The sequence below is a fragment of the Burkholderia glumae LMG 2196 = ATCC 33617 genome, assembly GCF_000960995.1.
GTDB lineage: Bacteria > Pseudomonadota > Gammaproteobacteria > Burkholderiales > Burkholderiaceae > Burkholderia > Burkholderia glumae.
This window is the reverse complement of record NZ_CP009435.1, coordinates 2,096,010-2,326,695: the sequence shown is the minus strand read 5'-3', so window position 1 is coordinate 2,326,695 and position 230,686 is coordinate 2,096,010. Positions and strand designations below refer to the sequence as shown.

Sequence of the window (230,686 nt, the reverse complement as noted above, 5' to 3'; positions counted from 1 at the left end):
GTGGTAGATGAGGCTAGCCACATCATAGCTACTTAGCGCGAAGTCCCGATCGGAGTCACGGATCAGACATTTGAGCATGCGGATCGCTCGCTTCGCGCCGCCCCCGCTCTCCGTGTCTCGATGATTGACAAGCAGCATATGCATGAACGGACGGTTGCTCTGCCGCGCGAATTCATCCTTGTTAAAAATGAAGACGTCGCGGTACGCCTCAAGTCCTGTGGACTGGTAGTCACCCGTGTCATGCCAATGCGCAGGGACAACGTCCACTTTGCGCGCCAGAGATCCGCCTTCCAAGGCGATCGATTTTGCCCCGCCAATGTTCACCGTCGCGGCCGGATATGCTGCCGTCAGAATCGTCTCGCATTGCTGGCGCAACGCGAACAGTTCTCCGATCGTGGTTTTGCCCGAAAGCGCGGTGTACGACTTCGAAGGCGCCGCCGGGCTGTCATGGGTCAAGAACCACTCAGCCAAAACCAGAATATCTACGTCTGACGACGCACGAATATGAATGTCGAGCGCCAGCGATCCCTGCAACCTCGTCGTCACGGGCATATCGATGGGAAGCTTGTCCTTGATCTGCTTGGCCACACGGTCACCCTCTCCAAGCGAAACCGATGTGTACTTGGCGTCGACTGCTTCCATAGCGCCGAGCGCATATCGAGTGGCGTCGCCATTACCCTTGCTTTCATACGCCTCTTTAACATCGGCCGAATCCATGGCAAAGGCCGAATCCGCTCTCGCTTCATACTTTCCGGCAAAGGTTCCGGTTGATGCAGATGGCCGTCGTCTTTGTCGCATCTTCGCAAGACGATCCTGATAACTCGTACCCATAGCGCTGCCCTACGTCCTTTTTGTGATCGTTAAAGAGCCGTGAGTAAAGCGGCCCATATTATTGAAGTAGAACCCCTCGCCTTGGGTGCTCCCCGGTGCGATTCTTATTTCGCAATATCCGCGATGGGCATTCAGGCCATCCTGCACGTGCGCCCTTGCATTTGGGTCGTTCCCATAGCAATACATCAGCACAATCTCATCGCCTTGCTGTTGAATTGCGGCAGCCCTACTGAACGAACCGGAACGCTCGGTACGCAACGTGACGCAAATCTTCGTCCATTGCTGTCGGATCGACAGAGTGCCGGTCCAATTGCGGAAGTTTCCGTTATCCAAAGCTTCCGCCGGGCCGAGCGTTTGACCCGTGACATCCCATTCACCAGACAGGTTCGGGAAAGAAAAAATTCGGCTGATCGGCCAAAAGCGCCAAAGCCATTTGTTGAAAACGAAATAGATCACGGAGAAGGCCGCGCCAGTGTCGACTGCCTTCGGCACGAACGACCATACGTCGGGCCAAACTGCTGCCACAAGCTTTCCAAGCCAGCCAATGGCGGCGCTGTAGATGGCAGCGAGTACAACAATGACTGTTCCGATGAGCTGGAAGATTTTTCCGCGATCTTGGTCGAGTAGGGTGTATTCGTGGTCCATTCGTCTGGTTAATTGTTCAATGCCGCTAGGGAAATAGTTCCACTCAGGCGAGCGATGAGCAAATAATACCTGCAGGACTCGTAAAAAAACACCAGGGGATATCTGCGACTGCGAGTACGTCGCGCCACCGGGTTGCGTCGAACTGGCCGTTCCCGCCTATAGCGTTGCAGCCGCTGCGGCCTTCATTAAGCTTGGCTTCGAACAGGACCACCGTCATCAGCGTCAGCATATATACTCTGCCTCCTACCACCGTAGAAATCCGTCTGTCCGAGCCATTCGCAACGCGACTCGCTACGGATTCGCGCCGCCAGAACCGCTTGCTATGGGCGGCAACAACAAGCGCAGTCTACCCGTGAGATTCCGAACCGCCTGAAAGTCGAAATTTGAATAGACGTTCGGAGGACCACTGCCGCCTGTTGCTAACTGGCGCGGCATCATTTCGGAATGATTTTTCGGGGTGGAATACCGCCCGGCCCAGAGGAGAAATGTTTCCAGTCGCTCGCACAATCCTGCCTCTGGTCCGGTGAGTTGAACACCGGCCAGTTGCGCGATATCGCGAAGGTTATGGCTCATGAGTCGCTTTGTCACGGCGCGATCCTTCGCTTTGATCGACGCCGCCACGGTTTGGTTGGTCAGGGCGATACCTTTGAGCAAGACTTCGACCGCGAGCGCACCGAGCATCAGTGCGTTATGGCCGATCCCAGGAACATAGGTAACAGCCGGCGATGGGTTCGCTGTCATTCCACATACCTTGTCGGCAAGATCGTTTTCTGCGACCTGCGCAACGATGTCGAACGAGCGCATCAAGGAATCCGCGTCGAGAGCCCAAGCCACAGGCTCTGCTCGCAAAAATTCAAACTGCTGCTCCCAGTACTTTTCTGTCGAGTTTGGCACTTACTCCTCCGCGGCCTCAGATTCCGATTCGTCGGTTGCTACCAGTCCCGCCGCCTGCATCATCGCCGTGGTGGCCGTCTCCATCGAATTGCGAACCGGCTCCATCCAAAGCCGCGCATAGATTGCCGTCGTCTGCGTCGACTTGTGATTCAGCGACCGGCCGATCACCGACAGGTTCGCGCCGGTCCCGGCCTGCCACGACCCCATAGTGCGGCGAAGATCGTGCAGCCGAAGATCGGCAATGCCAGCCTTGTCGAGAATAATCTTCCATGCTTTCTTCGGTGAAACTAAATGTCCTGCCTCGCCAGAACCTGGGAATACGAACGGAGAATCGTTGCGCTCCTTATCCCGCGCTCGCAGAATAGTCACCACATCCGGAACTAGTGGAACACTTTGCGGCGTTCCATTTTTCGTGTCCGGGATACGCCACTCCGCTCGGTCGAGATTCACCTGATCCCAACGCATCGCAAGAACATTCCCTCTGCGCGCGCCAGTCAGCAGGCTGACCAAGATGTAGTCCCTCACTGTGGCATTCGGATATGCCAAGACCTGCTCGAAAAACTTCGGCAGCTCGTCCGGCTGCAGGAAGCGATCCCGGCTGACTTCGCTATGTTTACGGATACCGTGGCATGGATTGATCTGGTTCCAGATTCCCCATTCGATCGCCTTGCCAAAGACACTGCTGACAAGCGCAAGCACCCGGTTCGCCATCACCTTGTGATCTTTGCTGATCTTGGTGAACAGTTGAGCAACCGTCGCCTTCGTGATATCCGATAGCTGCCGCGATGCGAGGTTGATACCGTCCCCATTACTGGAAAGGTATTTCTCGAATTTCTGCTTGTCTTCCGCTGCCGTCTTTTTGTGCGGGACGCTGTGATTCTCGTAGTACTGGCCAAACAACTCGCCAAAAGTCATCTCCGCGCGGCGGGCACGCTTCAGCTCGGCTGGATTCATCCCACCGGCGATGTCCGCGATCAGGGTCAGAGCTTGCGTCCTCGCCTTATCGACCGTCAGATCGGGATAGCGCCCAATCTTGATCCGCTCTGGCTTACGATTTACTTTCCGATAGAGAACAAACGTCTTGACGCCGCTCGGGCCGATGCCGATCGCAAGACCGCTCACCTTCGTGTCGTAGTAATACTTCCAACCCTTCTCTGGCATCGGCAACGCTTCGATCGCCGCTTTCGTAAAATTCACGGCGTCCTTGCCCGCCCGCTGCTTTTTCTCGCTATCGCTCATCGTTGCTACCATTTTGCTACTATGTGTAGCGTTGTGGGTCGGAACAGAAAATTGCAATGAGATTAAATTTTACATCAAATCAATGGCTTATAATTTTCATCTACCGCCAACGACGTTGAAAATAGCGGGGGCACCCGATTTGGGATCAGAGGGTCGTAGGTTCGAATCCTATCGCTCCGACCAAAGAAATCAAGGGGTTACATGCCGAAAGCGTGTAACCCTTTTTCTTTACCCGGCTCATATAACTACCATCGATCCGGCCGGGTTTCGATCTAATGCCGGGGTTTATCGGGCCGGCTACCCTAGCGCCTAGCGGGGCGCGTTCCGGGGCCTTTGACGTCACAGGCGGCTGACCGCGCGTGCGCGCCATTCATCGGAAAACGAGATTTTCAGAGGAACGTTACCCCTTGCCGAGGTAGCACGAGCGACATATGTGCCCGCAATTGCCTCGTCCGAGCCTCAATATTAGAATCGTTCACAAAAATGCCGAGGGCGACACATGCCAAATATGCCGCCGAGATCGGTAAGCCAACTGCGCCCATGTGCGCACGCAGCACCGTTTCCCTTCGCTTCGATGGTCGACGCCTCACCATGGTCGGCAATCCCACCCGCGTCTACTCGGCTGTTTCAGGCAGGCCGGACGACAGCGGCAAGTTTGACTATTCCGAGGCACGCGAGGAAGTCCGCCGCGAAGGTCCGATTCCCCCGGAACATACTGGATTCGACCGTCCCAGATGTGGACGAATCACTGGTACGACATCGCGCCACGAGCTGCCTGGGGCGATCATCGCATCACGATCCACGTCATGCCTGGCACGGCCACGTTCGACGGTGGTGGTTTCTTCATCCACGGCGGCACGCATGCCGGCAGCGCGGGCTGCATCAACCTGCACGCTGGCATGGAGCAATTCGTGAAAGACCTACAGGCCGCCACCGGCGGCTCTGACTGCTACATTCCGTTGACGGTGCAATACTGATGGCGCGCCGGCCCCTCAAATTCACCATAGGCGTACTGCTGCTGATCATCGCCGTGGGTGCGATCGCATTTACCGTGCTAAGAGTCGCTAACACAAGTCATCCACGAATCTGGAGCAGATGACGGCGGCAGCCAGGACAAGCAGAGCGGTATGAATATCGAGGCGTCGTTCGAAGCGAATTCGAAGCTTGCCGAATCCGGCGAACCAGGCATGCGTACGCTCGACGACCCAACGATGCCTGCCCAGCCGTTCGCTGCTTTCGATACCGCGGCGTGCAATACGAGCCTTGATGCCGCGCTGTCTCAGATAACGTCGACAACGCCCGAAGTCATACCCTTTGTCAGCGTGCAGTTTGCTCGGGCGCTTGCGTGGCGGACCGTTCAGCCCGGGTACCGCAGGAATGGCATCGAGCGTGGACTCGAATGCCATCGAATCGTGGCGGTTGGCTCCCGTGATCGTGACGGCCAGAGGAATGCCGCGTGCATCTACGACGATGTGTCGCTTCGATCCGAGCTTGCCGCGGTCGGTCGGGTTGGGGCCGGTTTCCTGGCCCCCCGGGGGCTGGAGACGCTGGCTCCATCGAGGCTGGCGCGTTCCCAATCGATCTGGTCGTGCTCACGCAGCCGACGCAGCATCGCCAGATGCAGCCGGCGCCATACACCGGCCGCTTGCCAGTCTCGCAGACGTCGCCAACACGTCATGCCACTGCCGAAGCCCAGTTCTTGCGGGAGGTCTTCCCACGGGATACCGGTTTGCAGCACATATAGGATGCCGTTGAGCGCAGCTCGGTCATCGACCGTGCGCCGCCGTCCGCCCTTGGGCGATGGGGTGAATTCCGGAATCAGCGGTTCCAGCTCCACCCACAACTCGTTGCTGATTTTGCGTCTTGCCATATCGCAGACGATACGACTTCTGCTACGTCATGTCTAGGTTATGTTAGCGGCTCTAAACCTGCGGGACGCCTACGGCAACGGCCCCCCTTACTATGGCCGCACCACGAACATGGACAATTGGGAAAACCCGTTGCCGGTGCTCGTGCCGGTCGATGTGGGCGTGATCGTGCTGATCGGGATCTACGCCGTTTGGCTGCGCCGCACACGATGACCGTGAGCGTCGAACTGGAAAACACCAGCCAAGCCGGCACCAAGGATCGAAGAGCGGCGGTGAGAACTGGCTCTACCACAACAGCAATGCCGCACCGAAGCGCACGAGTCGGTCGGCCATGCCCGGCGTCCCATCGGCAACTACATTGAGCTGTATAACCGGAAACGGCCCCATTCGAGTCTGGCGGATCAGACGCCGGATGAGGCATGCTTCGCGATGCTGCCTGCGATCCAATCGGCAGCATGATTGCCGCGGTCGTTCCACTTGAAAATCTCAGAGAACTGTCCGAACGAGTGAGGCCACCTCTAGTGGCTACTGGCTTCTCGCAATTTTCCGCTACGAAACTTGTCGAGTCTACTGACACCGGCATGACTGGTTAGTATCGCCCCACTTCGACGTCGCCACGGCGATCACAGCCGCTCGGCTTATCCCCTGCTTCGCAGCACGTTCGTCTACATACGCCAGCAGCGCCGGATCAACGCCTAGGCTGATTGTTACCTACTTCGGCCGCACGGCCAATGCTGGCCGATCGCGGCCGGCCGCCGCCCTGCAACGCGCGACCGGCGTAGATCGACCCACAACGGTCCCTCACAGCATCTTGGGACGGACGGCGGCTCTCGAGCGTAGAGCGGCCATCCGCCTGATCCTGGCCAGCACGCGCCTCGTTACCACCGCATTGTCAAGGGGCAACCGGCGCGTCAATGATCTTGCCACCAGATCAGTCAGTCCTCGCATTAAAGCCGGTGAGTCATCAACTCCCGTTCGCGAGCGTCCGAACAGTCCTATCTCCGGAACGGACGGTCTCCAAGACCAAGCGGCTCATCGCCGCTACCCTTGACTTCTATCGCGTCGCTTTGATGGGCCTGGGGATGGCTTTATGCGTTTTCTCTGAGGGCACAGTGAAGTTGGTACGAAAAAAATCTCTAACCTGTTTTTCCGCAAATTGAAAAGACGCAAGTTGACGCAGCACACTCGGATCGAGAATCTCCGCCACGCGATGCCGTGCGGCCTCCGGACTGAACCTTCGCCGGTGCCTTCCTGTCACCTCGGCTGCCGCCGTTAGTGACTCGAACAGTTTGCTCTTGGGGTCTGCGAGCCCTTCAATGGCAGCGGCTTTGGGGAGCTTGAGTGGGGTACGTCCATCAGGATTGCCAGCGGCTGAACGGATCGCCGGTTCGTCCAGCAGCAGCCAGCTTTCGGTCATCCGCACAGGTACAAGGCAAATATGCGGAAGGTGCTGGGGTGCAGACTCCGCCAGCGCCGTCTGGATTTCTTGCACGCGGGTTTCAAGAGGCTCGCGCTCCGCATCTCGATGAATAAAAAGCAAATCGCACGGAAAAAGCTCGATTACCCGAGGAAGCCTAGCGTTGAGCGCACCTGAATGAAGTCCGTCGGCGAACAGCGTTCGATGGGGAAACGGGCTCCACTCGTCCAAGAGAAACTGGACAATAGGCAGCAGAGTCCGATCCGATGTGCCATCAGTAAGTAGCGTTACTGTCAGAGTTTTCATATATAGGCCACGCGATTAGGCACTTCGAAAAAGATCCAGTGTCTCAATCGGCGGCAAATGGTCCACAACGTGTTTAGGACCATTGCTCCTTGACCTCGCTCTCATGCCAGAGAGATAGGCATGCAACTCACCTCGTGTGATAAATCCTGAATCGGACGCGTTTGGCGCTCGCGCGCGCCAAGTCCCGCCAATAGGCTTAAAGTTTGCAAACGAGGCACCACGCAGGCGCAAAGATTCAGCAAAGAGCAATTCGTCGTCTAAAAGCTCAGCTACGACCAGCGGCGAATGTGTATTTATGATGACCTGTCGCAACGAATGCTGAACGGCAAGCTCCTCTCCCGACAAGTCGGCATCGGAAAGTTCCCTGACCAAGCGAAGCATCTCAGGAATTCGCAAAGGATGGATGCCGTTCTCAGGTTCTTCCAAGCACACCAGTCCTTTGGCATCTGGATCGCTAGCCAGCACCGCAAGTACGAGGAACCGGAGCGTGCCATCCGACAATGAACTCGCGGGATACGAACGACCATCGCTCATCTTCACCAATAGTGTGCGCTGCTGCCTCGTCTCATCGGTATCTACATCCAAGGCAGTCACTCCGGGGATCAAATCAGCCAATCGATTCGCAATATCGCTGTATCTACCCAAACGGAACAAAGTATTGGGCATATGCTTCCCCGTGGGAGAAAGCGAGGCGTCGTCAAACACATCGTCCGGCGCGCGCAATGCCGAAGGCTCCAATTGCAACATACGCCACGATTGCATTTCTCTGCGGGCAGCCAAGGCCGTCGGGTGCGATGACAGATTAACGCCGGAAAGAATAGTTTGCGGACTCTTGCGGGCAGATATCTTCTGAGGCTGCCCGCCGCTACGGTCGCTGCGCAGCAAGATTGTGATGTCCAAATCCTTGCTATCGGTTTCGATGAATGGAGATGTACGTGGCCCAGGTCCAAAGATCAGCTTTTTATTTTTAGCGAGATCAGCACCGACGCTGAACGAAAGGAATTTCTGCGCTTCACTGGACGGCTTCGCACGTAATTCTTCGCGTTCGATGTGGATCGGATCTTTTGAAGAGCCAAGTGTCGCTTCAGTATTAAGACGAAGCACCAAGGAATATTCAAGCAAGGTCGCCGTAGGCTTGACATTGCGGTCGAAATCATCGACAACGTCATTTGGGACAATCATCTCCGCAAGAAATTCCATTCGGAGTTCCTTCTCCCCCTTTTCATGGAAAAACAGTGACTCGAATTCTGACGCCCGGCCATGTGTACCGCGCACATTGCTGCATGCCTTGAGAATCGGCATGGATGCCAAATCGCACAAGAAAGTGATTGCATCGAACAGATTCGATTTCCCCACACCATTGGCACCGGCAATGCAAGTGAACAGACCGAACTGAATGTCGATCTTCCGAAGATTCTTGAACCCGACAACTTTCAAACGAGTCAGCATGATGTTCCTTGGCCGATTTGCAGGGCGATGAGCTGACGTGACCACCGAAGTAGTCCGTGACAGCTTCTAACAAAATTCCACCGGTAGGCAGCCCTAGTGAAAAACAGGAAGATTACTATCATTGCGAAAATTTTACATCCTGTGGACTTGTCCTTTCATAACGGGACAAACGGTATGCCTCATGCCGCCCCGAAAAGCCTGTGAACAAATCGCCGCGTCGTGACGAACGTGCGCTTACGGATTGCCAACGACGTTTGGCTGTCCGCGCGATGTTGTGGGCAAATGCCCCATACTGGCCGGTCTGCGAAGATCACGCGTCGCGGGGCAGCCGCCGGGCGCATCCCATCCAACTCGGCCCGTTGCGCCACCTCGACGGCGCTCCGTCGATCAGAACACCATTTTGTACACCGGACACGGCCCATTCGCGTCTGTCCGATCAGACGCCGGATAAGGCGTACCGCCCCGACGCTGCTGAAATCAAATCGGCAGCATGGCCGCCCCGGCCTTCCCAGTTGGAAATTCCAAGCTACGGTTCGAACGCGCGCGGCCACCTCCTTACTCGAAGTCCACCACCATCCTGCGCCCGGAGAAGTACGCCTCGATCGCCTCGATGATCTGCTGGCGGTCCGTCTCGCTCAATGATTCCTTCTTCCCTGCCGACGCAAGCTCGTTCAGGGTGTTCAGATAGACCACGAACGCGGGATCCCCGGGCTTGGAGACCAGCAGCCCCTCGCCCTGCACGCGGGCCTTGCGCGAACCTTCGCACAACTGGATATCACTGCGGGAAACACCGGTCACAACAAAGCCCATGACTTACCTCTGAAAAATGATGGTGATTTCCCTGGTGCTCGGGTCAATGGCCTGGATCATCTCGACGTTCGAGCTGGTCATCAAGTTGCCCTTCCCATACCCGTCCCACAACGTGTTGCCGAAGCGCAGTTCCTTGCCGACCGGGCCGCGCACTAGGCCGCAAGCGCCCTGATCATACGCCCTCGACACCTGCTCTCATTCGTTGATCGCGGTCGGGTTGTCGGCATCCCGAGCCAGCCTCTTCGCCGTTGGCTGCTCGAGCAGCAGTTTCCGTCTAGTGCCGCCATTCGCCTTGGCAATGCCCAAGGCGTGGGTCCATGCGCCCAACGCCACGGCGCCGCGCGGGCCCACCACGCCCGCCTCGCATGCCGCCAAATCTGTCCGTCGCGCACCGCATCAGCTAGCGCGCGCCGAGCCTGCCGCAGTAGTATGTGAGCCCACCCGGCGCCAGGGGGCTCCCGGTCATGCGGCGACGCCGTCGCCGTGCAGAAAATACCGCCCGGGATTCGAGGCACGCTACAAAACGGAAAAAATGACCGCCACCGCTGCAGTCGATCAGACCGCATTCCAACGCATCATCCAGCGCAACATCGCCCTGCCGCTGGGCATGGGCATCGTGACGGCGGGCGTGTTCATCGCGCTCGTGCTCTATCTGGTATCGGTCATGAGCTGGGTGGAGCACTCCGAACGCGTGATCGGCGACGCCAATGAAATGCTGCGGCTCGCGGCCGAGCGCGAATCATCGCTGCGCGGCTATCTGCTGACCGGCAACGAAACCCTGCTCTCGCCTTACGAGCAGGACGACGCGCGCCTGCAGGCGGAGATCGAGTCGCTGATGAAGCTGGTGGCGGACAACCCGTCACAGGTCGATACGCTGCGCCAGATCCAGGCGTTCCAGGACACCTGGAACCGCTATTCGAGCGAACTGATCGACCTGCGGCGCCGCAATCTCGACTATCGCGGCGCCTTGCAGGCCGATCAGGGCCGCCGTGCGTTCGATGCCACGCGCCGCGAGTTCGGCGCCTTCCTCGACGTGGAGTTGGCGCTGCGCCAGCAGCGCAGCGCCTCGGCCAGGAGCCTGACCTGGACGCTGGTGGGCATCTTCCTGCTGTTCAGCGTGCTGGCAAGCGCCCTGCTCGCCTGGCGCGGCCGCCGTGAGCTGCTCGACCTCTCGCGCACCTACGACGGCGCGCTACGCCGGCAGGCCGAACAGACCGAGGTCTTGCAGCAGCAGGTGTGGCTGCGCTCGGGACAGCGCCTGCTGGCCGAGAAGGTGGTGGGCCAGGGCAGCACGGCGCTCGTCGGCCTCGCGATACTCGACTTCCTCGCGCAGTATCTCGACGTGATGGTGTCGGCCGTCTACGTGCGCGAGCCCGCCACCGGCGAGTTGTGCCGCGTGGCCACACACGGCTTCAGCCACGCGCATCAGAGCGCGGGCCGCAGCTTCCGCGAGCCCGAAAGCCTGGTCGGCCAGGCGGCCGCCTCGCGCCGCACGATCGTGCTGCACGACGTGCCCGACACCTATCTGACGGTCGGCTCCGGGCTCGGCGCGAGCCGGCCGCGCGGCATCGTGGTGCTGCCGACCCTCAACGACAACGCCGTCAACGGCGTGGTCGAGCTCGCCTTCATGCGCGAGATCGAGGCACGCGATCTCGAACTGCTGCAACTGGTTGCCACCAGCATGGGCGACTTCCTCGCGGCGGCGCAGTATCGCGAACGCCTGCAGGAGACGCTTGCCGAAACGCAGCAGCTCAACGAGGAGCTGCAGGTTCAGCAGGAGGAACTGCGCGTTTCGAACGAAGGGCTCGAGGAGCGCGGCCGCGCGCTGGCCGACTCGCAGGCGCGGCTCAAGGAACAGCAGGCCGAGCTCGAACAGACCAACGTGCAGCTCGAGCAATACGCGCAGCGGCTCGAACGGCAGAAGGACGAACTCGTCACGGCGCAGGAGGCGCTATCGGCCAACGCCGCGCGCCTCGAACAGTCGAGCCGCTACAAGTCCGAATTCCTCGCCAACATGTCCCACGAGCTGCGCACGCCGCTCAACAGCTCGCTGATCCTCGCGCGGCTGCTGCAGGAGAATCGCACCGGCAACCTGACCGACGAGCAGGTGCGCTACGCGGAAACGATCCACGCCTCGAACAGCGACTTGCTGGTGCTGATCAACGACATCCTCGACCTCTCGAAGGTCGAGGCCGGCCAGATCACGATCGAGCCCGAGACGGTCTCGCTGGACGCGCTGCTGCAGTCGCTGCGCGAGACCTTCGAGCCGATGGCCGCCGCCAAGGGGCTCGCGCTCGCGCTCGAACGCACGCCGGGCACGCCCGCCACGCTCGTCAGCGACGGCCAGCGCGTGACGCAGATCCTGCGCAATCTGCTGTCGAACGCGCTGAAATTCACCGAACACGGCGCAGTGACGCTGACCATCTCGGCCGAGGGCCAGCGCATGGTGCGCCTAGACGTGCGCGACTCGGGCATCGGCATCGCGGCCGACAAGCTGGAGCTGATCTTCGAGGCGTTCCAGCAGGCCGATGGCTCGACCAGCCGGCAATACGGCGGCAGCGGCCTTGGCCTGTCGATCTCGCGCGAGTTCGCGCGGCTGCTCGGCGGACGCATCGGCGTGGCCAGCGAGCCGGGCAAGGGCAGCGTGTTCACGCTGTGGCTGCCGCTCGATCCGGCGTTCGCGCAGGCACCGGGCCAGAGCGCGGTCGCGCCGGCCGATCTGGCCGCTTCGTCCGTGCCCGTGCTCGTGCCCGCGGCCGGCGCCGCACTGCCGCCGCCCTTCGCCACGCCCGCGCTGCATGCCCCCCAGCCTCACGCGCCGGCGGCACCCGAGCAAGCCGCAAGCGACGCCGAGCGCCGCGGCGCCGCGCCGATCGCCGACGACCGCGACGCACGCCGGCGCCCGCACCGCCTGATCCTCGCGATCGAGGACGACCCGGTGTTCGCCGCGATCCTGCGCGATCTGGTGCACGAGCTCGATTTCGACTTCGTGCATGCGAGCGACGGCAGCTCGGGCATCGCACTGGTGCGCGACATGCAGCCGACCGCCGTGCTGCTCGACATCGACCTGCCCGACCGCTCGGGGCTGACCGTGCTCGAATGGCTCAAGAACGACACGCTCACGCGCCACATCCCGATCCATATCGTGGCAGCCACCGACCATACCGAGAAGGCGCTGCACCTGGGCGCGGTCGGCTACACGCTCAAGCCCACCGCGCGCTCGACGCTGGAAGCGGCGATCCGGCGCCTCGAAGGGCGCCTGCAGCAGCAGGTCAAGCGCGTGCTCGTGATCGAGGATGACAGCGCGATGCGCGAGAGCATCCGCGTGCTGCTGGAAGGCGAGACCACCGAGATCGTCGCGGTGGCCACGCTCGCGAGCGCGCTCGACGCGCTCGCGCAGGGCGGCTTCGACTGCGTGGTGACCGACCTCGCACTGCCCGACGGCACCGGCTACGACCTGCTCGAACGGCTCGCCGCCGACACCGCACGCGCGCGGCTGCCGGTGATCGTCTACACCGGGCGCGTGCTGTCGGCCGACGAAGAGCACCGGCTGCGCCGCTACTCGAAGTCGATCATCATCAAGGGCGCGAAATCGCCCGAGCGGCTGCTCGACGAAGTCACGCTGTTCCTGCACAGCGTCGAAGCCTCGCTCGCGCCCGAACAGCAGCGCATGCTGCGCACGGTGCGCCAGCGCGACAACGCGTTCGAGGGCCGCGCGATCCTGCTGGCCGAGGACGACGCGCGCAACATCTTCGCGCTCTCGCACGTGATCGAGCCGCTCGGCGCGAAGCTGCTGATCGCGCGCAACGGCCGCGAGGCGCTCGACGTGCTCGAGCGCGGCGAGGCAGTCGATCTGGTGCTGATGGACGTGATGATGCCGGAGATGGACGGCCTGACCGCCACCGCCGAGATCCGCCGCGACCCGCGCTTCGCGCACCTGCCGATCATCGCGCTGACCGCCAAGGCGATGGCGCACGACCGCGTGCGCTGCCTGCAAGCCGGCGCGGACGACTACATCTCGAAGCCGATCGACGTCGACCGGCTGCTGTCGCTGTGCCGCGTCTGGTTCCGGCAGCGCTGACGCAAAGGGCAACCCATGCAACCCCACCCGCCCGTTCCGCCGCCGCGGCACACGGCCGATTTCGATATCGAGCTGAAGCTGCTGCTCGAGGCGATCTACCAGAAGTACCAGCACGATTTCCGCCACTATGCGCTGTCCTCGCTGCGCCGCCGTCTGAGCCAGGCGCTGACCGAATTCGGCCTGCCCACCCTCTCGCAGCTGCAGGACAGAATCCTGCGCAGCGAGGCCGACTTCACGCGCCTGTTCCAGTACCTGACGGTGCAGGTCAGCGACATGTTCCGCGATCCGCCCTACTTCCTCGCGCTGCGCGAGCACGTGCTGCCGCTCCTGCAGACCTATCCGTCGATCAAGGTCTGGGTGGCCGGCTGCTGCACCGGCGAGGAGCTGTGGTCGCTGAAGATCCTGTTCGACGAGGAAGGGCTGACCGAGCGAACGCTGTTCTATGCCACCGACATCAATCCCGACGCGCTCGCGCGCGCCGAGGCGGGCATCTACACGCTCGACCGGATCGCGGGATTCTCGCGCAACTATCTGGCCGCGGGCGGCACGCGCTCGCTGTCCGATTACTATCACGCGGCCTACGGCGGCGCGCGCTTCTCCGCCTCGCTGCGCGAGCGCGTGGTGTTCGCCGACCACAGCCTCTCGACCGACGAGGTCTTCCTCGAAGCTCATCTGGTGTCGTGCCGCAACGTGCTGATCTACTTCGACCGTGCGCTGCAGGACCGTGCGCTGGCGCTGTTCGAGCGCAGCCTCGTGCGGCGCGGCTTCCTCGGGCTCGGCAGCAAGGAAAGCCTGCGCTTCTCCGCCCGTCCCGAGGCGTTCGGCGAGTTCCGCGAGCGCGAACGCATCTACCAGAAACGCTAGCGCCCATGGCCCCGTTCCCCCTGCCTCGCGTGCCCTCGGGCACCGCCCGGAGCCGCGCGTGAGCCGCCCGCCGCCCCTCTCCCCGCAGCGCCGGCGCGGGCCGCCCGGCACGCACGCGTTCGAGGCGGTGGTGCTGGGCGCCTCCGCGGGCGGCATCGAGGTGCTGAACCGGCTGCTGCCCGCGCTGCCGGCCGGCTTCGGCGCGGCCGTATTGATCGTCACGCACCTGCCGGCCGATTCGCCGAGCCATCTGGCGCAGACCTTCGCCCGCCGCTGCGTGCTGCCCGTCATCGAGCCCGACGCCGGCGAGCCGCTGCGGCCGGCCCGCGTCTACGTCGCGCCGCCGGCCTATCACATGCTGGTGGACGACGATCGCAGCGTGGCGCTGTCGGTCGACGCACGGGTGCGTTTCTCGCGGCCGTCGATCAACGTGCTGTTCGAATCGGCGGCCCACGTCTACCGCGAGCGGCTGCTCGGCATCCTGCTGTCCGGCGCCAACGACGACGGCACCGCCGGCCTCGAGGCCGTGCGCGCGCATGGCGGCACGGCCTGGGTGCAGGCGCCGGATTCGGCGGCCTCGCCGGTCATGCCGCGCACGGCGATCGAACATCACGCCGCCGACCACGTGCTCTCTCCCGCCGAGATGGCCCGCCGGCTCGCGGCCTTGCCGGTTTTTTCCTGATTCATGCCATGCCCCCAGTCAACATCCTGATCGTCGACGACATCGTCCACAACATCACCGCATTGCAGGCGCTGCTGGCGCGCCAAGACGTCGAGCTGCTGGTGGCCAATTCGGGGACCGCCGCGCTCGACCTGCTGCTCAAGCACGAGGTGGCGCTCGCGATCCTCGACGTCAACATGCCGGTGATGAACGGCTTCGAACTCGCCTCGCTGATGCGCGGCAGCCCGCGCACCTCGCACGTGCCGATCATCTTCCTCACCGCCAGCGCCGAGGATGCCTCGCGCACCTTTCGCGGCTACGAGGCGGGCGCGGTGGACTTCCTCTACAAGCCCGTCGATCCGCTGATCCTGCGCTCGAAGGTGGACGTGTTCGTTCAGCTCGAACAGCACAAGCGCCTCGTCGCCGAGCAGTTGCAGACCACCCGGCAGCTGCTCGAAGCCAACGAGATGCTGATGGCGGTGCTCGGCCACGATCTGCGCACGCCGCTCGGCGCGGTGCTGGCCTCGGCCGAGTACCTGATGCGCGATCCGTCCGGCACGCAGACCGCGGCGGTGGCCGCGCGCATCAAGAGCAGCTCGCTGCGCATGGCGCGGATGGTGCATCAGCTGCTCAATCTCGCGCGGCTGCAGGGCGGCCGGCTGCGGCTTCAGACCCGGCAGCTGGAGCTGGCCACGCTGTGCCGCGCGGTGGTCGACGAATTCAGCGGCACCGCCGGCAGCGAGCGCATCGCCGTGGCCGCGCGCGGCGACACCCACGGCGAGTGGGATGCGGACCTGCTCTGGCAGGCGGTGTCGAACCTCGTCAGCAACGCCCTGCATCACGGCGAGCCGAACGGCACCATCGTCGTCGAGATCGACGGCGAGGCGGCCCACCGGGTGTGCCTCAAGGTCAGCAACCACGGCGCGATCCCGCCGGCCGTGCTGCCCCACCTGTTCGAGGCCTTCGTGCCGGACGCGGCCACCACGCGGCCGCGCGGCGGCCTCGGGCTCGGCCTGCACATCGTGCAGAAGGTGGTCCAGATGCATCGCGGCTCGGTGCGCGCGCTGCCCGACAACGCCGAGCAGACCGTGTTCGCGGTGGAGCTGCCGCGCGTGGTGAAGAACGCCGCCTGAGCGCGCCCGGCTTCAGCGCGGGCCGCTCGCTCGGGCCCCGCGCGAGCCGGTGCCGCGCCGCTCCCGGCCGTGCAGGCGCTGCCATGAAAAAACCCTCGCGCCGGGCGAGGGTCGGGGGTGACGGGCAGGACCGCGCGATCCGCGCGGCGGCCGTGCCGGAGGCCGGATGGACCTTAGCGCCGGACCACCCCGAGCAGCAGCGTGACGAGGAAGATCACCACGAAGATGAAGAACAGGATCTTCGCGATCTCGGCCGCGCCCGCGGCGATGCCGCCGAATCCGAACACCGCCGCGATGATGGCGATGATGAAAAAGATGACCGCGTATCGAAGCATGTCTACCTCCAGTTTGGAATTGTGAAACCGTCGCCGCACGGCGGCACGGCCGCCGCGCGCCTCACACCGGCACGCGCCGGCGCAACTCGGCCGGCAGGATCTTCATGGCCTGCCGGTACTTGGTGACGGTGCGCCGCGCCAGCACCACGCCGCGGCCGGCCAGGCGCTGCGCCAGCGCCACGTCGGAAAGCGGTTCGCCGCCGGGCTCGGCCGCGATCATCTCGCGGATCAGCACCTTGGCCGCCGCCGCCGAGCAGGCGCCGCGCCCCGCCGCCTCGAGCTTGCGCGGGAAGAAGTGCTTGAACTCGAAGGTGCCGTGCGGCGTGGCCATGTACTTGTTGCCGGTGGCGCGCGAGATGGTCGATTCGTGCAGATCCAGCTCCTCGGCGATGTCGCGCAGCACCAGCGGCTTCAGCGCGATCGCACCGTAACGGAAGAAGTCGCGCTGCCGCGCGACGATGCATTCGCCCACGCGCTGGATCGTGTCGAAGCGCTTCTGCGCATTGCGGATCAGCCAGCGTGCCTCCTGCAGCTGCTGGCCGAGCGGCGACTGGGCCGATTCGCTCGACTTCGCGAACAGCTCGGCATAGAGCTTGTGGATGCGCGCGCGCGGCATCACCGCCGGGTTGATCGTCACCACCCAGCGCCCGCTCACCTGCCGCACGATCACGTCGGGCACCACGTAGTCGCCGCTCGCGCCGCCGAAATGGTTGCCCGGGCGCGGATCGAGCTTGCGCACCAGCGCGCAGGCCGCGCGGAGCGTGCGCGTATCGCAGCCGATGCGGCGCTGGATCTCGGCCGTCTCGCGGCGCGCGAGCCGTTCGAGATGATGCTCGGCGATCACCTTCGCGCACTCCACGTCGTCGCGCCCGCCCGGCATCGCGTTCAACTGCAGCATCAGGCACTCGGACAGCGAGCGCGCCGCGAGCCCCGGCTTGTCGAGCGACTGCACGAGCCGCAGCGCTACCGCGAGTTCCTGTTCGCTGAAGCAGGCGTCCGAATCGGCGATCGTGGCGGCCAGCTCGGCCAGCGACTGGCGCAGGTAGCCGTCGTCGTCGAGCGCGTCGATGATGGTGCGCGCGGCGGCGCGGTCACGCGTGTTGAGCGGATAGAGGCAGAGCGCCTCGTGCAGGTGTTCGTGCAGGGACGGTTCGAGCACGAGGCGGTCCGACGGCTCGACGTCGAAGCTCTCGTTGGAGCGGCGCAGCGAGCCGCGCATCGACGGTTCGGCCGTATAGGAAAGCTCGCCGTCGCGCGGGCCCGGTTCGGCGGTGACGAGGCTCGCGGGCTCCGACGTCTCGGCCGATTCGGCCGCGGCGGTCGCTTCGTCGAACGGCGTGCGCGTGTCGTCGTCGCCTGAAATCTGCACGTCCTCGAGAAACGGGTTGGTGTCGAGCGCCTGACGCAGTTCCTGCTGGAATTCGAGCGACGACAACTGCAGCAATCGCAGCGACTGTTGCAGCCGAGGCGTCAGCGTCAGGTGTTGCCGCATCTGTAGCGCGAGCGTAGCGGGCATCCGGATGCTCCTGTCGGTTAAGTGGTCCTGCCTCTCCTTTTGCAACATCCATACCAGCCTGCCCTCGGCCCGCCCGCGCCCGGCCCGACAGGGCTGCGCCGCCGTCGCCGCAGCGGCATTCGTTGCACACGCCGCCTGCGTGACGCCTTTTTTACAAGCACTTCGCAAGATTTGGGCCGCCGGGCGCGCTCATCGCACTCGCGGCCACGCTGCGCCCCCTGATGCGTGCCGCACGCGCGGCCAGCCAGGCGGAGGCGAGCCGGCGCGGCGCCCCTGCGCGGGCCGGCCCCGCGCCCGATTCAGGCGCCTCGCGGCGCGCTTCGTTTCCGCTCGCGCCGCGCGCCCGGCGGCCTCGGGCACGTGCCGTGCTCACCAGCAGGACCCGCCCACGATGGCGCGGGACCGGCGCAGCGGGTACCGAAGGGGGGTCGCGTCGCCGGGCAGTCAACATCATTGGTCGCGAGACACCGGCGCCGCGAGGCGCGCGGATTGAGCAACATCATATGAACGAGAGTTCAGAGAGGAAAAACATGAAAACGATTCGTACCCTGGCGGTGATGGTTTCGGCCGTGGCAGTGCTCGCCGCTTGCGGCGGCGACGGCAACGACATCGGCACCATTATTGGCGTGTCGAAGCCGCAGGCGCGCTTCATCCACGCCGTGCCGCTCGGCCCGAACGTCGATTACTACGTGAACGGGCAGCTCAACACGGCCAACATCGCCTACAAGGGCGTGACGCGCTACGGCGACGTGAGCAGCGGCGCCACCACCACGTCCTACAACGCCACCGGCACCAACTCGGCGGTCGGTTCCCAGTCGTTCACCACCGCCAACGGCCACCACTACACCACCATCGCGCTGCCGAGCAGCTCGTCGCCGATCGCGGTGATCGACGATCCGTATGCCAAGGGCCTGCTGTCGAACCAGGCGCGCCTGCGCAGCTTCAACGCCTCGCCGAACGCGCAGAACCTGGACATCTACGTGGTCACGGCCGGCAACACCAACATCTCGGCGGCCAACCCGACGCTGTCGAACGTGACCTACAAGAACGCGGTGCCGGCCACCACGCAGGATTCGATCTATCTGAACGGCGGCAACTACCAGATCATCGTCACGACCACCGGCTCGAAGACCCCGGTGCTGACGACGGCGCCGTTCAACCTGGCGAACAACGCCGACTGGCTGGTGGTGACGATCCCGGCGGGCGGCATTGCCGACGTGATGCCGAACGACATCCACGTCCTGGTCGCGCAGGGCAACGAGGCCGATTCGTCGGCGCAGGAGCTCGGCCCGCAATAACCGGCAACCGCGACCGCCAAGCGCGGCCCACGATGAGGGCCGTCGCGGCGGCCGACGATGCACGACACCCCCGTGCGAGGCGGGGGTGTCGGTATGGCAGGCAAGGGAAATGGCCGCCCGCGCGCAGATGCCGGCCGGCAGGCATGGCCGCCGGCGTGCGGGGCGTGCGGGGCGTGCAGGGCGCGCGGGCGCTGCCGCGGCTGCCGGGGCGGCGAGCGCAGGCGGCTCGCCGGGCCGGCATCAGGAAGCGATCAGGATGACGAAGGTTCGAGCCGGATCACGCGCACCGTGCGCGCGCCGTTCGTGCGGCCCGCATCGACGATGCCGGTCTGGCTGACCTGCCAGCCGAAGCGCGTCGCCACGGCCGGCTGCAGCCCGCCGCGGCGGCATGCGAAGCCGGCCAGGCCGTCGTCGGGCGTCACCACGCTGTCGTCGAGCGAGGCATTGGAGTGGATCTCGTTGTCGTGCCAGTGCGAGGCGTCGCGGTGCGCATCGAAGCTCTTGCCGTCCACGTCGACGCTGTTGCCCGAGGCGCCCATCGCCGCGTTGTCGAGCGTCGCGATCCGGCTCGCGGCACGGCGCACCGGATCGCCGTGCTCGAGCGTGTAGCGCGCGCGGTCGATGGCCGGCAGGCCGGTGGGCATCTTCGCGGCGATCCGCTCAGGGGTCAAGTGGCGGCCGGCGCCGCGTTCGGCCGCGGCCGTCGAGGGCGTCGGGTTCAATCCGGGGGCCGGCGTCTTCACCGGGTTTTGATTCCGTGCCTGCTCCATCGTCTCCTCCTGTACGGGGTGCCTCTCTCGCCGCACGGCCGGGCCGTGCGGCGGGCATGGATGCCAGAACTAGAACTGGTAATTGATCGACAGATCGAACGTGGCGTTCGCCGAACTCTGCGTGATCGGGCTGTGACGCGCGCTGCCCACCAGCTGCTGGATCGCGCCGTCGGCCGTGAGGAACCAGTGCTTGCGGAAGAACCACACCATGGTGATGCCGCCGCCATAGGATCTCAGGCCCGCCTTCGCAGAATACGCCGGAATTCCCGAGCGCGCCGATTCCCCCTGGTTTACCCCGAACCAGCTGTTCATGTAGCGCGAGTCGGCGAACGTGACGTTCGGGCCGGCGAACCAGAAAAAGCGCTCCGAGCTGCCCGGCAGCGGCATGTAGGCGGCGAAGTCGGCCACCCAGCCGTTCGCGCCGCCGATGTAGCGCTGCACGTCGCCGCGCAGCACCAGCGGAAAGCGCTTGGACAGCACGTAGTCCGCCGACAGCTTGATCTTCGGTGCCGGATTGATGTTGTCGAGGCCGTTCAGGTGGCCGAGATCGTCGGCCGAACGGCGCCCGAGATCGTAGCCGACCGACAGCGTCGCGCGCCAGTTCCGGCCGCGCAGGAAATTCACGCCCAGCCCCTCGCCGGTCGAGAGGAACAGCAGGTCGCGATAGCGCACGTCGATGCTCGGGCCGGCCATCGCGCGGTACTGGTCGGAGCCGTCGTACCGCGGCCGGAACGTGGAGGCCACGCCCACCCGCACGTCCCACTTGTCGGGCGGGTGCGGATTGAACAGGCTCTCGAGCGGCACGCCGGCCGAGTACTGCCACTCGCTGAGCGGGCCCGGCGTCTGCGCGCGGGCCGTCACGGCGGCCGCGCAGCACACCGTCAGGACGGTCAGCCGCGACGGAACGACCGCGCGGCGCATCAGGCCCAGGCGGCGCGGGGAAACGGGAACGGCACGGCATCGAATCATCAGCTTGTCCTCTTCGTGTTGTACGTTCTGCTGAGAGCGTCCCCAACCGCGCCCGCGAGCCCTGCGCCAGCCATGTGCCGGGCGCCGGCCGGCGCGCGTGTGCCGGTCCTCGTCCCGCTGTCGCGCGGGCGGCCGTCAGTCATGTTACCCGTGCCGCGCACGGCGTGGATGCACGACGTGCGCCGGCGCGCCCGGCTCGGAAGCGAAGCGCGCCCGGCCCTGCCGGCGCGAGGCCAGCGCGAGCCGCTCGGGCGGCTGCCGCGACGGCGGATCGCCCTCCGGCGCCTGCGGCGGCACCGGCGGATCGGGCGGCCCGTCGCCGCCGGGCTGCCGCTCGGGATCGATCTCGGGCACGGGCGGCGGCTCGGGGCGATGCATCCCCAGGCCGGCGAGCCGCTGTGCCCGCGGCACGGTCAACGCGGATGGCGAAGCAGACATGAGCGCCACGGTCGGTCCTCCCATTACAGAATCAGGGGACATATTTGCAAGTCCCATGCCAACGCGCCGGCGAGCCACGCGGGCATGCCCCGCATCGCGGCGGGCCAAGCCGGTCGCGGCGAAATGCGTCAGTTCCGTGAAATCGTTACACCGTCGCTGCAAATTTTGCAGCTGAACGCGCGGCGCCCGCCGCCGCCGGGCCGGGGCGCGCGCCGCGTTCGCCCGGCACGCCGCTTGCTGGATTCAGACGACTCCCTCAACACCCGGAGGACACCCGATGCGAATTGCTTCCCAGCCCATCCCTCAGGTCGATGCCGCAGCCCGACCGGCGCTCGAGCGCGACTTGCCGCTGCAGACCTCGGAACGCGAGCGCGCCCCCGCGCGCCCCGAAAAACGCATCGACGACACGCTCAAGGACACCTTCCCGGCCAGTGATCCACCCGCCACGGGCGGCGTGACGCGGATCGATCCGGAGCCGGAGCCGCCTGCCCGGCGCTCGCCCGAGCCAGACGAGCCGGGCACTGACTGACGGGGCCGGCCGCTGCCGAGTCATCGCCGGCCGCCGTGCGCTGGCCCGGGCCACGCCCGGCCGAGCCCGCCGTCGTGCAAGCCAGCGGCCGGGAGCTGAACGGCCCCGGCCGCTTCGAGGCGGATACCGGCACCGATGCGCCGCCGCACGGCGCGTCATCGAGCTTGTCGGGAAAGGAACCGCGCGGCGGTCGCCAGCGAGCCGCACCGCGCTGTGCAGGGATGGCCGTCAGGCCGACCTGTTTTCAGGAGCGTCCTTCAGGGGCGCTCTCTTTTTGTCCGGCAGCGGCCGAGCCGCCGCAAACGGCGGCGGCTGCGCGGCTCGCCGACGCAGTCGCCACCGCCGCGCGCGCCGTTCAGTGCGTCAGCCCGCCCCGTTCGCCGAGTTCGCCGCGCACCGGCCCCGGCACCACCTCCTCGGGCGGCGGCAGCACGGCGGCCAGCCCGAGCGCGTCGAGCCACAGTTCGCGCGACCAGCCGCGCGCATGCAGCGCGCGCGGCTCGCCGTCGGCCTCGATGGCCTCCACCAGGTCCTTCAGCACCTGCGCCACCGGCCCGGTGATGCGCTCGGCCGCGATCCCGAGCAGCGTGCGGTTCAACTGGTCCTTGGTCTCGATCAGCAGCACGCACTCGGCCGCCACGCGCAGGGCCGCGGCGCGGTCGTCGCCCTGCGCCGCATAGGCGATCACCTCGAGCAGCGACTTGCCGAGCGCGGCGGCGGCCGTGCGGCCGTGCGAGGTGGCGTCCGCGTCGAGCCCGAGCGCGTCGAACGCCGTGCCGAACACCTGCGCCCGGCGCCGCGCCGCGTCGCGGTGCGCGCGCCACTCGTCGGCAAGCTCGTCGCGCGCGGCGCAGGCCAGCGCCGCCTCGTAGACGGCCGCCGCGCGCAAGCTGGTTTCGCGCGCCTGGTACAGCAGCTGATGCAGCCCTTCACGATCGAACCGGGTCGTCATCGTGCACCCTCCCTCCTGTTCGGCATTGGCATGCCGGCGTTCCCGCCGGCCTGAAACGGGCGGCGGCGCGGCCACGCGCCAAGCCCGCGCCTCAGTTGCCCACCTGCTGCGCGAGCTTCTGGGCGGCGGCCAGATGCTTGCGCAACATCGGCAGGCCCTGCTGCGCGAACGCGCGCAGCTCGCTCGAATGGCCGCCGCGCGCCTGCGCCTCGAACAGCCGGATCGCCTGCCGGTGCGCGGCCGGCCCCGCCACCGCCAGATAGGCGACGTCGAAATCGTGGCCCTGCTTGCCGCGCAGCGCCTCCACGTCGGGATCGACGATCTTCGCCGCCTGCGCCGGCACGCCCTGCTTGGCGGCAATCATGCGCAACTGCTCGTTGGCGCGGCCATGGTCGTCGAGCATCATCTTCGCGAACTCGCGCACCGCCGGCGACGCCGAACGCTCGATCGCGAGCTGGCTCGCCTGCACCTCGCGCTTGCCGGCCAGCGAGGCCTTGTCGACGAACTCGGGATCGATGCCCTGCGGACGCTTCGCGATATCGGTGTCGCCCACCGGCGAGGCCGGCTTGACGATCTCCGCGCCGACCCGCGGGTCGGCCGCGGGCGGGGCGTGCGGCGTCGGGTTCGGGTTGGTCTGGGCGGATGCCGCGAAGGGAATGCCGAGCGCGACGGCAATCGCCGCCGCGCGCCATGCTCTGCTGGATCGTTTCATCATCGCTCTCCTGGTCGCATTGCGGATCGGGCCGGCGCGCGGGCAGCGGCGCGATCACGGAATCTCGGAGGCCGTCACCGGCGAATCACGTGCGAACCCGCCGGCGGCGGCGTGCCGAGCGGTGCCTAGCGCGCGTGGATGGTCAGTTGGTCCTGCACCGCGCGCACGCCGTCCACGCGCTTCACGGCGGCGATCGCGAGCGGGCGCTGCGATTCGTCGGGCACGCTGCCCGTGAGCGTCACGTTGCCGTCCTTGACGCTGACGTGCACGTCGCCCGAGTCGAGGCCGCTGGCCTGCACCAGTGCCGCCTTCGCCTCGGTGATGAGGGTCATGTCGTGCAGCTTCGCGCCGGCGGCGTGCGACGCCGAGGCAAGCGTGTCGCCGGCCGCGTTCGCATCGAACGCGGCGACCGCGCAGAACGCGGTGGCCGCCGTCAGCGCCGCCGCCAGAAGGCGGCGGCCCGGATGCCGCCGGCGCGGCGTCGACGGGAACGGGCGTGCGATGCGAGGCTTCATCGGGGTCTCCCTGGATGGGCCGGCCGGACGCCGGCGGTCTCTGCCGGAGCGCAACCGCCGTTCCCGGCCGTAGGCCCGCGCCGCGCGCGGCGCCGCGGCTTGACGCGTGCTTTTCGTCAAGCCGATTGCAAGTTTTACGAAGCACGCGGCAGACGCGACGAGGCGGCGCGCACGGGGCGCAACGGCATCAGCGCGAGGCACGGGCAGCGGCCCGAAGCGGGAACGGAACGCGCTGGCGAGGCCGCGCTCGGCATGCGCAAGCCGGGGGACGAGGCGCCCGCCCCGGATCGGGCGGGCGAGCCGGCGGCTCAGTCGGGCAGCCGCGAGTCGAGCGCCTGCGGCGGCGGCAACGCGTGCGTCGGCACCTCGCCGCGCGCCTGCGTAGTGCGCAGGATCTCGCGTGCGAGCAGCTGGATGTCGACCGGCTTGCACAGATAAGCGTCGAAGCCGGCGGCCAGCACGCGCCGCTCGTCGGCCTGCCCGGCGTGGGCAGTCACGGCCAGCACCGGCGCGGTCGTGTAGTTGCCGCCATGCAGCGCGTCGAGCAGCCAGAACCCGTCGCCGTCCGGCATCGCGAGATCGGACAGCACGACGGTAGGCCGCGCGGCCTCGATCCTGGCGAGCGCGTCGCGCCCCGACTCGGCCACCACGATCTCGGCGCCGAGCGTGGCGAGCGCGGTGGCGAGGCTGGTGCGCGAGGTGGCGTCGTCGTCGACCAGCAGGATGCGCTGCCCGCCGAGGTGCAGCCGCTCGCGCGTGGCCGGCGCGCTCGTCGTCTGGGCGGCCCAGGTCAGCGTGCCGGCCGGCTGCCAGCCGGCCGGCAGCGCGACCTCGAAGGTGGTGCCGTGGCCGGTGCCGTCGCTCGTCACGCGCGCGCTGCCGCCGTGCAGCTCGGCGATGTGGCGCACGATCGACAGGCCCAGCCCGAGGCCGCGGCGCGGTGAGGCGGGCGAGCCCTCGGCGCGCCGGAACGCCTCGAATACGTGCGGCAGGAATTCGGGCGCCACGCCCTGCCCCGTGTCGGTCACGCTCAGCAGCGCGCGGGCGTTCTCGCGGCTGAGCGCCACCGTCACGCGGCCGCCGCGCGGCGTGAACTTGAAGGCGTTCGACAGCAGGTTCGAGAGCATCTGCCTGAGCCGCTCGGCGTCGCCCGACACGATGCAGGTGTCGAGCTCGCAGTGCGTCTCGAGCGTGATGCCCTCGTTGGCGGCCGTGGTGCCGAGCGCGCCCGTGACGTCGGCCACCACCCGCACCAGATCGACCGGCATCGGGTCGAGCCGCAGCTTGCCGGTGGCGAGCGACGAGGCGTCGAGCAGGTCGGCCACCATCCGCGACAGCGAACGGGCGCTGCGGTCGATCGCGTCGATTGCCTGACGCTGCAGCGCCTCGGCCACCGGGTTGCGCATCACCTCCACCCAGCCGTAGATCACGTTGAGCGGCGTGCGCAGCTCGTGCGAGACGATCGCGAGCAGCTCGTCCTTCAGGCGGTTCGAGGTGTCGGCCTGGCGCCGCGCGTCGCGCGCGCCGCGCAGCCGATGATGATTGTCGCGCTCGCGGCGGCGCTGCAGGCGCGCGTCGCGCAGCGTCAGCGACAGCGCCACGCAGACCTGCTCGTCGTCGAACACCGGCGAGGCGGCCAGCGTCGCGCGGAACCGCTCGCCGTTCTCGCGCACGCAGAGCAGGTCCACGCCGCTCACGGCGTCATGCACGTCGCGCACCGCCGCGGCAAGCGGATGGCGGCGCTGCCAGCGCGGCGCGACCAGCATGCCGGCGTCGCGGCCGAGCGCCTGCGCCTCGGCATAGCCGAACATGCGCTGCGCGGCCGGGTTCCAGCTCGTGATCAGGCGATCGGCGCCCACCCCGATGATGGCGTCGGGCGAAGCGTCGACGAGCCGCCGCAGCATCTGGTTCGCGGTGGCGCGCTCGTGATCGGCGCTGACGTCGCGCAGCACCAGCACCGCGCCGCTGCGCACGCCGTCCGGGTCGCACAGCGGCGAGGCGACGGCGGCCACCGGAATGCGCGCGCCCTGCCCGGCGGGCCGCAGCCACAGCAGGTCGGAGGCGCCGGGCTCACCGCGAAGCACGCGTTCGAGCACGGTGGTCGAGCGCGTGCCGGCGCCGTGGCCGTCGTTGCCGTGCAGCGCGTCGGTCAGCGCGCGGCCGTGCGCGACGCGGGCGTCGAGATCGGCGAGCGCGGCCGCGGCCGGGTTCAGGTAGGTGATGCGGCCGGCCGAATCGGTAACGATCACGCCCTGCGTCAGCGATGCGAGCACCGACTCGTATTGCTGGCGCGCGGCGGCCTCGCGGCGGCGCAGCGCGTCGTTGGTCAGCCGCGAATGGTGAAACGCGGCCACCACGGCGCAGACCACGCCCGACACCAGCAGGAACAGGCCGATCTGCATGGCCTGCATCGCGGGCACCAGCGGATAGGCGCGCGGGTCGCTGACGAACAGCAGCCAGATCAGCAGCGCGCTCACGAGCGAGGCGACGAGGCCGGCGCCGAACGAGATCGTCCACGCCACGCCCGCGATGAAGGGGTAGTAGAGCAGCAGCGGCATGTTCGGGCCGCCGTAGTGGACCAGCAGCGACTGCAGCACCGTCGCCATCGCGACCAGCGCGGCACCCGTCATGCCATTTCGAATCCAGCCTGATTGCATTTGGGTCATCCGTTCGATTCCCGTCCGCGCCGCCATGCCGGCCGCACGCCCGCGCCGGCCGCCGCGGCGGCCCACCTTGCCCGGCATGCCGGGACGTCACGCGCCGGCGCCATCGCCGCCGTGGCGCTCACGACGCGGTCTTGTCCCCGCCTTCGAGCTGCGCGAGGCGGTTGTAGATCGTCTTCAGGCTGATGTCGAGCACCTCGGCGGCATGCGTCTTCACCCCGCCGCACTGCGCCAGCGTGCCGAGGATCACGCGCCGGTCGACTTCCTCGAGCGTGGTGCCGAACGGCACCGACACCGTGTCGTCAGCGCCCACCGCGTCGCCCGACACCTCGGCCATGATCGGCGGCGGCAGCGTGTCGATCACCTCGCCGTCGTTGAAGATGCTCGCGCGCTGCACGAAGTTGCGCAGCTCGCGCACGTTGCCCGGCCATTCGTAGCCGGCCAGCGCCGCCAGCGCGGCGGGCGCGAAGCGCATCTTGCGGCCGCTCTCCTCGTTGAGCCGATTGAGGAACGCCACCGCCAGCATCGGAATGTCGTCGCCGCGCTCGCGCAGCGACGGCAGCGTGATCGGGAACACGTTGATGCGGTGATAGAGGTCGGGACGCAGCCTGCCCTCGGCCATCGCGGCCTCGGGATCGCGGTTGGTGGCCGCCACGATCCGCACGTCCACGTCCAGCTCGCGCGCCGAGCCGAGGCGCGTGAGGCGTCCCGTCTCGAGCACGCGCAGCAGCTTGACCTGCGACTCCATCGGCATCTCGGTGATTTCGTCGAGGAACAGCGTGCCGCCGTCGGCGCGCTCGAAAAAGCCCTTGTGCTGGCGGTCCGCGCCCGTGAAGCTGCCGCAGTCGTGGCCGAACATCTCGCTTTCGACCAGGTTCGCCGCGATCGCCCCGCAGTTGATCGCGAGGAACGGCCCCTTGCGGCGCAGGCTCAGGTCGTGGATGGTCTGCGCCGCCAGCTCCTTGCCGGTGCCCGACTCGCCCTTGAGCAGCACCGACGCCTCGGTGCTCGCGACCCGGCTGATGGCGTCGTACATCGCCTGCATCGGCGGCGAGTTGCCGAGCATGCGGCCGAAGCGGCCCAGCTGCTTGAGCTCGCTGCGCAGCAAGGCGATCTCCTCGTGCAGCACGCTGGTGCGCGGCACGCGCGCGAAGATCGCGTTCAGGCGCTGCATGTTGAGCGGCTTGACGAGATAGTCGGTCGCGCCGCGCCGCAAGGCGTCGATCGCCGTCTCCAGGCTCGCGTGGCCGGTGGTCAGCACCATTTCGCAATGGACGCCCTTGGGCAGCTCGTCGAACAGATCCATGCCGCTGCCGTCGGGCAGCACCAGGTCGCACAGCACCAGATCCGGCGTGTGCTGCGCGATCAGCTCGCGCGCCTGCGCCAGCGTCGCCGCGGTATCGCAGGTCAGTTGCTGCGTCTGCGCGAGCGCGGAAAGCATGTCACGGGTGTCGGCGTCGTCTTCGACGACCAGAATGTAGGGCATTGACGCTCCATCGCGGAGCACGCGCCGGCCGGCCGCCAAGGCCGGCCTGTCGGCGACGTGCTGTATCGGGTAAGGGTCGAATAGCGGGTCGGGCTGCAGTCGAATCGAGATCGGAAACAACGACCGGTGGCGCGCGCGAAGTCGGTAACGATGACAGATCGTGGCGGCCGTGCCAGCAGCTCATGACCTGTTGAATGGACCTTTGATGAGTATAGGGGACAACGCATCGACGCTGCTCGTTATCGGTTTTTTCTATCCGTCATGGCGTGACACATTGGAAATTTCAATTCATTAAGTTCGTCAGGATTCGATACGCTTGCGGTTATAAAAATTACACGCTACGCGGCGAGCGCCCATCCAGGCGCCTCCTTTCTACCATGAGAACCATCCATGTCGAGACTCACTAGCGAAGGCCGGCGTCTTGCCGGCTCCTCGCCGCGCATCCAGGCGCTGCTGTCGAAGCTCGAGAAGATTGCCGCGACCCGCGCGAGCGTGCTGATCGTCGGCGAGAGCGGCGCGGGCAAGGACATCGCCGCGCGCCTCGTCCACGATTCGAGCCCGCGCGCGAACGGCCCGTTCGTCGCCGTGAATTGCGGCGCGATCCCGGCCGATATCGCCGAATCGCAGCTGTTCGGCCACGAGAAGGGCAGCTTCACCGGCGCGAGCGCGCAGCATATCGGCTTCTTCGAGGCCGCGCGCGGCGGCACGATCTTCCTCGACGAAATCGCCGAGATGCCGCGCGACCTGCAGGTCAAGCTGCTGCGCGCGCTCGAATCGAACACCATCATGCGCGTGGGCGGCACCGAGACGATCGCGCTCGACGTGCGGGTGGTGGCCGCCACGCATCACAATCCGGCCGATGCGATCCGCGACGGCCGCCTGCGCGAGGACCTGTTCTACCGGCTCGCGGCGATGGCGCTGCACGTGCCGGCGCTGCGCCATCGCGACGGCGACGTCGAGGAGATCGCGCGCGCGCTGATCGACACGCTCAACACGCACCACGGCACCCACAAGGCGCTCTCGGCGCAGGCGCTCAAGCTGCTGCGCAGCTACCCGTGGCCCGGCAACGTGCGCGAGCTGCGCAACACCATCGAGCGCGCGTTCATCCTGGCCGACGACACCATCGAACTCGATCTGCCGCGCCAGCTGCCGCCGCGCGCCGACGTGCGCGACAACGTGATGTCGCTGCCGCTCGGCGCGACGCTCGCCAATGCGCAGCAGCGCTTCATCATGGCCTCGCTGCGCCACTTCGACGGCGACAAGCCGCGCACGGCAAAGGCGCTCGGCATCAGCCTGAAAACGCTCTACAACCGGCTCGCGCTGATGCGCGAGCACGGCATGCAGCCCGAGCTCGACGAGGGCGCGCGCCGCTAGGCACGCGCCGCCCGTCGTCAGCGCCGCGGCGGGTCCGCTGCGGGGCCGGCCGGCCCCGCCGGCGGCTCGGCCTCGCCCGGTCCGAGCGCGCCGCACGGATGGGCGGCTGCCGACGACGGCAACGGGGGCGGCAGCGTCGGCTGCGCTTCGGCGCGCGGCACCGGATAGGGCGCGTCGCCGGACGCGGCACGTGCCACCCGCACGCGATTGTCGACGTCGCGCACCCACACGCAGCTGTCGGCCAGATCCTCGATCTCGTGCTTCATCCAACGCTCCGGCACGGTGCCCTCGAGTTGCACGCAGGCGTCCTTCACCGTCACGCTGACCTCGCTGACGTCGATGTCGATCGCATAGGCGAGCCGCTCGCAGACGTCCTCGCGAATCCGCTCGTCCGAGCGCGTATAGCCCTTCGGCCCGCGCAGCCGCGGCGCGGTGCGCGCGGTGCGGGCGGCCTCACGCGCCGGATGCCCGGGCGGGTCGTAGCGTGTCCGGGACGGCGCGCCGTGGCCGCCTTGGCTGCGCTGGTGCGGATAATACGGTTCGCTGCGGCGCCGCGCGCCGCCCGCGTCGTAGGGCTCGCTGCCGTGCGCCCATCTCGGCGCGGCATGGCCGGGAGCATGGCCGGGAGCATGGCCGGGAGCCGCGCCGTAGGCACGTGCCCCGCCGCCGGCCGGTGGCTCGTCGCGCCACCGGCGCTCGTCGATGCGCTCGGCGGCGCGCGGTTCGCGCGCGTCGTGCGGATCGGTCTCGCGTTCGTCGTCGGGCAGCAGCATGTCGTCGTAATGCGGCAGGTCGTTCTCGTCGCTGCCCCAGTATGCGCGTTCGTTGCGCTCCTGCCAGTCGGCCGGCCCGCGCATCTCACGCGAGCGATTCGGATGGCGTCGTTGCATCGCATGCCTCCTCGATCGGTTCGTGGGAGGGCGGCCCGACGCCGTATGCGGCCCCGGGCCGGCCACGCTCCCGGTTCACTTGCCTTGTTGTCCTCAAAACTTCAAAGCGATTGAAAGAATTCCCGGCTCAGCGCTGCCGGTCGCGCACGGTATCGGCTCGCGCCTGCGCCTCGGCGTCCTCGAGCGCGTCGGCCTCGTCGGCAAGCGACTCGGTGCGATCGGGCTCGATGTCCGCGCTGTCGGTCAGCGTCGAATCGCCGTCGGCCGAGGCGCGCTCGCCGGTGCCGGCGCGATCGGTGCCGGCCGCGCCGGCCGCCTCGCCGCGCTCGAGCGCATGCGCGTCGAGTTCATCGTCGATATCGAATGGGCGGCGCTTCGCGCCGCGCGTGTCACTGCCGCTGTCGGACGAATCGCTCGGCCCGAGCGCATCGCCGTCGGAGGAACTGCCGACGCCGGATTCGAGCGGCGTGTTGTCGGGATTCAGGGTGCTGCTCATACGGCCTCCGTCAGGTGGCGCCGGACGCGCACCGCGCCGGCGAACAAATCAACGCATCGGTGATCGCTTGCGCTCGCCTCAGCCGCCCGATGCGGGAGCGGCACTCGAGGCGGCGGACGCGGCGGACGCGTCCGGCGAGGCCGCCGGCGGCGCCATCGGCGCCGGCGCTACGCCGCTTGCCGCATCCGCCTGCGATGCCTGGCTCGACGCGGCGCCCGGGGTGCCGGCCGCGCCCGTGTCCTCGCTCTGCTTCGAGCAGCCGGCGGCGGCCAGCAGCCCCGCGCACAGCGCGCTGATCGCCATGGTGCGCCGTAGCGCTCGTGTCGGATCGAATTGCATGAGACCTCCGGTGGGGAATGGAAACCCTGGATCAGCAAGCGTCATGCCGCGCCCGCCCGCCGCCGGGCACGGCCGTTGCTGCTGCGGGAAACCGGGCCGCGCCGGTGCCGGCCGCTTTCCGCATGGAGGTATCGCCGTGACACAAGTCGACCTGCTTCGTTACCTGGTGACGGGTCAGTTGGTGGCGCGCATCCAGAACGGACGCTGGATGCCGCCCGAACGCGTCGTCGCCACCACCCATAGCTGGCTGGCCGGCCATCGCGTCGAGTGCGACTGGCTCGACCGCATCCGGATCGCGATGGCCGCGCGCGGTCTCGCCTGCGAGATCTACGACGTCGCGACCTCGGGCGGCGGCGCGAGCCTGGCCGACGGGCTGCTCGCCGGCGAAGGTTCGCCGCAGATGGAAGCGCTGCGGGCGCGCTGCGAACACTATCTGCAACGGCTGCAGCGCAGCCACTGACGGCCCGCGGGCACTGGCGCAGCGCCGTGCATCATGCGGCGCGCCAGGCGCTCGGCGATAGCGGCTCCACCTGCCGCCATGCCGCGCGAAACGCCTGCACGCTCGCGAAGCCGCAAGCCTCGGCGATCCGCTCGATGCTGGCATCGCCCTCGCGCAGCAACTGCCGCGCGCGGGCGATGCGCAACTGCTGGTGGTAGGCCTTCAGCGTGATCCCGCAGGCGTCGCGAAAGCGCCGCGCGAGATGCCGGTAGCTGAGCGCGAAGCGTGCGGCCAGCTGCGGATACGGCAGCGCGCAGCCGGGCTCGGCCACGAGGAAGTCCTGCACCGCGTGAATCACGTCCTGGTCGTGATCGCGGTAGCGCAACTGTGCGTCGAGCGCCGGATCGCCGCTCATCCGGCGAAACGGCACCACGTTCTCGCGCGCCACGGCGATCGCCGCGGCCGCGCCGAAGTGTCTCGCGATCAGATGCAGGGCGAGATCGACGCCGGCCAATACGCCGGCCGAGGTGACGAGCATGCCTTCGTCGACCAGCAGCCGGTTGGCCAGCACGCGCGCTGCGGGATGGCGCCGCTGCAGACGCGCCAGATGACTGTGATGAGTGGTGCAGTCGCGGCCGTCGAGCAGCCCCGCCGCGCCGAGCAGATACGCGCCGGTGCAGACGCTGGCGATCACGATCCGCTCGCGCAGCGGCGCCGCCACGCGGGCGAGCCAGGCCGCGATGGCCTCGTGCTCGGCCGACAGCGGCACGCGGAAGTCGTAGCGCGAACCGATCACCATCACCCAGTCGCCCGCCGTCACGCGCGCCGGCAACGGTGCGAGGCCCGCCATCGCCACGCCCTGGAAGCTCGTCAGCGTCTCCGAGGCGGCCACGCAGCAGGCCGCCACGCGGGCGATGCCGAGCGGCGCGAGCGAGGCAATCAGCTGCAGCGGGCCGCCCAGATCGAGCATGTGCACGCGCGGCGGCAGCACCAGCCAGACGCGTTTGGGCGGCCGCGCGGTGGGCCTGGACGGGGAGGACAGAGGCGGCATGCGGGCTCCTGGCGATGGCTTGCGGTGTTGGCAGGAATTTTTCCATTCCTGTCCGGAATCGGCATTGTCGCCGATCACATCGCAAACTACGATGGCATGAAATCACCAGTGCGGTGAGCGCACTGCCCCTGGGAGCCACCCATGCTGGAACTACGCCCGATCTGCGAACACTGCGCGACACCGCTGCCGCCCGAGGCGCCGCAGGCGCGCATCTGCAGCTACGAATGCACGTTCTGCGCCGCCTGCGTCGAGCAGGTGCTGTACCACGTCTGCCCCAACTGCGGCGGCGGCTTCGCGCCGCGGCCGATTCGCCCCGCGCAGCGCCTGGGCCGCCATCCGCCCGCGACGCAGGCGATCCATCGTCCGGTGGACCCGATCGCGCACGCGGCGTTCGCGGCCCGCTGCGCGGCTGGCGCCGACGAGCGCCGTGCCGAATGAGCCGCTGAGCCGCCCCGCCCGCCCCCACCGCGAAGGCACCCGCCCCCGCCATCACCCCGAGCCCCGTCATGCCCTGTCGAATCGCACTCCTGATGTTTCCCGGCGTCCAGGCCCTCGACCTCGTCGGCCCGCACGACGTATTCGCGGCACTGCCCGACACCACGCTCCACCGCGTCGCGAAAAGCACCGCGCCGCTCGCCGCCGCCCACGGCCTGGTGATGACGCCCGACACCGATTTCGACGCCTGCCCCGACGTCGACGTGCTGTGCGTGCCAGGCGGCTCCGGCGTCGACGAACTGCTGCTCGACGACGCGACGCTCGCGTTCGTGCGGCGAGCGGCCGCCTCGGCGCGCTACCTCGGTTCGGTCTGCACCGGCGCGCTGGTACTCGGCGCCGCAGGCCTGCTGCGTGGCCGCCGCGCGACCACCCATTGGGCCTCGCTGCCGCTGCTCGCGGCGTTCGGCGCCATGCCGGTGCAGGAGCGCGTGGTGCGCGACGGACGGCTCGTCACGGGCGGCGGGGTCACGGCCGGCATCGACTTCGCGCTGACCATCGCCCGCGAGCTGCACGGCGAGGCCGTCGCGCAGGCCGCGCAGCTGGCGATCGAATACGCGCCCGCGCCACCGTTCGGTGCGGGCTGCCCCGCGACGGCGCCGTGCGCAGTGGTCGATGCCGAGCGGGCCCGCTACGCGCCGATCATCGCGGCACGCGAGGCACGGGTCGCGCAGGCGGCCGCGCGGCTCGCGGCCGACCATCCGGCGCGCTGAGGGGCGGCAGCCGCCATTCCCGCTTGGCCACCGTTGCGCGGCACGCGCGGATTATCCGGAAATCGGCAATGGGGCGGCTAAAGCAATCGATCAGGCCAACTAAGCGGTGGCCGGCCGGCGGCCGGCATTCACCAATCGACAATCAATGATTTAATCGGGCAGCGCCGCGGCGCCGGCGCCCGTCACGACCTTCGATCCGCACGGCAAGGCCGCCCGGCCAGCCCTGCCGCGCCGCAGCACGGCCGCCTGGCCAGCCTCCACTCGATTTTTTTAATTTCCGATTGACGGCGGCGTTTTTCATTCTTACGCTGCTTTGCGGCCCACGCGAGTCGTTTCGATAAGCAATTCAATAAATAAATGAGAGCAATCTGGATTCACCGCGCCGGATTGCATTGCCGTTCTGATTGATTTAAATAAATCGAAAGGAAAAGGAATACCAATGAAAGCAAAAACACCGGGTCTGGGTTTCGGATCGCGCCGCGCGATCCGGCAAATCGGAGGGGTCGTGCTGTCGTTGTCGGCGCTGACATTGAGCGCCTGCGGCGGAGACGGATCGGATACCAACACGGTATCGCTCGCTTCGCTGTCCAACCGTCCGCTCACCGACACGACCGCCTACTCCACGAGCGCCGGCGCGAGCCTGACAGCCTCGCAGGCCACCGAATCGGCGGCCGTCATGCACCGTCAGTGGAAAAGCGGCAGCACCACCGTCAACTACACCTCCACCACCGGCCACCTGATCGCGACCGATCCGAACGGCACGCCGGAGGCGACCATGTCCTACGTCGCCTACACCGCGCCGAGCCAGGATGGCACGCCGCGCCCCGTCACCTTCTTCTACAACGGCGGGCCCGGCTCGTCGTCGGTCTGGCTGCGGCTCGGCTCGTTCGCGCCGACGCGCGTGGCCACGCCCGACCCGCTGCTGACGAACTGGCCGAACTTCCCGCTCGTGAGCAACGACGAGAGCCTGATCGGCTCCACCGACATGGTGTTCATCGATCCGCCCGGCACCGGCTTCTCCGAGGCGATCGCGCCGAACACCAACAAGACGTTCTGGGGCGCCGATTCCGACGTGCGCGTGATGCGCGACTTCATCCGCCGCTACGTGACGGTGAACGGCCGCTCGAACTCGCCGCTCTACCTCTACGGCGAATCGTATGGCACGCCGCGCACCAACATGCTCGCGCTGTCGCTCGAATCGGCGGGCGTGAACCTGACCGGGATCGTGCTGCAGTCGTCGATCCTCAACTACTTCGCGGACCCCGGCGAGACCTATGCGATCACCAACGGCGACTCGAGCAGCAACGCGCTCGAGCTGAAATACGCGACCGACGGCATGATCGGCTACTTCCTCGGTTACGCGCAGGTGGCCGCCTACTTCAACCAGGTGTCGCCCGCTCCGACCAACCTCGGCACCTTCGCGCTGCAGATCCAGAACTTCGTGACCGCGCAGTACTCGCAGCTGGCGCAGTACGCACCGACCTTCTTCTTCGCCGGCTCGCCGCTGGTGCCTAACCCGACGTTCCCGGACAACACGACGATCTCGAACTGGTCGACCCAGACCAACATGTCGATGGCCTCGCTGAGCGCCTACTTCGGCAACGACTACTACGGCACCTCGCTCGTGCCCGGCTCGACCATCGGCCGCTATGACGGGCGCGTGATCCTGCCGAACAGCGATCCGCGACTCGCCCAGGATTCCGATCCGTCGGACATCCTGATCACGCAGCCGTTCACCAACACGCTGGCCACCCAGCTGCCCAACGAGCTCGGCTACTCGGCGCCGAACGCGACCTACGCCACGCTCAACGACAGCATCATCAGCGCGTGGGACTTCAGCCACGCGGGGCAGGTGGTGCCGGACACGATTCCGGATCTGCTCGCCGCGCTGCGCCTGAACCCGAAGCTGAAGGTGCTGTCGGCGAACGGCTATCACGATCTCGCCACGCCGTTCTTCCTGACCGAGAACCAGCTCGCGCGGCTGCAGACGGTGCCGGGCCTGCAGGTGAACCTGCAGATGACGTTCTACCAGGGCGGCCACATGATCTATCTGGACGACGTCGCGCGCCCGCAGCTGCGCTCGGATCTGGTCTCGTTCTTCAAGAACCAGTCGATCCCCAACGCGCTGTCGCTCGCGCAGCTGCCGGCGCCTTGGTCTGACGAGAGCCCGGCCGGTACGCCGACGCTGAAGGCCGCGGCAATCGCCGCCCGTTGACCCCCTGGAACGCGCGGCGCCGCCTGCGGGCGGCCCGCGTTCGCGAACCCAACACGAGTCAAGCCATGATCCAATCGCCATCATCGACCTCGCGCCTCGCCGCGCTCCTCCTGTCGCTCGCGCTGCCCCTGCTGCCGGCCGCGCCGGCCTTCGCGGCCGCGCCGCAGGCCGTCTCCACGCCGGTGCCGCTCAAGGGCGGCGTGGACGGGCCGTTCTTCCCGCGTCAGCCGCTCGCCGCGCCCGCCGCGGCCACCACCGGCAGCGACCTCTCGCAGCAGGCGCAGTCGCGGCTCGCCTCGAGCCTCGCCACCAACAGCGCGCTCGCCGGAAACCAGTCGATCACGAAGGCCCAGGCACAGGCCAACGGGCTGCCGTTCATCGCGCAGCACTTCGACCAGATCGATACCGCGCACAGCGGCCGCGTGACGATGCAGGAGGTCCGGCAGTACCTGCAGCGGCAGCAGTGAGGGAGCGCGGCGGCGGACGCTGCAGCGCCGCCGCGTTTTCGTTATGATCGGTGGAAAGGCCGAGCCGGCCACAGGTTGCGGCACCCGGGCCGCGAGAGGCGAGCCCGGGCGTTGCCCGCGCGGCACGACGCCTCCCGGAACCCATGACATTCACCGATCATCGCCGCATGAAAGCCTATCTTCGCACCGCGGCCGGGTTGGCCTGCGCCTTACTGACCGCCCTGCCGGCCGCCTCCGCCTTCGCCGTCGAGCCCAAGCCGCTCGACGCCGCGCTCGATTGCTCGTCGAACGGCCATGACTTCGTCGCGCCGCTTGCCGAGGCGGGCGACCTGCAGCCGAAACCGATGCGCGTCGAATCGAATTCGATGAACGCGTTCCGCACCGCGCATCCGCTCAGTGCCTACGGCTTCCCGGTGTTCGTGGTGGTCGGCTACCAGGAGAACGATCCGCTGTTCCAGCACGGCGACGGCAAACCCATCGGCAAGTGGGGCTATGGCGTGGTGGTGCGCGGCAGCAAGCGCTCGGTGGAGGAAAAGGTGCGCGCGACGGGCAGCAACGCGACGGTCCGGGAAGCGTTTCCGTTCCTCACGGCGATCGTCTGCACCCCGTGATGCCGCCGCGGCCCGGGCCCGCGGCCGCCCCCGGCGCGTGCGAGCGAACCGGCAGGCGCGCGCGGCGGCTCAGGCCTCGGTATAGATGACGCGATACGGAATCCCGACCTTCTCCCACTCGGCCGCCTCCTGGCTCAGGCTGTAGTCGGTCAGCGGGTTCTGCTCGACCCAGCTGCTCGGCAGCCGGACTTCGTAGCCGCCCTTCTTCACGTGCGACACCGTGAGTTCCGGCAGCCCGGCATCGGTGCGCCGGCGGCACAGCAGCGCCGCGAGCCGCAGGCAGAACAGCAGCGGCCATTCCACGTCGCGCGATTGCGAGAGCTTGCCGAGCTTGCCCGCGTGGCCGAGCACCAGCGCGGCGAGCCGCGCCTGGTCGGTGCGCGAGAAGCCGGGCATGTCGGCGTTGCTGGTGATGTAGGCCGAATGCTTGTGATAGGCGCTGTGCGAGATCGACAGGCCGATCTCGTGCAGCGCGGCGGCCCAGCCCACGAAGGTCCGATCCTCGTCGCGGTGCGCCTCGTCGGTGAATTCGAGCTGGTCGTAGAAGCGGGTGGCGAGCGAGGCGATCCGGTCGGCCTGCGGGCGGTCCACGCCGTAGCGGCGCATGAAGCCCTCCACCGTCACGGCGCGCATGTCCTCGTGCTGGGCGCGGCCGAGCAGGTCGTACAGCACGCCCAGGCGCAGCGCGCCGTCGGTGGTGTCGACATAGTCGACGCCGAGCTCCTCGAACACGGCCAGCATGATCGACAGGCCGCCCGCCAGCACCGGAATGCGGTCCGGCTTCAGCGCCACGAGCTTGAGACGATTCACGTTCTCGGCCTTGATCAGCGCGCGCTTCAGGCGCTCCAGGCCGCCGCGCGAGATGCCGTGCGTGATGCCGGCGTCGTTGAAGCCGTTGCCCTCGACCAGTTCGGCCAGCGCCCGCGCCGTGCCCGACGAGCCGATCGCCTGGTCCCAGCCCGCTTTCTTGTACTCGCCGGAAATGATCTGGATCTCGCGCTTGGCCGCGAGTTCGGCCTGGCGCATCGTGTATTCGTCGACGTTGCCGGCCGGGAAGAACTGGCGGCTGTGGCTCACGCAGCCGATGTAGAGGCTTTCCATTACGATCGGCGTGTAGTGCTGGCCGATGATGAACTCGGTCGAACCGCCGCCGATGTCGACCACGAGCCGCTTGCCGGCACTGGCCGGCACCGAGTGCGCCGCGCCCGCGTAGATCAGCCGGGCTTCCTCGCGGCCGGCGATCACCTCGATCGGAAAGCCGAGCGCGGCCTGCGCCTCGACCAGGAATTCGCCGGCGTTCTTGGCCACGCGCAGCGTGTTGGTGGCGACCGCGCGCACGTGGTCGGGATGGAAGTCGCGCAGGCGCTCGCCGAAGCGCTTGAGCGCCTCCCAGCCGCGCTCCTGCGACGCGCGATCGAGCATCTTGTCTCGCGACAGGCCCGCCGCGAGGCGCACCGGCTCGCGCAATGCATCGACCGGGTAGATCTGGCTGCCCGCGGGAGTTTCCTCGACGCGTCCGACGATCAGCCTGAAGCTGTTCGAGCCGAGATCGACGGCGGCGAATAGTTGCGGGGAAGTAACCATATCGGGTAAGGGCTCCGTGTCTCTTCGAGCCGGCGAGCCGCCGCTGTGCCGACCCATCTCATTCAAACGCAACATTTTAAGCGCTGTCGCCGCCGCGGTGTCGGGTCGTCGCGCCAATACGGCCAGACCGATTGGCAATCGTGCAAAAAGCCAGGGTGATTCGGGCGGGGCCGACGTATTATTTGTAGACGAATCCTGACTGTCATCAAGAAGTCATCAAATCATGGAATGCCAAGTCGTATCATTCAGGAAGAAGTACAAATTCGTCATCAAGATGTCATCGAACCGTGAGAATTTCCGAACTTCCGTTCCTCCCCGCTCCACCCGACTTCGAACCGCCATCCCCGCTGCCGATGTCCACTCGCTATCCGCTGCTCAACCGTGAACTTGGCATTCTCGGCTTCAACGAGCGCGTCCTCGCGCAGGCGGCCGACCCGCACGTGCCGCTGCTTGAACGACTGCGCTTCATCTGCATCACCAGCAGCAATCTCGACGAGTTCTTCGAGGTCCGCATGGCCGGCCTCCAGGAGCAGATGCGCGACAACCCCGGAGCGCTGTCGCCGGACGGCATGTCGCTGCAGCACGTCTACGACCTCGTGGTGGAGCGCGCGCAGCGGCTCGTCCACAAGCAGTACACGATGCTGCACGAAACCATCCTGCCCGCGCTCGAGACCGAGGGCATCTATTTCCACGGCACCGACACCTGGAGCGAGGCGCAGCTCGAATGGGCGCGCAACTATTTCCTCGACGAACTGCTGCCGGTGCTCACGCCGATCGGGCTCGATCCCGCGCATCCGTTCCCGCGCGTGCTGAACAAGAGCCTGAACTTCGTGGTGGAGCTGGAGGGCCGCGACGCGTTCGGCCGCCAGGCGCTGCTCGGCATCGTGCAGGCGCCGCGCGCGCTGCCGCGTCTGGTGCGCATGCCGCAGGCGCTGTCGGGCTTCCGCCACGGCTTCGTGCTGCTCAGCTCGCTGATGCAGCGCTTCGTCGGCGAACTGTTCCCGAAGCTGGTGGTGAAGAGCTGCAACCAGTTCCGCATCACGCGCAACAGCGAGCTGTTCGTCGACGAGGACGAGATCACCAACCTGCGCGTGGCGCTGCAGGGCGAGCTGCCGGCGCGCCATCTCGGCAACGCGGTGCGCCTCGAAGTGTCGGCCGACACGCCCGCCCACATCGTGCGGCGCCTGCTCGACGAGAGCAGCCTCAACGACAAGGACTGCTACCGGGTCCACGGCGCCGTGAACCTGGTGCGCCTGATGCAGCTGCCCGACCTCGTGGACCTGCCCGAGCTGAAGTTCGTGCCGCACACGCCCTCCACGCCGGCCGCGGTCGCCAACACCACCTCGATGTTCACCGCGATCGATCGCGGCGACATCCTGCTGCATCACCCCTACGAGAGCTTCCAGCCCGTGCTGGAGCTACTGCGCGAGGCCGCCAAGGACCCGCAGGTGGTGGCCATCAAGCAGACCATCTATCGCACCGGCAACGATTCGCCGCTGATGGACGCGCTGATGGAAGCCGCGCGCAACGGCAAGGAAGTGACGGTGGTGGTCGAGCTGCTGGCGCGCTTCGACGAGGAAACCAACATCAACTGGGCCTCGCGGCTCGAGGCGGTGGGCGCGCATGTGGTGTACGGCGTGGTCGGCCACAAGTGCCATGCCAAGATGATGCTGATCGTGCGCCGCGAGAAGCGCGGCGGCAAGACCGTGCTGCGCCGCTACACGCACCTCGGCACCGGCAACTACCATCCGCGCACCGCACGCCTCTATACCGACTTCGGCTTGATGACGGCCGACCAGAAGATTTGCGAGGACGTCCATCATGTGTTCCAGCAGCTCACCGGCATCGGCGGCGAGCTGAAGCTCCATGAGCTCTGGCAGTCGCCGTTCACGCTGCACCCGCTGTTGATCGACGGCATCCGCAACGAAGTCGCGAACGCGCGGGCCGGTAAGCGCGCGCGCATCGTCGCGAAGATGAACGCGCTGCTGGAGCCGTCGGTGATCGCCGAGCTCTACGAGGCCTCGCAGGCGGGCGTCAAGGTCGACCTGATCGTGCGCGGCGTGTGCGCGCTGCAGCCGGGCGTGCCGGGGCTGTCGGAGAACATCACCGTGCGCTCGGTGATCGGCCGCTTCCTCGAGCACCACCGGATCTTCTACTTCCACGCGAGCGGCGCCGAGCGCGTCTACCTGTCGAGTGCCGACTGGATGGACCGCAACCTGTTCCGCCGCGTCGAGGTCGCGTTCCCGATCCACGACCGCAAGCTCAAGCGCCGCGTGATCGCCGAGGGCCTCTCGGTGTTCCTCGGCGACAACCAGTCGGCCTGGCTGATGCAGAGCGACGGCCACTACAAGCGCCGCCGCGCCGGCAAGACGCCGCGCAGCGCGCAGCTCGGGCTGCTGGAAAAATTCGGCGGCTGACGGCGGCCGCCGATGCCGTGCCGGGCGCCGCCGCGGCCGCGTCGAAGCAAAGGCCGCCCGGGGGTGAACCGGGCGGCCTTGTTCGTCTGGCCGGCCTCACGCGGCCGGTCTCACGCGCCTCATCTCACGCCGCATGCTGCCGGCGGATCGTGCGCTGCGCCGGAAAGCGCGCCGTGAACGTGCTGCCGCGCCCTTCCTCGCTCTGGATCAGCAGCTGCCCGTCGTGGCGCTGCAGCACGTGCTTGACGATCGCCAGGCCAAGGCCGGTGCCGCCGGTGTCGCGCGAACGGCTGCGATCGACGCGGTAGAAGCGTTCGGTGAGCCGCGGCAGGTCCTCGGCCGGAATCCCGAAGCCGCTGTCCTTGACCGAGAACACGGCCTGCGCGCCGTCGCGGCGCCAGCTCACGCGGATCTTGCCGCCCTCGGGCGTGTAGCGCACCGCATTCGTCACGAGGTTGCCGAGCGCGCTGAAGATCTCGGTCTCGGCACCCGTCACGGTCAGCGTCTCGTCGATCTCGAAGCTGATCTCGTGGTGGCCGGCCGACAGCGTCTGCGCGACGTCCTCGAGGTGGCCGAGCACGTCGTCCATGTCGACCGGCTTGTCGGTGGGCGGCTTGCCCTCGCCTTCGAGCTTGGCGAGCACCAGCAGGTCGGTGACGATCTTGCGCATGCGCGAGGCCTGCTGCTCCATCATGTCGAGGTAGCGCGCGCGCTCGTCGTCGGACAGCGGCAGCTCGCGCAGCGTCTCGAGGAAGCCGGAGAGCACCGTGAGCGGCGTCTTCAGCTCGTGCGAGACGTTGGCCACGAAGTCGCGCCGCATCGCGTCGGTGCGCTCGACCTCGGTGATGTCCTGCGTGAGCAGCAGCTTGCGGTTGTCGCCGTAGGGGAACACCTGCACCGCGATCACGTGCTGGCGCCCCTCGCCCATGCCGCGCATCACCACCATCTCGTCGTAGTGCTGCGAGTTCAGGTAGCGCACGAAGTCGGGATGCCGGACCAGATGCGTGATGTGCTGGCGCAGGTCGCGCTTCGCGTCGAGCCCGAAATGCAGCTCGGCGATCGCATTGCACCATTCGATCTGGTCATGGTCGTCGAGCATCGCCACGCCGTTCGGCGAGGCCTGGATCGCCTGGATGAAGCGTGAATGCTGCTGCTCGACCTGGCGCACCTGCGCGTGCCACTGCTTGGCGAGCTTGTGCAGCCGGTAGTAGATCTCGCCCCAGATGCCCGGCGCGCTCGGCACCTCGCCGTAGACGGGCGCGTCGAGCAGCCGCCAGAGGCGCTGCGTGTGAAACGTGGTGAAGAACGCCTGGGCGACCAGCAGCACGACGCCGACGGTGAGGCCCGCGCGCAGGCCGATTGTCACGCCGGCCAGTATCGCGGCCAGCGCGAGCAGCACGAGCGACACCAGGAAGCGCACCCAGATGATGTTCATGGCTGGCGCGAGAAAGAAGACGGGAGAACGGTGAGAGACGGCGCGCGGCACGCGCGCCGTGCCAGGTCAGGCATGCTTGGCGAGGCGGTAGCCGCTGCCGCGCACGGTTTCGATCATAGCATCGCAGCCGGCGGGCTTCAGTGCCGCGCGCAGGCGCTTGATGTGGACATCTACGGTACGCTCCTCGACGAACACGTGGTCGCCCCACACCTGGTCGAGCAGCTGCGTGCGGCTGTGGACGCGCTCCGGATGCGTCATGAAGAAGTGCAGCAGGCGGAACTCGGTCGGGCCGAGATCGAGCTTGATCTCGCTGCCTTCGGCGCTGGCCGCCACGCGATGCGTGGCCGGGTCCAGCCGCAGGCCGTTGATCGACACCACGTCCTCGGTCAGTTGCGGCGCGCGGCGGCGCAGCACCGCCTTGATGCGCGCCATCAGCTCCTTCGGCGAGAAGGGCTTGGTCACGTAATCGTCCGCGCCGATCTCGAGGCCCAGCACCTTGTCCTGCTCGTCGCCGCGCGCCGTCAGCATGATGATGGGGATGTGCTTGGTGCGCTCGTTGTTGCGCAGTTCGCGCGCGAACGCGATCCCCGACTTGCCCGGCAGCATCCAGTCGAGCAGGACGAGATCAGGTAGCACGTCGCTGATCAGGTTCTGGGCCTGCTCCGCGTTGTACGCGCGAATCGCACAATGTCCCGCATGCTGAAGGTTGACCGAAATCAGTTCGGAAATCGCGGGCTCATCTTCGATGACGAGAATGTTGCTGGGCATCGGCACCTCTGTCCGTCCTTGTTCTGACGTGGGTTAGCTATTGGCTTCGCGATCGAGCAGGTCGCGCGGCTGGTGCCGCACGTCGGTGCCCTTCACGATGTAGATGATGAATTCCGCGATGTTCTTCGCGTGATCACCGATCCGCTCGATGGCCTTCGCGATGAACAGGAAGTCGAGGCCGACCGAGATCGTGCGCGGATCTTCCTGCATGTACGACACGAGCTTGCGCACGAACGCACGGAATTCCTGGTCGATTTCCTTGTCGTCCTTGACGATCTGCGCGGCGGCCACCGTGTCCAGACGCGCGAAGGCGTCGAGCGCGCGGCGCAGGATCGTCACGGCCATGTCGCCCGACACCTTGATCTCGGCGATGTTCACGCCGCGGGCGAGCGGCTCGTCGGCCAGACGGCGCACGCGCTTGGCGATCTTCTCGGCCTCGTCGCCGGCGCGCTCGAGGTTGGTGATCGTCTTCGAGATCGACATCAGCAGGCGCAGGTCGCGCGCGGCCGGCTGGCGGCGCGCGATGATGTTGCCGCATTCCTCGTCGATCTCGACTTCCATGTGGTTGAGCCGGTCCTCGTTGCTGATCACGCGCTCGGCCGCCTGGCGGTCGAACTCGTTGAGCGCGAACATCGCCTCGGTGATCTGCGCCTCGACGAGGCCGCCCATTTCGAGAACCTTCGACGACACCGCGTTCAGATCGGCGTCGAACTGGCTCGACAGATGCTTGTCAGTCATAGTATGTACTCCGCCGTCAACCGAAACGGCCGGTGATGTAGTCTTCCGTTTCCTTGCGGGCCGGCTTGATGAAGATCTTCTCGGTATCGCCGAATTCGATCAGCTCGCCCAGGTACATGTAGGCCGTGTAGTCCGAGCAGCGTGCCGCCTGCTGCATGTTGTGCGTGACGATCACGACCGTGTAGTCGCTCTTCAGCTCCGCGATCAATTCCTCGATGCGCCCCGTGGAGATCGGATCGAGCGCCGAGCACGGCTCGTCGAGCAGCAGCACCTCGGGGCGGATCGCGATGCCGCGCGCGATGCACAGACGCTGTTGCTGGCCGCCCGACAGACCGTAGCCGCTCTGGTTCAGCTTGTCCTTCACCTCGTTCCAGAGCGCGGCCTTGGTCAGCGCCCACTCGACGCGGTCGTCCATTTCCGAACGCGTGAGCTTCTCGAACATCTTCACACCGAACGCAATATTGTCGTAGATCGACATCGGGAACGGAGTCGGCTTCTGGAACACCATGCCGATGCGCGCGCGCAGCAGCGAGATGTCCTGCTTCGATTCGAGCAGGTTCTCGCCGTCCATCACGATCGCGCCCTCGGCGCGCTGCTCGGGATAGAGCGCGTACATCTTGTTGAAGGTGCGCAGCAGCGTCGACTTTCCGCAGCCCGACGGCCCGATGAATGCCGTCACCTTGCCTGCGGGAATGCGCAGGTTGATGTTCTTCAGCGCATGGAACTTGTTGTAGAAGAAGTTCAGGTTGTTGACCTCGATCTTCGCTTCGGCGGGTGCGAGCGGGCGCTGCCCCGACGCGCCGCTGCCGCCAGCCGGCGCGATACCGTTTTCGATCGGATTCAGGTGGCTTTCTGCCATGTTCATCGGATTGCTCCGCCGTTACTTTTTCGAGAAGATCGAGCGCGCGAGGATGTTCAGTCCCAGCACCCCGAGCGTGATCAGGAAGACGCCTGCCCAGGCGAGCGACTGCCACTGCGCGAACGGGCTCATTGCAAACTTGTAGATCGTGACCGGCAGGTTCGCGATCGGCTTGCCCATGTCGGTCGAGAAGAACTGGTTCGACAGCGCCGTGAACAGCAGCGGCGCCGTCTCGCCGGCGATCCGCGCCACCGCCAGCAGCACGCCGGTGGTGATGCCGCCGACCGAGGCGCGCAGCGTGATCTTCAGGATCATGCGCCATTTCGGCGTGCCCAGCGCGAATGCGGCCTCACGCAGCGCGTTCGGCACCAGGTTCAGCATGTTCTCGGTGGTGCGGATCACGATCGGGATCTGCAGCAGTGCGAGCGAGACCACGCCGGCCCAGCCCGAGAAGCGGCCCGAGGGCGCCACCACCACCGCGTAGACGAACAGGCCGATCACGATCGACGGGGCCGACAGCAGGATGTCGTTGATGAAGCGCATCACGCTCGCGAGCCAGTTGCGCTGGCCGTATTCGGCCAGGTAGACGCCCGCCAGCACGCCCACCGGCGTGCCGACACAGGTGCCCAGGCCCACCAGCAGCAGGCTGCCGACGATCGCGTTGGCAAGACCGCCGCCGTCGGTGTCCGGTGCCGGTGTCGACGCGGTGAACAGCTGCAGCGACAGGCCGCCGATGCCGAGATGCAGCGTCGTGTAGAGGATCCAGACCAGCCAGACCAGGCCGAACAGCATCGCGGCGAGCGAGAGCGTCAGCGCGACGGCATTGGTGGCCTTGCGGCGGCGCTGCAGGCGCGCACGCATCGCTTCGAGCGCGGCGCCGGACTGGCCGCCCGGCATGTTCAGAACGCGTTCGCTCATTTCTTCCCTTCTGCCTTCTGGAGGCGCAACAACATCAGTTTCGAGATCGCGAGCACGATGAACGTGATCACGAACAGGATCAGGCCCAGTTCCATCAGGGCCGACGTATGCAGCCCCGGTGAGGCTTCCGCGAATTCGTTCGCGAGCGCCGAGGTGATGCTGTTGCCGGGCGAGAACAGCGAGACGTTGTCCAGCAGATTGGTGTTGCCGATCACGAACGTGACCGCCATCGTTTCGCCGAGCGCGCGGCCCAGGCCGAGCATCACGCCGCCGATCACCCCGCTCTTGGTGAAGGGCAGCACGATCTTCCACATCACTTCCCAGGTCGTGCAGCCGATGCCGTAGGCCGATTCCTTCAGCAGCACCGGGGTGACCTCGAACACGTCACGCATCACCGAGGCGATGTAAGGGATGATCATGATCGCGAGGATCACGCCCGCGCAGAGCAGGCCGATGCCGATCGGCGGGCCCTGGAACAGCGCGCCGATCAGCGGGATCGGGCCGAGCACCTGGCCGAGCGGCTTCTGGAAGTAGCCGGCGAAGATCGGGGCGAACACCAGCAGGCCCCACATCCCGTAGACGATCGACGGAATCGCGGCGAGCAGCTCGATGGCGATGCCCAGCGGGCGCCGCAGCCAGACGGGCGACAGCTCGGTGAGGAACAGTGCAATGCCGAAGCTCACCGGCACCGCGATCACGAGCGCGATGATCGAGGTCGCGATCGTGCCGTAAATCGGCACGAGGGCGCCGTAGACATCGGCGTTGGGGTCCCATTCGGACCGCCAGAGAAAACTGAGACCAAATTTTTGGATGGTCGGCAGCGACGCGATGATCAGCGACACGATGATGCCGCCCAGGACCAGCAGGGTCACGATTGCCGCGAGGCGCGTGAGACCGCCGAAAATGACGTCGCCGAGCCGGCTGGGCGCACGCATCTGGCTTTCGGGGCGCGACGTGATAGGAAGATCGGACATGGAGGCCTGATTGTTCAGTGGCGGAGCGACATCGACCGCCCCGCGTCATACCGCACGCGCCGCCCGGCATGCTTGCCGGGCGGCGCGACCACGACTTGCTGCGATGAAGCGCTTACTGGAAGACCGGCTTGCCCGCCGCGTCCGTCACCTTCGTCTTCCACTGCTTGCGGATCTCGGCCGTGACCGAAGCCGGCAGCGAGATGTAGTCCAGCTCCGTGGCCGCCTTGCCGCCGTTCTTGAACGCCCAGTCGAAGAACTTCAGCGTCTCGGCGCCCTGCTCCGGCTTGTCCTGCTTGGCGTGCAGCAGCACGAACGTCGCGCCGACGATCGGCCAGGCGTCCTTGCCCTGTTCGTTCGTCAGGATCTGATAGAACGACTGCGACCAGTTCGCGCCGGCAGCGGCTGCCGCGAACGTTTCGGCCTTCGGCGCCACCACCGCGCCCGAGGCGTTCTTCAGGTCCGTGTAGATCATCGCGTTCTTTTTCGCGTAGGCCGATTCGACGTAGCCGATCGCGCCCGGCAGGCGCTGCACGAACGCGGCGACGCCGTCGTTGCCCTTGCCGCCCGTGCCCGTCGGCCAGTTGACCGTGGTGCCTTCACCGACCTTCGTCTTCCACTCGGCGTTGGTCTTCGACAGGTAGTTCGTCCAGATGAACGAGGTGCCCGAGCCGTCGGCGCGGCGCACCACGGCGATGTCCAGGTCCGGCAGCTTGACCTTCGGGTTCAGCGCCGCGATCGCCGGATCGTTCCACTTCTTGATCTTGCCGAGATAGATGTCGCCGAGCACTTCGCCCGACAGCGTGATTTCACCAGCCTTGATGCCCGGAATATTGACCACCGGAACGATGCCGCCGACCACCGTCGGGAACTGGAACAGGCCGTCCTTCGCCAGTTCGTCGTCCTTCAGCGGAGCGTCCGAGCCGGCGAAATCGACCGTCTTCGCGATGATCTGCTTCAGGCCGCCGGACGAGCCGATGCCCTGATAGTTGACCTTCGCACCGCCGGCTTGCTGGTATTCGGCTGCCCATTTCGTGTAGATCGGCATAGCGAACGTGCTGCCCGCGCCCGTGATGTCGGCTGCGTGAGCGGCGACAGCGAAAAGCGCGCCGGCCAGGCCAGCAAACGCGGTTTGCATCAATTTCATGAGACCTCCAGTGTGTGAGCGGATGACTACGGCACCGCGAAGATTAGGGGGTCTTCATGACAGTCATGTGACAATTAATGAACGTCATATGACAAAGACATGACGATTCGAAAGCTTTCGCACCCCCTGCCGCCGCCCCGCCGAATCGCCTCTTTCGCCAAGCAGGACAAGGCTTTGCGGCCGGCTCGCGAACATGCCCGAGGCGCGGGCGGCGCCGGGGCCCGCAACAGCGGCGCCGACAAAATCGACACGCCGAAGCGGATTGTTCACAGCCGCCCGCCGCGGGCGCCGACGCCCAATCAGATTAGGAGAAATGTCACAAAATGGCAGGTTTTCTAGCGCGCAAACGATTTCGCGGGCACCGGTCACGCCTGTCGATACTTGAGCGCTTCGGTGGGAAAAGCGCGCACGGCGCGCCGCACGGCGAGGAAGGCGACGCCATCGCGCCGCTCGCGCAGGCCTCGGCGCGAACGCCATGTGACAACATGGCGCGCCGAACCGGCGTGGAAATGACCGCTTCCGCACCGCCCCGGCAGGGGCGGAGCGGCCGCGAGTGAATCGAAGGCGCCCCGCGATCAGGGCGAATGGCTGCTGCTGCAGCTCCGGCGGCCAGCCTTTCGACGCGGGCCGGCCGGGAGCCGGCCCGCGTCGGGCGAGCACCGGTTCTCCCGGCGCCCGCCCAGCTGTCCTACCTGGGCTGCCGCGCCACCGCTCAGGCCGTGGCGAGCCGCACCGCGCCGGCGATCGCCTCGGCATGGCGCTGCGCGTCGGCCGCCTCACGCGCCTCCACCATCACGCGCAGCACCGGCTCGGTGCCCGAGGCGCGGATCAGCACGCGCCCGCTCTCGCCGAGCTCGTGCTGGGCCGCGCCGATCGCGGCCTGGATCGAGGCGTCGCCCTTCCAGTTCGCACCGGCCTTCATCCGCACGTTGATCAGCGTCTGCGGGAACAGCGCCACGCCCTCGAGCATCTGCGCGAGCGTCTTGCCGCTGCGCTTCATCGCCGCGAGCACGAGCAGCGCCGAGACGATGCCGTCGCCGGTCGAATGCCGGTCGAGCGAGAGGATGTGGCCCGAGCCTTCCGCGCCGAGCTGCCAGCCGCGCTCGCGCAGCTGTTCCAGCACGTAGCGGTCGCCGACCGCCGCGCGCACGAACGGCACGCCGAGCTTCTGCAGCGCCACCTCGACCGCGAGGTTCGTCATCAGCGTGCCGACCGCGCCTTGAACCTTGCCGCTGGTTTCGAGGCGATCCCTCACCAGCACGTAGAGCAGTTCGTCGCCGTTGTAGAGGCGCCCGTCGCCGTCGACCACGAGCAGCCGGTCCGCGTCGCCGTCGAGCGCGATGCCGAGATCGCCGCCATGTTCCTTCACCGCCGCGATCAGCGCCTCGGGCGCCGTCGCCCCGACCTTGTCGTTGATGTTGAAGCCGTTCGGCTTCACGCCGATCGGCACGACGTCGGCCCCGAGTTCATGGAACACGTGCGGCGCGATCTGATAGGCCGCGCCGTTCGCGCAGTCGATCACGAGCTTGAGCCCGCGCAGGTCGAACGCGGCCGGAAACGTGCTCTTGCAAAATTCGATGTAGCGGCCGTTCGCGTCGTCGAGCCGGCGCGCCTTGCCGAGACCGTCGGACGCCTCGCAGGCGAGCGGCCTGTCGAGCCACGCCTCGATCTCCTCCTCGGTCTCGTCGGGCAGCTTGTTGCCGTCGGCCGAGAAGAACTTGATGCCGTTGTCGTGATACGGGTTGTGCGACGCGCTGATCACCACGCCGGCCGCGAGCCGCAGCGCCCGCGTCAGATAGGCCACGCCCGGCGTCGGCATCGGGCCGGCCAGCATCACGTCGACGCCGGCCGCCGAGAAGCCGGCCTCGAGCGCGGCCTCGAGCATGTAGCCCGATACGCGCGTGTCCTTGCCGATCAGCACCGTCGGGCGTCCCGAAATGCCGCGCCCCTTCGCGTGCGCGAGCACCTTGCCGGCCGCGTAGCCGAGCCGCAACACGAAATCGGGGCTGATCGGCGCCACGCCGACCTCGCCGCGAATCCCGTCCGTACCGAAATAACGACGTCCCATGGAACGATTCCTCCTTGTCTGTCCGTCCGTTGCTATGCGTCTTGCGCCGCGGCCCGCACGGCGCCCCAGATCTTCAATGCGTCGACCGTCGGCGCGACGTCGTGCACGCGAATGATGGCCGCGCCGCGTTCGGCCGCGCAGACCGCCGCCGCCACGCTCGCGGCGACGCGCTCGGCCGCCGGCCGGCCGATCAGCACACCGAGCATCGACTTGCGCGACATGCCGGCGAGAATCGGATAGCGCGCGCCGTCCGGGCGCGCCGGCGCGGTGTCGGCCAGCTTCGCCAGCAGCGCGTAGTTGTGTTCGACCGTGGCCTTGCCGAAGCCGAAGCCGGGATCGACGCTGATTCGCTGCGGCGCGATGCCGGCCGAAACGAGCGCGGCCGCGCGATCGGCGAGAAAGCCGCGCACCTCGGCCACCACGTCGAGGTAATCGGGTTCGCCGAGTTGCATCGTCCTCGGTTCGCCGAGCATGTGCATCGCGCAGAGCCCGCAATTCGAGCCGCTCACCGCCTCGAGGGCGCCGGGCTGGCGAAAGCCCCAGATGTCATTGATCAGATCGGCACCGGCCGCGAGCGCGGCGCGCATCACCGCAGGCTTGTAGGTGTCGATCGACAGCGGCACGCGCATCGCCTGCAAGGCCTCGACGACGGGGAGCACGCGTGACAGTTCCTCGTCGAGCGGCACGGGCGGCGCGCCGGGCCGCGTCGACTCGCCACCGATGTCGATCAGGTCGGCGCCGTCGGCAAGCATGCGTTCGGCCTGGCGCAGCGCGGCGTCACGGGCCACGTAGCGACCGCCGTCGGAAAACGAGTCGGGGGTGACGTTGAGGATGCCCATCACGAGCGGGCGCTCGAACGTCAGCGTGAAGCGGCCGCATTGCAGCGGCGCGGGCATGAAATGATCGATGAAGGTCGGCACGTCAACGAAAATCTGGGGCAAGCCGGAAACAAAACGGGCCGGTGTGATTCACACCAGCCCGTCAACTCGATCGCGCTACGAGACTACATCAAGCCGGCGCCGTCGCGTTGCCCGGCTTGACCTCGGCCCCGGCGCCGCCCGACGGATCGCTCGCCGGCGGGACGTTGCCGCTGCTCTTCGGTGAGCGCGGCGGCCGGCCGGCCATGATGTCGTTGATCTGATCGGCATCGATCGTCTCCCACTCCATCAGCGCGGCGGTCATCGCCTCGACCTTGTCGCGGTTCTCCTCAAGCAGGCGGCGAGCAAGGCCATATTGCTCGTCGATCACGCGGCGGATTTCCGCGTCGACCTTCTGCTGCGTCGCTTCCGAGATCGCGCGCGTGAAGCCCTTGCCGAACGGACCGCCCTCGTTCTCGTCGTCGGCGTAGACCATCGGCCCAAGCGCGTCGGTCATGCCGAAGCGCGTGACCATCGCTCGCGCCGTCTGGGTCGCCTTGTTGAAGTCGTCCGACGCGCCGGTGCTCACGAGGTTCATGAACAGTTCCTCGGCGACGCGACCACCGAACAGGATCGCCAGGCGATCGAGCAGGTAGTCCTTCGAGTACGTCTCGTTGTCGTGCTCCGGCAACTGCCAGGTCACGCCGAGCGCGCGGCCGCGCGGGATGATCGTCACCTTGTGGACCGGATCGGCCTTCGGCAGCAGCTTGGCGATCACGGCGTGGCCGGCTTCATGATAGGCCGTGGCACGCTTGGCCTCTTCGCGAATCACGGCCGACTTGCGCTCCGGCCCCATGAAGATCTTGTCCTTGGCGTCCTCGAAATCCTGCATCTCGACGATGCGCTTGCCGCGGCGAGCCGCGAACAGCGCGGCCTCGTTGACGAGGTTCGCGAGATCGGCGCCCGAGAAACCCGGCGTGCCGCGTGCGAGCACCGCCGCGTCGACGTCGTTCGAGATCGGCACCTTGCGCAGGTGCACGCGCATGATCTGCTCGCGGCCGCGGATATCGGGCAGGCCGACATAGACCTGACGGTCGAAACGGCCCGGGCGCAGCAACGCCTTGTCGAGCACGTCGGAGCGGTTCGTCGCGGCGATCACGATCACGCCCGAGTTGGCCTCGAAGCCGTCCATCTCGACCAGCATCTGGTTGAGCGTCTGCTCGCGCTCGTCGTTGCCGCCGCCCATGCCGGCGCCGCGATGGCGGCCCACCGCGTCGATTTCATCGATGAACACGATGCAAGGCGCGTGCTTCTTGGCCTGTTCGAACATGTCGCGCACACGGGCCGCGCCCACGCCGACGAACATTTCGACGAAATCCGAACCGGAGATGCTGAAGAAAGGCACCTTCGCCTCGCCGGCGATCGCGCGGGCGAGCAGCGTCTTGCCGGTCCCGGGCGGGCCGACCAGCAGCACGCCGCGCGGGATGCGCCCGCCAAGCTTCTGGAATTTCTGGGGATCGCGCAGGAAATCGACGAGTTCGGACACTTCCTCCTTCGCTTCGTCGCAGCCGGCGACGTCGGCGAAGTTCACCGCGTTGTTGTTCTCGTCGATCAGGCGCGCACGCGATTTCCCGAACGAGAACGCACCGCCTTTGCCGCCGCCCTGCATCTGTCTCATCATGTAGAACCAGAACACGATGATGAGCAGCGTCGGCCCGAGATAGTACAGCGCGGAGACGAGCGCGTTCGGTTCGTCATCGGCCTTGCCGCTCACCTGGACGCCGTACTTCATCAGGTCGCCGACCATCCAGATGTCGCCCGGCGACACGATCTGGTATTTCTGGCCTTCGGCGGGAGTGACGGTGAGGTTACGCCCCTGCACGATGACGTTCTTGATCTTGCCGTTCTTCGCGTCGTCCATGAACTGCGAATACGACACACCTTCCTGGACGCGGGGCTTGTCGAACTGCTTGAACACCGTAAACAGCACCAGTGCGATCACGAGCCACACTGCCGCTTTCGAGAACATATTGTTGTTCAAAGCACCACTCCTTCACTCATTGACGAGCGCCTACATTTTACTTGCGGCGCTCCTGAGGCATTCTAATCCAGTCCGAAGCCCGTCGCCATAAGGTTCACCAAACGCCACGATAGTCAAACCCTACGGCCGGCAAGGCTGCGGCCGGCCTGCGGTGGCCCGTGCATCCGCTTCAGCGCGGATGTTTCAGATGCCGACCCAAAATAAACGTCTCCGACGACTTGTCTCGCGACGCCTTCGGCTTGCGCGGCGCGACCGTGCGGAACTGATGCTTGAACTTTTCGACAATCTGGCTGTAGCCGCTGCCGTGAAAGCATTTCACTAAAAGGGCACCATCCGGCTTCAGATGGTTCTGCGAGAATTCGAGCGCCAGGTCGCACACATGCTCGATCCGTGCCGCATCCGCCGACGCCACGCCAGACAGGTTGGGTGCCATGTCGGAAATTACAAGGTCGACCACGCGGCCGTCGAGCAGCGCCTCCAGCTGGTGCAGCACCGCGTCCTCGCGGAAGTCGCCCTGGATGAAGTGGACGTCGGCCACCGGCTCCATCGGCAGCATGTCGAGCGCGACGATCATGCCGTCGATGCCGCCCTCGCGCTGCGCGTCGCGGTTTTTGCCGAGCGCGAGCTTGTTGCGCGCGTACTGGCTCCAGCTGCCGGGCGCGGCGCCGAGATCGACGATCACCTGGCCGGGCCGGATCAGCTTGTCCTGTTCGTCGATTTCTTTCAGCTTGTATGCCGCGCGTGCGCGATAGCCTTCCCGCTGCGCCATTTTGACGTAGGGGTCGTTGATGTGGTCGTGCAGCCACGACTGATTGAAACGATTCTTTGCCATGCAGAGGAAAAAATTCAGCCAAAAGGCCACAAACCAGGCCGCGAAAACGGGCGATTGCCGCGCCGATCGCGCAATGGTTTCGTCAGCCCGGGCTTTTGGCGGATAATACGCGTCTTATTCGCGCGGCGGACGCCTCGACAGCGTGCCAGCCGCGATTTTACGTGGTTTTCGCGCGCGCCCGTCCGGCGCGCCGTCCTAGAGATTCCAGAGTTCCGATGCCTGCCCTTTCGCTTTCCCCCGCCGAGCGCTCCGCGCTGCGTTCGCAAGCCCATGCGCTCAAGCCCGTCGTGCTGATCGGCGCCGAAGGCCTGACCGACGCCGTGCTGGCCGAGATCAAGGTCCACCTGGCCGCCCACCAGTTGATCAAGATCCGCGTGTTCGGCGACGATCGCGACGCCCGCATCGCGATCTACGAGGACATCTGCGAGCGCCTCGGCGCCGCGCCGATCCAGCACATCGGCAAGCTGCTCGTGATCTGGCGCCCCGAGCAGGTCGAACCGGCCCCGAAGCGCGGCGCGCGCGGCGTGCCGAGCGCGCGCGAGGCGGCCCGGCGCCTGCCCGCCGGCGAGCCGGAAACCAAGGGCCGCGCGCCGCGCGTGGTCAAGGTGGTCAAGCATTCGCCGGACGCGAGCCCGGTGCGCAAGCCGCGCGCCACCAAGGTGGTCGTGCGCGGCAACGAGCGCGTGACGGCGGGCGGCACCGTGAAGCGCGCGAAAAAGCGCCAGCAAAGCGCGAAGCGCCCGTTCCAGAACGACAAATAAGGAAACCCGGCCCGGCACCGGCGCCTCGCGGGCACGCGCCGGCCGCACTCAGCTGCGCGTGGCGCGCACCTCGTCCGCCCCGGGCAGGATCCACACGAGCCAGAGGCCGCACAGGCTTTCGATCAGATAGAACAGGCTCGACACGCCGTGCAGCATGCCGAAGCGGGCGGCGTAGGCGGAATGGCCGACATCGGTGCCCGCCTCCTGCGCGGCCAGGCGCAGCGCGCTCATGAACGGCTCGATCGCGAAATACCCCACGATCATGCAAGCCAGCATCAGGGCCACGATCAAGCGAGGGCGGCGATATGCTGCATCGCCGCCGCGCACGCGCGCATTCGCCGTCACCAGCATCAACACGCCGCACACCACCGCGATCCAGCCCTCGATCCGGAACAGCCGCGCGGCCACCTCACCCGCGGCAACCCGATCGAGCACCGCGAACAGCACCGGCGCGACCGCGTAGCCGATCGTCAGCAGGCTGCCGACCCAGACGGTCGCGAGCAAACGGAACAACCGGGGGGCACGGCGCATCGGCATCGCTCCGGGCTTCAGATATAGCTGACCGAGATGATCTCGTACTCGCGCACGCCGCTCGGCGCCTGGACGGCCGCGACGTCGCCCTCCGACTTGCCGATCAGCGCACGCGCGATCGGCGAGCTGACGGAAATCAGGCCGTGGTCGATGTCGGCCTCGTCGTCACCGACGATCTGGTACTTCACGGTGTCGCCCGACTCGAGATCCTCGAGCTCGACGGTGGCCGCGAACACGACGCGGCCCTCGGCGTCGAGCACGGACGGATCGATGATCTGGGCCGCCGACAGCTTCGATTCGAGTTCGGCGATCCGCCCCTCGATAAAGCCCTGCTTTTCCTTGGCGGCGTCATACTCGGCGTTTTCGGAAAGATCGCCCTGCGCACGCGCCTCGGCGATCGCGTTGATCACGGCCGGACGCTCGATCGACTTCAGGCGCTGCAATTCTTCGCGCAGCTGTTCGGCGCCGCGCTTGGTCAATGGAATGGTGCTCATAAACGGCTCAATAACAAAAATGCGGCATAAAAAAAATCACCGCGATTAAGCGCATTTCCGGCGAACCGGAAACGCCGCTTAATCGCGGCCTGTGTTGCCCGGGATGAAACCCGACGGCTTAGTTTAGGCGACCATGAAGACCTTGTAAATCATAGACTTCGAGGTCCTTCAGATAGCGCAAGCCTTCGACCGCCGCGCGCGCCCCCGACATGGTCGTGTAGTACGTGACCTTCTGCGCCTGCGCGCTCATGCGGATCGAGCGCGAGTCGGCGATCGCCGTGCGCGTCTCGTCGACCGTCGTAAACACCAACGCGATCTCGCCGTTCTTGATCATGTCGACGATGTGCGGGCGGCCGTCCTTGACCTTGTTGACGACCTTCACGGGCACGCCGGCCGCCTCGATCGCGGCAGCCGTGCCGCGGGTGGCGACGATCGGGTAGCCGAGCTCGTGCAGCATGCGCGCGACCTCGACCGCCTTCGGCTTGTCGGCGTCCATCACCGTCAGCAGCACCGTGCCGGACTCCGGCAGGCGCGAGCCGGCCGCGAGCTGCGACTTGAACAGCGCCTCGCCGAAGGTGCGGCCCACGCCCATCACCTCGCCCGTCGAACGCATTTCGGGCCCGAGCACCGGGTCCACGGTCGGGAACTTCACGAACGGGAAGACCGCTTCCTTGACGCTGTAGTAAGGCGGGTCGATTTCCTTCGTCACGCCCTGCGCGGCCAGCTTCTGGCCGACCATGGCGCGCGCGGCGATCTTCGCCAGCGGCAGGCTGGTGGCCTTCGACACGTAGGGCACCGTGCGCGAGGCGCGCGGGTTCACCTCGAGCACGTAGATCACGTCCTGCTTCGAGCCGTCGGCCTGCGGCACCTGCTGGATCGCGAACTGCACGTTCATCAGCCCGACCACGTTCAGCGCGCGCGCCATCGCGCCGGTCTGGCGCTTGAGCTCGGCCACGGTCTGCGCCGACAGCGAGTATGGCGGCAGCGAACAGGCCGAATCGCCCGAGTGGACGCCCGCCTGCTCGATGTGCTCCATCACGCCGCCGATGAACACGGCCTCGCCGTCGCAGATGCAGTCGACGTCGCATTCGATCGCGTCGTTGAGGAAGCGGTCGAGCAGCACCGGCGAGTCGTTCGAGACCTTCACGGCCTCGCGCATGTAGCGTTCGAGGTCGCGCGGCTCGTGGACGATTTCCATCGCGCGGCCGCCCAGCACATACGACGGGCGCACCACCAGCGGATAGCCGATCTCGTCGGCCAGCGCCAGCGCCTCGCTCTCGGCGCGCGCGGTGCGGTTCGGCGGCTGGCGCAGGCCCAGGTCCTGCAGCAGTTTCTGGAAGCGCTCGCGGTCCTCGGCGGCGTCGATCATGTCGGGCGAGGTGCCGACGATCGGCACGCCGGCGGCCTCCAGGTCGAGCGCGAGCTTCAGCGGCGTCTGCCCGCCGTACTGCACGATCACGCCGACCGGCTTTTCCTTGTCGACCACTTCGAGCACGTCCTCGAGCGTGAGCGGCTCGAAGTAGAGCCGATCGGACGTGTCGTAGTCGGTCGAGACCGTTTCCGGGTTGCAGTTGACCATGATGGTTTCATAGCCGTCCTCGCGCATCGCGAGCGCGGCATGCACGCAGCAGTAGTCGAACTCGATGCCCTGGCCGATCCGGTTCGGGCCGCCGCCCAGCACCATGATCTTCTTGTTGTCGGTCGGCTGCGCCTCGCACTCTTCCTCGTAGGTCGAGTACATGTAGGCGGTCTTGGTGGCGAACTCGGCCGCGCAGGTATCCACGCGCTTGTAGACCGGGCGCACGTTCAGCGCCAGCCGGCGCTCACGCACCTCGGCCGCGCTCGCGCCGAGGAGCTTCGCCAGGCGCCGGTCCGAGAAGCCGCTCTGCTTCAGGAAGTAGAGCTCGTCCTTCGACAGGCTCGCCAGCGTGCGGCCGGCAAGTGCCTGCTCCTTCAGGATGATCTGCTCGATCTGCGCCAGGAACCACGGGTCGATCGCGGTCTCCTCGAAGATCTGCGCGGCGCTCAGGCCGACGCGGAACGCGTCGCCCACGTACCAGATCCGGTCCGGGCCCGGCTCGCCGATCTCGCGGACGATCTCGTCGCGGTCGGTGGTTTTCTCGTCGAGGCCGTCCACGCCGACTTCGAGGCCGCGCAGCGCCTTCTGGAACGACTCCTGGAACGTGCGTCCGATCGCCATCACCTCGCCGACCGACTTCATCTGGGTGGTCAGGCGCGAATCGGCCTCGCGGAATTTCTCGAACGCGAAGCGCGGGATCTTCGTGACGACGTAGTCGATGGTCGGCTCGAACGAGGCCGGCGTCTGGCCGCCCGTGATCTCGTTCTTCAGCTCGTCGAGCGTGTAGCCGACGGCCAGCTTGGCCGCCACCTTCGCGATCGGGAAGCCGGTGGCCTTCGAGGCCAGCGCCGAGGAGCGCGACACGCGCGGGTTCATCTCGATCACGACCATCCTGCCGTCCTTCGGGTTGATCGAGAACTGCACGTTCGAGCCGCCGGTATCGACGCCGATCTCGCGCAGCACCGCGAGCGACGCGTTGCGCAGGATCTGGTATTCCTTGTCGGTCAGCGTCTGGGCCGGCGCGACCGTGATCGAGTCGCCGGTGTGCACGCCCATCGGGTCGAGGTTCTCGATCGAGCAGACGATGATGCAGTTGTCCGCGCGGTCGCGAACCACTTCCATCTCGTACTCCTTCCAGCCGAGCAGCGATTCCTCGATCAGCAGCTCACGCGTGGGCGAAAGATCGAGCCCCCGCTTGCAGATCTCCTCGAACTCCTCGCGGTTGTAGGCGATGCCGCCGCCCGAGCCGCCCAGCGTGAAGGACGGGCGAATCACCGTCGGGTAGCCGCTGCCGCCCGTGGCCGCGGCGATCTCGGCCTGCACCTTGAGCGCTTCTTCCATCGAATGCGCGATGCCGGACTTGGCCGAGCCGAGGCCGATCTTGGTCATCGCTTCCTTGAACTTCTGGCGATCCTCGGCCTTGTCGATCGCCTCGGGCGACGCGCCGATCAGTTCGACGTCGTACTTCTCCAGCACGCCGTGGTGGTGCAGGTCGAGCGCGCAATTCAGCGCGGTCTGGCCGCCCATGGTCGGCAGGATCGCATCCGGACGCTCCTTGGCGATGATGCGCTCGACGACTTCCCAGGTGATCGGCTCGATATAGGTGACGTCGGCCGTGTTCGGATCGGTCATGATCGTCGCCGGATTGCTGTTGACGAGGATGACCTTGTAACCCTCCTCACGCAGCGCCTTGCATGCCTGCGCGCCCGAGTAGTCGAACTCGCACGCCTGACCGATGATGATCGGGCCGGCGCCGATGATGAGGATGCTGTTGATGTCTGTGCGTTTTGGCATGGCTCGAGTATTCAAAAAGTAATCGTTAATGCGCGGCGGCGGCGCAGCCGGTCATCGGATCGTCGCGAACGCGAGCTTGAGGCCGAAGCCGATGAACAGGCCGCCCACGCCGCCCGCCGCGCCCGCCGCGAGCTTGCGGCGGCGGCGAAACTGTTCGGCAAGACGCGCGCCCGCGAAGATCAGCGTGCTCAGGTACAGGAAGCTCGTGAACTGCGATATCGCGCCCAGCACGAGGAACGACACGGCCGGATAGCGGTAGGTCGGATCGACGAACTGGATGAAGAACGAAATGAAGAACAGGATCGCCTTCGGGTTCAACAGGCTCACGAGCAGCGCCTTGCGAAACGGCCGCTCGCCGTCCACCGCGCGCGGCGCCGCGGCCCGCGCCGGCGCGGCGCGCAGCTCGCGCGAGCCGCTCCTCAGCATCGCGAACCCGATCGCGAACAGGTAGGCAGCCCCGCCGTATTTCACGACCGAGAACAGCAGCGGGTTCGCCTTCAGCAGCGAGGCGACGCCGGCCGCCGACAGCAGCATCAGCACCGCGTCGCCCAAGAACACGCCGCAGGCCGCGCGATATCCGGCCTTGACGCCGCGCTGCGCAGCGAGCGACAGCACATACATCGAGTTCGGACCGGGCAGCAGGACGATGAACACCGCACCGACGACGTAGGTCCAGAAGTCGGTGATTCCGAGTGCGTGGCCGAACATGATGTGCCGTCTCCCGTGAGCCTCAGGCGCGCGCCTTGGCCGTGTCCATCAGCGCGGTGAAGCGGTCGAACAGGTAGCCGATGTCGTGCGGACCGGGCGAGGCTTCCGGGTGGCCCTGGAAGCAGAACGCCGGCTTGTCGGTCAGCGCGAAGCCCTGCAGCGTGCCGTCGAACAGCGAGACGTGGGTCGCGCGCGCGTTGGCCGGCAGCGACGCGGCGTCGACCGCGAAGCCGTGGTTCTGCGAGGTGATCACGACGCGGCCGTCGGCCAGGTCCTTCACCGGGTGGTTCGCGCCGTGGTGGCCGGTCTTCATCTTCAGCGTCTTCGCGCCGACCGCGAGCCCCATGATCTGATGGCCGAGGCAGATGCCGAAGGTCGGCACGCCGCGCGCGATGAATTCGCGCGTCGCCGCGATCGCGTAGTCGCACGGCTCCGGGTCGCCGGGGCCGTTCGACAGGAAGATGCCATCCGGATTCAGCGCCAGCGCGTCGGCCGCGCTCGTCTGCGCGGGCAGCACGGTAACGTCGCAGCCGCGCTCGGCCAGCATGCGCAGGATGTTGTACTTGACGCCGAAATCGTAGGCCACGACCTTGTAGCGCGGCGCGGTCTGCTCGCCGTAGCCGCCTTCGAGGCGCCATTCGGTCTGCTTCCAGGCGAACGGCTTGTCGGTCGAGACGACCTTCGCGAGATCCATGCCGGCCAGGCCCGGGAACGAGCGCGCGAGTTCGATCGCCTTCGCCTCGTCGTCGGCACCGGTCAGGATGCAGCCGTTCTGGGCGCCCTTGTCGCGCAGCACGCGGGTCAGCTTGCGGGTGTCGATGCCGGCGATCGCGACCACGCCTTCGTCGCGCAGGTAGGCGTCGAGCGTGCGATCCATGCGGAAGTTCGAGGCCAGCACCGGCAGGTCGCGGATGATGAGGCCGGCCGCATGGACCTTGGTCGCCTCGACGTCTTCGCGGTTCACGCCGACGTTACCGATGTGCGGATACGTGAGCGTCACGATCTGGCGCGCGTAGCTCGGGTCGGTGAGGATTTCCTGATAGCCGGTGATCGCGGTATTGAACACGACTTCGCCGATCGTATGGCCGGTCGCACCGATCGAATAACCGCGAAAGACCGTGCCGTCGGCAAGTGCGAGCAAGGCGGGAGAAAAAGACGGCAACACGGGGGGCTCCTTGGGGGACACCCTTGCTGCCGACCTGTCGACCTGTCGCGGCCGGTTCGCCCCATCGAGGGGCGTTCGCCGGCGTTCGCCCGGCCGGCCCGGAGGAGGCGCTCGATACGCGCGCGAGCTGGCCGCGGGCTGCATTCGACGCGTCACGTGCCGGGAGGCAGGCGGCGGAAGACGGGGAATTGGAGGTAGGCGCTAGGGTGCGGGGTTGAATTGCGCAAACTTTCAGATTATAGCGCGAAACCAGACCTATCTCAAAGCCTGCCGTGCCATCGCCGCATGACAGCTACCGGTTCGGAAACGGTCGCGAGATCGGCGACGCCGGCCGGTACGACCGCGGCACCGAGAGCCAGGAGCAAATCCCACCGCCCCACCGCCCCACCGCCCTCGCGCCGGCGGGCTCGGCGGCCCGCGCCGCGCGGCGCGTCAGCCCGGACGGCGTTCGGCGCCGATCGCCGCGCGCCCCGGCAGCACGTACCAGATCGCGCCCGCGATCTGCAGCGCGACCAGCACCGCCCAGGCGCTCAGGTGCGCGGCGCGCGGATAATGGCCGCCCTGGGTCGGCCATTGCGACAGCACCGCGCCGACGCCGACCTGAAAGCCGAAGATCAGCACGAAGATCACCAGCGTGATGGTGGTGTTGGCGCGGCCGATCAGATGCGCGGGAAAATGCTCGGCGAGGATCGCGTAGCTGAGGATGCCGATCCCGCCGAACGCGCCGTAGCCGGCCCACAGCACCTCGGCCGGCAGCGGCGCGCCCAGCATGATGGCCAGCTGGGTGGCGACGAAGCAGCCCATGCCGATTCCGCAGAACGCGTAGACCGACAGGCCGCGCCGCTCCAGCAGCCGCGCCAGCGCGCCGGTGGCGAAGCTGCCCGCCATCATCGCCAGCCCGATCACCGAGACGAGCGCGGCCGCCCGATGCGGCGCGAAGCCCATCACGTCGCGCATGTAGGGGCCGACCCAGAGCGACTGCATCGCGAAGAACACGCCCTGCGTGACCACCGAGAACGAGGCGATCTTCCAGAACGCGGCGCTCTGCAGGATGTGCCAGGTGCCCTTGAACTGGCTGATCAGGCTGGCCTGGCGGTGGCTGCGCGCCGCGTCGGGCGCGCCGCTCCAGAGCAGCGCGGCCACCACCACGGTGAACCCGCAGAGCCCGGCGCAGACCATTCGCCAGCTGACCATGCCGAGCGTCCAGGCGAGCGGCGAGCCGACCGCGACACCGCCGAAGCCGCCGACCGCCATCACGCAGCCGTTGACGAGCGGCAGCCGCGCGACCGGAAAGAACTCCGCGATCGCCTTGAAGGCGGCGCCGAGACACACCGATACGCCGATCCCGATCAGCAGGCGGCCGACCATCATCGCGCCGATGCCGTGCGCGAGCCCGAACACGGCGATGCCGGCCGCCGCGAACAGCAGCATGGCGGCCGTCACGCGCCGCGGGCCGTAGTGATCGAGCAGCACGCCGGCCGGGATCTGGGCACCGGCGAAGCCCAGGAAGTAGAGGCTCGTCAGCAGCCCCAGGTCCGCCGCGGACAGCCCGAGGTCGTGCGTGATCAGCGGCGCGAAGCCCAGATTGACGCCGCGGAACACGTACGACACGAAATAGCCCATCGAAAACAGCACGAACACGCGCCACTGCACGGCAGACATGCGTCCCCTCCGAATCCGCCGCCAGCGCCGCGGGCGGCCTTGCCTGAAACGAAAACGCCGTCACCTCGGTGACGGCGTGCGCGCGAATCACGAGCCAGGCGCGGCGCATCGGGCACGACGCCCCACGCCGCCGGCGGCCGAATCGCGTTATTTCTTCTTCGCCTTATGCGCCGCGGGCTTGACGGCCGGCTTCGCGCTCTTCGCGGCGGCCGTCGACCTGGCGGTCGACTTCGCGGTCGATCGGGCCGCCGCCTTCGCCGGGGCCGCGTGCCGCCCGCGCGCGGCGGCCGTACCGCCCGTGTGCAGGCTCGCGCGTTCGATGCGTGCGCCGCCCACCGACGTGGCGATCCGCTCGGGGCCGGGTTCGGCCGGCACGGCACGGCCCGCCGGCACGTGCAGGACGATGGTCTGGCCCGGCATCACCAGGTCGCGGCGGGTGCGGTTCCAACCCTTCAGTTGGCCGACCGACACGCCGTAGCGGCTCGCCAGCGCGGCCATCGACTGCTTGCGGCGCACGCGGATCAGCATCTTGCGCGTGTCGGGCACGTCGGGCTCCATCGCGAGCACGGCGTTCTCGGCCACGTCGGCGCTGATGTCCTCGTCGTCGTCGTCGCTGCGCGGCACGACGATGGTCGAGCCCGGCTTCAGCCGCATTCCGGCCGGAATCTTGTTCACCTGCATCAGCGTGTCGGCGTCGACCCCGATCTTCTCGGCGATCGCCGCCGGCCGCGCACGCTCGGTGACCGTATAGGTGGTCCAGCTGGAGAGCTGGCCGTTATACGACTTCAGGCCCTTCTCGAACTGCGAGGCATTGTCGAACGGCAGCAGGATCTGCGGCTGGGTCGCGCCGAGTATCACCGGCTTCGAGAAAGACGGGTTGAGCGCCTTGAACTCCTCGAGCGAGAGGCCGGCCAGTTGCGCCGCCATCTTCACGTCGATGTCGTGCGAGGTCGTGACCGTCACGAAATACGGATGGTTCGGAATGTCGGGCAGCGTCAGGCCGTACTGTTGCGGATGGGCGATGATGTTCTTCACCGCCTGCAGCTTCGGCACGTAGTTGCGCGTCTCGTTCGGCATGCGCAGGCTCTGGTAGTCGGTCGGCAGGCCGGCCGCCTGGTTGCGCGCGATCGCGCGCTGCACGTTGCCCTCGCCCCAGTTGTAGGCGGCCAGCGCCAGATACCAGTCGCCGAACATGTCATGCAGGCGCGACAGGTAGTCGAGCGCGGCGCTGGTCGAGGCCAGCACGTCGCGGCGCTCGTCCTGCCACATGTTCTGCTTCAGGTTGTAGGTGCGGCCGGTGCCGGGAATGAACTGCCACATGCCGGCGGCCTTCGCGACCGACAGCGCCTGCGGGTTGTAGGCCGATTCGATGAACGGCAGCAGCGCGAGCTCGGTCGGCATGTTGCGCGCCTCGAGCTCCTCGACGATATGGTAGAGATACTTTTGCGAGCGCTCCGTCATGCGCTGCACGTAGTCGGGACGCTCGGTATACCAGGTGGTCTGCATGTCGACCAGGTCGCTCTGCAGATCGGGGATCTGAAAGCCGCGGCGGATGCGCGCCCAGAGATCGGAATCCTTGGTGGTCAGATCGCCGACCGACTGCTTGTCGACGTCGACGGTGTCTTTGGCGGTCGAGGTCTTGCGAATGAAGTCGGCAGCGGCCTGCGGGTCGGAAGCGGCGGATGGGGCGGTCGGTCCGGGGCTCGCGCAAGCGGCGAGCAGCAAAACCAATAGCGCACTGATCAGGAATCGCATGTAAATCTCGGCTTCCAACGGCTGGAAATTGCAGGCGATAGTAAGGGAGGCGCCGGCATCGCGTCAATAAAAAGCCGAAAAATGCCGATAAATCCGGTATTTGGGGCCGTTTCTCCAGATTCCGCATGAGCATCGGACCACTCTGGATAGGGGCTTTCCCGCGACTCGGGAAAGCCCCCGCGCCACCTCGTCGCGCCGCCGCCGGCTGCCGGCGCGATCAGCGGCACGATCAGCGGCGAAGCGCGACGGGGGCGGCCATGCGGGCGGTTCAGCGGAAGCGGTTCTTCCACTCGCGCAGCAGCGTGAACGCGGCGAGCCGGCTCGCCGGCGCCTCGTGCAGTTCGGCCTCGAGCGTCGCGGCGATCGCGGCGCTGTCGGCGCGCAGGAACGGGTTGACCGCGCGCTCGTGCGCGATGGTGGTGGGCAGGGTCGGCTCGCCGCGCGCCCGACACGCCTCGGCGCGGTCGCGCCACGCGGCCAATGCCGCGTTGTCGGGCTCGCAGGCGAGCGCGAAGCGGATGTTCGAGAGCGTGTATTCGTGGGCGCAATGCACCTGCGTGTCGCCGGGCAGCGCAGCCAGCGCGTCGAGCGAGTTCAGCATCTGCTCGGGCGTGCCTTCGAACAGGCGCCCGCAGCCGCACGAGAACAGCGTGTCGCCGCAGAACAGATGCGGCGCCGGGTGGCCGGCGCCGGCCGCCTGGAAATAAGCGATGTGGCCGCGCGTGTGCCCCGGCACGTCCAGCACCTCGAACTCGAGTGCCGGCTTGCCGATGCGCACGCGCGCGCCGCCCGCGAGCGGCTGCGTGACCTGGGCGATCGCCTCGCCGGCCGGGCCGTAAACCGGCACGGGCATGATCTGCTCGCGCTCGCCGACGAGCGCCGAGACGCCGCCGACATGGTCGGCGTGATGGTGCGTGAGTAGAATAGCGGCTAGCCGCCAGCCTCGCGCGTCGAGATATCGGCGCACCGGGGCGGCGTCGCCCGGATCGACGGCGACCGCGTCGCTGCCATCCGACACGAGCCAGATATAGTTGTCCTCAAACGCCGGCACCGGCACGTATTCCAGCTCGTTCATGGGCGCGCACTCATCGATATGTCAGACCGTCCGATTATAGACTGGCCCGCCTGGAGCGCCTCGCCGCCCGGCCGTTACGTGCTCGAGTGGGAACAGGCCCAGCTCGACCACGTCGTGTCCGACGTGTTCGGCTTTCACGCCCTGCAGCTCGGCCTGCCCCAGCTCGATTCGCTGCGCGAAAACCGCATGCCGGGCCGCGGCCTCGTGCTCGATCCCGCCAGCGGTGCGAGCGAGCCGTTCCGCTACCCGTGGCCGGGCGATCCGCCCGGCCCGCACCATGCCCCGGCCGGGCGCAGCACCGTCTGGTGCGACCTGCTCGACCTGCCGTTCGAATCGCAAAGCGTGGACCTGATCGTGATGCCGCACACGCTCGAGTTCACCGCCGATCCGCACCGCCTGCTGCGCGAGGCCGAACGCGTGCTGATGCCGGAAGGCCGGCTCGTCATCACCGGCTTCAACTCGTTGAGCCTGTGGGGCGCGCGCCAGTCGGTCGGGCGCATAGCGAACCGGCCGTTCGTGCCGGCCGCGCGCGACCCGATCGCGTTCATCCGGCTCAAGGACTGGATGAAGCTGCTCGGCTTCGACATCGAGCGCGGCCGCTTCGGCTGCTATCGGCCGCCGCTCGCCAGCGACAAGTGGATGGCGCGCTACGCCTTCATGGAGGCGGCCGGCGACCGCTGGTGGCCGATCTTCGGCGCGGTCTACATGGTGACCGCCGTCAAGCGCGTGCGCGAGATGCGGCTCGTCGGCCCGATCCGGGTCAGGAAACCCGTTCGCGCACCGGGCCTCGCGCCCGCCGCGACCCCTACCACTCATCAAGAACACTCATGACGTTGCAACTGATCGACATCTACACCGACGGCGCCTGCAAGGGCAATCCCGGCCCCGGCGGCTGGGGCGCGCTGCTGCGCTTCGGCGACCAGGAAAAGGAACTGTTCGGCGGCGAGGCCGGCACCACCAACAACCGGATGGAACTGCTCGCCGTGATCAGGGCGCTGGAAGCGCTCAAGCGCCCGTGCCGCGTGATCGTCCATACCGATTCGCAGTACGTGCAGAAAGGCATCAGCGAATGGATCCACGGCTGGAAGAAAAAGGGCTGGGTGACGGCCGCGAAGACGCCGGTGAAGAACGCCGATCTCTGGAAACAGCTCGACGCGCTGGTCGGCCAGCACGAAATCGAGTGGCGCTGGGTCAAGGGCCACGCCGGGCACGCCGAGAACGAGCGCGCCGATGCGCTCGCCAACCGCGGCGTCGAATCGCTGTCGCAGCGGGCATGAGCAGCCATCCCGCCGCCGGCCGCGCCGCGAGCCCGCATTCCGCCGCGCCGGGGCCGCTGCCCGGCGCCGCCCTGTCCGGCCCGCGCGCCGGCACCTTTTGAAGAACCGCAATGCGTCAGATCATCCTCGATACCGAAACCACCGGCCTCAACGCCCGCGCGGGCGACCGCATCATCGAAATCGGCTGCGTCGAAATGCTGAACCGCCGGCTGACCGGCAACAATCTGCACTTCTACGTGAACCCGGAGCGCGACAGCGATCCGGGCGCACTCGCCGTGCACGGGCTCACCACCGAATTCCTCAGCGACAAGCCGAAGTTCGCCGAGATCGCCCAGGCGCTGTGCGATTTCGTGCGCGGCGGCGAACTGATCATCCACAACGCCCCGTTCGACATCGGCTTCATCGACGCCGAACTGGAGCGGCTCGGCATGCCGCCGCTGCTCGAGCACTGCAACGGCGTGATCGATACGCTGGTGCAGGCCAAGTCGATGTTCCCCGGCAAGCGCAATTCGCTCGACGCGCTGTGCGACCGGTTCGGCATCAGCAACGCGCACCGCACGCTGCACGGCGCGCTGCTCGATTCCGAACTGCTCGCCGAGGTCTATCTGGCCATGACGCGCGGCCAGGAGAGCCTCGTGATCGACATGCTCGGCGACACCGGCGACCGCGGCGGCGAGACGGGCGGCTCGCGCGTGTCGTTCGCCTCGCTCGATCTACCGGTGATCGCGGCGAGCGAGCAGGAGCTCGCCGCGCATCAGGCGCAGCTCGACGATCTCGACAAGTCGGTCAAGGGCGCCTGCGTCTGGCGCCAGGAGGCGGCGCCGCCCGCCTGAGCGGGCGGCATCCTCGCCGGCGCGGCCCGCCCCGCGGCCGCGCCGGCTCCTGGTTCGCTGCCCCGCGCTCAGCCGCGCGGCTGCAGCGCGATCACGGCCATCCCGGCCAGCGCCAGCGCCGCGCCGGCCCAATCCCAGCGCGACAGCGCGATCCCGTCCACCACGCGCAGCCAGACCAGCGCCACCGCGATATAGACGCCGCCGTAGGCCGCATAGGTGCGGCCGGCCGCGCTCGGCTGCAGCGTCAGCAGCCACGCGAACAGCGCGAGCGAGACGGCGGCCGGCACCAGCAGCCAGGCGCCGCGCCCACCCTTGAGCACCAGCCAGGGCAGATAGCAGCCGACGATTTCGGCCAGGGCGGTCAGCACGAACAATCCGGCGATCTTGATCAGTTGGGGCATGGGGGGCGCAATGCGGCAATCGTGAATTCGGGCCGGGCGCCATCGCGGCGGCCGGCGAATGGGAGCCGGGCGCCGGGCCGGCGCCGCCCCCGGGCAGGAATAGCGTCTGCGCAACGCGCCGCCGGCCGGCCCCGGGGCAGCCCCGCCGGACGAGGCCCGGCGGGCGATTTGCAGGATCGTCTGTCATCGTGCTATCATAGCCGCTCTTTCATTATCTATTTCGTTCATTTAGTTTGTCGCTACGAGCGTCCGCGGTATCCGCCCTCGCTTCGTCGCACGAAATATCGATCACAGGCAGGGCGTTCCGTGTTGGCGCGTCCGCTTCGTTTCAGTGCCCTTCACAGGGTTTCGTCACCGGTCCCGCAGGCGCCACGCCACGCACCGGTGGCCGCCGGCCCCTATCGAGGTCAGCCCGGCGGCAATTTCATGAGCGCATCGACGCGGCGGCCAATGGCGCGCCGCACGCGGCCCCCTTTCCGACCGGCGTCACCGTGCGCCGACGTTCCGTGCCGCCACGCCGCTGCGCTCCCGGCAAACCGTGGCGAAACGCGTGCCGCCAGGCGCATGCTTCGTCCGCTGTCAAAGGAGCCCAAATCTTGACTGCCTCACACGTCAGCCCCTCCGCTGCTTGCGCGTCGGCCACCGACGCCCCCGTCACCGTCAGCGACATCACCGTGGTCGACCAGAGCCTGCTCAAGCGCGCGGTGCGCGCGATGGCCATCGGCAACGCCATGGAATGGTTCGACTTCGGCGTGTACAGCTACATCGCCGTCACGCTCGGCCAGGTGTTCTTCCCCTCCAGCAACCCGTCCGCGCAGCTGCTCGCCACGTTCGGCACGTTCGCGGCCGCGTTCCTGGTGCGCCCGCTCGGCGGCATGGTGTTCGGCCCGCTCGGCGACCGCATCGGCCGTCAGCGCGTGCTGGCCATGACGATGATCATGATGGCGCTCGGCACGTTCTCGATCGGCCTGATTCCGAGCTACCAATCGATCGGCATCCTCGCACCGGTGCTGCTGCTGGTCGCGCGCCTCGTGCAGGGCTTCTCGACGGGCGGCGAGTACGGCGGGGCCGCCACCTTCATCGCCGAATTCTCCACCGACAAGCGCCGCGGCTTCATGGGCAGCTTTCTCGAATTCGGCACGCTGATCGGCTACGTGCTCGGCGCGGGCACGGTCGCGGCGCTGGCGGCGCTGCTGCCGCATGACGCCCTGCTGTCGTGGGGCTGGCGCGTGCCGTTCCTGGTGGCCGGCCCGCTCGGCCTGATCGGGCTCTACATCCGCATGAAGCTCGAGGAGACGCCGGCCTTCAAGCGCCAGGCCGAACTGCGCGAGGCGCAGGACAAGTCGATGCCGAAGCTCAAGTTCACCGAGACCCTCGGCCGCCACTGGCGCGCGATGCTGCTCTGCGTGGGCCTCGTGCTGATCTTCAACGTGACCGACTACATGGCGCTGTCGTACCTGCCGAGCTATCTGTCGTCGACGCTGCACTTCAACGAGACGCACGGCCTGCTGCTGGTGCTGCTCGTGATGGTGCTGATGATGCCGATGACGCTCGCCGCCGGCCGCCTGTCCGACACGGTCGGCCGCAAGCCGGTGATGCTGGCCGGCTGTCTCGGCCTGATCGCGCTGTCGATCCCGGCGCTGATGCTGATCCGCACGGGCGAAATGCTGCCGGTGTTCGGCGGGCTGATGATCCTCGGCGTGCTGCTCTCGTGCTTCTGCGGCGTGATGCCGTCGGCGCTGCCGGCGCTGTTCCCGACCGAGATCCGCTACGGCGCGCTCGCGATCGGCTTCAACATCTCGGTGTCGCTGTTCGGCGGCACGACGCCGCTCGTCACGGCGTGGCTGGTCGATCGCACCGGCAACCTGATGATGCCCGCCTACTACCTGATGGGGGCCGCCGTGATCGGCGCGGTGTCGGTGCTCACGCTGCGCGAGACGGCACGCCAGCCGCTGGAAGGCTCGCCGCCCGCCGTCGCCTCGCGCCGCGAAGCGCATGCGCTGGTGCGCGAACTGCGCGAGCAGGCAACCAACGACGACAGCCCCAGCTACCCGGGCGTGTCGGCCGCGCGGGCATAAGCCCGGCGGCTAGCCGCCGCCCGCCCCGCTCCACGACGCCGCGCCGACCGCTCCCGGTCGGCGCGGCGTTTTTTATCGGCGGGCCGCGCTGCCGCCGGCCCGTCCGCCATGCCGATCCCGCCCAAAAACAAACACCCCCGCGTCCGCGGGGGTGTCGTGTCGATCGGTGCGGGGCGCGCGGCACTCAGTGCACGGCGCACCCGCGGCAGGCGAGGTAGCCGGCCAGCGAGCGCGAGCGCTCGACCACCTTACGCACCCCGCGCCCCGCCACCACGAAACCGACCTGCCCGAGATTGAAATCGAGCGTCACCATCAATTGCATCAGCGCGACCATCGGCAGCACGACGGACGGGTGATACAGGCGATTTTCGATCAGGGATCTCATGGCAGGCTCCGGCGGACAGGCAAGGATTCGACCTGGTGGATTCTACGAATTGCCTTGTCACCGATAAATGCGCGGATCCCGAAGTCACTTGTTGGCGCGCCTGAACAATCGCTGCGCGGCGCCTGCCCGCCCCGGCCAAGCGCCATGCAGGCACCGGCCTGGGCGCGTCAGCCGAGCGGCGTCTCGGCGAACGCCGGCAGCGCCTCGGCGCGCTCGGACAGGGCCGCGATGGTCGGATAGCGCGCCGCATCGACGCCGCCCAGGATCGGATGATCGCCGCGCACGTACTGCGTGAAGCGCCAGGCCACGGCCGTCGTGACGTCGGCCTGGGTGATTCGCTCGCCGAGCAGCCAGCCGGTGGTGCCGACGATGCGCGCCTCGAGCGCGCCATAGGCGCCGTCGAGCTGCCCGAGAACCCGGTCGAGCCAGGGCTGGTGCTGCTTGTCGTCGGGGCGCAGGCCGTATTCATAGACGATCTGCACCGTCTTCTCGATCGCCGCCAGCGCGAGTCCGATCAGTTCGAGCGAGCGCAGCCGGCCCGCCGCATCGACCGGCAGCAGGCGCCGCTCCGGCTCGACCAGATGATCGAGGTAGTCGACGATCAGCGACGAGTCGAGCACCATGGTGCCGTCGTCGGTCAGCAGCGTCGGCGCCTTCACGACCGGATTCACCGCCTTGAACGCGTCGAAGTGGCGAAACACCGACAGCGGCTCGTGCTCGAACGAGAATCCGAGCAGCTTGGCCGACACCGCGGCACGGCGAACGTAGGCGGAATCCAGCATTCCGATCAGCTTCATCTGAGTTTCACTCCGGTGGACGGGGAGCGCTCAATGTAACAGCATTGCGCGGGCATGGGAGGCCAGCGCCGGGCGCCGCTCAGGCCGAAGCGAGCCAGGCGAGGGCCGACGGCCAGAGCGCGCGGTTGTCGTCGCGGAAGTAGCCGTCGCGGCCGATCGGCTGCTGGCCCGCGTGCGGGGCGATCTCACGCAATTCGACACGCGCGCCGGTGAAGCGGCGATGCAGCGCCGCGACGGCCGTGCGCGGCGAGAACGGATCGTCATCGATCGCGTAGGCGAGCAGCGGGCCGCGATAGGCCGCGAAGCCGGCGCGCCCTGCCGCAGCGATACCGGCCGCCGCGTCCCGGCAGCCGCGCGCCCAGTCGAGCGCGATGCTGGCCGGCACCTCGGCGCCGTCGGCGCCGACCAGGCGCCACGGCACGCGCGCCACCACCCGGCCCGCGAGCGGCAGCACGCCGTGGGCAAGCAGCGCGAGCACGAGGCGCGCCGCGCCGCGCGCATCGGCCCAGTGGCCGGTGCCGGCGGCGATCGTGACGATGCCCTCGAGCCGCGCCAGGTTCGGCGCCCCGCCGAGTAGCCGGCCGCCCTCGCCGTGGCCGACGGCGAAGTAGCGCGCGCCGGGCGTGCGGGACACGAGACAGTCGAGCGCGGCCGGCAGGTCGGCCTCGCCCCAGTGCCGCAGCGTCGCGCGCTCGGGCCTGCCGCCCGGTGCGCGCGAGCCGCCGGTGCCGCGGTAGTCGAAGCACAGGACCGTGAAGCCGGCTTCGGCGAGGAACCGCGCGTAGCCGTCGTAGCGCGCGCGCGGCATGCCGAGCGCGCCGCTCAGCAGCACCGCGCGTCCGTTCGATCTGACGGGAATGTAGAGCGAGCCCATCAACGGTCTTCCGTCGCGAGCCGCGAACTGGAGAGTCTCGACCGTGGTCGCCATCGTCTGCCTCGTCGTGGGAGCGGCTATTGTGCAAGCGAATCACGCGCTCCGCCACCTGCACCGCGCACGCCGGGCCGTCGCCGGCACGCTGCCGGCCCGGCCGCGAGGGTGCGACCGGCACGGCAGGCCCGCCAGATACCGCCCCGGAGCGGCATGAGGGCCGGCTGACGACGGCACCGCGGCCGGCAGGCACCGCGCGGCCGGAAGCGCCGCCGGCCCGTTCGCCCGAGCCGCGGCGGCACGGCTCGATGGCGCGTCAGACGGCGCCTTCGGCGCCGCGGTAGCCGCTCAACGGCCCCCGGCCAAACGATAGACGCGCCAGAACGCATGAGTGTAGGTCTGCGCCAGCTGCGGCACGCCGTGAAATACGCTCACCGCACCGCCCGCCCCGGCCAGCTCGGCCGGTGCCCCGACCGCAACCGCGTCGTCGGCGATCACGAACGGCTGGCGCAGCAGCCCCGGCCGGCGCGTGGAGGCAAGACCGATGCCCGCCTGCGCCAGGAACGCCGCGCCGCTGTAGCGCCCGTGGCGAGCCGAGCGGTCGAGCACGACACGCACCGCGACGCCGCGCCGGCAGGCGTCGCGCAACGCCGCCGCCAGCGCCGGCGGCACCGCACCATAGCCGGCCACCAGCACGCGCCGGCGCGCGCCGCGCACGAGTTCGACGGCGGGATCGACGGGCGCGTCGTCGGCCGAGAAATAGGCGCTAGCGGCGTTGCGCGCGTCCGCGCCGAGGAACGGCTTCGGCAACGCGAAAACATCGGGGCCGGCGAGCAGGAGAATCGCGCCGACGAGCGAGACGAGGCAGGCATGCGGTTTCATCGGGCGCGTATTGTAGTCACGCCAGATCGGGCCGCAAGCGGTTTGCGCCGAGCGTGGCGCCGCGACGACGCCCGCGCGTGCGCCGCTCGACAAGCGGGCGGCGACGCGTGGCGCCGCCCGCTCGCGGCGCGCCCGATCAGCCGCCGGCCACTCGCGCCAGCCAGGCCCGCACGCCGTCCCACGAACGGAAATCGGCGAGGCTGCGCGCCGGAATCGCCGGATAGGTGCCGGCCGCCATCTCGGCCAGCGCGCGCCCCGGCCCGAGCTCGACGAAGGCGCTCGCGCCGGCCTCCACGCAGGCGGTGAGGCAGGCTGCCCACTCGACGGGCTCGGCGATCTGCCGCGCGAGCTTGTCGAGGCCGCTGCCGTGATCGATCACGACGGCGCCGTCGATGCCGCTGACGAGCCGCGTGCCCGCCGCGCCGCGGCCGAGCCTCACGGCGCCGAGCGCGGCGCGGAACACCGGCACCGCCGAGGCCAGCCGGCGCGTATGCGAGGCGATCCGCACCGGCACCGGCACGACGCGGGCGGCGCCCTGCGCGCGGGCCGCGTCGGCCAGTGCGGCCAGCGCGTCGGCCGCGCCGGCCAGGACCCAGGCATCACCGGGATTGACGATCGCGATCGCGGCATCGCAACCGGCGCAAAGCGCCTCGACGGCGGCGCGTCGCAGCCCGCGCACGAACAGCATGCCCTCGTCGCCGGTGCTGGCCGCGTCCATCGCGTCGGCACGCGCGCCGATCAGGTCGAGCGTGTCGCTTGCGCCGATCCGCCCGGCCACATGCCAAGCGGCGATCTCCCCGACGCTGTAGCCGGCCACGCAGCGCCGCCCGGGCAGCAGCGGCGCGAGCCGCGCATGGGCCGCCAGCGCGTGCAGCGTGCAAAGCCGCTGCGCCGCGCCGTTGCCGCGCAACGCATCGTCGCCCGCCGTGCGTACCCAGTCGCGCGGATCGGCGCCGAACCAGCCTGCCGCCTGCGCGAACAGCGGCTCGAGCGAGGCCGGCATGCCGCCCTCGCCGATCAGGTCGAACATGTCGGGCCCTTGCTGTCCTTGCCCGGAGCACAGCAGCGCGATCGTCATGGCGCCTCGCTGGCGGCCGCGAACAGGCTCATCGCGAGCAGGTCGGCCGCGCCGCCCGGGCTCAGCCGGCGCGCGACGAACGCCCGGTGGACGGCCTCGGCACGCGCGAGCCAGTCCGGCGCGCCGATGCCGCCACGCGCGAGGAAATCGCGCGCGCGGCGCTGCGCGAACGCGAGGCCGCCGGCGCCGCCGCGATGCAGCAGGTTGGTGTCGCCGACGGCCGCGATCAGCGCAAAGCAGGCCTGCACGCGCGCGGCGGACGCATCGCCGGGACGCAGCGCCTGCGCCTCGCGCAGGGCCGGCACTCCGATCCGGTAGACGCTCGGGAAGCCACTCGCGGCCTCCTGACGCGCGCCACCGACGCCGTGGCGGCGCCCCGCGATCTCGCCGTGGCTATCCGAGGCGCGCGGCCCGACGAGGATGTCGGCCCCCCACTGTCGCGCGACGATCTCGCCGAGGGTCGCGGCCGCGCCGGGTGCGGATGCGCTCGCAGCGGACCTGCCCCGAGCCAAGCCCTCCGCAACCGACGAGCAGACGGCCGACACGCCCGAAACCGGCGCCTTCGAGGCCGGCCCGCTCACGGCCGGCCTCCCCGAGGCGAATCGGTCCGCCCCCATCGCGGCGCGCAGGCCGGCTGCCGCGCACAGCAGGCCGAGCCCGAAGATCGCGCCGCGATGCGTATTCACGCCGCCCGTCGCCGCGAGCATCGCGTGCTCGGCGCGCAGGCCGATGCGCCGCAGCACGGCCATCTGCGCGCGCGCGGCGCCGGCCGCCGCGAGTTCGGCCAGATACGGCCGGATCGCGGCCGCGCTGCGTGCGAAGGTGCCGGCATCCATGTCGTCGTGACTGCCGCTGTCCACCTCGCTGACCAGCCCCGGCTTCGGCCAGGTTTCGACCTCGAGGCGCAGGCAGGCCGCGCCAAGCTCGGCGATCGCTTCGGGCGAGGCCGGCGCCGCGGCCCGCGGCCATGCCGCCCGCAGCCCCGGCGTCATACGGCGCCCTCCAGGAACGCGCGCGGCGTCATCAGCGCCACCCCGGCCGCCGTCTTCACGACGATCTCGTCATGCGCGCCGCGCGCGGCATGCCATTCGCGCCAGTTCGCGCCGGCGCCGTCGGCGCGAATCAGCTCGCCGTCGATGCGCATCGGCGCGGCCCTGTCGCTGGCGGCGATCGCGTCGAGCAAGGCGGCCAGCGCGTCGCCCCCGCCGGCCGAACCGGACAATCCGGCCGGCAGCTCGAACAGCAGATCGAGATCGGAACCCGAGGACAGATAAGGCAGCCCCGTCAGCGCCTGCCAGGCGAGGCTGCCGAACGCGCGGCAACCGATGCGATGGCGGCGCGCCAGCGCATCGAGCGCATCGAGCGTCGCGCGCCACGCCTCGGGCGCGGCATCGCGCAGCGCGGCCAGCGCGGGCGGCGCCTCGCTCGATGCGATCGCCTCGCTGGGCGCCATCAGCGCGATGCGCCGCTTGCCCATCGACGGCGGCAGCGGCAGACCCAGCGGCACGCCCGGCGCGCCTGCCTCGCACGGTCCGGCGCGCCGCACCATCAGCGGCCGGCCGCATGCGGCCCATGCGCGGATCACGGCCGCGTCGGCGGCCGGCAATGCCAGCCGCTCGACGAGTGGCTCGGCGAGTGCCGCCCACGCGGCGGGCGCGAGGCGCACGACGCGGTGGCGAACCAGCGCGGCCTCAGCCGGCCGCGCGGGCGAGCGCATGAACCCGTTGCGCGATGCGCGCCGCCGCCGGGCGACCGCCGCGCGCCTCGCCGAGCCGGTCGCGGCCGTCGGCGCGCGCGGCTGGTTCGGCGAGCCAGCGCGCGAGCTGCGCCGCGAGCGCTTGCCCGGGATCGAGCACCGCGTCGACGGCGCCCGTCTGTTCGAGGTTGGCGAGTCCCGGCGCGAACACCGCCGTCGATTTGGCCTTCTCTTCCAGCACCTCGAGCGGCAGCTTGGTCACGCGCGCCATCGACGGCAGGTCCATCACGGCCGGCTCCGCGCCCGGCAGCGCGAGCAGCACTCGGGTCGCGAGCGCGGTCGCGATGAACGCGCCGGCCGCCGTGCCGCCGTACAGCAGCCCGACGGTGGCGTGGCCGCGGCCGCTCGCGAGCATCAGGGTCTTGGCCAGATGCGACAGGCATTCGTTGAGGCCGAGCAGCTCGTCGCGCTTGCTCATGCGCTGGCTGCCGCTGTCGAGCAGCACGAGGATCGGCGTGCCGCCGCCGCGCCGCACCGTCTCGAGCACGCGCGCCGACAGCCACAGCGCCTCGTCGACGCCAACGAACGCGCGGCCCGACACGCCGATCAGGTCCACGCGCCGGCCGTCGAGCGTGGCGCGGCCGGCCAGCAGGCCGTCGTCGCGGCGGGACACGTCGTGGTCGAACGACGCGAGAATGTCGTCGAGCGTCATCGCGCGCCTCCCTGAAGGCGCTCGGCGAGCGCGGCGAAGGTCTCGCCGGGCATCGCGGGAATCGCCTCGGCCTCGGCTTCGGTCGCGCCGAGCCGGCGCCAGATTTCGCGCGCGTCGCCGCAATCGTCGAACGCGGCGAGCCGCGCCTCGAGCCGCCTCTGTTCGGCCTCGAGCAGGTCCAGATCGAAGCCGTGGGGCGCCGCGAGCAGCGCGAGCGCCGCGGCACGGAACGCCGGCAGCGTGTCCTCGACGAAGCGCTCGACGCCGCCGATCAGGCGGCGATGCTTGCCGCCCATGGTGCGCCAGACCAGCGCGCGGTCCTTCGAGTCGAATTCCTCGACGCCGCGATTGGTCTCGATCACCTCCGGCCCCGACACGCCGATGCGCCCCGGCTCCGACACCGCCAGCGCCGAGCAGCAGGCGGCCAGCAGGCCGCCGCCGCCATAGCAGCCGGCCCGCCCGCCGACCAGCCCGATCACCGGCACGCCGGCCGCACGCGCATCGATCAGCGCGCGCATGATCTCGGCGATCGCGAGCTCGCCCGCGTTGGCCTCCTGCAGCCGCACGCCGCCGGTATCGAACAGGACCAGCACCGGCATGCCGAGCTCGCGCGCCGCGCGCAGCAGCCCGGTGAGCTTGGCGCCGTGCACCTCGCCGAACGCGCCGCCCATGAAGCGCCCTTCCTGCGCGGCCACCAGCACCGCGCGGCCGTCGAGCGCGGCACGCCCGACGATCATGCCGTCGTCGAACTGGCGCGGCAGGTCGAACAGCGGCAGGTGCGGGCTCATCTCGCGCTCGGCCGGCCCGACGAACTCGGCGAACGTGCCGGCGTCGACCAGCCCGTCGATGCGCTGGCGTGCCGACGCCTCGTACCAGCTCGCGCCGGCCGCGATCGGATCGACGCCGTTCATCGCGCGCCTCCCTCGATCGCGCGCACCGCCTGCGCGAGCCGCAGCGCGACCGTGTCGGGCCGCGCGCCGCCGTCGTTGATCGACAGCCGCAGGCCGCCGGGCGAGCGCCGCTCGACGAAATCGGCGACCACCGCCTGCCAGACCTCGCCGAAGCCGGCGGCGGCGGTCTGGATGTCGATCTCGCACGCGTTGCCGGGCAGCACGCGCTCGACCAGCACCTCGAGATTGCCCGACGCGACCACGCCGACCAGCGCCGAGGCCGCATCCCCCGCCGCGCGCCCGCGCGCGACATGACGATAATTGAGCTGTTCCATTCGATCCCTCCGTCCTCGGCCGTTCGCGCATGCGCGCGGGGCCGCGGGTTGTCATGCGACGCGGTGCGTGCCGCCAGCCGCGTCGCGCGGTGCCGTTACCAGTTCCGAAAGCGCGACGGCGGCGCGTAGAGCCCGCCCGACCAATGCACGAGATCCTTCACCGAGCGCGCGGCCAGCAGCCGCCGGTCCGCGTCGAGCGGATCGATGCCGAGATCCTCGGGGCGGCGGATCACGCCGCGCTCGCGCAGCCGTTCGACGAGCCGCCGGTCGCGGCCGCGGCCCACCGCGGTGTAGCCCGCCACGCCGCGGATCGCGTGCTCGCGCTCGTCGGCGTCGCGGCACAGCAGCAGGTTCGCGATGCCTTCCTCGGTGACCACGTGCGTGACGTCGTCGCCATACACCATCACCGGCGCGAGATCGAGCGCAAGCTTGTCGGCCAGGCGCAGCGCGTCGAGCCGCTCGACGAACATCGGCACGTTCTTCTCGCCGAAGGTCTCGCCGATCTGCACCACCAGCTTGCGGCCGCGCCGCAGCGCCGCCGGCGTGGCCGGATCGGCCTCCTCGCCGGCCTTCAGCCACGGCTGGCTCGGGTGGCGCCGGCCGCGCGCGTCGCTGCCCATGTTCGGCGCGCCGCCGAAGCCGGCGATGCGGCTCTCGGTGACGGTCGACGAATGGCCGGCCAGGTCGATCTGCAGCGTCGAGCCGATGAACATGTCGCAGCCGTAGAGCCCGGCCGTCTGGCAGAACGCGCGATTCGAGCGCAGCGAGCCGTCGGCGCCCGTGAAGAACACGTCGGGGCGCGCGCGGATGTACTCGTCCATGCCCACCTCGGAGCCGAAGCAGTGCACCTGCTCGACCCAGCCCGACTCGATGGCCGGGATCAGCGTGGGATGCGGATTCAGCGCCCAGTGCGTGCAGACCTTGCCCTTCAGGCCGAGGCGCGCGCCGTAGGTGGGCAGCAGCAGCTCGATGGCGGCCGTGTTGAAGCCGATGCCGTGGTTCAGGCGGCGCACGCCGTAGGGTTCGTAGATGCCCTTGATCGCGAGCATCGCGGTGAGGATCTGGGTTTCGGTGATCGCGGCGGGGTCGCGCGTGAAGAGCGGCTCGACGAAGAACGGCCGGCCCGCCTCGACCACGAAATGCACGCGGTCGCCCGGGATGTCCACGCGCGGCACGCGCTCGACGATGCGGTCGACCTGCGCGATCACGATGCCGTCCTTGAACGCGGTGGCCTCGACCACGGTGGGCGTGTCCTCGGTGTTCGGGCCGGTGTAGAGGTTGCCGTCGGCATCGGCGCTGACCGCCGCGATCAGCGCGACCTGCGGCGTCAGGTCGATGAAGTAGCGCGCGAACAGCTCCAGGTAGGTGTGGACGGCGCCCAGCTCGATGCGGCCGCCGAACAGCAGCTTCGCGATGCGCTGCGACTGCGGGCCGGAATAGGCGTAGTCGAGGCGCCTCGCGATGCCGCGCTCGAACACGTCGAGGTGCTCGGGCAGCACGATGCCGGACTGCACCATGTGCAGGTCGTGGATCTTCGCGCTGTCGACCTCGGCAAGCGCCGCGGCGAGCAGGTCCGCCTGCTTCTGGTTGTCGCCCTCCAGGCAGACGCGGTCCCCGGGGCGCAGCACCGCCTCGAGCAGTGTCGTCGCGTCGCCGGCCGCCACCCGCTTGCCGCGCGCGAGAGGCGCGCCCGCCGCGAGGCGCGCGTCGCGCGCTTGCCGCGCATGATTCCATCCCGTCATTGCCTCTCTCCTGCGATGCGTGTCCGGTATCAGGTCGTGGCACGATTCTAAGCCGCACCACGCCCGCCATTGATGATGTTGCCCAATGTCACTCAGAGGCTGCGCCGATCGATGCCGTCTTGCCGTAGACTGCTGCGACGGCGCGCGAGCGGGCCGGCCGCCGCGCCCGCCGGCCAAGCGGGCGCGGCCCGCCGGCCCGGCGCCCGCCCTCGGCCGCCGGCCCTCGCCGGCGGCGCTTCCCGGGATTTCGCCATGCGTCCGTTACCGCCCGAGCTGCTGCGCAGCTTCGTCGCCGTCGCTCAGACCGGCAGCTTCACCGCCGCGTCGGAGCGCGTCAATCTCTCGCAATCCACCGTCAGCCAGCATATCCGCCGGCTCGAGGAACTGCTCGACCGGCCGCTGTTCGAGCGCGACACGCGCAACGTGCGGCTGTCGGCCAACGGGGAGGCGCTGTACCGCTACGCGGGCCGCATTCTGGAACTGATGGACGAGGCGGTGATGTCGGTGTGCGGCCCGCCGCTGTCAGGCAAGGTGCGGCTCGGCATGTCCGAGGATTTCGCCTCGACCCATCTGGCCGCCGCGCTCGCCAGCTTCATCCAGCGCAACCCCGGGATCGAGCTGGAAATCGCCACCGGGCTGTCCGGCGACCTGTTCGCCGCGCTCGACGACGGCCGCCACGACCTGGTGTTCGCCAAGCGCATCGCCGGCAGCCGGCGCGGCCGCGTGATCCGCACCGAGCCGCTCTACTGGTGTACCGGGCCGGGCTCGCCGATCACGGGACGCGAGCCGGTGCTGCCGCTCGCGCTGCACCCGGAGCCGAGCGTGTCGCGGCGGCGCGTGCTGGAAACGCTCGACGCGATCGGCCAGCCCTATCGGATCGCCGTATCGAGCAGCAGCATCGCGGCGCTGCGGGCCGCCGCGGCGGCCGGGCTCGGGGTGTCGGCGTTCGCCGGCTACGTGATTCCGCAGGGCCTGGCCCGGCTTGATGCCGGCCTGCCCGCGCTCGGCGACCTCGAATACGTGATCGACCGGCCCGCGTCCGCCTCGCGCTCCGCCCTCGCGCTCGAGGCCACGCTGGTGGCGGCCGCCGCCGAGTTCTGAGCCGGCACGCGGCACGGCCGGTTTGCGGCCGGCCTGGCTTGGGCCGGCCCGCCCTCGGCAGCGCAGCGGCGCCCGCCTCCGCGGTGGGCGCGCGGCGGGCGCGCGGTGGGCGCGCAACCGGCTCGCGCGGCGCTCCACCGCTGAACGCGGGCCGCTCGATGCCGGCGCCGCACTCAGGGCAGGAAGCTGCGGCGGCGCGCCTCGATCAGTTCGGCCAGCAGCCGGTCGCGCTCGGCGCCCCACTCGGCGATCGGGCGCGCGCCCTGGATCGCGCGCAGCTCGTCGCCGAGCTGGCGGTCGACGCGTGCGTCGAACGACGGCGTGCCGAGATCGTCCCACCAGCTCGTGATCGGCCCGGCCAGATGGTCGAGGAAATGCTCGATGCCGCCGTCGCCGCCGCCGAGGTGATAGGTCAGCGCCTGCCCCATCAGCCCCCAGCGCAGCCCCGGCCCCCACGACACGGCCTTGTCGGCGTCGGCCACACTGACCACGCCCTCGCCCACCAGGTGATAGACCTCGCGGAACAGCGCCGCGGCGAGCCGGTTCGCGACGTGGCCGGCCATCTCGCGGTTGAGCACGATCGTGACCTTGCCGAGGCCGTCGTAGAAGCGCTTCGCGCGCTCGATCGTGTCGCGCGAGGTGGCCTCGCCGCCCACCAGCTCGACGAGCGGAATCAGATGCGGCGGGTTGAACGGATGCGCGATCAGGCAGCGCCCGGGGTGGCGCTCGCAGGCGGTCTGGATCGCCGACATCTTGAGCCCCGACAAACTCGAGGCGATGATGGCCTCGGCGCCCAGTCGCGCGTCCATCGCGCGATACAGCTCGCGCTTGAGGTCGAGCCGCTCGGGACCGTTCTCCTGCACGAACTCGACACCGTCCAGCGCGGCGTCGAGTTCGGCCGCAAAGCGCAGCCGCGGCGCGAGTTCGCCCAGGCGCGCCTCGCCGAGAACGCGCCTGAGCGAAGCCTGCAGCCGTGCTTGCGCATCGGGCGCCGGGTCGCTGACCACGACCTCGAAGCCGTGGTCGAGATAAAACGCGGCCCAGCTCGCGCCGATCACGCCCGCGCCGACCACGGCGATTCGTTGGATGTCCATGAACCCGTCTCCGATAGCGATGAACGGCGACGATTGTCGCATCGATCGACACGGACGCGTCCGATCGCCCGCCGGGCACACGCAGCGCGGCGCACCACCGGCCACCCGGTTGCGCCCGCAACGAATTCCTCATAAAAAATGCCGTGCGGCCCGCAGCCCGCGCGGCCTCGTCGCCCGCGCCCGGCGCGGGTTGCGTCAGCCGGCCAGACGGGCCTCGAACCTCGCGCGCGTATCGGCCAGCGCCTTGGGCAGGCGCGCCTTCAGCCGGTCGAACAGCTCGTCGTGCAGCGCAAGCTCGTCGCGCCACGCATCGCGATCGACCGACGCCACCTGTTGGTACTGCTCGGGCGTGAACGCCAGCCCGTCCCAGTGCAGATCACCGTAGCGCGGCGTCACGCCGAGCGCGTGCTCGACGCCCTCGCCGCGCCCGTCGAGACGCTCGAGCATCCACTGCAGCACGCGCATGTTCTCGCCGAAGCCCGGCCACGCGAAGCGGCCCTGCGCGTCCTTGCGGAACCAGTTCACGCAGTAGATCTTCGGCAGCGTCGCCCCGGCCGCTTCGAGCCGCGCGCCGAGCGCGAGCCAGTGCGAGAAGTAATCGCTCATGTTGTAGCCGCAGAACGGCAGCATCGCGAACGGGTCGCGCCGCACCACGCCCTGCTGGCCGGCGGCCGCGGCCGTCGTCTCGGAGCCCATGGTGGCCGCCATGTAGACGCCTTCGACCCAGTCGCGCGCCTCGGTCACGAGCGGGACCGTGGTCGAGCGCCGGCCGCCGAACACGAACGCGTCGATCGCGACGCCGGCGGGATTGTCCCAGTCGGCGTCGATCGACGGGCATTGCGAGGCCGGCGCCGTGAAGCGCGCGTTCGGATGCGCGGCCTTGCGGCCCGTCTCGCGGCCGATCTCGGGGGTCCAGTCCTTGCCCTGCCAGTCGCGCAGATGCGCGGGCGGCGTGTCGGTCAGCCCTTCCCACCAGACGTCGCCGTCGTCGGTCAACGCGACGTTGGTGAAGATCACGTTCTCGCGCAGCGTGGCGAGCGCGTTCGGGTTGGTCTTCTCGCCGGTGCCGGGCGCCACGCCGAAATAACCGGCCTCGGGGTTGATCGCGTAGAGCCGGCCGTCGGCGCCGGGCTTGAGCCAGGCGATGTCGTCGCCGATCGTGGTGACCCGCCAGCCCTCGAAGCCTGCCGGCGGGATCAGCATCGCGAAGTTGGTCTTGCCGCAGGCCGAAGGGAAGGCCGCCGCGATATGGCGCTTGGTGCCGTCCGGCGCGGTCACGCCGAGGATCAGCATGTGCTCGGCGAGCCAGCCCTGGTCGCGGCCCATGGTCGAGGCGATCCGCAGCGCGAAGCATTTCTTGCCGAGCAGCGCGTTGCCGCCGTAGCCCGAGCCGTAGCTCCAGATCTCGCGCGTCTCGGGAAAATGGACGATGTACTTGGTGTCGTTGCAGGGCCAGCGCACGTCGGACTCGCCGGCCGCGAGCGGATGGCCGACGCTGTGGACGCAGGGCACGAAGTGGCCGTCCTCGCCGAGCACGCGATACACGTCGCGGCCCATGCGCGTCATGATCCGCATGTTGACGACCACGTAGGGGCTGTCGGACAGCTCCACGCCGACGTGCGCGATCGGCGAGCCGAGCGGCCCCATCGAGAACGGCACGACGTACAGCGTGCGGCCGCGCATCGCGCCGCGAAACAGGCCGTCGAGCGTCGCGCGCATTTCGGCGGGCGCGACCCAGTGGTTGGTCGGGCCGGCGTCGTCGCGCGACTCGCTGCAGATGAAGGTGCGATCCTCGACGCGCGCCACGTCGGAGGGGTCGGACAGCGCGAGGAACGAGTTCGGCCGCTTGCGCGGATCGAGCCGGATCAGGGTGCCCTGCGCGACCATCTGTTCGCAGAGCCGGTCGTATTCGGCCTGCGAGCCGTCGCACCAGACCACGCGCTGCGGCTCGGTCAGCGCGGCGACGCGCGCGACCCAGTCGATCAGGCCGCGATGCGCGACGTAATCGGGTACGTCGAGCGAGACGGAATGCCTGGCCTCGACCGCATGGCTTCGGGTCATGGTGTTCTCCTGGTAGTGGGAAAGCGAATTCGGGGGCGCGCCTGTCAGCCTGGACATCGCGGCGCGCCGATGCTGCCCGGCCGGGCGCGCGGCAGTTCTCGGCCGCGCGTGCCAGGCCGGCCGCCGGGCGGCATCGGTGGACGGGACGAGGCTCGGCGCGATGCGGCCGGAACGGGCCGGCCGCCGGCGCGGCGCGCGCCGGCGTCGAGGACGGAAGCGATCGCGTCGATCGGCATTGCCGATACGAATCCTCGTCAGAAAAAGCGGGAGAATCAGCATACCATCGCGCTCCCGCAGTGTGGGACGGCCGCGCGGCAAGCTAGGGGATGATCCCGATAGGGATCGCCCTAAAGCGATGGGGCACGACCCCGCGTGGCCCCCCGCGCCAGCCCGCCGGGCCGCCGTTGCAGCGCGAGGGGGACGCGAGGCACCGCCGCGATCCGCGGCCGGTTCGATGCCCGCGCAAGCATCGATTCGCGGCCGCCGCATTTTTCCCTCTTGAATTCGCCGGCGCCGCTCCTACCTGTGGAGCCATGAGGCGGTTGCGCTGGGCGCCGCCGGTTGACCCCGCATCGCACACGTCGCGCGCCGTTCACGCTCACGCTGCGCGTGCCGATCTTCGAGAGGATTCGAACCATGACCACTTATCGTTTCGGTGCCGGCCTGTTCGGCGAACTCGACCGGCTGCAACGGCAGATGTCGGGGCGGTTCGCGGCGCCGAGCTTCACGGCCGCGGCGCGCGCCGGCCGCTTCGATGCGTTCCCGCCGATCAACGTCGGCCTCACCGACGAAGCGATCGAGATCGTCGCGCTCGCGCCCGGCATGCAGGCTGCCGATTTCGACGTGACCATCGACAAAGGACTCCTGACGATCACGGGTGAGCGCAAGCGATCCGAGGATGCCGCCGATTCGCGCGTGCTGGCCAGCGAACGCTTCGCCGGACGCTTCCGCCGCGCCGTCGAGCTGCCGCCGACGGCCGATGCCGGGCAGATCCAGGCGCGTTACGAAAACGGCTGCCTGCGCATCCGCATCGCGAAGCGCGCGACATCGCAGCCGCGTTCGATCCCGGTTCAATAACGTTCAATCATCTGCCGCGAGGACTATCGCCATGACCACCACTCCCGAACTCATCGAGCGCCCCGCCGCCGTCGCGCCGGAGCCGACCGCAGCGGCGCCGCAGGCCGCCGCGCCGGAAGCGTCCGCGCGGCGCGAACCGGCCCGGAGCCTCGTCGTCACGCCGGCCGTCGACATCGTCGAGGACGCACAGGGCGTGACGCTGCGCGCCGACCTGCCCGGCGTCGAGAAGGCGGGCCTGGACCTGCGCGTCCAGGACGCGCGCCTCACGATCGATGCGCGCGCCGAACTGCCCGAGACGCCGGGGCTGCGCGTGCAGCATGCCGAATGGCACGCGCCGCGCTACCTGCGCAGCTTCAGCTTGAGCCCGTACCTCGACACCTCGCGCATCGACGCGAGCCTGCGCGACGGCGTGCTGACGCTGCGGATCGCGCGCCGCGAGGAAGCGCTGCCGCGCAAGATCGAGATCGGCACGGGCGCGGCCTGATCCGCCCCTCGCGCGGCGGGCGCCGCCGCGCCCGCCGAGCCGCCCCGCCGGGCGAGCGTGCGGCCCGTGCCGCCGCCGTCCAGGCGGGTTTTTTCGTGTCGGACCCAACACCGCCACTGCGGAGCGGCATCGGGGGAAACTATAATAGCGGCCGGTCACGCCTTCGGTCCGGCGCCGCCTCGAGCGGCGGCGGGCGCGTGCCACGTGGCCCACCCTCTACCCGACGCCATGCACAATCGATCCAGACTGATTTCCCTCACCTGCGCGCTCGCGGCCTCGGCCGTGCTGGCGGCCTGTTCTTCGGCTCCCAAGCCGCTTTACACGCAGGAGCAGTTCGACGCGTCGAGCAGCCCTTACACGCACACCTTCCACGAGAACGCGACGGCCACCTGCGAGGCGGCGCGGCGCGCGCTGCTGAGCCAGGGCTACATCACCAACCTGACACGGCCCGACACCGTGGACGGCAGCAAGAACTTCCAGCCCAACAGCGATTCGCACGTGACGATCGAGTTTCACGTGGTCTGCGTCGACGCGGACGCCGATTCGACCTCGGCCATCGCCTACGTGAACGCGGTGCAGGATCGCTACACGCTGAAGAAGGCCACCACCTCGGCGAGCGTCGGGCTCTCGGTGCTCGGTTCGGTGTCGCTGCCGATCGGCTCGAGCGACGACTCGATGGTGAAGATCGCGAGCGAAACGATTCCCGCCGGGGTGTTCTACGACCGCTTCTTCAAGCTGGTCGACCACTTCCTGAAGGTCGATCCGGCGCGGCACGGCAAGGCCGCCGCCAAAGCCGCCGAGAAGGAGCCGGTGGCACCGCTGCCGGAGCCGGCGCCAAGCACCGGCGCGCCCGGCGACGACGGCGCGGTGAAGCTGAAGACGCCGGCCGTGCCCACCCCGTCGGCGCCCGCGCCGGTGTCGGGCCTCGCGCCGGTGCCGGTCGCGGCGGCCGGCGGCGCGCTCGCCGCCGCCGTGCCGAACCATACCGTGACGGCCACGCCGGCAGCGTTCCCGGCGGTGCCGCCGGCCGCCGCCTCGCCTACGCAGGCCGCAACGAACCGCGGCGCGGGGGCGGCCCCCGCGAACGCGACGCACGACGCGAACCCGGCGAACCCGGCACCGAGCCCGGCCACTGGCTCGGCGAGCGGCCCGCAGCCCGTGGTTGCCTCGACCGGCACCTCGGCCGTGACCACCGGCTCGGCCGGCCGGCCGATCGCCACGCCGTCGGCCGATGCGGGGGCCGCGCCGGCCGACGTGCAGTCGGCGCTGGCGATGCCGCACGCTTCGGCCGCGAAGCCGGCCACGGCGGCCGGTCCGATCCCGGCATCGCAGGCCGCAGCGGCCGCCGCCGACGCAGGCAGCGCCGCAGCCGGCGCCGCGAACCCGCCGGCCGCCAGCGCCCCCGCCGCCGCTCAGCCGGCATCGGCTGTCCCGGCCGCCCCCGCTTCCACCCCCGCCCCCGCTTCCGCTGCTCCGGCAGCGGCCGGCAGCGCGCAATAAGCGCGCGCCGCGCTCGATCCCAGCCGGCCTCACCTCGGGTCCGTTGCGCTCGAGTTCGGCGATGCACGCCATCTCGTCAGCACCGGGCCGCGGGTCGCGGACCGGCGGCTTGCCCACCGGATTCGCGCGCCGAATCGACGGTGAAAGCACCGCATAACCGAGTTGCAGCGCCCGGCCAGCGCGAGCTGCGCGGGCCTCGCGCCGCGCGCGGCCGCGATCGCGCCGAGCACGACGGGCTTGCCCCGCAGCTTGCCGCAGGCCGGCGGCAGATACGAAGTCACGGCGCGCGGCGACTCATGATTCCTGACCTGTCGACGGGGAGGACGCAAGACCGATGCGGGCGGCCCACCGCGCGCGCCGGCCGGAGCACCATGAACCCGCGCCGCGGCCGGCCGATATGCTCGGGCTCGCCGCCAAGGCTCGGCGGGTGGCCGACTCGGGCGCCGGCGCATCGGCAAAGCCACCGGCAGCAGGCCCGGCACGGCGGTCGCGGCGCCAACGAGCGGCACCGCCGCGTAGGGTAATTTGGCAATGAATTCGATAAAATACGTATTAAATTTTTTATTTATTTAAATCAGATAAATAAACTGCCGAAGCATCAACAGAAATCGTATCCCATGCGTCGCGCTTCTTGGTGCCGAGTCGGCCGCCGTCGCGCGTCGATTTTCTTCCGATCATTGGCGGTCGCGCTTTTGCCCGGGTTCCTGCGCAGGCCTTTTTTCCCCGCGACAATCGGTGCCGAGACCCGTGCGGCGACGCTGCCCCGAAGCCGCTTGCCGCAAGCCGGCCGCGCCGTGCCTCGTGCCGACCGATGTTACCGGTATGATTAGCCGTTACAGGAGAAACACATGCCATCCCCCCTCCCCACCCCGCCGCGCGAGGGCCGCGCGCTGATCAGTGACTGCGACGGCGTGCTGGTCGACAGCGAAGCCATCGCCGAGCGAATCGTGATCGACCGGCTCGAAGCGCTCTGGCAGATCGAAGGCGTGCACGACGCGATCCGTCCGCTGCTCGGCATGCGCACCGCCGTCGTGCTGACCGAGGCCGCCGCTGCGCTGGGCCGCGTCATCAGCGAGGAACAGATCCATTCGATTCGCGAGGAAATCCGCGCGCGCGCGGGCGAGGCGCCGCAGATTCCGGGCGCCGTCGAGGCGCTGCAGGCGCTGCCGCTGCTGCTCGCATGCGCCAGCAACAGCGATCTCGACTACGTGGAGCGCGTGGTCGCGCGGCTCGGCCTGGACGCATGCTTCGGCGGCCGGCTCTTCACGGGCGACCGCGTCGCGCAGCCCAAGCCGGCACCCGACGTCTATCTGGCCGCCTCGCGCGAATTGCGGGTGCCGCCCGCCGGCTGCGCGGTGATCGAGGACAGCGTGACGGGAGCGCGCGCCGCGCTCGCGGCCGGCATGACCGTGCTCGGCTTCACCGGCAGCGCCCATCATCCGGGCGAACGCCGCGCGGCGCTGCGCGAGATCGGCGTCCATGTAACGTTCGAGCGCATGAGCGAGCTGCCGGGCCTGGTCGAGCGCTGGCTCGGTGACGAATTCGGCGTGGCGAGCGAGGCAGGCGAGCGCGCCGGCTCGGCAGCCTGACGACCGCCGGCATCGCGAACCGCGCGGACCGGGGCAGGAAAGCCGCGCTCGGGCAGCCGGATGACCGGCGCGGCGGCCCGTCAGGCGGCCGCGATCACGTCGATGCGCAGCGCCGCGCCGCCCGCGGCGATCCCGAGCAGCCGGTCGACGTTCGGATGCGCGCCGGGGCGCTTGCGCGCGTCGGCCGTATGCTCGCCGAACACCGCGAGGCCATGCTCGGCCGCGCGTGCGTCGAGCGTGCCGAATGCCTGTCGCAGATAGTGATAGACGGCCAGCGAGCCCTGCTTGCCCGGCTGATTCTCGATGGTGGCGACGACGGCGCCGCCGGCATCGACGAGTTCGATCCGTTCGATGCCGGCGATCGACGGCAGTTGCGCGAGATTGTCCTTGAAGACAGGAGTCGGTTGAATCACGGCGGGTTCCTCGGGTTCGGGAAAAGTCGGGGGCTGGTATGGTAACGGAAGCTAGCGGGCGGCAGCGCAGAGCCGCAAGCGCGAATGGCCGCCCGAGGCCGAGCCGCCCGCCGCCCCATGCCGCCGCCGCGCGCACGCGCCGGCGCGGCGCGAACGGCTCGGTTGCCCGCCTTGCCGCGCCGCGCCGGCGCGCTGCCGCGCGTGCCGGTAGAATCGGCCGCTTCGCCCCAGCTTCCGATACGCCGTCATGACGCATTTCGCTCCCGTCAGGCTCGAACACGCGAGCCGCCTGCTGAACCACGGCCCGACCGTGCTCGTCACGAGCCGCGACGGCTCGCGCCGCAACCTGATGGCCGCGGCCTGGTCGATGCCGGTCGAATTCACGCCGCCGCGGCTGGCCGTGGTGATCGACAAGACCACGTTCACGCGCGAGCTGATCGCGGCAAGCGGCAGCTTCGGCATCGTGGTGCCGGGCCTCGCCGCCCTCGACCTGACCTTCGCGGTGGGCAGCACGAGCGGGCGCGACGGCGACAAGTTCGCGCGCTACGCGATCGACGCGCGGCCCGGCCCCGTGCTCGGCGTGCCGGTGATCGAGCGCGACTGCTTGGCCTGGCTCGAATGCCGGCTGATCCCCGAGCCGCATACCGAGCAGGCCTACGACACCTGCTTCTGCGAGGTGGTGTCGGCGGCGGCCGACAGCCGCGCCTTCTCGAACGGCCACTGGACGCTCGACGACGGCAACGCCGCCCTGCGCACCATCCACCATCTCGGCGCCGGCAAGTTCGTGCGCGCCTCGGACCTGATCGCCGCGAAACCGCTGTAAGCGCTGTCAGGGCGGCCGGCAGGCGCCGTGCCGCCTTCCGTCGCACCGGCCTCCGCACCGCGCTCATCGCAGCGCGCTCGGATTGGCGGCCCGCGCCTCGCGCCAGCGTTCGCATTCGCGCGTGGCCAGCGCGAGCCGCGGCGTAAAGCCGGCGCGCGGGCGCGGCGGGCGCCGTGCGGCCACGCTTCGCGAAACGATGCCCGGCCGGCGCCACGCGCTCCCTCGGCGCGGCGGCGAACGCGCGCCGCAGGACACCGTCGAACGCCGCCGCGCCGCGCGGGCTGCCCCGCAACTGCCACGCAAGCCTGCAACACTGGCGCCTCGCCGCGGGCGCGAATCCCCCTGCGGCCAGACGCAGGCGCCTTCGACAGGACGACATCTCATGTGGCAGGAAGACCGTCATCAACGCATCCGCGCACTGCTCGGCGCGCTGCAGCGCGTGTCGATCGAGCGGATCATGGCGGAACTCGGCGTCTCGCGCGAAACCGTGCGACGCGATCTGCTCGACCTGGAGGCGCTCGGCGCGCTGGTACGCGTGCGCGGCGGCGCGCTGCTTCCCGATGCGACGCTGCCGGCCGCTCGCGCGCCGGCGCGCGAGCGCATCGAGCGCGCGATCGCGAAGGCCGCGGCCGGCCAGGTCGGCACCGGCCAGACGCTGTTCATCGACGCCGCCCCGCTCACCCGCGCGCTCGCCGACCAACTCGCGACGCTCACCGGCCTGACCGTCGTCACCAACTCGCTCGAGGTGGCGGCGCGGCTGTGCACGCCGGGCGGCCGCGCGGGCCCGCCCAACCAGGTGGTGGTGCTGGGCGGCACGCTGGGCGCGCGCACGCTCGCCACGGCCGACGCGCAGACCGTGCGCGAAGTCCGGCGCCATCGCGCCGATCTGGCGCTGCTGGCGCCGGACGGGCTCGACGCGCAGCACGGCGCAAGCCACGCCGACCGCGCCGAAGCCGAGGTCGCGCGCGCGATGTGCGAGGCCGCCGAGCGCGTCGTGATGCTGGCCGACGCCGGCCGCCTCGGCCGGCGCAGCCGCATCGCCTACTGCCCGAGCGAGGCGATCGACCTGCTCGTCACGCCGCGCGACGCACGCGGCGCGGCCGGCTTCGCCGCGCTCGCCGAGCGCGTGCCCAGGGTCGTGCTGGCCTGAGCGCCGCCGCCGGCCGCTGCCGCCAGGGCCGTCGAGGCCTCATGCAGCGGCCCGTTGCACGGCGCGCGCGCCGCGCTGCCCGGCTCACGGGCTTGCAGAGTTTTGCTGATTTGTCATTTTGGGGAATTCTCGTTAGGATTTTTCGACTTTTCGGTCAGTGCCTCACGCCGCCGTCCAGCCGCTCATGCGCCGCCCCCCGGAACTCAGCGCGTCCGTTCGCCCCGTTCGTTCACAGATTCTCAGGAAGTCCCGATGAGCCGTCACCTCGCGCTGTTCGATCTCGACCACACCCTGCTGCCGCTCGACAGCGACCAGTCGTGGGCGCACTTCCTTGTGACGCTCGGCATCGACGGCGCCGCGCAGCACGTGGAATCGATCGACCGGCTCTACCGCGACTACGCGGCGGGCGTGCTCGACATGGACGGCTACCTGCGCCTGTCGCTCGCGCCGCTCGCGCGCCATTCGCGCGCGCAGCTCGACGCCTGGCACGCGCAATACATGACGGACGTGATCGAGCCGGCGATCCTGCCGGCCGCGCGCGAGCTGATCGCACGGCACGCGGAGGCGGGCGACCTCTGCTGCATCGTGACGGCCACCAACGCGTTCGTCACGGCACCGATCGGCCGCGCGCTCGGCTTCGAGCACCTGCTCGCGATCGAGCTCGGCACCGAGGGCGGCGACCCGGCCGCGCGCTACACGGGCCAGCCGATCGGCGTCGCGACGTTCCGCGAGGGCAAGATCACGCGCACCGAGCAATGGCTCGCCTCGCTCGGCCACCGGCTCGACGATTTCCCGCGCAGCTTCTTCTATAGCGATTCGATCAACGACCTGCCGCTGCTCGAGCGCGTGACCGATCCCGTCGCCACCAACCCCGACGCACGATTGCGCGCGCTGGCCGGCGAACGCGGCTGGCCCGTGATCGACCTGTTTGCCTGAGCCCCGCCTGGACGCCGACGCGCGACGCGGCGCTCGATTCGCCACCGAACCCGGCCTCGCCGGCCCAACCCGCCGGCCTTCGCCGCCCAGACCGATCACGGATACCGATGAAAGAACGCGCCACCATCCTGTGCCGCCGCGCCAACAAGATCCTGCTCGTGACGCGCCCGCGCTCGCGCTGGGCCCTGCCGGGCGGCACGATCCACCCGGGCGAGTCGCCGCTCGAGGCGGCCCGGCGCGAGCTGTACGAGGAAACCCGGCTCGACGGCATCGAGCTGCGCTATGCGTTTCAGTTCGGGGGCCTGACGAAGCGCCATCACGTATTCATCGCCGACGTGCCGCGCGGCCTCAAGGCGATCGCCAGCAACGAGATCACCGACTGCCGCTGGTTCGGCCGCACCCGCTTCGCGACGCTCGCGGTCAGCGTGCCGACCCGCAAGATCATCGAGCTGGTGCAGAAGATGCCGGCGCGCTAGGGCCGCCGGCCGGGCGGCCGGCGCGGCTCAGCGGCCGCCGAGATCGAACGCCTGCCCCATCCGCTCGGCCTCCTCGGGCGACTGCGGGCGCGCCAGCTCGAACATCGCCGCCGGCTCGATCACCGCGTAATCGCCGCGGCCGCCCGCGCGCAGCACCGGGCGCGCCTCGGCGGTGCGATACACGCCGTCGCGCAGCAGTTCGCGGCGGATGTGCACGGCCACCACCTCGCCCAGCACCAGCCAGGTGTCCAGCTCGCCGCCGCCGGCATCGGTGAGGCGCACGATCTGCGTCTTGCGGCATTCGAAGTGGGCGGGGCTGGCCGCCACGCGCGGTGCCCGCACGCGCCGCGATGGCGCCAGTTCGAGCCGCGCCACGGCCGCCTCGCTCTCGCCGCGCGGCAGCGGCGCGCAACTGATGTTCATCTGCTCGGCGAGCGCCCGCGTGGTCAGGTTCCAGACGAATTCGCCGGTCGCGTTGATGTTGGCCACGCTGTCCTTCCAGCCCAGGCTCGCGAAGCCGACGAGCGGCGGCTTGTAGTTGAAGCCGTTGAAGAAGCTGTAGGGGGCGAGATTCGGACGACCGTCGGCATCGACGCTGGAGATCCAGCCGATCGGGCGCGGTCCGACGATCGCGTTGAACGGATCGTGGGCGAGGCCGTGGCCGGCGGCCGGCTCGTAGTAGTGGTAGAGATCGTCGGGGGCGGACATGGAAGCTCCTGCAAGGCGATGAATCGACGCCGGCCGGCGGCGGCGCCCGGGCGCGCGCCGCCCGGCGGGCAACGTCCGCAACAGTACCGGAATCGCCGCCGGCCTGCAGACGCGCACCGCCGAAGCCGCCCGTCGATCGCGCCGCCTCGGTCGCACGCCGGGCGCGCGGCCGGCTGCTCCGGCAGCACGTGGTCGGCTTGCCGGTGGCGTGGGCGGGCGAGGATCCGCAGGCGCGCTCGAGCGTGGACGCGCGTATTCCGCTCGATCGGCAGGATCACGGGATCGGCCAGCGCGGTCGCAATCGCCGGCCGCGCGGCTCGCGGCGCGCCGTCGTTGAATTTCCCGCTCGCGACCGATTGCATGCCGCAAAAAGACTGTATATATTTACAGTACCCGATCACCCGACGAGGTCTTCCGATGACGACGATGACGACGATGTCCGAACCGAGCCCGACCGGCCAAGCCGGCGCACGCCCCGACGCCGACTGGATGGTCGACGATTACGAACTCGAGCAGATGGCCGCCGACCGCGCGCGCCATCGCGCCCAGCAGGACCTGCAACAGGTGCTGGTCGCGCTCGCGCGGCGGGCGTTCGGCCCGCGCCGCGGCAGCCCGTTCGGCGAGCTGCGCGGCCCGAGCTGGGGCATGCTGCTGGCGATCGAGGCGCGCGCGTTCGGCGACCCCGGCCTGCGCGCGCGCCACGATCCCGCCGTGCTCGCCACGCTGCCGCGGCTGGCCGGCCGCCGCGGCATCGAGGACGAACTCGATGCCGAGGCGAACCTGCGGGCCGACGACGACGACCTGCCGCTCGTGATCGGCGTGGCCGCCGCGCTGCTCGGCGCGCACGACAGCGAACTCTGAGCGGCCGGCGGCCCGCGCCGGGCCAAGTGCCGGTCCGCTGATCGACGGCCGTCGCCTGCCGGCGATGCCGTCCAGCCCCGGCATCGCCGGCCCATCGTGCCATGCCGGCTATGTGCGCACGATGGTTTGCCGCCGCGAGCGCGGCGAGGAGCGGAGCCTTGCCCGAGATGTCGAGCCAGTGCCGGCGGCGCCGCGGCGACGGCTGCGGAAAACATCGGGAAACCGGGAAATCGACATGCCGCACACAATCGGCCAGGCAGGCCGTCGAGCCGCGGCGCATCCGGCCGCGCCGGCAGCTCGCGATACCGCACGGCGCCGCGGCCGCCGCCGGGCTCGATCGCAGGGTCGAACCGGCCGCCGCACGGCGCGTCGAAGCCGCGGCCGCGGCTCACCTCGTCGCGCCCGCGCTCAACGCCCCTCGATCCTCGCCGTCTCGTGACGCGTCGTCATGCCTTGGCGGCGGTCGATGCGGTGTTGACGGTCACTGCGTAGCGTCGTCGAGCGCCGCGATCACCTGCTCGGCGATCGCGAGCGAGGCCGTCAGCCCCGGCGACTCGATGCCGTACAGGTTGACGAGGCCGGCCACGCCGTGCGCGCGCGCCGACTGGATCACGAAGTCGTCGCCGCCGCCGGGCGGGTGCGCCAGCTTCGGCCGCACGCCGGCGTAGGCCGGCTGCAATGCCTCGTCGGGCAGCTCCGGCCAGTAGCTGCGGATCGCATCGTAGAAGCGCGCGGCGCGGGCCGGATCGACGCGGAAGTCGATCTCGTCGATCCATTCGACGTCGGGGCCGAAGCGCGCCTGATTGGCCAGATCGAGCGTCAGATGGACACCGAGCCCGCCCGGCTCCGGCACCGGATAGATGAGCCGCGAGAACGGCGCGCGGCCCGCCAGCGAATAGTAGTTGCCCTTCGCGTAGCGCGCGCGCGGCACCGACTCGGGCGGCAGGCCGCGCAGCCCGCCGGCCACCGTCTGGGCGTAGAGCCCGGCCGCGTTCACCACGCGCCGCGCGCGCAGCGTCATCGGCTCGGCGCCGCCCACCTCGAGCTCGATCGCGGGGCCGCCGTCGTGCAGCACCTGGCCGCCGATCACGGGCGAACGATAGGCGATCACGGCGCCGGCGCGCTCGGCGTCGCCGAGCAGCGCGAGCATCAGCGCGTGGCTGTCGACGATGCCGGTGGACGGCGATTCGAGCGCCGCCACGCAGCGCAGGGCCGGTTCGAGCGCGCGCGCCTGGTCGCCGCTCAGGCGCCGCAGGTCGGTCACGCCGTTGGCGCGCGCGGCCGCCTCGAGCTCGGCGAGCGTGCCGCGCTGCGCGTCCTCGGCGGCCACGATCAGCTTGCCGCTGCGCCGGTACGGCACCTGGTGCTCCTCGCAGAATGCATAGAGCCGCTCGCGCCCCTCGACGCAGAGCCGCGCCTTCAGCGAACCGGCCGAATAGTAAATGCCGGCATGGATCACCTCGCTGTTGCGCGAGCTCGTGCCGGTGCCGATCATCGATTCCGACTCGACGATCACCGTCTCCCAGCCGCGCCGCGCACTGGCGCGCGCGGCCGCCAGGCCGACCACTCCCGCGCCGATCACGACGCAATCGACCATCTCCGTCATCTTCTCAGGCTCCTTTCTTGGAATCGCCGGCGCGCCCGGCGCCGCATGGCGCGGGCCGGCACGCGGCGGCGCAGCCCCGCAGCATACCGCAGCGCCTGGCAGGCTTCGGGGCGGCCTCGCGGCCGGCCAGCCGGGCCAGCCGGGCCGGGCGAGCGGACAAGGCGCGTCGGCTCAGCCGATCACGCCGGTGATCAGCAGCAGGTTGGTGCCGCCGATCACGGCGAACAGCAGCCACGCGAACAGCCGCGTGGGCCGGCCGATCGCGTTGCCGCGCATCAGCCGCTCGTCGCTGACCGAGCGGATCAGCGGCCACATCGCGAACGGCAGTTGCAGGCTCAGCAGCACCTGGCTCCACACCAGCAGCTTGCCCACCGCGCCGTCGCCGAGCACCAGCACCCCGATCAGCGCCGGCACCAGCGCCAGCGCGCGCGTGATCAGTCGGCGCTGGTAGCAGGGAATCTTCACCTGCAGGAAGCCGTCCATGATCACCTGCCCGGCGATCGTGCCGGTCAGCGTCGAGCTCTGCCCCGAGGCCAGCAGCGCAATGCCGAACAGCAGCGCGGCACCGCCGCCCACCAGCGGCGTGATCAGCTGGTAGGCCTGCTCGATGTCGGTCACGCCGGTATGGCCGGCCGCATGGAACGCGGCGCCGGCCAGGATCAGGATCGCCGCGTTCACGCCCATCGCGATCAGCAGCGACACCCAGGTGTCGACGCGCACCATCGCCAGCGTGTCGCGGATCGGCCCGCCCGCGCCGCCCACCACGCGGCGCGTCTGCACCACCGACGAATGCAGGTAGAGGTTGTGCGGCATGATGGTCGCCCCGACGATGCCGAGCGCCAGCACGATCGCGTCCTTGCGGTCGTGGCCCGGATCGCCGGGCACCAGGCCCGCGGCCACCGCGTGCCAGTCGATCGGCAGCAGCGCGAGCTGCGCGACGAAGCAGAACGCCATCGTGCCGATCAGGCCCAGCACGATCGCCTCGATCTGGCGGAAGCCCTTGCCCTGCAGCCCGAGCACGATCACCGTGTCGAGCGCGGTCAGCACGATGCCCCATGCCACCGGCACGCCGAGCAGCAGCTTGAATGCGAGCGCGCAGCCGAGCACCTCGGCGATGTCGCAGGCGATGATCGAGATCTCGGCCGTCACCCACTGCAGCCACTTGCCGAACCGGCCGTAACGCTCGTAGCTGGCCTGCGCGAGATCGCGGCCGGCGACCAGGCCGAGCCGCGCGGCCAGCATCTGCAGGAAGATCGCGGCGAGGCTGGAGAACGCCACCACCCACAGCAACGCATAGCCGAACTGCGAGCCGGCCTGGATGTCGGTGGCCCAGTTGCCGGGGTCCATGTAGCCGATCGCGATCAGCAGGCCCGGCCCGGCGAAGCGGCGCAGCTTGGCGAACCACGGTGCGCGCGAATCGATCGTGATGCTGCCCTTCACTTCGGCGGGGCAGAAGGGGGCGGTCGGTATGGTCGGGAGCGGCATCGGCGGCGGGCAGGCGCGAGGAACGGCGGTGGACGGGAATCCGCGCATTGTACTGAGGTAGCGAGGCATTGCGTCACCGGCGGGCGGCGGCATCCCACCCGCCGGCGCCGTGCCGTTTGCCGCGCCGGGCTTCGCGGGCTCGGGCGCGAGATGGGTCGAAGCGATCGTGCCGAACGGCGCGGCGGGCGCCGAGCCGCCCGCGTCGACACGGCCGCCCACCCCGCCGCCGGTGCCGCCACCCGGCGGTGAGCCGGAGCGATCCGGCAGCCGAACGACGAGCGGCCGGACCGATTCACTACGAGGCCGCCGATCGACCGCGGCGTGGCGGCGCCGCGGCCGGCTCGCGCACCGCCGCCGCCAGGCATTCGGCGAACGCCGCGGCCGCATCGGGGCGTGCGCCGGCGCGCTCGACATAGCCGATCTCGCGCATCGGCGGCTCGTCGCCGAGCGGCAGGGCCGCCACCGTGCGCGGCAGGCGCAGCGCGCTCGCGAGCGGCACCAGCGCCACCCCGACGCCGCATCCCACCAGTTCGACGATCGCCTGCAGTTCGTCGAGCTCGATCACGTCGTGCACGCTCAGTCGGACCTTGCGCAGCCAGCGATCGACGATGCGCCCGCCGAACGAGTTGCGGTCGTAGCGCACGAACGGTTCGCGCCTGAGCAGCACGCGGGCCTGCTCGTGGCGCAGCGCGCGCGGCACCAGCAGCACGAACGGCTCGTGCACGAGCGCGCGCCAGGTCAGCTCGGCCGGCAGCGCGAACGGCGGGCGGATCAACACCGCGCCGTCCACCTCGCCCGAATCGACCTGCGCGAGCAGGTTCAGCGACACGCCCGGGATCACGCGCACGCGCCAGCCCGGCGCGCGCTCGCGAAACGGCACGATGGCGCGCACCAGCAGCGCGGTCTGCGCCGAGGCGATCGCGCCGATCCGCAGCAGGCCGCGGTCCTCCGCGGCCGGGCCCTGGTCGGCGAGCCGCGCGTAGGCGGTCAGCAGTTCCTCGGCACGCTCGACGGTGCGCCGTCCCGCCGCGTTCAGCCTGGCCGAGCGGCCGGTGCGATCGAACAGCGCGAAGCCGAGTTCGTCCTCGAGCCGCTGGATCTGCGCGCTGACGGCCGACTGCGTGAGGCCGACCTGCGCGCCGGCGCGCGCGAAGGTGCCGTGGCGCACCACCGACAGAAAGGTTTTCAGTTCACGGATCATGGGCCGATCGATCGAAATTTCTGCTGGAAAGCGGCCAATCTTACGCGCCTCTCAACGCATTCCTTGATGGGTAGCCGGCGGCGTCGCCGCGCTTGCCTCGCTCCGGGCCCGGGGCCGCGGCCGCCGTCGTTGCGCCCGCAACCGATGCGACCGCCGTCGGACAAGGCCGTGCGGCCGGCACCGGCAGGCCGCCCCGAACGCGCGGCGCGGCACGCCTCTTGCGTCCGCTCGCCCGGCTGCCGCGCCAGGGGCCGCGCGGCCGGCACGGCTCGCCGCCTCGCGCCACCGCCGGCGGCGGTGGCAGGCCAAGCCACCCGCCGCCGGCGCCAGCGAGCGCCTGATCGGCGCGGGCCGGCGGCCGCGCCGGCCCGCGCCATGCCGCCGGCGGAACTAACCGGTGCTTGGCCCGATCATGTTAATTTCCTCCACGTTTTCCACGATCGGCCGGCGCGTCGCGCGCGGGCCACCCACGCCCAACATGCGACAGATCCTTTTCGGCTGGCTGCTCGCCATCGTCGTCACGTCGGCCCAGGCGGCCGCGCCCGCCGCGGCCTCGGCCCCGGCAGTACCGGTGCTCACGCCGCAGCAGGCGCAACAGGCGCTCTCGGTACTCGAAAATCCGCGCCAGCGCGCGCAATTCGAATCGACGCTGCGCGCGATCGCCGCCGCCGGGGCGCTCAGCACGCCCGCCGTGCCGGCCAGCGCCGCCCATGCGGCCCCCGCCGCGAGCGCGGCATCGGCCGCCTCGAGCCCCACCGCGTTCCTCAGCAACGGACTCGCCTCGCAGCTGATGCATCAGGGCTCGCACTGGGCCGCGCAGATCGGCCGCGCGCTGCGCGACTCGATGCGCTCGCTGCTCGACGTGGGCTCGGTGGGCGCCTGGTGGCGCGCGAAGCTCACCCATGCCGACGAGCGCGCAGATTTCGTCAGCTTCCTGCAATTGATCGTCGCGGCGCTGGCGCCCGCGCTGCTGATCGAATGGTTTGCGCGCCGGCTGTTGCGGCGCGCGCTCGCGGCACTGGCCGCGCGCCGCGCCGGCGGCGGCCCGGCCGGCGAGCCGTCGGCCGGGGCCTCGCACGCGTCGGCCGACGGCTCGCCGGAGCCGGCCGCGGCCGCGGCCGACGCCGCCGCGCTCGCCGCGGCCGGCACCGGCGCGAGCCCCGCGCCGCCGCCCGACGCGGCCGATCAAGCGCGGCGCGCGGAACTCGCCTCGCGCGGGCGCGGCCAGGCGCTGCGCCACAGCACGCTGCTGCAACGCGTGCCGCGCGCGCTGGTGAGCCTCGCGCTGCGTGCGGTTTCGCTGCTGCTGTTCGTCGGCGTGGCGACCCTGATGATGTCGATCGTGACCGACGACGACACCCCCGCCGCCCTCGCGATCGGCTCGCTGGTGGACATCTACGTGATCTGCCGCGCGGTGACCATCGGCTCGCGGCTGTTCTTCCAGCCCGACGCGCCGCAGCTGCGGCTGCTGCATATCGGCGACACCTGGGCCGCGTTCGCGCAGCGATGGATCCGCCGCATCGTGCTGGTGATCGGCGGCTGCTCGGCGGTGGTCGAGACGGCCGGCAGCTTCGGCCTCAGCGACGCGGGCCATGTCGCGCTGATGAAGGCGGTGGCGCTGGTCGGCCACGTGATGGTGTCGATCCTGATCCTGCAGTGCAGCCGGCCGGTGGCCGCCTGGATTCGCGCGCAGAGCGCCGGGCGGCCGTCGCTCGCAGTGTTCGGCAACGCGCTCGCCGACGCCTGGGCGCCGGTGGCGATCTTCGTCGTGATGGCGCTCTGGTTCGTCTGGGCGCTCGACGTCCACAACGGCTACCACGTGCTGATCGCGCTCGGCGGGCGCTCGATCGCGGTGATGATCGGCATGCGCATCGTCTCGATCGTGGTGTTCGGCGCGCTCGTGCGCCTGTTCGAGCGGCACGGCGACGACCACGGCACGGTGGTGCATCGCCATGCCTACCGCTACTACCCGCTGCTGCGGCAGGTGGTGTCCGTCCTGGTCGGCATCGTCACGCTGCTGCTGTTGCTGCAGATCTGGGGCGTGCCGGTGATGCGCGCGTTCGAGGCCGGCACCATCGGCCATCGCCTCGCCTCCGCGCTGGTGACGATCGCGATCGCGGCGCTGGTCGCGCTGCTGGTGTGGGAGAGCGCGAACATCTCGATCGAGCGGCGCCTCGACCGCTGGACCCACCAGGGCAACCTGATGCGCGCCGCGCGGCTGCGCACGCTGCTGCCGATGCTGCGCACGCTGCTGTTCGTGCTGATCGCGCTGGTGGTGGTGCTGACCGGCCTGAGCGAGCTGGGCGTCAACGTCGGGCCGCTGCTGGCCGGCGCGAGCATCTTCGGCGTGGCGCTCGGCTTCGGCTCGCAGAAGCTGGTGCAGGATTTCATCACCGGCATCTTCCTGCTGATGGAGAACGCGATGCAGGTGGGCGACTGGGTCACGCTGGCGGGCGTGTCGGGCACCGTCGAATACCTGTCGATCCGCACCGTGCGGCTGCGCGCCAGCGACGGCTCGCTGCACACGGTGCCGTTCAGCTCGGTGTCCACCGTCAACAACACCAATCGCGGGCTCGGCAACGCGGCGGTGAAGGTCAGCATCCTCCACAGCGAGGACATCGACCGCGCGGTCGAAACGCTCAAGGAGATCGGCGCCGCGCTGCGCGAGGACCCCAAGTACAAGGACGGCATCCTGTCGGATTTCGCGTACTGGGGCGTCGATTCGGTGGACGGCGCGGCGATCACCATGTCGGGCCAGATGCAGTGCCGCGACAGCGGACGCTGGGGCGTGCAGCGCGAGTTCAACCGGCGCATCGCCGTGCTGTTCGCCGAGCGCGGCATCCGCATCGCGAACCCGCAGCGCACCGTCTACGCGCGCGACCCGGGCGAGGCCGGCGATGACGACCGGCGCGGCGAGGCCGGCGACGGCCCGCACGACGGCCGGCCTGAGGCGCGCAGCGGGCCGCCGCCGGCCGGCGGCGCGGACGCGTCGTCGGCCCGCGAGCAGGCCGGCAAGCCCTCCGCGGCCGCGCCCGACGCGCCGCCGCCGAGCAAATCCTGACGCTGCCGCGCTTCGGCCCGCGTTGGCGCGCGCCGCCCGCCGACGCGGGGCAGCCCGGCGTGATGACCTGCGCGGTGGCCTCGCCGAAGCCCGCGGCGCGCCACGGCGCTGCGCGCGGCCGGCGCGCGCGCCGTCAGCGCGGCTTGACGCCCTCGTCGAAGCCGTCCGCGAACGCTTCGCGCAGATAGGCGACGAACGCCCGGACCACGCGCGGCACGTGCGTCGCGTAGGGCCGCACCGCCAGCAGCTGCTCGGCGAATACGCCCACCGGGCGCCATTCGGGCAGCACGCGCACCAGCGTGCCGGCGCGCAGCGCGGCCACTGCCGAGAAATCGGGCAGCAGCGCGATGCCGAGCCCGTCGAGCGCCGCGTCGCGCAGCACCTCGCTGTTGTTCGCGCCGAGCGGACCGCCGATCGGCACCGTCACGCGCGCGGCGCGCTGGCGCCGCGTGCCGGCGCGCTCGAAGGTCCACGCCGCCGAGTCATGGCTGCGCGGGTAATAAAGGCAATCGTGGCCGGCCAGTTGGTCCGGATGCGCCGGCGCGCCGCGCACGGCCAGATAGGCCGGCGCCGCGACGATCACCGAATGGGTGCGGCAGAGCTTCCAGGCCACGTGCGTCTCGGGCGCCGCCGCGCTGTGACGGATCGCCAGGTCGAAGCCCTCGGTGGCGAGCGAGGCGAGCCGGTCGGACACGTCGAGCTGGATGCGCACCGCCGGGTAGCGGCGCCGGAATTCGGCGAGCCGCGGCACCAGTTGCTGGCGCGCGAGCGCCACCGGCGCCGTCACGCGCAGGCTGCCGCGCACCTGGGCGCCCGTGTCGCGCACGCCCGAGAAGCTCTGCGAGATGCGGTCGTAGAGCGGACGCGTCTCGTCGGCGAGCCGCAGGCCCGCCTCGGTCAGCCGCACGCTGCGCGTGGTGCGCTGCACCAGCGGCACGCCGGCCGCGCGCTCGAGCTCGGCGATCTTCAGGCTGACGGCCGCCTTGCTCACGCCCAGCCGCGCCGCGGCGCCCGTGAAGCTGCCCTGGTCGGCCAGCACGGTGAGCCAGTGCAGATGGACCCAGAGGCTTTCGATATGGTCGGATGGCATCGCTCGATCGTTTAGAAATTTAAACAATGATTTCACCGCCAGTGTATATCCACGGCGGCTTGCGGCTCCTACACTGCCGGACATCCACACTGGCATCGGCCACATCCCGGAGGAGCACATGGATTCGTACACCGATCGCGCGGACGTCGAGCATTTCATCGGCGGCCAGCGCAGCGCCGGCCGCGGCACGCGCTCGCAGCCCGTCTACAACCCCGCCACCGGCGAGGCCGCGCGCACGCTGCGCCTCGGCGACGCGAGCGACGTGGAGGCCGCGGTGGCAAGCGCGAAGCGCGCCTTCGCCGGCTGGAGCGACACGCCGCCGATCCGCCGCGCGCGCGTGATGCTGCGCTTCCTCGAACTGATGAACCAGCATCGCGACGCGCTGGCCGCGATCATCACGGCCGAGCACGGCAAGGTGTTCAGCGACGCGCAGGGCGAGGTCTCGCGCGGCATCGACGTGATCGAATTCGCCTGCGGCGTCCCGCAGCTGCTCAAGGGCGACTACACCGAGCAGGTCTCCACCGGCATCGACAACTGGACCACGCGCCAGGCGCTCGGCGTGGTGGCCGGCATCACGCCGTTCAACTTCCCGTGCATGGTGCCGTGCTGGATGTTCCCGGTGGCGATCGCGGCCGGCAACTGCTTCATCCTGAAGCCGAGCGAGCGCGACCCGTCGGCCTCGCTGTTCATGGCCGACCTGCTCAAGCGGGCCGGGCTGCCGGACGGCGTGTTCAACGTGGTGCAGGGCGACAAGGAAGTGGTGGACGCGTTGCTCGCGCACCGCGACGTGAAGGCCGTCAGCTTCGTCGGCTCGACGCCGATCGCGAACTACATCTACGAGACCGGCGCGAAACACGGCAAGCGCGTGCAGGCGCTCGGCGGCGCCAAGAACCACATGGTGGTGATGCCCGACGCCGATCTGGACGCGGCGGTGGACGGCCTGATCGGCGCCGGCTACGGCTCGGCCGGCGAGCGCTGCATGGCGATCTCGGTGGCGGTGCTGGTGGGCGAGGTGGCCGACCGGCTGGTGCCGCGGCTGGCCGAGCGCGCGCGCCAGCTCAAGATCGGCAACGGCATGGACCCCGCGTCGGAGATGGGCCCGGTGGTCACGCGCCAGGCGCTCGAGCGGATCGAGGGCTACATCGGCCTGGGCGTCGAGGAAGGCGCGACGCTGGTGGTGGACGGGCGCGGCCACCGGGTGGCCGGCCACGAGCAGGGTTTCTTCACGGGCGGCACGCTGTTCGACCACGTCACGCCGCAGATGCGCATCTATCGCGAGGAAATCTTCGGCCCGGTGCTGGCCTGCGTGCGCGTGAAGGACCTGGGCGAAGCGATCGAACTGATCAATGCGCACGAATTCGGCAACGGCGTGGCGGTCTACACCCGCGACGGCCACGTGGCGCGCGAGTTCGGCCGCCGCATCGAGGTGGGCATGGTCGGCATCAACGTGCCGATTCCGGTGCCGATGGCGTGGCACGGCTTCGGCGGCTGGAAGCGCAGCCTGTTCGGCGACATGCATGCCTACGGCGAGGAGGGCGTGCGCTTCTACACGCGCCAGAAGTCGATCATGCAGCGCTGGAACGAAAGCATCGAGAAGGGCGCCGAGTTCGCCATGCCGACCGCGAAGTAAGCAGCGCGCGGCGCGGGCACGGCACGCTGCCCTGCCCTCGCCCGCGCGCCGTTGCCCTTACCACTCCACCACGATCTTGCCGAAGTGGCCGCCTTGCTCCTGCCAGCGGAACGCCTCGGCCAGTTCGCCGAAGCCGAAGCTGCGGTCGATCACCGGGCGGATGCCGGTGGCCTCGAGCGCGGCCACGTAATCCTGCTGCTGGCGCCGGCTGCCGACGATCAATCCCTGCAGCCGCGCCTGCTTGCTCATCAGCGCGGCCGTCGGCACCTCGCCCTGCATGCCGGTCAGCACGCCGATCAGCGAGATGTGGCCGCCCACGCGCACCGCGTCGATCGACTGCGCGAGCGTGCCCGGCCCGCCCAGCTCGATCACGTGATCGACACCGCGCCCGCCCGTCAGCTCGCGCGCCACGCGGCCCCAGTCGGGCGTATGCCGGTAGTTGACGGTGTGATCGGCGCCGAGCGCGCTGGCGCGGCTGAGTTTTTCGTCCGACGACGAGGTGACGATCACGGTCGCGCCCGACGCCTTGGCGATCTGCAGCGCCGCGATCGACACCCCGCCGGTGCCGAGCGTGAGCACCACGTCGCCGGCCTTCAGGCCCGCGTCGCCGACCAGCGCGCGCCAGGCGGTCAGCCCGGCGGTGGTGATGGTCGCGCTCTCGGCATGGCGCCAGCCGCGCGGCGCGTGCGTGAACGCGCCGGCCGCGCGCACCACCACCTCGGTCGCGAAGCCGTCGATGCCGTCACCGGGCGTGCCGGCGAAATCGCCGACCGGCGGGCACGGCGCGCCGTCGGCCCATTGCGGGAAGAACAGCGAGACCACGTGGTCGCCCGGCGCGAATTCGGTCACGCCCTCGCCCACCGCCTCGACCACGCCGGCGCCGTCGGACATCAGCACGCGGCCGTCGTCGGTTCCCATGCCGCCCTTGGCGACGATCAGGTCGTGGAAATTGAGCGAGGTGGCGTGCAGCGCGACGCGGATCTGACCCGGCCCCGGCCGGCCCGGGTCGGCCACCTCGAGGATCTCGATGCGATCGAGGCCGCCGGGTGCGCGAAACACGGCGGCCTTCATGCGAACCTCCGGCGCACGATGACGGCCGGCGCGGGGGCGAACCCGCGCGAAACGGAAACGATAGCGAATGAAGGCATGCTGGACTCCCTGAAGATCGGATGGCAAAACAGCGCGGGCGCCGGCGGCCCGAGCGCGGCATGGCACGACATGGCACGGCGGCGCGCGACGCAGCCGCGAGCGGAGCCCGGGGCGCCGCGCGGCAAGGGCTCCATGATCGCTCCGCGGCCGCGTCGCTGCCAAGCCGAAACCGCGGGCGCGTGCCGGTGCCGCGGCGGCTCTCAGGCTGTCGCCGGCAAGAACGCCGAAACGCGTCTAGAGTAGCGGGTTCGGCGCGCTGCTGCAGCGAGGCGCCGCGCGCGCCCCTTCGCCCCGCGGCCTCGCACGCGGGCGGTCGATGCCCTTTTCGGAGAACATTGCATGAGTCAGGATTCCGTCTATGTCCCCCCGGCCGTCTGGACGCAGCGCGCGCCATCCGGCGGCCAGTTCGCGAACATCAACCGCCCGGTGGCCGGCGCGACCCATGACAAGCCGCTGCCGGTCGGCAAGCATCCGCTGCAGCTCTATTCGCTGGCCACCCCGAACGGCGTGAAGGTCGGCGTGATGCTCGAGGAACTGCTCGCGCTCGGCCATGCGGGCGCCGAGTACGACGCCTGGCTGATCCGCATCGGCGAGGGCGACCAGTTCGGCAGCGGCTTCGTGGAGATCAACCCGAATTCGAAGATCCCGGCGCTGGTCGACCGCAGCGGCGCCGCGCCGGTGCGCGTGTTCGAATCGGGCTCGATCCTGCTCTACCTGGCCGACAAGTTCGGCGCGCTGGTGCCGGCCGATCCGGCCGCGCGCGCGGAAACGCTGAACTGGCTGTTCTGGCAGATGGGCTCGGCACCCTACGTGGGCGGCGGCTTCGGGCACTTCTACGCCTATGCGCCCGAGAAGCTCGAATATCCGATCGACCGCTTCACGATGGAGACCAAGCGCCAGCTCGACGTCCTGAACCGCCTGCTCGCCGGACGCCGCTATATCGCCGGCGACGACTACACGATCGCCGACATCGCCATCTGGCCGTGGTACGGCGGCCTCGTACAGGGCGAGCTGTACGGCGCGGCCGAGTTCCTCAACGTCGGCGAATACACGCACCTGCTGCGCTGGGCCGACGAGATCGCCGCGCGGCCGGCCGTCAAGCGCGGGCGCCACGTCAACCGCGTGCGCGGCGAGGCCTCGGAACAGCAGCACGAACGCCACGACAGCGCCGACCTCGACCGCTTCGCACCGGCCAGGCGCGCATAACAGCCCGTCACCGCACGCCACGGCCCATCCCGGCATGCCGGCGCGTGCGCGCGTCAATGCAGGCGCATCGACAGCTCGACGTCGCCGCCGAACGGCGTCGACAGGTAGCCGTGCCCGGTCGCGCGCACGCGTGCCAGATACGCGGGGCTGTGGCCGGCATTGTCGGCCACCACGAACGCGCCGGGCCGCAGCCGCGGCTCGACCAGCGCGAGGATCTCGGGATAGAGCGCCTTCGCGCCGTCGAGCAGCAGCAGGTCCACGCGCTCGGGCAGATCGGCGGCGAGCGTGTGCAGCGCGTCGCCCTCGCGGATCTCGACCAGCTCGAGCAGGCCGCCCGCCGCCAGGTTGCGGCGGGCGCGCGCGATCTTCGACGGCTCGAACTCGCTGGTGACCAGCCGGCCGCCGCCGTTGTCGCGCAGCGCGGCGGCCAGATGCAGCGTCGAGATGCCGAACGAGGTGCCGAACTCGACGATGTTGCGCGCGCCGCCGCCGCGCGCGAGCTGGTACAGCAGCTTGCCGGTCTGCCTCGATATCGGCAGCGGCAGATCCTTCATGCGGCCATACCAGTCGAGGTAGTCTGTCTTGCTGCGCATCAGGCGCGCCAGCTCGCCGTCGGGCAGCCCGGCGACGGCGCGGTGCAAGGCCGGGGCCGCCGCGTCGGCTTCGTCGAACAGGCGCGCGAGCAGCGGCGCGAGCGGGGCGGTGGTCAGGGTGCTCATGGGTCACTCCGTGGCAAAGAAGCGATTTCGCGAGGAGATGCCGATGGCCTGCCGCGCGCGCCGGATCGACAGGATCACTAATTGATCTGGCATCGATTCGGCCCGCGGCGGCGTGCCGTGGAATCAGTCGAAGGTGCCGCGGTATTCGGGCGCCGCGTCGGCGCGCGTGTTCAGCTCGAACATCACGCCGCCCGGAGCGCGGCAAAAGAAGCGCGAGCCGCGGCCGTTGTTGAAGATGCCGGTTTCGAGCGCCGCGCCGTCGCCCGCGAGGCGTTGGTGGAGCGCGCGCACCGCGTCGATGTCGGGCATCTCGAAGCCGGCATGGAACGAGCGCGGCCAGGCCGGCGCGCCGTCGTCGACGTGCTCGATCACCACGTCGAAGCCGGGGCGCTTGAGGATGTAGGACCGGTCCCAGGTGCCGGCGATCGTGAAGCCGAGATAGCGCTCGAAGAAGGCGGCGGTCGCGGCCGTGTCGGCCGAGGGAAAGCTCAGGTGATTCAGTTTCATGATGGCGGAGGCTCCGGTGGAAGCGGCGGTGCACGGTGGGGGTCACCGCCAGCGCCATCAGAATACGGGCCGGGGCCGGCCGCCGGCTACTCGCATTGCCCGCGCGCCGGCTGGGCGCCGGCAAGGCCGCGCGGCAGGCCGCGGCGGCCCGGCGCGGCCGGCTCGGCCGGCCTCCGTTTGCTCACATTCGGGGGCTCGCGTCCGGAGCCCGCCCGCCTCGCCAGTCCGCCAGTCCGCCAGTCCGCCAGTCCGCCAGTCCGCCAGTCCGCCAGCCCGCCTGCCTCGCCCGCCTTCCGCCACCGGCCGCCGGGCCGCGGCGCGCGCCTCAGCCGGCGCCCAACTGCGTGAGGTAGCCGAACACGGCCGCACGCACGCGCCGTTCGAGGTGAGCCACGTCGCGCTCGCCGCGCTCGCCGGCCGCATCCACGAGCCCGCGGATCATCGCGCACAGGTCGGCCCCGGCGAGCGCCGGATCGGCGCAGGCCGGAAACGCGCGGCACACCACCGTCGTGACGATCTGCGGCATGGATGCGCATCTCACCGCGTCGCGCAGCAGCGGATCGGCTTCCTGCACGTCCAGCAGCCGCGCCAGCACCGGGCGCTCGAGCTGCTGGCGCGCGGCCGCGCCGATCAGGCGTTCGAGCGCGGCGGTGCCGTCGGGCTCGTCGAGCGCCGCCTCCAGATCCTGCTGAAAGCGCAGCATCTCGCGCCGCATCAGCGCGACCGTCAGGGCGTCCTTGCCGGGAAAGTACTGGTAGAGCGAGCCGATGCTCACGCCCGCGCGCTCGGCCACCGCGTTGGTGTTGAACCCGTCGATGCCGGCCATCTCCAGCACCTGCGCCGCCGCCTCGACGATCGCGGCCACCGTTTCGGCCGCGCGCGGCTGGCTCGGGGTCTTGCGGGGCTGCAGGCGCGGGGCCGGGGTGCGAGTGGACATGGCGGGCGGGCGCCGCGCGGCGCGGAGGCGGTCGGATCGCCTCCATTGTACAAAGCCGGCGCACGGCTGCGGCGCCCGCTCCGCGCGAGGCGCCCCTCAGCGCTCGCCGAGGCGCTTGCGCATCGCCGCCGTGATGCGCGTGCGTGCGGCGTCGTAGCCGTCCCACGGGTCGGCCCGCTGCGCGTCGAGCCGCGCCGACAGGTTCGCGATCGTCCATTGCGCGCCGCCCGTGGTGGCCGCCACCTCCTCCCAGGCGAGCGGCACCGAGACGCCCATCCCGGGCCGCGCGCGCGCCGAATAGGCGGCCACCGTGCTCGCGCCGCGGCCGTTGCGCAGGTAGTCGACGAAGATCAGGCCGCGGCGATTCTCCGGCCCCATCTTCGCGGTGAAGCGCTCCGGCAGCTGCCCGGCCAGATGCCGCGCCACCGCCTGCGAGAACGCCTTCGCGTCGTCCCATTCGGTATGCCGCACGATCGGCACCACCACATGCAGCCCCTTGCCGCCGCTGGTCTTGCAGAACGCCGGCAGGCCCAGCGCCTCGAGCAGCGCGCGCACTAGGCCGGCCGCCTCGATCATCCGCTCCCACGGCAGCGCCGGATCGGGATCGAGATCGAACACCAGGCGCTCGGGCCGCTCGATCCGGTCCACCGTCGCGTTCCAGGTGTGAAACTCGATGGCGTCGAATTGCGCGGCGCCCACCAGCGCGGCCGTGTCGTCGAGCGTCATCAGCGCGTCGTGGCCCGGATCGAGCCCCGGGTGGCGCGTGACGAAGCCCATGCCGCGCGCGCCCGCGTGCTTCTGGAAGAACGATTCGCCGCCGATGCCCTTCATATAGCGCACCAGCGACACGGGCCGCCCGCTCAGTTGCGGCAGCAGCCAGCGCGCCACCGACTCGTAGTAGCGCACCACGTCGATCTTGCGAAAGCCGCCCTGCGCGTCGACGACGCGCTCGGGATGCGTGATGCGCACTCCCGCCACGCTTGCCGCGCCGGCCGGCCTGGCCTGGCCTGCCTCGACCGGTTCGTCCGCGCCGCCGCGACGACGGCGCGCGGCATGGCCGGCCGAGGCTGCTTCGTTACTATCCATGCTGCCTCCCGTGGTTCGCCCCGCCGTAGGCAAGGCGGTTTCCCTGACGACGCGCGCGGCCGGCTTGTCCTCGCGCAGCGCGATGAAGGCGGCCTGCCGCAGCAGCCCGTCACGGGTCCAGCCTGCGAACTCGCACTCGGCGACCAGCCTCGGCTCGACCCAGCGCACCGCGTCGCCGCGCGAAGGCGGCGGCACGGCGAACGGCGCGCGCTCGCGCTCGAGCGCGGCGAGCCGCTTCGCCAGCGCGGCGAGCTGCTGCGCATCGAAGCCGGTCCCGACCCGGCCGACATACTGCAAGGCCCGCTCGCGCGCGGCCTGGCCGCCGCGCCGCGTCGAGCGCGGCGGCGCCGCGTGGACGCCGAGCAGCAGCGCGCCGAAGTGGCTGCGGCTGCCGCGCGGCGCGCTGTAGCCGCCGATCACGAATTCCTGGCGCTGCCGGCATTTGAGCTTGATCCATTGGCGACTGCGTCCGGCGCGGTAGGCGCCGTCGGCGCGCTTGCCGATCAGGCCTTCGAGCCCGGCCCGCGCGGCGGCCTCCAGCAGCGCCGCCGGCGCGCCGTCGAGCGTCGGCGAGAAGCGCAGGCAGCCGGAATCGGCGCCGGCCAGCAGCGCGGCCAGCCGCGCGCGGCGCGCATCGAGCGGCACCGCCTGCAGCGCGCGGCCGTCCAGATGCAGCAGGTCGAACACGAAGCAGACGATGGCCGCATCGTCGCCGTCCGACAGCGCCCGTTGCAGTGCCGCGAAATCGGGCACGCCGCGCGCGTCCAGCACCACGGCCTCGGCGTCGAGCCAGGCATCGTCGACCGGCAACGCGGCGAACGCGGCGCACTGCGCGCCGAACTTCGCGCTCCAGTCGAGCCCTTCGCGCGTCAGCACGCGCACCGAGCGGCGCCCGCCGCGGCCGGCGATGCGGATCAGCACGCGGTAGCCGTCGAACTTCATCTCGTAGCGCCAGCCCTCGTCCTCGGGCGGCGCGGCGACCAGCGTCGCCAGTTGCGGCGCGAGCGCGTCCGGCAAGGCCGCGCGGCGGGCGCCGGGGAGCGCGGTGGCGGTGCCTGAGGCCGATGCGGCCGGCTGCGCGGCCGCGGGCTTGGCCGGGCGCTTCGCCGCGGGCTTCGCGGCCGGCCGGCCCTGCCGCGTGCGCCGCCGCGCTGCCGCCTGGTCCACCAGTTGGTCGGCCGCTTGGTCCGCCGGCTCGCTGCCGGCCGCGTCCTCATGCGCTCTCACGAGCAGCCACGAGGACTTGCCACGGCTGCCCGGCATCGCGGTGCGGATCAGCGACCAGCGCCCGCGCAGCTTCGCGCCGTCGAGTTCGAACGTGAGCTTGCCGTCGCGGTAGCCGCGCCGGGCACCCGCCACGCCGCCTTCTGGGCGCCAGACGCCGGCATCGTCGATCCGCACGCTGCCCGCGCCGTAGTGGCCGGGCGGAATCTCGCCCTCGAAGCTCGCATAGTCGAGCGGATGGTCCTCGACCTGAATGGCGAGCCGCTTGTCGGCCGGATCGGGGCTCGGGCCTTTCGGCACGGCCCACGACTTGAGCACGCCGTCGAGTTCGAGGCGGAAGTCGTAATGCAGACGCCGCGCGTGATGCACCTGCACGACGAAACGCAGCGGCGCGGCGGCGCCGTCCCGACGCCGCGCGGGCGCCCCGCGCCGCTTCGCGCCGGCCGGCTCGGGCGTCGCGTCGAAGCGGCGCTTGCGTTGATACTCGGAGAGCGTGTCGGTCATCGTCGTCGCTGCCCGTGCATCAGGCGGCGCGCTTGCGCGACGCCGGCGCCGGGCCCGCCGCCCGGCCGCTGGACTTGCGGCGCGCGGCCGATTGCGCGGCGGCCGATTGCGCGGCGGCCGTCTTCCCGACCGTTTTCCCAGCCGCTTTCCCGACCGTTTTCCCGGCCGCCTTCGCCGCCGCGGCCGCAGCCGTTCCACCCGCGGGCTTCGCACGGCTCGCCGCGCCGTTCGCTTTCGCCGCCCACGCCGATTTGCTCGCCGATTTGCTCGCCGATTTGCTCGCCGATTTGCCCGCCGATTTGCCCGCCGATTTGCCCGCCGATTTGCCCGCCGATTTGCCCGCCGATTTGCTCGCCGATTTGCCCGCCGCGGGCTTGCCGCCCGCCGTCTTCTTGCCGGCCGCCCTGCCCGTTCGCCGGCCCGCTTGCCCTAGCTCATCGGCGCGCTGGCCGGCACCGCGCCGCCCGCCGCCGTCGAGGCTGCGCCTCAGCAGCTCGGTCAGGTCGAGCACGTTCGACGCCGCCTTGGCCGGCGCGCCGGCGGGCGGTGTCTCGATCGTCTCGGTCTTGCCGGCCTTCACCTTGCGCTCGACGAGCACGAGGATGTCGTCACGAAACGTGTCGTGATACTCGTCCGGCGCCCAGTCGCCCGACATGTCCTCGATCAGCTTGCGCGCCATGCGCCGCTCCTGCGCGCTGGCCGCGGCGCCCCGCCCGCCGCCTTTGCCGCCTTTGCCGCCTTTGCCGCCTTTGCCGCCTTTGCCGCCTTTGCCGCCTTTGCCGCCGCCGGCCGACAGTTCGTCGAGTCCGCGCAGTTCCTCCTGCCAGCGCAGCGTGTCGAGCGCCAGCACCTCGCCCACCGGGATCAGCGCGGCCAGATGCTGGCGCTCGCGCATCACGAGCAGGGCGATCCCCACCCGTCCCGTCTCGGCCAGCGCGTCGCGCAGCAGCGCGTAGACCTTCTCGCCGTTGCGCTCGGGCAGCAGGTAGTAAGGCGTGTCGAGATAAAGGAACGAGACGGCCGAAGCGTCGACGAAGGTCAGGATGTCGACCGACTGCGTCGACTCGGGATTGGCGGCCTGGATCTCGTCGTCGCCGAGCACGACATAGCGCTCCTTCTCGTACTCGTACCCGCGCACGATGTCCTCGCGCGCCACCTCGCGGCCGGTGCGCTTGTTCACGCGCCGATAGCCGATCGGGTCGAGCGAGCGCCTATCGAGCATCCGGAACGACGGCTTGACGGTGCGCGTGGCCGGCACGAGCCGCACCGGCACGTGGACCAGACCGAAGCTGATCGCCCCTCTCCAGATCATCGCCGGCATTGCTGCCCTCCTCTCGTGACGGTTCCCGCGCCGCGCTGCGCAGGGCCGCGCCGCCGCCGCCCGAACCGCAATGCAACATGCATGCCCAGGCCCCGCGGGCACGGCCGGGCACCGGCGATCGCGCCGCCGGTGCCGCTGCACCGCCCCGGCCGGGCTCGCGACGGCCGCGGCAGCCGCCCGCGCCTCATCGTGCGGCGCGGGCGCGGCGCCGGCGACGCGCCTCGCCCCTCGGCGGACGGGAACGGCACGGCCTCGCGGCCGCTCGGCTCGTGCCGCATCGCGCGCGCCCCGCCGCGACGGCGATCGTGATGATGCGCCTCGTGCGCCTCCACTTCATCGTGCGTCTCCTCGATCGCCTGGGCGGCGTTCGGCTCAGGTGATCCTTCGTTTCCGACCGCGCCGTGCCCGCCGCGCCCGCGCCAGCCTGTCAGCCTGTTCGATCGCATCGACCAGCGGCCCGACGGTTCCCGTCGCCGCGTCTCCCGGCCGATCGCCCGTGATCGATCGCCGGCAGCGGCGCCGGCTGGGCCGGCATCCGGCGCCCCGATCCGTCATCCGTGGGCATCCCGCTCCTGCGCCCGGCTGCGTGGAGCGGTGCCGCCCGCCGGCCAGGGGCACGGCGGCCCGCGCCGGCCATGCCCCAGCCCATGCAACGGCCGTGCCGCGCGCGCCGCCGCCGGCCGCCGCCGGCGCGGGCGGCGAGCGCGAAAAAGCTGCATGGCGTTGTAAAAAGGGGCACCCCGCGCGGCGCCGGCCGGCCCGCCTGCACCGCGCGCGACGGCACGGCGCTTGCGTACCGGCACCAGGCATCGCACGCGGCGCAGCGATCCCATAGATCCGGCAGCACCGCCCGAGGCCCGGCATCGCGCATCCCGCGCCGCCATTTCGACGGAGGCATTCCGATGAAAACGCTCGATACCCACCCCGCCGGCTCGCAGAGCGGCCCGCTTGCCGGCTATCGCGAAACCGACCCGAGCGGCGCGCTGCCGATCGCCGCGCACACGCTGGAAGGCGCCAGCGTGCGGGCCGACGACGGCGTGGACGTGGGCCACGTCAGCGACCTGCTGCTCGACCTCGGCGGCGGACGCATCACGCACGTGCTCGTGACGAGCGCGAGCGGCCAAGGCGAGCGCCTGATCGCGATTCCCTGGCAGGCACTGGCGGCCGACACCGAGGGCAAGGGCCTGCGCGTGGGCGTGTCGTCCGAGCGCGTGTTCGCGGCGCCCGACTTCGACCGCAACCAGTCGCCCTCCGCACGTCCGGCCGACTGGGCCGGCTCGATCGCACGCCACTTCGCCTCGCCGGCCTGAGCCGCGCGGGGTGCCGGGCCGGGGGGCTGGCCGGCCCGGACGGCGCGGCGCGGGCGCGCTGGTGCTAGGTCGCCGCTTCGCGCTTCGACGAGGCCGCCATGCCCGCCTTCGAACCCATCATCAGCGCCACGCGCCGGCTGCGCCCGATACGCGAAGACGACCGGCAGGCGGGCTGCGCGCTCTGATCCGACGCCGCAGCGATGCGCTACTTTTCGTTTCCGCCGATGACGGAGCCGGCGCAGGCGCGGGCGCGCGCCGCACGGCTCGCGCGGGCTACCGCGGCGGGCAACGAATCGACCTGCGTGGTGGAATCGCTCGCGAGCGGCGAGCCGCCCGGCGACTGCAGCCTGTTCGATCACGACGCGCCCTGCCGCCGCGCGCAGCACGGCTTTTCACGGCAGCGCCGCCATTGGGGCCACGGCTACATGAGCGAGGCCGTGTCGGCGCTGCTCGGGCATGGGTTCGACCCGGTCGGCCTGCGCCGCGTCGGGGCCGACGTCGATCCGCGCAACGCGGCGGGCCTTGAGCGGCACGCAGCCCATGCGCCACTCGTTCGCCCCGGATCCAGCGCGACGCCGGGCGAGCCGCGTCTTGCCGTGCCTCGTGCGCCGCCCCGGCTTACGATCCTGACGCCTCCCTCGCCCGGGTGTCAGATCCGATACGCGTCGCGCTAAGGAAAATTTGCCGTCGTGATGGAATAAACCGCCTGCCGCGCGCGTTATACGAGCAAGCGACCGACGGCAAGCGCCGGCCGCCGCCGGAACGTCGACCTGCGCACGGCACGACACCCGGGCGGCGCGATCCGCGGCCCGGCCGCCGCGGCGTGCCCGGCGCGATACTTTCTGCCTGGCGGGGGCCGACCGGCGCATCATATGTGCCGGCGGCCGCCTCCGCGGCCCACGCATTGCAAGGTCGCACCGAACCCGACCGCCCCCATCGACCACGCATCCTCCCGCCCCGACGAAGATCGACATGCATTCACGCGCCCTGCCCCCCGCCAGCGACACCGACGCCACGGCCCGCCCCGTCATGCGCTACACGCGAACCGCCATGGTGCTGCACTGGCTGATCGCGCTCGGCATCCTCGTCAACGTGGCGATCGCGCTGTCCGCCGATGCGATGCCGGACGGCTGGGTGCGCCCGGCGATCGACCTTCACAAGTCGATCGGCATCACCGTGCTGGGCCTGGCGGTCCTGCGCCTGCTATGGCGCGCGACGCATCGCCCGCCCGCGCTGCCGGGCCGGTTCCACCGCTGGGAGCGGCGCGCCGCCCATCTCGCGCATGTCCTGCTCTACCTGCTGATGTTCGCGATGCCGATCACCGGCTGGCTGCACGACTCGGCCTGGAAGGACGCCGCCAGCCATCCGCTGTCGCTCTACCACCTGATCCCCTGGTTCCGCCTCGGCTTCATCGCGAACCTGCCGGCGGCGCCCAAGGAGCACCTGCACACGCTGTTCGGCGAGTTCCATACCTGGGGCGCCTACGCGCTCTACGCGGTGCTGGCGATGCATATCCTCGGCGCGCTCAAGCACGAGCTGCTCGATCGCGAATCGGTCCTGCGCCGCATGCTGCCGTGAGCACGACCTCGCCCGCCCCGAACCGGGAGCCTCGCCAGGGCCATCCGCGCCGCCTCGCCGCGAGCCGCGCCCATGCCGTCACCGCCGCCGCGCGCGACGCGCTCGATCTGGCCCGCACGCGCCTGTCGCCGCGCCTCACGCCGCGCGCCGCGCCGCTGGCGAGCCGGCTGATCCACGGCGGCGCGCTGCTGCTCTGGATCGCGCTGTTCGCGCGCGCGCTCGCACCGGGCCTGGCGTCGTGGTCGGTGGGCATCGCCTACGTGATCTACGACACGCTGCTGCTGAGCTTCGTGGCCGTCAAGATCCTGCCGCTCGCCGGGCCGCTCGCGCGCGTCCACGCCCCGGCCGCCCCCGCGCCCGGCACGCCTCGCCCGTCGCTCGGCGTGGTGGTGGCCGCCTATAACGAGGCCCCCGTGATCCAGGTCACGCTCGACGGTCTGTTCGCGCAGACCGAGCCGCTGCGGCAGATCGTGTTCGCCGACGACGGCTCGACCGATGCCACCATCGAGGTGCTGACCACCCGGTACGGCCTGGTGCAGGCGCCCGACGGCGAGCTGAGCGCGCCCAGCACGCGCCACCCGAACCTGCGCTGGCTGCGCGTGCCGCATGGCGGCAAGGCGGCGGCGCTGAACGCCGCGCTGCTCCACCTCGACACCGACGCGGTGCTGACCGTGGACGCCGACACGCGGCTCGCCGCCGACGCCTGCGCCGCGATGCGCCGCGCGTTCGCGGCCGAGCCGGCGCTGGTGGCCGCCACCGGCATCCTCACGCCGATCTGCGCGCGCGACCTGTCGGGCCGCTTCTTCCAGTGGTTCCAGACCTACGAGTACATCCGCAACTTCATCTCGCGCTTCGCCTGGATGCGCGCCGACAGCCTGCTGCTGATCTCGGGCGCGTTCGCCTGCTTCCGGCGCGACGCGCTGCTGAAGGTGGGCGGCTTCGACGGCGCCTGCCTGGTGGAGGATTACGAACTGATTCACCGGCTGCGCCGCTACGCGGTGGAGAACGGCGAGACCTGGCGCGTGCGCGTGATCGGCGACGCCCACGCACGCACCGACGCGCCCGGCACGCTGCGCAGCTTCCTGCGCCAGCGCCGCCGCTGGTTCGCCGGCTTCCTGCAGACGCAGTACTGGAACCGCGACATGACCGGCAACCGCCGCTACGGCCAGCTCGGCCTGCTGATGCTGCCCGTCAAGGCGCTCGACACGCTGCAGCCGATCTACGGGCTCACCGCGATCGTGCTGCTGATGCTGTTCCTCTGCCAGCACCGCTTCCACGTCGCGCTGTCGATCTCGGGCGTGATCGCGGCGAAGATCGTGATCGACTTCGCGTTCCATCTCTGGTCGATCCACCTGTACCGCCGCTGGACCGGCAGCCGCGAGCATTCGAGCCTCGCGATCGCGTTCGTGGCCTCGGTGCTCGAGCCGTTCAGCTTCCAGGTGTTGCGCCACGCCGGCGCCGCGCTCGGCTGGATCCACTTCCTGCGCGGCAACCAGGGCTGGGGCGCCCAGGAGCGCACCGGGCTGGTCGGCGACGGACCATGAGAGCGCGGCGGCAAGGCGGCCGCGCCCCGCCCGGGGCCGCTCAGCGCCCCGCGCCGCCGCCCAGCCGCACCGAGCGGTAGGTCTGCGCGCGCTCGGGATGGGTCAGCACCAGTTGCCAGAGCTGGCCCTGCCGCGAGCGAAAGAAGCCCGCGCAGCAGAGCAGGTAGTATTTCCACATGCGGTAGAAGCGCTGCCCGTAGCGGGCGCGCAGCATCGGCCACGCGGCCTCGAAGCGATCCCACCAGGCCATCAGCGTGCGGTCGTAGTCGGGGCCGAAATTGTGCCAGTCCTCGATGATGAAGCGCCCTTCCACGGCCCCGGCGATCTGCCGCGCCGACGGCAGCTTGCCGTTCGGGAACACGTAGCGGTCGATCCACGGGTCGGTGCCGGCCGTCTCGGAGGCGACACCGATCGAGTGCAGCAAGAACACGCCCTCGGGTGCGAGCAGGCGCTGCACGGTGTCGAAATAGGTCGCGTAGTTCTTCTGCCCGACGTGCTCGAACATGCCCACCGAGACGATCTTGTCGAAGCGCCCCTGCAGCTCGCGGTAGTCGCGCAGCAGCAGCCTGACGGGCAGCCCGTGGCAGCGGGCCTGCGCGAGCGCGAGCTGCTGCCTGGAGACGGTCACGCCGGTCACCTTCACCCCGTAGCGCTCGGCCGTGAACTTCGCGAGCCCGCCCCAGCCGCAGCCGATGTCGAGCAGCGTCTCGCCGGGCCGCAGCCGCAGCTTGCGACACAGCATGTCGAGCTTGTCGATCTGCGCCTGCTCGAGGTCGGTGGCATGTTCCCAGTAGCCGCACGAATAGATCATGCGCGAATCGAGCATCGCCTCGAACACGTCGTTGCCGGCGTCGTAGTGCCGCTCGCCCACCTGGAACGCGCGCGCTTGCGATTGCAGGTTGAACAGGCGGTGGCGCAGATGCCCGGCGGCGAGCCGCAGCCTCGCCACGCCCGTCGCCGCGCCGTCGAGGTCGGCACGCAGCAGCTTCGCGAACAGCACGTCGAGCCGGTCGCAATCCCACTGTCCGTCCAGGTAGGCCTCGCCGAGCCCGAGCGACCAGCTCGCGAGGACGCGCCGGTAGGCCCGCGCGTCGTGGACCTGGAGGTCCCACGCGCGCGGCCCGCCGATCGTCACGCCGGCGCGCCGCAGCAGTTCGTCGAGGATCGCGGGCGCCGCGCCGGCGCGGCTCGGCCGGTTGCCGTCGGGCCGGCCGGGAAAACGGGATTCGGGTGTCATGCCGGCGGCGGCTCCAGGTCGCGTCGTGGTTCGCCGCCAAGCGTGCGCCGCCAGGTGCAGCGGCCTCACGTTGGCGGGCTCGTGTCCGACCCGCACTATCGCCGTTCGCACCCCGACTGTGAAATTCAATAAACCAATGGCGCCGATAGCATCGTGCGGACCGGTCGCGACCGCCCGCGCCCGCGCCCGTCAGGCCGCCGCGGCGCGGGGCGACGCCGCCCGCGGCCGCCTCAAGCCGGGCTCGCGTCGCGATAATCCTCGGCGTCGACGTCGTAGCCCGACGGCTCCCAGCGCAGCCACAGCAGCGCCGTGAGCGAGGCGAGCGGCGCCAGCGCGATCAGCCAGAACACGCGCGTGCCGAGCGCGGCGGCCAGCACCGGAAACAGGAACAGCGAAACGGTCGACAACCCGCGCGCGACGGTCTGCGTGAAACCCACGCCGACGCCGCGCAGCGAGGTCGGATAGCTCAGCGACGCGTAGGTCATCGAGTGCGAGCCGGGGCCGAAACCCTGCCCGAACAGATAGGCGCCGAGCAGCAGCAGCGCCGCGACCACCGGCACCGCGCCGCTTGGCCGGCCGATCAGCGCGAGCCCCAGCAGCGCGACGAACTGCAGCGCCACGCCGGCCGTGGTCATCTTCCAGGCGCCGACGGTAGCGGCCGTGCGCACCCCGATCAGCCCGCCCACGAACGCGAACAGCAGGTTCAGCGCCAGCGCGGCGACGATGGTGGTGAGCGGCCCCTGCTTCAGGAAGCTCGCGAGAATCACCGGCAGCCCGTAGACGATCGCGTTGTAGCCGAACGACGAGGCGCCGCCGATCACCAGCGAGAGGATCGTGCGCCTGCGATAGCGCGCGCCGAACAGGGCCGCGTAGCTGCGCCACGAGGCGCGCGCGGGGCGGGCCGCGTCGATTGCCGCGGCCTGGTCGGCGCCCTCGGCCACCACCGCGTCGATCCCGTGCGAGCGCTTCAGGATGCGCGCCGCGCCGGCCAGGTCGCCCTGGTTGGCGGCCCACACCGGCGATTCGCTGATGTAGCGGCTGCGCACCGCGATGATCACGAGCGCCGGCACCGCGCCGAACGCCAGCACGATGCGCCACAGCCAGCCGGTCTGCGCGTCGGGCAGCAGCGCGTAGAGCGCGAGGATCAGCAGATAGCAGGCGCTGGTGGCCGCGTACCAGGCCGGGCACCAGGCGGCGATGCTGGCCGCCTTGTTGCCGCGCCCCGAGACGCGCGAGAACTCGGCGAGGAAGGCCATCGCCACCGGCAGGTCGAGCCCGACGCCGAGCCCCATCACGAAACGCGCGATCGCCAGCACCCAGGCGTTGGGCGCGAGGCCGGCCGCGATCGCCGCCACCACGAAGAACACCATGTCGGCCATGAACACGCGGTAGCGGCCGATCCGGTCGGTCAGGTAGCCGCCGACGAACGCGCCCACCAGCGCGCCGAACGTGATCGCCGACGACACCAGCCCGACCTGCACCGGACTCAGCGCGAACTCGCGCGCGATGTCCTTGACGCCATAGGCGAGCGAGGTGAGATCGTAGGCGTCGAGGAACACGCCGCCCAGCGCGATCGCGACCACCGCGCGCGCCTGGCCGCCCGCGGCGGCGCCTTCGTTGGCGAGCCGCGCGACGTCGCGCGCCGAGCGGATCACGAGCGGCGTGAGCGGCGCGCCCGCCGGGCCGGGCGGGGACGAGGCGGGTGAAGCGGTAGCGAGGATGACGGTGGACATGATGCGGGCCGCGCGAGCGGCATGACGATGAGCAGGAGCCGACTATAGCGACGGCCCACGCCGCCACAAATGCCGATTTCGTCGATCCATATCGCCACGGCTGCATAGCGGTGCCGCCGCGCCCCGGCGGCGCCTAAAGCGCGCCGGGCGGCGCCCGCCTCAACCGATCCCCAACGCCAGCAACACCGGCAGATGAACCCGCGCGAAGCGTTCGGCCTGCGCGACGCGCTCGGCCAGCATCGCGCGCGCGACCGGCTCGCCTGCCGCGATCGCGGCCGCCGCGAACTCCCCCCACTCGCGCGGCCCGACCATGCCGCGCCGACGCGCCAGCAGGAACAGCTGCGCCGCGCGCGGCACGCGAATCCCCGAACCCGACACCGGGCTGGCCAGACACGGCACCGCGTCGCGCTCGAGCGCCTGCTCGCAGAGCGCCGCGTTCAGGCGGTCCGCGGCCGGCCGCGCCGCCTCGATGCGAGCCTCGTCCTGCGCGTTGAGCAGCGCGCCGGTGCCGACCAGCAGCATCACGGCCCCGGCCAGTTGCGCCAGCGTGATGCCATGCGCTCGAACGCGCTGCTCGAGCTCGCCGAGCGTGGCGGGCCGGTGGTCGGCCAGCACATCGAGTATCGGGCCGTACAGCGCCGCGGGCAGCATCGCCTCGCCGAGCGCGCCGCGCACCTTCAGCGCCACCGCCTCGCGCGGCAGCGCCAGCACCACCGGCTGCGCGCGCAACGCGGCATCGCGCTCGGCGGGGTCGAGGCGGCGCGGCGCCTTGATCCAGTAGTCGCGACGCAGCGAACGGTTCATGCAGAGGTCGCGCGCGGTCTCGCGCTGCACCGGATCGACGATGCGCGCCAGCAGCGCGCGCTGCGCCGCGTCGAGGTTGATCTCGTCGAAATGATCGCGATAGTCGGCCGAGCCGCCGTAGACGAGGCCCGCTGCGGCCAGCGGGGCCGCCACCTGCCGGAACGACATGGCCTGCCAGTCGGGACTGAAATATTCGTGCGCGAGGTATTGCGTGTCCTCGCGGCTCAGCGCCTCGACGCGTTCGGCCAGCATCGGGTTCACCACCGCATAGCCGGGCCGCGCCGCGAACACCTCGCGCGCGAACTCGACCGCCGCCCTGACGCGCCGCCGCATGCGCTCCGCGCCGCTCGCGTCGCTCCCGCCGGCCTCGGGACGCATCGCGCCGGCCTGGAAATGGCCCATCATCAGTTCGCGCACGGGCAGCATCGCGGCCCAGCCGGGCTGCGTGTTGTAGCTCAGGTAGAGCACGCCGCCCGGCTTGAGCTTGCGGTGCAGGAAGCCGGCGAGCCAGGCGCGGTTCTCGTCGGACACCCAGCTCCAGATGCCGTGCATGCCGATGAAGTCGAACTCGGGCAGATCCTCGCGCCGGCAGAAGTCGGCGAAGCGCTCGCCGGACAGCACGGCGCGCGAGCCGGCCTCGCGCGCGAGCGACTGCGCGAAACCGGCATGGGCCGCGTTGAAATCGGTCCCGTACCAGCTCGCGCCGGAGCCGGCCGCATGAATGTTCACGCTCACGCCGTAACCGAAACCGAGCTCGCAGGCGCTCTGCACGGCCGGCGCCGCGAGGCCCGCCCGCAGCAGCGGCAGCGCGAGCCGCAGCGGATCGAGTTCGTCGCAATAGCCGAACGTATAGGCGATCTCGTCCACCACGCCGTCGCCGGTTTGCCGCTCGTTCATCTGTCGTGTGTCCCGTGTCGGTCGCCAAAGGGACCGGCCGCAGCGGCCGGCGAAGTCCGACACAGTAACGTCGGAACGCCGTACAAGGCAAAACCGCGTTTTCCCGACACGGCGCGCTCGCGCGCCGAACCGCAGCGGCCGGCCGCGGCTGGCCGGATCGGCGCGCCACGCCCTCATGCGACGCCGCCATGACGTCCGGGCCGGCGCGCCCCGTTCCGGTGCAACCGCGATCGCGCCGCGTGCCGGTCCGTTTGCCCCAACCTGTCGGTTTCACGGTTGAAATCGGCGCGCCTGGCTTTTACACTGCCACGGCGACTACTCCCTGAGAGCACCGATGAGAAACGATCTCGATGCGTGCCCTGACATTCTGCTGACGGGCACCCCGGAGGCGGTGGATGCGTACCTGGTGCGCCGCCTCTGGGCTGCCGGCCACGCTGCGCCGGCCCCACACATGGTCGTCAACTGGCTGCGCGCGCTGAACACGCGCGGCGAGCCGTTCGCGTCGCACGTGGCCGCCTGCCATTACTGGCTTTACGAACATCGCCACGGCTACGATCACGCCACCGTGTTCCGCCCCTTGCGCGGCGAAACCGGCTGGCTGTCACGGCACGACTTCGGCACGCCGCGCCACCTGCGCATCCGCGAGCGCTGACGCCCGGCGCCGGAACAGCGCGGCCGCGACGGTGCCGGGCGGCGGCCGCCACCTTCGCCACCTTCCCGCCCCCGCGCTCGCCGCCCGGCGCGGCGCGGGATTCGCGCCCCGCTCACGCGTCGCGCCCGAACAATCGCTGCAGTTGCGCCATCGCCACCGGTTTCACCAAGTGCGCGTCGAAGCCGGCGGCCAGGGCCCGCTCGCGATCGGCGGCCTGGCCGTAGCCGGTGACGGCGACGAGCTGCGCGTCGCGCCCCGCCGGCATCGCGCGCAGGCGCCGCGCCACTTCATGGCCGTCCATGCCGGGCAGGCCGATGTCGAGCAGGATCGCCGACGGCTCGAACGACGGCGCCAGCGCGAGTGCATCGAGCGCGGAATACGCCACCTTCACCTGGTGGCCCTCGATGCTCAGCAAGGCGGCCAGCGCGTCGGCCGCATCGACGTTGTCGTCGACCACCAGCACGCGGCGCGCCGCCGGCGGCGGCCGATCCGGCGGCAGCTCGGGCGAGCCGCCGGGAGCCGAAGCGGCCGTGGCGGTCGAAGCGGCCGCCGGCCTGGCCAGCGGCAGCGCGATTTCGAAGCAGGCCCCGCGGCCGGCCCCGGCGCTCTCGACGCCGACGGTGCCGCCATGCATGTCGACCAGGCGCGCCACGATCGACAGGCCGATGCCGAGGCCGCCCTCGCGCCGGTCCAGCGTACGCTCGCCCTGCACGAACAGGTTGAACACGTGGGGCAGCAGCTCTTGCGGAATGCCGCGGCCGTTGTCGGCCACCCGCAGCACCGCCCACGCGTCGCGCCGGAACGTTTCAACCCGCACGCGGCCGCCGGGCTCGGTGTACTTGGCCGCATTGTTCATCAGGTTGACGACGCACTGCACCAGCCGCGAGGGGTCGACGAACACCGGCAGGCCCGCCTCGCCGATCACCTCCAGCGCATGCCGGCGCTGCTCGATGAAGGGACGCACGGCGTCGGCGGCCTGCGCGGCGAGACTGTCGAGCGAGACCGTTTCGCGCCGCAGCGTAATGAGGCCCCGCGTGATCCGCGACACTTCGAGCAGGTCCTCGACGAGCCGCCCGAGAATGTCGGTCTGGCGCATCAGGATCGGCGTCACGCGCGCCTGAAGCGCCGCGTCGTCGGGGGCAGCCGCCAGCAGCTCGATGGCATGGCGCACCGGCGCGAGCGGATTACGCAGCTCGTGCGCGAGCATCGCGAGAAATTCGTCCTTCTGGCGGTCGGCCTGCTGCAGCCGGCAGCGCGCCTGCACCTGCGCGGAGATATCGCGGAAATAGCAGACGAGGCCATGACACCCGTCCGACAGCACGATCCGGTCGACCTGCCATTCGTAGTATTCCGTGCGGCCGGTATCGGCGCGCGTCTCGGCGCTCTCGGTCGCGCAGAACTGCTCGCCGGTGGCGAGCGTGTGCTCGAACACCGCGATGATCTGCTCGGCGTAGGCGGGCCGCCAGACGCGGCGCGTGACCTCGCGAAAATCGCGGCCCACCAGATCGGGCACCGCATCGAGCGTGCGGCGCGTGACCGGGTTCACCTCGGCGAAGCGCAACTGCGCATCGAGCAGGAACACCCCGATCGGCGCGACGTCCACCAGCGTCTCGAACTGCGCCGTGCGCAGCCGCAGCCGCTCCTGCATGACCAGCCGCTCGCGGATCTGCCGGTCGCGCTCGAGCACCGCGCCGATGCGGGCCAGCAGCTCGCGCGCGGAAAACGGCTTGACCAGGTAGTCGTCGACGCCCGCGTCGAGCGCCGCGATGCGCGCCTCCTCGCCGGCCCGCGCCGACAGCAGGATCACCGGCACCTCGCGCAGGCGCGGGTCCTCGCGCAGCGCACCGCGCACGGCGAAACCGTCGAGGTTCGGCATCATCACGTCGGTCAGCACCAGGTCGGGCCGCTCGCGGCGCGCGGCGTCGAGCAGCCGCGCCCCGTCGGCGACCGCCTCGACGCGGTAGGCCCCGCCCAGCAGCGAGTTCAGGTAGTGGCGCATGTCGGCGTTGTCGTCGGCCACCAGGATCCGGGCGCCGAAGGTCGAGGCGAAGCGGTGATCGCCGCGCGCCTGCGGCGCCTGCGCGGCCGCCGGCGCCGAGGTCGCGGTGCCGCCGTGCAGCGGCGGCCGCTGCGCCGCCGGCGCTGGCGGCGCAATCGGCCGCGGGGCATGCGCCGGACCGGCCCGCTCGCTCGCGACGTGCCGCGCCGGCAGGTGGGCGGCCCCGGTCCGCAGCGTCACCGAGAAGGTACTGCCGCGGCCCGGCTCGCTGGCCACCTCGATGGTGCCGCCGTGCGCGGCCACCAGCTCCTTCGCGAGCGCGAGGCCGATGCCGGCCCCCTCCATCGAGCGCCCGCCCTGCCCTTCCACGCGATAGAAACGCTCGAACAGCCGCTCGCGATCGGCCGGCGCGATGCCCACGCCCGTGTCGGCCACCTCGAACACCACCGTGCGCGCCGCGCCGGCCCGCAGGCTCACGCGAATCGATCCGTGCAGCGTGAACTTGAACGCGTTCGACAGCAGGTTCGAGACGATCTTCTCCCAGAGATCCGCATCGACATGGACCGGCCCCGGCAGGGCGGGACAATCGACCTCGAACGCGAGGCCGCCGCGCTCGACCGTCGAGCGGAACCGGCTTGCGATGTCACGCGTGAGTGCCGCCAGATCGGTGGGCCGGAACGTGGCACGCAGCCGGCCCGCCTCGATCTGCGCGAAGTCGAGCAGCGCGTTGACGAGCCGCAGCAGCCGGGCCGAATTGCCGTGCGCGATGCGCAGTTGCTCACGCACCGGCTCGGGCACGCCGGCATGCGCGCAGGCATCCTCGAGCGGCCCGAGCAACAGCGTGAGCGGAGTGCGGAATTCGTGGCTGATGTTCGAGAAGAACGCGGTCTTGCCGCGATCGATCTCGGCCAGCGCCTCGGCCCGCTTGCGCTCCTGCTCATAGGCGAACGCGTTGGCGATGGCGGTCTCGATGTGGCCGGCGACCAGATCCTGGAACGATGCGTAGGCCGCGTTGAACGGCCGCCGCGGGCTCGCGCCGAGCACCACCACCGCCCCCGCGCCGGCGTCGCCCGACCAGCGCAGCGGGATCGCCCGCGCACGCGGCGCGGGCTCGGGCCACGCGCCGCCCGGCATCGTCACGCCGCACGCGAGCAGATCGATCTCGACCGGCGCGCCGCTCTCGACGGCGCGCGCGAGCGGGCCGGCCAGCGCGTCGCGCACCGCCGCGGCGTCGACCCCGGCCGCCGCGAGCGGCACGAGCGGCAGGCCGCCGGGCGCGGCGCGAAAGATCGCCGCGAATGCCACGTCGGAGGCGTTCTCCGCCAGCACGGCGGCAAGCCGCGTGCAGGCGTCGTGGACGTCCAGCGTCTCGCGCGCGCGCACGCCGAGCTTGCTGAGCGTCTGCATGCGCCGCGCGCCGACGATCTTCTCGGTGGTTTCGGTGCAGGGGCAGAAGATGCCCTCGACGGTCCGACCGTCCTCGGCGAAGATCGGCCCGTAGGTGAAGGTCACATACACTTCCTCGCGCGGCAGCGCGCGATCGAAGAAATACTGCTCGTCGTCCGACCAGGTCGCCACGCCGGTGCGCATCACGCTATCGAGCATCGGCCCGATGTGCGGCCAGATTTCACGCCAGCAGGCCTCGCCCGAGCGGCCGAGCGCGTCCGGATGCTTGCCCTGGCCGAGAAACGGGATGTAGGCGTCGTTGTAGATCATCCGATAGTCGTCGCCCCACCAGACGAGAATCGGGAAGCGCGAACTCAGGCAAAGGCTCAGCGCGCTGCGCAGGTTGGCCGGCCAGTGCGCCGGGGCGCCCAGCGGCGTGCGGGTCCAGTCGAAGGCACGGGCCCGGCGCGCCATCTCGCCGCGTTGTGGCAAAAACTCGAGACTGTGCTCAGATAACAAGTCGATCCTCCTGTGGTGCGGCGGCCGCGACGCATGGCAAGGCGGCGGCCGGCGCCGCGATGATGTCGGCGCATCGCGCCCGCTCGTGCAAGCCCCGCCCGCTGCCACCACGCGCCGGCCCCAGCGCCGCGCCCGGCCCGCGCCGCGTCGATGCCGCCCGTGGCCGCCCGGCGCCAGCGGCCGTGCCCCGCGGCGGCCGCCCAGGCGGGGCTGGCAGGCCGGGCCGGCAAGCCGCGCTCACCCACGCCGCAAACGCGATGCGCTCCCTGCAAAAACTACAAGGCGCGCGCGGCGGCCGCGTCCTTTCCTACACGCGGCCCGTGGCGGCCGGCGCGTCAGCGTGGCACCCCGCCGCGCGGCCATCTGTGAGCGCGTGAAATCAGCCAAACGCCCCAGCAAAAAATGGACCCGTTACGCGCCGGCTTTCCTGGCCGTTGGGCGCCGTGCCGATCCGCTCGGGCGAGGCGGCACCCATGCGCCGTCGCGACGCGCCCCTCGCGCGCCGCGCTCTACGGCGACGTGGCGGCCCCCGATGCGCCAACCGGGCCGGTCGTCGCCCCGCGCGAGACAGGCGGCCACGCGCCACGCCCGCCATGCCGCCGCGCTCTACGGCGCTGCCGCCCAAGGCGGGCACCGAATGACGAAGCTCATTTGGATACCGAACCAATCCTCTCCGACACCGACCCGCGGGCACGCTCTCACCGTGGCGGCAGCGCGATCACGGCGCCAGGCGACCGCGATACGGGTCGCGGCAGCGCTTGTCCCCCCGGCCGACTCGCGGGACCGGGCCGCCCAGCGGCCCCATGCCGGCGTTCGCCGCGCGCCGGCCGCTGCCGGCTCACGGCGCGACGGCCCGCCCGTTCGCGGCCAGCCACGGGCGCCTGAACGCCCCGCCGCGCCGCGCTCGGCGCCCTGGCGCGAGCGCGGCGGCGCGAGGCGCAGCAGCATGAAAACGTTTGCCTGCGGTCACGCGTCGCAGTGTGATCGAAACGGGGCCGGCTCGACCGCGCTTGTCACATAAGTTACATGTAGACCCGTTAGCGTCCGGGGTTTCTTCACATACCGGCTCGCGTCGCCATGCATGCAGCTTTCTCGCGATTTCGCCGCCCGTCGACATCGAGCGCTCCCCGCACGGCCGGCGACCTCGGCCACGATGTCCCGGCCGTGGATGCCGGAGACCCCAATTCCGTCGTCATGGAGATCTTCTCGGCACATCGCGAGATGGGCAGCCTGGCAGTGCTCGAGGACGGACGCCCGATTGGTCTGATCAATCGCAACATCTTCATGTCGCAGATGAGCAAGCCGTTTCATCGCGAGCTGTACGACAAGAAGAGCTGCATCGCCTTCATGGACAAGGAACCGCTGGTGGTGGACGCCGACGTCGACATCGAGTCGCTGGCGTTCCGCACCGTCGAGACCGGCGACAAGGCCCTCGTCGACGGCTTCATCGTGACGCGCAACGGCCGCTTCTCGGGCCTGGGCAGCGGCCTGCAACTGGTGAACGCGGTGGCCGAGATGCAGGCGGAGAAGAACCGCCAGATCATGCAGAGCATCGAGTACGCGAGCGTGATCCAGCGCGCCATGCTGCGCGCCTCCAGCGAAACGCTTTCGACCCGGCTGCACGACGCGGCGATGGCCTGGGAGCCGCGCGACGTGGTGGGCGGCGACTTCTATCATTTCTCGGCGCTGCCGCACGGCTGGTTCGGCGCGGTGGCCGACTGCACCGGCCACGGCGTGCCGGGCGCCTTCATGACGATGCTCGCCTCGGCGTCGCTGTCCAAGGAACTCGAGCAACTCGGGCCCTGCGATCCGGCCGCGCTGCTCGCGGCGGTCAACCGCAACGTCAAGAGCCTGCTCGGGCAGGCCAACGACTCGGCCGAGCGCGCGCAGTCGAACGACGGCCTCGACGCCGCGATGATCTGGTTCGACGCCGCGCGCAGCGTGCTGCACTTCGCCGGCGCGCGCATCGCGCTGCACCTGCTGCCGCCCGGCAGCGCGCAGTTCGAGACGATCGCGCCGGACAAGATGGGCCTGGGCTACGTGGACAGCCGCGAGGACTACCCCTGGCGCCTGCACTCCCTGCCGGCCGCGGCCGGCAGCCTGCTGTTCGTCTGCACCGACGGCCTGACCGACCAGATCGGCGGGCCGCGCAACATCTCGTTCGGGCGGCGGCGCGCGCTCGAGGTGATCCGCCAGCACCGCACCGAACCGCCCGCGGCGATCTGCGAGCAGCTGCGGCAAACGCTGGAGCAATGGCAAGGCGCCCAGCCGCGCCGCGACGACGTCACGTTTTTTTGTGCTCGTATCTAATCGATTCCACGAATGTTTCAACTACTCGATCAAGACAGCGCGTTTTTCGACCTGGCGCAGCGGCGCAACGTGCTCTTCTATCACAAGGGTTTTTTCTCCCACAACATCGTGGCGGCCATGAGCGAGGTGGTCAAGCTGCAGCTGGAAGTGGCCGGCGTGACCGGCCCGACCCGCCGCAAGCTGTTCTCGTCGTTCGTCGAACTGTCCCAGAACATCGTCCACTATTCGTCGAACGCGCTGCACGCGGGCGAGGACGGGCGCGGCGACGTGCGCGAGGGCGCGGTCTGCATCTCGCAGAACGGCGAGCACTACGTGATGTGGTGCGTCAACCCGATGGCGACCAGCCAGGTGGAGAACCTGCGCGCCAAGCTCGAGCCGCTGCGCAACATGTCCGTCGAGGAGATCAAGCAAGCGTATAAGATAACGCTGCGCGCCGAGACCCCGGAGGACAGCAAGGGCGCCGGGCTCGGCTTCCTGACGATGGCGCGCGATGCGAGCGCGCCGCTCGAGTTCGCCTTTCACCCGCGTGCCGGCGAATCCGGAATCACGCTGTTCTGCCTCATGGCCATCATCTGAGCAGGAAGACCCCCAATACCGCCATGGATAACCTTTTCATTCCCGCCACGACGACATCGCCCGAGATCGACTTCCGCTTCGATCAGCACCGGCTGTCGATCAAGGGCGAGTCGTACCCCGAGAATGCCGCCGCGTTCTACGCGCCGATCATCGACACGATGCGCAGGTATCTGGCCGAGAGCACGGGCGCCGCGATCACGATCGACGTCGCGCTGACCTACTTCAACAGCTCCAGCACCAAGATGCTGTTCAGCATCTTCGACGCGCTCGACCAGGCCGCCCAAGCGGGCAGCCGCGTGTCGATGAACTGGTTTCGCGACGAGGAGGACGAGACGATCGCCGAATTCGGCGAGGAACTGAAGGCCGATTTCGACGCGATCGAGTTCAGCGACCGTCCCGTCGCGCACTGAGGAAGGCCCGTGACTTCGACGTCCTTGCCCAACGTGCATCCGGGCGCCGCGCCGGATCTCTTCGAGACCGAGAGCGCGGCGCTGGAGCGGGCGCGCGCCACCCACCGCGCCACGGATGCCGACGCCGCGGCGTACCGCCAGTCGTTGGGGGAGCTCATCGAGCACTTCGAGCGCCTGATGCGAGAAACGCGCCGGCTGATCGGGCGCAGCGACCGCGCCGAGCGCGAGATGCAGGCGCTCGCCAACCAGTTGGCGCATCGCGCCTCGCATGACGCGCTGACCGGCGTGCTGAACCGCAGCGCCGTGATCGAGCGCACCGCCAAGACCCTGCGCACCCGCAACGCCGCGATGGTGGTGCTCGACATCGACGAGTTCAAGCGCATCAACGACGATTTCGGTCATCCGACCGGCGACGCGGTGATCCTCGGCGTGGTCGACTGCCTGCGCAGCATCGTCGTCGAGCGTGGCTTCATCGGGCGCGTCGGCGGCGAGGAGTTCACGGTGATCCTGCCCGACTGCGAGGCCAGCGAGGCCGGCATGCTCGCCGAGCGGATGCGGCGCGCCATGAGCGACTCGCTGGTGGTGCCGCCCGTCGACCGCGCGATCACGGCCAGCTTCGGCATCAGCATCAACGCCGCCGGCACCAGCTTCGACACCGCCTACGGGATGGCCGACGAGGCGCTCTACCGCGCCAAGCGCGGCGGCCGCAACCGCGTGGAATTCGCCGACCAGTAAGGCCGGGCCCCCGCGCCCGCGGGCGGCGCGCACGCGCCGCCGCGCACGGCCGCCCTCGCTCACCCGCCGCGGACGGCCACGCGCGCCGCCGGCCTCTCCCGCTCGCCCCCGACCACGCCGCGGCAGATTGGCGCATATGAGCGCCACTTGATCGACTCGCAGCGGCGCGGCGCATCACGTCAATATAATGAGAACGATTGCTATTCATACATTTTCCCTGCGATGCTCCTCAGCCATTTACCCAAGAACGTGCCGGCGCTCGTCGTCGATGTCGCGAACGTCTCCCAGCCCGATCCGATCGCCCAGCGCCTGCGGGATCTGGGCTTCGTCGCCGGGGAGCGGGTGCGGGTCGTCGCGCACGGCCCATGGCGCGCCGATCCGGTACTGATCCAGATCGGCTCCACGCGGTTCGCGCTGCGCCGCACCGAAGCGGCGCGCGTCACGGTCACGGAGGCCCCGTCGTCATGAGTACGCTTTCCCTGCGCGTCGCCCTGGTCGGCAGCCCCAACTGCGGCAAGACCGCCCTCTTCAACCAGCTCACCGGCGCACGCCAGAAGGTCGCGAACTACGCGGGCGTGACCGTCGAGCGCAAGGCCGGGCAATGCCTCACGCGCTCGGGCCGCACCCTCCACCTGCTCGATCTGCCCGGCGCCTACAGCCTCGAATCGGCGAGCCCCGACGAGCGCGTCACGCGCGACCTGCTGCTCGGGCGCCAGGCCGGCGAGGCCGTGCCGGACCTGATCGTCTGCGTGATCGACGCCACCAACCTGCGCCTGCACCTGCGCTTCTTGCTCGAGATCCAGCGCCTCGGGCGGCCGGTGCTGGTGGCCTTGAACATGATGGACGAGGCCGCGCGGCGCGGCATCGGCATCGACGTCGCCACGCTCGAACGCGAGCTCGGCCTGCCGATCGTCGAGACGGTGGCCGTCAAGCGGGGCGGGGCCGATGCGCTGATCGCCGCGCTCGACGCGCACGCCCCCCGTGACGACGCGCGCACCGGCACGCCCGCCGCGATCGCGGCCGGCACCGCCGGCGCGCCGCCCGCCGACATCCACGCCCGGGCGCGCGCGCTGCTGGCCGCGGCCGTGACGATGCCGCGCGCCACCGACGCACGCGACGACCGGCTCGACCGCTGGGCGCTGCATCCCGTGTTCGGCCTGCTGATCCTCGCGGCCGTGATGTTCGTCACGTTCCAGGCCGTCTACTCGATCGGCAAGCCGCTCACCGACGCGATCGGCGACGGCTTCGGCTGGCTCGGCACGGTGCTCGGCGCGTGGCTGCCCGACGGGCCGCTGCGCAGCCTGCTCACCGACGGCATCCTGACCGGCCTGGGCACGGTGCTCGGCTTCCTGCCGGAGATCCTCGTGCTGTTCCTGTTCATCCTGGTGCTGGAAGAATCGGGCTACCTGCCGCGCGCGGCGTTCCTGCTCGACCGGATGATGCTGTCGGTGGGCCTGACGGGCCGCTCCTTCATCCCGCTGCTGTCGAGCTTTGCCTGCGCGATTCCCGGCATCCTCGGCACGCGCAGCATCGCCGACCCGCGCGACCGGCTCGCTACGATCCTGGTGGCCCCGCTGATGACCTGCTCGGCCCGGCTACCCGTGTACGCGCTGCTGATCGGCGCGTTCATCCCGGCGCATCGCGTGGCCTACCTCTTCAACCTGCAGGGCCTCGTGCTGTTCCTGCTCTACGCGGGCGGCATCGGCGGCGCGATGCTGGTGGGCTTCGTCATGAAGAAGCTGCGCGGCGACCGCGAGGAAAACGCGCTGCTGATGGAGCTGCCGTCGTACCGCATGCCGCGCGTGCGCGACATCGCCCTCGGCCTGCGCGAGCGCGGCGCGATCTTCCTCAAGCGGCTGACCGGCGTGATCCTCGCGCTGACGGTACTGATGTGGTTCGTCTCGACGTTCCCGTCGCCGCCCGCCGGCGCGACCGGCCCGGCCATCGACTACACGTTCGCCGGCTACCTCGGCCGCAGCCTGCAGACCATCTTCGCTCCGCTCGGCTTCAACTGGCAGATCAGCCTGTCGCTGATTCCGGCGTTCGCGGCCCGCGAGACCGCCGTGGCCGCGCTCGCCACCGTCTACGCGGTGAGCGGCGGCGAGGCCGACCTCACCGGCCTCGCCCACGCGCTGAGCGCGAACTTCTCGCTGGCCAGCGCGCTGTCGCTGATGGCCTGGTTCGCGTTCGCGCCGCAATGCATGTCGACGCTCGCGGTGATCCGGCGCGAGACGCAGTCGTGGAGGAACGTCGCGATCTCGTTCTGCTACATGTTCGGGATGGCCTACGCGGCGTCGCTCGTCACCTATCAGATCGCGCGGGCCTTGCTGTGAGCGGCGGGTCCGGGTGGCAGTACGCGGTGATCGGCGTGGCGGTGATCGCGAGTGGCGTGGTGACGGCGCGCCAGCTCGCGCCGGCCTGGGCGGCGCGCCGCCAGACGGCACTGGCCGAGCGCCTGGCGGCGCGACGCCACCCGGCGCTGCGCTGGCTCGGGCGGCGCCTCGCAGCGGGCGCCGCCGCGGGCGGCGGCTGCGGCTCGGGCTGCTCGGCCTGCGGCGGCTGCGGCACTTCCGGCGGCCCGCCGCCGGACGAAAGCCCGCTCACGTTCAAGCCGCGCGCCGCACGCGGGCACGCCGCTGAGACCGGCGCGCGCGGCCGCTGACATGCGCGCCGCCGCGGCGCAGCCCGGTCCGCCGCGACGGCGCGACGGCACCGGCCGCCCGCGCCGCCCGCTACTTGCCTGTCGCGCCCGGCGACACCGCGAAGTCCGCGACCTTGGCATTGGTCGCCGTCGCGTCGCTGGTCGTGCCGAACCAGAACGACAGCGTCTGCTTCAGCTCGTTGAACCAGTAGCCGATCACCGTGCCCACCGTCAGGCTGGTGGTGGCGTCCTTCAGGAGCGACGCATTGCCGTGGAACACGAACACCAGAATCGCGATCGCGCCGAACAGCAGCCCGAACGTGATGGTTGGGCGCACCCAGTCGCCCGGCTGCTTGGCGGCCAGCTTGCGCGCGCTGTCGCGGTCGGCGGCCTCGGCGCTGTACAGCGCCGTGCGCGCCGACAGTTCGGTCTGCTCGCGCTGCGCGGCGATTTGCGCGAGATCGCGCTCGTGATCCATCTCCGCCTGCTTCAGCTTGCCGGCGGCCTCGGGATCGTTCACCAGCGCGCCCATCACGCTGTCGGGCGACGGATCGGTGCCGAGCGCCTTGGCGATCACCGACGCGGCGAGCCCCACCCCGGAGCCGACCAGCGTGCCCACGCCGGGCACCGCGTTGCCGAGGATCGGCGCGACCTTCGAGACTTCCGCTGCCACATCGCCCCAGGTGCTCATGCCGTTCCTCCCAATGCCCGATTCAGCTGCCAACCGTACTCGAAGGTCTTCTGGCTGGCGTTCTGCTCCGCCAGCTCGATGTAGCGCACCGACTGCTGCGCGGCGACCATGCCCTTCAGCACCGGCTGGCCCGCGCTGCCGCGCTGCGCATAGAAGGCGCGCAGCAGCGCCACGGTGGCCGGCCCGACCTGGCCGTCGACCGTCACGGCCGGCTGGTTCGGCACGTTCAGCACGTTCAGCGCGCGCTGCATGAACTTCACCCCGGTGGCCGGCCCCATGTTGACGCCGATGTCGAGCAGCTTGGCCGCCAGCGTCTCGTCGAGCGCGGCGATCTGGTCGAAATGCGGCGCCGTCCAGTAGTTCTGCCGATAGATCTGCGCGGCCAGCTCGCGCGGCAGGTCCCGCATCGCGCCCTGGTAGCCGAACGCGCGCGCCGTGGCCGCCGTGATGCCGAAGTTCGTCTCGCCGCCGCGGTCGTCTGGATTGTTGACGTAGCCGCCCTCGCGCGCGATCACGTCGTTGATGTAATCGTCGGGAACCTTGCTCATAGCTTCCCTCCGAATCCGATTGACTTCCTAAGCATGACGTAATGATTCATGGTGGCCTCGCTGTAGCGGATCGTTGATGTTTCCCGTCCGGCCGAACGCGTTCGCGGCGCTGCCGCGCACGCCGCCTCGACGACGACGGGATGACCCCAGCTTAGCGGGAGCGCGCACGGCAGGCGCGGACAATCCGATGCAAATCGCGACGCGAAGCACCCACGAACGCGCTCGGCGATGCCGCGAAACCGATGGTTTGGCGCGCCATCCCGGCGCGGCCTCGCGCGCTTGCGTGCCGGTGAGCTTCCCGGTACGATTGCATTTGCAATCGTACCGGGAACTCTGTTCAACCTGCGGGCACGCGCCACCATGACCTCCAACAGTCTCACCTTCTATACGGCGGATACGCCGAACGGGCAGAAGATAAGCATCTTCCTGTGCGAAGCCAAGCTCAGCTACGAACAGGTGAATCTGAATCTGTCGAAAGGCGAGCAGCGCGAGCCGGCCTTCCTCAAGCTCAACCCCAACGGGAAAATTCCCGTCATCGTCGACCACGAGGCCGGCGTGACGCTGTGGGAATCCGGCGCGATCCTGACCTATCTCGCCTCGAAGCACGGCCTGCTGTGGCCGAAGGACTATCGCGAGCAGGCCGTCATCAACCAGTGGCTGCAGTTCCAGATGGGCGCGATCGGCCCGATGCTCGGCCAGCTGTGGTGGTTCACGCACGGCTCGAAGACGGGCAACACCGAGGCCATCCATCGCTACCACAACGAAACGCACCGGCTGTACGGCGTGGTGGACCGCCAGCTCGGCGCCTTTCCCTATCTTGCCGGCAATCAGTACACGATCGCCGACATCGCCGCGTTTCCGTGGCTGCGCACCTACGACGAACTCGGCATCGATCCCACGCCATATTCCCACGTACAGCGGTGGCTCGACGCGCTCGAAAAGCGGCCCGCGGTGCGCGACGGGCTGGCCGCCGTGAAGGCCGGATAAGGGCGGCACCCGCGCGGCGCGAGCCGCTCGCGTCGCCGCCGCGCCCGACCCACGCAGCACCGCCATCCGAGGCTTCAGCATGGACACGATGCTTCTCAAACGCACCCGACACACGGAGCATGCCGCGCAAGCCTGCATCCGCTGCATCGAGGACACCCGCGGCGACGCAGGCGAACACGATTCGCCCCTGCTCACCGTGTCGGCGCTGATCCGCGACCTGCATCAGGACGCCACGGTCGACGGCCAGTTCTGGTTCGTCGACGATCGTGCCGAGCAGCAGCAGCGCAACGCGGCGATCGGTGCCTGGCCGCTGTGGATCAGCGAGCGAGCGCGCAACGACGAGCGCCCGCTGTTCTACCTCACGCAGTCCCCCACCTCGCGCCATCTCTCGATGCTCACCGCCCAGACCGCGGAGCGCGGCATCATCCTCAACGACATCGAATCGTCGCCGTCGCGCTGGGCCAAGGGCGCGCACCCGTGGCTGCCGCTCTGGCTCGCCTCGAACCGCCAGTGCATGCCGTTCGATCCGGCCTGCGGCGAGGAGGTCAAGGCGATCGTGGCCGGCGCGCTGCACGATCTCTACATGAAGGGCGAGCCCGGCTTCTGCTATCTGACACTGCACGGCGAGCCCATCGAGGCGCTGCGCTGCGACCGGACCCAGGCCTATCTCGGCATGTATCGCCTGTCGGAGCCGAAGGCGTCCCAGCCGCAGATCCGGCTGCTCGGCGCCGGGCTGGTGCTGCGCGAGGTGCGTGCTGCGGCGCAGTTGCTCAAGGACGACTGGGGCGTCGACAGCGAGGTGTGGAGCTGTCCGAGCTACACCCGGCTCGCGCGCGACTCGGCCGACGCGCAGCGCTGGAACGCCAGCCTCGGCAGCTGTGCGCGCCGAACCTCGCACCTGCATGCCTGCCTGAACCGCAGCCGGCAGCCGGTCCTCGCCGTGACGGCCTACGCCGAGTTCGTCGCCGCCCAGCTGGGCCCCTATCTCGACGCGCCGTTCAGCGCGATCGGCGCCGACACGTTCGCGCCGAACCAGTGTCCGGACCGGCGCTGGATCGCCTACCGCGCCCTCGATGCGCTCGCCCGGCAAGGGCAGCTCGCCGGCGCCGACCTGGCGCGGGCCCTCGACCGCTACGGGCTCGGCGAACTCGTCCCGCGCCAAGCGCGGCCCGACGGCGGCGCCTGCGCGTGAATGCACGGCGCCCCGCCCGGCCGCGTCAGCCCTCGCTCAACGCGGCCAGCCCGAGCCTCGACGCGACGATCACGGCCTGCTTGGCGGTGGACACGTCGAGCTTCTGCACGACGTTCGCCATGTGGTACTTGACCGTGCGCTCGCGAATCCCGCAAATATCGGCGATCTCGCTGTACGACTTGCCCATGGCGGCCCATTTGAGAACGGTGCGCTCGCGCAGCGTCAGCGACTCGACGCGGTGCCGGGAGTCGGGCGGCTTCGCATTGATCCTGCTGTGAAACAGCACCAGCGCGAGCTGCATCGCACCCTTCACGCGCTCGATCTCGGCCCGGAACTCGGGCCGCCCGCCGCGATTGAAAAAGCTGAGCATGCCCACGTACTGGTACGGATCGTGGACCGTGAACACGTAGCCGTCGTGAAGCCCGAATTCGCGGCGCAGCGCATCGAATTCCGATGGATCGGGCACGCGCTGCTGCCTGAATGCCTCGGCCCACGAAAACGGCGCGACGCTCTGGATCGCATGCAGGACCACCGGATCGACGCGGTGCAATGCACGGCGCCGATATTCCTGCTGCAAGCGGATCGGATAACTCGAAAGGAAGCATCCAAGCTCCAGCGAATTCTTGTCGATCATGACATAGGCGAACGGGCAATCGATCTCGGCCGGCAGATGCTCGATCAGCACGGCCAGGCTGGGGTCTTCGCCCAGCCGAATCGACGGCGACGCCTTGCTGGTTTCACCGCCCGTCATGTCTTACTCCCGCGCGGGCAAGCCGGCCGCGAGCGCGGCGGCGCCCGCCGTCATGGGCTCCCGCCCGCGGCCGGCGCGCACCGGGCGCGCGTGCCATGGGCCGGTGCCGCCCGGCCCCGCGCGTGAGGCACGCCCCGGCGGCCGCGCCATGCGGATCGCGAACGACCCGGGGCTCTGCGACTCGACAACCTGCCTCGCGCTCGCAATGGCGGAGAATGGCTGCATGGACTGCTGTCTCCTGTCTTGTCTAATAGGTTCTTGCCATGCCGAAAGCGGCGCCTCGGCATAAGGGCCGCCTGATTGGCCCCTGATTCACGCGCCGGCGGCCGGCCGGTGCGAATGCCGCGCGAACCGGCCGCCGTCTGGCGGCCCGATGCCGGCCCGCTTCGGCGCAATGGATTTCTAATTGCTGAGTATCCCATGCCGTCGGGATTTTCGGTGGTTTCGCTTAAATTGTCGACCGTGGAAATCGGTTACCGGGGATTACCCGGCGCATTCAAATCGGCGCATGCAAATTCCATGACGGCGAGCCGGTGGCCGGCGAATCGACGGCACCGGCACATAAATCATTTTGTGATTCATATTGCGCCGTCTTGAATTCCGGCAATCCCGGCCACGGGACCGCCAGGCGTCGCGTCCACCATGACGGCGGTCCGCCACGCGCCACGCGCCACGCCGCGAGTAAATCGGGGCGCCACTCCGAAATACCAATGCGCAGCGATTCTCGGCACCCGAATCGATAATCCGTGGCGCCGAGGCGCGGCGAATTACGCAATACTACGTATCCCGACAAAACGAAATGCATTGCCAAGCCCATTTCAATAGCCCGCCGGGCAACTCACTTGCATTACGTAATTCATTTCATATTGTTATATAGCACTCGGTTGATGCGCCACAACATCCCCGGCAAACCCTTGATTCATCGGACTCTCACGCATTTCACCAAAACTGCCGATCGTCATCGAAAATTCGCACCTGCACCTAGGTACAGTTTTTTAAAAATTCAACTCAGAGCAGGCTACTCAAACCTTCCGAAAGCCGGAGTTTGAAAACTCGGCTACTGAAAATTACGACAGCGAGACACTTTCCCGAATCGGGAAAAGCAAGAGGATATCGAGTTCGAAATTCACGTAATAAATGACGAAGCCGGAATCACAAAATACCGGTTTCGGGAACGGGATTCGCCACGCCGCGCCGGTCGATCCGGCAGGCGCGCGGCCCGTGACCGATGCGCAGCGCTTTCGCCGTATCTGCCCGCAGATGCCCCACCGTCAACCTGAGCGAGACAGCCGCATGAGCCACCCCAGGAACACCCGCCCTCGCCGGCAGCCGGCCAGCGCCCGGACGGTGTCGCTCGATCGCCCGGGCGGGCACGGTCCGCCGGCCCGCGGACAGGCGGCACTCGGCGATGCGGCGGCAGAGGGCGGCCGCATCGCAACCCGTTGGAAACCGTTCAACGTCTCCTGCGTTCAAGGGAGCGCGCTCATACCTGGATCGATATGCTGACGACACAACACAACTCACTGCGCCGTTTCTGGTATCCGGTGGCCCGTGCGGTGGACGTGACGGACGCCCCGCTGGCCGTGACCCTGCTCGGCGAGGCGCTGGCGCTCTGGCGGACCGGCGAAAACGAATTCGGCGTGGTCAAGGACAAGTGCCCGCATCGCTCGGCCCGGCTGTCGGGCGGCTGGGTCGATCAGGGCAAGCTGGTGTGCCCGTACCACGGCTGGACCTACAACGGCGTCGGCGCCTGCGTGCGGATTCCGCAGATGCCGCAGAAGAAGCCGTCGGAGAAGATCGTCGTCGACCATTACCGCTGCAAGACGAAATACGGCTACATCTGGGTCGCGCTCGACGAGCCGATCCACGACATCCCCGATTTTCCCGAGGCCGCCGATGCCGGCTTCTACCGGATCCACGAATTCATGGAGGTGTGGAACTGCAGCGGCCTGCGGATCCTCGAGAACGGGCTCGACAACTCCCATTTCGCGTTCGTCCATCGCAAGACCTTCGGGCTGGCCGAGATGCCGGAGCCGGCGCCCGCGCGCTACGAGGACACCGAGACGGGTTTCAACATGTACAGCGACGTGCTCGTGAACAACCCGGGCCTGCAGAAGGACAACCTGGGGATCGGCAGCGAGCAGACCACGCGCTACATGGAGCACAACTGGTTCGCCCCGTTCGGCCGCCGGATGCGCATCCAGTACCCCAACGGCCTGGTGCACACCATCATCACCTGGGCCACGCCGATCAACGACCGCCAGTCGCTGTTCGTCCAGTTCGCGTTCCGCAACGACGCCGACCGCAATCCGGACCTGGACGACATCGTGGCGTGGGACCGCGCGGTCACCAACGAGGATCGCGTGATCCTGGAGACGACCGACTGGGACACGCCGCTGACGCTGAATGAAGAGTTTCACATGGCATCGGACATGCCGGGGATCAAGATGAGACGAAAGATCAACGACATTTTCGAGCAATTCGACACTAAAGCCCCGGCCCAGTGGCTCGAGGTTCTAGATGTAACCGAGCGTTAATTCACCCCTGCAATCTGGAGACATGCAACCATGAGCGCTTTCGGCAAGATCGTCGTTTCGCCCAAACAGGAAAACAAGGTCATCCGCGTCCTGGACACGGTCGACATCACCATCCGCATGAGCCGCAAGGCCACCGGCGGCCGCTTCGCCATCTTCGAGGAATGCGTGCCGCCCGGCTACGGCGTCCCGTTCCACCTTCACAAGAACGAGGACGAGATGTTCTACATCGTCGAGGGCAAGTACCAGATCTGGTGCGACAAGCAAACCCTGATCGCCGAGCCCGGCGACACGGTGCTGCTGCCCCGCAACGTCCCGCACTCGTTCTACAACGCCGGCGACACCGTCAGCAAGACGATCAACACCTATCTGCCGGGCGGCTTCGACGAATTCGTCGAGGTGCTCTCGACGATGGGCACCGACATCGATCTGACCAACCTCGGCGACCTCAGCGTGAAGTACGGCATCTCCTATACCTCCCACGCGCCGTGGGAAGACAAGGCGGCCTGAAGCCGGCCGGCATCACCGAGAAGCGCATCACGGGAGCCGTGCACCGGCTCCACGAAAGCCGACGTGCCACGTCAAGAGCACGGTTGTACCCATGGCCAGCATTGCGAGGACGGCATGCTTGAAAGACGAAGTCGCTCCAATACGCTCACATCATATCGGCGTCAGCCGTCGGCCTCACGGCCCGGCGGCATGTTCGCCCCGCGCCGCGCCGGCGTGCCCGGCGGCCCTTGCAGCAGGCCCGCCGCGCGTTACCGCGTGACGGGCGCCCGAATCGCGACCCTGGCCCAGCGTCGAGCAAGCCTCATATCGCCACGCCGTGACGAGACACGCGGCCCCGCCCCGAGCAAGGGCCATTCGCCGGGCCACCGCCCGGCCAGCCGACGTGCCCGCCCTTTGACAAGACAGCGTGCCCCGCGGGGCCACGCTGGACACCTGAGAGACTGAGATCATGGACGTCCTTACCGAACACATCGCCGATACCGACACCCTGGCCAAGGAAGACATCACGCAGCACGAGATTTCGGCGCTGAAGACCCGCTTCAACCTGGCCGACGCCCATACCCACCAGGGCCAGAGCCCGTCGCAGAAGGGTATCGTCGAGAGCCTGCCGTATCTCTGGTACAAGGCCGCCTCGGAAACGCAGCACCAGGCCGAGCAGGCCTTCATCGAGGCGTTCTATCGGCTGCACGGCCAGCACCGCGCGCTGGAGCGCAGGGACGAGATCTACCTGGTCTATGCCGCCTCGATCGCGATGCACATCACGGCCACCTTCCTGCGCCGGCGCAATCTGCGCGTGGGCCTGATCGAGCCGTGCTTCGACAACCTGCACGACCTGCTCAAGCACATGGAAGTCCCGATGTCGGCGCTCGACGAATCGCTGTTCGAGCAGCCCGAGCGGATCTACGCCAACCTGCAGAAGCACGGCGCGCAGGTCGACGCGATCTTCCTCGTCGACCCGAACAATCCGACCGGCGCGAGCCTGTTCGCCGACGGCGCCGAGCCGTTCAAGGAAGTGGTCCGCTACTGCAAGGACCACGGCAAGATCCTGATCCTCGATTTCTGCTTCTCGGCCTTCATCCTGACCTCCGGGCGCGAGCGCATCGACGCCTACGCGATCATGGAGGATGCCGGCGTGAGCTACATCGCGATGGAGGACACCGGCAAGACCTGGCCGCTGCAGGACGCCAAGTGCGCGACCGTCACCGCGAGCCGCGACCTCAACGCCGACCTCTACAGCATTGTCACGAGCGTGCTGCTGAACGTCTCGCCCTTCATCCTCAACGTCGTCACGCAATACATCAAGGACAGCGTCAACGATGGCTTCCGCTCGGTGCGCGAAGTGCTGGCGATCAACCGCGCGAGCGCGATCCGCCACCTGGACGGCAACATCCTGTCCTACTGCGAGCCGAAGGTGGAAACGAGCGTGGGCTGGTTCCGCATCGTCGACGAGCGCGTCTCGGCGGACGAGCTGCATGCGCATCTGCTGAAGTCGAACGTCTATGTGCTGCCGGGCAAGTACTTCTACTGGAAGCATCCGGAACGCGGCCAGCGCTTCGTGCGCATCGCGCTCGCGCGCGACCCCGAGCTCTTCCGCCAGGCGATGGGCGCGATGAAGGCGGCACTGGAGAGCTATCATGCGTAACGCCATGCCGTTCATCGATGCTTCGCTGTTCCTCGGCATGCATCATGGCGACCGGGTGATCCGCACGCGTTCGCTGAACTTCTTCCATGGCCACTACACGATAGGGGCCAGGATGAACTTCGAGCAGATCGGCATCTGCGACTCGGTCATCTGGCGGCAGCCGCGCGAGACCCAGGACGATTACTATCCGTTCATGGACGTGCTGCACACCGACATGACGTTCGTGCGGCAGGGCTACGAGACGCGCCATCTGCAGACCGCGTATTCGGATGCGCGGCTCGCGCACCTGCGTGCCGAGCAGAAACTGCTGGCCGCGCAGGTGATGGCCGCCGAGGCCAAGCTCTACACCCACGATCCGGCGCTGCGCAGCCTGCCCTGCCTGGCCGACCACCTCGGTTCGTTCGACGAGTCGTCGGCCGCGGGCAGCTTCCCGACCGAGCTCGAGAACCTCTATCACCGCTCGAAGGCGTTCGTGCTGACCGGCGAGGAGTGGTTTCATGTCAACTGATTCCGCGCTCTACGTGCCGCTCGTCACGCCGCTCACGGAGCAGGGCGACGTGTGCCCGGCCGGCGTGGCGCGGCTGATCGCGAACACCGCGCGCCACGCCACCGGCTTCATCGCCTGCCTGACTTCGGGCGAGGGCTGGCTGCTCGACGAAACCCGCTGGGAGGCGATGCTGCGCGCCACGCTCGCCGTGGCCGGCGGCCCGCGCGTGATCGCCGGCATCGAGCGGGCGACCACCGCCGAGGTGACGCGCTACGCCGTCAAGGCACAGGCGCTCGGCGCGCGGGCCGTGATGTTCCCGACGCCGTTCGGCAAGCAGGTGACGCAGGCCGACATGGTCGCGCACTTCACCGCCGTCCACGACGCGACCGACCTGAAGCTGTACATCTACAACGAAAGCTCGCTGTCGCAGAACACGGCGACGCTCGAGACCCTGCTCGAGATCGCTCGGCTGCCGCGCGTGGCCGGCATCAAGGACTCGCCGCCCGAGCTGCGCAGCCAGGCCGACATCGACCGCCTGCGCGGCGCGGGGCTGGCCTACTACCTGGGCTGGGAGCACTGGCTTTGCAACGGCCTGGAATCGGACGGCCAGACCGTCTCGCTCGCCAATCTCGAACCGGCCGTGTGCCGGCTCGCGACGCGCTCGTCGGACCCGGCGCTGCGCAAATTCATCGGCGAGCTGACGGTGAGATTCGGGCTGGACCAGGACGACTGGTACCGGCACATCAAAGAGGAACTGACCGAGCGCGGCATTCTCGCGTCGAGTCAAACCGTGGCTGTGGAGGTCAATCTGTCATGAGCGAACTACAAAGGGCGTTGTACATCGCCAACCGCGCGCAAACCAAGCGCCTCACCCCGGTCGAGGACCGGCTGCTCGCCTTCGAGCGGGACTGGACCAGCTCGACGATCAGCCGGGTCTCGCCTTGCGACCTGCCGGTCGATCTCGACGAGCTCAAGCAGCGGCTAGCCGCGCTGATCAAGCAGGACGAGGAGGACGACGCCGAGAGCGTGCGCTACGTGGCCGAGCAGATGTCGCTCGAGGAATTCCGGATCCTGGTCCAGGAGTTCGCCGCCGACGGCCTGACCGAGGCCCAGGTGTTCTACTACCTGATGCCGCGGCTCTCGCTGGAAGCGCAGATGCCGGTGCTGCGAATGCTCGTCGACGAGTTCGGCTCGGGCAACCTGCAGCGCTCGCATACCGCGCTCTACATCAAGCTGCTGGAGGAGCTGGGGCTGCCGAGCGACCTGAACTATTACATCGACAACGTCTCGCCGGCCGCGTTCGCGTTCGTCAACATGTTCTACTGGCTGACGGTGCGCGCCGACGATCCGTCCTACTTCGCCGGCGTCATCACCTACTTCGAGAGCATCATCCCCTTGTTCTTCCTCTGCTACACGCGTGCCTGCGAGCGGCTCGGGGTGAGCGCGCACCACTACTACAGCGAGCACGTTCACATCGACGTGTTCCATGCCATCGAAGGCCACCGCCTGCTGCGCGCGATGGACAAGTCGGGGCAGCTCGACTGCGCGAAGGCGTGGCAGGGCGTGTGCTTCGGCCGGGAAATCACCACCCAGGCATTCGAGGCGGCCGTCAGCAAGGCCCGGCACTACGCCCGCGAGTATTCGTGAGCGGTACGCCCGCCCCACCCTCGCGGCACGGCGGGCCGCGCCGCGCTCGGGCGGCCGCCGCCTGAGCAGGCGGCGCCGGCCGGGCGCCTTCGTCACCATCCACTCCGGAGAAGCGGCCGCCGGAGCGGCGCGCGCGAACCCTCGCGCACGCGCCGCGCCGCGCGCGCCACCAACGCACATGAACAACCTCGACGACTACGAAGAAAACGAGACCTTCACGATCCACCTCGACGACGTCGACGTGACGATCCCGAAGCACTGCCCGCATCGCCACGGCTGGCTCACGCACGGCGTGATCAACCGGCAGAAGAAGACCATCGCCTGTCCGCTGCATTTCTCGCAGTTCAGCCTCGAGACGGGCGAACGGCTGAGCGGGCCGTCCTGCGGCGACCTCGTGATCGTGGTGCATGAACGCAAGGACGCGACGCTCGCCAAATAGGCCCGCCGATCGCGCGCCGGATCTCGCACGCCGCGGCGCCGTCGCCGTGTACCCATCAGGACAAGGAATTTTGTTATGGCAAACATAAATCCGAAATTCCCGCACGACGAGGCGCAGCAATACATCGAGGCGATGCTGCGGCCAGTCCAGGATGCCGGCAAGCTCGCCAAGCGCCGGTTCTTCACGGACGTGCGCGTGTCGGAGCAGGCGGACTTCGGCTGCATCGTGGACGAGGTCAACCTCGCCTGCGAAAAGCTGATCATCAAGGGCATCCGCTGCATCGACGGCTCCCACCCGATCCATTCGGCGAAGTCGGCGGTATCGGGAGGGACCGCCGACTGGAGCTGGATCGTCGATCCGCTGGACGGTACGCATAACTACGTATCGGCGATCCCGCTGTTCGGCGTCACGCTCACGCTCTGCTATCTCGGCGAGCCGGTCGCCGCGATCCTCTACGACGCCTACCAGGACGAGATGGTCCACGGGATTCGCAACGGACCGATCTTCCACAATCACGTTCCGCTGCGCGAGCTGTCCGGCGGCCAGTCCCTCAAGCACTCGACCATCGGCTGGATGCAGGGCCACGCGGGGTGCGACGACCCGCTCGCGCGGCGGATCCGGGAAATCGTCGAGCTGCACTCGAAGCGGCTGCTCACCACCTGGTCGCCGGTGATCGACATGATCAAGATCGCCACCGGCAGGTTCGGCGGCACCGTGTCGTTGGACGGCGCCAGCACCGGCGTGTCGGCCGCGCAGGTCATCATCCCCGCGCTCGGCGGCAAGGTGGTGCGCTTCTCGCGCGACGGCGCCGAGCGCGGCTTCATCATCGGCGCCTCGCAGCATGTGGCCGAACTGTCGGGCCACATCCGGCAGGCGATCGGCGGCTGACGGCGCCGATCGCCTGCCGCCCCCGCCGCCTCAGGCGGCGGCGCCCTTCGAGGAATAGGCCTCGCGTGCCGCATGCGCGGCGCGGTCGAGCGCGCTCGCGAACTGCCGGCGCTGCTCGGCATCGAATTGCGACACGAACAGCTCGGCGACGGTCGCCTCGTAGATCTTCCACATCTTCTTGCGCAGCACGCGTCCCTCCTTCGTGATCGCCACGAAGGCCGCGCGGCCGTCGTCGGCCGAGCGCGTGCGGGTGACGAGCCCCTCTGCCTCGAGGCGATCGACGAGGCGGGTCAGGTTGTAGCGTTCGACGGCCAGCGAATCGGCCAGTTCATGCATGCGACGCGAGCCTTCGGGGCTGCTCTCGATGCCCCAGAGAACGTCGTACCAGGCATAGGCGGGCAGCTTCGCTTCGGCCAGGCGGCGCTCGATCTCACGAATCAGCCGCCGATGGGTCCGGACAAACGAGAACCAGAGATCAGGCTCATGGGTGGGCACGGCGGGACTCCTCGCAATTCGATTGTAGTTGCAATTCTACTCTATGCCGATACAATCGCTCTCGTTGCAATTGCAACTCATATCTGGACGAGACGACCCCTCTCGCGTTGCGCGCAGTCCTTGCGGCTTGCCGTTGCCGTCTGGCCGGGCGGCCCGCCGGCCATCTATTTCTATGGAGCTATGTCATGAACCAACCGTCCACGCTACCGGACGTTGACCCACAGGAAACCCGCGAGTGGCTGGAGGCAATGCAGGCTGTAGTGGAAGTCGAGGGGCGCCCGCGCGCGCACTACCTGATCGATCAGCTGCTGGACTACGACGTGGGCGCGCACGGCGATCTCTACACGCGCGTCACGACCCCCTACGTCAACACGATTCCGGCCAGGAACCAGCCGCACTATCCGGGCGACCTGGCCGTCGAGCGGCGCCTGGGTGCCTACATCCGCTGGAACGCGATGGCGATGGTGCTGCGCGCGGGCCGGCATTCGAACGTGGGCGGACACATCGCGACCTACGCGTCGGCGGCGGTGCTCTACGAAACGGGCTTCAATCACTTTTTCCGCGGCCGCACCGAATCCTTCGACGGCGACCTCGTCTACATCCAGGGCCACTCGGCGCCGGGCATCTACGGCCGCGCCTTCCTCGAAGGCCGCATCAGCGAGGAACAGCTGGAGAACTTCCGGCGCGAGGCGGGCCGTGACGGCATCTCGTCCTACCCCCACCCGCGGCTGATGCCGAGCTTCTGGCAGTTCCCGACCGTATCGATGGGTCTCGGGCCGCTGACCGCCGCCTATCAGGCGCGCTTCATGCGCTACCTCGAGTATCGCGGCCTCAAGCAGCATCAGGGCCGCAAGGTCTGGGCCTTCCTCGGCGACGGCGAGATGGACCAGCCGGAATCGCTGGCGGCCATCGCGCTGGGCGGGCGCGAAAGCCTCGACAACCTGATCTTCGTCGTGAACTGCAACCTGCAGCGCCTGGACGGCCCGGTGCGCGGCAACAGCAAGGTCATGCAGGAACTGGAAGGCAACTTCCGCGCCGCCGGCTGGAACGTCATCAAGGTGGTGTGGGGCAGCGGCTGGGACCGCCTGCTCGAACAGGACCGCACCGGGCTGCTGCGCCGGCGCATGATGGAGTGCGTCGACGGCGATTATCAGACCTTCAAGTCGCAGAACGGCGCCTATGTGCGCGAGCACTTCTTCGGCAAGTATCCCGAGTTGCTGGAGATGGTGGCCCACCTGTCCGACGACGAGATCTGGGCGCTTTCGCGCGGCGGCCATGATCCGGAGAAGGTCTATGCCGCCTACGAGCGCGCGGTGAACCACAAGGGCCAGCCGACCGTGATCCTGGCCAAGACGGTCAAGGGCTTCGGGATGGGCGAGGCCGGCGAAGGCCAGAACATCAACCATCAGTTGAAGAAGATGAGCGCGGACGCCGTGCGCGCGTTCCGCGACCGCTTCGCGCTGCCGCTCAGCGACGAGCAGCTCGCCGAGATGGCCTACCTGAAGCCGGAGCCGGACAGCGAGGAGGCGCGCTACCTGGCGCAGCGCCGCGCGAGCCTGGGCGGCCACGTGCCGGCCCGCTTCAGCGACGTGCCGCGGCTCGAGGTGCCGCCGCTGTCGGCGTTCGCGACCCAGCTGAAGGACAGCGGCGAGCGCGGCGCCTCCACCACCATGGCGTTCGTGCGGATCCTCGCCACGCTGCTGAAGGACCCGAACCTGGGCAAGCTGGTGGTGCCGATCGTGCCCGACGAGTCGCGCACCTTCGGCATGGAAGGCATGTTCCGCCAGATCGGCATCCACTCCTACCTGGGCCAGCTCTACACGCCGCAGGACGCCGGCCAGCTCAGCTACTACAAGGAAGCCAAGGACGGCCAGATCCTGCAGGAAGGCATCAACGAATCGGGGGCGATCTCGTCATGGATCGCGGCCGGCACGTCCTACAGCACGCACGGCCTGACCACCATCCCGTTCTACATCTTCTATTCGATGTTCGGGCTGCAGCGCGTGGGCGACCTCGCCTGGGCGGCCGGCGACGCACGCACGCGCGGCTTCCTGCTGGGCGCCACCTCGGGCCGCACCACGCTGATGGGCGAAGGGCTGCAGCACGACGACGGCCACAGCCACGTGCTCTCGTCGGTGATCCCCTGCTGCGTGTCGTATGACCCGACCTTCTCCTACGAGCTCGCGGTGATCATCCAGGACGGTCTGCGGCGCATGTACCAGGAGCAGGAAGACATCTTCTACTACATCACGCTGCTCAACGAGAACTACCCGCACCCGGCGCTGCCGGAAGGCGCCGAGGCCGGCATCCTGAAGGGCCTCTACCTGTTCAGCGAGGGCGCCGCCGGCGGCGCCGACGCGCCGCGCGTGCAACTGATGGGCAGCGGCTCGATCCTGCGCGAGGTGATCGCGGCCGCGGAACTGCTCAAGCAGGACTTCTCGATCGACAGCGACGTCTGGAGCGCCACCAGCCTCACCGAGCTGCGCCGCGAAGGGCTGCAGGCCGAACGCTGGAACCTGCTGCATCCGGACCACGAGCAGCGCGTCCCCTATGTGCAGCAGTGCCTGCGCGGCCATGCCGGCCCGCTCGTGGTGGCGACCGATTACATGAAGATCGTCGGCGACCAGATCCGCCCGTATGTGACGGACCGCCGGCTCGTCTCGCTCGGCACCGACGGCTTCGGCCGCTCGGACACGCGCGAATCGCTGCGCACCTTCTTCGAGGTCGATCGCCACTTCATCGTGCTGGCCGCGCTGAAGGCGCTGGCCGACGACGGCAAGATCGCCCGCGCACGCGTTGGCGAGGCGATCAAGCGCTACGGCATCGACACCGAGAAGCTCGACCCCACCACGGTCTGATCGCAGGCTTCACCGCGGCCGCGCCCGAGCAGGGCCGGCCGCAGGCAGGACGCACGGCGCGGCCGGCATGCACGGCCGCCTCGGTAGTGAAAAGCCGGCTCGATGCGGGCTCGCGGCAGCGTCGGCTCGGGCCGCGGTATCGCGCCACGGCCCGGCGGCGGCCCGCTTCCGGCCGGATTCCCGACCGCGCTCGGCCCAACCGCAGCCCAACCGCGGTCCGACTGCGGCCCGACGATCGGAGCCCGGTTACCGCTCCTCGGCGCCACGGCCGGATCACGCCGCACACGCGACGCCTGCCGCGCCAGCGACGTACCGTGCCGCCGGTTCCCCCACCATGGAACGACCATGTACGACTTGCTGAACACCATCGACGATCCCGCGGACCTGCGCCGCCTCGATCGCCGCCAGTTGCGTCCGCTTGCCGACGAGCTGCGCGCCTTCGTGCTCGACAGCGTCTCGAAGACGGGTGGCCACCTCTCGCCGAACCTCGGCACCGTCGAGCTGACGATCGCGCTGCACTACGTATTCGACACGCCGCGCGACCGCATCGTCTGGGACGTCGGCCACCAGACCTACCCGCACAAGATCCTGACCGGGCGCCGCGAGCAGATGCCCACGCTGCGCCAGATCGGCGGCATCTCGGGCTTCCCGGTGCGCACCGAGTCGGTGTACGACACGTTCGGCACCGCGCACTCGAGCACCTCGATCTCGGCCGCGTTCGGCATGGCGGTCGCCGCGAAGCTGCAGGACAGCGAGCGCCGCGCGATCGCCGTGATCGGCGACGGCGCGATGACGGCCGGCATGGCCTTCGAGGCGATGAACAACGCCGGGGTGGCCGACGACGTGCCGCTGATCGTGATCCTGAACGACAACGACATGTCGATCTCGCCGCCCGTGGGCGCGCTCAACCGCCATCTCGCGCGCCTAATGTCGGGCCGCTTCTACGCGGCCGCGCGCGCCGGGGTGGAGCGCGTGCTGAGCGTCGCGCCGCCGATGCTCGGCCTGGCCCGCAAGCTCGAGGAGCACGCCAAGGGCATGATCATGCCGGCCACCATGTTCGAGGAGTTCGGCTTCAACTACATCGGCCCGATCGACGGCCACGATCTCGACGCGCTGATCCCCACGCTGCGCAACATCAAGGGCCTGCGCGGCCCGCAGTTCCTGCACGTGGTGACGAAGAAGGGCCTCGGCTACAAGCTCGCCGAGGCCGATCCGGTGCTCTACCACGGCCCCGGCAAGTTCAATCCGGCCGAGGGCATCCGGCCGCCGGCCACGCCGCCGCGCAAGACCTACGCGCAGGTGTTCGGCGAATGGCTCTGCGACGCCGCCGAACTGGACGCGCGGGTGGTCGGCATCACGCCGGCGATGCGCGAGGGCTCGGGCATGGTCGAGTTCGAGAAACGCTTCCCCGCGCGCTACTACGACGTCGGCATCGCCGAGCAGCATGCCGTGACGTTCGCGGCCGGGCTCGCCACCGAGGGGCTCAAGCCGGTGGTGGCGATCTATTCGACGTTCCTGCAGCGCGCCTATGACCAGTTGATCCACGACGTCGCGCTGCAGAACCTGCCGGTGGTGTTCGCGATCGACCGGGCCGGCATCGTCGGCGCCGACGGCGCGACGCACGCGGGCGCCTATGATTTCGCGTTCCTGCGCTGCATCCCGAACATGACGGTGATGGCCGCCTCGGACGAGAACGAATGCCGTCAGATGCTCTACACGGCGCTGCAGCAGCCGAATCCGACGGCGGTACGCTATCCGCGCGGCGCCGGCCCCGGCGTCGCCACCGCCAGGCAGATGGAAGCGCTGCCGATCGGCCGCGGCGAGATACGGCGCCGCTCCACGCAGCAGGAAGGCCAGCGCATCGCGATCCTCGCGTTCGGCACGATGGTCACGCCCGCGCTGGCCGCCGCCGAGGAGATCGACGCGACCGTGGCCAACATGCGCTTCGTGAAGCCGCTCGACGTGGAACTGGTGCGTCAGCTCGCCGAAACCCACGACGCGATCGTCACGGTGGAGGAAGCGGCCGTGATGGGCGGGGCCGGCTCGGCCTGCGTGGAAGCGCTGATGGCGGACGGGCCGCTGCGGCCCGTGCTGCAGCTCGGCCTGCCCGACCGCTTCATCGATCACGGCGATCCGGCCAAGCTGCTGGCCGGCTGCGGCCTCGACGGCGCCGGCATCGCGCAGTCGATTCGCGCACGCTTCATCGAGCCGCCCGCCGCGGCCGCGGCCGGCCCGTCGAGGAAGCGCGGCGACACGCTCGCATTCGCGACGAAAGCGGCGCGCTCGGCATGACGAGGCCGGCAGCGTGCCGCGTGCCGGCCGCCCGCCGCTGCGTCTGCCCGGGTGCGCCGGCCTCGCGCGGCGACGACGGATGAGGCGCAAGCCCCCGCCGTGCCGCCGCCGCGCGCGGCGGCACGGCGCGCCGCTTCGCCCCGGTACGATGCTCCGACAATCGTTTCGCAGTCCGCTCTCCCGCCATGTCCAACTCCAACTTCAGCAAGGCCAGCCTGCCCGCCGCCTGTCTGGCCGTCGTCTATCTCTGCCTCGTCTCGAGCGTGGGCAAGCTGATCCACAACGAGTTCGCGTTCTTCCCGGAACTCGCCGCGCTCGGCTACGGCATCTTCATGCGGCCGAACGGGCCGTGGGCCAAGGCGCCGCTGATGGTGCTGGCCACCCCCACCGTCACCGCGCTGTGGGGCATGGGCGTGGCGAGCCACCTGCCGTATGGCGCGCCGGCCGCGATGCTCTGCATCGCGGGCGCGATCCTGATCGTGAAGGCGATGAAGTCGCCGGTGTTCCCGGCCGTGCCGGCCGCGTTCCTGCCGCTCGTGTTCGGCGTGACGAGCCTGGACTACGTCGTGTTCATCGCCTGCGATACCGGCGTGCTCGCGCTGCTGTCGATGATCTGCCGGCCCGCGTGGCAGCCCGGCGCCGGCGTGCCGGCCGCGGCGCCCGGCGCGATGCCGGCCTCGACGCACGCCGCCGTCGGCAAGGCCACGCGCTGGCTCGCGTACTGGTGCGTGCTGGCGATCGCCTATCTCCTGGCTGACCGCGCCGGGCTCCGGCTGATCCTGTTCCCGCCGCTGCTCGTGCTCGCCTACGAGATGCTGATCCGGCCCGAGCACTGCCCATGGGCGCGGCGCGCCACGCTGGTTCCCGTGCTGTGCGTGACGTGCGCGACGCTCGGCTGGGCGAGCGTCGCGCTGTTCGGCACCGGGCCGCTGTCGGTGCTGTTCGCGTTCGGCCTGGCCATCGTCCTGATCCGCGCCGTGGACGCGTTCGTGCTGCCGGCGCTGGCCATCTCGGTGATTCCGCAGATCATGCCGCAGGTGGACTGGAAATATCCGCTCGCGATCGGCACGGGTACCTGCGTGGTGGTGGCCGCGCGCGCGGTGCTCAACGCGATCGAGCAGGGGCAGGCGCGCGCCGCCGGGGGCCGCGCGGTCGAGTAACGGCAAGCATGAGGGGCCCGCCCGTGCGCTGCGGGCGGGCCCGGCAACGCGGCCGCGATGGCGGGCCGCGGGCGCTTGCACGCCATCGACATCGAGCGGCGCGGCCGCACCGGCTCACGCCTCGTCCTCCCCGGTTCGCACTTCATCCATGCCACGGGCGCCGGCGGCCAGCGCGCACGCGCCGCGTGGTCGGCCCAACCGGGTCGAGCACGCACCCCTGATCCGCGATCCGCCGCCGATCTGCCGCCCGCCGCGCCCTCGCCCGGGGCCCGCCCGGCCCGCAAGGTAGAATCCCCGCTCTCGCGCCGCCTGCCAGGCATGCGCCGTCCCACCAGGACCGGCGCCGGACGCTCCGGCAGGCGCCCCCCTGCCCGCCCGCGCGGCGCGGCCCGCCACCACACCAACCAGATCGACCAAGGATTTCACCATGCTTGCCCGGGTTACCCGACTCTTTCCGCTGTGGGCCGTGCTGGTCTCGCTCGCCGCGTATGTCTCGCCGGCCACCTTCTCGCCGGTCGCGCCGCACGTCACCGCGCTGCTCACGCTGATCATGCTGTCGATGGGCGTCACGCTGTCGGTCGCCGATTTCCGCCGCGTCTTCACGCGCCCCGCGCCCGTGCTCGCCGGCATCGTGCTGCATTACCTCGTGATGCCGCTCGCCGCCTGGGCGCTCGCCAAGCTGCTGCGGATGCCGCCCGAGCTGACCGCCGGCATGGTGCTGGTCGGCAGCGTCGCAAGCGGCACCGCGTCGAACGTGATGATCTATCTGGCGCGCGGCGACGTCGCGCTGTCGGTGACGATCAGCGCGCTGTCGACGCTGGTCGGCGTGTTCGCCACGCCGCTGCTCACGCGCCTGTACGTCGACGCCTCGATTGCCGTCGACGTCCACGGCATGCTGATGAGCATCGTGCAGATCGTCGCGCTGCCGATCGTGGTCGGCTTGGCCGTCAACCATCTGTTGCGCCGCGCGGTCGAGGCGATCGAGCCGTATCTGCCGCTCGTGTCGATGCTCGCGATCCTGCTGATCATCGCCGCCGTGGTGGCCGGCACGCGCAACAGCATCGCGTCGGTGGGGCTCGTGGTGATGGTGGGCGTGATGCTGCACAACGCTATCGGGCTGCTCGGCGGCTACTGGGGCGGGCGCCTGCTCGGCTTCGACGAAGCCGTGTGCCGCACGCTTGCGATCGAGGTGGGCATGCAGAATTCCGGGCTCGCCGCCACGCTCGGCAAGCTGTATTTCACGCCGATCGCGGCGCTGCCGGGCGCGCTGTTCTCGGTCTGGCACAACCTTTCCGGCTCGCTGCTGGCGGGCTATTGGGCGGGGCGGCCGGCGCCGGGGGCGAGGCGCGAGTGAGCGCGCGGCCGGCGCCTTATTTATGTCGCTCAGCTTGACCTGGCTGCCGCCGTCATCTGCTCTTGGGCACCGCCACGCCGGCAATGATTGGATCGGTCCAGTCACGGAGAATGCGCGCGCCGGCAGCCTGCGCCTTCACCTCGGCCGCGTGCCGCTGCTGGAGCAGGGCAGCGACTTCGCTCGCGTATCTGGCCCGGGCCGCTTCGTAGGTGGGACCGAACGTATCGAGCCAGGCAGCTTCCGAACGGATCCGTAAATCAAGCTGATCACCGAGCGTGATCGGCAGCTCGGCGGATCGCTCGTCGCGCTCGTATTTCAAATCGACGAATTTGCCGTCTGCATACCACTGCCAAAGCGTCGTGCCACCGCGCGACAGATGCCGCCAATCCTCGAACGTCAGGGCGTAATCTGGATCGGCCTGCGCCAGCGACGGCGAGGTGGCATAGGTCGGCCCGGCGTAGCTATCGGGCGTGAAGGAATAGGTTCGCCTGCCTTCGAGTCGCGGCGACGACAACGGAATATAGCGCTTCCAGCCAGCCTGCCGGATTACCTGCAGCACGCCAGTCACGTAGCCGTACATCGCCCGGTCGTAGGCCTCGAATGCGGCCGTGTCATGGACGTCGGTCGGCGAGACCGGCACCTTGAACACAACGTGAATGGTGCGAATCCCGCCACCCTCATCGGTGTCCGACATGAATTCGACATCGGTAGCCTGCGGCAACAGCATCCGGTGCCGCGCATCGCGGAACTCGAATACGGGCTCGGCGCCGGTCGCGATCCGGCTCGCGTCGTACATCAAGGCGGTGGAGAGCTGCGAGCGCTTAACGGGGACCCGCGCCGTGCGGGCAACCTGGTCGCCGTTGTCGCCGATGCCGAAGATCAAATCAGGTTGCATGGTCGAGGTTCCGTTGCGAGCCATCGAAGCGGTCGTCATGTGCCAGCCGTAGCCCGCCGCGCACGATGCGACGAGCAGCGCGAGCGCCGTGAGTCCGAGGCGCCTACGCATCCTTCCAGCCCGCGATCGTGGAAATCTGCTGAATCATGTATGGCCGGTATCGCTGGCTAGACATCAGGGCGTGGTACTTGTCGAGAATCTTCTTCACGTATTTCATGCGTTCGGCCGCGTTGTAGAGACTGCCGTCCTTGCGCTCCATGGTGACCTTGATGTCGTCCGCGCCGAGGCCGGCCGACTTCATCCCCGGATCGTTCGGATCGATCTCGGCCGAGGCATTGAAGAACAGCGTCGGGTCCTTCGCGCCGGAAAAGGCCCGCATCAGCGGCCGCCGGCCGAAGTCGTTCATATCGATAGCGCTGCGAAATTCCGCGTGGTTGTAGACCATCGCCTGACCGTGCAGTCCTTGCACGAGTCGGGCGTCTGGTTCAGCGTGCTCTCGCCGAGCAGGCCGCCCTTCAGATATACCGTGCCTTCCGCCTGATTCCCCCGGGAGTCGCGCTCGCCGGCGACGCACACCTGCGCTCGCTAGCCGTTTGGTAGGGGGTTATGGAAGCCGTGGGGAGAGTCGTGCGCAGAAATCGGGGAAACAACTCGACGATTTTCCCCAGAATAGGGGGACGAGATACTGTATATAAAAACAGTTACCGCGACTGATTCTCTGATTTAAAACGAAACCCCTTATCGCGGGGAAACACGTCGAAGCTGCGTGGTGCCGGGGACCGGACTCGAACCGGCAAGCCAATCAAGGCGGCGGATTTTCGTCACACTGCTTCTTTCGAAGCCGGCGGCGCTGGCGCTGCCGTTCGTGCGCTGGACTATGCCTTCACCGTCGCCGGCAAGCGATTCATCCGCTCGCGCAACCTTAGGCGCCCTCCGTCTAGTCTCTACACCTTCCCGTCTGCACTCGCGCGGCATCCGGGCTTGGCTCGGCGTTGCCTCGGCGCGGCGCGCGCCAGGGGTTTCACCGAATTTGAAGGGTTCTGCACCGGCCGTTTCCGACCGGGCACTCAATGATTTAAGTCCGCTATGTTTACCAATTTCATCACCCCGGCAAAGGGCGGACCGCATTCTACCACCGGTGCGCCGCGACTTCAGTCCGGTGTGAACAAATGTCTGCGCGTAACCCGCGGCGGCTGCGCACGCCGATATTCGCCGGCATTGCGCCGGCATGAGCGCGGGCGCCTGGTTTTCTTCGCGCGCCAGCGTTTTCCGTGCGCGGCGGTCGAGGCGACGTCATCGATCCGTCACGTGCACTGTCGATAATTTCGGCCATGGAAACGATTACAGCGCCGAATTCATGACGTCGACCATCAAAGACGTGGCCGCCCTGGCCGGCTTTTCGATCGCCACCGTGTCGCGGGCGATCAATGCACCGGACTCGGTGAATCCGGCCACGCTCGCGACGATCCATGAAGCGATCGAAACGCTGCAGTTCCGCCCCAACCTGCTGGCCCGCCAGTTGCGCAACGAGCGCACCCAGTTGATCGGCGTGGTGCTGCCCACGCTCGCGAACCCGGTGTTCGCCGAGTGCCTGCAGGGCATCGACGAACTCGCCTCGCGCGCCGGCTTCAAGCTGATCGTGATGACCACCGAATACAACGCGGCGCGCGAACGGCACGCGATCGACACGTTGCGTGCGCAACGTGTCGAAGGGCTGATCCTGACGGTGGCCGACGCACACGCGCACCCGCTGCTCGACGCGCTCGACGAGGATGGCAGGCTCTATGTGCTGATCCACAACGACACGCCGCATCGTCCGTCGGTGGCAGTCGACAACCGGCTCGCCGCCTACGACGGCGTGCGCCACCTGATCGCGCGCGGCCACCGCCGCGTGCTGATGCTGGCGGGCTCGCTGGCCGCCTCGGACCGCGCGCGGCTGCGCCACATCGGCTACGCGCAGGCGCTGCGCGACCACGATCTGGTGCCGCTGCCGGCGCTCGAGGTCGACTTCAACGCGCCGGTGCTGCCCAACGCGGTGCTCTCGCACCTGACTTCGCGCAGCACGCGGCCGACGGCGATCTTCTGCAGCAACGACCTGCTCGCGATGGTGGTGATGCGCGGGCTGCGCGACGCGCACTTCAGCGTGCCGGACGACATCTCGGTGCTCGGCTTCGACGGCCTGGCGGTGGGCGAGCTGCTGGCGCCGGCGCTGGCGAGCGTGGCCACCCCGAACCGCGAGATCGGCCGCTTCGCCTGGCGGCGTCTGGCCGAGCGCCTGGCCGGCGAGACCCACGACACGCCCGCGCTGACGCTGCCGCACGTGGTGCGCGACGGCGCCTCCGTCGCCACGATCGGTGACGCTGGCGTGATGCGCCTCGCCCGAGGCCGCTGAGCGCCCCGCCATGCCGCTGCCCGCGCGCCTTTGCCCCGTCATCGCCGGCCAGCCGCAGCGCACGGCCGGCTCGCGCTTCGTGCCGGCCGCGCCGTCGCCGGCCGGCTTCTCCATCTCGCGCCATGCGCGCTCGCCCGTCCCATCCGTTATCGTCAGGAGGCCTGCCATGATCCCTCGTCCCTCGGCGCGATACCCGCGTCTCGCCGCGCTGCGCCGCGCGGCCGCTTCGGCGGCACTGGCGGCGCTCGCCACGCTCGCGCCGGCCACCGGCCAGGCCCAGGAAACCGCGATCTGCTACAACTGCCCGCCCGAATGGGCCGACTGGGCCGCGCAGATCGCGGCGATCAGGCAGGCGACGGGCATTCGCGTGCCGGCCGACAACAAGAACTCGGGCCAGGCGATCGCGCAGCTGATCGCCGAGCAGAAAAGCCCGGTGGCCGACGTCGTCTATCTCGGCGTGTCCTCGGCCATCCAGGCCAAGCAGCGCGGCCTGACGGAGCCGTACAAGCCGGCCCACTGGAACGAGATCCCGGCCAACCTGAAGGACCCGCAGGGTTACTGGTTCGCGATCCACTCGGGCACGCTCGGCTTCTTCGTCAACAAGGACGCACTCGACGGCAGGCCGGTGCCGCGCTCGTGGGCCGACCTGCTCAAGCCCGAATACCGCGGCATGGTGGGCTACCTCGATCCGTCCAGCGCGTTCGTCGGCTATGCCGGCGCGGTGGCCGTGAATCAGGCGCTCGGCGGCACGCTCGACGACTTCCGCCCCGCGCTCGACTGGTTCCGCAAGCTGCGCGCGAACCGGCCGATCGTGCCGAAGCAGACCGCCTACGCGCGCGTGCTGTCGGGCGAGATCCCGATCCTGATCGGCTACGACTTCGATGCCTATCGCGCCGAGTACCAGGACCACGCCAACGCGGCCTTCGTGATCCCCGCCGAGGGCACGATCTCGGTGCCCTATGCGATGAGCCTGGTGAAAAACGCACCGCACGCGGCCAACGGCCGGAAGGTGCTCGATTTCGTTCTGTCCGACGCGGGCCAGAAGCTGTGGGCCGCGGCGTGGCTGCGGCCGGTGCGCCCGCAGGCGCTGGCGCCCGGCCTGGCCGCGAAATTCCTGCCCGCCAGCGACTACGCGCGCGCGCGAACGGTGGATTTCGACAAGATGGCGGCCGTCCAGCAGGCGTTCGGCCAGCAGTACCTGCAGGCGATGCAATGACGGCCGGCACGATGCGCGAGCTCACGTTCCCCAGCCGCTGGCGGGTCGCCCTCGTCGCGCCGGCGCTCGCGGTGTTCACCGCTTTCTGGCTGCTGCCGATGGCGGCGCTCGTGCGAGCCTCGGCCGGCACCGCGCCGCTCGCCACCTACGCCGCGCTGCTGTCGAACCCGCGCTACCTGAAGACGCTGGCCGCCACGGTCGCGCTGTCGGCGGCGGTCACGCTCGCCACGCTGGTGCTGTCGACCGCGGCGGGGCTGCTGCTCGCGCGCCGTGCCTTCGCCGGCAGGCGCCTGCTGGTGGCGCTGCTGACCTTCCCGCTGGCGTTCCCGGGCGTGGTGGTCGGCTTCATGGTGATCATGCTGGCGGGCCGCCAGGGGCTGATCGGCCTGCTGTCGGAGAAGCTGACGGGCGAGCGCTGGGTGTTCGCCTACTCCATCGCGGGCCTGTTCGCCGGGTATCTGTATTTCTCGATTCCGCGCGTGATCGTCACCGTGATCGCCGCCGCCTCGAAGCTCGACGCCTCGCTCGAGGAAGCCGCGCGCTCGCTCGGCGCCGCGCCGTGGCGCGTGTTCGCCGACATCGTGCTGCCGGCGCTCGCGCCGGGCCTGATCGCCTCGGGCGCGATCTGCTTCGCGACCTCGATGGGCGCGTTCGGCACCGCGTTCACGCTGGCCACCGAGCTCGACGTGCTGCCGATGACGATCTACACCGAATTCACGCTGAACGCGGACATGGCCACCGCGGCGGGCCTGTCGATCGTGCTCGGCCTCGTCACCTGGGCGGTGCTCGCGATCGCACGCAGCCTGACCGGGCAGGCCGCCGCTGCCGCATGAGACCACCGCGATGACACTGCCGCCCCCCGCCCCCGATGCGCTGGCCCCCGCCGGCGACGCGCCGCCCGCCCCCGCCGCCCCCGCCGGGCCCGTGGCCCGCACCGCGGCGTCCGGCGTGCGGCCCACACCCCGGACGCGCCGCCGGCCCGGGTTCGGCGCGGCCATGCAATGGCTCGTCACGCTCGGCCTCTGCGCGTTCCTGATCGTGCCGGTGGTGATGTCGGTGCTCACCGGCCTGACCGTCAACGCGTTCCGCGGCCTGTCGAGCGGGCTCACGCTGCATTGGCTGGCCGAGGTCTGGGCGCAGTATCGCGGCTCGGTGTGGCTGTCGCTGGTGGTCGCGCTCGCCACGCTCGCCGTCACGCTGGTCACGGGCGTGCCGGCCGGCTATGCGCTCGCGCGCAGCCGCCACCGCGCGGCCCGCCTGATCGAGGAAGCGCTGGTGCTGCCGGTGGCGCTGCCGGGTCTGGCCTCGGCGCTCGGGCTGCTGATCGTCTATGGCGGCTGCGCCGCGTTCCGCGCCAGCCTCTGGTTCATCGTGGCCGGCCACGTCGTGTTCACGCTGCCGTTCATGGTCCGCGCGGTGGCCGCCGTGGCCGCGCGCGCCGACCTGCGCACGCTCGAGGAGGGCGCGGCCAGCCTGGGCGCGACGTTCGCCACGCGCTTTGCGACCATCGTGCTGCCGAACCTGCGGCCCGGCATCGTGGCCGGCGCGCTCGCGGTGCTGACGCTGTCGATCGGCGAATTCAACCTGACCTGGATGCTGCACACGCCCGACACCAAGACACTGCCGGTGGGCCTCGCCGACACCTATGCCTCGATGCGCATCGAGCTCGGCAGCGCCTATACGATCCTGTTCCTGCTGATGACGCTGCCGCTGCTGATGGCGATGCAATGGCTCGGCATCGATGCCGCCGGCTCGCGGATCGACGCCGCGCCGGCCGCCCGCCCGAAGCCCGCCGCAGCCGATTCCTTCCCGCCCGCCCCGCCATGCCGATGAAACTCGCCTCCCTGCCCGTCACGCTCACGCGCTGTGCCAAGACGTTTCGCGCCACGCGCGTGCTCGAACCGCTCGATCTCGCGATCGGAGCCGGCGAAACGCTGGTGCTGCTGGGGCCGTCCGGCTGCGGCAAGACCACCACGCTGCGCATGATCGCCGGGCTGGAGGCGCCCGACGCCGGCGGCACCATCGCGTTCGGCGACGAGGACGTGACGGCGCTGCCGATCGAGCGCCGCCAGGTGGGCATGGTGTTCCAGAACTATGCGCTGTTCCCGCACCTGACGGTGCGCGGCAACGTCGGCTACGGCCTGCGCATCCGCCGTACCGAGCCGGCCGCGCTGCGCGCGCGCGTCGACGCGCTGCTGGCGATGACGCAGCTGACGGCGCTGGCCGAGCGCCCCGTCACCGCGCTGTCGGGTGGCCAGAGGCAGCGCGTCGCGCTGGCCCGCGCGCTGGCGGTGCAACCGCGCGTGCTGCTGCTCGACGAGCCGCTGACCGCGCTCGACGCGAAGCTGCGCGAGGCGCTGCGCCGCGAGATGAATGCGCTGCTGCGCGAACTCGGCGTGACCACCGTCTACGTCACGCACGACCAGGCCGAGGCAATGGCGCTCGGCGACCGCATCGTGGTGATGAGCGCGGGCCGCATCGAGCAGATCGGCTCGCCGCGCGAGATCTATTACCAGCCCGCGAACCGCGCCGTCGCGCAGTTCGTCGGCACGCTGAACCGGCTCGCCGGCAGCTGGCGCGACGGCCTGCTGGTCACTCACGGCGGTGCGGTGCCGGCCGCCCGTCCGGTATCCGAACTGTTTTTCCGCCCCGAGGACGCGCAGCTCGTCGATCCGGCGGCAGCCCAGCTGCGCGGCGCCGTGGCCGGCTGCGCGTTCCTCGGCGAGCGCACGCGCCTGAGCATCGAGCACGCGGCACCCGATGCGCTGGTGGTCGACGTGCCCGGCCGGATCGCGCTCGCGCGCGGCACGGCCGTGGGCCTCGCGATCGCGCCCCACGGGCTGATCGCGCTGCCCTGAGCCGATCCCAGCCACTCCGCAACACGAGGAACCGCCATGCTGCTCGCCCAGATCAGCGATCTGCACATCAAGCGTCCCGGTGCGCTCGCCTACCGGCGCGTCGACACCGCGGCGAGTCTCGCCCGCACCGTCGCCCGGCTCAACGCGCTCGCGCCGCGCCCCGACGCGGTGCTGATCACCGGCGACCTGACCGATTTCGGCCACGACGACGAATACCGGCACCTGAAGCGGCTGCTCGCGCCGCTCGCGATGCCGTACTACCTGCTGATCGGCAACCACGACGAGCGCGGCGCGCTGCGGCGCGCGTTCGCCGAACGCGCCGAGTTGCAGACGGGCGAGTTCGTGCAGTACGCGCTCGACCTCGGCCCGCTGCGCGTGATCGCGCTCGATTCGCAGATCACCGGGCAAAGCCGCGGCATGCTCTGCGACGCGCGGCTCGACTGGCTCGCGGCCGAGCTTCAGGCCGCCGCGGGGCGCCCGGTGGTGGTCGCGCTGCATCATCCGCCGTTCGCCTGCGGAATCGCCCACATGGACGCGCAGCGGCTCGATCCGGCCGCCGCGCGCCGGCTCGAGACGATCCTGCGCGGCCATCCGAACGTGGAGCGCGTACTGTGCGGGCACGTGCACCGGCCGATGGTCGCGCGCTTCGGCGGCACGCTCGCCTCGGCGGTGGGCGCCCCCGCGCACCAGGTGGCGTTCGACCTGCGCGCGGACGGGCCGTCCGCGTTCACGCTGGAGCCGCCCTCGTTCGCCGTGCACCGCTACGACCCGGCCATCGGGCTGGTCTCGCATCACGTCTACGTCGAGGCCGGCGACGGACCGCATCCGTTCTACGACGACACGGGCGCGCTGATCGACTGAGCGCGCCACGGCGCGCACGGCGCACGGCACGCGCGAGGCCGGCCGGGGTGTCCGGGCCGGCCGGCGCGGGGCCGGCGGATTTCGCGGGCCTCCGGTATGATCGGCAGCCTTGCCGGCCCGGGCGCCCGCGCCGGCCCGACGCACGCTTCTCGTTCCGATCCGATCGCCTCATGTCCACGCCGAACCGCGCCGCTCCGAACCCGCCGCCCGCCGCGCCCCGGCCCGACTCGCGCGGCCTGCTGCTCCTGCTCGCGACCATCGCGGGCGTGTCGGTCGCCAACCTCTACTACAACCAGCCGCTGCTCGGCGCACTGCGCGAATCGTTCCCGCGCGAGGCCGGCTGGATCGGCGTGGTGCCCACCGCCACCCAGCTGGGCTACGCGGCCGGCATGCTGCTGCTCGCGCCGCTCGGCGACCGCGTCGACCGGCGCCGCCTGATCCTGCTGCAGATCGCCGGCCTGTGCGCCGCGCTGCTGCTCGCGGCCGCCGCGCCGGCGCTGCCGGTGCTGGCCGCCGCGAGCCTCGCGATCGGCGTGCTCTCCACCATCGCGCAGCAGGCCGTGCCGTTCGCGGCCGAGATCGCACCGGCCGCCGAGCGCGGCCAGGCGGTGGGCACCGTGATGAGCGGGCTGCTGCTGGGCATCCTGCTGGCGCGCACGGCCGCCGGCTCGATCGCCGAATACTTCGGCTGGCGCAGCGTGTTCTGCGTCTCGGTGGCCTCGCTCGTCGCGCTCGCGGCGGCCGTGCTGCTGCGGCTGCCGCGCAGCACCCCCACCTCGACGCTGAGCTACCCGCAACTGCTCGGTTCGCTCTGGCATCTGGCGCGGGAGCTGCGCGGGCTGCGCCATGCCTCGGCCACGGGCGCCGCGCTGTTCGCGGCGTTCAGCGCGTTCTGGCCGGCGCTCACGCTGCTGTTGGCCGGCGCGCCCTTTCATTTCGGGCCGCAGGTGGCGGGGCTGTTCGGCATCGTCGGCGCGGCGGGCGCGCTGGCGGCGCCCCATGCGGGCAAGTCGGCCGACCGGCGCGGGCCGCGTGTGGTGATCTCGCTGTCGATCGGACTGGTGGCGGCCTCGTTCGTGATCTTCGCGGTGTCGGCCACGCACCTGATCGGACTGGCGCTCGGCGTGCTCGTGCTCGACGTGGGCGTGCAGGCCGCGCAGATCTCGAACCAGTCGCGCATCTATGCGCTCAAGCCCGAGGCGCGCAGCCGCGTCAACACGGTCTACATGGTCTGCTATTTCATCGGCGGGGCGGTCGGCTCGTCGGCCGGCGTGGCGGCCTGGCACGCAGCGGGCTGGAGCGGCGTGAGCGCGGTCGGGCTGCTGTTCGCCGCGCTGGCGGGATGGATCCACCATCGCAGCGGGCGGCACCGAGACTGAGCGCGCCGCGCGCCGCCATGGCGACGGCCGTGCCGACGGCCAGCGACTGCGCGCCGGCCTGCGGCGGCGGCCCCCGATCGATGCGCGCTCGGGCGGCGCCGCGCGTCAGCGCGCGGCCTTGCGGGCCGGGTCGCAGAGGAACGAGAGCCCGACGCTGCCGAGGATCGCGATCGTCGCGACCACGGTGGCGATGGTGACCGGCTCGCCGAGCAGCAGCGCCCCGAGCGCGACCGCGACGATCGGGTTCACGTACATGCAGCTGCTCGCGAGCACCGGGCTGGTGTTGCGGATCAGGTAGCCGTAGGCGACGTAGGCGATCATGGTGCCGAAGATCATCAGATAGAAGAACGCCACCATCGGCAGGAACGCGGCGTGAACGCTGCGCTCGCCGAGGCAGAGCGCCACCACGGTCGAGACCAGCCCGCCCAGGCCGATCTGCAGCGCGGTGGACAGGAACAGGTCCGACGGCAGCTTCAGGCGGCTGGACAAATGCACGCCGCCGGCCCAGAACAGCCCGCCGCACAGCACCGAAATGCTGCCGAGCGTCGAGCCGGGCGTGGACGGGCCGCCCGAGTTGAGGATCACGATACCGGCCATGCCGAGCCCGACCGCGGTCCACTCGCCCTTCGAGACCGGGCGCCCCGCGATCGCGGCGATCACGGTGGCGAACAGCGGCACGGTGGCGACCATCACGGCCGCCGAGCCGCTGCTGACGGTACGCATGCCGAGCGCGATCAGCCCCGAGGAGGCCGCCACCAGCATGGTGCCGACGATCGCCGCATTGCGGATCTCGGCGAACGAGGGCAGCGCCGGCTTGCGGCGCATCGCGAACACGAACAGGCCGATGCCGGCCAGGCCGTTGCGCAGCCCCGAGAGCAGCAGCGGCGGAAAGGTTTCCAGCGCCACGTGCAGCGCCAGATAGGTCGAGCCCCAGACGAAATAGATGAACCCGAGCGCGAGCACGATGCGGCCGCCGCGGCTTTGCGGCAGGCGAATCCGGTCGCGCAGGCGCAGGCGGCCCGCGGCCGCGAGCAGTCGATCGAACGGGGTCATGGTTCAGGCCGCCCGGTGGGCGCCGCGCGCATCGGGCGCGCCATGCGGCCGGGCGGCCGGGAGCACGCGATGCGCTGCGCAAGCAGGCGAAACGGGACAAGCAACAAGCGGGCGCGGCCGGCGCGAAGCCGCAGCGGCAGGAAAAAACGGGCGGGACGGCATGTCGTCGAGAACGGAACCGGAGAAGTCGAGCTGGGCCAGCGAACGCTGGCGCGCCGCGAGCCGCGACGCATCGATGGCATTATGCATGAACGCTAGCGCCGAACCTCGCCGTCAATCGGGAAAAGCGCGGCGCTGATGCATCGGCGCGACACCACGGCGAGGCGCCCGCGCGCCTGGCGGCACCCGCGCCTGGCCGCCTGCCGCCAAGCGCCGGCCGCTTGCCCGAGCACGACATGCGGCCCGGCCGACACCAGGCGCGCGCCGCCGCGATCCGGCACCGGAAGCCCGTGCGGCGGCACCGGTTGAAACCGCAGCCGTCCGGGTGTATCGTTCGCCCTAGCTAACGCGGGGGTCCTGCGCGGCGCCATTCGAAACAGGGCGCTTCGCGGGTGAGAAATACCCTTTGAACCTGATCTGGATAATGCCAGCGCAGGGAAGCGTACAGGCCTCGACCCCTTGCCTCATCCTCCGGCCGGCCTGCCGCCCATCTCGTCTCCTGCTTAGCGCCCCACCTCAGGAGATGACTGCATGAATGCCAATCCGAAGTTCCTGTCGGCCAATGCCCGCGTCGACGCCGCCGCGATCGCCCCGCTGCCGAATTCACGCAAGGTCTACGTCACCGGCTCGCAGCCCGACATCCGCGTGCCGATGCGCGAGATCACGCAGTCGGACACCCCGACCGGCTTCGGCGGCGAGAAGAACCCGCCGATCTACGTCTATGACACGTCCGGCCCGTACACCGACCCGGAAGCCCGGATCGACATCCGCTCGGGCCTGCCGGCGCTGCGCCAGCGCTGGATCGAGGCGCGCGGCGACACCGAGATGCTGGCGGGCCTGACGAGCGAGTACGGCCGCGAGCGCGCCGCCGACCCGGCCACCGCCGAACTGCGCTTCCCGGGCCTGCATCGCCAGCCGCGCCGTGCGCAGCGCGGCCGCAACGTCACGCAGATGCACTACGCGCGCCAGGGCATCATCACGCCCGAGATGGAATTCATCGCGATCCGCGAGAACCAGCGCCGCGCCGAGTACCTCGCGAGCCTCGAGGCAAGCGGCCCGAACGGCGCCAAGCTGGCCGCCATGATTGGCCGCCAGCATCGCGGCCAGGCGTTCGGCGCAGCCGCGTTCGGCGCGCAGGCGCTCACCGAGATCACGCCCGAGTTCGTGCGCGAGGAAGTGGCGCGCGGCCGCGCCATCATCCCGGCCAACATCAACCACCCCGAATCGGAGCCGATGATCATCGGCCGCAACTTCCTCGTGAAGATCAACGCGAACATCGGCAATTCGGCCGTGACCTCGTCGATCGGCGAGGAAGTCGACAAGATGACCTGGGCGATCCGCTGGGGCGGCGACACGGTGATGGACCTGTCCACCGGCAAGCACATCCACGAGACGCGCGAGTGGATCATCCGCAACAGCCCGGTGCCGATCGGCACCGTACCGATCTACCAGGCGCTGGAAAAGGTCAACGGCCGCGCCGAGGACCTCACCTGGGAAATCTTCCGCGACACGCTGATCGAGCAGGCCGAGCAAGGCGTCGACTACTTCACGATCCATGCCGGCGTGCGCCTGCAGTACGTGCCGCTCACGGCCAACCGGATGACCGGCATCGTCTCGCGCGGCGGCTCGATCATGGCGAAGTGGTGCCTCGCGCATCACCAGGAAAGCTTCCTCTACGAGCACTTCGAGGACATCTGCGAGATCATGAAGGCCTACGACGTGAGCTTCTCGCTCGGCGACGGCCTGCGCCCCGGCTCGATCTACGACGCCAACGACGAAGCCCAGCTCGGCGAGCTGAAGACGCTCGGCGAACTCACCCAGATCGCCTGGAAGCACGACGTGCAGGTGATGATCGAAGGCCCCGGCCACGTGCCGATGCAATTGATCAAGGAGAACATGGACCTGCAGCTCGAATGGTGCGACGAGGCGCCGTTCTACACGCTCGGGCCGCTCACCACCGACATCGCGCCGGGCTACGACCACATCACGTCGGGCATCGGCGCGGCGATGATCGGCTGGTTCGGCACCGCGATGCTCTGCTACGTCACGCCGAAGGAGCACCTCGGGCTGCCGAACAAGGACGACGTCAAGGAAGGCATCATCACCTACAAGCTCGCGGCACACGCGGCCGACCTCGCCAAGGGCCATCCGGGCGCGCAGGTGCGCGACAACGCGCTGTCGAAGGCGCGCTTCGAGTTCCGCTGGGAAGACCAGTTCAACATCGGCCTCGACCCGGACAAGGCGCGTGAATTCCACGACGAGACGCTGCCGAAGGATTCGGCCAAGGTCGCGCACTTCTGCTCGATGTGCGGCCCGCACTTCTGCTCGATGAAGATCACGCAGGACGTGCGCGATTTCGCGGCCAAACAGGGCGTGTCGGAAAGCGAGGCGCTGAAGAAGGGCATGGAGGTCAAGGCCGTCGAGTTCGTCAGGACCGGCGCCGAAATCTACCACCGCCAGTGAGCCCGGGCGCGGCGGCCCGCGCCGCCGCGCCGCTCGCGCAGCAAGGTTCATACCCGCGCAGATACATTTGATTACGCGCGCAAACTCGCTTAACAAGTGCTTACAGTCGCAGGCTGCGGCCTCGCTTAGAGTGGTAGCATTGCGCGGCATTGGTACTGCGCTCTTTCCACTCTTGCGAGGAACCCGTTATGAACTCGATCCGTCGTATTGGGATAGGTGCTTTGTTGATCGCTACAGTGGCGAGTCTCTCGGCCTGCGATTCGATGACCACGCGCCAGCGCGATACGGCGATCGGTGCCGGCATCGGCGGCGTGGCCGGCGCGGCGATCGGCGGCAACGCGCTGTCGACGCTCGGCGGCGCCGCGGCGGGCGGCCTGATCGGCAATCAGGTCGGCAAGTAAGCGCCGGCCTTCGCAGCCCCCGGCCGCAACGGCGGCGGGCGGTATCGCTCTGGTAGGCGCCTGCTGCCCGCCGCCTTGATAGCCGCGCCTCGCAGCCGGGCGTTGCTGCGCGTTTACCGCCCATTTGCGGCCCATTTTCGGTCCATGGCGCCGGAAGGCCGCGGCCAGGCGCCCGGTCCGCTGAAATGCGCCGTTACCGTTTCACACAGCGTTTCACTTTCGACGCGCCTAAGCTGCCGGTATCGTCACCGCCCAGGATGCCCGCGCCTCGAGGCCCGTCATGAAGACCCGCACGCTTGCCGCCGCCACGCTCGCCACCGTTTCGCTGGCGGGCTGCTACTACCCTTACGGCTATTACCCGGCCGGCACCTATGTGGCCACGCCGGTGGTGACCGATCCGGTCGTCACGGCCTACCCCGCCCCCGCCTACGTGGCACCCGCCTACCCGGCTTATTACCCCAGCTATTATCCGGCTCCTGCCTACTACCCTGCCTACGGCGGCTGGTGGGGGCCGTCCGTGTCGCTCGGCTTGCGCTTCGGCGGAGGCTGGGGCGGCCATGGCTGGGGCGGCCGCGGCTGGCACGGACGCCGCTGAGCGTCGGCGCCGAAGGCGGACGCCGGCGTCTGCCGGGCCCGTCGCATGGCCGGCCCGGACTTCATCGTATCGGGTTGGACGGGGGCCTGCCCCGGTCCGACGGCCCGCCCATCCGAGCGCCGTCCGCACCGCTCCCCGGCGCGGGCGCCTTTCGTCCGACATTTGCATGGCTTGCGGCTTCATTCGATCGCCACACATGGCCGCCCGGCACGCGCTACCATGCGGGGCCTCCCCGCCTCATGCCGAGTCTCGCCATGTCCGCCCGCCATCTCTTGCTGCTGCTCCTGCTCGCCTCGCTCTGGGGCGCCTCGTTCCTGTTCATACGCGTCGGCGTGGCCGAACTCGGCGTCGCGCCGCTGATCGCGCTGCGCGTCGGCTTCGGCGCGCTGTTCCTGGTCGGCCTGGCGCTCTGGCGGACCGGCGCCGGCCCGCTCGCGGCGGCGCTGCGCAGCCATGCGTGGCCGCTGCTGGTGTGCGGGCTGCTCAATTCGGCCGCGCCGTTCTGCCTGTTCGCATTCGCCGAGCTGACGCTGCAGGCCGGCGTGACGTCGGTGATCAACGCCACCACCCCGCTCTGGGGTGCGCTGGTGGCCTACCTCTGGCTGCGCGAGCGGCTCTCGCTCACTCGCGTGCTGGGGCTCGCGACCGGCTTCGCCGGCGTGCTGCTGCTGGTAGCGCGCCAGATGTTCGCCCCGGACGACGCCGGCGGCGACGCCGGCACCACGGCGCTCGCCGCCGCCGCCGCGCTCGCGGCCACGCTGCTGTACGGGATCGCCGCGAACTACACCAAGCACAAGCTGTCCGGCGTCGATCCGCTGCTCAACGCAGCCGGCACCATGATCGCTGCGACCGCGCTGTTGCTGCCGCCGGCGCTCGCCACCTGGCCGGCCGCGCCGGTGTCGGTGCATGCCTGGGCCTCGGTGCTCGCGCTGGGCATCCTCTGCACCGGCGTGGCCTATTTCATCTTCTTTCACCTGATCGCGCATGTCGGACCGTCGCGAGCGATCACCGTCACCTTCGTGATTCCGATCTTCGGAATCTTCTGGGGTGCCGTGTTCCTCGACGAAGCCGTCGCGCCGAGCATGCTCGCCGGCTGCGCGGTGGTGCTGCTCGGCACCGCGCTCGCCACCGGCGCGATCCGGCGCATCCCGGGGCTCGGCCCGGCGCGCGACGCGGCCTGACCCGGGCCCGCCGCGCCGGCACGCGCGGCCAACAACCGGCAAGGGCGCGCCGCCGTTCCGGTCAATTGGCCGATGCGCTTCGGGCGCGGCAGCGGCCAAGATCGTGCCCGGCCCGCCTCGACCGTCGTCGGCGCGCATCGGCCAGCCTCGGCGGGCGGCCGCCGCCCGTGATCGCCGTCGCGATGCAACCCCTGATCGGCTCGCGCTTGGCGTCCACACGCATTTTCTGCCGTCAGGCAATCGGTGTAGAGTACGCATGGAGATGCGACGCGGCCTGCCCGACGCCTGACATCGGCGATGGTCGGGCCGCGCGCCCGACGACGTTTCATATGCGACCGCGCGGTCCGCACCGACGATGCCACCGGCCCGCCGGCGTGCCGCCCTCACTGGACCGACGCGCAATGCGACCGTCTGCCGAACTGACACTCGACAACCTCGTCAGCCTGCTCGTCTCCGACGGTGCCGGCGGCTGGACCGCCGACTACCGCGGCCTGCGTCTCACGAGCGTGTTCCAGCCCGTGCTGTCGATCTCGCACCGGCGCATCGTCGGCTACGAGGCACTGGTGCGCGCGCAGGTCTCGCCTAGCGCGTCGCTCGAACCGGAAGCCCTGTTCGCGCTCGCGCACACGCGCGGCGACGCCCCGCTCGTCGACCGCATGACGCGCTGCCTGCACGCGGCCAACTTCGCCGCCCAGGATCCCGGCCACGGCTGGCTGTTCCTCAACGTGATGCCGCAGATGCTCGATTCGGGCAGCGCGCAGCGCGAATCGATCGACGAGCTGTGCGAGCATTTCGCGCTGCCCCCCACGCGCGTCGTGCTGGAAGTGATCGAGCAGCCGGTACGCGACGAGGCCGCGCTCGCGCGCACCATCGACCGCATCCAGCACCGCGACTTCCTGATCGCGATCGACGATTTCGGCACCGGCTTCTCGAACTTCGATCGTGTCTGGCAGGCGCATCCCGACATCGTGAAGCTCGACCGCTCGCTGGTCGAGCGCGCCCAGCAGCCCGGCGACGCGCGGCGCAACATTCGCCACCTCGTGACGATGCTGCATCAGGCCGGCGCGATGGTGCTGGCCGAGGGGATCGAGACCGAACACGCGCTGCAGGTCCTGATGGATGCCGACGTCGATTTCGTGCAGGGCTTCCTGTTCGGCCATCCCGAGGCCTCGCTCATGCTCGCGAGCGAGGGCGGCCCGCACTATATCGACCGCGCCTGGCAGCACCATGCACGGCGCCGCGCCGAGCATTCGCATGCGAAGGGCAACGGCTTCGAAGAACTGGAGCGGCTGGTGCTGCAGACCGCGCATGCCTATGTGGCGACCAGCGACCTGGCCGGCACGGCCGCGCCGCTGTTCGAGTTCGCCGCGATCCGGCGTGTGTTCGTGACCGACGCGAACGGCGTGCAGCCCGAGCCGTCGATCATGCGGGCCGGCGTCGTGACGGCCACCCAGGCCGCGCGCCTCGCGCCCCTCTTTCCCGACACGCACTGCAACTGGTCGCGGCTGCCGGTCTGGGAGCGCGCGATCCAGTCGCCGGGCCGCGTGGTGCTGACCGGCCCGCATCATTCGCTCACCGAAGGGCGCGACGCCTGGACCGCCGCGATCGCGTTGCCGGCCGGCGACGGGCCGACCGTGGTCTGCGTCGAATTCGTGCCCGACGGGCCCGGCGAGCCGCCGGCGGCCTGAGCGCGGCAACGCTCACTGCGCGCCGAGGATCGCGGCGGCGAACGTCGCCCCGACGATCACGACCGCGGCCGCCACCACCGCGGCGCTGACGCCCACGCCGAACAGCACGGTCCTGCCCACCGACACCGATTTCACTTCCATCTCGCGCAACTCGCGCAGGTCGATCTGGCCGCCGCCACCGCCGATCGCCTGAGCGCCGATCGTCTCGACCTTCATGCTGCCGGCCGTGCCGTCGCAGGCCTGATAGCGGATCTCGTCGCCGACCTTCAGGTCCCGTCCGGGATCGATCACGAACCGCGAACAGACCGAGTGCACCGCGTGGTTCGCCTCGGTGCCGTCCGGCGCCTGGCCGACCGGCCGGAACGACGTGCACCCCGACGTGCTCATCGCCACCGCCAGCCAGATCGCGCAGATCCGCGCCGTCTTCGTCGTCATCGCCTGCATGCTATGCCTCCCCCCTTGCTTCGATGGCCACGTCCTTGCCCGCCCCTCGGGCGCGAGCGGGCGGCCGGGGGCAGCGCATGGCTTGCGGCCCCCGGCCGCCCGGGACGTTGCGCGCCGCCGCCCGACCCGGGCGGCAGGCGGCGTTACCTCGCGCTCGCGCGATCGCGGATCTTCTTGCCGGTTTCCTTCTCGTACTGGCTGACATAGTCCTCGATCAGCTTGCGCAGCGCTCGGCCGATCTTGCGATAGTCGGACTCGTTGAGGTTGGCCAGTGACACGCGGCCCGACGGATGCGGCGTGCCGAAGCCGCGGCCCGGCAGCAGCACCACGCGCGCCTCGCGGGCGAGGCGGAACAACAGGTCCGACGGCTCGGCTCTCTTGAGCAGCCAGTCCACGAACTCGCGGCCGTATTCGCGCTCGCCGAGGAATTCGAGGTCGAGGATCGTGTAGTAGTCGACCTGGTTCGGATCGCTGTCGTCGAACGCGATGCCCACTTCCTCGTACAGCGCGCGCTTGCGGCTGCGGATCAGGCGCTTGAGCGCGTTCTTGTATGCGTCCGGCGTATCCATCAGCGAGAACAGCGAGAACAGCACCATCTGCACCTGCTGCGGCGTGGCCAGGCCGGCCGTGTGATTCAGCGCGACGGTACGGCTGTCGGCCACCAGCCGGTCGATGAACTTCAGCGAATCCGGGTCGGTCGTGATCGACTCGTAGCGCTCGCGCAGGCCCTGCTTCTGTTCCTCGGTCAGCTCGGCAATCTGGCGATCCAGCACGTTGTCGCGATGGGTGGCGATGGTGCCGAGGCGCCAGCCGGTCGCGCCGAAGTACTTCGAATACGAGTAGACGAGGATCGTGTTGTGCGGTGCGAGCGCGAACAGCGAGACGAAATCGTCGGCGAACGTGCCGTACACGTCGTCGGTCAGCAGCACCAGGTCGGGGCGATCCTTGACGATTTCGGCGATGTACTCGAGGCTCTCGTCGCTCAGGCGCACCGACGGCGGATTGCTCGGGTTGACGAGGAAGAACGCCTTGATCTTCGGATCGCGCAGCTTGTCGAGCTCGTCCTTCGAGTATTGCCAGTTGCTCTCGACCGTCGCGTTCAGATGCACGACATCGAGCTGGTAGTCGTTGAGCTTCGGAATCTCGATGTAGGGCGTGAAGATCGGCATGCCCAGCGCGATGATGTCGCCCGGCTTGATCAGATGGTTCTCGCGCATCGTGTTGAAGATGTACGTCATCGCCGCCGTGCCGCCTTCGGTGGCGAACACGTCGAATTCGCCGACGAAAGGATGCTTGCCGATCATCTCGCGGCGCAGGTACTGCCCGACGATCACCTCCGAGAGCTTCAGCATCCGGTCGGGCACCGGATAGTTCGCGCCCAGGATGCCTTCGCACATTTCATAGAGGAAATCGGCGTCGGACAGGCCGAGCTGGTCGCGCACGTAGGACACCGCGCCATGCAGGAAATCGATGCCGGGGCAGCCGTGGTTCTCGCGCAGGAACAGGTCGAAACGCTCGACGATGCCGTCGCGCTTGGGCATGCCGCCGAGCCCCTCGGGCATGTAGGCGAACGAGCGCTCCGCCTCGCGCATCGCGAACAGGCCGAGCTGCCAGAAGCCGTGGCGCGGGATGGTGGCGAGGAAGTTGGGATTGCCGCGGCCGGCGTTCAGCATCGAGACGTTGGCGGGGCGTTCGACCACGCCCTCGCCGGCAACCCTGATCAGCTCGTCCTTCAGTTCGAAGGGGCTGAGGGCGGCGAGTTTTGCCCGCTCGTTCAGGTTTTGGTCGTTCTTGGTCATGTTTCCATTCTCCGATAAGAACAGTTAAGAGTGCCGGGGCGGGGTGTCCGCCACGGCGTGTCGAATCCGGGGTGCGGGCAAGCCGGCCCGCGCGGACGGCCCGCGCCTCGCGGCGCGGCTCAGACCAGGCCCACCACGAGCGGGCCGAGCAGGGTCAGCAGCACGTTGGCGAGCGCGTAGGTGATCGCGAACGGCACCGTGGGAATCGCGCTTTCGGCCTTGTCGAGCACGCCGCCGAACGCGGGGTTCGAGCTGCGCGAGCCGGCCAGCGCGCCGGCCAGGATCGCCGCGTTGCGATAGCGCAGCACGTAGCGGCCGAACAACATGGTCAGGATCAGCGGCACCACCGTGACCACGATGCCGAGCAGGAAGATCGTCATGCCGCTCTGCTTGACCGTGACGACGGCCTGCAGGCCCGAGTTCAGTCCGACCACGGTGACGAAGCCGGCCAACCCGACGTCCCTGAGCAGTTGCGAGGCCGGGACCGGCATCACGCCGTACATCGGATGCTTGCCGCGCATCCAGCCGAACAGCAGGCCGGCCACGAGACAGCCGCCGCCCGAGCCGAGCGTGAGGGGAATGCCGCCGATATGCGCCACCAGCAGACCCAGCAGCAGGCCCAGCACGATGCCGGTACCCATGTAGATGAAGTCGGTCTTGTTGGTGTACGGCAGTTCGTAGCCTGCCGAGTCGACGGCGCGCTTGGTATCCTTCGCGGTGCCGTAGAAGGTGATGACGTCGCCGTGCTGCAACTCGGTATCGGCGAGCACCGGCAGCGGCTGGCCGGCGCGCGTCGCGCTCTCGACATACACGCCGTGGCGCAGATCACGATCGATTTTGGCGCGCACCTCGGCCAGCGTGGTGCGGTTCATGCCCTTGCGCGTGAACACGCCCTGGCGCCTCTGCATCGGAATGTCGAGGTCCTCGCCGTCCTGCAGCTCGACACCAATCTTGGCGGCCGCGCCGACCATGCCCTCGCGGCGCCCCACCAGCAGCACGATGTCGTCGCGGCTCAGCACGAAGTCGGGCGCGGGCTCGATCGTCTTGCCGTGACGGTGGATGGTCTCGACCGTCACGAGGTCGCCGTGCTCCGTCTCGACCTGCCGGATCGTGCGTCCGGCCGCGCCTTCGACACGGAACGCCCGGCCGACCAGCTCGGGCAGCGCCGCCGTCTCGCCCGCGACGGGTGGCAGGCGGTTGCCCGACAGCTCGCGCTCGGCTTCCCGCGCCGCCTCCTTGAGCCCGCAGCCCATGAATCTCGGCAGCACGCTCACGCAGACCAGGATCGAACCGAGCGAGCCGAACACATAGGTGACGGCGTAGGCGATCGCCACGTCCGCCTGCAGCGACTTGATCTGGTCGAGCGGCAGGCCCAGGCGCGAGATCGCGTCGCCGGCCGTGCCGATGATGGCCGACTGGGTCAGCGCACCGCCGGCGAGCCCGGCGGCCAGCCCCTTGTTCAGATGGAACAGCTTCGCGCAGACCAGCACCGTAAACAGCGCGCTCGCCGCGAGGAACACCGCCATCGCGATTTCACGCAGGGTCTTGCGGCTCAGCGAATTGAAGAAACCGGGCCCTGACTCGTAGCCGACCGCGTAGATGAACATGGCGAACATGACGGCCTTGACGCCGTTGTCGATCGTGACGCCCACCTGGCTGATCACGACGGCGGCCAGCAACGAGCCGCCCACGCCGCCCAGCTGGAATTTGCCGAACTTGATTTGGCCGATGAAATAGCCGATGGCCAGGGATAGAAAAAACGCTATCTCGGGCGCTTTCGTGAATATGTTGTGCAACCAGGTCATGCTTGCCTCTCCGCTGTTCAAGAAAGTTGTTGTTCGGAACAAGTAATTTCCGTACTTGTGCGCACCTCGGGCGCGCTCTGCCCCCCCTGCTGCCGCCCCCCTGCCGGCTCCCCACTCCTGGCGCCCGGCGCGGCCGGGCAGGCCCCCGGACGCGACGCGCGGACCAGACGCGGCCCGCCCGTGATCGATGCTCACGGGGCATGGCAATGCTTCGTCATGCGAATTAACGAGCACACGATCCGCCCGGGGTCGGACGTCGGCAGCCGTCATCGGCGCTTGTCGAAGCAGTTCGCGAGACATTGGGCGGGCCGGCACGCATCAACACATGGCGCTCGACCCGCCCGTTCCGCAATCGATTCCGCTGTCACCGTCGCTGGCGGCCGGGGCACCGGGGTGGAGGGCTTGCAATCTCTCCCGACAACGCCTGCGTGATCCGGACAAGCGATGCGCCCGAGCGGATGCCGGCGCGAGAAGCCGGGTGGCGGCAGCCGGGCGCCATCCCGCGCGACCACCGGATCGGCCCGGTTCCGGCTTCATGGCCAGTGAAGCGAAGAACCGATTTGCCATCGAAAATGCTGCGCCATGCTCGACCCAAGCGGCTTGCTTTTTTCAAAGCGCAGCGAAGCGGATGTCGATTCGGGACGTGTTTCGAATGAAACACAGCTTTTCTTCAAAAACGGGGCAATCGTATGCCAATTTTTTTACAAACCCCATACATTTCTCGAATAATGTCAACGAGACCGCTCGTCGCCAACTAATTTATTGCGCAAAATCAAAATTGAATCCAATCTCAAAATAAAATCGATCGAAAATTACCTATCGAAGCCGAAATAAAACATCGAACGGCCCGGCTCATCTCCGGCGTCCGCAGGCGGCACGCGGGCGCCTTGGCACACGGCGACCGCAAAGCCTTGCCGCCCTTGCCCGGGATGGCCCGGCACCGTCCGCCGAGCGTCGGCCGGCCCGGGTCGTCGCGCCAAAATCCTTGCCCACAAGGGGATTCGTCAGAATAAGGTGGCGCGAGCAAGCCTCATCCGGGACGGATCGTTGATGTCGGTCACCTGCACGGCAGGCTGGCGGGAAGCGGCCGTAAAGCGCGCCCCCGGCAGATCGGAGGCGGCAGGCGTGGCCTGGCGCGCGCTCGAAATTAAATCAAAAATTGCATTAATCGAATCAAAAGGCGGTAATCCTGGCCTCTGCATCATCTAAAAATCGAAACATCATGACGCACCCTCCCCCAAATAAAATCAGCCCCCCTTTTTAAAATCCACCATTCACGCTCACATTCCGCACTCATTCACAAAACATAATTCTTTCTAAAAAATCGATATTTACACCGCTCGCCCAATACCGGTTCATTATTTACCGATCACCATGAATTAGCCGCGCCGGAATCGCCGCGCATTGGCCCAGGCAAGCGGGCGCAAATCCGCCGCCGGGCTGGTCCAGCGGCGGCCCGGCAAAATCCGAACGGCAACGGGTGGGAAAGCGCAAGGCCGCCGCCGGAGCGGCTAGTGCCGTGCCTCGGCCTCGGCGGCCGCCTGCGCGGCATCGGCGATGCGCGCGGCGAGGCCCGAATCGCGTTGCGTGCGGGTCGCGATCGCCTGCGCGAGCACGGCGCGCGGGCCGATCACTTGCACGCGCGAGCGGGCCCGCGTGATGGCGGTGTAGACCAGTTCGCGCGACAGCACGCGGCCGAACGCGGCCGGCAGCACCAGCGCGGCCTCGTCGAATTCCGAGCCCTGCGACTTGTGGACGGTCAGCGCGAAGGCCGTATCGTGCGGCGGCAGCGCGGCCGGCGAGACGGCGCGCGCGAGCCCGTCGGCGCCCCGGAACCAGACCCGCAGCGCCCCCTGCGCGTCGTGCAGCGCGATACCGATATCGCCATTGAACAGGCCGAGCGCGTAGTCGTTGCGCGTGACCATCACCGGCCGGCCGGCGAACCAGTGCGCGCCCACGGCAAGCGGCACGCCCACCGCGCGCCGCACCAGCGCCGCCACGCGCAGATTGATCTCGTCGGCCCCGCGCGCGCCGGTGCGCGTCGCGCAGAGCACCCGGAAGCGGTTCAGCACGTCGAACAGCGGCAGCGGGTCCGGCTCGCCGCCGGCGAGCACCTCGCGCAGGGCCCGGCCATAGGCGGCGAAGCCGTCGGCAAGGCGCTCGATGGTGGCGGCGGCCAGCGCGTCGCCGCCGTCGTCGATGAACCGCGCGGCGGCGTCGGCCTGCGTCGATAGCGCGTCGAGCGCGGCCTGCGCGTCGCCGCGCCGGATCGCCAGCGACAGCCGGCCGATCGGCGAATCGAGGCCGAAGCGGTAGTTGCGTTCGAGCCAGACCACGCAGTCGGCGAGCGGCTCGCCCACGGCGGGCGCATCGGCGTGGCTTGCCGGCTCGCGCCCGGGCCCCGGCACCGCGGGCATGCCGGTGCGCCCCGCGTCGAACCGCGCCGCCTGGACCTCGTCGATGCGCCATGCATCGAGCCACGCCAGCTCGTCGGGTTCGATCCACGCCTCGAGCGGCGCGTCGGCGAAGCCTGCCTGGCCGGCCCGGCTCGCCGATTCGGCTGCGCAAGCGGACGCATCGGTGCTCGCGGCGACCTCGTCGAAATCGAACAGCGAGCGCTGCACCGGCATGCCGCCAGCCTCGGGCGGCGCCGGGCGTGCCCCGCGCCGCCGCGGCGCGGCGGCCGAGGCCGGCCGGCCGTCGGCACCGGCCCGGTTCGCGCCCTGCGTTGCGCCGGCCGGCGCCGTCGCGCGTGCCTCGTCGGGCAGCGCGGCGACGAAGGCCGCCGGGCTCACGCCGAGCGCCGCGGCGATCCGCTCGCAGCCGGCCGCGCTGAATGCCGGCCGTGCGCTCAGTTCGGCGAACACCGCGCCCGCCTCCACGGCGGCGAGCTGGTCCTTGTCGCCGAGCAGCACGAGCCGCGCGCCGGGCGCGAGCGCATCGAGCAGGTGGGCCGCCAGCGCGACGTCGATCATCGATGCCTCGTCGACCACGACGAGATCGTAGGGCAGCGGGTTGTCGCGGTGGTGGCGGAACCGGCCGCCGGGCAGCCAGCCGAGCAGCCGGTGCAGCGTGTACGAGGTGCGCGGCAGTTGCGCGGCGAACTCGGCGGGCAGCCCGGCCGCGCGCGCGTGCAGCGCCTCCTGCATGCGCTGCGCGGCCTTGCCGGTCGGCGCCGCGAGCGCGATGCGCAGCGCCGGCTGCAGCTCGATCAGGCAGGCGATCACGCCGACCACGGTGGTGGTCTTGCCGGTGCCCGGCCCGCCGCTGACGATCGTCAAGCGGCCGCCGAGCGCGACCACGGCCGCCACGCGCTGCCAGTCGATCTCGCCCTCGCGCGGCGGCGCGAAGTAGCGCGCGAGGCTCTCGCGCAGGCGCGCCGGCGCCAGCGCGCCGTCCGCCTCGGGACGCGCCGCGCGGGCGTGCGCGACCAGCGCGTCGGCGAGCCGCGTCTCGTAGTCGAAATAGCGGGCGAGGTAGAGCCGCCCCTGCGCGTCCACCACCAACGGACAGTCGGCGCCGCGCGGCGCGCGGCCGAACGCGGTCACACCGCTCGCGGCCAGCTCGGCGCGCACCTGGTCGAGCGACACGGCGTAGCGCGCGGCGAGCGCACCGAGCGCGATGCAGACATGCCCCGCCGCGGTGGCGCGGCTCGCCGCGAACGCCGCGCGCGCGGCCCAGCGCGCCGCATCGGCGGGCGCGCCGAGCCGGCGCGACAGCATCCCGATGCGGCGCGCGAAGCCCTCGGCGAGCGCGAGCCCGAAATCGGCAGGCTCGGGCAGGCGCTCGGCGAGGCCGCCGACGAAGCCGAACGGTTCGGTCAGATCCTTCATCCGCGCTCCTCGCGCATCAGGGCGTCGAGCGCCTCGACGAGCTCCCGCGAGGCGCGTCCGGCATGCACCCCGGCGCTCGCGCCGCCGCTGCGCCAGTCGGGCCGCACGCCGCGCACGAACAGATAGAGATAGCCCGCCATGTGCGTGTCGTAGTCGTAGCCGGGCAGCCGCACCCGCAGATAGCGGTGCAGCGCCACCGTGTAGAGCAGCGCCTGGAGCGCGTAGGCATGATCGGCCATCGCCGCGTCGAGCGCGGCCGGCCCATAGGCATCGGGCGTCACGCCGAGATGGTTCGATTTCCAGTCGACGATCCAGAAGCGGCCGTCGTGCTCGACGATCATGTCGATGAAGCCCTTGAAGAAGCCGGTGAGCGTGCCCGGTTCGAGCGCGACGTCGGGATAGCCGTGCGCGGTCAGCAGCTCGCGCAGCGCGAGCAGATCGAGCGAGGCGGCCGGGAACAGGAACGCCATCTCGTTCAGGCGCCGGCGCGGATCGAGCGCGTCGAGCCGCAGGCCGGGCACCAGCTCGGTCGCCACCACGTCGGCCACCAGCCGCGTCATCATCGCCGGCAGCCGCTCGGCGAGCGTCGGCTCGGCCTCCACGGGGCGCTCGTGCAGCGCGCGCCGGGCCGCCTCGGGCCAGCTGTCGGCGCGGTCGAACGCGCTGAGCTCGAACAGCAGGTGCAGGCACTCGCCCGCCGCCGCGCCGCGCGGGAACGCGACGATGTCGTCGCCGTCGGGCTCGGCGGGGGCGCCGCCGCGGGCCGCGCCGTCGTCCAGGCGCGGCAGCGGATCGACGGCGGCCGCCAGCGCGTCGTGATCGGGCCGCAGCGCCTCCTCGGGCAGCGCCGCCACGCCCTCCTGCTCACGCGCGAGCGACGCGGTGAGCGAACTGAAGCTGGCGATCCGCCATGCGTCGCGCAGGAACCGCGCGGCATGGCGCGCGCCGCCGAGCGCGTCGGCATCGGCGCCGGCCGCGAGCGGCTCGCGGTCCGGCACCGCGGGCAGCGGCTCGATCGAGATCGGACCGCTGGCCAGCCGGCGCCAGCCCACGGCCAGCTCGTCGGCCTCCGGCGGCGTGTCGAGCCAGGTGTCGAAGTCATGGCCGCCGCCCGCCACGAGCCAGTTCAGCACGCTGCGCCGCGCTTCCTTCGTCGACTTCGCCACCTGATAGCCGCCCGCCACCAGATAGCAGCGATAGACGGCACGCGTGAGCGCGACGTAGACGAGCCGCGCACGCTCGGCGGCCTGCTCGCGGCGCGCCTGCGCGGCCGCCAGCGCGGCGGCGGCCGCGTCGCAGCCGTAGTGCAGCACCGCCGCGCCGGTCGCGTCGTGATACTCGCGCGCGTCGGGCAGCGCTTCCTCGCGCGGCTCGGGCAGCCGGCCGTCGTTGAGGAACGGGCAGAACACCACCGCGTATTCGAGCCCCTTCGACTTGTGGACGGTGACGATCTGCACCAGGTTGCGGTCCGATTCGAGCCGCAGCTGCGCGTCCTCGCCGCCGCCCGCGCGCCGCTGCGCGGCGAGCCAGCGCAGCGTCGGCGCGATGCCGGGCTGCGCCGAGGCGCGCGCCTGCGTCAGCTCCGCGAGATGGTTCACGTCGGTCACGCGCCGCTCGCCGCCCACGCCGTCGATCAGCCGCTCGGCGATCCGCAGCTCGCGCGCGAGCGTGCGCCACATCACGGCGAAGCCGCGCTCGCGCCACAGCAGCCGGTAGCGCGAGAAGCGTTCGACCCAGCCCATCGCGTCGGCTGCGGCCGCCGCGCCGGCGGGCGCGTCGCCCTGGTCGAGCCGCCACAGCGCGGCGGCGTCGAGCCCGAACCAGTCGGTGGCGAGCGCGGCGCGCAGCCGGCGCAGGTCGCCCGGTGCGTCGATCGCGGCCAGCACGCGTTCGAGCTGCTCGGCGTCGGGCGTGGCGAACACCGAGGCCTGCGCGAGTTCGACGCTGCCGATGCCCCAGGCGGCCAGCACGCGCTTGACGAGGCTGCCCTGCCGGTGAGTCTGCACCAGCACGGCGACGTCGGACGGCGCGAGCGGCGCCTCGCCGAGCCGCACCGCGCCGCCGCGCGCGCCGCGCATCAGCCGCGCGATCTCGGCCGCGCAGGCCTGCGCGGCCTGCCATTGCGCGTCGCGCTTCGCCGGCGTGGCGTCGCCCTCGGGCAGCATCCAGATGCGGAAATCGCCCGCCCCCGCGCGCGGATCGGTGCCGTCGACGAACGGCGCGCGCTGACGCGTGCCGGCGCGCACCGCCGGATAGTCGAGATCGTCGAGCACGAACGCATGCGGGTTCGCCGTGAACACGCGGTTGCAGGCATCGACGATGGCCGGCGTCGAGCGCTGGTTGACGGCCAGCGTGTAGCACGAGCGGGCCCGCGCGCGCGCGGCCAGATAGGTATGCAGGTCGGCCGCGCGGAAGCTGTAGATCGCCTGCTTCGGGTCGCCCACCAGGAACAGCGGGCCGGCCGGCGCGAAGATCGTGTCGAAGATCGCGAACTGCAGCGGATCGGTGTCCTGGAACTCGTCGATCAGCGCGGCCGGATAACGGCGCCGCAGCGTGTCGGCCAGCCACGGATGCGCCGCCAGCGCGTGATGGAGGTTCGCGAGCAGATCGTCGAACGACACCACGCGGCGCGTGCGCTTCTTCTCGGCGAGCCGCGCCGGCGCCTCGGCCAGCCAGGCGGCGACGAGCGCGAGCCAGCGCCCGCGCTGCGCCTGCTCGGCCGCGGCCAGCGCCGCCTCGAGCGCGCCGGCCGCCGCGAAGAACGGATGCTCGGGCGGCGTGCCGCCTTTCTTGGTCGCTTTCTCGAGCGCGCCGCGCGTGAGCCTGAGCGCCGGCTTCGGCAGCGGCGCGGGGGCGGCCGTGCCGTCCGCGGCGTCGAGCTCGCCGAAATAGGCGGCCCACGCGGCCAGCGCGTCGGCCACCGCCTCGGGCTTGTGCGAGCGCTGGTTCAGCGACGGCTGCGCGGCGTCGAGCAGCGCGGCGATGCGCTCGCGCCCGCCGTGCCAGAGCGCGGCGGCCTCGCCGTGGCACGCGCGCGCGACGGCGTCGGCATCGGCCCCGCCCGTGTCGTGCAGCGGCGTCAGGCCGTCGAAGCGCAACTGGGCGAGCGGCTTCTTCAGGCGCCGCGCGAGCTGTGCGTCGAGCGCATCCGGCCCGGCGCGGTGCGCCACCAGCCAGGCCGCGAACGCCGGGTGCGCCGCCGCCACCGGCTCGACGCGCGTGTACCAGAAGTCGGCCGCGAGTTCGAAGCGCAGCGGCGCGTCGTCGGCCTCCATCTCGAACGCGAACGGCATCGCCGCGGCGAACGGTGCCTCCTGCAGCGCGCGCTGGCAGAAGGCGTGGATGGTGTGGATCGCCGCCTGGTCGAACTTGCGCAGCGCGCGCCGGACTCGCTTCGCGGCCAGCTCCGTGCCGATGCCGCCCTGCGGCCCGAGGGTGGTCTCGAACAGCTTCGCGACGAACGGGTCGCCGCCGTGGTCGCCGGTGTCGAGCGCGTGCGCGAGCTGCGCGAGGCGGGCGCGGATGCGCTCGTGCAGCTCGGCCGTGGCCGCCTTGGTGAAGGTGACGACGAGGATCTGGTCGGCATCGAGGTCGCGCTCGAGCAGCAGCCGCACGTAGAGCGCGCAGATGTTCCAGGTCTTGCCGGTGCCGGCCGAGGCCTCGATCTGGTTCACGCCGTCGAGCGCGCAGGCGAACACGTCGAGCTCGACAGGCGCCGGTGCGCGGGCGGCCGCGGCGTTCGTCATGCCGCGCTCCGCAGATGCGCGACGAGCGGATCGAACACCAGGCGCGCGAGCGCCGGGAACGGCGCGTCGAGCGAGAGCTTCGCGCCGCGCCAGGCGATCGCGAGCGCCGCGTCGTCGGCCTCGCTCGCGACGCGCTCGTTGATCCAGACGCCCGCGGCCTTGGCCTCGCCGCCCGACACCAACGCCCAGGCGCTCTTCGGGAAGAAGGCGAGCGGCATGCGCCGGCCGGCGCGAAACAGCGCGGCGAGCGGCGCCAGATGCGCGAGCGGGTCGGCCACCGGCGCGAGCTCGAAGCCGTCGCCGCTGCCGAGCCAGAGCGTGCGGCGCGGCCCGCCCGGCTCGATCGCGCAATAGACGAGATGGGCGAGCCAGGCCGACAGATGATCGCGCGCGCCGGGCCGCGCATGGCGATAGATGACCTGCCCGGCCGGCGTGAGCCGGTTCAGCGTGCCGTGCAGCAAGAGCGGCGCGCGCACGGCGTCGGCGGCGAGCTCGGCGTCGAACCGGCCGAACCAGGTCTCGCCGGCGGGCCACGCCGGCCGCACCTCGAGCGCGAACGCGCGGCGCTCGGCGCCGCCCGCCAGCGCGCGCCGCACGTTCGCGGCGAGCCGCTCGAGCGCGCCGAGCGCCTGCTCACGCCACACCGTGCCGGTCGCGCCGCCCGGCAGCTCGGGGCTCGCGTCGGCCACGCGCCGCGCCAGCTCGGCCACGCTCGCGCCGTCGGTCTCGACGAACATCGGCAGCACGCGCGCGGCCAGCGCATCGCTGCCCGCGTAGTCGAGCGCGAACGGCTCGGTGTCGATCAGCTCGGCCTGCGCGTCGGTCAGCACCACGCCGAGCCGCTCGCGCAGCAGCGCGCGCGCCGGATGCCGCCAGAAGCGCTCGAAGTCGCCGAACGCCAGCGGCGCGTCGGGCTCGGGCGGCAGCGGCGCGGCGAAGAACGGCGCCGCCGCCTGCATCGTGCCGCGCGCGAGCCGGGCCGCCAGCTCGGCGCGCCCGGCGTCGTAGGAATAGAGCGCGCCGCCCGCGGCGAAGTAATCGGCCGAGAACGGCTGCAGCGGATGCTCGACGACGAAGCCGCGCCGCGCCGCCTCGATCGCGGCCGGCGACGCGTCCGGGCCGGCCGCGACCATCGCCACATGATCGAGCAGCTCGTCGACCAGCGCGGCGGGCGGCAACGGCGCGTTGTCGCGAATGCTGCGGCCCGTATAGGTGATCACGAGCCGGTCGCGCGCGGCCAGCAGCAGGTCGAGGAACAGGTTGCGCTCGTCGTCGCGGCGCTGGCGGTCGCCGAGCTTCGCGTATACCGCCATCAGGTCGAACTCGTCGGCGCGCGCGAGGCTCGGCAGCACGCCGTCGTCCATGCCGACCAGACAGACCACGCGATACGGCAGCCCGCGCAGGCTGGTCAGCGACGAGAACGTCACGCCGCCCCACGGCACCCCGCCGCGCGCCGGATCGTCGAGCTCGGCCGCGAGCCCGGCGCGCACCACGGCGGCCGGCATCGGCAGCGCCGGCGCGCCCTCGCGCACCGCGGCAAGCAGCGCGTCGAGCGCGTCGCGCACGTCCGACAGCGCGTCGGCATAGGGCGCGCCCGAATCGAAGAAGCGCGCCAGCGCATCGGCGAAGATCTCGCTCCAGGCCTCCGGCGTGGCCTCGCCGGCAATGCGCCCGGCGAACCAGTCGAGATCGTCGGTGAAGCGCGCGAGGCGCCCGAGCAGTTCCGCCTCGCCGCCCTCGGGGCCGTCCACCGGCAGATAAGCCCCCACCGGCGCGGCGCCGTCGGGCATCGCGTAGCCGAGGAACAGCCGCGCCAGCGCGTCGGCGAAGGTGTGGCGCGACGCGCGGACGCCCGGCGCCGCCGCGCCGTCGGGTTCGCGCGCGGCGGCCGCCAGTCCGCGCCGCGCGCCGGCCGCGGCGAGCCAGGTCTGCACCGTTTCGAGCGCGGCCGCGTCGATGCCGTAGCGCGCGGCCACGGCGTCCACGCGCAGCCATTCCACCAGCTCCGGCGCGCCCACCTCGCGCTCGGGCAGCGCGAGCCAGTCGAGCAGCACGCGCGCGATCGGGTTGGCCTGCGACGGCGGCAGGCCGGTGATCCGGTACGGCACGCGCGCGGCGTCCTGCGCGGCCTGGGTGCCGAATACCGCGTCGATCAGCGGGCCGGCCGCGGCCAGATCGGCCACCGCCACCAGCACGTCCGAGGGCGCGAGCGCGGGATCGTCGGCAAACGCGGCGAGCAGGCGGTCGTGCAGCACCTCCAGCTGCCGCGCGAGGCTGTGGCAGACGTGGACCTCGATGCCGTGCTGCCCGGGCGGCGGCCCGAGCTCGGCCTCGGGCTGCAGTGCGAGGATCGCGTTCTGGATCCGTGCGAGCCAGCTGCGGCCCGGATTCGGCTCGTAGCGCGCGGCATCAGTGGACGCGGCGGTCTCGGTCAGCTCGTGCAGCATGTGCAGCTGCGCCTGGGTCTGGCGGCCCCATTCGGCCAGCAGCGGATGGCCGACCTGCTGGTAGTCGAGCTGCCCGGCCGCGTCGAGCGATTCGGCGCGTGCGGCGGTGACGATGTCGAACCAGAATTCGCTGCACGGATTGAGCGCGTAGATCCGCACGTCGATCCAGCGCGACAGCTCGCGCAGCAGCGCGACGTGCAGCGGCGGCATGGTCGGCAGCGCGAACACGCTGACCGCGCCGGGCCAGGCGGCGAGCGTGTCCGGGCCGGGCGCGAGCGACGGCGCCTCGTGCAGGAAGCGGTGCGCGGGGGGCTCGCCGTCCTCGGCCAGCTCGGCCACCAGCGCGCGCCACAGCGCCGCCTGCCACTGCTCGTCGTCGCGCGCGGCCTCGGCGCCGAGCGCGGGCGGGCCTTCGAGCGCGACGATCGAAGCGCCGTCGCGCCAGGCGGCCAGCCATTCGGGCCGGTAGGTCAGGTAATGGTCGAACACCGAGGCGAGGCGGTGCGCGAGTTCGTAGCGCATCGGCGCGTCGGCCGCGGCGAGGTAGCCGGCCAGGCGCGGCGAGGCGAGCCACGGCGCCGGGCCGGCGCCGCTGCCGGCGCCGTGCGACAGCAGCCGGTAGCAACGCCAGACCAGCCGGTCCGGCGCGAACGGCGAACGCGGCGGCACGCGCAGCACCTGCCCGATCTGCGCCCACAACCACTGCGCCAGATAGCTGAAGCTCACGTTCGCGCAGATGCCGTGCCGCGCGGCGATGTCGAGCTCGAGCCGCCGGCGCAGCGCGGCGCTCGGCACGATCACCTGCTGCGCGGCCCAGGGGCCCGCCGCGCCCGGATGCGAGGCGAGATGGTCGATCAGCGCGTCGGCAAGCACTTCCTGACGATTCGAGTAAAAGAGGTGGAGCATGCGGCAGCCAGCGTGGCGAGGCGCGAACGGCATTCGCGTGGAGCGGCGCGCGGACCGCATCCGCGCGGAAAGCGCCAAGCATAGCAAACACGAAGCAGGTCGAATATCGGGCCAAACGGGCGGACGGTCGGCGCCGTGAAATACGTTAGACTCGTCGGTCTCCGCGCCGCCTTGCCAACCCTCCATCGATGCGCTATTCGATCGAAATCAGGAAGTTCCTCTACAGCCAGTATTTCTTCGGCGGGCTGCGCATCGCGGTCGGTGTCTCGCTGCCGGCGGTGCTCTGCCTGATCGTGTTCCACGAGCGCGACCTCGGCTTCACGATCGCCACCGGCGCGCTCGGCGCCTGCGTGGTGGACATGCCCGGCCCGCTCAAGTACAAGCACAACGAGATGCTGGCCTGCAGCGTGATCGGCTTCCTGTCGGCGCTCGCCACGGGCCTGGCCACGCCGAACATCTTCGCGCTGTGGCTGACCATCGTGCCGCTCACCTTCGTGCTGTCGCTGATCGTGGTGTACGGCAACCGCTGGCCGCAGATCAGCTTCGCCACGCTGTTCATGATGGTGATGACGCTGGAGGACACCTTCACGCCGCTGCAGGCGCTCGTCAACGCGGCGTGGATTCTCGCGGGCGGGCTCTGGTACACCTACTGGGCGACTTTCGTGTCGCGCTGGCAGGCGCGCCGCATCGAGCAGCAGGCGCTGGCCGACAGCTTCTTCGCGCTGGCCGGCTACCTGCTCGCGCGTGCCGAGTTCTACGACCTCGACGCCGACCTCGACGACTGCTACCGCAACCTCGTGCTCAAGCAGGTGGCCGCCGTCGAATCGCAGGAAACCGCGCGCGACATCGTGCTGCGCAACCTGCCGAAGCTGCGCCACGGCAAGCTCGACGCGGCGCGCACCATGATGTTCAACCTGTTCATCAACAGCGTGGACCTGCACGAGATGTTCGTCGGCGCGCATACCGACTACTCGCTGGTGCGCAGCACGTTCGGCGGCTCGGACCTGCTGATCTTCTATCGCGACCTGATCCGCAAGGCGGCCGGCGACCTCGAAACCGTGGGCCTGGCCGTGCTGGAGAACCGGGCCCCGCAGTCACGCACCAGCGTGAAGGCCGAGCTGCGCGCGATCGAGTACGAGATCGAGCTGATGCGCAAGAAGAATTTCCCGGCCACCAACCCGGAGGCCTACGCGGCGGTGCTCGCCACGTTCCGGCGGATCTGGAGCGCGACGCGCCTGATCGACAAGATGCGCCGCTCGCTGACCGACACGCCCGACGGCACGCGCACCGAGATCAGGATCGACAAGACGCTCGCGCGCTTCCTGCAGCGCCGCCGGCTCTCGCCGATGCTGATCTTCTCGAACCTGAGCCTGCGCTCGCCGAGCTTTCGCCACGCGCTGCGCGTGACGGTGGCGGTGGCCGTGGCGTTCTGGCTCGGCCGGCTCCTGCCGCTCACCAACGCGTACTGGATCGTGATGACCACCATCATCATCCTGAAGCCCGGCTATTCGCTGACCAAGCAGCGCAACGCGCAGCGGATCGTCGGCACGCTGCTCGGCTGCGCGATCAGCATCGCGCTGATCTACACGGTGAAGTCGCCGGCACTGCTGATCGCCATCATGTTCGGCTCGATGGTGATGAGCTACAGCCTGCTGCTGTTCAACTACGCGGCCAGCGTGGTGTTCACCTCGTCCTACGTGCTGCTGATGTTCCACCTGCTCGCGCCGGGCAGCATGCGCATCATCGGCGAGCGCGCGATCGACACCGTGGTGGGCTGCATGATCGCGATCGCGGCGAGCCGGCTGTTCCCGTACTGGGAATATCGCGCGATGGGCAAGCTGGTGGCCGAGGTGCTCGCCACCACCCGCAAGTACTTCGAGGCCGCGTGGCGCGTGGGGCGCGGGCAGACCCAGGGCGCGCCGTCGGTGGCGGCCGTGGACGGTGCGGCGGTGGTGCCGGCCGTGGCGGCCGCGGCCGAGGCGGCGGCCAAGGACGCGGCGAAGGGCTCGCCGCTCGAGGACGATTATCCGTACCGGCTCGCGCGCAAGAACGTTCACATCGCATTCGCGAATCTGGGCCAGGCGTTCCAGCGCATGATGATCGAGCCGAAGGCGCAGCAGCGCTTCGTGCCCGAACTGAACGACCTTCTGGTGCAGACGCACGTGCTGGGCGCGCAGATCACGGCGGCCGCGCCGCTGCTGCGCAATACCAGCGAGGAGGCCGGGCCGGGCAGCTACGCGGCGCTGCAGAAGGGCCTCGCGCAGGTGCGCGAGAATCTCGAGCAGGCCGAGGCCGGCACGCCGCCGCCCGCCGACCAGGCCGAGCTGACGAAGCAGCTCACCCGTGAGCTCGACTCGATGGTGGTCGCGGCGGAAAAATCGGAGACGGCCGGCGCGGACATGGTGCGCGACCTGAAGGAACTCGCGCATCAGTGCAAGCAGATGCTCGCCTCGTCGCTGCTGATCCGCAAGGATGCGAGCCTGATCCGGCTACCGCAGTGAGCCGCCGAGCGGGCGCACCGGCGAACCGCGAACGGGGCAAGAGCAACGCGGCGCACTTCAGCGGCGCACTTCAGCCGCCCGACGTCGGGCCGCCCCCCGACGCCGTGGCCGGCGCCGCGGCCGATGCCGCGCCGTCCTGCTGCGCGTCGTAGGCGCGCTTCTCGGAAATGGCGTTGTAGAGCACCGTGCCGATCACCGCCAGCACGATCACCACGATCATCACGGACACCCGCCGTACCGGGTCCTTCCTGCGCTGCTCGCTCATGGGACGACGCACTCCGCGATGGCCGAAAGCGCCCATTCTACGCGTGCCGGTGCGCGGCGCTAGACGATGGCCGCCTCGCAGCGCACCGGCAGCGCGGTCGAATACTTGATCTGCTCCATCGCGAACGACGAGCTGACGTCGGACAGCGGCACCGTGCGGATCAGCAGCTTGTAGACGCGATCGTAGTCGGCGATGTCGGCCACCACCACGCGCAGCAGGTAATCGGTCTCGCCGCTCATCCGGTACACCTCGACCACTTCCGGAATCTCGCGCACCGCCCGCGTGAACGTGTTCGCCCATTCCTCGGTGTGCTGGTTGGTCCGCACCGCCACGAACACGGTGGTGCCCACGCCGAGCTTGCGCGCGTCGCAAAGCGCCACCTGCGCGCGGATCGCGCCGGTGTCCTTGAGGCGCTGGATGCGCTTCCAGCAAGGCGTCTGCGACAGGTTCACCTTTTGGGCGAGTTCCGAGATCGGCAGCGTCGCGTCGGCCTGCAGCAGTTCCAGCAACTTGCGATCGATATGGTCCATTTTCCCCGTTCCCGATGGTATAGAAAATTTTTCTACGCCGGATATTATCGGAGGAACAATAGGAAAACTCATCCCCGGCGTGGACCGGGACAAACACGGACGCCCAAGGGGCCGGGCACGCCCGCCGGCAAGCGCTGGCGGGCCGCGCGAGGCGGCCCGCGCGCGGCACCGGGCGCTCAATAGGCGACCGTCGCCACCTCGCGCACGAACCGCCCCTGCTCGATCGCATCGACGAACGCGACCGCGTAGTCCTCGGCCGAGATCCGGCTGTTGCCTGCGGCGTCGCGGATCAGCGCGCCCGTGCCGGTGCGGAACGTGCCGGTGCGCTCGCCCGGCGCGATCATCGCCGCCGGGGCGAAGAACGTCCAGTCGAGGTCGCTGGCCGGGCGCAGCTCGCCGTCGAGCGCGGCGCGATGCGCGAGCGCGACCGCCTTGTACTCGGCCGGAAAGCCGTCGGCATCGACGAGCTGCCGGCCCGGCGCCACCTCCAGCGAACCGGCCCCGCCCACCACCACGAGGCGCTTGATGCCCGCCGCCCGGGCCGCCTCGACGAGCGCGCGCGTGGCGCGGACCACCTCCTCGGCCTGGCCGCGGCCCGGCCCGTAGGCGCTCGCCACCACGTCCTGCCCGGCCAGCGCCGCCGCGACGCCGGCCGCGTCGAACAGGTCGGCCGCGTGCGCCCTCAGGTTGCCCGCGCTCGCGCCCGGCCGCCGCGACAGCGCCGTCACGCGGTGTCCGCGCCGCGCCGCTTCCGCCGCGATCCGCGAACCGATCATGCCCGATGCGCCGAACAGCGCGATATTCAAGATGCGTGACGACATGTCGAAACTCCTTCGGTTATATGTAACCAATTTACTTACATTTAAGTTCGCAAAAAAGGCGGAGACCACGCTCCGCCCGGGGCTTTCCCGCCCGGCATCGGCCCTGCCGCTACGCCGCGCCGGCGCCCTCCTCGCGCAGCACGTCGGCCGTCACGTCGGCCAGCGTGCGCGCGGCGAGCGAGGCTTCCATCGCGCGCCGCGCGTCGTCGATATAGACGCTCAGCACGCTCTGAATATGCCGCCCGACCAGGCAGTCCGGATTCGGCGCCTCGCGGTGCAGCGCAAACAACTGCGCATCGTCCACCGCCCGGTACACGTCGAGCAGCGTGATCGAGTCCGGCTCGCGCGCCAGCAACGCGCCGCCGCCGGCACCGAGCTGCGAGCGGGTGAGCCCCGCCGCCGCCAGCCTCAACAGCAGGCGGCGGATCAGCGCCGGATTCGTGTTGACGCTGCCCGCGATGATCTCGGACGACAGCGGCACGCCCTCCTGTTGCGACAGCAAGGCGAGCACGTGAACGGCGAAGGCGAACCGGCTGCTGGTGTTCATGCCCGCTGGCCCGGCCGCTCAACCAACCGCGCAGCCGGACGGGCCGTTCGGCGAGAAAGTGTGCTCATATTAGTTACATTTAGTCCCAAGGGCAAGCCTCGCTCAGCGGTTCGCCGATTTCTCGGCGTCGGGCGAGGACGCGGCAGTCTCGCGGCTCCATTGCTGCAGCTTGCGCCCCGCCGTCTCGAGGCGCGAGCCGGCCGCCGAGGCGGCCAGGCCGAACGCCGCCGTGGCGGCGTTTTTCAGGTGCGCCTGCGCGGCCGAGGCCACATCGCTGGCCGAAACGGGCGGCACGGCCGAGGCGGCCGAGGCCACGCCGGCCTTGGCGGCGGCGATCTGGCTGTCGACGAAGCTGGCGGCCCGGTCGAGCTGGTTCGCGGCCTGCGCGGCGGCCTTGGCGACGGCGCTCGCCGCGTGGTCGGGCGCCGTGGCGTTCGAATCGGACTTGTCGCAGCCGGCCAGGGCCAGCGTGGCCAGCATGGCGACGGCGGCGAACCGGTACGACGGCGCGCGGCGCGGCGCGAAACGGAAGGAAGACGTCATGGCGATATGCGCGCTCGCGCGCGCTCTTGATGCAGGAATCACAATAATACGATGCGCGCGGGCCGGCGCCGCATTCATGTGGCCCGGTATCGAGCGCCACGCGGGTCGGAAGCGCGCGTATCGCACGCGGCGGCGCGGCGGCGCCACCCGCCGCGCACCATCCGACGGCAATTCCGCACCAATTCCGCTCACATCTGCGCACCATCGCCGTGCAAGCACGCGCGACTCCCCGGCCGCGCCCCTCGGCGGCGGCCCGCGCACGCCGAGCCGCCTCGCCGCGGTGCGATGCGCACCGAGAACAGGCATCGATTCACCGCATTGGCCCGATTCTTGCTAAAAATGCCCACTTTTCGAGCGGACACGGGCAAGCAATGGACAACCTGAAATCGGCGGCCGACACCTTGTTTCTCCTTCTCGGTGCGGCCATGGTGCTGGCGATGCACGCGGGCTTCGCCTTCCTCGAGCTCGGCACCGTGCGCAAGAAGAACCAGGTCAACGCACTCGTGAAGATCCTCGTCGACTTCTCGGTGTCCACCATCGCCTACTTCTTCGTCGGCTACACGGTGGCCTATGGCATCGAGTTCTTCGACGACATCGGCACGCTCGCGCAGCACAACGGCTACGCGCTGGTGCGCTTCTTCTTCCTGCTGACGTTCGCCGCCGCGATTCCGGCGATCGTCTCGGGCGGCATCGCCGAGCGCGCGAAGTTCAACCCGCAGCTGATCGCGACCTCGGTGATCGTGGGCCTCGTCTATCCGTTCTTCGAAGGCATCGCCTGGAACAACCGCTTCGGCATCGAGGACTGGCTGGCGCGCGCGTTCGGCGCGCCGTTCCACGATTTCGCCGGCTCGGTGGTGGTGCATGCGTTCGGCGGCTGGATCGCGCTGCCGGCCGTGATCCTGCTCGGCGCGCGCCATGGCCGCTATTCGAAGGACGGCCGGATCGCCGCGCATCCGCCCTCGAACATCCCGTTCCTCGCGCTCGGCGCCTGGGTGCTCGCGGTGGGCTGGTTCGGCTTCAACGTGATGAGCGCGCAGACGCTCGACAAAATCAGCGGGCTGGTGGCCGTCAACTCGCTGATGGCGATGGTGGGCGGCACGCTGGCCGCCTGGTTCGCGGGCCGCAACGACCCCGGCTTCACCTACAACGGCCCGCTCGCCGGGCTGGTGGCCGTCTGCGCCGGCTCGGACATCATGCATCCGCTCGGCGCGCTGGCCACCGGCGCGGTGGCGGGCGCGCTGTTCGTGGTGATGTTCACCTGCGTGCAGAACCGCTGGCGCATCGACGACGTGCTCGGCGTGTGGCCGCTGCACGGCCTGTGCGGCGCGCTCGGCGGGATCGCGGCGGGTGTGTTCGGCCAGCCGGCGCTGGGCGGGCTCGGCGGCGTGTCGCTGGTCTCGCAGCTGATCGGCACGCTCGGCGGGATCGCGATCGCGCTGGCGGGCGGCACGCTGGTCTACGGCGTGCTGAAGCTCACGCTCGGGCTGCGGCTCGATCAGGAGGCCGAGTTCGACGGGGCCGATCTGTCGATCCATCGCATCACGGCGACGCCGGAGCGCGACTGAGCCAAGCCGGCGGCGCCGGTCGGCGCCGCCGCAGCCGAGCGCTCCGGCTACCCGGCCTGCCCGCCGAAGCGCACGCCCCTGGCCGCGGACCGCCGCCCCGGCCAGCGCGGGTTCGCCCGAAGATTCGAAAATTCATTCAAATTCCATTCAAAATACTTTCATATCCCCCGCCTAAACTGCGCCAGGCTCGCCGATGCTTTCCCCAAGCTTTCGGTTTCTCCCTCCCCGCCACCATACGAACCTGGACACCCATGACCGCGCCGACCCAACTCTCCCGCCGCCACGCGCTGAAACTGCTCGTCGGCGCGCCAATGCTGCCGCTTGGCGGCCTCGCCTTGCCCGCGCTGCTGACCGGCTGCGGCAGCGATGAGCCGGGCGGCACGCCGGCCGCCGGCGGCGGCGCCACCTCCGCGGCCAGCTTCGCGGCCGCGGCGTTCGTCTCGATGCCCGCGCCGACGCTCGCCGATCCGGCCGCGATGGCCAGCACCACGGTCGGCTCGACGCTGTCAGTCTCGCTTACCGATGGCAGCACGCACGACTACAAGCTCGCCTACCGGCCGTTCTTCACGACGGGCGACCGGGTGCCGGACGGCAACGGCGGCACGCTGCTCGCGGGCGGCTACTACGACATCGCCAACCAGCCGATCGTCGATCGCTCGAAGGCCGGCAGCGAACGCCAGTTCTTCTCGGACTGCCCGGACGGCAGCTCGCTGCTCACGCTGGCCAACGCGAAGGTGCCCGGCGTGAAGGGCCGGCCGGTGTTCGCGGTGGTGCAGTTCGAATACGCCACCCGCAACCAGAACGGCGACTCGACCTACGGCCAGCTGCCGTCGCCGATCGCGGTGCTCACGCTCGACCAGGACCCGGACACCGGCGCGCTCACGCTCGTCAAGTATCACAACGTCGACACCTCGGCGGCGCATGGCCTCTGGATCACCTGCGGCGCGAGCCTGTCGCCCTGGAACACCCATCTGTCGAGCGAGGAATACGAGCCGGACGCGACCCGGGCCGCCACCGACGCGCAGTTCCTCGCGTTCAGCCGGAACACGTTCGGCAGCGCGGGCGCGGCGAACCCCTACCATTACGGCCACCTGCCCGAGGTGACGGTGAACCCGGACGGCACCGGCACGATCCGCAAGCACTACTGCCTCGGCCGGATCTCGCACGAGCTGATCCAGGTGATGCCGGACCAGCGGACCGTGATGATGGGCGACGACGCCACCAACGGCGGCCTGTTCATGTTCGTCGCCGACCAGCCGGCCGACCTGTCGGCCGGCACGCTGTACGTGGCGAAGTGGAACCAGACGTCGTCGGCCGGCGCCGGCGCCGCGACGCTGACGTGGCTGCGCATCGGCCACGCCACCAGCGCCGAGATCGAGGCGCTCGCCAACACGCTGAAGGCCTCGGACATCATGGACCTCTCGACCACCGACCCGGCCGACGCGTCGTACACCGCGATCCACTACGGCGGCAAGTTCAACTGGATTCGCATCAAGCCGGGCATGGAGAAGGCCGCGGCCTTCCTCGAGACGCATCGCTACGCCGCGCTGATCGGCGCCAGCATGGGCTTCACGAAGCTCGAGGGCACGACGGTGGACGCACGGGACAAGGTGGTCTACACGGCGATGTCGCGGATCGAGACCTCGATGGTCAAGGGCAACCCGGTATCGCGCGACGTGGCGCTGGATCGCAAGATTTCGGCCGGCGCCGTCTATGCGCTGAACCTCAAGGGCGGCCAGCGCGACACCTCGGGCGCGGCGATCGACAGCGACTGGGTGCCGGTGGACATGAGCGCGCCGGCCGCCCTGGTGGGCGAGGATCTCGCCACGGCCGACGCGCTCGGCAACACGGCGAACCCGGAGCGGATCGCCAACCCGGACAATCTGAAGTTCTCGCAGAAGCTGCGCACGCTGTTCATCGGCGAGGATTCCGGCATGCACGTGAACAACTTCCTGTGGGCCTACCAGGTCGACACGAAAACGCTCTCGCGCGTGCTGTCGTGCCCGTCCGGGGCGGAATCGACCGGCCTGCACGCGGTCGATGAAATTCATGGCTGGACCTACATCATGAGCAACTTTCAGCACCCCGGCGATTGGGAGTCGCCGCTTCACGACAAGGTGAAGGCAACGCTCGACCCATTAGTGAGAGCCCGTTACAAGGACCGCTTCGGCGCGAGCGTGGGCTACCTGACAGCCGAAGCCAGCGCGATTCGCCTCGGGAAATGAGGGAGACCAGTCTGTCTATTTTTTGAAACATCGTTTCACCAGCACTCGCCGGAATTCACGACAGCGCGCCGCGGGGTTTCCGCGGCGCGCTTTTTTTCGTGCCGTTAGCTGCGCTTCCCATCCGCATCGGCGCGACCGCGCCCGGGCCGCGCTCCGCGACCGTCGAAAACGTCGATTTCATCGCCAATTTTCGGCTAATTTCCCACATATTGGGAAATTTGGCTTTTTCGATCGGAACAAAAAAAAAGCGCCACGGGGGACCGTGGCGCTAAAAAAGTTCTAGCCATTCCGAGGGCCGTGCTAGAACCTGAGAGACTGCATCGAAACCCCGTCATCCAAATTTTGGCGAAACGTTGTTTCGAAATTCAGGTACATTTTTTCCGTTTCCGGATCACAAGTCAAGAGAAAAATACGGTCAGACTGTGAATTTTCCGACATCTGCGACAGGTTAAACCCTAAAAAACAGGGCCCAGCGTGGACTTTGTCATTGCATGCAAAGTTTTCCTTAAAGCATGCACGAACCGCCATTTGTCGTATTATTTAAGAGAATCTGAGATTTTGTTTCATAAAATAGAGAGAGTCCCGTGCCGAAACTGAATAAAGCAGCGACCGCTTCACGAGATCGAGAATCGTCCACGGATGAGATTTCGGCACTCGCCAGAGGGCTCGCGGTACTGCGCCGGATCGCGGCGGCGGACGCGCCGGTGAGCAACCGCGAGCTGACAGAATTGACAGGCATCCCCAAACCGACCGTCTCGCGCATCACCGCGACGCTGGTCAGCGCTGGTTTCCTGCTTCGGCTGCCCGACAGCGAGCGCTTCGTACTGACCGCCTCGGTGCTCGAACTGAGCAAAGGCTTCCTGCGCAACTTCGACATCCGCGCCCGCTCGCGGCCGTTCCTGAGCGAGTTGGCGGAGCGCACCTCGCTGTCGGTCCATCTCGCCGTGCGCGACCGGCTCGACATGGTCGCGATCGACGTGGTCCGGCCGCGCTCGGCCGTGCTCGTCACCCGGCTCGAGATCGGCTCGCGGATGGACATGGCGCGCACCGCCGTCGGCCGCGCCTACCTGGCGGCGCTCGACGAGGACGAGCGCGGCGAACTGCTCGCCGCGCTGCAGGCGGCCCACGGCGACGACTGGCCGCTCGTGGTGGCACGACTCAGCCCCGCCCTGGAGGATACGCTGCGCAACGGTTACGCGCTCGCCATCGGCGAATGGCGCGACGGGCTCAACGCGATCGCGGCCGGCTTCGTGGGCCCGTCGGGCCAGCGCTATGCCGTCAATTGCGGCGGCGCCGCCCAGCAGTATCCGGCCGAATGGCTGCTCGAGACTGCCGTGCCCGCCATCCAGGCCTGCATCGCCGACATCACGCGCGAGATCGGCGGCGAGATTCCGCCACGCCACGCCAAGCGAGCTGAGCGGGCCAGCCAGCCGCGCCCGGCCGGGCATCGCGCGACGGCGGCCCGGCCGGCAACACGGCGCGGCGGCAGCCGCTTGAGCACGCCGCATGCCCGGCCCTTGCCAGGTCGTCAGCGCCGCGTCAGCCTCGCGTCATCACGGCGTCACGCCGCGAAAACAAGCCGTTACCGCCGTAAACGGTCGAAAGAAAGTGCTCTGGACGATTGCCCGGCAGGCAACGTAGCATCATGCAACTTCGCGCGCGCCGCCGGCGCGCGGCGCTCTTTCCGCCCGAGGCGGCCCGCTGCGGCAGCGGGCTCGCGCGGCGCCTCCCTCGCCCGCTCACGTCAGCGTCAGCCAGATCGAACATGAATAACCCGGAACCGCAAACGCCTCGCTCCCCCGCCCCCGATCCTCAGGACCCGCCGCCGCGCAACCGCCGGCGGCCGGTGATGATCGGCGTGGCCGCCGTCGTCGTGGCCGGCGCGGCACTGCTCTGGTGGCAGCCGTGGCGCAAGCCCGCGCCGGGCGACGGCCAGGCCGCGGGCCAGGCGGGCGGCCGCCGCCACGGCGGGCCGGCCGAGTTCGCGAACCAGCCGCAGCCGGTGCAGGTCGCCACCGCCACGCGCGGCGAGATGCCGATCGTGCTGTCCGCGCTCGGCACCGTCACGCCGCTCGCCAACGTCACGGTCAAGACGCAGCTGTCCGGCTATCTGCAGTCGGTGAACTTCAGAGAAGGCCAGATGGTGAAGAAGGGCGACCTGCTGGCCCAGATCGATCCGCGCCCCTATCAGGTCGCGCTCGAAACCGCCGAAGGCGCGCTCGCGCGCGACCAGGCCCTGCTCGCCACCGCCCGCCTGGACCTGAAGCGCTACCAGACGCTGCTCTCGCAGGATTCGATCGCCCGGCAGACGGTCGACACCCAGGCCTCGCTCGTCAAGCAATACGAAGGCACCGTCAAGACCGACCAGGCCTCGATCGACTCGGCCAAGCTGAATCTGACCTATGCGCGCGTGACGGCCCCGGTCTCGGGGCGCGTCGGCCTGCGCCAGGTCGATGCGGGCAACTACGTGACGCCGGGCGACACCAACGGCATCGTGGTGATCACGCAGCTGCAGCCGATGAGCGTGATCTTCACCACCTCGGAAGACAACCTGCCGCCGATCCTCAAGCAGGTCAACGCCGGCCGGAAGCTGTCGGTCACGGCCTACAACCGCGACAACACGGTGCCGCTCGAGACGGGCTCGCTGGAAACCTTCGACAACCAGATCGACACCGCCACCGGCACCTTGAAGCTGCGCGCCACCTTCGCCAACCCGGACAACAAGCTGTTCCCGAACCAGTTCGTCAACACGCGGCTGCTGGTGGACACGCTGCACGACGCGGTGATCGTGCCGACCGCCGCGGTGCAGACCGGCTCGATCGGCCAGTTCGTCTACATCGTCAAGCCCGACGACACGGTCACGGTACGCAAGGTCAAGCCCGGCCCGGTCGACGGCGAGCGCACCAGCATCGCCCAGGGCGTGCAGGTGGGCGAGCGCGTCGTCACCGACGGCGTGGACCGGCTGCGCGAAGGCGCGAAGATCACCATCCCGGCCGACCATCCGGCCGGCGCATCGGGCGCCGCCGGCGCGGCGGCTGCCGGCGCCTCGGCGGCACACGCCGGCCGGCGCGCCGGCGGCAATCGCCATCACGGCGCGTCCCAATCCGCCGCGCAATGACGACGCCTGATCGATGAATCCGTCACGTCTTTTCATCCTCCGCCCGGTCGGCACCGCGCTGCTGATGGCGGCGATCATGCTGGCGGGCCTGCTCGCGCTGCGCTTCCTGCCGCTGGCCGCGCTGCCCGAGGTCGACTACCCGACCATCCAGGTGCAGACCTTCTACCCCGGCGCGAGCCCCGAGGTGATGACCTCCTCGGTCACCGCGCCGCTCGAGCGCCAGTTCGGGCAGATGCCCTCGCTCAACCAGATGTCGTCGCAAAGCTCGGCCGGCGCCTCGGTGATCACGCTGCAGTTCAGCCTCGATCTGCCGCTCGACATCGCCGAGCAGGAAGTGCAGGCGGCCATCAACGCGGCCGGCAACCTGCTGCCCTCGGACCTGCCCGCGCCGCCGATCTACGCGAAGGTGAATCCGGCCGACGCGCCGATCCTCACGCTCGCGATCACCTCGAAGACGCTGCCGCTCTCGCAGGTGCAGGACCTCACCGACACGCGCCTCGCGATGAAGATCTCGCAGGTCTCGGGCGTGGGGCTGGTGAGCCTGTCGGGCGGCAACCGGCCGGCGGTGCGGATCCAGGCCAATCCGCTCGCGCTCGCGCATTACGGGCTGAACCTCGATGACCTGCGCACCACCATCTCGAACCTCAACGTCAACACGCCGAAGGGCAACTTCGACGGCCCGACGCGCGCCTACACGATCAACGCCAACGACCAGCTGACCAGCGCCGACCAGTACGACAGCGCGGTGGTGGCCTACAAGAACGGCCGGCCGGTGATGCTGACCGACGTCGCGAAGGTGGTGGCGGGCACCGAGAACACCAAGCTCGGCGCCTGGGTCGACGCGGAGCCGGCGATCATCGTCAACGTGCAGCGCCAGCCCGGCGCGAACGTGATCCAGACCGTCGACAGCATCAAGGCGATCCTGCCGAAGCTGCAGGAGACGCTGCCGGCCGCGCTCGACGTGCAGATCGTCACCGATCGCACCACCATGATCCGCGCCGCGGTGCGCGACGTGCAGTTCGAGCTCGCGCTGTCGGTGGTGCTGGTGGTGCTGGTGATGTACCTGTTCCTCGCCAACGTCTATGCCACCATCATCCCTAGCCTGTCGGTGCCGCTCTCGCTGATCGGCACGCTGGCCGTGATGTACCTGGCCGGCTTCTCGCTGAACAACCTCTCGCTGATGGCGCTGACCATCGCCACCGGCTTCGTGGTGGACGATGCGATCGTGATGATCGAGAACGTCGCGCGCTACGTGGAGCAAGGCGACAGTCCGCTCGAGGCCGCGCTGAAGGGCTCGCGCCAGATCGGCTTCACCATCATCTCGCTGACGGTCTCGCTGATCGCGGTGCTGATCCCGCTGCTGTTCATGGGCGACGTGGTGGGCCGCCTGTTCCACGAATTCGCGATCACGCTGGCCGTGACCATCGTGATCTCGGCGGTGGTGTCGCTCACGCTGGTGCCGATGATGTGCGCGAAGCTGCTGCGCCATACGCCGCCCAAGGGCCAGCACCGCTTCGAGACGCGCGTGCACGCGGCGATCGACTACGTGATCGCGCGCTACGCCACCGCGCTGCGCTGGGTGCTCGACCGCCAGGCCGCCACGCTGGTGGTGGCGCTGCTCACGCTCGCGCTGACCGCGCTGCTCTACGTGTTCGTGCCGAAGGGCTTCTTCCCGGTGCAGGACACCGGCATGATCCAGGCCATCACGCAGGCGCCGCAGTCGGTCTCCTACGGCTCGATGGCCGAGCGCCAGCAGGCGCTGGCCGCGCGCATCCTGAAGAACCCGAACGTCGCCAGCCTGACCTCGTTCATCGGCGTGGACGGCTCGAACATCACGCTCAACAGCGGCCGCATGCTGATCAACCTGAAGCCGCGCGACGACCGCAGCGAATCGGCCACCGCGATCATCCGCGACCTGCAGCAGGAGGTGGCGGACCTGCCCGGCATCTCGCTCTACATGCAGCCGGTGCAGGATCTGACGATCGACTCGACGGTCAGCCCGACGCAGTACCAGTTCATGCTGACGAGCCCGAACCCCGACGACTTCGCCACCTGGGTGCCCAAGCTGGTGCGCCAGCTGCGGCACGAGCCGGCGCTGGCCGACGTGGCCACCGACCTGCAGGCGAGCGGCAAGTCGGTCTACGTCGAGATCGACCGCGCCACCGCGGCGCGCTTCGGCATCACGCCGGCCACCGTCGACAACGCGCTTTACGACGCGTTCGGCCAGCGCATCGTCTCGACCATCTTCACGCAGTCGAACCAATACCGCGTGATCCTCGAGGCCGAGCCGCAGATGCAGCACTACGTCGAATCGCTGAACAGCATCTACCTGCCGGCCGCGGGCGGCGGCCAGGTGCCGCTCTCGTCGATCGCGAAGTTTCACGAGCGCGCCGCCCCGCTGCTCGTCACCCACCTGGGCCAGTTCCCGGCCACCACGGTGTCGTTCAACCTCGCGCCGGGCGCCTCGCTCGGCGAGGGCGTGAAGGCGATCGTGTCGGCCGAGCAGGCGCTCGCGCTGCCGGCCTCGTTCCAGACCCGCTTCCAGGGCGCCGCGCTCGCCTTCCAGTCGTCGCTGTCGAACCAGCTGTTCCTGATCCTCGCGGCGGTGGTGACGATGTACATCGTGCTGGGCGTGCTCTACGAGAGCTACATCCATCCGATCACGATCCTCTCGACGCTGCCGTCGGCCGGCGTGGGCGCGCTGCTCGCGCTGATCATCACCGGCCACGACCTCGACATCATCGGCATCATCGGCATCGTGCTGCTGATCGGCATCGTCAAGAAGAACGCGATCATGATGATCGACTTCGCGCTCGAGGCCGAGCGCGTGGAAGGCAAGCCGCCGCGCGAGGCGATCTACCAGGCCTGCCTGCTGCGCTTCAGGCCGATCCTGATGACCACGCTCGCGGCGCTGCTCGGCGCGGTGCCGCTGATCGTCGGCTCGGGCGCCGGCTCCGAGCTGCGCCAGCCGCTCGGGATCGCGATCGCGGGCGGGCTGATCGTCTCGCAGGTGCTCACGCTGTTCACCACGCCGGTGATCTACCTCGGCTTCGATTCGCTCGCGCGCCGCGTGCGCCGCGCGTTCGAGCGTCGCCGGCCGGCCGCCGGCGACGACGCGCACGGCACGGGTGCGTAAGCCATGAACCTGTCGCGCCTGTTCATCCACCGCCCGATCGCGACCACCCTGCTCGCGCTCGGCATCGCGCTGTCGGGCCTGTTCGCGTTCGCGAAGCTGCCGGTCTCGCCGCTGCCGCAGGTCGATTTCCCGACCATCTCGGTGTCGGCCTCGCTGCCCGGCGCGAGCCCCGAGACCGTCGCCACCAGCGTGACGAGCCCGCTCGAGCGGCATCTCGGCTCGATCGCCGACGTCACCGAGATGACCTCGACGAGCTCGGTGGGCAGCGCGCGGATCATCCTGCAGTTCGGCCTGAACCGCGACATCGACGGCGCCGCGCGCGACGTGCAGGCCGCCATCAACGCGGCGCGCGCGGACCTGCCGGCCAGCCTCAAGAGCAATCCCACCTACAAGAAGGTCAACCCGGCGGATTCGCCGATCATGGTGCTGTCGGTGACCTCCGACACCGCCTCGCCCGCGCGGCTCTACGATGCGGCCTCCACGGTGCTGCAGCAGGCGCTCTCGCAGATCGACGGGATCGGCGAGGTGGACGTGTCGGGCTCGGCGAACCCGGCGGTGCGCGTCGAGCTCGAGCCGCAGGCGCTGTTCCATTACGGCATCGGCCTGGAGGACGTGCGCGCCGCGCTGGCCTCGGCCAACGCCAACAGCCCGAAGGGTGCCATCGAGTTCGGCCCGCAACGCTTTCAGCTCTATACCAACGATCAGGCCTCGAGCGCCGCGCAGTACCGCGACCTGGTGATCGCCTACCGCAACGGCGCGGCGGTGAGACTGTCGGACGTCGGCAGCGTGGTCGATTCGGTCGAGGACCTGCGCAACATCGGCCTGGCCAACGGCAAGCGCGCCGTGCTGGTGATCCTCTACCGCTCGCCGGGCGCCAACATCATCGACGCGGTGGACAGCGTCAAGGCCGCGCTGCCGCAACTGCAGGCCGGCATGCCGGCCGACGTCGACGTGACGCCGGTGCTCGACCGCTCGAAGACGATCCGCGCCTCGCTCACCGACACCGAGCACACGCTGCTGATCGCGGTGGGGCTGGTGGTGATGGTGGTGTTCCTGTTCCTGCGCAACTGGCGCGCCACGCTGATTCCGAGCGTGGCGGTGCCGATCTCGATCATCGGCACGTTCGGCGCGATGTACCTGCTCGGCTTCTCGATCGACAACCTCTCGCTGATGGCGCTGATCGTGGCCACCGGCTTCGTGGTGGACGACGCGATCGTGGTGCTGGAGAACATCGCGCGCCACATCGAGAACGGCAAGTCGCGCAGGCAGGCCGCGCTGGACGGCGCGCGCGAGGTCGGCTTCACGGTGCTGTCGATCAGCCTCTCGCTGGTGGCGGTGTTCCTGCCGATCCTCCTGATGAGCGGCATCATCGGGCGGCTGTTCCGCGAGTTCGCGCTGACGCTGTCGCTCGCGATCGGCGTGTCGCTGGTGGTCTCGCTCACGCTCACGCCGATGATGTGCGCGCGCCTGCTGCCCGAGGCCGACGCGCACCGCGAGGAAGGACGCCTCGCGCGCTGGCTCGAAGGCGGTTTCGTGCGGCTGCAGCGCGGCTACGACGCCTCGCTGCTGTGGGCGCTGCGCCACCCGCGCCTGATCCTGCTGTCGCTGGCGGCCACCGTCGCGCTGAACGTGCTGCTCTACGTGAAGGTGCCCAAGGGCTTCTTCCCGCAGCAGGACACCGGTCTGATGATCGGCGGAATCCAGGCCGACCAGTCCACCTCGTTCCAGGCCATGAAGGTGAAGTTCAGCGAGATGATGCGGATCGTGCAGTCCGATCCGAACGTGGCGAGCGTGGCCGGCTTCAGCGGCGGGCGCGCCACCAATGCCGGCTTCATGTTCGTCTCGCTCAAGGACAAGCCCGGGCGCAAGCAGTCGGCCGACCAGGTGATCGCCGAACTGCGCCCGAAGCTGGCGCGGGTGGCCGGCGCGCGCACCTTCCTGCAGGCCGCGCAGGACCTGCGGGTGGGCGGCCGCCAGTCCAACGCGCAGTACCAGTTCACGCTGTTCGGCGATTCGACGGCCGAACTCTATCGGTGGGGGCCGAAGCTGGCCGAGGCGCTGCAGCGCAGCCCGAAGCTCGCCGACGTGAACTCCGACCAGCAGCAGGGCGGCCTGGAGGCGATGGTCACGATCGACCGCGCGACCGCCGCGCGCCTCGGCATCCAGCCCGCCCAGATCGACAACACGCTCTACGACGCGTTCGGCCAGCGCCAGGTATCGACCATCTACAACCCGCTGAACCAGTATCACGTGGTGATGGAGGTCGCGCCGAAGTACTGGCAAGACCCGCAGATGCTCAAGCAGTTGTACGTCAGCACCTCGGGCGGCGCCGCCAAAGGCTCGCAGACCACCAACGCCGCGGCCGGCACCTTCGTGGCCGCGAGCGCCGGCACGGGCGCGGCCGGCACCAGCGCGACCAGCGCGGCGGCGATCGCCAGCGACTCGGCGCGCAACGCGGCGCTGAACGCGATCGCCGCGAGCGGCAAGTCGAGCGCGTCGTCGGGCGCGGCCGTCTCGACCTCGATGTCGACCATGATCCCGCTCTCGGCGATCGCCTCGTTCGGGCCGAGCAACACGCCGCTGTCGGTCAGCCATCAGGGATTGTTCGTGGCCACCACCATCTCGTTCAACCTGCCGCCCGGCGTGGCGCTGTCCGACGCGACCGAGGTGATCTACCGGACCATGGCCGAGCTCGGCATGCCGCCCACCATCACCGGCAGCTTCCAGGGCACCGCGCAGGCCTTCGAGAAGGCGCTGCAGGACCAGCTGCTGCTGATCGCGGCGGCCATCGCGGCGATCTACATCGTGCTCGGCATGCTCTACGAGAGCTACATCCACCCGGTGACGATCCTCTCGACCCTGCCCTCGGCCGGCGTCGGCGCGCTGCTCGGGCTGCTGCTGTTCAGGACCGAGTTCGGCATCATCGGGCTGATCGGCGTGATCCTGCTGATCGGCATCGTCAAGAAGAACGCGATCATGATGGTGGACTTCGCGATCGACGCCTCGCGCCACGGCAAATCCTCGTTCGACGCGATCCACGAAGCCTGCCGCCTGCGCTTCCGGCCGATCATGATGACCACCATGGCCGCGCTGCTCGGCGCACTGCCGCTCGCGTTCGGGCACGGCGACGGCGCCGAGCTGCGCGCGCCGCTCGGCATCGCGATCGTCGGCGGGCTGATCGTCTCGCAGGTGCTCACGCTCTACACCACGCCGGTCGTCTATCTCTACATGGACCGGCTCCGGGTGGCGGCCGAGCGGCGCCGCGCACGCCGCACGCCGCCGCGGCCGGCCGGCGCGAGCGAGTGACGGCCGCGCGCGGGCGCGGCGCCGGACGCCGTCGGCACGCCCCGCCCGCGCCCGTTCTTGTTTCGCGTCGCCCCGAGACGCCGATGGCGGCCGCCCGCATTGCCGTCGGCATTCTGTAAGATATCGATCGACCCGCTGCGGCCCGTGTCGCGGCGCTCCCCCGGGCGTCGCACCCGGCCGGTCGGCCGAAGGCCGCCGGCGCGCCTGCGAAGGGCCGCCAATTCGGCATACACTGTTGGGCCGTGCGTCGCCCGGCGCGGCTGGCCCCGACGCGACGTTATCGAAGGAGCGGTTTCATGTCGATGAAGATTCTGCTGATCGGCGCGACCGGCCGAACCGGCCGCGCGCTCGCGGACCTGCTGCTCGAGCAGCGGGATTTCGAACTGACGGCGCTGGTGCGCAGGCCCGGCTTCGCGCTGCCGCGTACCAGGATGGTGGTGGCCGACCTGAACGACGATTTCTCGGCCGCGTTCGACGGCGTCACCCACGCGATCTACGCGGCCGGCTCGGCCGAGGCCGACGGCGCGCCGCAGGAGCGCGCGATCGACCGCGACGCGGTCGGGCGCGCGGCCGCTTATGCCAAGGCGCGCAACGTGCAGAAGCTGGTGGTGATCAGTTCGCTGACGGCCTACGAGCCGGAGCACGGCCCCGAGGCACTCGTCCACTATTCGCGGATGAAGCGCGAAGGCGACGAACGCGTGATCGCGTCGGGCATCGATTACGTGATCCTGCGGCCGGGCACCCTGTCGGACGCGCCCGGCGTCGGCAAGATCGCACTGACCGACCGCTGGCAGGAGGGCGCCACGCCGGTGGCGCGGCAGGACGTGGCCTGGGCCGCCGTGGAGGCGATCAAGCTCGGCATCTCGCGCAAGACGCTCGGCTTCGTCGGCGGCGGCATCCCGATCGAGCAGGCGCTGCGGACCTGAGCCGGGCGACGGTGCCGGCGCATCGCATGACCGGGACCGCCCTGGCCGCCCTGCCCCGCCCCCAGGCCCGCGGGCGCGCAGCGGCGGCCCTACTGCGCCTTGTGGGCAGCCGCCCACGCCTTGACGGCGTTCAGCGTGTTCTCGACGTGCTTGTCCGGCGCCATGCTGGTGTATTCGTAGATCACCTTGCCTTCGGGCGAGATCACGTAGGAAACGCGGTTCGCGCGGTCCACGGCCGGCAGCTTCGCATCGTATTCGCGGATGATCTTCGCGTCCGGGTCGGCGGCGACCGGGAACTTGCTGCGACACTCGCTGACCGAGAACTTCGTCAGCGTGCCGATGTTGTCGGCCGACACGCCGATCACGGAGGCGCCGTAACGCTTGTACTCGTCCACCGCGTCGGCGAACGCGTGCGCCTCGATCGTGCAGCCGGTGGTGAAGGCGGCCGGATAGAAGTACAGCACGACCGGGCCCTTCTTCAGCTCGCTGGCAAGCGAATACGAATAGGTCTTGCCGCCCAGCGACGCCTGGGTTGTAAACTCGGGCGCCGCATCGCCGGCCTTCAGCACCGCCTGCGCGGCGAGTGCATGCATCGCGAGCGCCGCGACGGCGAGGGTCGACACTATTTTCCGCTTCATTTCGTTCCTCGTTTTCAATAAAGTCCCAAATGATCCCGAATCCGCACCGTTCGCCTGTCGAACAATCTGGCGAGCCAGCGTGGCGGCTTGCATACCAATCCCACACCACTCGCTAAAGAATCATGGCCGATAGCCGTTATTGCAACCGAACCAACGGTTCCAGCCTCACCAGCCAGCGAGAAACATGGAAGCCTACAGGAACACGTCGCCCCGCAAGAGTGCATGGCACGGCGCCCTCCGCGCGCTGCGCCGACTCGCGTGGTCCGGCGGCGCATTGATGCCTGCCCGCGCGAGTGCCCCACGCGACGACGACTCCGTCCGACACTGGTTCGAACAGACCGTCGGCGCCGTCGATTTTCTCGCCCACGTCGACCGCGACCTGCGGTTTCTTTACGTCTCCGAGGCCAGCCTGCGCTTCATCGGCTATCACCGCGACTATCTGCGGACGCTGACGCTGCGCGACCTGATCCCCGAGCAGGATACCGCGACGCTCGAGGCATTGCTCGCACGCGCGAACCAGACCGGCCATGTCGAAAAGGCCACGGTCTGCATCGTCAAGTCGCTGACCTATCCGCTCGACGTCGAGCTGCGCGCGGTGCGCAGCCGCCACGCGGGCGTGGACGGCTTCGCGATCGCCGCGTTCGACGTCTCGGCATGGCGCGCGCTGGAGGCGCGCCTGACCTACGAGATGCACCACGACCCGATGACCGGGCTGGACAACCTGTCGGCGCTGATCCCGGGGCTGATGGAGGCGCAGCGCGAGGCCGACGAGGACGGCAGTTGCGCGGCGCTGCTGCTGCTCGACCTCGACGACTACCAGCGCATCAACCGCGGGCTCGGCTACGACGCCGGCGACGTGCTGCTGCGCGACACCGCCCAGCGGCTGCGCTCGGTGATCGCCGGCCACGAGCGCCTCGCGCGCGTGGCCAGCGACAAGTTCGCGATCGTGTTCGGCGCGCCCGACGCGCGGCAGGCGCGCGAGCAGGCGCAGACGCTGGCGCGCCGGCTGCAGGCGGCGATCCAGCCGCCCTACCGCTACGACGGCCAGTCGGTCCACCTGTCGGCCAGCATCGGCATCGCGCTCTACCCCGACGAGCGCCCCGGCAGCCAGCGCGCGCAGAACCACAGCCCGCTGCTGCGCCGCGCCGATCACGCGCTGTCGCAGGCCAAGGCGCTCGGCGGCAACACGCTGGCGTTCCACCAGACCGCGGCCGACCCCGCCGACGGCGAGCGCCTCAAGCTAGAGGCCGACCTCTACGACGGCGTGCGCAACGGCGAATTCTCGCTGCACTTCCAGCCGATCACCGAAAGCCGCAGCGGCGCGGTGGCCGGCGTCGAGGCGCTGATCCGCTGGCACCATCCGGTGCACGGCATGGTGCCGCCCACCACCTTCATCCCGCTCGCCGAGTCGATCGGGCTGATCCACTATCTGGGCAACTGGGTGCTGAAGGCCGCCTGCATGCAGATCGTGCAGTGGGACGAGCAGGGCATCACGCTCGAATACGTGGCCGTCAACGTCTCGCCGCAGCAGTTCCGCGATCCGCGCTTCGTGCAGGGCGTGCGCGAGGCGATCGCGCTGACCGGCATCAGCCCGCAGCGGATCGTGCTCGAGATCACCGAGAGCCTGCTGATGCACGACCCGGTCGGGGCGAAGGCGCTGCTCGAGGAGGTGGCCGCGCTGGGCATTCGCTTTGCCGTCGATGACTTCGGCACCGGTTACTCGAGCCTTGCTTATTTGCAACGGTTTCCGCTCGCCCGGCTCAAGATAGATCGCAGTTTCGTCGAAAACCTGTTGACGTCTCGCAACGATCGCGCGATCGTGTCGGCCGTCGTCGGACTTGCGCAGACGCTCGATCTCGAACTCGTCGCCGAAGGCGTCGAAACCGAGGCCCAGCGCGCCTTGCTGACCGAAATGGGTTGCGGCCATATCCAGGGTTGGCTGGTCTGCCGCGCACTGCCGTCCGACGAACTCGCCCAACGTTTCGAGGCTCGCGAGCTTCGCGTGCGCGAACCGGCCTGACGGCCGCGACCGAGCCATAACCGTATGACGACATTCACCGAACACCTGCCGCAAGCAGCGCTGCTCGACAAGCTGTGGACCCGCATGAGCGAGCGCGGCGACTTTCCGATGCTGTCGGATTCGCTGCGCGCGACGATGGCCGCGATCGACAGCGACAATCTCGATTTCACGGCGCTGGTCGGCGTGGTGCTGTCGGACTTCGCGCTGACCCAGAAGGTGATCCGGCTCGCGAACTCGGCGATGTACATCGCGTTCGGCGGCAACATCACCACCGTGACCCGCGCCCTGATGGTGCTGGGCATGGACGCGGTCGGCCATCTGGTGGTCGGCCTCAAGCTCGTCGACCATTTCCACCAGAGCAACTCGCAGCGCATCGAAGCGAAGCTCGAACTGAACCGCGCGCTGCTCTCGGGCTGCGTGGCGCGCCGCCTGACCGAGGATGCCGATCTGCGCGCCGGCGAGGAAGCCACCGTCTGCACGCTGATGCGCCAGGTCGGCAAGCTGCTGGTGGCGTTCTACCTCGACGTCGAATGGGATGCGATCCGCCAGCGCGCGGCCGAGCTCGGCGTCGACGAGGCCTCGGCCTGCGCCGAGGTGCTCGGCGTGGGCTTCGACGAGATCGGCCGCGAAGCCGCCACGCGCTGGCGGCTGCCCGACACGATCCGCACCAGCATCGCCCCGTTCGATCCGCACGAGGAACCCGAGGGCCAGGGCGACCCGGACGCGCGCATCGACCGCGCCGATCACGAGCGGCGCCAGTGGCTGCGCGCCGTCAGCGACTGCTCGACCGAGGTGGCGGCCGTGATGACGGCGCCCGGCCTCACCACGGTGCAGCGCGATGCGCGCCTGGCCGCGCTCGCGCAGCGCTTCACGCCGACGCTCGACATCGACGCGGACGCGCTGGTGGCGATCACGCGCGACCTCGCGCACGACGAGACCAGCGACACCGTGCTGCGCGAGATCGTCGCCCTGCGCGCCAACGCGGCCGCGCTCGAGCGCGCCGCGGCCGAGCCGCAGGCGACGCTCGACACGGGGCTGGCCGACCTGCGCGCGCTGCCGTCCGAGAATCAGCAGGAGCCGGTGCTCGCGCTCGCCTCCGAGAGCGTGCTGGCCAGCCTCGCGCTGAGCCGCACGGTGATGTTCGTGCGCGGCGAGGACGGCACCTTCGCCGCGAAGCTCGGCTTCGGCCACGGCGTCGAGGCCGCGCTCGGCCGGATGCGCTTTCACGAGACCTTCGAGCCCGACGTGTTCCATCTGGCGATCTCGAACTCGGTGGGCATCTTCATCGAGGACGCGCACGAGCCGAAGATGCTGCGGCGGCTGCCGGGCTGGTATCGCGACACGCTGCACCAGGTCCACGGCTTCGTGCTGCTGCCGGTGCGCACCGGCGAGCGCTGCGTGGCGCTGCTCTACGGCGACTGGTCCGGCGCGCAGCCGACCCGGCGCATCTCGCATCGCGACATGGCCACGCTGAACCACATCGGCGCCGAGCTCGGCCGCTTCTTCGCGAAGTCCGACGCGGGCACGGCCTGAGCGCCGGGCCCGGCGCCCCTCGCCCGGACCGTTGCCCGGGCCGGTCGAACGCCGCGAAAAAAAGCCGGCGCCCCCCCTTGCCCGGGAAGCGCCGGCCCGGCCGCCTTGGCGCGGCCGCCGGGCGAGCCTGGCGGCCGCCCGCGCCCGCGGCCCGCTTACTTCAGCACCACCGGCACGCTGAAATACTTCTTCGCGATTGCGTCGATCGTACCGTCCGCCTTCAGCTCCTTGAGCGCCTGGTTGAGCGCGGCGCGCAGCGCCGTGTCGTTCTTGCGCAGGCCGTAGCCGACGCCCGAGCCGAGGATCTCGGCGTCCACCACCTGCGGGCCGGCGAACGCGAACCCGGCTGCCTGCGGCTTCGACAGGAAGCCCTTGGCGGCCGCCTCCGAATCCTGGAAGGTCGCGTCGAGCCGGCCCGACTGCAGGTCGGCGTAGGCCAGATCCTGGGTCTGGTAGGGCACCACCTCGACGCCGGCCGGCGCCCAGCGCGCCTTCGCGTAGGCCTCCTGGATCGTGCCCTGCAGCACGCCCACCCGCTTGCCCTTTAGCGAGGCCGGCGTCGGCAGCAGGCCGCTGCCCTTCTTCGCGATCAGCTGGTTCGGGATCGAGTAGATCGGATCGGTGAACGCGATCGCGTGCAGGCGCTGCGGCGTGATCGTCATGTCGGAGTTGATCGCGTCGAACTTGCGCGCCTGCAGCGCCGGGATCAGGCCGTCGAAGTCGTTCTCCACCCACACGCACGGCACCTTCAGCTTCGCGCAGACCGCATTGCCGACGTCGACGTCGAAACCGGCGAGCTTGCCGTCGGGCGTCTTGTATTCGAACGGCGCATACGACGCCTCGACGCCGAAACGGATCTGCTTGAGCTCGGCCGCGTGCGCGCCCGACAGGAAGGACACCGCGGCGGCCGTCGCCACCGCGCATGCGGCCATCTTTCGCCAGTTCAACTTCATTGGAATGCTCTCCTCGCTCTTTCTTCAGGAAGGGTGCTACGACAACCGGATCACACGCGCCTCGTGGGCACGCCGTCCGGACCAAACGCGCGGGCGGCGCATGCCGCCGCGAGGGCGCGATTGTACCGCCATGCGCGCCCGATCCCGAACCCGGCGCCGCGCGCGATATCGGCCCGGCGCCGCACCGGGCGGCCGGCTCGGCCCGCGCGGCGGCTCGCGGCAAGTCCTCAGCCAAGGGCCGCGAGCGTGGCCGCGGTGGTCTCGACCACCATCAGCCCGGCGCGCAGGCCCGGCTTGACCGACGGATTCGGAAACACGATGCGCTCCTCGTCGCGCGACACCAAGTAGCGGTAATCACCGTCGCGCGCGAGCAGCGTGCCGCGCGAGAACGACGTGAAATTCGGCACGTCGGGCGCGACGAGCAGCTCGAAGGCCTCGCTCTGCTTGGTGATCTGGCCGATCACGGTGAAGATGCGCGGCAGCGGCGCGGCGGCGGCGCGCCCGCCGCCGGCCTCGGACCCGGCACCGGCAATCAGCCGCCGCAGCGCGGCGTCGGCGCCCGCGAAACGCGTCAGGTCGTTCTGCCCGAACGGCCGCACCTTGCCCAGCTCGAGCGTGCAGGCGAGCGCCCCGCAGGCGCTGGCCGTGAACTGCGAGTAGGTGTTGCCGCGCTCGGTGTGCAGCAGCACGGCGGGAATCCGCGCCGCGCCGCACCAGTCGAGCAGCGCGCGCGACGGCGCCTCGCCCGTGTGCGGCAGCAGCGCGAACTGCTCGAAGGCCGAGGCGCGGATCGCGGTATGCAGGTCCAGATGCCAGCGCGCGCCGTGCCGCTCGGGCGCCGCCGCGAAGAAATCGACCGCGGCCGCCTCGAGCCGGGCCGCGCGCGGCGCGTCCCGGCTGCCGGCGCGCGCGGCGTGGCGGCCATTGAACAGCCGGTTCAGGTCGTCGTCGAGATAGCGCGTGCCGGCACGCATCGCCGCCGGATGGCCGAGCACGACCAGCAGCCGGCAGGCGAGCGGCAGCGCGCCGCGCGCGAGGTCGCGCACGATCGCCGACAGCAGCTCGATCGGCGCCGTTTCGTCGCCGTGCACGCCGGCCGAGATCAGCACGGCGGCCGGGGCCGCCCCGCCCGCCCCGGCCGGCCGCGCCGGGGCCAGCTCGAGCAGCCCCGCGCCGAGCCAGGCGTAGCGCACCGCGCCGTCCGCGCAGACGCCCTCGGCCGCAGCCGGCACGTCGTCCGCGAGCACCGTGGCGAGGAAATCGTCGAGCCAGGCGGGCACACCGCCGCGATCAGCGCTGGAAGTCATAGAGCGAGCCCAGCTGCAGGATCTGCGTCAGTTCGTCGAGCGCGGTGCGCGATTCGTCGAGCAGGGCCGGATCGGCCAGGTCGGTCGGCGCGAGCCGGTCGCGATAGTGCCGCTCGATCCAGGCGTCGAGCGAGCCGAACAGCGCGTCGTCGATCCAGACCTTGGGCCGCACCGCGGCACGCTCGGCATCGTTCAGCACCACGCGCAGGCGCAGGCAGGCCGGGCCGCCGCCGTTCTTCATGCTCTCGCGCAGGTCGAACACCAGCACCTCGTCGATCGGCCCCTGGCCGGCCGCGAGCGCGTCGAGGTAGCGCGCGACGCGCTCGTTCTCGCGGCACTCCTGCGGCACCACCAGCACCTGCGCGCCGTCGGCGCGCGTCAGCAGCTGGCTGTTGAACAGGTAGGAGCCGACCGCGTCGGCCACGCTGAGCGCCGCGTCGGGCACCTCGAGCAGCTTCAGCTGCGCGCCGCGCGCGCCGAGCGCGTCGCGCAGCGCATCGTAGACGGCCTGCGGCTCGGCGAACGCGAGCTCGTGGCAGAACAGCGTGTCGCGATTGCCGACCGCGATCACGTCGTTGTGGAACACGCCCGCGTCGATCACCTCGGGGTTCTGCTGCGCGTAGACGGTCGCCGCCTCGGCCAGCCCGTGGCGCTGCGCGACGGCGCGGCTCGCCTCGAAGGTCTGGCGCGCCGGGAAGCGCTTCGGCTCCGGCCCGCGCCGGTATTCGCTGCGGCCGTAGACGAACAACTCCACGCCGGGGGCGCCATACGCGGCGCAAAACCGCGTGTGGTTGGCCGCGCCCTCGTCGCCGAGCGCCGGCGTGCCGGGCAGCGCGTCGTGGACCACGAAGCGCGCCTCGTCGGCGAAGATCGTCGACAGGGTGCGGCGCGTCGCCTCGTGTTCGATCGCGCGATGCAGCTTGCTGCACAGGTTGGCCGGCGTGAAATGGACCCGGCCGTCGCCGGTGTCGGCCGACGGGCTCACGGTGGCCGCGTTGGCCGTCCACATCGCCGAGGCCGAGCTGGCGGCGGCCAGCAGCTCGGGCGCCCGCCGCGCGGCGCTGGCGATCACGTCGGCGTCCTTGCCGGAGAAGCCGAGCTCGCGCAGCAGGCGCAGCGACGGCCGCTCCTGCGGCGGCAGCACGCCCTGCGCGAAGCCGAGGTCGGCCAGCTGCTTCATCTTGCGCAGGCCCTGCCTGGCGGCCGCCTTCGGGTTGGCGGCCGACTTCTCGTTGTTCAGCGACGCGACGTTGCCGAACGACAGCCCCGCGTAGTTGTGGGTCGGGCCCACCAGCCCGTCGAAATTCGCCTCGATGGCATGTGCCGTTGTGTTCATGGTCGCATCCGCTCAGAAATGAAGGCCAGGCGAGAGGCTCGCCGGCATCTGCAGTCGTTCGCTCTCGACCGAGGCCATCGGGTACGCGCAGTAGTCCGCCGCGTAATAGGCGCTCGGCCGGTGGTTGCCCGAGCGGCCGGTGCCGCCGAACGGCGCGGCCGACGAGGCGCCGTTGGTGGGCCGGTTCCAGTTCACGATGCCGGCGCGCACGCCGCGGCTGAACTGCTCCCAGGCGCGCGCGTCGTCGGACAGCAGGCCCGCCGACAGGCCGTAGGCGGTGTCGTTGGCGCGCTCGATCGCCTCGTCGAGCGTGCGGTAGCGGATCACCTGCGCGAGCGGGCCGAAATGCTCGACGTCGGGCAGCTCGCGCACCGCGCTCACGTCGAGGATCGCCGCGTTGACGAAGCCGAGCCGCGCATCGCGCTGCGTCATCGCGACGAGCGGCGTCGCGCCGGCCGCCAGCAGCGCGTCCTGGGCCGCCACCAGCCGCGCCGCCGCGCGCGCCGAGATCACCGCGCCCATGAACGGCTGCGGGTCGGCATCGAAGTGCCCGGCCGTGATGGCGGCCGTCACCTCGGTGAAGCGCGCGAGGAACCGCTCGCCGTGCGCGCCCTCGGGCACGAAGATGCGGCGCGCGCAGGTGCAGCGCTGCCCGGCCGACAGGAAGGCCGACTGGATCGTGTGATGGACGGCCGCGTCGAGGTCGGCCAGCTCGCCGATCACGAGCGGATTGTTGCCGCCCATTTCGAGCGCGAGCACGATCTCGGGCCGCCCGCCGAACTGGCGGTGCAGCAGCGTGCCGGTGTCGGAGCTGCCGGTGAAGAACAGCCCGTCGATCTGACGGTGATTGGCCAGCGCGACGCCGGTGTCCTTCTCGCCCTGCACGAGGTTCAGCACGCCGGGCGGCAGCCCGGCGTCGCACCAGGCCTGCACGGTGGCGCGCGCGACGCCGGGCGCGAGTTCGGAGGGCTTGAACACCACCGCGTTGCCGGCGATCAGCGCCGGCACGATGTGCCCGTTCGGCAGGTGGCCCGGGAAGTTGTACGGGCCGAACACGGCCACCACGCCGTGCGGGCGGTGCCGCAGCACGGCCGTGCCGTCGGCCAGCGGCGCGCGCTTCTCGCCGGTGCGCTCGTGATACGCCTGGATCGAGATGTCGACCTTGGCGGCCATCGCCGCGACCTCGGTGCGCGCTTCCCAGAGCGGCTTGCCGGTCTCGCGGCCGATCGCGGCGGCGAGCGCCTCGCTGCGCTCGCCGAGCAGCGCGGCGAAGCGCTTGACGATCGCCACGCGTGCCTCGAGCCCGAGCGCGGACCAGGCCGGGAACGCGCGGCGCGCGCTCGACACGGCGCGCTCGACGTCGGCGGCCGAGGCGCTCGCGCCGCGCCAGACCACCTCGTCGGTGCCGGGGTTGCGCGAGACGAATTCGGGGCCGTTGCCGGCGAGCCAGTCGCCGTCGATGAAGAGTTCGGACATGGCGTTATCTCGGTTGTGACTTGAGCGCATAGACGCGCGCCGGCTCGCCCGCGCGCAGGCCGAGCGCGGCGGCGTCGGCGGCCGACAGCACGAAGCGGCCGTCGGCGAGCGCGCCCGGCGCCGCGCCGACGCGGAAATCGGCCAGCGAGGTGTTCGACACCAGCGCGCGCGGGCCGCCCTCGGCCGCCTCGGGCACGCCGATCTCGATCGGCACCAGCACGCTGTCGCGCACCGTGCGCAGATCGCCCACATGGCATTCGAGCACCGGGCCGGCGTCGAAGATGTCGACGTGGTTCTGGTAGCGCAGCCCCTCGGCCTCGAGCATGCGGCGCGCGGGCAGCGTATCGCGATGGGTGAGCCCGATGCAGTCCTGGGCGTCCTGCGGCAGCAGGTCGACATAGACGGGAAAGCGCGGCATCAGCTCGGCCAGGAACGACTTGCGGCCGTGCGAGCTGAGATAGTCGGCCGCGTTGAAGTCGATCTGGTAGAAGTGCGAGCCGACCGCGCGCCAGAACGGCGAGCTGCCCTGTTCGTCGAAATGGCCGCGCAGCTCGGCGCAGATCCGCTCGGGAAAGCGTTCGCGGAACTGCGCGATGAACATGAAGCGCGAGCGCGACAGCAGCCCGCCCACGCCGGCGGTGCGGTAGCGCGGGCTCAGGAACAGCGAGCAGACCTCGGCGTAGCCGGTCAGGTCGTGCGAGATGTTGAGCAGCGACATGCGGGTCCAGACGCCGAGATCCTGGCTCGCATGGACCACCGTGCTGACGCGGTAGTTGTAGAACGGCTGGGCCAGCCCGACCTCGGTCTCGATCCCGCACACGCCGGCGATGTCGCCGCTGGCGGTGTCCTCCATCACGAAGAAGTAGCCGGCCTCGGCCGGCGCCGCGCTGCCGTCGAGCGTGCGGCGCGCGCGCTCGACGCGCGCGGCCAGCGCGTCGCGATCGGGCTTGAAGGTGGTCAGGCCGGGGCCGGTTTCCTGGGCGAGTGCGACGAGCGCGTCGACGTCGCCCGTGCGCACGACTCGAACGACGATCATCGCGATGCTCCTGACAGGGCTTGGGCGGGGGCGTCGGCTTCCTCGCGCCGGTGCAGCGGCACGCAGTAGACCGTGTCGCCGTCCACCACGCCGAGCGCCGCGCGCGCGGCGGCGTCGAGCGGCGCGAGCTCGCCGCGGTTCAGGCCGGCCGCATCGGGCAGGTCGGCCAGCACGCAGCGGAACGCGTCGCCGGCGCCGGCCGACACCAGGTGCGTGGCGCCCCCGCCGTGCGTGCCGTGCGCCGCATCGGCCGCGCGCACCGTGCGCGAGCTGCCGTGCGTGACGCAGGCGGTGCGGTCGATCTGCGCCGTCAGCACCGGGCCGGCGTCGAAGATGTCGACGTAGCGGTCCGGCTCGAAGCCTTCCTCGAGATGGATGTCGTAGGCGAGCAGGCCGTTCCGGTTCGGCTCGCCGAGCACGCGCTGGGCGGCCTCAGGCAGCAGCGGCACGTACACCGGATAGACCGGCATCACCTCGGCGATGAAGGTGCGGCTGCGCCCGCCCGACTCGACCTCGATGTCGGCGAAGTCGCGCCGGAAGAACTTGCGGCCCACCGCCTCCCAGAACGGCGAGGCGCCGTGCTCGTCGGTCACGCCGAGCAGCAGCGAGAACACCTCGGGCGTGAAGCGGCGGCGGTTCGCGGCGATGTACATCATGCGCGCGCGCGACACCAGGTGCGCGGCCGCGTCGCCGCGCAGCGCCGGATCGACGTAGAAGCCGGCCAGCCGGCTCTTGCCGGTCAGTTCGTGCGACATGGTCAGCGCGTGGATCCTGCGGTTCACGTGCAGCTCGCGCGAGGCGTGGATCAGCGCGTCGTTGCGAAACGCGTAGAACGGCTCCGAATAGCCGGCCGCGGCGACGATGCTCGCGGTGCCGAGCAGGCGGCCCGTCTCGCTGTCCTCGAGCACGAACAGGTAGAACTCCTCGCCGGGAAAATCGGCGTCGGCGCGGAACGAGTCCTCCGACAGCGCGACGCGCGCCTCGAGCGCACGGCGGTCGTGCGGCAGCGAATGCAGCACGGGCCGTGCGGTCCGGGCCATTTGCGCCAGCGCATCGAGATCGGCAAGCCTGCCGGGGCGTACAAATAGCATCGTCGTTTCCTCGCACGCGGGGGCGTCAGCGCGCGGCGCCGGCCGCCTGTTCGACCGCGCGCGAGAATCGCGCGAGGCCCTCGTCGAGCACGTCGTGCGGGATCACCAGCGACGGCGCGAAACGCAGCACGTCGGGGCCGGCGATCAGCATGATCACGCCATGTTCGGCCGCCGCGTTGACGAAGTCCTTGGCACGCCCGGCGTGGGCCGCGTTCAGCTCGGCACCGATCAGGAGGCCCTTGCCGCGAATCTCGCGGAACAGGTCGAAACGTTCGTTGAGCGCGGCGAGGGTGGCGCGGATCCGCTCGCCGCGCACCGTCACGCCCGCCAGCAGCGCGGGATCGCTGACCAGCTCGACCACCTTGTCGGCGATCGCGGTGCCGAGCGGATTGCCGCCATAGGTGGTGCCGTGCACGCCCACCTTGAAGTGTGCCGCGTAGGCCTCGGTGGTCAGCATCGCGCCGATCGGAAAGCCGTTGCCGAGCGCCTTCGCGGTGGTCAGCACGTCGGGCGTCACGCCGCAATCCATGTACGCGTAGAAATGGCCGGTACGGCCCACGCCGGTCTGCACCTCGTCGAAGATCAGCAGCGCGCCGTGCGCGTCGCAGGCCTCGCGCAATGCCTTCAGGAACGCGGGATCGGCCGGCAGCACGCCGCCCTCGCCCTGGATCGGCTCGACGATCACCGCGCAGGTGCGCGGGCCGATCACCGCCTTGGCGGCCGCGATGTCGTTGTACGGCAGATGGAGGATGCCGTCCGGCTTCGGCCCGAAGCCGTCCGAATACTTCGGCTGGCCACCCACGCTGACCGTGAAAAACGTGCGGCCGTGGAACGACTGCGCGAACGAGACGATCTCGTACTTGTCGGCGCCGAAGCGCTCGAACGCCACCCGGCGCGCGAGCTTCAGCGCCGCCTCGTTGGCCTCGGCGCCCGAGTTCGCGAAGAACGCGCGATCGGCGAAGGTCAGCGCCTCCAGGCGCCTGGCGAGCCGCAGCACCGGCTCGTTGGTGTAGCCGTTGCCGATGTGCCAGAGCTTGCGGCCCTGCTCGTCGAGCACCTTGAGCAGCTCGGGATGGCCATGGCCGAGCGCCGTCACCGCGATGCCGCCGGCGAAATCGACGTAGTCCCTGCCGTCGGTGTCCCACACGCGCGAGCCTTCGCCGCGGTCGGGCACGAACGGGGCCGGCGAGAACACCGGCACCATCACGTCGTCGAAAGTCTGTCGGGTCACGTCCGGGCGAGTCATCGCGCCTCCTTCGGTCAGAAATCACAGGGTTCAGTGTAGGCAAGCGGCCGGCCAGCGTCTTGCGCAATTGCGACGGGTTCTGTCGGCAAGGCCGGCGGCCTGGGCGCGGGTCCGGCGCGCGGGCCCGCCGGGGACAAGCACGAAGCGTGCCGCATCAGCCGTCGCCGCGCTCCACCAGCGCGCCCGCGCGCGGCTCGCTCGCCGCGCCGTGCTGCTTCTCGAGCCAGGCGCGGCGATCCTCGCGCGGCGTCACGCCGAAGCGCTCGCGGTAGGCGTTCGAGAAATGCGCGGCCGACGAGAAGCCGCTCGCGAGGCTGACCTGCACCACCGACTTGCTGGTGCGCTGCAATTGCGTGCGCGCCTTCAGCAGCCGCAGGTTCAGGTAGTACTTCGACGGCATGGCGCCGAGATACTGGCGGAACAGCCGTTCGAGCTGGCGCCGCGAGATGCCCACCAGCGCGGCGATCTCGTCGGTGGTGAGCGGGTCCTCGACGTTCGCCTCCATCAGCTGCAGCGCGTCGTTCAGGCGCGGATGACGCTCGCCCGGCGCCGTCACGAACGGAATCCGCTGGCGCGCCTCGCCGCTGCGCGGCGTGCCGCAGCCGAGCGCGTCGGCGATCCGCTCGGGCAGCGCGGGGCCGTGGTCGCGGCCGATCATCGCCAGCATGAAGTCGAGGCTGGCCTGGCCGCCCGCGCAGGTGGCGCGATCGCGGTCGATCTCGAAGATCTGCTGCGTGACGATGATGCGCTCGAACTGCTCGGCGAACTGCTGGTAGGTTTCCCAGTTCACGGCCACCCGGTAGCCCGCCAGCTGCCCCGCCATCGCGAGCCACCAGACGCCGTGATGGATGCCGGTGACGAGCGGCGTGCGCTGGCCCACGCGCGCGAGGCTCGCGAGGAACAGCCGATAGTCGGCGAATTGCTGGAATCGTTCGCTGATCACGATCAACCAGTCGCAGGCGACGGCGTCGTTGAACGCCGCGTCGGCGGCCCACGACGCGCCGCCCGCGAGCGGCACCGGCCGCCCGTCCCACGAGCAGACCTGCCAGCGGTACAGCGCGCGGCCGTCGATCTCGTTGGCGAGCGCGAGCGCATCGACGATCGGGCCGACGCCCGACATCGACACCGGCGGCAGCGCGACGATCGCGACCTGCGTGGCGCGCGCCGCGCCGCCCGTGCGGCCGGTGGTGGCGGCCATGCGCGAGGCGCCCCTACTTGAGGCTGCCGGACAGGAACTGCCTGAGGCGCTCGCTGTTCGGCCGCGACAGCACCTCGGCGGGATGTCCCTCCTCCTCGGTGCGGCCCTGGTGCAGGAACATCACGTGGTTCGAGACGTTGCGCGCGAAGCCCATCTCGTGCGTGACCACGATCATGGTGCGGCCTTCCTCGGCCAGCTTCTGCATCACCTTCAGCACCTCGCCCACCAGCTCCGGGTCGAGCGCCGAGGTCGGCTCGTCGAACAGCATCACGTCCGGGTGCATCGCCAGCGCGCGCGCGATCGCCACGCGCTGCTGCTGGCCGCCCGACAGATGCGACGGATACTGCTTCTCGACGCGCGGCGGCAGCCCCACCTTCTCCAGGTACTCGCGCGCGCGCGCCTCCGCCTCGCGCGTGGACAGGCCAAGCACGTGCACCGGCGCCTCGATCACGTTCTCGAGCACCGTCATGTGCGACCAGAGATTGAAGTGCTGGAACACCATCGCGAGCTTGGTGCGGATGCGCTGCAGCTGCCGGTGGTCGGCCACGTCGAGCGCGCCGAGCCGGTCGGCGCGGGTGCGGACCTCCTCGCCGTCCACCACGATCCGGCCCGCGTTGGGTTTCTCGAGGAAATTGATACAGCGCAGGAAGGTGCTCTTGCCGGAGCCGCTCGCGCCGATGATGCTGATCACGTCGCCCGCGCGCGCGTCGAGCGACACGCCCTTGAGCACTTCGTTGTCGCCGTAGCGCTTGTGAATGTCGTGCGCCGCGAGCTTGCTGACGGCGTTCGGCTGCGTGGTCTCTGCCAACTGGCCTCTCCGGAAATGAAGGCGATTCAATGACGGCCGGCCGCGAGATACGCGAGCCAATGGCGCTCGGCCCGGCGAAACGCCGCGACGAGTGCGAACGATACCGCAAGATAGAGCAGCGCGGCCACGCCGAACGACTGGAATGCCAGGTAGGTGGCCGAATTCGCGTCGCGCGCGACCTTCAGGATGTCGGGCACGGTGGCCGTGAACGCCACCGTGGTGGCGTGCAGCATCAGGATCACCTCGTTGCTGTAGAGCGGCAGCGCGCGGCGCAGTGCCGAGGGCAGGATCACGCGCCGGTACAGGGTCCAGCCGCCCATGCCGTAGGCGCGCGCCGCCTCGACCTCGCCGTGCGCCGTGGCGCGGATCGCGCCGGCGAAGATCTCGGTGGTATAGGCGCAGGTGTTCAGCGCGAAGGCCAGCACCGTACAGTGATACCCGCTGCGGAAGAACGCGTCGAGCAGCGAGTGCGAGCGCACGACCTCGAGGCTGTAGAGGCCGGTGTAGATCAGCAGCAGTTGCACGTAGAGCGGCGTGCCGCGAAACACGTAGGTGTAGAGCCGCACCGGCACGCACAGCCAGCGCCTGCGCGAGACGCGCGCCACCGCGAGCGGCACCGCGCAGACGAAGCCGATGCCGATCGACGCCGCCAGCAGCCACAGCGTGACCACGAGGCCCGAGAAACGCTGGCCGTCGTGGTAGAGGAACGCACGGCCGAATTCCTGCAGGATCTCGATCATAGTTCCGCGTGCCTCACGCCGAGCGAGTAGCGCCGCTCCAGCTGCCGCAGCACCAGGTTGGAAAGCGTCGTGATCGCCAGATAGACCAGCGCCGCGACGAGGATGAAGAAAAACATCTTGAAGGTGCTCTTGCCCGCGTCCTGCGCGGCCTTCACGACGTCGGCGAGGCCAATGATGGAGACCAGCGCCGTGGCCTTCACGAGCACCTGCCAGTTGTTGCCGATGCCGGGCAGCGCGAAGCGCATCATCTGCGGGAACAGGATGCGCGTAAACACGCGCATCCCGCTCATGCCGTAGGCCGCGCCCGCCTCGAGCTGGCCGCGCGGCACCGACAGGAACGCGCCGCGAAACGTCTCGGTGAAGTAGGCGCCGTAGATGAAGCCGAGCGTCAGCACGCCGGCCACGAACGGGTCGATGTCGATCTGGTCCCAGCCGAGCAGGTCGGTGATCTGGTTCAGCCAGATCTGGATGCTGTAGAACAGCAGCAGCATCAGCACCAGGTCCGGCACCGAGCGGATCAGCGTGGTGTAGGCCGTGGCGAGCGCGCGCAGCACGCGGTGAGTCGACAGCTTCGCGACCGCGCCGGCCAGGCCGAGCGCGACCGCCGCGGCGAGCGAGAGCACCGACAGCTCGATGGTCTGCACGGTGCCCGCCCAGATGAGGGGGCCGAATCCGTATAGGAACACGCGTGTCTCCGGGTGGACGGTGGCGGGTCGGGGCGGCGGCTTCTTCTCGGGAAGCGGCCAGGGGATGCGGCGGATGGTGGCTCGCGAAAAAAACCGGCTCAAACGGGGCCGGGTCCGATTGCTGCGACGCAGCAGCGACATGCCCGCACCCGGCAGAGGCGGGATTCGCCCGAGATGGCGGGGCTCGCGGGCGGCCCGGGCGGCGCGCCCGCGCGGGCCCCGCCGCCGCGGCCCGCGCGTTTTTGCAGGTTTCGGGTCGCTTTTTCGATAGCGCGCTTCACCGCCGGCGGCGCCCGGACTCGACGGCCGCGCTCAAGTCCGCGTTGCGAAGGCGGCCGGTGGGCCCGGCCGCGCCGATGCCGGGCGGCCTGGCCGAGCGGTCAGGCAGGCACGCGGCGCATGGCCGCCCGCACCGTGCGGGCGACGCGCCCTACCGCCCCGCCTCCGCGTCCGACCGCGAGGTGGTCGCCACCAGCCCGTCCGGCCCGAAGTGGATGTTGAAGAACGCGTCCTGGTTGACGCCGTTCTCGCGCCAGCGCCAGCTCCAGACCGTCTCCTGCTTGAGCGGATAGCGCGCCACCTCGGTCGGCTTGCCGAGCAGTTGGCGCACCTCGTCCTGCGTCATGCCGGGCCGGATCATCGCGAAGGTCTCGGCCGTCAGCACCTGGGTCGCGCCGAGATAGAGCCCGTTGCGGTCGATGTCGACCATGTAGGTCTCGTCGCCCATCGGGCCGCGCGGATACTCGAGGCGCCGCGAGCCGTCGATCGCCTGCCGTTCGGTCTCGGGCGCGCCGAGCCGCGAGCGCACCTCGGCCTCGGTCGACACGCCCGGTTTCAGCTCCTTGAGCAGCAGCGGCGTGGGCTGGATCGCGCGAAACAATTCCTTGAGCCGATGCACGACGTCCTCGGATTGGCGGCTGTCGCAGCCGCCGAGCAGACAGGCCGCGGCGACCGCCGTGGCCACCAGCCACGGCCGCGCCGGCCGGATAACGAACTCCATCATCGATCGGGGGGTGCGCCGTCGGGCGCGCAGAACGGACACCGCGCAAGCATACGCGCGCAACCGGTCGCCCGACAAATCGACCCGCTCGACGGCGCAACCGGCCCAACCGGCGCGCGGCGAGGCGGACCACGGCGCCCGGGCCAGGCCAAGCCGCGCCCTCAGCGCGGCGCGCGCGCGCCGGCGGCACGCCGGCCGCCCGAGCCGCGCCGCGCCGCGCGAAGCGCCACGAGCCTGTGCCGCCGCCGCGCGCGCACGAGCTCCACCACCTGCCACGAGGCGAGCGCGAGGCCGCCCGACAGCAGCTCGCGCGCGCGCCGCACCAGTGCCAGCGACAGCGCCGTCTCGCGATCGACGCCGAACAGCTGCGCGAGCAGCACGATGGTCGCCTCCTGTACGCCCACGCCGCCCGGCACCATGAACGCGATGTGCCGGATCGCCTGGATCATCGCCTCGATGGCGATCGCGCCGCTCGCCGAAATGGGATGGCCCAGCATGGCGAGCGCCAGATAGATCTCCAGCGCCCCGCTCAGATAGCCCGCGAACTGCCAGCCGAACGCGCGCAGCAACAGCCCGGTGCGCGACATCAGCGCGATGATCTCGGCGTCGAGCCGCTCGCCGTCGATGCCGCGCAGCAGCTTGCTGGTATCGCCGAGCAGCTTGGCGGCGAAGCGCTCGATGGTCTGGAAGATCCCGCCGCGCCGCAGCATGACGAAACCGATCACGGGCATCGGCAGCGACAGCACCAGCGACAGCGCGATCGTCTTCACGCTGTCGCCGGAGCCGGTGGCGGCCACCAGCAGCACGAGCCCGAGCGCCGAGAACGCGTACTGCACCGACAGCGTCACCAGCAGCTCGACGATCACGGTCGCCGTGACGAAGCTCGCGTCGGGCACGCGCCAGCGCGCCACGCGGATGCCGATCAGCTCGCCGCCCACCCCAACCACCGGCAGCAGCCGGTTCACGGCCTCCCGCACCGTGGCGAGCCACCAGAGGAACGGCAGCGAGGCGCGCCGCGCCAGCAGCAGGCGCCAGCCCTGCGCGTCGAGCAGCAGTGGGAACGCGTGGTAGGGCACGAGCCACAACAGCACGAAGCCGGCGCGGCCGATGGTGTGGATCACGTCGCGCCAGCCCTGGTGCAGGGCCAGCACGAGCAGGATCGCGATGCCGATCGGCCAGCCGAGTCGATGCAGCCATTTCATCATCGCGGGCGGGCGCCTCCCGCGCGGCTGGCGGTGGCTGCCGGCGCCCCGCGCGAGGCGGCCGGATGCGGCCGGCCCTGGCCGAACACCGCGGCGTACCCGCCGCGCGCGAGGCCGGCCGCGTCGAGCGCGGCGGCCACGCGCGGCGAGAGCAGCGCGGCCAGTTCGTCGGCCGGGCGGTAGCCGCGCATCGACGGCGTGATGGGCGCCTCGCCGGCCTCGGCCGGATGGCAATAGATTTCGCCGACGCCATGCGCCGGCAGCGCGGCGATTGCGTCGAGCCAGGCTGCTTCGTTCATGTGTCCCGTCTGTTCAATGCCGATGAGGTAGTCGTTGTGGGCGAGGCCCGCGCGATCGAGCCGCGCGCGCACCAGCGCGATCCACGGCCGCAGCCAGGCCGGCGCCCGGCGCGCGCACGGCAGCCGCACGGCGCGCAGCCCGTAGTCGCGGCCGATCTCGACGAGCATCGCGAGCACGGTCGGGTGCAGATGGAAATGCTTGTGGGCGTTGACATGGTCCAGCGGCAGCCCGCTCGCGGCGAACGCCTCGAACTGCGCGCGGATCTCGCGGCGCAACTGCGCGCGCACCCAGGGCAGGAAGAAGAAGCGGCAGCCGTGCTTCGCCATCGCATCGCCGAAGCGGCCGTCGGGCCCGACCAGCGCGCCGATCTCGCGCGCCGGCAGCATCGCCGCGCCGTCGGCGAGCACCAGGTGCAGGCCGACGGCCAGCGTCGGCAGCCGCCGCGCGCGCGCGATCGCGTCCCGGGCGGCGGGCGCCGCCACCATCAGGCTCGCGGCCGTGAGCACGCCGTCGCGATGCGCGCGCTCGACGGCCGCGTTCACGCGCGGATGCAGGCCGAAATCGTCGGCGGTGACAATCAGCGCGCGCGCGGGCCCCGGTGAATTCGCCACGCGCTCAGGCCTCGTGCGCGCGCAGGAAGCGGAAGAACTCGACGCCTTCGCGCAGGCGGCGCTTCGTCATGTCCCAGCTCGACAGCATCTCGCGCACGATCTCCCAGATCTTCGACGGCCGGAAGTAGAACGCGCGATAGAAGTGCTCCAGCTCGTGATAGATGTCTTCTCGCGACAGATGCGGGTAGCCGATCGCCGCCAGCTGCACGCCCTCCTTGCTGACCAGGTTGATGGTCCGGTTCTCCTCCATCCAGCCGTTTTCCACCGCCTGCTCGTAGAGCTTGGTGCCCGGATAGGGCGCGGCCAGCGACACCTGGATGGTGTGCGGATTGATCTCCTTCGCGTAGGCGATGGTCTTGCGGATGGTGTCCTTGGTCTCGCCCGGCAGCCCGAGGATGAAGGTGCCGTGGATCTTGATGCCCAGCTTCCTGCAGTCCTCGCTGAAGCGGCGCGCGATGTCGGTGCGCAGGCCCTTCTTGATGTTCAGCAGGATCTGGTCGTCGCCCGACTCGTAGCCCACCAGCAGCAGGCGCAGGCCGTTGTCCTTCATGATCTTCAGCGTCGAGTACGGCACGTTCGCCTTGGCGTTGCACGACCAGCTCACGCCCAGCCTGCCGAGCCCGCGCGCGATTTCCTCCACGCGCGGCTTGAAGTCGGTGAAGGTGTCGTCGTCGAACATGATCTCTTTCACCTCCGGCATGTTGTCGCGAATCCACTTCACCTCGGCCAGCACGTTCTCGACCGAGCGCACGCGGTAGCGGTGGCCGCCCACGGTCTGCGGCCACAGGCAGAAGGTGCATTTGGAGCGGCAGCCGCGCCCGGTGTAGATCGAGACGTAGGGGTAGTCGAGATAGCCGATGAAGTAGTTGCGGATCTTGAGGTCGCGCTGATAGACGGGGGCCACGAACGGCAGCGCGTCCATGTCCTCGATCATCGGGCGCGGGCCGTTGTGCTCGATCGCGCCGTCGGCGGTGCGGTAGCTCAGGCCGAGGATCTCGGCGAACGGCTTGCCTTCGGCCAGCTCGCGGCAGGTGTAGTCGAACTCCTCGCGGCAGACGAAATCGATCGCCTCGGAGGCGAGCAGGCAATGGTGGGGATCGACGGCGACCTTGGCGCCGACCATGCCGATCACGATCGAGCGCTTGCGCTGCTTGAGGTCCTGGGCGAACAGGGCGTCGGTGGGAAACGAGGGCGTGCTGGTGTGGATGATGACGAGGTCGTAGCCGGCGGCGATCTCGAGCGTGGCCTGCACCGACAGGCCGTCGGCGGGGGCGTCGAGCACGCGGCTGCCGGGCACGAGCGCGGCGGGCTGGGCCAGCCAGGTGGGATACCAGAACGAGCGGATCTCGCGCCGGGCCTGGTAGCGCGAGCCGGCGCCGCCGTCGAAGCCGTCGTAGGACGGCGCTTGCAGGAACAGGGTTTTCAGAGGGGTTCCGTTATCTTGCATGATTCGTCTTCGTGCAGTCGATGTTCGTCGTCACCGCGCGGCGCCTGCCGGTCCCGCGCACTCGAGGTTCCTGCCGCCGCGCCCGCCGCCCGCCCGGCCGTGCCGGCCCGCGCCACCGGCGCCGGTGCCGCCACCCGGATGCGCGCGCCGCGCCAGATCACGTGCGAGCCGAACGCGGCCGCGATCCAGGCCGCAAGCAGCAGCGTATCGCGAATCGGCACGAGCGGCAGGTCGCGCCAGAACGCGCGCCGGCCCCGCGCGACGCGCGCATGCAGCCGCAGCCGCGCGAGCATGCCGGCCGCCGACGCGAACGCGCCGATCGCACCCGGCACGGTGCCGGCGAGCCAGACCGACAGAGACGCGCCCACCGCCAGCCAGGGCACCGTGAAGGTAATCAGCAGGCTAATGAAGCCACCCATTTTCAGCGAACGGATGGTGCGAAGCCAGCGCGTCTCGCGCGCCCAGAGTTCGCTGAAGCGGGTTTCGATCACGTCGGTCGTCACGTCGACCTCGGACAGCACGGTGCGGCGCCCCATGCGGCGCGGCAGGGCGGCCAGCCAGTAGTCGTCGGCCAGTTCGTCCTTCAGCGCGGCCAGCCCGCCGATCCGCTCCAGCGTCTCGCGCGTGAGCGCGAGCGTCGCGCCGAAGCCGAAATCGCTCGAACCGCCCAGATGCGCGATCCGCACCGACGGCACGAACCATGCGTCCACGAACTGCGCGCCGAGGCGCGCCCAGAAGCCGCCCACGCTGCGCGCATGGTACAGGCAGGTGACCACGCCGATCGACGGATCGGCGAGCGGCGCCGTCACGCGCTCCAGATAGTCGGGCTCGACCGCGATGTCGCTGTCGGCGATCACGAGGCGGCCGTAGCGGGCTCGCCGGCCGATGTTGATGAGGTTGCTGACCTTGCGATTGCGGCCGTGGATGCGCGGATCGATCACGAGCTCGAGGTCGCAATCGCGGAAATCGGCCTGCAGGCGCCGAACCACGGCGATCGCCGGATCGGCCGGCGAAGCCACCCCGCAGATCACCTGATAGCACGGATGCCGCTGCCGGCAGAAGCTCGCGAGGTTTTGATAGAGCCGCGGCTCGGCGCCGCACAGCGGCTTGAGCACGCTCACGCCGGCGCGGCCGTCACGCCAGTGCGCGCGCGGTGCGCGCGGTGCCGGCGCGAGCGCCGCGAACCACGCGTAGACGCAGGCCGCGCAGCTCAGCGCCAACAGCATGCAATCGAGGATCCGCGCGACGGCGCTCATGCGGCGCCCCGGCCGGCCCGGGGGCCGGCACGATGCGCGCTGCGCGATGCGGATTGGACGTCGACAGACACGGTCCCGGCTCCTGGCCCCGCGCGCGGCGGGGCCGTGATGGTTCGATCGGGAGCGCCGCCGCATGCGGCCCGCCACCCGTCGAAGGCGGCGTCTCTCGGCAATCCCGCGGCGCGCTTTAATTTAGGGATTGAGTGTAGCAGCGGATCTCGGACGCCTATCCGCCCCCACCACTGCCTCGACAAATCGACATAAATCGCGACAAATCGGCCGGTCTTGAACGCAATAAAGAGACAGATAACACAAGCACTTTCCCACCGACATCGCCAGCGTCGTCAAGCTTCTCTCGCACTGGAACTTGCGGAGCATCAACTCGACCCGTTTCCATTACGCCATTGACGCGTTGCGCGCACCCCGTCGCGAGGCGTCGGCGAGGCAAGCGGGGCGCGACGAAGTGCGCTTTTCGGTCGCACACCGGCGGCTGGTCGAGGCCGCCGCTTACCCTGCGGGCGGCAGGGTTATCGCGGCACCGCCAGCGGGCTTGCCCACCCTTTGGCACAATCGGCGGCACCTGTCGCGCCGCTTTCACGCGCGTCGGTTCGCGCCGTGCCGGCCCCGCCGGCGCGCGCGAGCCCGCTCCCCTACTTTCCGACTCCCGCCCATGATCCCGTTTTCCGTTCTCGATCTCGCGCCGATCCCCGAAGGCGCCGACGCCGGCCAGGCGTTTCGCAACTCGCTCGATCTCGCGCAGCACGCCGAGCGTTGGGGCTACCAGCGCTACTGGCTCGCCGAGCACCACAACATGCCCGGCATCGCGAGCGCGGCCACCGCGGTGGTGATCGGCCACATCGCCGGCGGCACCAAGACGATCCGCGTGGGATCGGGCGGCATCATGCTGCCCAATCACGCGCCGCTCGTGATCGCCGAGCAGTTCGGCACGCTCGCCTCGCTGTACCCGGGCCGCATCGAGCTCGGCCTCGGCCGCGCGCCCGGTACCGACCAGACCACCGCGCGCGCGCTGCGGCGCGATCTGGCCGGCAGCGCCGACACGTTCCCCGACGACGTGGTCGAACTGCAGCGCTATTTCGCCGACCCGGTGGCGGGCCAGCGGGTGCGCGCGGTGCCCGGCGCGGGCCTGAACGTGCCGCTCTGGCTGCTCGGCTCGAGCCTCTTCAGCGCGCAGCTGGCCGCCATGCTGGGCTTGCCGTTCGCGTTCGCATCGCACTTCGCGCCCGATTACCTGATGCGCGCGCTGGAGGTCTATCGCGCCCAGTTCCGGCCGTCGGCCGCGCTGGCGAAGCCGTATGCGATGGTGGGCGTCAACGTGTTCGCGGCCGATACCGACGAGGCGGCGCGGCGCCTCTTCACCTCGCTGCAGCAGCAGTTCCTGAACCTGCGACGCGGCACGCCGGGCAAGCTGCCGCCGCCCGTCGAGGTGCTCGAGGGCAGCGACTTCGAGCTCGCGAACGTCGCGCATGCGCTGTCGTTCGCGGCGATCGGCTCGCGCGACACGGTGCGCGACCGGCTCCAGCAGCTGATCGCGCAGACCGGTGCCGACGAGCTGATCGTGGCGTCGCAGATCTACGATCACGCCGCGCGCGTGCGCTCTTACGAGATCGCCGCGCAGGTGCGCGACGAGCTTGCCGCGCGATGAACGGGTAAGCGGCCGCACGCCGCGCGCCTGCCAGTCTTCGAGCCCGAGCGGAGCGGCCGGCCCCCGTTGCCGTGCCGGCGGGCGCGATGCCGGGAGCCACGACGACGGCGAACCCGCAGCCAGCCGCACGAACGAGGACGGGTGCGGGATCGCGCGAATCGGCAACCTCGGCCTGCCGGAAGGACCGAGGCGCGGCACGTTTTTCGCATTCTTACAACCAGTCGGACAAGCCGGCCCCGACCTTCCCGGCGCGGTTCGATCAGCGCGTGTTTCCGTGTCGCGGCGAGTTCCTGTATCGTGCAGACACCGAACCGCGATCAGCCGCCGATCATGAAGAACGTCCTCAGCATTCAGTCGCACGTGATCTACGGGCATGCGGGCAACAGCGCGGCCGTGTTCCCGATGCAGCGCCTCGGTGTGAACGTCTGGCCGCTCAACACGGTCCAGCTCTCGAACCACATGCAGTACGGCAACTGGGCCGGCAGCGCGATCGACGCGGCGAAGATGGAGCAGCTGGTGGACGGCATCGCCGCGATCGGCGCGCTCAAGCGCTGCGACGCGATCCTCTCGGGCTTCCTGGGCTCGCCCGCGCAGGCGCATGCGGCGGCCGACATCGTGCGCACCGTCAAGTCGATGAATCCCAACGCCTGGTACTTCTGCGATCCGGCGATGGGCCAGACCGGCGGGGTGCGCCCGGAGCCAGGCGTCGAGGAATTCATCGTGTCCGAGCTGCCGGCGCTGGCCGACGGCATGGCGCCCAATCACAGCGAACTGCAGAAGCTGGCCGGACGCCGCGTCGAAACGGTGCGCGAAGCCGTCGACGCCTGCCGCGAGCTCATCCGGCGCGGGCCGAAGATCATCCTCGTCAAGCATCTGCACGATCGCAACAGCCCGGCCGACCGCTTCAACATGCTGGCCGTCACCGAGCACGAGGCCTGGATCGGCCAGCGGCCGCTCTACGCGTTCCCGCGCCATCCGGTCGGCGTCGGCGATCTGACGAGCGCCGTGTTCGTGGCGCGGCGGCTGCGCGGCGACTCGCTGCGCGCCGCCTTCGAGCACACGCTCGCGGCGGTGCACGCCGTGGTCAAGGCGACCTACGACGCGCGCCGCTACGAACTCGAGCTCGTGGCCGCGCAGGACGAGATCGCGCGGCCGAGCGAGTGGTTCGGCGCCTGGGTGACCGACATCGAATGAGCGCGGCGCGGCGAGCGGCGCACCGGCACCACATGCCCGCGCCGCTCGCTCGTTTCCCGGCCCCGCTTGCCGGCCCCGCTTTTCGGCCCCCGCTTTTCGGCCCTTCCCGGCCCCTGTTTCCCGGCGCCCGCCTTCCGCCCTGTCTGCCACCTCCCGCCGCGCAGCTAATCGCTCCCGCGCGCGCCGCGCTTGCGGCCCTTCGTCCCCGCCATTGCCTCGCGCCCGCGGCGAACGCCGCCGCTCGTGGGCGCCGTCGCAAACGTGTCATTTTCAGGCAATACGATGCGTTTTGTTGCAATCTGTCCAGGCTCGCGATGGCCGCCCCGTTCTCCGCCCCGCCCGTGCCGTCCCATGCCCGCGTCGTGATCGTGGGCGGCGGAATCATCGGCTGCTCGACCGCCTACCATCTCGCCAGGGCCGGCATCACGGACGTGGTGCTGCTCGAACAGGGCCAGCTCTCGTGCGGCACCACCTGGCACGCGGCCGGCCTGGTGGGTCAGTTGCGCACGCAACGCAGCCTGACGCAGCTGATCCGCTATTCCACCGAGTTGTATGCGTCGCTCGAGGCCGAGACCGGCCTCGCCACCGGCTGGAAGCGCTGCGGCTCGCTGTCGGTGGCGCGCACGGCCGAGCGTCTCACGCAATTGAAGCGCACGGCCGCCATGGCGCGCGCCTACGGCGTCGAATGCGAGCTGATCGATGCGCGCGCGGCCGGCGCGCTGTGGCCCGCGATGCGAACCGATGATCTGGCCGGCGCGGCCTGGCTGCCCGGCGACGGCAAGGCGAACCCCACCGACCTCACCCAGTCGCTCGCGCGCGGCGCGCGCCAGCGCGGCGTGCGGATCATCGAGAGCACGCGCGTCACGGCCGTGCTGAGCGAGCGCACCGGCACGCGCCGCCGCGCGGCCGGCGTGGTGTGGCGCAACAAGGCCGGC

At 69.8% G+C, this 230,686-nt stretch carries 193 protein-coding genes and 3 pseudogenes (2 of these 196 only partly in view); 86 read left to right on the top strand and 110 right to left on the bottom strand.

Going from position 1 to position 230,686, the window contains the following annotated elements; genetic code table 11:
* From KS03_RS23060 to KS03_RS23055, 5 genes are all read right to left on the bottom strand, one after another.
* Positions 1 to 831, bottom strand: the 5' portion of a protein-coding gene (locus KS03_RS23060; protein WP_045678894.1) for a nucleotidyltransferase family protein. Its footprint begins 306 nt before the window's first position; the window shows 831 of its 1,137 coding nt (coding positions 1-831); the start codon lies at positions 829 to 831; the stop codon falls past the left edge of the window.
* A 9-nt stretch (positions 832 to 840) separates the two neighbouring features.
* Positions 841 to 1,476 carry a Cap15 family cyclic dinucleotide receptor domain-containing protein gene (locus tag KS03_RS31645; RefSeq protein ID WP_017432384.1) on the bottom strand — a complete coding sequence of 212 codons (636 nt, stop codon included), beginning with the start codon at positions 1,474 to 1,476 and terminating at the stop codon, positions 841 to 843.
* A gap of 43 nt (positions 1,477 to 1,519) precedes the next feature.
* Positions 1,520 to 1,705 (bottom strand): hypothetical protein, encoded by a 186-nt coding sequence (locus tag KS03_RS31640; RefSeq protein ID WP_127913964.1) that lies wholly within the window; start codon positions 1,703 to 1,705, stop codon positions 1,520 to 1,522.
* Positions 1,706 to 1,767: 62 nt separating this feature from the next.
* Positions 1,768 to 2,370: a hypothetical protein gene (locus KS03_RS31635; protein WP_127913965.1), complete on the bottom strand. Its 603-nt coding sequence runs from the start codon at positions 2,368 to 2,370 to the stop codon at positions 1,768 to 1,770.
* Positions 2,371 to 3,609, bottom strand: coding sequence for a tyrosine-type recombinase/integrase (locus KS03_RS23055; protein ID WP_045678893.1), 1,239 nt, complete (start codon positions 3,607 to 3,609; stop codon positions 2,371 to 2,373).
* A 734-nt stretch (positions 3,610 to 4,343) separates the two neighbouring features.
* Here KS03_RS23055 and KS03_RS32905 point away from each other — a divergent pair.
* The gene (locus KS03_RS32905) at positions 4,344 to 4,586 is read left to right on the top strand and encodes a L,D-transpeptidase family protein (protein ID WP_012735239.1); all 243 of its coding nucleotides are present in this window, start codon (positions 4,344 to 4,346) and stop codon (positions 4,584 to 4,586) included.
* A gap of 87 nt (positions 4,587 to 4,673) precedes the next feature.
* Here KS03_RS32905 and KS03_RS30365 read toward each other — a convergent pair.
* A protein-coding gene (locus KS03_RS30365) for an IS5 family transposase (RefSeq protein WP_085962370.1) occupies positions 4,674 to 5,479 on the bottom strand; the annotation gives its coding sequence in 2 pieces (ribosomal slippage) (positions 4,674 to 5,149 and positions 5,149 to 5,479; 807 coding nt in all).
* A gap of 277 nt (positions 5,480 to 5,756) precedes the next feature.
* On the opposite strand from KS03_RS30365, the gene KS03_RS33430 reads away from it, so the two are divergent.
* On the top strand, positions 5,757 to 5,936 hold the full coding sequence (locus tag KS03_RS33430; protein ID WP_080569359.1) for an integrase core domain-containing protein: 180 nt from the start codon (positions 5,757 to 5,759) through the stop codon (positions 5,934 to 5,936).
* Positions 5,937 to 6,531: 595 nt separating this feature from the next.
* Here KS03_RS33430 and KS03_RS31630 read toward each other — a convergent pair.
* From KS03_RS31630 to KS03_RS23035, 3 genes are all read right to left on the bottom strand, one after another.
* A complete protein-coding gene (locus KS03_RS31630) occupies positions 6,532 to 7,200 on the bottom strand; it encodes a DUF4276 family protein (protein ID WP_012735237.1) in 669 nt (222 codons plus the stop codon).
* Between the two features lie 15 nt (positions 7,201 to 7,215).
* Positions 7,216 to 8,649, bottom strand: coding sequence for an AAA family ATPase (locus tag KS03_RS30355; RefSeq protein ID WP_012735236.1), 1,434 nt, complete (start codon positions 8,647 to 8,649; stop codon positions 7,216 to 7,218).
* Positions 8,650 to 9,204: 555 nt separating this feature from the next.
* Positions 9,205 to 9,417 carry an Imm74 family immunity protein gene (locus KS03_RS23035; protein ID WP_232252270.1) on the bottom strand — a complete coding sequence of 71 codons (213 nt, stop codon included), beginning with the start codon at positions 9,415 to 9,417 and terminating at the stop codon, positions 9,205 to 9,207.
* Positions 9,418 to 9,991: 574 nt separating this feature from the next.
* Here KS03_RS23035 and KS03_RS23025 point away from each other — a divergent pair.
* Genes KS03_RS23025 through KS03_RS23010 form a run of 4 tightly spaced genes read left to right on the top strand, consistent with a single transcriptional unit; the run spans position 9,992 to position 16,198 of the window.
* Positions 9,992 to 13,540: a response regulator gene (locus KS03_RS23025; protein WP_012735234.1), complete on the top strand. Its 3,549-nt coding sequence runs from the start codon at positions 9,992 to 9,994 to the stop codon at positions 13,538 to 13,540.
* 15 nt (positions 13,541 to 13,555) lie between these two features.
* A complete protein-coding gene (locus tag KS03_RS23020) occupies positions 13,556 to 14,404 on the top strand; it encodes a CheR family methyltransferase (RefSeq protein ID WP_012735233.1) in 849 nt (282 codons plus the stop codon).
* 58 nt (positions 14,405 to 14,462) lie between these two features.
* Complete coding sequence (locus KS03_RS23015; RefSeq protein WP_012735232.1) at positions 14,463 to 15,086, top strand: chemotaxis protein CheB; 624 nt, start codon at positions 14,463 to 14,465, stop codon at positions 15,084 to 15,086.
* A gap of 8 nt (positions 15,087 to 15,094) precedes the next feature.
* Entirely contained in the window at positions 15,095 to 16,198 is a 1,104-nt protein-coding gene (locus KS03_RS23010) for a hybrid sensor histidine kinase/response regulator (RefSeq protein ID WP_017432158.1), read from the top strand.
* Positions 16,199 to 16,371: 173 nt separating this feature from the next.
* Here KS03_RS23010 and KS03_RS30350 read toward each other — a convergent pair whose 3' ends face one another.
* On the bottom strand, positions 16,372 to 16,533 hold the full coding sequence (locus KS03_RS30350) for a DUF1328 family protein (protein WP_012735230.1): 162 nt from the start codon (positions 16,531 to 16,533) through the stop codon (positions 16,372 to 16,374).
* Positions 16,534 to 16,594: 61 nt separating this feature from the next.
* Positions 16,595 to 18,049 (bottom strand): RNA polymerase factor sigma-54, encoded by a 1,455-nt coding sequence (locus tag KS03_RS23000; protein WP_012735229.1) that lies wholly within the window; start codon positions 18,047 to 18,049, stop codon positions 16,595 to 16,597.
* 530 nt (positions 18,050 to 18,579) lie between these two features.
* Between KS03_RS23000 and KS03_RS22995 the strand changes: the two genes are divergently transcribed.
* Entirely contained in the window at positions 18,580 to 19,347 is a 768-nt protein-coding gene (locus tag KS03_RS22995; RefSeq protein WP_012735228.1) for a DUF4397 domain-containing protein, read from the top strand.
* 251 nt (positions 19,348 to 19,598) lie between these two features.
* Here KS03_RS22995 and KS03_RS22990 read toward each other — a convergent pair whose 3' ends face one another.
* From KS03_RS22990 to KS03_RS32185, 3 genes are all read right to left on the bottom strand, one after another.
* On the bottom strand, positions 19,599 to 20,117 hold the full coding sequence (locus KS03_RS22990; protein WP_012735227.1) for a DUF3005 domain-containing protein: 519 nt from the start codon (positions 20,115 to 20,117) through the stop codon (positions 19,599 to 19,601).
* 69 nt (positions 20,118 to 20,186) lie between these two features.
* Positions 20,187 to 21,086, bottom strand: coding sequence for a MipA/OmpV family protein (locus tag KS03_RS22985; protein WP_012735226.1), 900 nt, complete (start codon positions 21,084 to 21,086; stop codon positions 20,187 to 20,189).
* A gap of 144 nt (positions 21,087 to 21,230) precedes the next feature.
* The gene (locus KS03_RS32185; RefSeq protein WP_162486900.1) at positions 21,231 to 21,524 is read right to left on the bottom strand and encodes a hypothetical protein; all 294 of its coding nucleotides are present in this window, start codon (positions 21,522 to 21,524) and stop codon (positions 21,231 to 21,233) included.
* Positions 21,525 to 21,801: 277 nt separating this feature from the next.
* On the opposite strand from KS03_RS32185, the gene KS03_RS22975 reads away from it, so the two are divergent.
* The gene (locus KS03_RS22975) at positions 21,802 to 22,053 is read left to right on the top strand and encodes a hypothetical protein (RefSeq protein WP_017425257.1); all 252 of its coding nucleotides are present in this window, start codon (positions 21,802 to 21,804) and stop codon (positions 22,051 to 22,053) included.
* Positions 22,054 to 22,408: 355 nt separating this feature from the next.
* Here KS03_RS22975 and KS03_RS22970 read toward each other — a convergent pair whose 3' ends face one another.
* The 5 genes from KS03_RS22970 to KS03_RS22950 all read right to left on the bottom strand — a co-directional run bounded on the left by KS03_RS22970 (position 22,409) and on the right by KS03_RS22950 (position 28,381).
* Positions 22,409 to 23,005 carry a hypothetical protein gene (locus KS03_RS22970; RefSeq protein ID WP_012735225.1) on the bottom strand — a complete coding sequence of 199 codons (597 nt, stop codon included), beginning with the start codon at positions 23,003 to 23,005 and terminating at the stop codon, positions 22,409 to 22,411.
* Positions 23,006 to 23,096: 91 nt separating this feature from the next.
* Entirely contained in the window at positions 23,097 to 23,720 is a 624-nt protein-coding gene (locus tag KS03_RS22965; RefSeq protein WP_017433649.1) for a DUF4142 domain-containing protein, read from the bottom strand.
* A gap of 122 nt (positions 23,721 to 23,842) precedes the next feature.
* The gene (locus KS03_RS22960; RefSeq protein WP_012735223.1) at positions 23,843 to 24,232 is read right to left on the bottom strand and encodes a BON domain-containing protein; all 390 of its coding nucleotides are present in this window, start codon (positions 24,230 to 24,232) and stop codon (positions 23,843 to 23,845) included.
* A 308-nt stretch (positions 24,233 to 24,540) separates the two neighbouring features.
* Positions 24,541 to 26,898 (bottom strand): hybrid sensor histidine kinase/response regulator, encoded by a 2,358-nt coding sequence (locus KS03_RS22955; RefSeq protein ID WP_080569358.1) that lies wholly within the window; start codon positions 26,896 to 26,898, stop codon positions 24,541 to 24,543.
* A gap of 118 nt (positions 26,899 to 27,016) precedes the next feature.
* On the bottom strand, positions 27,017 to 28,381 hold the full coding sequence (locus KS03_RS22950) for a sigma-54-dependent transcriptional regulator (RefSeq protein WP_012735221.1): 1,365 nt from the start codon (positions 28,379 to 28,381) through the stop codon (positions 27,017 to 27,019).
* 390 nt (positions 28,382 to 28,771) lie between these two features.
* On the opposite strand from KS03_RS22950, the gene KS03_RS22945 reads away from it, so the two are divergent.
* A complete protein-coding gene (locus tag KS03_RS22945; protein WP_012735220.1) occupies positions 28,772 to 29,755 on the top strand; it encodes a sigma-54 interaction domain-containing protein in 984 nt (327 codons plus the stop codon).
* 17 nt (positions 29,756 to 29,772) lie between these two features.
* Here KS03_RS22945 and KS03_RS22940 read toward each other — a convergent pair whose 3' ends face one another.
* From KS03_RS22940 to KS03_RS22930, 3 genes are all read right to left on the bottom strand, one after another.
* Positions 29,773 to 30,645 carry a BON domain-containing protein gene (locus KS03_RS22940; RefSeq protein ID WP_012735219.1) on the bottom strand — a complete coding sequence of 291 codons (873 nt, stop codon included), beginning with the start codon at positions 30,643 to 30,645 and terminating at the stop codon, positions 29,773 to 29,775.
* Between the two features lie 127 nt (positions 30,646 to 30,772).
* Positions 30,773 to 31,141, bottom strand: a complete 369-nt coding sequence (locus KS03_RS22935) for a hypothetical protein (RefSeq protein WP_012735218.1) — start codon at positions 31,139 to 31,141, stop codon at positions 30,773 to 30,775.
* 78 nt (positions 31,142 to 31,219) lie between these two features.
* On the bottom strand, positions 31,220 to 31,480 hold the full coding sequence (locus KS03_RS22930) for a hypothetical protein (RefSeq protein WP_230674582.1): 261 nt from the start codon (positions 31,478 to 31,480) through the stop codon (positions 31,220 to 31,222).
* Between the two features lie 136 nt (positions 31,481 to 31,616).
* On the opposite strand from KS03_RS22930, the gene KS03_RS22925 reads away from it, so the two are divergent.
* Positions 31,617 to 31,940: a hypothetical protein gene (locus KS03_RS22925; protein ID WP_012735217.1), complete on the top strand. Its 324-nt coding sequence runs from the start codon at positions 31,617 to 31,619 to the stop codon at positions 31,938 to 31,940.
* A gap of 31 nt (positions 31,941 to 31,971) precedes the next feature.
* Here KS03_RS22925 and KS03_RS22920 read toward each other — a convergent pair whose 3' ends face one another.
* Positions 31,972 to 32,970 carry a GlxA family transcriptional regulator gene (locus KS03_RS22920; RefSeq protein ID WP_020379806.1) on the bottom strand — a complete coding sequence of 333 codons (999 nt, stop codon included), beginning with the start codon at positions 32,968 to 32,970 and terminating at the stop codon, positions 31,972 to 31,974.
* 141 nt (positions 32,971 to 33,111) lie between these two features.
* On the opposite strand from KS03_RS22920, the gene KS03_RS22915 reads away from it, so the two are divergent.
* The 5 genes from KS03_RS22915 (at position 33,112) to KS03_RS22895 (ending at position 37,468) form a co-directional block, all read left to right on the top strand.
* Complete coding sequence (locus KS03_RS22915; RefSeq protein WP_012735215.1) at positions 33,112 to 33,408, top strand: DUF1272 domain-containing protein; 297 nt, start codon at positions 33,112 to 33,114, stop codon at positions 33,406 to 33,408.
* Positions 33,409 to 33,476: 68 nt separating this feature from the next.
* Positions 33,477 to 34,175: a DJ-1/PfpI family protein gene (locus tag KS03_RS22910; protein WP_012735214.1), complete on the top strand. Its 699-nt coding sequence runs from the start codon at positions 33,477 to 33,479 to the stop codon at positions 34,173 to 34,175.
* Between the two features lie 439 nt (positions 34,176 to 34,614).
* The gene (locus tag KS03_RS22905) at positions 34,615 to 36,390 is read left to right on the top strand and encodes a S10 family serine carboxypeptidase-like protein (protein ID WP_012735213.1); all 1,776 of its coding nucleotides are present in this window, start codon (positions 34,615 to 34,617) and stop codon (positions 36,388 to 36,390) included.
* Between the two features lie 65 nt (positions 36,391 to 36,455).
* Entirely contained in the window at positions 36,456 to 36,857 is a 402-nt protein-coding gene (locus KS03_RS22900) for a hypothetical protein (protein WP_012735212.1), read from the top strand.
* Positions 36,858 to 37,024: 167 nt separating this feature from the next.
* On the top strand, positions 37,025 to 37,468 hold the full coding sequence (locus KS03_RS22895; protein ID WP_012735211.1) for a hypothetical protein: 444 nt from the start codon (positions 37,025 to 37,027) through the stop codon (positions 37,466 to 37,468).
* A 69-nt stretch (positions 37,469 to 37,537) separates the two neighbouring features.
* Here KS03_RS22895 and ppx read toward each other — a convergent pair whose 3' ends face one another.
* Positions 37,538 to 39,052, bottom strand: coding sequence for an exopolyphosphatase (ppx, locus tag KS03_RS22890; protein ID WP_017432848.1), 1,515 nt, complete (start codon positions 39,050 to 39,052; stop codon positions 37,538 to 37,540).
* Positions 39,053 to 39,405: 353 nt separating this feature from the next.
* Between ppx and ppk1 the strand changes: the two genes are divergently transcribed.
* On the top strand, positions 39,406 to 41,469 hold the full coding sequence (ppk1, locus tag KS03_RS22885; RefSeq protein ID WP_012735209.1) for a polyphosphate kinase 1: 2,064 nt from the start codon (positions 39,406 to 39,408) through the stop codon (positions 41,467 to 41,469).
* Positions 41,470 to 41,593: 124 nt separating this feature from the next.
* On the opposite strand, the gene phoR is transcribed toward ppk1, so the two are convergent.
* The 11 genes from phoR to KS03_RS22830 form a co-directional block, all read right to left on the bottom strand.
* Positions 41,594 to 42,904: a phosphate regulon sensor histidine kinase PhoR gene (gene phoR / locus KS03_RS22880; protein WP_012735208.1), complete on the bottom strand. Its 1,311-nt coding sequence runs from the start codon at positions 42,902 to 42,904 to the stop codon at positions 41,594 to 41,596.
* A gap of 66 nt (positions 42,905 to 42,970) precedes the next feature.
* Positions 42,971 to 43,672, bottom strand: a complete 702-nt coding sequence (gene phoB, locus KS03_RS22875; RefSeq protein WP_026051494.1) for a phosphate regulon transcriptional regulator PhoB — start codon at positions 43,670 to 43,672, stop codon at positions 42,971 to 42,973.
* 33 nt (positions 43,673 to 43,705) lie between these two features.
* Complete coding sequence (gene phoU / locus KS03_RS22870; protein ID WP_012735206.1) at positions 43,706 to 44,410, bottom strand: phosphate signaling complex protein PhoU; 705 nt, start codon at positions 44,408 to 44,410, stop codon at positions 43,706 to 43,708.
* A 16-nt stretch (positions 44,411 to 44,426) separates the two neighbouring features.
* Positions 44,427 to 45,275 (bottom strand): phosphate ABC transporter ATP-binding protein PstB, encoded by an 849-nt coding sequence (gene pstB, locus KS03_RS22865; protein ID WP_012735205.1) that lies wholly within the window; start codon positions 45,273 to 45,275, stop codon positions 44,427 to 44,429.
* A 15-nt stretch (positions 45,276 to 45,290) separates the two neighbouring features.
* On the bottom strand, positions 45,291 to 46,187 hold the full coding sequence (pstA, locus tag KS03_RS22860; RefSeq protein WP_012735204.1) for a phosphate ABC transporter permease PstA: 897 nt from the start codon (positions 46,185 to 46,187) through the stop codon (positions 45,291 to 45,293).
* Positions 46,184 to 47,161 (bottom strand): phosphate ABC transporter permease PstC, encoded by a 978-nt coding sequence (pstC, locus tag KS03_RS22855; protein WP_012735203.1) that lies wholly within the window; start codon positions 47,159 to 47,161, stop codon positions 46,184 to 46,186. The genes pstA and pstC overlap by 4 nt, the downstream gene beginning before the upstream one ends.
* A 112-nt stretch (positions 47,162 to 47,273) precedes the next feature.
* A complete protein-coding gene (pstS, locus tag KS03_RS22850) occupies positions 47,274 to 48,305 on the bottom strand; it encodes a phosphate ABC transporter substrate-binding protein PstS (protein WP_012735202.1) in 1,032 nt (343 codons plus the stop codon).
* 712 nt (positions 48,306 to 49,017) lie between these two features.
* Entirely contained in the window at positions 49,018 to 50,373 is a 1,356-nt protein-coding gene (gene glmM / locus KS03_RS22845; protein WP_012735201.1) for a phosphoglucosamine mutase, read from the bottom strand.
* A gap of 32 nt (positions 50,374 to 50,405) precedes the next feature.
* On the bottom strand, positions 50,406 to 51,269 hold the full coding sequence (gene folP, locus KS03_RS22840) for a dihydropteroate synthase (protein ID WP_012735200.1): 864 nt from the start codon (positions 51,267 to 51,269) through the stop codon (positions 50,406 to 50,408).
* Between the two features lie 112 nt (positions 51,270 to 51,381).
* Positions 51,382 to 53,271: an ATP-dependent zinc metalloprotease FtsH gene (ftsH, locus tag KS03_RS22835; protein ID WP_012735199.1), complete on the bottom strand. Its 1,890-nt coding sequence runs from the start codon at positions 53,269 to 53,271 to the stop codon at positions 51,382 to 51,384.
* Positions 53,272 to 53,440: 169 nt separating this feature from the next.
* A complete protein-coding gene (locus tag KS03_RS22830) occupies positions 53,441 to 54,103 on the bottom strand; it encodes an RlmE family RNA methyltransferase (protein ID WP_012735198.1) in 663 nt (220 codons plus the stop codon).
* 215 nt (positions 54,104 to 54,318) lie between these two features.
* Here KS03_RS22830 and KS03_RS22825 point away from each other — a divergent pair, with 215 nt between their 5' ends.
* A complete protein-coding gene (locus KS03_RS22825; protein WP_012735197.1) occupies positions 54,319 to 54,864 on the top strand; it encodes a YhbY family RNA-binding protein in 546 nt (181 codons plus the stop codon).
* A gap of 48 nt (positions 54,865 to 54,912) precedes the next feature.
* On the opposite strand, the gene KS03_RS22820 is transcribed toward KS03_RS22825, so the two are convergent.
* The 8 genes from KS03_RS22820 to gloB all read right to left on the bottom strand — a co-directional run bounded on the left by KS03_RS22820 (position 54,913) and on the right by gloB (position 65,627).
* Positions 54,913 to 55,401 carry a DUF4149 domain-containing protein gene (locus KS03_RS22820; RefSeq protein WP_012735196.1) on the bottom strand — a complete coding sequence of 163 codons (489 nt, stop codon included), beginning with the start codon at positions 55,399 to 55,401 and terminating at the stop codon, positions 54,913 to 54,915.
* An 11-nt stretch (positions 55,402 to 55,412) separates the two neighbouring features.
* Positions 55,413 to 55,889 carry a transcription elongation factor GreA gene (gene greA, locus KS03_RS22815; protein ID WP_012735195.1) on the bottom strand — a complete coding sequence of 159 codons (477 nt, stop codon included), beginning with the start codon at positions 55,887 to 55,889 and terminating at the stop codon, positions 55,413 to 55,415.
* Between the two features lie 118 nt (positions 55,890 to 56,007).
* The gene (gene carB / locus KS03_RS22810) at positions 56,008 to 59,262 is read right to left on the bottom strand and encodes a carbamoyl-phosphate synthase large subunit (protein ID WP_012735194.1); all 3,255 of its coding nucleotides are present in this window, start codon (positions 59,260 to 59,262) and stop codon (positions 56,008 to 56,010) included.
* Positions 59,263 to 59,313: 51 nt separating this feature from the next.
* Complete coding sequence (gene leuE / locus KS03_RS22805) at positions 59,314 to 59,970, bottom strand: leucine efflux protein LeuE (RefSeq protein WP_012735193.1); 657 nt, start codon at positions 59,968 to 59,970, stop codon at positions 59,314 to 59,316.
* A 22-nt stretch (positions 59,971 to 59,992) separates the two neighbouring features.
* Positions 59,993 to 61,135 carry a glutamine-hydrolyzing carbamoyl-phosphate synthase small subunit gene (carA, locus tag KS03_RS22800; protein ID WP_012735192.1) on the bottom strand — a complete coding sequence of 381 codons (1,143 nt, stop codon included), beginning with the start codon at positions 61,133 to 61,135 and terminating at the stop codon, positions 59,993 to 59,995.
* 432 nt (positions 61,136 to 61,567) lie between these two features.
* A complete protein-coding gene (locus KS03_RS22795; RefSeq protein WP_012735191.1) occupies positions 61,568 to 62,797 on the bottom strand; it encodes an MFS transporter in 1,230 nt (409 codons plus the stop codon).
* Positions 62,798 to 62,944: 147 nt separating this feature from the next.
* Positions 62,945 to 64,552 (bottom strand): transglycosylase SLT domain-containing protein, encoded by a 1,608-nt coding sequence (locus KS03_RS22790; RefSeq protein WP_012735190.1) that lies wholly within the window; start codon positions 64,550 to 64,552, stop codon positions 62,945 to 62,947.
* 268 nt (positions 64,553 to 64,820) lie between these two features.
* Positions 64,821 to 65,627 carry a hydroxyacylglutathione hydrolase gene (gene gloB / locus KS03_RS22785; RefSeq protein ID WP_012735189.1) on the bottom strand — a complete coding sequence of 269 codons (807 nt, stop codon included), beginning with the start codon at positions 65,625 to 65,627 and terminating at the stop codon, positions 64,821 to 64,823.
* 18 nt (positions 65,628 to 65,645) lie between these two features.
* Between gloB and KS03_RS22780 the strand changes: the two genes are divergently transcribed.
* From KS03_RS22780 to dnaQ, 3 genes are all read left to right on the top strand, one after another.
* Positions 65,646 to 66,458, top strand: coding sequence for a class I SAM-dependent methyltransferase (locus KS03_RS22780; RefSeq protein ID WP_012735188.1), 813 nt, complete (start codon positions 65,646 to 65,648; stop codon positions 66,456 to 66,458).
* On the top strand, positions 66,455 to 66,904 hold the full coding sequence (gene rnhA, locus KS03_RS22775; protein WP_012735187.1) for a ribonuclease HI: 450 nt from the start codon (positions 66,455 to 66,457) through the stop codon (positions 66,902 to 66,904). Before KS03_RS22780 ends, rnhA begins: the two co-directional genes overlap by 4 nt.
* 110 nt (positions 66,905 to 67,014) lie before the next feature.
* Positions 67,015 to 67,737, top strand: a complete 723-nt coding sequence (dnaQ, locus tag KS03_RS22770) for a DNA polymerase III subunit epsilon (RefSeq protein ID WP_012735186.1) — start codon at positions 67,015 to 67,017, stop codon at positions 67,735 to 67,737.
* 68 nt (positions 67,738 to 67,805) lie between these two features.
* On the opposite strand, the gene KS03_RS22765 is transcribed toward dnaQ, so the two are convergent.
* Positions 67,806 to 68,138 (bottom strand): YnfA family protein, encoded by a 333-nt coding sequence (locus KS03_RS22765; RefSeq protein WP_012735185.1) that lies wholly within the window; start codon positions 68,136 to 68,138, stop codon positions 67,806 to 67,808.
* A 596-nt stretch (positions 68,139 to 68,734) separates the two neighbouring features.
* Between KS03_RS22765 and proP the strand changes: the two genes are divergently transcribed.
* A complete protein-coding gene (gene proP / locus KS03_RS22760) occupies positions 68,735 to 70,216 on the top strand; it encodes a glycine betaine/L-proline transporter ProP (RefSeq protein WP_012735184.1) in 1,482 nt (493 codons plus the stop codon).
* 184 nt (positions 70,217 to 70,400) lie between these two features.
* On the opposite strand, the gene KS03_RS22755 is transcribed toward proP, so the two are convergent.
* From KS03_RS22755 to mdcA, 11 genes are all read right to left on the bottom strand, one after another.
* Positions 70,401 to 70,601, bottom strand: coding sequence for a hypothetical protein (locus tag KS03_RS22755; protein ID WP_012735183.1), 201 nt, complete (start codon positions 70,599 to 70,601; stop codon positions 70,401 to 70,403).
* Between the two features lie 167 nt (positions 70,602 to 70,768).
* Positions 70,769 to 71,398, bottom strand: coding sequence for a glutathione S-transferase family protein (locus tag KS03_RS22750; RefSeq protein ID WP_012735182.1), 630 nt, complete (start codon positions 71,396 to 71,398; stop codon positions 70,769 to 70,771).
* 79 nt (positions 71,399 to 71,477) lie between these two features.
* The gene (locus KS03_RS22745) at positions 71,478 to 72,326 is read right to left on the bottom strand and encodes an alpha/beta hydrolase family protein (protein ID WP_012735181.1); all 849 of its coding nucleotides are present in this window, start codon (positions 72,324 to 72,326) and stop codon (positions 71,478 to 71,480) included.
* A gap of 288 nt (positions 72,327 to 72,614) precedes the next feature.
* Positions 72,615 to 73,148 (bottom strand): phospholipase D-like domain-containing protein, encoded by a 534-nt coding sequence (locus KS03_RS22740; protein ID WP_012735180.1) that lies wholly within the window; start codon positions 73,146 to 73,148, stop codon positions 72,615 to 72,617.
* Positions 73,149 to 73,284: 136 nt separating this feature from the next.
* Positions 73,285 to 74,226, bottom strand: a complete 942-nt coding sequence (locus KS03_RS22735; protein WP_012735179.1) for an acyltransferase domain-containing protein — start codon at positions 74,224 to 74,226, stop codon at positions 73,285 to 73,287.
* Positions 74,223 to 75,218, bottom strand: coding sequence for a triphosphoribosyl-dephospho-CoA synthase (locus KS03_RS22730; RefSeq protein WP_012735178.1), 996 nt, complete (start codon positions 75,216 to 75,218; stop codon positions 74,223 to 74,225). Before KS03_RS22730 ends, KS03_RS22735 begins: the two co-directional genes overlap by 4 nt.
* Positions 75,215 to 75,943 carry a malonate decarboxylase holo-[acyl-carrier-protein] synthase gene (gene mdcG, locus KS03_RS22725; RefSeq protein ID WP_012735177.1) on the bottom strand — a complete coding sequence of 243 codons (729 nt, stop codon included), beginning with the start codon at positions 75,941 to 75,943 and terminating at the stop codon, positions 75,215 to 75,217. The genes KS03_RS22730 and mdcG overlap by 4 nt, the downstream gene beginning before the upstream one ends.
* Entirely contained in the window at positions 75,918 to 76,634 is a 717-nt protein-coding gene (locus KS03_RS22720; RefSeq protein WP_012735176.1) for a biotin-independent malonate decarboxylase subunit gamma, read from the bottom strand. The genes mdcG and KS03_RS22720 overlap by 26 nt, the downstream gene beginning before the upstream one ends.
* The gene (locus KS03_RS22715) at positions 76,631 to 77,545 is read right to left on the bottom strand and encodes a biotin-independent malonate decarboxylase subunit beta (protein WP_012735175.1); all 915 of its coding nucleotides are present in this window, start codon (positions 77,543 to 77,545) and stop codon (positions 76,631 to 76,633) included. The genes KS03_RS22720 and KS03_RS22715 overlap by 4 nt, the downstream gene beginning before the upstream one ends.
* Positions 77,542 to 77,859, bottom strand: a complete 318-nt coding sequence (gene mdcC, locus KS03_RS22710; protein ID WP_012735174.1) for a malonate decarboxylase acyl carrier protein — start codon at positions 77,857 to 77,859, stop codon at positions 77,542 to 77,544. The genes KS03_RS22715 and mdcC overlap by 4 nt, the downstream gene beginning before the upstream one ends.
* Positions 77,860 to 77,954: 95 nt before the next feature.
* Positions 77,955 to 79,601 (bottom strand): malonate decarboxylase subunit alpha, encoded by a 1,647-nt coding sequence (mdcA, locus tag KS03_RS22705; RefSeq protein ID WP_012735173.1) that lies wholly within the window; start codon positions 79,599 to 79,601, stop codon positions 77,955 to 77,957.
* Between the two features lie 252 nt (positions 79,602 to 79,853).
* On the opposite strand from mdcA, the gene KS03_RS22700 reads away from it, so the two are divergent.
* Positions 79,854 to 80,702 carry a LysR family transcriptional regulator gene (locus KS03_RS22700; RefSeq protein WP_012735172.1) on the top strand — a complete coding sequence of 283 codons (849 nt, stop codon included), beginning with the start codon at positions 79,854 to 79,856 and terminating at the stop codon, positions 80,700 to 80,702.
* A gap of 173 nt (positions 80,703 to 80,875) precedes the next feature.
* Here KS03_RS22700 and KS03_RS22695 read toward each other — a convergent pair whose 3' ends face one another.
* A complete protein-coding gene (locus KS03_RS22695; RefSeq protein ID WP_012735171.1) occupies positions 80,876 to 81,796 on the bottom strand; it encodes a 3-hydroxyacyl-CoA dehydrogenase NAD-binding domain-containing protein in 921 nt (306 codons plus the stop codon).
* A gap of 195 nt (positions 81,797 to 81,991) precedes the next feature.
* Entirely contained in the window at positions 81,992 to 83,857 is a 1,866-nt protein-coding gene (locus KS03_RS22690; RefSeq protein ID WP_012735170.1) for a phosphoenolpyruvate carboxykinase (GTP), read from the bottom strand.
* 636 nt (positions 83,858 to 84,493) lie between these two features.
* Between KS03_RS22690 and KS03_RS22685 the strand changes: the two genes are divergently transcribed.
* The 4 genes from KS03_RS22685 to KS03_RS22670 all read left to right on the top strand — a co-directional run bounded on the left by KS03_RS22685 (position 84,494) and on the right by KS03_RS22670 (position 88,507).
* Positions 84,494 to 84,934: an Hsp20/alpha crystallin family protein gene (locus tag KS03_RS22685; protein WP_012735169.1), complete on the top strand. Its 441-nt coding sequence runs from the start codon at positions 84,494 to 84,496 to the stop codon at positions 84,932 to 84,934.
* 31 nt (positions 84,935 to 84,965) lie between these two features.
* The gene (locus KS03_RS22680; protein WP_012735168.1) at positions 84,966 to 85,418 is read left to right on the top strand and encodes an Hsp20/alpha crystallin family protein; all 453 of its coding nucleotides are present in this window, start codon (positions 84,966 to 84,968) and stop codon (positions 85,416 to 85,418) included.
* A gap of 228 nt (positions 85,419 to 85,646) precedes the next feature.
* A complete protein-coding gene (locus KS03_RS22675) occupies positions 85,647 to 86,918 on the top strand; it encodes a DUF2242 domain-containing protein (protein WP_012735167.1) in 1,272 nt (423 codons plus the stop codon).
* Positions 86,919 to 87,766: 848 nt separating this feature from the next.
* Complete coding sequence (locus tag KS03_RS22670) at positions 87,767 to 88,507, top strand: HAD family hydrolase (protein ID WP_012735166.1); 741 nt, start codon at positions 87,767 to 87,769, stop codon at positions 88,505 to 88,507.
* An 80-nt stretch (positions 88,508 to 88,587) separates the two neighbouring features.
* On the opposite strand, the gene KS03_RS22665 is transcribed toward KS03_RS22670, so the two are convergent.
* A complete protein-coding gene (locus tag KS03_RS22665) occupies positions 88,588 to 88,920 on the bottom strand; it encodes a DUF2322 family protein (protein WP_012735165.1) in 333 nt (110 codons plus the stop codon).
* Between the two features lie 247 nt (positions 88,921 to 89,167).
* Here KS03_RS22665 and KS03_RS22655 point away from each other — a divergent pair, with 247 nt between their 5' ends.
* From KS03_RS22655 to KS03_RS22640, 4 genes are all read left to right on the top strand, one after another.
* Positions 89,168 to 89,743, top strand: coding sequence for a flavin reductase family protein (locus KS03_RS22655; protein WP_012735164.1), 576 nt, complete (start codon positions 89,168 to 89,170; stop codon positions 89,741 to 89,743).
* A 382-nt stretch (positions 89,744 to 90,125) separates the two neighbouring features.
* Positions 90,126 to 90,893 (top strand): DeoR/GlpR family DNA-binding transcription regulator, encoded by a 768-nt coding sequence (locus tag KS03_RS22650; RefSeq protein ID WP_012735163.1) that lies wholly within the window; start codon positions 90,126 to 90,128, stop codon positions 90,891 to 90,893.
* A gap of 252 nt (positions 90,894 to 91,145) precedes the next feature.
* Positions 91,146 to 91,829, top strand: coding sequence for an HAD family hydrolase (locus tag KS03_RS22645; RefSeq protein WP_012735162.1), 684 nt, complete (start codon positions 91,146 to 91,148; stop codon positions 91,827 to 91,829).
* Between the two features lie 107 nt (positions 91,830 to 91,936).
* A complete protein-coding gene (locus KS03_RS22640) occupies positions 91,937 to 92,305 on the top strand; it encodes an NUDIX hydrolase (RefSeq protein ID WP_012735161.1) in 369 nt (122 codons plus the stop codon).
* A 27-nt stretch (positions 92,306 to 92,332) separates the two neighbouring features.
* Here the strand turns inward: KS03_RS22640 and KS03_RS22635 are convergent, their stop codons facing one another.
* On the bottom strand, positions 92,333 to 93,013 hold the full coding sequence (locus KS03_RS22635; protein WP_012735160.1) for a flavin reductase family protein: 681 nt from the start codon (positions 93,011 to 93,013) through the stop codon (positions 92,333 to 92,335).
* A 417-nt stretch (positions 93,014 to 93,430) separates the two neighbouring features.
* On the opposite strand from KS03_RS22635, the gene KS03_RS22630 reads away from it, so the two are divergent.
* Positions 93,431 to 93,874, top strand: a complete 444-nt coding sequence (locus tag KS03_RS22630; RefSeq protein ID WP_012735159.1) for a DUF2471 family protein — start codon at positions 93,431 to 93,433, stop codon at positions 93,872 to 93,874.
* A gap of 481 nt (positions 93,875 to 94,355) precedes the next feature.
* Here the strand turns inward: KS03_RS22630 and KS03_RS22625 are convergent, their stop codons facing one another.
* The 3 genes from KS03_RS22625 to KS03_RS22615 form a co-directional block, all read right to left on the bottom strand.
* Entirely contained in the window at positions 94,356 to 95,480 is a 1,125-nt protein-coding gene (locus KS03_RS22625) for an NAD(P)/FAD-dependent oxidoreductase (protein ID WP_012735158.1), read from the bottom strand.
* 171 nt (positions 95,481 to 95,651) lie between these two features.
* Positions 95,652 to 96,965, bottom strand: a complete 1,314-nt coding sequence (locus KS03_RS22620) for an Nramp family divalent metal transporter (protein ID WP_012735157.1) — start codon at positions 96,963 to 96,965, stop codon at positions 95,652 to 95,654.
* Between the two features lie 295 nt (positions 96,966 to 97,260).
* Positions 97,261 to 98,166, bottom strand: a complete 906-nt coding sequence (locus KS03_RS22615) for a LysR family transcriptional regulator (RefSeq protein ID WP_012735156.1) — start codon at positions 98,164 to 98,166, stop codon at positions 97,261 to 97,263.
* Between the two features lie 478 nt (positions 98,167 to 98,644).
* On the opposite strand from KS03_RS22615, the gene KS03_RS22610 reads away from it, so the two are divergent.
* Complete coding sequence (locus KS03_RS22610) at positions 98,645 to 101,227, top strand: mechanosensitive ion channel domain-containing protein (protein WP_045678892.1); 2,583 nt, start codon at positions 98,645 to 98,647, stop codon at positions 101,225 to 101,227.
* Positions 101,228 to 101,360: 133 nt separating this feature from the next.
* Here the strand turns inward: KS03_RS22610 and KS03_RS22605 are convergent, their stop codons facing one another.
* Positions 101,361 to 102,317, bottom strand: coding sequence for a LysR family transcriptional regulator (locus KS03_RS22605; RefSeq protein ID WP_012735154.1), 957 nt, complete (start codon positions 102,315 to 102,317; stop codon positions 101,361 to 101,363).
* A 118-nt stretch (positions 102,318 to 102,435) separates the two neighbouring features.
* Here KS03_RS22605 and KS03_RS22600 point away from each other — a divergent pair, with 118 nt between their 5' ends.
* Positions 102,436 to 103,947 (top strand): CoA-acylating methylmalonate-semialdehyde dehydrogenase, encoded by a 1,512-nt coding sequence (locus KS03_RS22600; RefSeq protein ID WP_012735153.1) that lies wholly within the window; start codon positions 102,436 to 102,438, stop codon positions 103,945 to 103,947.
* A gap of 57 nt (positions 103,948 to 104,004) precedes the next feature.
* On the opposite strand, the gene KS03_RS22595 is transcribed toward KS03_RS22600, so the two are convergent.
* The gene (locus KS03_RS22595; RefSeq protein ID WP_012735152.1) at positions 104,005 to 105,018 is read right to left on the bottom strand and encodes a zinc-dependent alcohol dehydrogenase family protein; all 1,014 of its coding nucleotides are present in this window, start codon (positions 105,016 to 105,018) and stop codon (positions 104,005 to 104,007) included.
* A gap of 417 nt (positions 105,019 to 105,435) precedes the next feature.
* Here KS03_RS22595 and yghU point away from each other — a divergent pair, with 417 nt between their 5' ends.
* Complete coding sequence (gene yghU / locus KS03_RS22585; protein ID WP_012735151.1) at positions 105,436 to 106,302, top strand: glutathione-dependent disulfide-bond oxidoreductase; 867 nt, start codon at positions 105,436 to 105,438, stop codon at positions 106,300 to 106,302.
* A gap of 53 nt (positions 106,303 to 106,355) precedes the next feature.
* Here the strand turns inward: yghU and KS03_RS22580 are convergent, their stop codons facing one another.
* The 5 genes and pseudogenes from KS03_RS22580 to ku form a co-directional block, all read right to left on the bottom strand.
* On the bottom strand, positions 106,356 to 107,021 hold the full coding sequence (locus KS03_RS22580) for an O-methyltransferase (protein WP_012735150.1): 666 nt from the start codon (positions 107,019 to 107,021) through the stop codon (positions 106,356 to 106,358).
* A gap of 123 nt (positions 107,022 to 107,144) precedes the next feature.
* The gene (locus KS03_RS22575; protein WP_012735149.1) at positions 107,145 to 107,528 is read right to left on the bottom strand and encodes a VOC family protein; all 384 of its coding nucleotides are present in this window, start codon (positions 107,526 to 107,528) and stop codon (positions 107,145 to 107,147) included.
* Positions 107,529 to 107,853: 325 nt separating this feature from the next.
* Entirely contained in the window at positions 107,854 to 108,465 is a 612-nt protein-coding gene (locus KS03_RS22570) for a TetR/AcrR family transcriptional regulator (protein ID WP_012735148.1), read from the bottom strand.
* Between the two features lie 96 nt (positions 108,466 to 108,561).
* A complete protein-coding gene (gene ligD / locus KS03_RS22565) occupies positions 108,562 to 111,279 on the bottom strand; it encodes a DNA ligase D (protein ID WP_039204630.1) in 2,718 nt (905 codons plus the stop codon).
* A 199-nt stretch (positions 111,280 to 111,478) separates the two neighbouring features.
* A pseudogene (ku, locus tag KS03_RS22560) lies at positions 111,479 to 112,600 on the bottom strand (non-homologous end joining protein Ku); the annotation flags it as partial.
* Between the two features lie 902 nt (positions 112,601 to 113,502).
* Here ku and KS03_RS22555 point away from each other — a divergent pair.
* The 4 genes and pseudogenes from KS03_RS22555 (at position 113,503) to KS03_RS22540 (ending at position 117,032) form a co-directional block, all read left to right on the top strand.
* A complete protein-coding gene (locus tag KS03_RS22555) occupies positions 113,503 to 113,910 on the top strand; it encodes a PRC-barrel domain-containing protein (RefSeq protein WP_012735145.1) in 408 nt (135 codons plus the stop codon).
* A 197-nt stretch (positions 113,911 to 114,107) separates the two neighbouring features.
* Positions 114,108 to 114,584, top strand: a pseudogene (locus KS03_RS22550) (GNAT family N-acetyltransferase); the annotation flags it as partial.
* A gap of 298 nt (positions 114,585 to 114,882) precedes the next feature.
* The gene (locus KS03_RS22545) at positions 114,883 to 115,488 is read left to right on the top strand and encodes a cytochrome b (RefSeq protein WP_012735144.1); all 606 of its coding nucleotides are present in this window, start codon (positions 114,883 to 114,885) and stop codon (positions 115,486 to 115,488) included.
* The gene (locus tag KS03_RS22540; protein ID WP_012735143.1) at positions 115,485 to 117,032 is read left to right on the top strand and encodes a glycosyltransferase family 2 protein; all 1,548 of its coding nucleotides are present in this window, start codon (positions 115,485 to 115,487) and stop codon (positions 117,030 to 117,032) included. The genes KS03_RS22545 and KS03_RS22540 overlap by 4 nt, the downstream gene beginning before the upstream one ends.
* Before the next feature lie 40 nt (positions 117,033 to 117,072).
* On the opposite strand, the gene cfa is transcribed toward KS03_RS22540, so the two are convergent.
* The 3 genes from cfa to KS03_RS22525 all read right to left on the bottom strand — a co-directional run bounded on the left by cfa (position 117,073) and on the right by KS03_RS22525 (position 121,703).
* Positions 117,073 to 118,269, bottom strand: coding sequence for a cyclopropane fatty acyl phospholipid synthase (gene cfa / locus KS03_RS22535; RefSeq protein ID WP_012735142.1), 1,197 nt, complete (start codon positions 118,267 to 118,269; stop codon positions 117,073 to 117,075).
* Positions 118,270 to 118,499: 230 nt separating this feature from the next.
* Complete coding sequence (locus KS03_RS22530; RefSeq protein ID WP_012735141.1) at positions 118,500 to 120,002, bottom strand: MFS transporter; 1,503 nt, start codon at positions 120,000 to 120,002, stop codon at positions 118,500 to 118,502.
* Between the two features lie 159 nt (positions 120,003 to 120,161).
* On the bottom strand, positions 120,162 to 121,703 hold the full coding sequence (locus tag KS03_RS22525) for a class I SAM-dependent methyltransferase (RefSeq protein ID WP_012735140.1): 1,542 nt from the start codon (positions 121,701 to 121,703) through the stop codon (positions 120,162 to 120,164).
* A gap of 334 nt (positions 121,704 to 122,037) precedes the next feature.
* Between KS03_RS22525 and KS03_RS22520 the strand changes: the two genes are divergently transcribed.
* Positions 122,038 to 122,355, top strand: coding sequence for a hypothetical protein (locus tag KS03_RS22520; RefSeq protein WP_012735139.1), 318 nt, complete (start codon positions 122,038 to 122,040; stop codon positions 122,353 to 122,355).
* Between the two features lie 112 nt (positions 122,356 to 122,467).
* Here KS03_RS22520 and KS03_RS22515 read toward each other — a convergent pair whose 3' ends face one another.
* A complete protein-coding gene (locus tag KS03_RS22515; RefSeq protein WP_230674359.1) occupies positions 122,468 to 126,259 on the bottom strand; it encodes an ATP-binding protein in 3,792 nt (1,263 codons plus the stop codon).
* Between the two features lie 1,077 nt (positions 126,260 to 127,336).
* Between KS03_RS22515 and KS03_RS22510 the strand changes: the two genes are divergently transcribed.
* The 7 genes from KS03_RS22510 (at position 127,337) to KS03_RS22480 (ending at position 132,952) form a co-directional block, all read left to right on the top strand.
* Positions 127,337 to 128,569, top strand: a complete 1,233-nt coding sequence (locus KS03_RS22510) for a SpoIIE family protein phosphatase (RefSeq protein ID WP_012735137.1) — start codon at positions 127,337 to 127,339, stop codon at positions 128,567 to 128,569.
* A gap of 12 nt (positions 128,570 to 128,581) precedes the next feature.
* The gene (locus KS03_RS22505) at positions 128,582 to 129,145 is read left to right on the top strand and encodes a SiaB family protein kinase (RefSeq protein WP_012735136.1); all 564 of its coding nucleotides are present in this window, start codon (positions 128,582 to 128,584) and stop codon (positions 129,143 to 129,145) included.
* Between the two features lie 23 nt (positions 129,146 to 129,168).
* Complete coding sequence (locus tag KS03_RS22500) at positions 129,169 to 129,555, top strand: DUF1987 domain-containing protein (protein WP_012735135.1); 387 nt, start codon at positions 129,169 to 129,171, stop codon at positions 129,553 to 129,555.
* A 9-nt stretch (positions 129,556 to 129,564) separates the two neighbouring features.
* Positions 129,565 to 130,290 (top strand): GGDEF domain-containing protein, encoded by a 726-nt coding sequence (locus tag KS03_RS22495; RefSeq protein ID WP_012735134.1) that lies wholly within the window; start codon positions 129,565 to 129,567, stop codon positions 130,288 to 130,290.
* A gap of 147 nt (positions 130,291 to 130,437) precedes the next feature.
* Positions 130,438 to 130,758 carry a FeoA family protein gene (locus tag KS03_RS22490; protein WP_232252273.1) on the top strand — a complete coding sequence of 107 codons (321 nt, stop codon included), beginning with the start codon at positions 130,438 to 130,440 and terminating at the stop codon, positions 130,756 to 130,758.
* Complete coding sequence (feoB, locus tag KS03_RS22485; RefSeq protein WP_012735132.1) at positions 130,755 to 132,623, top strand: ferrous iron transporter B; 1,869 nt, start codon at positions 130,755 to 130,757, stop codon at positions 132,621 to 132,623. The genes KS03_RS22490 and feoB overlap by 4 nt, the downstream gene beginning before the upstream one ends.
* The gene (locus KS03_RS22480; RefSeq protein WP_012735131.1) at positions 132,620 to 132,952 is read left to right on the top strand and encodes a DUF6587 family protein; all 333 of its coding nucleotides are present in this window, start codon (positions 132,620 to 132,622) and stop codon (positions 132,950 to 132,952) included. Before feoB ends, KS03_RS22480 begins: the two co-directional genes overlap by 4 nt.
* Positions 132,953 to 133,022: 70 nt before the next feature.
* On the opposite strand, the gene KS03_RS22475 is transcribed toward KS03_RS22480, so the two are convergent.
* Entirely contained in the window at positions 133,023 to 133,622 is a 600-nt protein-coding gene (locus KS03_RS22475) for a hypothetical protein (RefSeq protein WP_012735130.1), read from the bottom strand.
* Positions 133,619 to 134,170: a glycoside hydrolase family 108 protein gene (locus tag KS03_RS22470; RefSeq protein WP_012735129.1), complete on the bottom strand. Its 552-nt coding sequence runs from the start codon at positions 134,168 to 134,170 to the stop codon at positions 133,619 to 133,621. Before KS03_RS22470 ends, KS03_RS22475 begins: the two co-directional genes overlap by 4 nt.
* A 360-nt stretch (positions 134,171 to 134,530) precedes the next feature.
* On the opposite strand from KS03_RS22470, the gene KS03_RS22465 reads away from it, so the two are divergent.
* A complete protein-coding gene (locus KS03_RS22465; RefSeq protein WP_012735128.1) occupies positions 134,531 to 135,157 on the top strand; it encodes a glutathione S-transferase family protein in 627 nt (208 codons plus the stop codon).
* A 79-nt stretch (positions 135,158 to 135,236) separates the two neighbouring features.
* Positions 135,237 to 136,349, top strand: coding sequence for a transketolase-like TK C-terminal-containing protein (locus KS03_RS22460; RefSeq protein ID WP_012735127.1), 1,113 nt, complete (start codon positions 135,237 to 135,239; stop codon positions 136,347 to 136,349).
* A 25-nt stretch (positions 136,350 to 136,374) separates the two neighbouring features.
* On the opposite strand, the gene KS03_RS22455 is transcribed toward KS03_RS22460, so the two are convergent.
* Both KS03_RS22455 and KS03_RS31625 read right to left on the bottom strand, forming a co-directional pair.
* Positions 136,375 to 137,100: a LuxR family transcriptional regulator gene (locus KS03_RS22455; protein WP_012735126.1), complete on the bottom strand. Its 726-nt coding sequence runs from the start codon at positions 137,098 to 137,100 to the stop codon at positions 136,375 to 136,377.
* A 496-nt stretch (positions 137,101 to 137,596) separates the two neighbouring features.
* Entirely contained in the window at positions 137,597 to 137,911 is a 315-nt protein-coding gene (locus tag KS03_RS31625; protein ID WP_124836717.1) for a hypothetical protein, read from the bottom strand.
* Between the two features lie 688 nt (positions 137,912 to 138,599).
* On the opposite strand from KS03_RS31625, the gene KS03_RS22445 reads away from it, so the two are divergent.
* The 8 genes from KS03_RS22445 (at position 138,600) to KS03_RS22410 (ending at position 145,247) form a co-directional block, all read left to right on the top strand.
* Positions 138,600 to 139,637: an aromatic ring-hydroxylating dioxygenase subunit alpha gene (locus tag KS03_RS22445; RefSeq protein WP_012735125.1), complete on the top strand. Its 1,038-nt coding sequence runs from the start codon at positions 138,600 to 138,602 to the stop codon at positions 139,635 to 139,637.
* A gap of 30 nt (positions 139,638 to 139,667) precedes the next feature.
* Positions 139,668 to 140,144, top strand: coding sequence for a cupin domain-containing protein (locus KS03_RS22440; protein WP_012735124.1), 477 nt, complete (start codon positions 139,668 to 139,670; stop codon positions 140,142 to 140,144).
* Between the two features lie 448 nt (positions 140,145 to 140,592).
* Positions 140,593 to 141,786, top strand: a complete 1,194-nt coding sequence (locus KS03_RS22435; RefSeq protein WP_012735123.1) for a pyridoxal phosphate-dependent aminotransferase — start codon at positions 140,593 to 140,595, stop codon at positions 141,784 to 141,786.
* Positions 141,779 to 142,294, top strand: a complete 516-nt coding sequence (locus KS03_RS22430; RefSeq protein ID WP_012735122.1) for a DUF6190 family protein — start codon at positions 141,779 to 141,781, stop codon at positions 142,292 to 142,294. Before KS03_RS22435 ends, KS03_RS22430 begins: the two co-directional genes overlap by 8 nt.
* Entirely contained in the window at positions 142,284 to 143,090 is an 807-nt protein-coding gene (locus KS03_RS22425) for a dihydrodipicolinate synthase family protein (protein WP_012735121.1), read from the top strand. Before KS03_RS22430 ends, KS03_RS22425 begins: the two co-directional genes overlap by 11 nt.
* On the top strand, positions 143,087 to 143,920 hold the full coding sequence (locus tag KS03_RS22420; protein WP_012735120.1) for an iron-containing redox enzyme family protein: 834 nt from the start codon (positions 143,087 to 143,089) through the stop codon (positions 143,918 to 143,920). The genes KS03_RS22425 and KS03_RS22420 overlap by 4 nt, the downstream gene beginning before the upstream one ends.
* 178 nt (positions 143,921 to 144,098) lie before the next feature.
* Entirely contained in the window at positions 144,099 to 144,359 is a 261-nt protein-coding gene (locus KS03_RS22415) for a Rieske (2Fe-2S) protein (RefSeq protein ID WP_012735119.1), read from the top strand.
* A gap of 75 nt (positions 144,360 to 144,434) precedes the next feature.
* Entirely contained in the window at positions 144,435 to 145,247 is an 813-nt protein-coding gene (locus KS03_RS22410; protein ID WP_012735118.1) for an inositol monophosphatase family protein, read from the top strand.
* Positions 145,248 to 145,277: 30 nt separating this feature from the next.
* Here the strand turns inward: KS03_RS22410 and KS03_RS22405 are convergent, their stop codons facing one another.
* Positions 145,278 to 145,742 (bottom strand): MarR family winged helix-turn-helix transcriptional regulator, encoded by a 465-nt coding sequence (locus KS03_RS22405; protein WP_012735117.1) that lies wholly within the window; start codon positions 145,740 to 145,742, stop codon positions 145,278 to 145,280.
* Positions 145,743 to 145,927: 185 nt separating this feature from the next.
* On the opposite strand from KS03_RS22405, the gene aceE reads away from it, so the two are divergent.
* The 4 genes from aceE (at position 145,928) to panS (ending at position 153,406) form a co-directional block, all read left to right on the top strand.
* On the top strand, positions 145,928 to 148,600 hold the full coding sequence (aceE, locus tag KS03_RS22400) for a pyruvate dehydrogenase (acetyl-transferring), homodimeric type (RefSeq protein WP_012735116.1): 2,673 nt from the start codon (positions 145,928 to 145,930) through the stop codon (positions 148,598 to 148,600).
* A gap of 345 nt (positions 148,601 to 148,945) precedes the next feature.
* Entirely contained in the window at positions 148,946 to 150,892 is a 1,947-nt protein-coding gene (gene dxs / locus KS03_RS22395; RefSeq protein ID WP_012735115.1) for a 1-deoxy-D-xylulose-5-phosphate synthase, read from the top strand.
* A 185-nt stretch (positions 150,893 to 151,077) separates the two neighbouring features.
* Positions 151,078 to 152,052: a hypothetical protein gene (locus tag KS03_RS22390; RefSeq protein ID WP_012735114.1), complete on the top strand. Its 975-nt coding sequence runs from the start codon at positions 151,078 to 151,080 to the stop codon at positions 152,050 to 152,052.
* Positions 152,053 to 152,479: 427 nt separating this feature from the next.
* Positions 152,480 to 153,406: a ketopantoate/pantoate/pantothenate transporter PanS gene (gene panS / locus KS03_RS22385; protein WP_012735113.1), complete on the top strand. Its 927-nt coding sequence runs from the start codon at positions 152,480 to 152,482 to the stop codon at positions 153,404 to 153,406.
* Positions 153,407 to 153,458: 52 nt separating this feature from the next.
* Here the strand turns inward: panS and KS03_RS22380 are convergent, their stop codons facing one another.
* The gene (locus KS03_RS22380; protein ID WP_232252274.1) at positions 153,459 to 154,340 is read right to left on the bottom strand and encodes a hypothetical protein; all 882 of its coding nucleotides are present in this window, start codon (positions 154,338 to 154,340) and stop codon (positions 153,459 to 153,461) included.
* Positions 154,341 to 154,404: 64 nt separating this feature from the next.
* Positions 154,405 to 154,875: a DUF2515 family protein gene (locus KS03_RS22375; protein WP_374215799.1), complete on the bottom strand. Its 471-nt coding sequence runs from the start codon at positions 154,873 to 154,875 to the stop codon at positions 154,405 to 154,407.
* Between the two features lie 783 nt (positions 154,876 to 155,658).
* Between KS03_RS22375 and KS03_RS22370 the strand changes: the two genes are divergently transcribed.
* The 7 genes from KS03_RS22370 (at position 155,659) to KS03_RS22340 (ending at position 163,007) form a co-directional block, all read left to right on the top strand.
* Positions 155,659 to 156,693 (top strand): LacI family DNA-binding transcriptional regulator, encoded by a 1,035-nt coding sequence (locus KS03_RS22370; protein WP_012735111.1) that lies wholly within the window; start codon positions 155,659 to 155,661, stop codon positions 156,691 to 156,693.
* 166 nt (positions 156,694 to 156,859) lie between these two features.
* On the top strand, positions 156,860 to 157,909 hold the full coding sequence (locus KS03_RS22365) for an ABC transporter substrate-binding protein (protein WP_012735110.1): 1,050 nt from the start codon (positions 156,860 to 156,862) through the stop codon (positions 157,907 to 157,909).
* A gap of 11 nt (positions 157,910 to 157,920) precedes the next feature.
* A complete protein-coding gene (locus KS03_RS22360) occupies positions 157,921 to 158,742 on the top strand; it encodes an ABC transporter permease (RefSeq protein ID WP_035978555.1) in 822 nt (273 codons plus the stop codon).
* 10 nt (positions 158,743 to 158,752) lie between these two features.
* Positions 158,753 to 159,742 carry an ABC transporter permease gene (locus tag KS03_RS22355; protein WP_012735108.1) on the top strand — a complete coding sequence of 330 codons (990 nt, stop codon included), beginning with the start codon at positions 158,753 to 158,755 and terminating at the stop codon, positions 159,740 to 159,742.
* Positions 159,739 to 160,767, top strand: a complete 1,029-nt coding sequence (locus tag KS03_RS22350) for an ABC transporter ATP-binding protein (RefSeq protein ID WP_012735107.1) — start codon at positions 159,739 to 159,741, stop codon at positions 160,765 to 160,767. The genes KS03_RS22355 and KS03_RS22350 overlap by 4 nt, the downstream gene beginning before the upstream one ends.
* 36 nt (positions 160,768 to 160,803) lie before the next feature.
* A complete protein-coding gene (locus KS03_RS22345) occupies positions 160,804 to 161,628 on the top strand; it encodes a phosphodiesterase (protein WP_012735106.1) in 825 nt (274 codons plus the stop codon).
* 170 nt (positions 161,629 to 161,798) lie between these two features.
* Complete coding sequence (locus KS03_RS22340; protein WP_012735105.1) at positions 161,799 to 163,007, top strand: MFS transporter; 1,209 nt, start codon at positions 161,799 to 161,801, stop codon at positions 163,005 to 163,007.
* A 105-nt stretch (positions 163,008 to 163,112) separates the two neighbouring features.
* Here the strand turns inward: KS03_RS22340 and KS03_RS22335 are convergent, their stop codons facing one another.
* On the bottom strand, positions 163,113 to 164,060 hold the full coding sequence (locus KS03_RS22335; protein WP_012735104.1) for an EamA family transporter: 948 nt from the start codon (positions 164,058 to 164,060) through the stop codon (positions 163,113 to 163,115).
* A 690-nt stretch (positions 164,061 to 164,750) separates the two neighbouring features.
* On the opposite strand from KS03_RS22335, the gene thiC reads away from it, so the two are divergent.
* The 5 genes from thiC (at position 164,751) to KS03_RS22305 (ending at position 170,547) form a co-directional block, all read left to right on the top strand.
* Positions 164,751 to 166,682 (top strand): phosphomethylpyrimidine synthase ThiC, encoded by a 1,932-nt coding sequence (gene thiC / locus KS03_RS22325; protein WP_012735103.1) that lies wholly within the window; start codon positions 164,751 to 164,753, stop codon positions 166,680 to 166,682.
* A 188-nt stretch (positions 166,683 to 166,870) separates the two neighbouring features.
* Positions 166,871 to 167,083 carry a glycine zipper 2TM domain-containing protein gene (locus tag KS03_RS22320; protein ID WP_012735102.1) on the top strand — a complete coding sequence of 71 codons (213 nt, stop codon included), beginning with the start codon at positions 166,871 to 166,873 and terminating at the stop codon, positions 167,081 to 167,083.
* A 280-nt stretch (positions 167,084 to 167,363) separates the two neighbouring features.
* The gene (locus tag KS03_RS22315; RefSeq protein WP_045678890.1) at positions 167,364 to 167,678 is read left to right on the top strand and encodes a hypothetical protein; all 315 of its coding nucleotides are present in this window, start codon (positions 167,364 to 167,366) and stop codon (positions 167,676 to 167,678) included.
* A gap of 254 nt (positions 167,679 to 167,932) precedes the next feature.
* Complete coding sequence (locus tag KS03_RS22310) at positions 167,933 to 168,859, top strand: DMT family transporter (RefSeq protein ID WP_012735100.1); 927 nt, start codon at positions 167,933 to 167,935, stop codon at positions 168,857 to 168,859.
* A gap of 401 nt (positions 168,860 to 169,260) precedes the next feature.
* Entirely contained in the window at positions 169,261 to 170,547 is a 1,287-nt protein-coding gene (locus KS03_RS22305) for an EAL domain-containing protein (protein ID WP_012735099.1), read from the top strand.
* A 12-nt stretch (positions 170,548 to 170,559) separates the two neighbouring features.
* On the opposite strand, the gene KS03_RS22300 is transcribed toward KS03_RS22305, so the two are convergent.
* The 3 genes from KS03_RS22300 to aspT all read right to left on the bottom strand — a co-directional run bounded on the left by KS03_RS22300 (position 170,560) and on the right by aspT (position 174,595).
* On the bottom strand, positions 170,560 to 170,982 hold the full coding sequence (locus KS03_RS22300; RefSeq protein WP_232252275.1) for a hypothetical protein: 423 nt from the start codon (positions 170,980 to 170,982) through the stop codon (positions 170,560 to 170,562).
* Positions 170,983 to 171,134: 152 nt separating this feature from the next.
* Positions 171,135 to 172,790, bottom strand: a complete 1,656-nt coding sequence (locus tag KS03_RS22295) for a bifunctional aspartate transaminase/aspartate 4-decarboxylase (protein ID WP_012735098.1) — start codon at positions 172,788 to 172,790, stop codon at positions 171,135 to 171,137.
* A 119-nt stretch (positions 172,791 to 172,909) separates the two neighbouring features.
* Positions 172,910 to 174,595, bottom strand: coding sequence for an aspartate-alanine antiporter (gene aspT, locus KS03_RS22290; protein WP_012735097.1), 1,686 nt, complete (start codon positions 174,593 to 174,595; stop codon positions 172,910 to 172,912).
* 325 nt (positions 174,596 to 174,920) lie between these two features.
* On the opposite strand from aspT, the gene KS03_RS31620 reads away from it, so the two are divergent.
* Positions 174,921 to 175,394, top strand: a complete 474-nt coding sequence (locus KS03_RS31620) for a hypothetical protein (RefSeq protein ID WP_127913966.1) — start codon at positions 174,921 to 174,923, stop codon at positions 175,392 to 175,394.
* A 205-nt stretch (positions 175,395 to 175,599) separates the two neighbouring features.
* Here the strand turns inward: KS03_RS31620 and KS03_RS31615 are convergent, their stop codons facing one another.
* The 4 genes from KS03_RS31615 to recC all read right to left on the bottom strand — a co-directional run bounded on the left by KS03_RS31615 (position 175,600) and on the right by recC (position 185,527).
* The gene (locus tag KS03_RS31615; RefSeq protein WP_127913967.1) at positions 175,600 to 175,800 is read right to left on the bottom strand and encodes a hypothetical protein; all 201 of its coding nucleotides are present in this window, start codon (positions 175,798 to 175,800) and stop codon (positions 175,600 to 175,602) included.
* Between the two features lie 306 nt (positions 175,801 to 176,106).
* Positions 176,107 to 178,428, bottom strand: a complete 2,322-nt coding sequence (locus tag KS03_RS22285) for an AAA family ATPase (protein ID WP_012735096.1) — start codon at positions 178,426 to 178,428, stop codon at positions 176,107 to 176,109.
* A complete protein-coding gene (gene recB / locus KS03_RS22280) occupies positions 178,425 to 182,174 on the bottom strand; it encodes an exodeoxyribonuclease V subunit beta (RefSeq protein ID WP_012735095.1) in 3,750 nt (1,249 codons plus the stop codon). The genes KS03_RS22285 and recB overlap by 4 nt, the downstream gene beginning before the upstream one ends.
* On the bottom strand, positions 182,171 to 185,527 hold the full coding sequence (gene recC, locus KS03_RS22275; RefSeq protein ID WP_045678889.1) for an exodeoxyribonuclease V subunit gamma: 3,357 nt from the start codon (positions 185,525 to 185,527) through the stop codon (positions 182,171 to 182,173). Before recC ends, recB begins: the two co-directional genes overlap by 4 nt.
* Positions 185,528 to 185,715: 188 nt before the next feature.
* Here recC and KS03_RS22270 point away from each other — a divergent pair, with 188 nt between their 5' ends.
* Positions 185,716 to 188,028, top strand: coding sequence for an FUSC family protein (locus tag KS03_RS22270; protein WP_012735094.1), 2,313 nt, complete (start codon positions 185,716 to 185,718; stop codon positions 188,026 to 188,028).
* A 70-nt stretch (positions 188,029 to 188,098) separates the two neighbouring features.
* On the opposite strand, the gene KS03_RS22265 is transcribed toward KS03_RS22270, so the two are convergent.
* The 5 genes from KS03_RS22265 to KS03_RS22245 all read right to left on the bottom strand — a co-directional run bounded on the left by KS03_RS22265 (position 188,099) and on the right by KS03_RS22245 (position 190,734).
* Complete coding sequence (locus KS03_RS22265) at positions 188,099 to 188,293, bottom strand: hypothetical protein (protein ID WP_012735093.1); 195 nt, start codon at positions 188,291 to 188,293, stop codon at positions 188,099 to 188,101.
* Positions 188,294 to 188,352: 59 nt separating this feature from the next.
* Positions 188,353 to 188,823 (bottom strand): Lrp/AsnC family transcriptional regulator, encoded by a 471-nt coding sequence (locus KS03_RS22260; RefSeq protein ID WP_012735092.1) that lies wholly within the window; start codon positions 188,821 to 188,823, stop codon positions 188,353 to 188,355.
* Positions 188,824 to 188,999: 176 nt separating this feature from the next.
* Complete coding sequence (locus tag KS03_RS22255; protein ID WP_012735091.1) at positions 189,000 to 189,644, bottom strand: NAD(P)-dependent oxidoreductase; 645 nt, start codon at positions 189,642 to 189,644, stop codon at positions 189,000 to 189,002.
* Between the two features lie 109 nt (positions 189,645 to 189,753).
* The gene (locus tag KS03_RS22250; RefSeq protein WP_012735090.1) at positions 189,754 to 190,191 is read right to left on the bottom strand and encodes an Rrf2 family transcriptional regulator; all 438 of its coding nucleotides are present in this window, start codon (positions 190,189 to 190,191) and stop codon (positions 189,754 to 189,756) included.
* Between the two features lie 102 nt (positions 190,192 to 190,293).
* Positions 190,294 to 190,734, bottom strand: coding sequence for a BCAL1086 family glycoprotein (locus KS03_RS22245; RefSeq protein WP_026051725.1), 441 nt, complete (start codon positions 190,732 to 190,734; stop codon positions 190,294 to 190,296).
* A 371-nt stretch (positions 190,735 to 191,105) separates the two neighbouring features.
* Here KS03_RS22245 and KS03_RS22240 point away from each other — a divergent pair, with 371 nt between their 5' ends.
* From KS03_RS22240 to KS03_RS22210, 7 genes and pseudogenes are all read left to right on the top strand, one after another.
* Positions 191,106 to 192,299 (top strand): ammonium transporter, encoded by a 1,194-nt coding sequence (locus KS03_RS22240; RefSeq protein WP_012735088.1) that lies wholly within the window; start codon positions 191,106 to 191,108, stop codon positions 192,297 to 192,299.
* A gap of 251 nt (positions 192,300 to 192,550) precedes the next feature.
* Entirely contained in the window at positions 192,551 to 194,524 is a 1,974-nt protein-coding gene (locus KS03_RS22235) for a PhoX family protein (protein WP_012735087.1), read from the top strand.
* Positions 194,525 to 195,108: 584 nt separating this feature from the next.
* Positions 195,109 to 195,909, top strand: a pseudogene (locus tag KS03_RS22230) (IclR family transcriptional regulator); the annotation flags it as partial.
* Between the two features lie 380 nt (positions 195,910 to 196,289).
* Positions 196,290 to 197,642, top strand: coding sequence for an MdtA/MuxA family multidrug efflux RND transporter periplasmic adaptor subunit (locus KS03_RS22225; RefSeq protein WP_012735085.1), 1,353 nt, complete (start codon positions 196,290 to 196,292; stop codon positions 197,640 to 197,642).
* Positions 197,643 to 197,655: 13 nt separating this feature from the next.
* Positions 197,656 to 200,778, top strand: a complete 3,123-nt coding sequence (locus KS03_RS22220) for an MdtB/MuxB family multidrug efflux RND transporter permease subunit (protein ID WP_012735084.1) — start codon at positions 197,656 to 197,658, stop codon at positions 200,776 to 200,778.
* Between the two features lie 3 nt (positions 200,779 to 200,781).
* The gene (locus KS03_RS22215; RefSeq protein ID WP_012735083.1) at positions 200,782 to 204,084 is read left to right on the top strand and encodes an efflux RND transporter permease subunit; all 3,303 of its coding nucleotides are present in this window, start codon (positions 200,782 to 200,784) and stop codon (positions 204,082 to 204,084) included.
* Between the two features lie 296 nt (positions 204,085 to 204,380).
* Positions 204,381 to 205,010 carry an SDR family oxidoreductase gene (locus KS03_RS22210; RefSeq protein WP_012735082.1) on the top strand — a complete coding sequence of 210 codons (630 nt, stop codon included), beginning with the start codon at positions 204,381 to 204,383 and terminating at the stop codon, positions 205,008 to 205,010.
* An 89-nt stretch (positions 205,011 to 205,099) separates the two neighbouring features.
* Here the strand turns inward: KS03_RS22210 and KS03_RS22205 are convergent, their stop codons facing one another.
* On the bottom strand, positions 205,100 to 205,648 hold the full coding sequence (locus tag KS03_RS22205) for a peroxiredoxin (RefSeq protein WP_012735081.1): 549 nt from the start codon (positions 205,646 to 205,648) through the stop codon (positions 205,100 to 205,102).
* A 277-nt stretch (positions 205,649 to 205,925) separates the two neighbouring features.
* On the opposite strand from KS03_RS22205, the gene cdpA reads away from it, so the two are divergent.
* Together cdpA and KS03_RS22195 are read left to right on the top strand one after the other, a co-directional pair.
* Positions 205,926 to 207,668, top strand: a complete 1,743-nt coding sequence (cdpA, locus tag KS03_RS22200; protein WP_194290229.1) for a cyclic di-GMP phosphodiesterase CdpA — start codon at positions 205,926 to 205,928, stop codon at positions 207,666 to 207,668.
* A gap of 24 nt (positions 207,669 to 207,692) precedes the next feature.
* On the top strand, positions 207,693 to 209,201 hold the full coding sequence (locus tag KS03_RS22195) for an HDOD domain-containing protein (protein WP_012735079.1): 1,509 nt from the start codon (positions 207,693 to 207,695) through the stop codon (positions 209,199 to 209,201).
* A 155-nt stretch (positions 209,202 to 209,356) separates the two neighbouring features.
* On the opposite strand, the gene KS03_RS22190 is transcribed toward KS03_RS22195, so the two are convergent.
* The 16 genes from KS03_RS22190 to hpnI all read right to left on the bottom strand — a co-directional run bounded on the left by KS03_RS22190 (position 209,357) and on the right by hpnI (position 226,894).
* A complete protein-coding gene (locus KS03_RS22190; RefSeq protein ID WP_012735078.1) occupies positions 209,357 to 210,154 on the bottom strand; it encodes an ABC transporter substrate-binding protein in 798 nt (265 codons plus the stop codon).
* A 227-nt stretch (positions 210,155 to 210,381) separates the two neighbouring features.
* On the bottom strand, positions 210,382 to 211,461 hold the full coding sequence (gene astE, locus KS03_RS22185; RefSeq protein WP_012735077.1) for a succinylglutamate desuccinylase: 1,080 nt from the start codon (positions 211,459 to 211,461) through the stop codon (positions 210,382 to 210,384).
* The gene (astB, locus tag KS03_RS22180; protein WP_012735076.1) at positions 211,445 to 212,797 is read right to left on the bottom strand and encodes an N-succinylarginine dihydrolase; all 1,353 of its coding nucleotides are present in this window, start codon (positions 212,795 to 212,797) and stop codon (positions 211,445 to 211,447) included. The genes astE and astB overlap by 17 nt, the downstream gene beginning before the upstream one ends.
* Before the next feature lie 12 nt (positions 212,798 to 212,809).
* A complete protein-coding gene (astD, locus tag KS03_RS22175) occupies positions 212,810 to 214,273 on the bottom strand; it encodes a succinylglutamate-semialdehyde dehydrogenase (protein WP_012735075.1) in 1,464 nt (487 codons plus the stop codon).
* A 4-nt stretch (positions 214,274 to 214,277) separates the two neighbouring features.
* The gene (astA, locus tag KS03_RS22170) at positions 214,278 to 215,309 is read right to left on the bottom strand and encodes an arginine N-succinyltransferase (RefSeq protein ID WP_012735074.1); all 1,032 of its coding nucleotides are present in this window, start codon (positions 215,307 to 215,309) and stop codon (positions 214,278 to 214,280) included.
* Positions 215,306 to 216,400 carry an arginine/ornithine succinyltransferase subunit alpha gene (gene aruF, locus KS03_RS22165; protein WP_012735073.1) on the bottom strand — a complete coding sequence of 365 codons (1,095 nt, stop codon included), beginning with the start codon at positions 216,398 to 216,400 and terminating at the stop codon, positions 215,306 to 215,308. Before aruF ends, astA begins: the two co-directional genes overlap by 4 nt.
* 25 nt (positions 216,401 to 216,425) lie before the next feature.
* Positions 216,426 to 217,646: an aspartate aminotransferase family protein gene (locus KS03_RS22160; protein ID WP_012735072.1), complete on the bottom strand. Its 1,221-nt coding sequence runs from the start codon at positions 217,644 to 217,646 to the stop codon at positions 216,426 to 216,428.
* Positions 217,647 to 217,800: 154 nt separating this feature from the next.
* Positions 217,801 to 218,844, bottom strand: coding sequence for a GlxA family transcriptional regulator (locus tag KS03_RS22155; RefSeq protein WP_012735071.1), 1,044 nt, complete (start codon positions 218,842 to 218,844; stop codon positions 217,801 to 217,803).
* A gap of 13 nt (positions 218,845 to 218,857) precedes the next feature.
* Entirely contained in the window at positions 218,858 to 219,652 is a 795-nt protein-coding gene (locus KS03_RS22150) for an ABC transporter ATP-binding protein (RefSeq protein ID WP_012735070.1), read from the bottom strand.
* Between the two features lie 26 nt (positions 219,653 to 219,678).
* The gene (locus KS03_RS22145) at positions 219,679 to 220,392 is read right to left on the bottom strand and encodes an ABC transporter permease (RefSeq protein ID WP_012735069.1); all 714 of its coding nucleotides are present in this window, start codon (positions 220,390 to 220,392) and stop codon (positions 219,679 to 219,681) included.
* Complete coding sequence (locus KS03_RS22140; RefSeq protein WP_012735068.1) at positions 220,389 to 221,078, bottom strand: ABC transporter permease; 690 nt, start codon at positions 221,076 to 221,078, stop codon at positions 220,389 to 220,391. The genes KS03_RS22145 and KS03_RS22140 overlap by 4 nt, the downstream gene beginning before the upstream one ends.
* Before the next feature lie 430 nt (positions 221,079 to 221,508).
* Positions 221,509 to 222,081, bottom strand: a complete 573-nt coding sequence (gene bamE, locus KS03_RS22130; protein WP_043307101.1) for an outer membrane protein assembly factor BamE domain-containing protein — start codon at positions 222,079 to 222,081, stop codon at positions 221,509 to 221,511.
* Positions 222,082 to 222,239: 158 nt separating this feature from the next.
* The gene (locus KS03_RS22125; RefSeq protein WP_012735066.1) at positions 222,240 to 223,283 is read right to left on the bottom strand and encodes a lysylphosphatidylglycerol synthase domain-containing protein; all 1,044 of its coding nucleotides are present in this window, start codon (positions 223,281 to 223,283) and stop codon (positions 222,240 to 222,242) included.
* Positions 223,280 to 224,191 carry a hopanoid biosynthesis-associated protein HpnK gene (gene hpnK / locus KS03_RS22120; protein WP_012735065.1) on the bottom strand — a complete coding sequence of 304 codons (912 nt, stop codon included), beginning with the start codon at positions 224,189 to 224,191 and terminating at the stop codon, positions 223,280 to 223,282. Before hpnK ends, KS03_RS22125 begins: the two co-directional genes overlap by 4 nt.
* Before the next feature lie 4 nt (positions 224,192 to 224,195).
* Positions 224,196 to 225,638 carry a hopanoid biosynthesis associated radical SAM protein HpnJ gene (gene hpnJ / locus KS03_RS22115; protein WP_012735064.1) on the bottom strand — a complete coding sequence of 481 codons (1,443 nt, stop codon included), beginning with the start codon at positions 225,636 to 225,638 and terminating at the stop codon, positions 224,196 to 224,198.
* The gene (hpnI, locus tag KS03_RS22110) at positions 225,614 to 226,894 is read right to left on the bottom strand and encodes a bacteriohopanetetrol glucosamine biosynthesis glycosyltransferase HpnI (RefSeq protein ID WP_012735063.1); all 1,281 of its coding nucleotides are present in this window, start codon (positions 226,892 to 226,894) and stop codon (positions 225,614 to 225,616) included. The genes hpnJ and hpnI overlap by 25 nt, the downstream gene beginning before the upstream one ends.
* A 670-nt stretch (positions 226,895 to 227,564) precedes the next feature.
* Between hpnI and KS03_RS22105 the strand changes: the two genes are divergently transcribed.
* The 3 genes from KS03_RS22105 to KS03_RS22095 all read left to right on the top strand — a co-directional run.
* Positions 227,565 to 228,557 (top strand): LLM class flavin-dependent oxidoreductase, encoded by a 993-nt coding sequence (locus tag KS03_RS22105; protein WP_012735062.1) that lies wholly within the window; start codon positions 227,565 to 227,567, stop codon positions 228,555 to 228,557.
* A 330-nt stretch (positions 228,558 to 228,887) separates the two neighbouring features.
* Positions 228,888 to 229,751, top strand: coding sequence for a pyridoxal kinase PdxY (gene pdxY / locus KS03_RS22100; RefSeq protein ID WP_012735061.1), 864 nt, complete (start codon positions 228,888 to 228,890; stop codon positions 229,749 to 229,751).
* A gap of 314 nt (positions 229,752 to 230,065) precedes the next feature.
* Positions 230,066 to 230,686: the start of a GcvT family protein gene (locus KS03_RS22095; protein ID WP_012735060.1), read on the top strand. 1,869 nt of this gene lie beyond the right edge of the window; 621 of the gene's 2,490 nt are visible here — the first part of the coding sequence; its start codon is at positions 230,066 to 230,068; its stop codon lies beyond the right edge, outside the window.

Coding starts and splice junctions, on each gene's coding strand:
- KS03_RS22895 (WP_012735211.1), top strand. CDS start 37,025: ATGAAAGCCTATCTTCGCACCGCGGCCGGGTTGGCCTGCGCCTTACTG.
- KS03_RS32905 (WP_012735239.1), top strand. CDS start 4,344: ATGTGGACGAATCACTGGTACGACATCGCGCCACGAGCTGCCTGGGGC.
- gloB (WP_012735189.1), bottom strand. CDS start 65,627: ATGAACGAGCTGGAATACGTGCCGGTGCCGGCGTTTGAGGACAACTAT.
- KS03_RS22675 (WP_012735167.1), top strand. CDS start 85,647: ATGCACAATCGATCCAGACTGATTTCCCTCACCTGCGCGCTCGCGGCC.
- KS03_RS22960 (WP_012735223.1), bottom strand. CDS start 24,232: ATGAAGCCTCGCATCGCACGCCCGTTCCCGTCGACGCCGCGCCGGCGG.
- KS03_RS22685 (WP_012735169.1), top strand. CDS start 84,494: ATGACCACTTATCGTTTCGGTGCCGGCCTGTTCGGCGAACTCGACCGG.
- KS03_RS22320 (WP_012735102.1), top strand. CDS start 166,871: ATGAACTCGATCCGTCGTATTGGGATAGGTGCTTTGTTGATCGCTACA.
- KS03_RS22700 (WP_012735172.1), top strand. CDS start 79,854: ATGCGTCCGTTACCGCCCGAGCTGCTGCGCAGCTTCGTCGCCGTCGCT.
- KS03_RS22340 (WP_012735105.1), top strand. CDS start 161,799: ATGTCCACGCCGAACCGCGCCGCTCCGAACCCGCCGCCCGCCGCGCCC.
- KS03_RS23000 (WP_012735229.1), bottom strand. CDS start 18,049: ATGCCCGCTACGCTCGCGCTACAGATGCGGCAACACCTGACGCTGACG.
- KS03_RS22380 (WP_232252274.1), bottom strand. CDS start 154,340: ATGACGACCGCTTCGATGGCTCGCAACGGAACCTCGACCATGCAACCT.
- KS03_RS22570 (WP_012735148.1), bottom strand. CDS start 108,465: ATGTCCACTCGCACCCCGGCCCCGCGCCTGCAGCCCCGCAAGACCCCG.
- KS03_RS23010 (WP_017432158.1), top strand. CDS start 15,095: ATGCCCCCAGTCAACATCCTGATCGTCGACGACATCGTCCACAACATC.
- KS03_RS22955 (WP_080569358.1), bottom strand. CDS start 26,898: ATGACCCAAATGCAATCAGGCTGGATTCGAAATGGCATGACGGGTGCC.
- KS03_RS22285 (WP_012735096.1), bottom strand. CDS start 178,428: ATGAAGGATCTGACCGAACCGTTCGGCTTCGTCGGCGGCCTCGCCGAG.
- KS03_RS22930 (WP_230674582.1), bottom strand. CDS start 31,480: ATGCAATTCGATCCGACACGAGCGCTACGGCGCACCATGGCGATCAGC.
- KS03_RS22500 (WP_012735135.1), top strand. CDS start 129,169: ATGGATAACCTTTTCATTCCCGCCACGACGACATCGCCCGAGATCGAC.
- KS03_RS22825 (WP_012735197.1), top strand. CDS start 54,319: ATGCCTGCCCTTTCGCTTTCCCCCGCCGAGCGCTCCGCGCTGCGTTCG.
- KS03_RS22360 (WP_035978555.1), top strand. CDS start 157,921: ATGCGCGAGCTCACGTTCCCCAGCCGCTGGCGGGTCGCCCTCGTCGCG.
- KS03_RS22125 (WP_012735066.1), bottom strand. CDS start 223,283: ATGATGAAATGGCTGCATCGACTCGGCTGGCCGATCGGCATCGCGATC.
- KS03_RS23055 (WP_045678893.1), bottom strand. CDS start 3,609: ATGAGCGATAGCGAGAAAAAGCAGCGGGCGGGCAAGGACGCCGTGAAT.
- ppk1 (WP_012735209.1), top strand. CDS start 39,406: ATGTCCACTCGCTATCCGCTGCTCAACCGTGAACTTGGCATTCTCGGC.
- thiC (WP_012735103.1), top strand. CDS start 164,751: ATGAATGCCAATCCGAAGTTCCTGTCGGCCAATGCCCGCGTCGACGCC.
- KS03_RS22630 (WP_012735159.1), top strand. CDS start 93,431: ATGACGACGATGACGACGATGTCCGAACCGAGCCCGACCGGCCAAGCC.
- KS03_RS22730 (WP_012735178.1), bottom strand. CDS start 75,218: ATGACGCCGGGGCTGCGGGCGGCATGGCCGCGGGCCGCGGCGCCGGCC.
- dxs (WP_012735115.1), top strand. CDS start 148,946: ATGTACGACTTGCTGAACACCATCGACGATCCCGCGGACCTGCGCCGC.
- KS03_RS22205 (WP_012735081.1), bottom strand. CDS start 205,648: ATGAAGCGGAAAATAGTGTCGACCCTCGCCGTCGCGGCGCTCGCGATG.
- phoB (WP_026051494.1), bottom strand. CDS start 43,672: ATGCCCAGCAACATTCTCGTCATCGAAGATGAGCCCGCGATTTCCGAA.
- KS03_RS22355 (WP_012735108.1), top strand. CDS start 158,753: ATGACACTGCCGCCCCCCGCCCCCGATGCGCTGGCCCCCGCCGGCGAC.
- KS03_RS22640 (WP_012735161.1), top strand. CDS start 91,937: ATGAAAGAACGCGCCACCATCCTGTGCCGCCGCGCCAACAAGATCCTG.
- mdcG (WP_012735177.1), bottom strand. CDS start 75,943: ATGCGCTCGCCCGCGCGGCCGGCTGAGGCCGCGCTGGTTCGCCACCGC.
- KS03_RS22260 (WP_012735092.1), bottom strand. CDS start 188,823: ATGGACCATATCGATCGCAAGTTGCTGGAACTGCTGCAGGCCGACGCG.
- KS03_RS22905 (WP_012735213.1), top strand. CDS start 34,615: ATGAAAGCAAAAACACCGGGTCTGGGTTTCGGATCGCGCCGCGCGATC.
- KS03_RS22900 (WP_012735212.1), top strand. CDS start 36,456: ATGATCCAATCGCCATCATCGACCTCGCGCCTCGCCGCGCTCCTCCTG.
- KS03_RS22830 (WP_012735198.1), bottom strand. CDS start 54,103: ATGGCAAAGAATCGTTTCAATCAGTCGTGGCTGCACGACCACATCAAC.
- KS03_RS22650 (WP_012735163.1), top strand. CDS start 90,126: ATGTGGCAGGAAGACCGTCATCAACGCATCCGCGCACTGCTCGGCGCG.
- KS03_RS22410 (WP_012735118.1), top strand. CDS start 144,435: ATGGCAAACATAAATCCGAAATTCCCGCACGACGAGGCGCAGCAATAC.
- KS03_RS22625 (WP_012735158.1), bottom strand. CDS start 95,480: ATGACGGAGATGGTCGATTGCGTCGTGATCGGCGCGGGAGTGGTCGGC.
- KS03_RS22755 (WP_012735183.1), bottom strand. CDS start 70,601: ATGAGATCCCTGATCGAAAATCGCCTGTATCACCCGTCCGTCGTGCTG.
- KS03_RS22620 (WP_012735157.1), bottom strand. CDS start 96,965: ATGCCGCTCCCGACCATACCGACCGCCCCCTTCTGCCCCGCCGAAGTG.
- cdpA (WP_194290229.1), top strand. CDS start 205,926: ATGCCTGCCCGCGCGAGTGCCCCACGCGACGACGACTCCGTCCGACAC.
- KS03_RS22505 (WP_012735136.1), top strand. CDS start 128,582: ATGTTTCAACTACTCGATCAAGACAGCGCGTTTTTCGACCTGGCGCAG.
- KS03_RS22635 (WP_012735160.1), bottom strand. CDS start 93,013: ATGTCCGCCCCCGACGATCTCTACCACTACTACGAGCCGGCCGCCGGC.
- KS03_RS22935 (WP_012735218.1), bottom strand. CDS start 31,141: ATGAGCAGCACCCTGAATCCCGACAACACGCCGCTCGAATCCGGCGTC.
- KS03_RS22365 (WP_012735110.1), top strand. CDS start 156,860: ATGATCCCTCGTCCCTCGGCGCGATACCCGCGTCTCGCCGCGCTGCGC.
- KS03_RS22985 (WP_012735226.1), bottom strand. CDS start 21,086: ATGATTCGATGCCGTGCCGTTCCCGTTTCCCCGCGCCGCCTGGGCCTG.
- cfa (WP_012735142.1), bottom strand. CDS start 118,269: ATGACACCCGAATCCCGTTTTCCCGGCCGGCCCGACGGCAACCGGCCG.
- KS03_RS31615 (WP_127913967.1), bottom strand. CDS start 175,800: ATGATGCAGAGGCCAGGATTACCGCCTTTTGATTCGATTAATGCAATT.
- KS03_RS22265 (WP_012735093.1), bottom strand. CDS start 188,293: ATGAGCGAGCAGCGCAGGAAGGACCCGGTACGGCGGGTGTCCGTGATG.
- greA (WP_012735195.1), bottom strand. CDS start 55,889: ATGAGCACCATTCCATTGACCAAGCGCGGCGCCGAACAGCTGCGCGAA.
- astA (WP_012735074.1), bottom strand. CDS start 215,309: ATGATCGTCGTTCGAGTCGTGCGCACGGGCGACGTCGACGCGCTCGTC.
- ppx (WP_017432848.1), bottom strand. CDS start 39,052: ATGGTTACTTCCCCGCAACTATTCGCCGCCGTCGATCTCGGCTCGAAC.
- pstC (WP_012735203.1), bottom strand. CDS start 47,161: ATGTCCGATCTTCCTATCACGTCGCGCCCCGAAAGCCAGATGCGTGCG.
- KS03_RS22910 (WP_012735214.1), top strand. CDS start 33,477: ATGCCCTGTCGAATCGCACTCCTGATGTTTCCCGGCGTCCAGGCCCTC.
- recB (WP_012735095.1), bottom strand. CDS start 182,174: ATGACGAACGCCGCGGCCGCCCGCGCACCGGCGCCTGTCGAGCTCGAC.
- yghU (WP_012735151.1), top strand. CDS start 105,436: ATGAGTCAGGATTCCGTCTATGTCCCCCCGGCCGTCTGGACGCAGCGC.
- KS03_RS22510 (WP_012735137.1), top strand. CDS start 127,337: ATGCATGCAGCTTTCTCGCGATTTCGCCGCCCGTCGACATCGAGCGCT.
- KS03_RS22270 (WP_012735094.1), top strand. CDS start 185,716: ATGCGCTATTCGATCGAAATCAGGAAGTTCCTCTACAGCCAGTATTTC.
- KS03_RS22995 (WP_012735228.1), top strand. CDS start 18,580: ATGAAAACGATTCGTACCCTGGCGGTGATGGTTTCGGCCGTGGCAGTG.
- carB (WP_012735194.1), bottom strand. CDS start 59,262: ATGCCAAAACGCACAGACATCAACAGCATCCTCATCATCGGCGCCGGC.
- KS03_RS22715 (WP_012735175.1), bottom strand. CDS start 77,545: ATGAACGGCGTCGATCCGATCGCGGCCGGCGCGAGCTGGTACGAGGCG.
- KS03_RS22235 (WP_012735087.1), top strand. CDS start 192,551: ATGACCGCGCCGACCCAACTCTCCCGCCGCCACGCGCTGAAACTGCTC.
- KS03_RS22610 (WP_045678892.1), top strand. CDS start 98,645: ATGCGACAGATCCTTTTCGGCTGGCTGCTCGCCATCGTCGTCACGTCG.
- pdxY (WP_012735061.1), top strand. CDS start 228,888: ATGAAGAACGTCCTCAGCATTCAGTCGCACGTGATCTACGGGCATGCG.
- aruF (WP_012735073.1), bottom strand. CDS start 216,400: ATGCTATTTGTACGCCCCGGCAGGCTTGCCGATCTCGATGCGCTGGCG.
- KS03_RS22190 (WP_012735078.1), bottom strand. CDS start 210,154: ATGAAGTTGAACTGGCGAAAGATGGCCGCATGCGCGGTGGCGACGGCC.
- pstS (WP_012735202.1), bottom strand. CDS start 48,305: ATGAAATTGATGCAAACCGCGTTTGCTGGCCTGGCCGGCGCGCTTTTC.
- KS03_RS22780 (WP_012735188.1), top strand. CDS start 65,646: ATGTCAGACCGTCCGATTATAGACTGGCCCGCCTGGAGCGCCTCGCCG.
- KS03_RS22350 (WP_012735107.1), top strand. CDS start 159,739: ATGAAACTCGCCTCCCTGCCCGTCACGCTCACGCGCTGTGCCAAGACG.
- KS03_RS22210 (WP_012735082.1), top strand. CDS start 204,381: ATGTCGATGAAGATTCTGCTGATCGGCGCGACCGGCCGAACCGGCCGC.
- KS03_RS22605 (WP_012735154.1), bottom strand. CDS start 102,317: ATGCCATCCGACCATATCGAAAGCCTCTGGGTCCATCTGCACTGGCTC.
- folP (WP_012735200.1), bottom strand. CDS start 51,269: ATGCCCGCGCCGCTGCAATGCGGCCGCTTCACGCTGACGTTCGAGCGC.
- KS03_RS22690 (WP_012735170.1), bottom strand. CDS start 83,857: ATGACCCGAAGCCATGCGGTCGAGGCCAGGCATTCCGTCTCGCTCGAC.
- aspT (WP_012735097.1), bottom strand. CDS start 174,595: ATGACCTGGTTGCACAACATATTCACGAAAGCGCCCGAGATAGCGTTT.
- KS03_RS22520 (WP_012735139.1), top strand. CDS start 122,038: ATGAGAAACGATCTCGATGCGTGCCCTGACATTCTGCTGACGGGCACC.
- KS03_RS22790 (WP_012735190.1), bottom strand. CDS start 64,552: ATGCGATTCCTGATCAGTGCGCTATTGGTTTTGCTGCTCGCCGCTTGC.
- KS03_RS22445 (WP_012735125.1), top strand. CDS start 138,600: ATGCTGACGACACAACACAACTCACTGCGCCGTTTCTGGTATCCGGTG.
- KS03_RS22105 (WP_012735062.1), top strand. CDS start 227,565: ATGATCCCGTTTTCCGTTCTCGATCTCGCGCCGATCCCCGAAGGCGCC.
- KS03_RS22245 (WP_026051725.1), bottom strand. CDS start 190,734: ATGACGTCTTCCTTCCGTTTCGCGCCGCGCCGCGCGCCGTCGTACCGG.
- KS03_RS22970 (WP_012735225.1), bottom strand. CDS start 23,005: ATGACGACCCGGTTCGATCGTGAAGGGCTGCATCAGCTGCTGTACCAG.
- KS03_RS22310 (WP_012735100.1), top strand. CDS start 167,933: ATGTCCGCCCGCCATCTCTTGCTGCTGCTCCTGCTCGCCTCGCTCTGG.
- feoB (WP_012735132.1), top strand. CDS start 130,755: ATGAGTACGCTTTCCCTGCGCGTCGCCCTGGTCGGCAGCCCCAACTGC.
- KS03_RS22475 (WP_012735130.1), bottom strand. CDS start 133,622: ATGAGCACCTGGGGCGATGTGGCAGCGGAAGTCTCGAAGGTCGCGCCG.
- KS03_RS22655 (WP_012735164.1), top strand. CDS start 89,168: ATGACGCATTTCGCTCCCGTCAGGCTCGAACACGCGAGCCGCCTGCTG.
- KS03_RS22530 (WP_012735141.1), bottom strand. CDS start 120,002: ATGTCCACCGTCATCCTCGCTACCGCTTCACCCGCCTCGTCCCCGCCC.
- KS03_RS23025 (WP_012735234.1), top strand. CDS start 9,992: ATGACCGCCACCGCTGCAGTCGATCAGACCGCATTCCAACGCATCATC.
- KS03_RS31620 (WP_127913966.1), top strand. CDS start 174,921: ATGGCGCTCGACCCGCCCGTTCCGCAATCGATTCCGCTGTCACCGTCG.
- KS03_RS22145 (WP_012735069.1), bottom strand. CDS start 220,392: ATGATCGAGATCCTGCAGGAATTCGGCCGTGCGTTCCTCTACCACGAC.
- KS03_RS22345 (WP_012735106.1), top strand. CDS start 160,804: ATGCTGCTCGCCCAGATCAGCGATCTGCACATCAAGCGTCCCGGTGCG.
- recC (WP_045678889.1), bottom strand. CDS start 185,527: ATGCTCCACCTCTTTTACTCGAATCGTCAGGAAGTGCTTGCCGACGCG.
- KS03_RS22735 (WP_012735179.1), bottom strand. CDS start 74,226: ATGACGATCGCGCTGCTGTGCTCCGGGCAAGGACAGCAAGGGCCCGAC.
- KS03_RS22160 (WP_012735072.1), bottom strand. CDS start 217,646: ATGACTCGCCCGGACGTGACCCGACAGACTTTCGACGACGTGATGGTG.
- bamE (WP_043307101.1), bottom strand. CDS start 222,081: ATGATGGAGTTCGTTATCCGGCCGGCGCGGCCGTGGCTGGTGGCCACG.
- KS03_RS22595 (WP_012735152.1), bottom strand. CDS start 105,018: ATGAAGGCCGCCGTGTTTCGCGCACCCGGCGGCCTCGATCGCATCGAG.
- KS03_RS22945 (WP_012735220.1), top strand. CDS start 28,772: ATGTCGAGACTCACTAGCGAAGGCCGGCGTCTTGCCGGCTCCTCGCCG.
- KS03_RS22545 (WP_012735144.1), top strand. CDS start 114,883: ATGCATTCACGCGCCCTGCCCCCCGCCAGCGACACCGACGCCACGGCC.
- KS03_RS22940 (WP_012735219.1), bottom strand. CDS start 30,645: ATGCAACGACGCCATCCGAATCGCTCGCGTGAGATGCGCGGGCCGGCC.
- astB (WP_012735076.1), bottom strand. CDS start 212,797: ATGAACACAACGGCACATGCCATCGAGGCGAATTTCGACGGGCTGGTG.
- KS03_RS22315 (WP_045678890.1), top strand. CDS start 167,364: ATGAAGACCCGCACGCTTGCCGCCGCCACGCTCGCCACCGTTTCGCTG.
- KS03_RS22525 (WP_012735140.1), bottom strand. CDS start 121,703: ATGAACGAGCGGCAAACCGGCGACGGCGTGGTGGACGAGATCGCCTAT.
- KS03_RS22740 (WP_012735180.1), bottom strand. CDS start 73,148: ATGAAACCGCATGCCTGCCTCGTCTCGCTCGTCGGCGCGATTCTCCTG.
- KS03_RS22305 (WP_012735099.1), top strand. CDS start 169,261: ATGCGACCGTCTGCCGAACTGACACTCGACAACCTCGTCAGCCTGCTC.
- KS03_RS22250 (WP_012735090.1), bottom strand. CDS start 190,191: ATGAACACCAGCAGCCGGTTCGCCTTCGCCGTTCACGTGCTCGCCTTG.
- KS03_RS22670 (WP_012735166.1), top strand. CDS start 87,767: ATGCCATCCCCCCTCCCCACCCCGCCGCGCGAGGGCCGCGCGCTGATC.
- KS03_RS30355 (WP_012735236.1), bottom strand. CDS start 8,649: ATGCTGACTCGTTTGAAAGTTGTCGGGTTCAAGAATCTTCGGAAGATC.
- astD (WP_012735075.1), bottom strand. CDS start 214,273: ATGTCCGAACTCTTCATCGACGGCGACTGGCTCGCCGGCAACGGCCCC.
- KS03_RS22195 (WP_012735079.1), top strand. CDS start 207,693: ATGACGACATTCACCGAACACCTGCCGCAAGCAGCGCTGCTCGACAAG.
- hpnJ (WP_012735064.1), bottom strand. CDS start 225,638: ATGCAAGATAACGGAACCCCTCTGAAAACCCTGTTCCTGCAAGCGCCG.
- glmM (WP_012735201.1), bottom strand. CDS start 50,373: ATGGGACGTCGTTATTTCGGTACGGACGGGATTCGCGGCGAGGTCGGC.
- phoR (WP_012735208.1), bottom strand. CDS start 42,904: ATGAACATCATCTGGGTGCGCTTCCTGGTGTCGCTCGTGCTGCTCGCG.
- KS03_RS31630 (WP_012735237.1), bottom strand. CDS start 7,200: ATGAAAACTCTGACAGTAACGCTACTTACTGATGGCACATCGGATCGG.
- KS03_RS22215 (WP_012735083.1), top strand. CDS start 200,782: ATGAACCTGTCGCGCCTGTTCATCCACCGCCCGATCGCGACCACCCTG.
- KS03_RS22370 (WP_012735111.1), top strand. CDS start 155,659: ATGACGTCGACCATCAAAGACGTGGCCGCCCTGGCCGGCTTTTCGATC.
- KS03_RS22965 (WP_017433649.1), bottom strand. CDS start 23,720: ATGATGAAACGATCCAGCAGAGCATGGCGCGCGGCGGCGATTGCCGTC.
- KS03_RS22155 (WP_012735071.1), bottom strand. CDS start 218,844: ATGGCCGCCACCACCGGCCGCACGGGCGGCGCGGCGCGCGCCACGCAG.
- KS03_RS22600 (WP_012735153.1), top strand. CDS start 102,436: ATGGATTCGTACACCGATCGCGCGGACGTCGAGCATTTCATCGGCGGC.
- KS03_RS23020 (WP_012735233.1), top strand. CDS start 13,556: ATGCAACCCCACCCGCCCGTTCCGCCGCCGCGGCACACGGCCGATTTC.
- KS03_RS22645 (WP_012735162.1), top strand. CDS start 91,146: ATGAGCCGTCACCTCGCGCTGTTCGATCTCGACCACACCCTGCTGCCG.
- KS03_RS22390 (WP_012735114.1), top strand. CDS start 151,078: ATGTCCAACTCCAACTTCAGCAAGGCCAGCCTGCCCGCCGCCTGTCTG.
- KS03_RS22950 (WP_012735221.1), bottom strand. CDS start 28,381: ATGCCCTACATTCTGGTCGTCGAAGACGACGCCGACACCCGTGACATG.
- KS03_RS31645 (WP_017432384.1), bottom strand. CDS start 1,476: ATGGACCACGAATACACCCTACTCGACCAAGATCGCGGAAAAATCTTC.
- KS03_RS22975 (WP_017425257.1), top strand. CDS start 21,802: ATGCGAATTGCTTCCCAGCCCATCCCTCAGGTCGATGCCGCAGCCCGA.
- KS03_RS22470 (WP_012735129.1), bottom strand. CDS start 134,170: ATGAGCAAGGTTCCCGACGATTACATCAACGACGTGATCGCGCGCGAG.
- leuE (WP_012735193.1), bottom strand. CDS start 59,970: ATGTTCGGCCACGCACTCGGAATCACCGACTTCTGGACCTACGTCGTC.
- aceE (WP_012735116.1), top strand. CDS start 145,928: ATGAACCAACCGTCCACGCTACCGGACGTTGACCCACAGGAAACCCGC.
- mdcA (WP_012735173.1), bottom strand. CDS start 79,601: ATGACGGGATGGAATCATGCGCGGCAAGCGCGCGACGCGCGCCTCGCG.
- KS03_RS22555 (WP_012735145.1), top strand. CDS start 113,503: ATGAAAACGCTCGATACCCACCCCGCCGGCTCGCAGAGCGGCCCGCTT.
- phoU (WP_012735206.1), bottom strand. CDS start 44,410: ATGACTGACAAGCATCTGTCGAGCCAGTTCGACGCCGATCTGAACGCG.
- rnhA (WP_012735187.1), top strand. CDS start 66,455: ATGACGTTGCAACTGATCGACATCTACACCGACGGCGCCTGCAAGGGC.
- KS03_RS22430 (WP_012735122.1), top strand. CDS start 141,779: ATGCGTAACGCCATGCCGTTCATCGATGCTTCGCTGTTCCTCGGCATG.
- KS03_RS22580 (WP_012735150.1), bottom strand. CDS start 107,021: ATGAGCACCCTGACCACCGCCCCGCTCGCGCCGCTGCTCGCGCGCCTG.
- mdcC (WP_012735174.1), bottom strand. CDS start 77,859: ATGGAACAGCTCAATTATCGTCATGTCGCGCGCGGGCGCGCGGCGGGG.
- KS03_RS22920 (WP_020379806.1), bottom strand. CDS start 32,970: ATGCCGCCTCTGTCCTCCCCGTCCAGGCCCACCGCGCGGCCGCCCAAA.
- pstA (WP_012735204.1), bottom strand. CDS start 46,187: ATGAGCGAACGCGTTCTGAACATGCCGGGCGGCCAGTCCGGCGCCGCG.
- ligD (WP_039204630.1), bottom strand. CDS start 111,279: ATGACCGACACGCTCTCCGAGTATCAACGCAAGCGCCGCTTCGACGCG.
- KS03_RS22465 (WP_012735128.1), top strand. CDS start 134,531: ATGACCTCCAACAGTCTCACCTTCTATACGGCGGATACGCCGAACGGG.
- KS03_RS22220 (WP_012735084.1), top strand. CDS start 197,656: ATGAATCCGTCACGTCTTTTCATCCTCCGCCCGGTCGGCACCGCGCTG.
- KS03_RS22335 (WP_012735104.1), bottom strand. CDS start 164,060: ATGACCCCGTTCGATCGACTGCTCGCGGCCGCGGGCCGCCTGCGCCTG.
- KS03_RS22295 (WP_012735098.1), bottom strand. CDS start 172,790: ATGACCAAGAACGACCAAAACCTGAACGAGCGGGCAAAACTCGCCGCC.
- KS03_RS22420 (WP_012735120.1), top strand. CDS start 143,087: ATGAGCGAACTACAAAGGGCGTTGTACATCGCCAACCGCGCGCAAACC.
- pstB (WP_012735205.1), bottom strand. CDS start 45,275: ATGAACATGGCAGAAAGCCACCTGAATCCGATCGAAAACGGTATCGCG.
- KS03_RS22745 (WP_012735181.1), bottom strand. CDS start 72,326: ATGGCGACCACGGTCGAGACTCTCCAGTTCGCGGCTCGCGACGGAAGA.
- KS03_RS22680 (WP_012735168.1), top strand. CDS start 84,966: ATGACCACCACTCCCGAACTCATCGAGCGCCCCGCCGCCGTCGCGCCG.
- KS03_RS22460 (WP_012735127.1), top strand. CDS start 135,237: ATGGACACGATGCTTCTCAAACGCACCCGACACACGGAGCATGCCGCG.
- KS03_RS22615 (WP_012735156.1), bottom strand. CDS start 98,166: ATGATCCGTGAACTGAAAACCTTTCTGTCGGTGGTGCGCCACGGCACC.
- KS03_RS22990 (WP_012735227.1), bottom strand. CDS start 20,117: ATGGAGCAGGCACGGAATCAAAACCCGGTGAAGACGCCGGCCCCCGGA.
- astE (WP_012735077.1), bottom strand. CDS start 211,461: ATGACTTCCAGCGCTGATCGCGGCGGTGTGCCCGCCTGGCTCGACGAT.
- KS03_RS31640 (WP_127913964.1), bottom strand. CDS start 1,705: ATGCTGACGCTGATGACGGTGGTCCTGTTCGAAGCCAAGCTTAATGAA.
- KS03_RS22300 (WP_232252275.1), bottom strand. CDS start 170,982: ATGACGACGAAGACGGCGCGGATCTGCGCGATCTGGCTGGCGGTGGCG.
- KS03_RS22455 (WP_012735126.1), bottom strand. CDS start 137,100: ATGACGGGCGGTGAAACCAGCAAGGCGTCGCCGTCGATTCGGCTGGGC.
- hpnI (WP_012735063.1), bottom strand. CDS start 226,894: ATGAGCGCCGTCGCGCGGATCCTCGATTGCATGCTGTTGGCGCTGAGC.
- KS03_RS22720 (WP_012735176.1), bottom strand. CDS start 76,634: ATGACGCTCGACGACATTCTCGCGTCGTTCGACCACGACGTGTCCCGC.
- panS (WP_012735113.1), top strand. CDS start 152,480: ATGCTTGCCCGGGTTACCCGACTCTTTCCGCTGTGGGCCGTGCTGGTC.
- KS03_RS22440 (WP_012735124.1), top strand. CDS start 139,668: ATGAGCGCTTTCGGCAAGATCGTCGTTTCGCCCAAACAGGAAAACAAG.
- KS03_RS22915 (WP_012735215.1), top strand. CDS start 33,112: ATGCTGGAACTACGCCCGATCTGCGAACACTGCGCGACACCGCTGCCG.
- KS03_RS22820 (WP_012735196.1), bottom strand. CDS start 55,401: ATGCCGATGCGCCGTGCCCCCCGGTTGTTCCGTTTGCTCGCGACCGTC.
- KS03_RS30350 (WP_012735230.1), bottom strand. CDS start 16,533: ATGCTTCGATACGCGGTCATCTTTTTCATCATCGCCATCATCGCGGCG.
- KS03_RS22435 (WP_012735123.1), top strand. CDS start 140,593: ATGGACGTCCTTACCGAACACATCGCCGATACCGACACCCTGGCCAAG.
- KS03_RS22225 (WP_012735085.1), top strand. CDS start 196,290: ATGAATAACCCGGAACCGCAAACGCCTCGCTCCCCCGCCCCCGATCCT.
- KS03_RS32185 (WP_162486900.1), bottom strand. CDS start 21,524: ATGTCTGCTTCGCCATCCGCGTTGACCGTGCCGCGGGCACAGCGGCTC.
- KS03_RS22415 (WP_012735119.1), top strand. CDS start 144,099: ATGAACAACCTCGACGACTACGAAGAAAACGAGACCTTCACGATCCAC.
- KS03_RS22765 (WP_012735185.1), bottom strand. CDS start 68,138: ATGCCCCAACTGATCAAGATCGCCGGATTGTTCGTGCTGACCGCCCTG.
- dnaQ (WP_012735186.1), top strand. CDS start 67,015: ATGCGTCAGATCATCCTCGATACCGAAACCACCGGCCTCAACGCCCGC.
- KS03_RS22575 (WP_012735149.1), bottom strand. CDS start 107,528: ATGAAACTGAATCACCTGAGCTTTCCCTCGGCCGACACGGCCGCGACC.
- KS03_RS22425 (WP_012735121.1), top strand. CDS start 142,284: ATGTCAACTGATTCCGCGCTCTACGTGCCGCTCGTCACGCCGCTCACG.
- KS03_RS22750 (WP_012735182.1), bottom strand. CDS start 71,398: ATGAAGCTGATCGGAATGCTGGATTCCGCCTACGTTCGCCGTGCCGCG.
- KS03_RS22240 (WP_012735088.1), top strand. CDS start 191,106: ATGGACAACCTGAAATCGGCGGCCGACACCTTGTTTCTCCTTCTCGGT.
- KS03_RS22795 (WP_012735191.1), bottom strand. CDS start 62,797: ATGTCTGCCGTGCAGTGGCGCGTGTTCGTGCTGTTTTCGATGGGCTAT.
- KS03_RS22695 (WP_012735171.1), bottom strand. CDS start 81,796: ATGGACATCCAACGAATCGCCGTGGTCGGCGCGGGCGTGATCGGCGCG.
- KS03_RS22255 (WP_012735091.1), bottom strand. CDS start 189,644: ATGTCGTCACGCATCTTGAATATCGCGCTGTTCGGCGCATCGGGCATG.